We start from the raw sequence: 225,765 nt of genomic DNA on the forward strand, positions 1-225,765 counted from the left end.
TCACCACGGCAATGCCGGCAACTCCATCGCCGAGACCAATTCATTGAGAATCCGCGTGGGTTCGCCACGTGACTCCTCATCAGATAGTCGCGACAAATATTTATCTACAACCTTCAGGGCTGCCGGCTCGGTTCCCTGCTGGCCAATGCACTCCACCACATACTGCGGATTATCCTGAGCGAAAAGCCACTCGGGATCACCAAACGTCAGACCCGGATTTGAGCCCAAAGTAAAGAACTCTTCATCCCCGTCCGTGCCAGTGGCTGCAATGTAGGCGAAATCCTCCATCACGCCCACAGCGAAGCGTGTTGGTGCTTCGCCGACTTCGGTGCGGGTCCATGTCGATCCATCCCAATCAAATTGGGTCTCTGTGTTACTCATCGGTTGTAGATGTGGTCGATGGCGTCTGCGTAACGGCGAACAACAACGTTGCGCTTGACCTTCAGCGTTGGGGTCAGCTCGTCGGCTTCCTCGGTCAGGTCGCGATCAAGGATGTAGAACCGCTTGATCGCCTCTGAATGAGACACCGTGGCATTAGCGTTGTTGACTGCATCCTGGATTTCCGCACGCAGTGCAGGATCAGTAGCAATCTCAGAAACCGTGCGGGATTCCGCAATGTTGTGGTTCAGCTTCCACCGCTTCAACATATCTGGATCCAAGGTCACCAGCAGGCCAACGAATGGTTTACCATCGCCCACCACCATGGCCTGGCTGACCAGTGGGTGTGCGCGGATGATGTCTTCCATGGGTCCTGGGGAAACGTTCTTGCCGCCCGCGGTCACGATCAGATCTTTCTTACGTCCGGTGATCACCAGGTGTCCAGACTCCAACAGCTCACCCAGATCGCCGGTGTTGAACCAACCGTCGTGGAGGGCTTCTGCTGTGGCTTCTGGGTTGTTCCAATATCCCTGGAACAACATCTCGCCTTTGAGCATGATTTCGCCATCTTCATTGATCTTGATGGTCATGCCACCCATCGGCTTACCCACAGTGCCGATCTTTTGATCAGTGAAGTCCACCGCTGCAGCAGCCGCAGATTCCGTCAGACCATAACCTTCGTAGATGGTCATGCCCACACCGCGGAAGAAGTGCAGCAGCTCCTGCCCCATCGCTGAACCACCGGTGATGGCGTACTGCACATCGCCACCGACAGCTGCACGGATCTTGGAGTACACCAGCTTGTCAAACGCTTTATGTGCCATAACCTGGGACTTGCTTGGGCCTTCTGCAGTATCAAGAGCCATGGAGTATTCAATGGCCGCCTTTTCGGCACGCTCAAACATGATGCGCTTGATTGCGCCACCGTCAGCAGCATTAGCAGCTGCGGCGTTGCGGACCTTTTCAAACACGCGTGGAACACCCAAAATCAGGTTCGGGCGGGAACGCTGCAGTTCCAAAGTAAGGGTGCTGAAATCAGACCAGTGGGACTGGGTTGCACCGGTGACAGCGAAGGCCAAGTGCACTGCGCGAGCAAGAACGTGCGCCAAAGGAAGGAAGGTGAGCAACCTTGAACCTGGCATCGCGATCGCTCCGATGTCATTGGTGATCAGCGCTCGGACCTCAGCCAACCAGTGGTAGTGGGACAACTCGCAGCCCTTCGGCCTACCAGTTGTGCCAGAGGTGTACACCAAAGACGCCAGGTCAGCGGCCTTGGTTGCATGAATGCGTTCCCACACCAGCTCATCAGAAAGCTCGCGGCCCTCAAACTTCAAGGTCTCCAACGCCGAAGAGTTGATCTCTAGAATGCGGCGCAGCTTGGAAGGTGAACCCTTAATCGCTGGAGTTCCGTCTTCACCGATGACCAGGTTCTTCATCAAGTCGGTATGATCAGGGGTTTCGGTAATGGCCAAAACAGCGCCGGAATCCTCAATGATCCACTCAATTTGGGACAGTGAAGAGGAGCTGTAGATAGGCACGCTCACTGCGCCAGCGGCCCAGATAGCGAAATCAAGCACAGCCCACTCATAGCGAGTATTGGACAGTAGCGCGACGCGGTCTCCCTGCTCTACGCCGACTGAAATAATTCCTTTTGCAACTGCAAAAACCTCGTCCTGAAATTCTTTGGCAGTTACATTCACCCACTCATAGTTGGCAGGCTTGCTGAACAAAACTCCGTAAGGTCGAGTCTTAATCTGATCTAGGAGGGCGGTCAGGCAGGTTTCAGATTCTCCGATGGTGTACTTGGCAGGTTCAGTGTATTCCTGCAGGGTATTAGGTGAAGTCATGGTCAAATTCAACCTTTCCTTTAATTTAGCTGTACTTGTGTCGTCACGTCTTTAGTCACGTTTTTGGTCAAATCTTTAGGCATATCTTTAACCACATGGAATTTTTCTCTATGTATTCAGTGTGTCAATAACTTCTTATATCTGCACCAATCAGGGTGTATAAAAGCCACCCCAAAGCCCAATCCAAAAGATGTATTTTCTAACAAACCTACCCTCACGCTACAAATATGCTGTGCCCACACGCTATTAGTGGCATAATGTTGTGTTGTGACTGCTCGCAGATTTTTGAATGAACTCGCCGATCTCTACGGCGTAGCAACTTCCTACACTGATTACAAAGGTGCCCATATTGAGGTCAGCGATGACACATTAGTGAAAATCCTGCGTGCTCTGGGTGTGAATTTAGATACAAGCAACTTCCCCAACGATGACGCCATCCAACGCCAAATTGCCCTCTTCCATGATCGAGAGTTCACTCGCCCACTGCCTCCATCGGTGGTTGCAGTTGAAGGTGATGAACTAGTTTTCCCGGTGCATGTGCACGACGGTTCCCCTGCAGATGTCCACATCGAATTGGAAGACGGCACGCAGCGGGATGTTTCTCAGGTGGAAAACTGGACAGCGCCACGGGAAATTGATGGGATTAGGTGGGGCGAGGCATCGTTTAAGATTCCTGGTGATCTCCCCTTGGGTTGGCACAAGCTTCACCTTAAATCCAATGAACGCTTAGCTGAGTGCGGTTTGATCATCACCCCGGCTCGTCTGTCTACTGCTGATAAGTATCTTGATTCCCCTCGCAGTGGTGTCATGGCGCAGATCTACTCTGTGCGTTCCACGTTGTCGTGGGGCATGGGTGATTTCAATGATTTAGGAAACTTGGCAAGTGTGGTTGCCCAGGATGGAGCAGACTTCCTGCTCATCAACCCTATGCACGCTGCAGAGCCGCTGCCTCCTACTGAGGACTCTCCTTATCTGCCCACAACCAGGCGCTTTATCAACCCGATCTACATTCGGGTAGAAGATATTCCGGAGTTTAATCAGCTTGAGATTGATCTACGCGATGATATCGCAGAGATGGCTGCGGAATTCCGCGAACGCAATCTGACCTCAGACATCATTGAGCGCAATGACGTCTACGCTGCAAAGCTTCAAGTGCTGCGCGCCATTTTTGAAATGCCTCGTTCCAGCGAACGTGAAGCCAACTTTGTCTCCTTCGTGCAACGGGAAGGCCAAGGTCTTATTGATTTCGCCACCTGGTGCGCGGACCGCGAAACTGCACAGTCTGAATCTGTCCACGGAACTGAGCCAGACCGCGATGAGCTGACCATGTTCTACATGTGGTTGCAGTGGCTATGTGATGAGCAGCTGGCGGCAGCTCAAAAGCGCGCTGTCGATGCCGGAATGTCGATCGGCATCATGGCAGACCTGGCAGTTGGTGTGCATCCAGGTGGTGCTGATGCCCAGAACCTCAGCCACGTACTTGCTCCGGATGCGTCAGTGGGCGCCCCACCAGATGGATACAACCAGCAGGGCCAAGACTGGTCCCAGCCACCATGGCATCCAGTGCGTCTTGCAGAGGAAGGCTACATTCCGTGGCGTAATCTGCTGCGCACTGTGCTGCGTCACTCCGGCGGAATCCGCGTGGACCACGTTCTTGGTTTGTTCAGGCTCTTTGTCATGCCACGCATGCAATCCCCTGCTACGGGCACCTATATCCGCTTCGACCATAATGCGTTGGTAGGCATTCTAGCCCTAGAAGCAGAACTCGCAGGCGCCGTTGTCATTGGTGAAGATCTGGGAACGTTTGAGCCTTGGGTACAAGATGCATTGGCTCAGCGTGGCATCATGGGCACCTCGATCCTATGGTTCGAGCATTCCCCAAGCCAGCCGGGTCCTCGCCGCCAGGAAGAGTATCGTCCGCTGGCCTTGACCACTGTGACCACTCATGATCTCCCTCCGACTGCTGGTTATTTGGAGGGCGAGCACATTGCTCTTCGTGAGCGATTGGGTGTGCTCACCACTGATCCTGCTGCAGAACTCGCTGAGGATCTGCAGTGGCAAGCGGAGATCCTTGATGTCGCAGCATCTGCTAACGCATTGCCAGCCCGGGAATACGTGGGACTCGAACGCGATCAGCGCGGTGAGTTGGTTGAGCTGTTGGAAGGCCTGCACACTTTCGTTGCGAAAACCCCTTCAGCACTGACCTGTGTCTCCTTGGTAGACATGGTCGGTGAAAAGCGGGCACAGAATCAGCCGGGCACAACGAGGGATATGTATCCCAACTGGTGTATCCCACTGTGTGACAGCGAAGGCAACTCCGTGCTCATTGAATCGCTGCGTGAAAATGAGCTGTATCACCGTGTGGCAAAGGCAAGCAAGCGAGATTAGGTCCGCTTCAGTTGTGGTGGCTCCGAATCTGATGAACAATGATCATTCCTAGTTCATTTACATCTTTATCAAAGAGAGCCACCACCTACTAATGCGACTTCTTGGTCGAATTTTAAAAACCACGTCTGCGCTTTGGCCCTACTATCTCGGAATTATCGTCGTATCCATTGTGATCGCGGCGTTGTCGCTGCTGTCGCCGTTTATTCTCCGCGAAGCAACAGATTCCATTGTTTCTGCAGTAACCGGATCTAACACCGTCGATGCCGTTACTCGCACTATTATTTTCTTAGCTTTAGCCCTGTTTGTCGCAAGCCTCCTCAATACGGTGATGACCAACATCGGTGGCTACATCGGTGATGTCATGGCATCTCGTATGCGCCAGATTCTGGCCACGCGCTATTACGCAAAGCTGTTGGCGCTGCCTCAGAAGTATTTTGATAATCAGGTCACCGGCACCATCATCGCCCGCCTTGATCGATCAATCAACGGCATCACGCAGTTCATGCAGAGCTTCTCCAACAACTTCTTCCCCATGCTCATCACCATGGTGGCAGTGCTGATTATTTCCGCGATTTACTACTGGCCTCTGGCAATTCTGCTGGCGATGTTGTTCCCGATTTACATGTGGCTGACGGCGTTGACATCGAAACGCTGGCAGAAATATGAGGGCGAGAAAAACCACGAAATCGACGTGGCTAACGGCCGCTTCGCTGAGGTTGTCGGCCAGGTCAAGGTTGTTAAATCATTCGTCGCAGAGACCCGCGAGCTCGCTGATTTCGGTGGGCGTTACGGCAAAACAGTAGCGATTACCCGGCCGCAATCCGGTTGGTGGCACCGCATGGATACTCTCCGTGGCGCGGCACTAAATATCATCTTCCTGGCCATTCACCTGCTGATTTTCTACCGCACCTTGCACGGCCATTTCACCATCGGCGACATGGTCATGCTCATCCAGCTTGTCACCATGGCGCAGCAACCGGTGTACATGATGAGCTACATCGTCGACTCCGCGCAGCGCGCCATCGCCGGCTCCCGCGACTACTTCGAGGTCATGGCGCAGCAGGTCGAGCCCACCGCCAATAAGGAGCTTGTCGACGCCACCCTCGCCTCAGACACTCCACGCATCAGTGTGGGCACGCCCGCCGCGCTGCCCGCTGGAGAACCAGCGATGGAATTCAAAAACGTCACCTTCGCCTACGAAGAAGGCAAGCCGGTTATTTCCGACGTGTCCATTACCGCCCGCCACGGCGAGCGCATCGCGTTGGTCGGTGAATCCGGCGGCGGTAAATCCACCCTAGTCAACCTTCTGTTAGGTCTGTACAAACCAAACAGCGGCAGCCTTGCAGTATGTGGCGTGGATGTTAAAGATCTGACTTCCGAGGAACTTCGCGCATCCGTGGGTGTGGTCTTCCAGGACGCCAGCTTGTTCTCTGGATCTATTGCAGAAAACATCGCCTACGGTCGCCCAGGTGCCACCCGCGAAGAGATCATCGAAGTGGCTAAGAAAGCCAACGCACATGAGTTCATTTCCGCCTTCCCTGAAGGATATGAAACCGTCGTCGGTGAACGCGGGCTCAAACTTTCTGGTGGCCAGAAGCAGCGCGTCTCTGTGGCACGGGCCATGCTTAAAGATGCCCCACTTCTTGTTCTCGATGAAGCCACCTCTGCACTGGATACCAAGTCTGAGCAGGCAGTCCAAGCCGGTTTGGAACAGCTGATGGAAAACCGCACCACCTTAATGATCGCCCACCGCCTGTCCACCATCGCAGGCGTCGATACCATCGTGACCATCCAAAACGGACGGGTTGAAGAGGTCGGATCTCCTACCGAGCTCGCAGTCTCAGGCGGTATCTATTCCGAACTGCTGCGCCTGACCAACTCCACAGCAGAAGCCGACCGGGAGCGTCTGCGCGCCTTTGGTTTCACTGGCGATGCACCAGCTGAAGAAGAGGACTAGCCCCGCGAAAGAACAATCCCCCAGTGCCCAAAGGTACCAGGGGATTTTTCTTAATTCCATGCTCTAGATCAAGGAAACAAGCCACGCAATAACAACGATGACCAGCAACACCACGAGCGCTTGGGTAACGCGTGACTGTGGGTACTTGCGCTTACGCTTCGGGAGTTCTTGGTCTCTCTTGCGGAGCTCTTCTGGGTTAGCCATGGTGTGGTTCTTGTCCCTTTCCGGAGGATTGTGGTGTTCCAATTCGCTGCACCCAGGCGCCGAGGATGTCGACTACGCGGAGCAGAAGTACTGCTAGCAACGCGCAGACCACTACTGATCCTAGGATGACGATCGGTGACTGGATCCACAGCGGTGATGTTGTAAGCAGCTGTGAGATCCGGTCGAGGAATGCAGTCATGGGTTATTAGCCTACACCGGGTTGTTTAGATTGCCCCAGCCAGACCTCGGCGGCGCAGAAGTGGGCCGAGGTCTTTGGAACGGCCACGGAGTTCTTCGAAGGCGTTGCTGTAGTCGGAGGCTGCGCCGCGGGATAAGACCAGGTCACGGAATTTCTGGCCGGCGGTGCGGGCTGCGTCGAGGGAAGCCACGGATCCGGCTGCGCCTTCTTCGCGGAACCAGTCGAAGCCGTCGGCGTCGAGTGCTTCCGCCCACAGGTAGGAGTAGTAGCCGGCTGAGTAGCCGCCAGCAAAGATGTGGTTGAAGTAGGTGGATCGGTAGCGCGGTGCAATGTTGTCCACGTCGAGGCCTGCTGCGGCTAGTGCGTCGGCTTCGAATTGGTCAATGTCATTGACTGCTGCGGCTTCCGCTGCGGACAGGGAGTGCCAGGCCAGGTCGATAATCGATGCTGCCAAGTATTCGGAGGTGGCAAAACCTTGTCCGAATTGGCGGGATGCTTCCACTGCCTCAAGCAGGGAGTCTGGAATGATGTCGCCGGTGTCCACGTGGCGGGCGTAGTTGCGGACTACTGCAGGGTCGAATGCCCAGTTTTCGTTGATCTGGGAGGGGAATTCTACGTAGTCGCGGGGCACGGAGGTTCCGGAGAAGCTTGGGTAGCGCACCTTGGACAGCAAGCCGTGCAGGCCGTGGCCGAATTCGTGGAAGATGGTGGTTACTTCATCGAGGCTGAGTAGTGCTTCGCCGGTGGTTGGTTTGGTAATACCCATAACGTTGACCACGACTGGCTTGGTGCCTAGCAGCTCGGATTGGTCGACAAAGCTGGACATCCAAGCGCCGCCCCGCTTGGATGGTCGGCCGTAGTAGTCGGTAAGGATCAGGCCGATGCCGGAGCCGTCAGAATCGAGGACTTCCCAGACGTCCACGCCCTCGGCGTAACCGCGCAGGTCAGGGCGTGGTTCCACGGTGATTCCGTAGAGGCGGTTAGCAGCGAAGAAGACGCCGTCACGGAGTACTTGGTTCAGTGGGAAGTAGTTGCGCAGTTCGGTTTCGTCCAGGGCGTAGTCGCGGGCGCGGACTTTGGCTTCCCAGAAGCTCCAGTCAGCTGCGCCGACTTTTTGGCCGTGTTCTTCTGCTTCTTCGGCGGAGAGTTTGTATTCGGCTTTCGCATTGGCGGAGGCGGCTGGGGCGAGATCATAAAGCAAGGCACGCACGGCTGCGACGTCATCGGCGGTTTCTTCTTCGATGACGTAATCGGCGTGGGTGTCGTAGCCTAAAAGTGCGGCGCGTTCAGCACGCAGACGCACGGTTTCGAGCAGCACGTCCTTGTTCAGGCTGGCGCCACGCTTCTGGGAGGCTTCATAAAGCTTTGCACGCGAGGCGGATTCGGTTAATACTGCCTGCTCTGACTGCACGGTGGGCAGTTCCAGCGGAACCACGTAGCCTTCGGTGCCAACTGCTGCTGCGTAGTCAGCGGCGGCGGATATGCGGCCTTCGCTAAAACCGGCAAGTTCAGATTCTTCAAAGTTGACCGCCAGATCGCGGGTGTCTTGAAGCAGATTGCGGCCGAACTGTTCGGACAGTGCCGATAGGCGCTGGTTGATGGTGCTCAGTCGGGCCTTGCCGTCGGCGTTGAGTGCTGCACCGCGACGTCGAAAAGCGCGCTTGGTGTGGGACAGCAGGCGTTGCGATTCCTCGTCGGCCGGTGCTTCTACGGCCTCAATGCGCGCGAAAAGCGCAGCATTGTGGAAAATCACATCCGAATGCGCGGAGAGTTTCGGCGCGATAGTGGCTGCGATTTCATCCATTTCAGGGGAGGAATCGGTGCCCTGCAAGTTGAAGAATACGGCGGCGACGCGGTTGAGGGACAGGCCTGCGCGTTCCAGGGCCTCAATGGTGTTCTCCCAGGTAGGCGCGTCCTCATTGGTAGCGATCGCTGTAATTTCAGCATCGTGTTCAGCTAATGCGAGTTCGAAGGCGGGCAGGAAATCGCCCACCTTGATCGCTGCGAAATCGGGCAGCTGGTAGGGCAAGGTGCTGGGCTTGAGCAGGTGTTCAACAGTCATAGTGACCGATACTAGTTGCTAGAGTTTTCATCATGTCTGCCACCTCTTCCGTCACCGTTGAATGCCCGGCGGGAACCATCACCGGCGAGCCCCATTATTTCCGCTCGATTCCCTACGCAAAGGCGCGCCCGTTTGCTGATGCCGAAAAGCTAGAACCCCTGCGCATTGATGCGACCGGCAAGCACGAGGGTCTCTATTTAACGTTGGCAACCCCGGAGGCACGGTTCGGCGCGGATGCCCCGGTGATCGTTTATATCCACGGCGGAGGATATGACGGTGGCACGCGTTTCGATGCCCGCACCGAGCCCACTTTCTTCCGTGAACAGGGCTTTGTGGTGGTCTCGATCGATTACCGCGTCGGCCTGGAGGGCTTTGCGCGCTTCCACGACGACGAGGCCAATCGTTACCGCGGCATCGATGATTGCGTGCTCGCGCTGGAGTGGGTGCAGAAAAACATCGAGCATTTCGGCGGCGATCCCACCAACGTCACCCTCATCGGGCAGTCCGCGGGCGCCGGCATCGCGCTCTGGCTCACGCGCCTAGACCACTATAAAGGTGCTTTTCGACGCCTGGTTGCGCTCTCCCCCAGCTTCCCGCGCCAGCCATTCGCTGCCCGAAAAGGTGCTTTACGACGCGCCCTGGGCAAACCCGTCACCCGCGCCTCGCTGGCGGGCATCAAGCCCGCACGCTTGGACAAAGGCTACCGTCGCTTTGCTCGCCGCTACTTCACCGACCTGGCACTCGGCCCTACCCCATACGACCCGAATGAGCTGGCCGACATCGATTTGATCATCTCCTCCACCCGCGATGAAATGTACGGACACCGCGCAGGCTTATGGTTCGACCAGCGTGGCTTCGGCGTAAAACTGGCGGCTCGACTCTTTGGCCTGGAGAATTCGGATACCTATATTAAGGAAGCCCGCAAGATCGACAACCGCGTTGTAGGCCGCATGATTGGTGATGCCGTGATCCGCCGCTACGTCGCGCAAACCGAAAAAGGTTGGTGGATGGAATTTCCCGGCAAGCACTGCGATGACCTGTCCTTGGTCTTCTTGGAAGATTCCGAAGCACATCGCCACATCGCCTCCTTCGCCCGCGGGGCTACGCCATCGTGGCCTCAATATTCCGAAGAAAACCGCGCAGCTCTCTCACTAGTCTCCGGTGAAGCGAAAGTGGTGAAAGACCCGCTACGCATGGTGCGCCTGGCTTTTTAGAATGTGCTGCAAACCTCCTGGCATTTCTCTATCCTGGCAGGCATGACTGATACCTCTCCGTTGAATTCTCAGCCGAGTGCAGATCACCACCCTGATCACGCGGCTCGCCCAGTTCTTGATGCCCACGGCTTGATCGTTGAGCACGAATCGGAAGAGTTTCCAGTCCCCGCACCCGCTCCCGGTGAACAGCCCTGGGAGAAGAAAAACCGCGAGTGGTACAAAGACGCCGTTTTCTACGAAGTGCTGGTTCGTGCCTTCTACGATCCAGAAGGCAACGGAGTCGGATCGTTGAAAGGCCTGACCGAAAAACTGGATTACATCCAGTGGCTCGGCGTGGATTGCATTTGGATCCCACCGTTTTATGATTCCCCACTGCGCGACGGCGGTTACGATATCCGCAACTTCCGTGAAATCCTGCCCGAATTCGGCACCGTCGATGACTTCGTGGAACTCGTTGACCACGCCCACCGCCGAGGCCTGCGTGTTATCACCGACTTGGTCATGAATCACACCTCCGACCAGCACGCATGGTTCCAAGAATCCCGGCGCGACCCAACCGGCCCCTACGGAGATTTCTATGTGTGGAGCGATGATCCCATGCTGTACAACGAAGCCCGCATCATCTTTGTAGATACAGAAGAATCCAACTGGACCTATGATCCGGTGCGTGGCCAGTACTTCTGGCACCGCTTCTTCTCCCACCAACCAGACCTCAACTACGACAACCCCGCAGTCCAAGAGGCCATGCTTGATGTCTTGCGTTTCTGGCTGGACCTGGGACTTGATGGTTTCCGACTAGATGCCGTTCCTTATCTTTTTGAACGCGAAGGCACCAACGGCGAAAACCTCAAAGAGACCCACGATTTCCTCAAACTGTGTCGCTCTGTCATTGAGAAGGAATACCCTGGCCGAATCCTGCTCGCAGAAGCCAACCAATGGCCCCAAGATGTGGTCGAATACTTCGGTGAAAAAGACAAAGGCGATGAATGCCACATGGCCTTCCACTTCCCTTTGATGCCGCGCATTTTCATGGGAGTTCGCCAAGGTTCACGCACCCCGATCAGTGAGATCCTGGCCAACACCCCGGAGATTCCCAAGACTGCCCAATGGGGTATTTTCCTGCGTAATCATGATGAGCTCACCCTTGAAATGGTCTCCGATGAGGAACGCAGCTACATGTACTCTCAGTTCGCCATGGAACCTCGTATGCGTGCCAACGTAGGAATCCGCAGGCGCCTTTCCCCACTGCTTGAAGGCGACCGCAACCAGCTGGAACTCCTTCACGGTTTGTTGCTGTCTCTACCTGGCTCACCCGTGTTGTATTACGGTGATGAAATTGGCATGGGCGACAACATCTGGCTCCACGACCGCGACGGAGTGCGCACCCCCATGCAGTGGTCCAACGACCGCAACGGTGGTTTCTCCAAAGCTGATCCTGAACGCCTGTACCTTCCTGCGATCCAAAATGATCAATACGGCTACGCCCAAGTAAACGTGGAAAGCCAACTCAACCGCGAAAACTCCCTGCTGCGCTGGCTCCGCAACCAAATCCTGATCCGCAAACAGTACCGCGCATTTGGTGCCGGAACCTACCGTGAAGTGTCCTCCACCAATGAGTCAGTGTTGACATTTTTACGAGAACACAAGGGACAAACCATTTTGTGTGTCAACAACATGAGCAAATACCCGCAGGCAGTCTCGCTTGATTTACGTGAATTTGCAGGACACACCCCTCGAGAGATGTCAGGCGGGCAGCTGTTCCCTACCATTGCTGAACGGGAGTGGATTGTCACTTTAGCCCCTCACGGATTCTTCTGGTTTGATCTCACCGCCGATGAAAAGGACGATATGGAATGAGCATTGGCCAACACATCATCACCGAGCGTTTCTACGGCGCCAAGTCCCACACCATCGACAACGTAGATATTGTGTTGTCCCGCGAATGTGGCGAGAACACTTTAGCTGTAGTGCGCATCAACAATGCGCTGTATCAGTTGTTGGTCAATGATGACGGCAAAGATGTTCTCAACGACCACGTAGAAGAGGTCGGTGCGAGTTTCGGGGCATGGACTGGCAGCTCTGCTTTTCCCATTGGCCCTTTCACCCCGCTCGGCACAGAACAATCCAATAGCTCTTTCATCACCGCCGACAATAAAGCGATCGTGAAATACTTCCGCAAATTAGAATCCGGGCAAAACCCCGATGTGGAGCTAATTTCTAAAATTTCCTCCTGCCCCAACATCGCGCCCATTCTGGGTTTTTCCTCCGCTGAGATCTCCGGGGCTAACTACACCTTGGTCATGGCGCAGCAGTACGTTCCAGGTTTGGATGGCTGGTCACATGCGCTGACTACTACCTCTGGCAGCTTTGCAGAGGATGCAGAAAAGATCGGCGAAGCCACCCGCAATGTTCACACTGCTCTTGCATCGGCCTTCCCTACTCGGGTAGTTCCCGTAGAAGCACTCGCCGATGCGCTCACTACCCGCCTTAATGAACTAATCTCCCAAGCTCCCGAAATCGCCCGCTTCAAAGAAGCAGCCATCGACCTCTACCAATCGTTGGAAGGCGACGCCCACATCCAACGCATCCACGGTGACCTCCACTTGGGGCAGCTCATCAAAACCCCCGAACGCTACATCCTCATCGATTTCGAAGGCGAACCTGCCCGCCCACTTAATCAACGACGCCTCCCCGACTCTCCCCTGAAAGATCTCGCCGGCATCATCAGATCCATCGACTACGCAGCCTACTTCGATGGCGAACACACCCAATGGGCCAACGAAGCCACCGCGCTATTCCTCGACGGCTACGGATCAATAGAAGACCAAGAACTCCTCAATGCCTACATTCTGGACAAGGCGTTGTACGAGGTTGCCTATGAAATAAACAACCGCCCCGACTGGGTGAAAATCCCACTCGAAGCGGTCGAAAGGCTTCTAGACTAGTTAGTTACTCTGCGTCAAACGCTTCCAGGATGGCTTGGCGCAGCTCAGGGGCGCTAAGCTGATCCACTAGCCATGGAGAAAACACAAATGGTGTGGCATCAACAGCGTCGAAAAGCTTCTGCGGTTCCACCCACTCGAACTCCTCCACCTCATCATCCAGCGGCTCCACAAATTCCCCCACCGCTAAACGCACGAGGTGGACCGGGCACAACTCCCACTCCACAATGCCGGACGCGTCGACAGCACGGTACTGGTAATCAGGCAGAATCTCCTGAATATCCAAGAAGGAATCCACCTCCAGCCCCAACTCATCGACACCCCTGCGACGAATCGCATCCGCGTTTGTCTCATCCGGACCAGGGTGCCCACACATAGAGTTCGTCCACACACCAGGCCATGTCTTCTTCGATAACGCACGACGCGTCACCAACAGCTCCCCACGCGGGTTCAAAATATAGGTGGAAAACGCGAAATGCAGAGGCGTGTCCTTAGTGTGCACCGTAGCTTTCGGCGCGGTACCAATAGCATTGCCCTCGGAATCAGCTAAAACAACCAGTTCAACCTCAGTAGTCATGCCCCTAAGCTTAGACACATTGTTGCGTTAGCCCCTCACCCAGTCACCAATCACACCCGGAACAACCGGCCCCCGATCACCCAGCAGCGCCGCCAAATTGCGGTCTTCCTCCACCGCAGACGTCACCGTTTTCACCTTGCCGGTATTCTTCTGCCCACCGCCGGCGCCTCCCATGGGCATCATGGGCATCATAGGCATCATGCCGCGCCCAAAATTGCTTATCGACGCCTTCCCACTCCCTGATCCCACCATCCCCAGGCCAGAACCCGACTGCGAACTAGATCCAACCGACGATCCAGTCTGGCGCGCATACTTGCTCTGAGAACCAGTACCACCTGCACCAACGACGCCACCAGACATTCCGCCAGCACCACCCATCATCGGAGCGACAGCTCCCGCGGAAGAAGCACCATGAGTTCGAGCTCCCATCAACGAATCCGAGGTAATCCCCGATCCTGCAGGACTCATCCGACCGCTACTCGTCGAACCCACCATCCCCGGCGCGCCAGGACCACCAGTCATTCCTGATACCGAACCACCTGCGGATCCGGCCGCTCGACTACTGATCGCTCCAGGTGCCGAAGATCCAATCGAGCCACCCTGCGCGCCCAATCCAGCACCGCTGCCAAGCGCACCAAGTGACGATGCCGCAGACATCGAGGAAGGAATCGCTCCGGACGCTGAAATAGGCGTAGAAGTAGGCATAGCCAGACCATTCGCAAGGCTCTGCCCAGCTGAGGCAGCAGAGGTCAACATATCCCCAATATTGATGCCATCCAACTGATCAGTGACAGTGCCAAAACTTCCAACCCCACTTTGCCCCGCAGCACCTTGAACCGCTGCATCCGGCGCGATACTGCCCCCATTGGCGACACCACCCTGCGCAGCTCCCGACGGAGTCAACCCCGTCGCAGACCATGCCTGCCCACTGCCAGCAATCTCATCCATCCCCAGAGCAATTTCCCCCGCAGAACCATTCGCCCCCTTCATCTGCATCAAATTGCTCACAGGAGGCATACCCGTCAACACATCCGCCTGAAAAGTAGCCTGAAACGACGCCAAAAACGCCCTCTCCGCAGCAAGCCTCTGCACCGGATCCAAAATCGCCTTAATCGACGTCGCAGCCATAAACACCTGCATGCGATGCCCCATATAAATCCGATTCAGCGTCCCCACCGACGCCCCCATCATTTTCGCATTCGCAGCAAACGTCGCCCCCGCAGCCGCCACCTCATTAATCCGAGCAGCAGCCTGCTCAAACGTTTCGCCTGAGTTCTCCGCCAAAATCTCACCAGCAATCGACGACAACGAAGCCGACACATTGCTAATAGCCGACGCCATAGAGCCCCAAGACCCCTGCGCCTCCAAAACCGCCCCCGAGTTGGTTCCGGAAAACTGACTACACAACGCATCCAACGACAACGAAGGACTAACAGCTGGTGGATTAAAAACGAAAGACTCAAACCGAGGTGCCGGCCGCGCCGGGAACATTACCGACTCTTCTACAACCCTGCCACCGGTATCCGCTACATCCATACCCCTAGCGAATAATTCATCCTGGCCAGTCAAAGCCGCACCAGAAGCCTGCAAAGCCGCAGACAACCACTCGATTTGTTCGGCATAGGAATTCAGCACAGAGTTTGCTGCGCCTGCCCCACCATTAATCACGCTCCCGTGACCGGAACCCAATTGATCGAGTCCAGAGACGGGCGAAAACGCGGATAGAATTGTTGATTTCATTCCCACTTGAGATGCAGTAATAGCTTGATGCTGAAGCTCATTCAAGCGAGACACAGCACTACTGATGGACGAGGGATCAATTTTCAACGTCATGGAATTCCCCTTAGTTCCTTGATGAGATTTTCTAAAATTTCAACAGCATCAGAGCACAAGATTTCTGGCTCCCAGCCCTCACCTAATTCGAGATAGTCAACCGTAAGCCGGCCCCAGTCATAGTCAACTGCTGCCTCACATTGACGACCCGTCTCGGACATTTGATGCACATACAGATCTGGATTGTCATTGGATCCCCAATCCAATGTCTCTAGATCTTGGTTTTCAACAAATTGTCGGTTCACTTGGTCAGTTGAAATGAGCCACGTACCTGAAAAATCCTCTCTGTCTGCTTTCCCGAAACTGCAACCTAAACCTGTCGAGCCGAGGTAAGCGTCTTCAACAATCAAGACTCCCAATCCAGCTTCTTCGAACTGTTCTTGCGTGAGTACTTCACACGGATGAAATTGGCTGGCAAGTATGTCGTTGGTCGGCTCCGTGGATGCAGCCTCCTCCGACGTTGACGTTGCGGTTACCGTGACGGTTGTGGGAGTGGTGGATCCACTCGTGCAGCCGGCGACAGTCAATGCGATGCCGCATACGAGCAGCCAGATTCGTCGCATAAAAATACCCCGATCTTTGTAGTCGTAACGAGGGCCGTGAAAAGGCACTCATAAGCGTTAGACTGCAAAAGTTCGGGGTAGGTTCCCTAAAATTCAAATTATTTTTTGAACTTACGCCAAGCTGTTCAAATTGCCTGAGTAGATGACGTTTCCGATCTGGAATTCAGCATTCGACAATGAGCCGTTTGAGGTGTTGAACGCGTATTGCAGGTTCGTTGTCGCGCCGGCACCCAGTGGTAGGTCGAGTGGGATGTTGTCGTCGCCGGAGAGGGTTTCGATGTTGGTTTTGTTGCCGTTGTAGTCTTCGATGTCCAGGGTGGGTGGATCGATGGCCTCGGCTGGCAGGGCTACGTCGTTTAGGTTTTTCACCGCGATGTGAATAATTGAGCCACCGTTGGTGCCGTAGCGGGTGCCTCGGAAGATAAATTCAACATTGAGACCTGGGTCTTCAACCCTGATATCGCCGCTTGGGATTGTGATTGGGCTTACCTCTTTGGCTTCGAACACCGGGGTTGAGGTAGTGGTTACTTCCATGGTTTCCTCAGCGGAAACGGCTTGGCTATCAGCACTTTCACCCGAACAGCCTGCAAGAAGTGCGACGGCTAACAGGGCTGGGATTGTCCTCAACTTCACTTCGGGCTCCTTCTTAGTAATAGGTTCGTAGAAAAGTTTACTAGCCTAGAGAGTATGCGATTTCCTGAACTCGAAGAATTGAAGAATCGCCGGACCTTGAAATGGACCCGGTTTCCAGAAGACGTGCTTCCTTTGTGGGTTGCGGAAAGTGATTTTGGCACCTGCCCGCCGTTGAAGGAAGCTATGGCAGATGCCGTTGAGCGCGAGGTCTTCGGATACCCACCAGATGCTACTGGGTTGAATGATGCGTTGACTGGATTCTACGAGCGCCGCTATGGGTTTGGCCCAAATCCGGAAAATGTTTTCGCCATTCCGGATGTGGTTCGTGGCCTGAAGCTTGCCATTGAGCATTTCACTAAGCCTGGTTCGGCGATCATTGTGCCGCTGCCTGCTTATCCTCCTTTCATCGAGTTGCCTAAGGTGACTGGTCGTCAGGCGATCTACATTGATGCACATGAGTACGATTTGAAGGAAATTGAGAAGGCCTTCGCTGACGGTGCGGGATCACTGTTGTTCTGCAATCCACACAACCCACTGGGCACGGTCTTTTCTGAAGAGTACATCCGCGAGCTCACCGATATTGCGGCGAAGTACGATGCCCGCATCATCGTCGATGAGATCCACGCGCCACTGGTTTATGAAGGCACCCATGTGGTTGCTGCTGGTGTTTCTGAGAACGCAGCAAATACCTGCATCACCATCACTGCAACTTCAAAGGCATGGAACACAGCTGGTTTGAAGTGTGCTCAGATCTTCTTCACCAATGAAGCTGATGTAAAGGCATGGAAGAACCTATCGGATATTACTCGTGACGGTGTGTCCATCCTCGGTTTGATCGCTGCAGAGACCGTGTACAACGAGGGTGAAGAATTCCTTGATGAGTCAATTCAGATTCTCAAGGACAACCGTGACTTTGCGGCTGCTGAACTGGAAAAGCTTGGCGTGAAGGTCTACGCACCGGACTCTACTTATTTGATGTGGTTGGACTTCGCTGGCACCAAGATTGAAGAGGCGCCTTCTAAAATTCTTCGTGAGGAGGGTAAGGTCATGCTGAATGATGGCGCAGCTTTTGGTGGTTTCACAACCTGCGCTCGTCTTAATTTTGCGTGTTCCAGAGAGACCCTTGAGGAGGGGCTGCGCCGTATCGCCAGCGTGTTGTAAATAATGAGTAAAAAGTCTGTCCTGATTACTTCTTTGATGCTGTTTTCCATGTTCTTCGGAGCTGGAAACCTCATCTTCCCGCCGATGCTTGGATTGTCGGCAGGAACCAACTATCTACCAGCTATCTTAGGATTTCTAGCAACGAGTGTTCTGCTCCCGGTGCTGGCGATTATCGCGGTGGTGTTGTCGGGAGAAAATGTCAAGGACATGGCTTCTCGTGGCGGTAAGATCTTTGGCCTGGTGTTTCCTATTGCTGCCTATTTGTCCATCGGTGCGTTTTACGCGCTGCCGAGGACTGGGGCGGTGAGCTATTCGACGGCGGTTGGCGTCGATAATGCGCTTTATTCGGGCTTGTTTAACTTTGTGTTTTTTGCGGTGGCACTGGCGTTGTCGTGGAATCCGAATGGCATTGCAGACAAGTTGGGTAAGTGGCTCACGCCAGCGTTGCTCACGTTGATTGTGGTGCTGGTGGTGTTGTCGGTAGCCAAGTTGGATGGCACGCCAGGTGAGCCAAGTAGTGCGTATGCGCAGCAGCCTGCGGGGGCGGGTTTGCTTGAGGGCTACATGACGATGGATGCGATTGCTGCGTTGGCGTTTGGCATCGTGGTGATTTCTGCGTTCAAGTACCAAAAGGTTAACAAGGTCCGCACGGCAACTGTCGTGTCGGCGTTCATTGCCGGAATTTTGTTGGCGCTGGTTTATCTTGGTTTGGGCTCAATCGGTCAAGTAGTAAACGGTGAGTTCGCTGATGGCACCGCAATTTTGAACTACGCTGCACTGTCCACGATGGGTCAGGCTGGTCGCATCATGTTCGTGGCCATTTTGATCCTTGCATGTATGACCACCGCAGTTGGTCTGATCAGTGCGACGTCTGAGTTTTTCAATTCGCTGCTGCCAGGTGTCAAGTACCACGTCTGGGCCACTGTTTTCGCGCTGATTTCCTTTGGCGTTGCCACGATGGGATTGGATACGGTGTTGGCCGTTGCGGCTCCAGTGATTAGTTTCATTTACCCATCGGCCATCACCTTGGTGTTCTTGTCGCTCATCGAGCCCCTGCTGTTCCGTCTCAAGTGGACCTACCTATTCGGCATTTGGACTGCAGTTGTGTGGGCGCTGTTCATGTCTATCCCTGCGCTGAATCCATTCATCGAATGGGCGCCGCTGCACAGCATGTCTTTGGGTTGGGTTGTCCCAGTTCTCGTGGCCTCTGCCATCGGTTTGGCTATTGATTGGAACAAGAAAGGTGCCCAGTCTGTTGCAGAGAAGGAATCCATTTCCGTCTAATCGCTAATTGCGAGGAGTCTTTGCATGTCTATCCCACTTTCACTGATTGATTTTGCCACCATTTTTGAGGGCGAAAGGCCTGGTGACAGCTTCAAACGATCAGTGGCATTGGCGCAAAAAGCTGAAGGTTTAGGCTTCAAGCGCATTTGGTACGCAGAGCATCACAACATGGAGAGCATTTCTTCAGCTGCGCCTGCAGTGCTTATTTCTCACATCGGTGCACACACCAACACTATTCGTTTGGGTGCCGGTGGCGTCATGCTGCCCAACCACTCCCCATATGTCATCGCTGAGCAGTTCGGCACCTTGGCGGAGTTGTACCCAGACCGCATCGACCTCGGCCTGGGCCGTGCCCCTGGCACGGACATGAATACCTTGCGCGCTTTACGACGCGACCCTCAGTCCGCCGAGAACTTCCCGTCCGACGTTGTCGAGCTGAACTCTTACCTCACCGGCCGTTCCCGTCTCCCAGGGGTTAACGCAATTCCAGGCAAGGGCACCAACGTACCGCTGTACATCTTGGGTTCATCCCTCTTTGGTGCACAATTGGCAGCACAGTTGGGTATGCCTTATTCCTTCGCATCCCACTTCGCACCAACTCACCTTGAGCACGCGGTGCAAACCTACCGGGATAACTACCAGCCTTCAGAGCAGCATCCTGAGCCTTATGTCATTGCGGCCGTCAATGTCACCGCATCTGATTCCACTGAACAAGCCCACGATGATTTCTACAAGGTAGCGCGTGCACGCGTGAAGAACATGGCATTGCGTGGCCGACAAGTTACTGATGAGCAACTTGATGAACTCATGGATTCACCAGCTGCTCGCCAAATTGTCGACATGCTTCACTACACCGCTATAGGCACTGGATCCGAAGTTAAAGAATACTTAGACGGTTTTGTAAAGACGGCACAGGCTGATGAACTGATGATCTCCCTGCAATCCCCCAACACTGAAGCAACCACGCGCAATATGGAGATTCTTGCGGATGCGTGGATTAATTAGTACCGATGGGCCGGTAGACAACCCGGGGGTCTGCTATTTAAATTTTCTCCGCTCGTCCTGTCATGATTGTTCGGTTATCTTTTAAAATCAAACAGGCGTGTCAAAGATTCCATTTTTAGGAATTCTTGGCACGCCTGCAAGGTTTACCGAACGTGTGGCTTTAAGCCCTCCTCGCAATATCCCTGTAAAATCGCCCAGCAGCGCTTCTAGAAGGTGTGACGTTCAGGTTTTCCACAAGGCTGGGTTTTTACCAACGATTCTCTGCCGTCCCACCCCACGCGGGATACTTAAACAGGGTGGGAGGTGCGTCGAAAAGCAATCGTTTAAATATCGTATTCGTCCCTGGACTGGGGGCGAGTTTGCTCGACGATCTTAAAACGAGACCCCATCTCTTGGGCTTCCTCAGGATCGTCGACCACATCACCAACTACCCCAAGATCACCTTCAATGACTACGTTGCCTGGGATAACAATGTTACCGTCCTCATCATGCTCGAGGGCAGGCATCAGCAAGGGGTTGCCCTCGTCATCATAGCCCGGGGCTGGTTGGGACGAATGCTCTTCAAGTTTTTCTGGTGTATCAGTCTTTTCCCACTGACGAGTCTGCACACGACGAACCGCAGCAGCATCTTCACTCATGCCTTTAAGCAAAGAAAACATCATGACAAATTGCACGAGGAAGAATGGGAAAGCCACGATGATAACCACTTCTTGCAGCGTGGCAATACCAGAGGATGGGGAAATGATCAGCAAGGAACCTGCGACCGCCCCAATGGTGCAGGCCCACATCACGCGGTAACTAGTCGGTGTTTGATTTTCTGCACCGGTAGCGAACATATCGTTAACTAGCGCTGCGGAATCGATGGAGGTGATAAAGAAAATCACAATAATTACCAATGCCAACGCGGAGACAATTCCAGTCAGCGGATACTCTTGCAGCACATTAAAAAGCGCTGCTGGCACGTCACCTTCAACAACAGTTGGCTGGGTCAAGAAACCTGGGTTACTCAGTTCCACTTCGATGCCTGCACGACCAAAGATAGAGAACCAAACTACGCCAAAGATCGCTGGCAGAGCTAGAACCCCACCAATAAATTCACGGACGGTACGTCCACGCGAAATACGCGCCACGAACATGCCGACATATGGCGACCAACAAATAGTCCATGCCCAATAGAACACCGTCCATTTGCCCTGCCAGCCTGGGTTATCTTGGAAAGAGTCAGTCCAAAACATCAGATTAGGCATCCAGGATGCGTAGATTCCGAAGGATTCTACGAGAAAGCGCAGCAATGTGAGGGTTGGACCAGTGAACAAGATGAAGAACATCAACGCAACGGCCATTGCAATATTAATGTTGGACAGTAACTTAATGCCCTTATCCAAACCGGAAGCAACGGAAATACATGCAACCGCGGTGATGATCAAGATGATCAAAAGCTGAACCCACGATACTTGCGGGGTGCTCCATAGTTTGTTCATACCTGCATTGATTTGCAGCACACCAAGACCTACTGACACAGCAATACCAAACGTGGTGCCTACGATGGCCAGTACATCGATGAGCTTGCCGGGTGTGGAATAAATGCGCTTACCCAAGATCGGAGAAAACACAGAGGATAGACGGGGAGGTAGCTTACGTTTGTAAATAAAGTATCCCAATGATAATCCTGGGAGTGCCATGATTACCCACATGTGAATACCGAAGTGATAGAAAGTATAAGCAAAAGCCTGCACAATTGCGGCTTCACTCATGGATTCTTCATTTGCCATTGGCACGTTGAACGCGTGGTTAATCGGTTCGGCAACACCCCAAAACATTAAGACTGCACCGACACCGCCAGCAAAAAGCATACAGAACCACACGATTAGGGTGTGCTCGGGGTCATCATCGTCATCACCAAGTTTTACCCGGCCATACCGGGATGCAAAGATACCCATGAGGAAAATGAAAACCAAGGAGACACCCCCGATATACATCCACCCTAAATTTTCTAAGAGCCAGCCGGCAATCGCGGAAAAGGTTGTTCGAGCTTTCTCGCCTAGCGCAATTGTGGCGATGACAAACACCACGATAAAACCGACAGAAATGGAAAAAATGAACGGGTCTGATTTGAGACCCTTTTTATTTTTCCCTTCAGGCTCGGTCGTGATAGCTATATTTGAGCTCATCTCATTCTTCCAATCAGTGGATAACTACGAATCTGAAAGATTACCGAGAAATTCCCAGATTCTCACCTTCATGAAGAATTTTAACCAGAACTTGTCTAAAGTCTTACCCTGGAATATTTGGGAGCATGATCAGTTATCACAGTGAAATCAAAGTCGCCCCAAGCGATCCAAATTTAACTCAGGTTTTTCACTTAACAAAATCTCCGCCAACTCAAACGGCTGTGGTTGTGCACCGGACGGAAAATTAACAATATATGGTTGTACAGAATGTACACCTGTCACATTTGCACGTTCCTTGATGTGGTGAGGCAGGAGCGCCATATACGAACCTGATTTCAGGTCTGACCATAATTGCACTGTATCTAATTCTTCTATAGCAAAGCTTATGCCACTGCCGGGGATCCGCACCTGATCATCAACGATTAATACTGCTTGTCGACGCCGCCCCCACACCACGCACATAGACCCGATGGCGGCCACAATGCCGCAGCCCGGCAGCGTAGCTGCCACCAAATAAAGGGTATGCATGGTTCCTTCAGCGCTTTGCAGAGCGATAAGGAAAAACAGCAGAAAAGGCGCGCACATGAGCACAAAAAGGATGCACGTAAACATCGCTTTAGATCTCATCAGCGCCGGCACACCGGTGCGCACTTTGACTGCATTCATGACCACTAATGCTAACCCTAAGATCCAAAGATAATGGAGACCGCCACCAATACGGGGAAGGAAATGAGTGTGGTGACCACCCCCGTGTCTCTCGCCATCGATTCAGCTGTTCTAAATCGCAACGCGTAGGTGTAGACATTCTGCGCTGTTGGCAGTGCACCGAGAATCACCGCCGACAACAAGGCAGTACCTTCCATACCAAAGGCTAAGGCTAAAAGTCCCGCAACAATTGGGTGCAGAACATTCTTGAACAGTGCCGCCGTAAACACATCGCGCCTGGATACCTGCCCCTTTTCCAGGATCTTGCTCTTGGACAAGGACAGTCCGAACACCACCAAAGCCAGTGGCACTGAAGCATTCGCCAACATTTCCACTGGCTGAGCAATCACCACGGGCACGCTCATCGAAGTCAAAGACACAGCAATACCGGCAATCGCTGCGAGCACCATGGTGTTGGTTAGTGGCGTGACCAGGAGGTTGCGCACCAAGTTGGTGGATTTCTTGTTGGTCAGCATCTCCATGATGGTCATGGTGATCGGTGCGTAGAACGCCACCTGGAACAAAATCACGGGAATCACCACGGTGAAATCATCCAAAATATAGGCTGCCAAAGGGATACCCAGGTTACCGGCGTTGGCGTAGGACGCAGCTAGCATGCCGATCACCGATACTGCGGCAGTTCTTTTGATCACGAACCGCATGAGTAGGAAAAACAGGAAACCTACGATCAACGCAGAGAGTGCAATGACAACGAAGTTCAGAGAGAAAATCGTCGAGGTATCTGACTTGGTGACCCGATCAAACAACAACGCTGGGGTGGCCACGTAATAGACAAACAGGCTCAAAGGTTTCTGGGCATGTGTGCCCAAGGTGTCTCTTCTACCGAGAATCCAACCTATTCCGATGACGATGAACACCACCGTGAAACCCATGAGCACCTGTTGCATGATCGTTATTGTGCCATGTTGTTTTGCTCCAAGATGCTTAAGACCACCTCTGCAAGGTGCGTTGCTTGTTTTCCGGTGCCTTGTTCGATCTGGGTGCGGCAGGAGAAACCGTCAGCAATCACATGTCCTTCTGCTTTTCTGACCTTGGGGAACAGCTCTCGTTCACCAAGTGCGAAGGACATTTCAGCGTGGTCTTTTTCAAAGCCCCAGTTTCCGGCAAGCCCGCAACAACCGGTGGCAATTTGTTCATCTTTTACACCCAAAGCTTCAAGAACGAGTGCCGATTGTTGTGGGTCGCCTAGCGAACGCTCGTGGCAGTGCACCTGGGTAAGCGCAGTTGATTCTGTTAGCTGGATGCTTCCAGACTCGACTAGCTCGGTGATCTTTGGTGCGATGACTTCAGCGAATGGTTTGGTCAGTGCTGCAAGGCGTGCCAGATCAGGGTTATCGGAGAGTTCTGTTGCCTCATCTTGAAGCATGACGGTGCACGAGGGTTCCAAACCAACGACTGTTAGACCTTGGTCCAGGTAGGGTTTCATCACTTTCGCCGTTTGTTCTAGGACTTTCTTTGTCATGCTCAATTGGCCGGTGGAATGCCAGGTGAGTCCACAGCAGACGAAGCCATCAGGGATGACCACGTTGTATCCGAGGGCTTCGAGAGTTTTGATCGCTGCGTGAGCTGGTCCGGTGTCGAGGTTGGTGTTGAAGGAATCGGGCCACAGCACCACCGTTTCACCTGAGTTTTTCTTCGGCTTGTACTTGCGCAGCGAGCGGTGGGCGAAGGAAATCAACGGGCGATCAGCGAGCCCGCCGACCTTGCGCACCACTGGGGCGGTGAGTGCTGACTGCATAGTGGCGTCGATAAGCGTAGGAAGAAGCGGTATTTTATGGGCAACGTGTCCCAGAAGCGGCAGCCAGCCCATGACGTAATGGGCCATGGGGCGAAGTCGGCCGGCGTAGTGTTTGTCCAGGAATTCGGCTTTGTAGGTGGACATGTCGACGTTGACGGGACATTCCGATGCGCATGCTTTGCAGGAAAGGCACAGGTCAAGGGCTTCATTGACTTCTTCGCTGCGGTAGCCGTCGGCGATGGATTCACCGCGGAACATTTCAGAGAGCAAGCGGGCGCGGCCTCTGGTGGAGTGCACTTCGTCGCCGGTGATTTGGAAGGACGGGCACATCGCGTCGGATTCTGAGCGGCATGCGGATACACCCACGCAGCGATTCACCGCGTTGATCATGGAACCTTTGTCTTTAGAGAATTTGTGTACGGGCGTGATGTCGAGGGCGCGCTGGCCCGGGTCCATGCGAAGTCCTTGCATGACAGGATCTGCCCAGACCAACACTCCCGGATTGAAGATGCGCTGGGGATCGAAAATCAGCTTGAATTCTTCGAAGAGTGCACGCATTTCTGCTGAGTACATGCGGTCAAGGAAGGATGAGCGGGCGCGACCGTCTCCATGCTCGCCCGAGAGGCTGCCACCATAAGACGCCACCAAGGTGGAGGCTTCATTCATGAACGCCTCGAATTTCTTCAGGCCTTCCTTGGTGGAGAAATCAAAACTAATGCGGACGTGGACGCAGCCTTCACCAAAGTGGCCAAAAGGAATGCCCTTGTAATCAAACTTATCCATCAGCGCATAAAGATCGCGGAGATAATCAGCCAGGTTTTCTGGAGGTACTGCAGAGTCTTCCCAATTGGGCCACGCTTCCCCACCATCAGCTAAGCGCGTGACAATGCCCGCCGAGGATTCACGGATGCGCCACAATTCCCGCATTTCAGAAGGCTCAGACACGACCACGTAATCAATGGTGTCAACGGCGGTTGCGACTTCCTCGGCGGCTTGTACCGCGGCCTGCAGGGTGTCACTTCCTGTCTCGCAGTACAACCATCCGCCGGCTTCAATGCCGATGCGGTTTCCTGGAAGATTCTGCCCAGCTTCTGATTGTCCCTGTTTACTGCGCAGCGCAGCGAGGAGATCTCCGCCCATGCCTTCAATGGTTGCTACCCCAGGCAGTCGCAATTTGGCGGCTGCTCGGGCGGCGTCAAAAACTGTGTCGAAAGCCAGGACAGCAAGCGCTTTCACTTTGGGTGTTGGAACCAACTTCACCGTCAACCGAGTAATGATTCCAATGGTTCCCTCGGTGCCCGCCATTGCTTTGGCCATGTCGTGGGCAAGATAGTGCAAACCGTAGCCCGACACTTGGCGAGGGAAACGACCCAGTTCTTTACTAATAAGGTCCTGATTCTTGGACGCTAAGTCGGTGAGCTTCTGATTGATCTCAGCATCATCGCAGCCATCTTTTGTCACAGTGACTTCTCGGCCATCGCTGAGCATGAGCGTGACATCCACGAGATTTTCCGCAGCTGTACCGAATGCAACCGAGTGTGAACCACACGCATTGTTGGCAACCATGCCACCGATCGTGCACCGGGAATGCGTGGAAGGATCCGGGCCGTAAGTCAATCCGAATTCTGCGGCTGCATCGCGCAAGGCATCACACACCACACCGGGTTCCACAACTGCAGTTTGTGCAACTGGATCAATATCTAAAATGCGGTTGAAATAGCGCGACGTATCGATGATCAAACCTTCACCGATCGCATTTCCAGCAACCGAGCTTCCTCCACCGCGACCAACAACAGACCATCCTCGTGCCACCGCAACAGCAATGGCGTCTCGGATTTGTTCCACATTTTCGGGTTCAGCTACAGCCGCAGGGACGCGTCTAAAAATTCCTGCATCAGAAGAATATGCTGCACGGGTTGCCATATCCGTGCGCAGCTTCGCACGAGAATGCTGGCTAAATACTTCTGGGTCGAGTCTGTTGAATTTGATGGTGTGAGTCATGGTGGGTCCTTTTATGAAATTCGATCTAAGCGGGCTTTGAGTAACATGTTACCGGCTACTGTGGTGAATTGTGCGATAATGTCAGACATGCCAACAAAAAGGGTTGCCCCCGCACGCTCACTCACCGACCAAGTCATGGATTTCGTCCGCGAATCCACCCTTGATAAAACAATGGTCACCGGAGAGTGGTACAGCGTTTACCAGGTCAGCGACCAATTAGGCATCTCCCGCTCCCCCGTCAGAGACGCGCTGCTCCGCCTGGAAGAAGCAGGGCTCATCCGCTTCACCAGGAACCGCGGATTCCAAATTGTCGAAACCAAACCCTCTGATGTCGCCGAAATTTTTGCCCTTCGTCTAGGCATTGAACCCGCCGCAGCATACCGGGCAGCACAGCTACGCACCGAAGAACAGCTCGGCGAAGCAGATGACATCATTACACTCATGGCGCAAGCCAAGGCCGACAATGACGAAGAAGCATTTTTCACCCATGACCGGCAGTTTCACCGACAAATCATGACCATGGGACACTCCCAACGCGGGGCTGACCTGGTAGAAAAACTACGCGCACACACCCGTATCCTCGGTGCTTCTACTGCCGGGAACAAACGCACCCTTGGCGATATTTTGGAAGAACACGAACCAATCTTGGATGCCATCAAACGACAATCAGCAGAAATGGCCCGAGCCACCATGCGGGAGCATATCCAAGTCACCGGAAAGCTACTACTAGAACAAGCAGTGGAAAAATCCGGCGAAGGAGATGCTCAGAAGATTTGGGATCAGTACACTGCGGGAGTTTAGGCATATTTACCTAATCAATTTCATGCTGAACAGTATCGGAGCCAGTTGGACGGCCGGGCCGGTACCTCAACACAAATGCACACACTGCACAAAGTGTCGCAGAACCAAACGCCCATGGAGCAATATTCTGAGTTGCGCCAGTAACCAGGTCTTCACTCAGCATAATCACTCCCACTGTTTGAACACCGACAATAAGGGTGCCACCGATGAGGAAAGCCACTAGAAATACGGCAAACAGAACACTAAATAGTTTGAAAATTGAGTTCATTTTTACCCCTTTAACCTGTAGGAACAATCACTGGCAAGAATCCCATTCCAACTAGCCATGCAAGCAAAACCACGGGGACAACAAAGTACATAATTAACGGAACGAACATCTTCGTCGGGTTTGCATCGGCGATCGCAGCTGAAAGATAAATCGGTGCGCCTACCGGTGGGGATGCGCCTTCAGTGGAAGTGCACAGCAAGATCACTACGATAGCCACAGTTGGATCAATGCCTACTGCAGCCAAGGCAGCGACAGCGGGGGCACCGATCGCTGCTGCAGTAGCTGTTGATGACAATGGGGTTGCCACCACAATGCACATAATGCAGACAATGATCACCATGACAGACTTAGGTAGGTCCATGGAATCAAGCCAGTTAGACAACTGCGGGCCAACTCCTAGTTCTTCCATGATGTTCGCTGCAGCAAGCGCAGAAAACAGCGAAATCCCTACGGTGGCAAATTGTGGCAAGTCCTTGGAAATTTGAACCCTAAAGTGTGCCATGTTGTTAGCAATTCGTTTACGCCCTTCAATCAGAGCAATTGCCGTAATCAGAATTGGCACCCACACGATGATCGACATCGATTTAACACCAGACTCCCCAACTCCATGTGTCTTTAACCATTCAGACAATGGGCCGATTGTGAGGATTACGGGGATCAAAATTCCAAGGAAGATCAACGGTGAACGCCATCCAGCCTTCATTGCCTCGACAAATGACACCCGTTGATCATCAGGGGTGGCAGGAATTTTATCTTTACGTGTCCAGTAAAAGACGACCGCCAAGCGATAGAGCACTGCATATGCACCTCCACACGCTAGGGCAATATACACCTGAGAGGCCGAAGAAGCTGCTGCAGCTGGCAATGCCAAAATGATGAACATTGTTGAGTTGGGAGGCAACGCAACGCCAAGGCCAGAGTTGCCTGCGACTAGCGTTGCAGACCTTTCAGCAGTCCACCCGGTCCTTTTCATCCAAGGAATCGTGACAGAACCAACCGTCGCAGAGTTTCCGGCCGTTGACCCAGCAATGAGTCCAATCAACGCAGATCCAAGGGTGGAAACATAACCTGCGCCACCTCGAAGCCTGCCAAAAATTGAGTTGAGGATTGCAATTAATCGATCGATCAATCCTGTTGATTGCACAACGATTCCCATGAAAACAAAGGCCATACCTGCGAAAGTAACTTCTGATTGTGCAGCATCTACTACAGCGTCAAATAGTAACGTCGGCGCATTTGCGCCGCCGACTAGCGCAGTTCCAACTAAACCAACCAGCAATGCCTCTGAAATTTCTCGTTTCAAGAACACATTCAGCATGACGGCAATTGCGATAAAAACGAGCAGAGCGATGATTCCCATAAGCGCCTCCTTTAAGTGACCGAAAAAACCGTAGCATGTTACATGTGATTGAATTGACTTAAAGTGGCATCAACTTCGTGGAATTTTCACCCAAAAAGTGTCCCCTTACCCCAAAATCCCACGTCAGTGGATTACATCACACCTTTAAGAACTGTGAGACGTACCTCTATATGGGGGTGAAAGAACCGTTTAAGGCCCTCACTCCAAAGAGTCAGGCACCTCTAGGCAGAAATGGAGAGAAGGAGGGAAACGTCGAAAAGCGAGCGCCTAATTGCTCAAGCCCGCAGCCCTCTCGCGAACCTTGCGCGCGACTTGGCGGTTGTTGATGAACATGGGGATCCAGCCCAGAATGCACAGACCTGCAACGATGAAAAGAATGAGCGAGACAGTCATTTCGAAGCCGACGGAAGTCGCGGACGTGTAGCCGTCGGCAATCGCAGCCTGCACGCCGGAGCGAAATGCCCAGGAAGTCACCCCAATAAATAGTGCAGGGGCGATCAATCCCTTGGCCCACGCCCCGAAAACGCAGGCGGCGAGGGTGCTCATGAAGGCGGCCGGCATGAACAGGGATACCAAATCGTTGGTGGCGCAGCTGCCTCCCCCGCAGCAGAGATGAGGGCAACGAGGATTTTCCATTGGCGGAGGTTCATGCGGCGGGTATCCATTGCCTTCCATTTTAGTTTTCCATTTAGTTTCCCGGATCACACCGACTAATCTCAGAAGCCATGAAGATCACGCGCGGACTCCTGCCATCATTGCTGTTGGCAAGCACAATCGTGGTGTCGTCATGCTCTGCTGGATCGACTGCGTATCAGCAGCCCCCTGCTGTTGATCAATCATCCATTGTCATTGCTACCACGGCTGCTGCGGCGTCACTTGATTTCACCAATGCTGCGGGCGCTGCTATTCCGCAGGCCATGATGTCCAATATTTACGAGGGGCTTGTGCGCATCGATGCGGAGGGTGAGATTCAGCCGCTGCTTGCCAAGTCGTGGGATATTTCAGACGATCGCACCGAGTACATTTTCCATTTGCGGGAGGGTGTGCTGTTTTCCAACGGCGATCCCTTCAATGCTGATTCCGCGAAGTTTTCCATTGATCGGGTAAAAACTGACTGGACCAATGGTTTGAAAAGTGGCATGGATGTGGTGGAGTCCACCGAGGTAATTGACGATCACACGCTGAAAGTTTCGCTGGTCAGGCCGTCCAACCAATGGTTGTGGAGCATGGGTACCGCGATCGGTGCCATGATGACGGAGGGGGGCGTCGATAAGCTGGCAACTGATCCCGTTGGCACCGGCCCGTACACGGTGACGCACTGGGCGCCGGGCCGCGCAATTGGGTTCGGCGCGCGGGCCGATTATTGGGGGCAGAAGCCGCTTAACGAAGCCGCAACCATCCGTTACTTCAGCGATGCGACGGCCTCGACCAATGCGCTGCAAAGCGGTGACGTGGACGTGATTTGGGCGATGCAAGCGCCCGAACAGCTGGCTACGCTGCAGGAATACACCGTGGAAGTGGGCACAACCAATGGTGAGATGTTGCTGTCGATGAATAATCAGCGTGCACCTTTTGATGATGTGCGTGTGCGCCAGGCGGTGATGTTTGCGATTGATCGCCAAGCCGTCATTGACACCGCGTTGGAAGGCTACGGCACCGACACTGGTGGCGCGCCTGTTCCGCCGACTGATCCGTGGTACGAGAAATCCACGATGTACCCCTACGATCCGGACCGCGCACGGGCATTGTTAGAGGAGGCCGGCGCTGAGGGAACGCGGATCACCATGTCCATTCCTTCGTTGCCGTACGCTCAGGCAGCCTCTGAAATCCTGTACTCGCAACTGCGAGATGTTGGTTTTGATCCTGTGATTGAATCAACCGAGTTCCCAGCCGTCTGGTTGGCACAAGTCATGGGGCAAAAAGACTACGACATGTCACTAATCGCGCATGTGGAACCCCGCGACATCCCCACGCTGTTTAGCCCCAACTACTATTTGGGCTTTGACGACGCCGAAACCCAAGCCCTCCTCGCAGAGGCAGACAGTTCAGCAAACGAAGTGGAATTGATGCAACAAGCTGTCGATCGAATCATGGAACAAGCCGTCGCCGACAACCTCATGAACGTGGCCAACATCGTGGTGATGTCACCAGAGATCACCGGCATTGACCCCAACGTGGTGTCCGGGGCGTTGGAATTGTCGTTGATTGGTCGGAAAGAATCCGGAGTAGCGCAGTGAGTAAAACAATCGCTTGGACTGTGCTGCGGTACACCCTGACTTTTGTGATCGCCAGCATCATCATTTTTGTGCTGATTCGAGTCATCCCCGGTGACCCCGCCGCTGTTGCCCTGGGAATTACCGCGACACCAGAAGCAATCGCTGCGTTGCAATCCCAATTAGGTACTGATCAACCGCTTTTCCAACAGTACTTTTCCTGGATAGGTGGAATGCTCACTGGCGATTTCGGCACCTCGCTGAGCTCTGGCCAAGACCTTTCCCCCATCATTTTTGACCGCTTACAAGTGAGCCTCATTTTGGTGGGATGCTCCATTGTGTTGTCGTTGCTCATTGCCATTCCACTTGGTGTGCTTTCGGCCCGGCGCGGTGGCGTGATCGTTTCCGGCATCAGCCAGATTGGCATTGCGATCCCTAGTTTCCTCGCCGGTATTTTGTTGGTCGCTGTCTTCGCCGTTGGTTTGGGGTGGCTGCCCGCCAATGGTTGGATCCCGCCTTCAAAGAATTTCGGCGGATTTCTGGCCAGACTGATTCTTCCGGTTCTAGCGCTTACCGCTGTTCAAGCAGCAATTTTGACCCGCTATGTCCGCTCTGCAGTAATGGATGTCATGGGGCAAGATTTCATGCGCACCGCGAGGTCGAAAGGTATGAGCTTCAACCGCGCGTTGATCATCCACGGTCTTCGGAATGCTGCTCTTCCTGTCCTTACCGTCACTGGTTTGCAGCTAACAACCTTGGTTATCGGTGCTGTTGTGATTGAACAAGTCTTTGTCATCCCCGGTATCGGTTCGATGCTGCTGGAGTCCGTGTCCAACCGTGATCTCATCGCTGTGCAATCTATTGTCATGCTGCTGGTGGCGTTCACGTTGCTGGTTAATTTGGTGGTTGATCTGCTGTATCAGGTGGTTGATCCAAGAGTCGGTGCTGTTGGGGTTGCTAGCACTAAGGTTCCAGGGAGCGTGGCTTAAGTGACAACGATCAAAAACATGCCCCTTTCAGGGAAAATCGGTGGCTTCATCGTTGCCGTTGTATTTGTTCTTGCTGCGCTGTCTTTCATTTGGACTCCGTTTGATCCAGTTCAAGCTTTCCCACAGGAGCGCCTTGAAGGAAGTTCTTTGAGGCACCTGTTGGGAACGGATCGTTATGGTCGCGATGTTTTATCCCAGATCATGGTTGGTTCCCGCGTCACGTTGTTGGTGGGCATCATTGCGGTGGCGATCGCAGCATTAATCGGCACGCCACTGGGTATTGCTGCGGGAATGCGCCGTGGCATGGTGGAAACCTTTGTCATGCGTGGTGCCGATTTAATGTTGGCGTTCCCAGCACTGTTGTTGGCGATTATTTCCGGCGCCGTTTTCGGCGCCTCCACGTGGTCCGCGATGGTCGCGATCGGCATCGCAGGCATCCCTAGTTTTGCCCGCGTGGCTCGTGCAGGCACATTGCAGGTGACCAGTCAGGATTTCATCGCAGCTGCTCGGCTATCAAAAGTAAGTTCCGCCCGGATCGCGCTTCGCCATATTTTGCCCAACATCACCAGCATTTTGATCGTTCAGGCATCAGTAGCTTTTGCCCTGGCGATCCTGGCGGAAGCCGCATTGAGTTTCCTCGGTTTGGGCACCACTCCCCCGGATCCCAGCTGGGGTCGCATGTTGCAAACCGCTCAAGCATCCATCGGCGTCACCCCCATGTTGGCGGTGTGGCCCGGTGCTGCGATCGCTTTGACGGTCCTTGGTTTTAATCTTTTCGGTGATGGTTTACGCGATGCCATCGATCCAAAGCGGGAGGTCGGCCGTGCTTAAAGTTTCTGATTTAACGGTTGGCAACAATTTTGTCCACAACGTCTCCTTCGAGGTCAACCCCGGCGAACGCGTCGGCATCATCGGCGAGTCCGGCTCAGGCAAATCACTCACCGCGCTATCCATCATGGGTTTAACTGACCTGCCGACCACCGGCCAGATCACCTTCAACGGCAAACCCTCCGCTACATTCCGTGGCACCCGCATCGCCATGGTTTTCCAAGAACCAATGAGCGCACTCAACCCGCTCATGCGCATCGGCCGCCAAATCGAAGAAATGATGACCCTGCACGGGGCAAGCAAAAAAGACGCGCGGGCTCGCTTAAAAAGCTTGCTTATCGACGTCTCCCTCCCCGAACGCACCGCTTCGGCCTACCCACACGAACTTTCAGGCGGGCAACGCCAACGCGCACTAATCGCAATGGCGCTGGCCAATGATCCTGACCTGTTGATCTGCGATGAACCCACCACGGCTTTGGATGTGGTTGTGCAAAAACAAATCGTCGATCTGCTGCTGCGTCTCACCAAAGAACGCGGCACCGCTTTATTGTTCATCACCCACGATCTTGGACTCATCGCGCGCACCTGCGAACGCTTATTGGTGATGAAATCCGGCGAAATCGTAGAACGCGGCGACACCGAGGTAATTCTTCGCTCCCCCGCCCATTCGTATACCCAACAGCTCCTTGATGCTTCAATCCTTGACCAGCCAGAAATCGCCACAGATTCTGGCGCGCCGGTAGTGATTGATGTGGAGGAGGCGTCGAAACGCTTTAAAGAAACCACCGCCCTCCACAAGGTTTCATTGGCGGTGCGCAAAGGTGACCTGCTTGGAATCGTCGGCGGATCAGGTTCCGGCAAAACGACTCTGCTGAAGCTCATCGCCGGTTTGGATAAGCCCACAACCGGCACCGTTGCGGTAGCCGGTGGTGTGCAGATGGTGTTTCAGGATCCCCAATCAAGCCTCAACCCACGGATGAAAATCAAAGACATTGTCGCCGAACCACTGCTTGGTTGGAACGCGGCGGAGAAAACCGCACGGGTTGCGGAAGTCATCACCCAAGTGGGACTGAGCCCCGATGTCTTAGATCGCTACCCCCACGAATTCTCCGGAGGACAGCGCCAACGAATCTCCATCGCCAGAGCCCTCGCCATCAAACCAGCGATCCTGCTTGCCGACGAACCTGTCTCCGCCCTCGATGTGTCCGTACGTAAACAAGTACTGGATCTTCTCCAACAACTCGTCGAAGAATACGGCATCACCTTGGTGTTCGTCTCCCACGATCTGGCAGTGGTGAGACACCTGTGCACAACCGTGTGGGTGATGGAACAGGGACGAGTCCTTGAGCAAGGGCCCATCGATTCGGTTTATGATCACCCACAGACCGAATACACCAAGGAGCTGCTTGATGCCGTTCCGCGGTTGAGCCTTTAAACCAGCGCAGATGACAACGCAATGGTGGCCACGGTTGTATACAGTGGCCCACCGCTTCTGCCTTTTCCAGGTTCAGAAGACACCAGTTCAATCTCATCGACTGGCCATTCGGGGCCTTCGTATATAGAGAGAGCGTGGACCAGATCGGGGATGACAGGATCCCAATCGCGGCTGCGCTGTCGCTGCGTTGGTTTCGCCACGGTCAGGTGTGCACGCTGGCGTCGGCGTTCCTCAGGATCAATCAGACAATCAGCCATCAGTCGCCGCAGATCTTTGGTGTCACCACCAACACCCATCCACAAATTCTTCCGATTAAATGAGCCTGCGCCTTTGATTCTGATGGTGAATTCTTCATTGATTCGGGCTGCACTTGTCAGATGTTCAATGAGATCTTCGACTGCCCCATCAGGTAATTCTCCATAGAACGCCAACGTGATGTGCCAATTGTCTGGATCAGACCACCGCAGATCATCCTTGTAGGGACGAAGCGCGTTGATCAGATGCTCGGTGACTTCAATCGGCGGAGTGATAGACGCGAACAGTCTCATGAAGCCATAATAACCACCTTCTACAAAGATCGACGTAGAATGGAATAACCCCTTTATGAAAACGTTTGCATAACTCCGCTAAGGATGTTCCATGAATAATCGAATTGTCGTAGTCGGCTCCATCAACGCTGATCTTAATGTTCTCGTTGACCGCCACCCAGCACCTGGCGAAACACTGTTGGGCAGTGGTGGACACATCACTGCAGGAGGCAAAGGCGCCAACCAGGCAGTAGCTGCCGCTCTTCAAGGTGCAGACGTCGCCTTTGTCGGCGCTGTGGGCAAGGATCCTTACGCTGCCCCTGCTTTAGAATTCCTTCGTTCGTCAGGCGTCGACCTTACGGCAGTATCCGAAGTAGATGACACCACCGGGCTTGCAGTTATCACCGTTGCCAAAGACGGCGAGAACAATATCGTTGTCATCCCCGGCGCGAATTCCCTGGTCAATTGTGATTATGTAAGCAGCCAATCCGCTCTTTTAGCTGAAGCTGGAATCCTGTTGCTGCAAGGTGAGATCCCTGCGGATGGCTTCAAAGAGGCCATTCACCACACCATGCGTCGCGTCGTGGTGAATCTAGCGCCCGTCATCGAGGTAGAGACGTCCGCGTTACTTGAGGCTGATCCGATCATCGCCAATGAGCACGAGGCCGGCCTGATTCTGGATCAATTCGGGGCAGGCATCGATTCCATGGATCCCCACGAGCTCGCGCAAGCTCTCCTCGACGCCGGTTTCGCCTCTGTTGTTTTAACGCTTGGATCCGCAGGCGCGTTGGTCGCCGATGCCACCGGTATCACGGACATCGCCACACCAACGGTGCAGGCAGTTGACACCACGGGAGCCGGTGACGCTTTTGCCGGAGCCTTCTGCGCACGACTAATTAAAGGCGATTCGCTTATCGACGCCGCCACCCATGCAGCACGCGTCGGCGCTTACTCGGTGCAAACCGCCGGAGCGCAAGCGTCCTATCCGGACACGAGCGTTTCACTTCCCTCTGTTTAAAAAAACTATTTAAGAAGAGGTGATGTGTAACAAGATGTCATCGTGGAGGATTCGCTCCTCCGACACTTCGAAAATCTGGTTCAGGTATTCCACCTGAGCATCAAAATCATGTGCATTCATCATTGCTGATCATCATAGACCTGTTGGCAAATGAATTCACCAATTCTTTAAAGCTCTCACCCTCTTTAGGGAACTGAATGCGGTCTGTACTCAACTACTAGATCATGACTCTTGCACCTTCCACCAATGCGGTGTCGCAGCAAACAAGAAGGAACCCTTCCCAAGCGCTGCGACTTCTTCATCGACTTCACTTCTTTGCCGGCATTATCTGCGCACCGTTGATTTTCATCGCTGCGCTCACCGGACTGGTGTATGCGTTCTCCCCCACCATTGAAAACATCTCCAATCAGGAAATGCTCACGGTCACAAAGTCAGCTGACAGTACTGCTCTTCCGGTGCGTGAACAAGTAAGCATCGCCCAAGAACTCCACCCCGATTTAGGTCTCTCAGGTGTCCGGCTTGGCGATGATTCCTCCACCACCCGCGTCCTCTTCGCCGACGAGACGCTTGCTGAATCCACAGTCCGCGCCGTGTTTGTTGATCCCTACACCGGCGAGATCACCGGTGATACCACCCAATACGGAAGCTCAGCTGCACTGCCGTTTCGGCAATGGGTTTCACAAGGTCACCGCATGTTGTGGCTCGGCGAACCTGGACGAATCTATTCCGAACTTGCCGCAAGTTGGCTCGGAGTATTGGCCGTGGGCGGTTTAGCATTATGGTGGTCGCGCAACAAAAAGCCCGATCGTTTAAAGAAGATGGTGCGCACTGGTGGCCAAGGCCGAGTGAAAACGTATCGCCGACATGCAGCATTGGGCACCGTAGCGGGCTTGGGTTTTGTGTTCCTCACCTTTACTGGCCTGACCTGGTCAACTTATGCGGGATCCAACATCACGGATTTACGCACCCAACTCAATTGGACGCAGCCTTCCGTTAACGCTTCTCTAACAGCTGCCCCACAAGTGGACATGCATGATGAACACGCAGGTCATCACATGCATATGGAGTCGGCAACCTCAAGCTCAGGTTCTATAGATCTGGTGGCGGCCACGGCTATCTCCGAATTACGCACTCCCCTCACCATTACTCCCCCAGCACAAGATGGCCTCGCGTGGACTGCCACAGAAAACCGCGACGCCTACCGATTCACCACTGACACCATCGCTGTTGATGGCGACACCGGAATGCTGACCAACCGTTTGAATTCCACTGATTGGCCATTAGCTGCTCAAGCGAGTGCATGGCTCATCCAGCTTCACATGGGCACCCTGTTTGGCCTTCCCAACCAGGTTGTACTTGGGCTGTTGGCTGCCTCAATAATCGTGATGATCGGCCTTGGGTATTGGATGCTGTGGCAGCGTCGGCCACGGGAAGGTTGGCTTAGCGCTCCCAAGCGTGCAGGATTTGAAAAACCCACCTGGGGAACTATCGGGTTGGGTGTTGTGGTGATCGCGTATGGGCTTCTCGCGCCACTTTTTGCAGTTTCACTGCTCGTGTTTATTGGATTAAGCCTTGGAGTGCGGTTTATTTCTCGTGTGTCCGGGCGCGCGGACACGTCCAACTAAGAACACCAAACCACACTGCCCACGAATCCTGGAAATGGGATCCGTGGGCATCTGTGACTGGTTTTAAGACCTCAAAACCGGTCAGAAATGCCCACGAAACTGAAAAACAGTTTTCGTGGGCAGCGTGGTTTGGTCTGGCTCAAAAACTAGATAAGAACTCGAAAAAGTCGACTCTCTGTATAGCCGTTAGAAGCTCCAACATGAGCTCATCCAAGGGCACGCCCATTTGAAAAACTCAGCGCCTCTAACGGGCAGCAAATAAGTTAGCTGGAAACCGCGACGGATTCCTTCTTCCTTGATGCCTTAGTCAAAGGCCTGTTTCGTACCAGCCCAACATAAACTGCGCCGGTGATGTTGTGGACCAAGGCAGCGACAGCACCTGGAAGGGCTGCTTCTGGGGTGAAGAATCGTCCTGCCATTCCCGATGCGAGGCCTGCGGATTGCGTTCCGATTTCAATCGCCATGGTGCGGTTTGCTGCTTCTGGGAATTTGAATACACGGCCGGTGAGGTATCCCACAACGTATCCAAGTACGTTGTGCACGATAACTGCAACGAACACGATGAGTCCGACAGACACGAGTCGTTCCGCGTTGGCTGCGACTGCGCCGAACACCACGCCACCGATACCGAGGATGGAGAGATAAGGAAGGATCGGCAAAATCTTGTCGATCCACTTGTTCAAGAAGACACGCAGAACTAGGCCGATGATCACAGGCAGCAGCACTGTTTGTACCAAAGTCCACGCCATGCCTCCACCATCGACGGCGGTTTCAGTACCTGCCAGCATGAGCATGAGGAAAGGCGTCATGATTGGGGAAACAATGGTGGACACAGAGGTCATGGTGACCGATAGCGCGACATCTCCTCGGGCGAGGAACGCAATCACATTGGAGGAGGTGCCACCCGGAACGGATCCCAGCATGAGAAGGCCAACGGCGAGTGCTGGGTTGAGGTTGAACATTTTCGCAACCACGATCGCCAGGAATGGCATGATGACAAACTGCGCTACTACACCGATCAAGATAGGCAGTGGACGTTTAAGCACCATCTGAAAATCGGGCACCGTCAAGGTCAAACCCATGGTGAACATGATGATCGTGAGGAAGATATTAATGTAGTTTGTCAGCGGAATGAATGGTTCCGGGAAGATAAACGCAATGATCGCGCCCAGCAGAATGAAAGTTGGAAACGCGTAAATAATTATGGCCGCTGAACGGCCTTCTTCTGTTTTGGACACTAGAAAACTCCAAGAAAGTTAAAACTGAAATGGTCGTGCTAGTGGTGGGCACAGAATTAATCGCTGGTGTGCGAACTTTCATACCTTAACGCAATAGTGATGCTTAAGGCACAACGTGGGGGCAATTCCGGCCTACACTTTGGAAGTATGACTACTTTTATTACCTCCGGTGGCTTGGAAATCTCCCCCGCTGGCGCTCATATTGTTCACGCCGAATCACCTGAAGGTGAACTGTTGTTTGTTAGCTCCGCTTCCCAATATGGGGAGGGAAATGCAATTAGGGGTGGTGTGCCCATCATTGCTCCGTGGTTTGGTGGACTGCTTGGTTTGGACCCTGCACATGGTTGGGCGAGGCGTTCCGCGTGGGACGTGACTGAACATCACGGCCAAATTCACGCTGAATATGGCCGTGATGGTTTACTGCTGGATATTCGTGCGAACAGCACTAAGAATGGTTTTGAGATCACCCTGCGCGCTTACAACGACACCGATGAGGCACGCACTGTGCAGTTGGCCTTCCACCCTTATTTCAAGGTGGATGATGTAGAAAAGATCGAGGTCCGTGGCCTTGATGGGGTGGACATTCTCAATCGCCTGAACGATGAGGTGGAGACCCAAGATGGTCCCATTACTTTTGATGGCGAGTTCGATCGCATTGCTCTGGGCACTCCGGTTGTGAGGATTTTTGATACCGATCGCATCATCACCATTGAGGGCGATGGTCATGATTCCACTGTGGTGTGGAATCCAGGCAAAAGTCGCGCCTCCACCGTGGCCGATATTGGCGAAGGTGAATGGCGCGACTTTGTGTGTGTTGAACCGGCGCTTTTGGGTGCTGACCAAAAAGGAGTGAGGGTGGCTCCGGGGCAGTCAGTCACCGTTGGGATGCAGGTAAGCGTCGAAAAGCGTGCTTAGTTTTTTGCTTTGAACTCGCGGCGGCGTGCGTGCAAGATGGGCTCGGTGTAGCCCGATGGGGACTTGGTGCCTTCGAAAATCAAGTCCTTAGCCGCCTGGAAGGCGAGGGAGGCGTCGTAGTTCGGCGCCATATCGCGGTAGGCCTCGTCGCCCGCATTTTGCTTGTCGACGACCACTGCCATTCGTTCCAGTGACTCCAAGACCTGCTCCTTCGAGACAACATCATGGCGGATCCAGTTGGCCAGCATCTGCGAGGAAATACGCAGCGTTGCGCGGTCTTCCATGAGGTCGATGTCATGGATGTCTGGAACCTTGGAGCAACCAACACCGTGCTCAACCCAGCGCACAACGTATCCGAGGATGGACTGGCAGTTGTTGTCCATCTCTTCCTTCTTCTCTTCCTCAGACCAATTGGTGTTTGGTGCGGTTGGAATGGTGAGAATGTTGCGCAGGCTGTCGCGGCGGCCGGCAGCACGCAGTTCGTCTTGAACCTTGAACACATCAACCAAGTGGTAGTGCGTTGCGTGCAGCGTCGCACCAGTTGGTGAAGGAACCCATGCAGTGTTGGCGCCTTCGCGTGGCTGGCCGATCTTCTTCTCCAGCATTTCTGCCATGAGTTCAGTCATCGCCCACATGCCCTTACCGATCTGAGCCTTGCCAGGAAGACCACGCTGAATACCTGCATCAACGTTGTTGTTCTCGTAGGCCTGCTTCCACGGTGCGGTCTGCATATCAGCCTTGCGCACCATGGCGCCTGCTTCCATGGAGGTGTGGATTTCATCGCCGGTGCGGTCCAGGAAGCCAGTGTTGATGAATGCCAAGCGGTCAGCAACTTCCATGATGCTGGCATCCAGGTTCACGGACGTGCGACGCTCCTCATCCATAACACCAACCTTCAAGGTGTGGCGTGGCAGATCAAGCAGATCCTCAACGCGGCCGAAGAGCTCGTTGGTGAACGCGACTTCTTCAGGGCCGTGCTGCTTAGGCTTCACGATGTAGATGGAGCCCTTGCGGGAATTGCGCATCTTGTTCTGCGGAGCAATTCCTGGGATGGCACAAACAGTAGTCAAGACAGCATCCATGATGCCTTCGAAGATCTCCTCGCCATCAATCAAGATGGATGGGTTTTGCATGAGGTGACCAACGTTGCGGACGAACAGCAGGGAACGACCGTGCAGAACCAGCTCGGTACCATTGCGGCCAATGTAGACGCGGTCCTTGTTGAGCTCACGGGTGAAGGTGCGTCCGTTCTTGGACATCTCTTCTTTCAGTTCGCCGGTGTTGAGTCCGAACCAGTTGGAGTAACCCAATGTCTTGTCTTCAGCATCAACAGCTGCAACGGAGTCTTCGAAGTCCATGATCGTGGTGATCGCAGATTCCAAAACGATGTCTTTCAGCCCGGTCTTGTCTGCCTTGCCGATTGGGTGGACAGGATCGATCTGCAGCTCGATGTGCAGGCCGTTGGTTTCCAACAGGATTGCTTCTGGATCAAGGAAGTTGCCGGTGAAGCCACGGTAGGATTCACGGTTTTTCAGTCGGTAGACGCTATCTCCAATGTGGGCTGCAAGCTTTCCATCGGTGATGTTGTACTTTTCAACATCGGCATGCGAAGCACCGTCCAGTGGGACAACGCTGTCGAGGAATTGACGACCCCACTCGATGACCTTCTGGCCGCGGACCGGGTTGTACTCCTTGCCCTTTTCAGCGCCATCAGTTTCTGGGATGGCGTTGGTGCCGTACAACGCATCGTAGAGGGAACCCCAGCGAGCATTGGCAGCGTTCAGCGCGAAGCGTGCGTTCAGAATTGGTACAACCAGCTGAGGTCCTGCGGTGCTGGAGATTTCCGTATCGACGTTTTGGGTACGGATTTCTGCAGCTTCTGGCTCCTCAACCAAGTATCCGATTTCTTTGAGGAAATCCTCGTACGCCTCTTGGTCGATGGTGCCGGAGTTGTTGCGGTGGTAGTCGTCGATAAGCATCTGCAGTTCATCGCGGCGAGCAAGCAGCTCGCGGTTGCGTGGGGTGAGGTCCCGGGCGATGGCGGCGAATCCGGACCAGAACTTTTCCGCATCCACACCCACGCGAGGGAGTACCGCTTCGGTTACAAAGTCGTAGAGAACTTTTGCAACCTGCATTCCGCCCGCGTCAACGCGTTCGGTGCTGTCAGTTCCAGCGTTGTCGGCAGTCTGAGCAGACAACAGTTCCTGTTCAGTCATTGAAGGCTCCTTTTAAAGCATGGGTTTTAGATGACCTGTGCCTAAACCAGAAGAATGCGAATCCTTCTTGTTTGGCTACGCCGTTAACGGTTGTGAAAACTCTTTTAAGAAAAGCACTCTGACTACCTCTGGAATCTAGGTGCCACTCTTCTTTCGATTTCAACCCTTATCGTGTTTGGCGATGTGATCAGACTAAGTGATCACCGTCACCAGCAAAAGGGGTTTGCGAACTTTACTAAGTCATTACCCCCGCCTAACCCCGACTTTTATCTAGGTCACACCTTCAAAACCTACGGAAAGTTGCGGTGCCTGCATTTTCCCATTTCAGAGCATTTGCCCAGTACATCCGTACTAGCAACTCCTCCGCCCACTTTTTCTGCGAAGCCAGAACTTTGCAGACTTCACAACAGGGGTGACCACCCCCGCACAAAACTTAAAAACCCAAACCGATTGACGCACCAATGCCCGATGGAGCAATGTGTGAACCACGCCACCACGCAAACCGATGCACATCACGTCGAAACAGTGACAGTGCATTAGCTCATACTTTGTGGTTGGCACCGCCCATTGCGAATCAGCACTTAAGGAAGTGACTTTGATGTCAAACGTTGGAAAGCCACGTACCGCACAGGAAATCCAGCAGGATTGGGACACCAACCCTCGTTGGAACGGCATCACCCGCGACTACACCGCAGACCAGGTAGCTGATCTGCAGGGTTCCGTCATCGAGGAGCACACTCTTGCTCGCCGCGGCTCAGAGATCCTCTGGGACGCAGTCACCCAGGAAGGTGACGGATACATCAACGCGCTTGGCGCACTCACCGGTAACCAGGCTGTTCAGCAGGTTCGTGCAGGCCTGAAGGCTGTCTACCTGTCCGGTTGGCAGGTTGCAGGTGACGCCAACCTCTCCGGCCACACCTACCCTGACCAGTCCCTCTACCCAGCGAACTCCGTTCCAAGCGTCGTTCGTCGCATCAACAACGCGCTGCTGCGTTCCGATGAAATCGCACGCACCGAAGGCGACACCTCCGTTGACAACTGGGTTGTCCCAATCGTCGCGGACGGCGAAGCTGGCTTCGGTGGAGCACTCAACGTCTACGAACTCCAGAAGGCAATGATCGCAGCTGGCGCTGCAGGCACCCACTGGGAAGACCAGCTCGCTTCTGAAAAGAAGTGTGGCCACCTCGGCGGCAAGGTTCTGATCCCAACCCAGCAGCACATCCGCACCCTGAACTCTGCCCGCCTTGCAGCAGACGTTGCAAACACCCCAACTGTTGTTATCGCACGTACCGACGCTGAGGCAGCAACCCTGATCACCTCTGACGTTGATGAGCGCGACCAACCATTCATCACCGGTGAGCGCACCGCAGAAGGCTACTACCACGTCAAGAATGGTCTCGAGCCATGTATCGCACGTGCAAAGTCCTACGCACCATACGCAGATATGATCTGGATGGAGACCGGCACCCCTGACCTGGAGCTCGCTAAGAAGTTCGCTGAAGGCGTTCGCTCTGAGTTCCCAGACCAGCTGCTGTCCTACAACTGCTCCCCATCCTTCAACTGGTCTGCACACCTCGAGGCAGATGAGATCGCTAAGTTCCAGAAGGAACTCGGCGCAATGGGCTTCAAGTTCCAGTTCATCACCCTCGCAGGCTTCCACTCCCTCAACTACGGCATGTTCGACCTGGCTTACGGATACGCTCGCGAAGGCATGACCTCCTTCGTTGACCTGCAGAACCGTGAGTTCAAGGCAGCTGAAGAGCGTGGCTTCACCGCTGTTAAGCACCAGCGTGAGGTTGGCGCAGGCTACTTCGACCAGATCGCAACCACCGTTGACCCGAACTCTTCTACCACCGCTTTGAAGGGTTCCACTGAAGAAGGCCAGTTCCACAACTAGGACCTACAGGTTCTGACAATTTAAATCTCCCTACATCTGCACAACGGATGTAGGGAGTTTTTCCTTATATATGCCCTCCACAAATCCCCTATCGTGTGAGATGTGTTTCATAGGTGCCCCCAACGTTGCCTGTTGACTGCAAATTTTCCGAAAGAGTCCATAGACTACTTCTTTAAGTCATCAGATTTAAGTAGTCAGCATTAAGTCGCCAATGAAAGGACATACATGTCTATTTCCCGCACCGTCTTCGGCATCGCAGCCACCGCAGCCCTGTCTGCAGCTCTCGTTGCTTGTTCTCCACCGCACCAGCAGGATTCCCCAGTCCAGCGCACCAATGAGATCTTGACTACTTCTCAGAACCCAACCACTGCGAGCAGCACCTCCACTTCCTCTGCTACGACCACCTCTGCAGCTCCTGTGGAAGAGAATGTGGAGATCGTTGTTTCACCAGCAGCGTTGGTAGACGGTGAGCAGGTTACCTTCGAAATCTCTGGCCTTGATCCAGAGGGTGGCTACTACGCAGCGATCTGCGACTCCGTAGCGAACCCTGGAAACCCAGTTCCATCTTGCACCGGCGAAATGGCTGATTTCACGTCCCAGGCATGGTTGAGCAACTCCCAGCCCGGCGCGACTGTAGAGATCGCAGAAGACGGCACCGCAACTGTGGAGCTTGAAGCTACCGCAACCGGCACTGGCTTGGACTGCACCACTCAGGCTTGTGTAGCGAAGGTCTTCGGCGATCACACCGAAGGTTTCCGCGATGTTGCTGAAGTCCCAGTTACTTTCGCAGCCGCTTAAGTTTTCTTAAAACGCACTCAAGGCGCATCGTCAAGGTTGATTCCTTAGGATGCGCCTTCTTTGTTTTTTAAATCTTCTCGCTCAGCGATTCCCACAGCTTGAGCTGCACTAATTCACGAGGTGCCGGCTTCAAACCCCACGCCTCTACCCCAACATCAACCTGCCCCGGCCCCGTCATGGGGAACTGGGAATGCAAATGCCCATGAATCAGCAAAGGCACACGCAGGCGGAGATCATCAAACCGCGATTCCATCCCCGGATGATCTTGGCCCGGCCGAGGGAAATGCGACAAGTAGACATCCTCGTCGTCCCATTTCATCCGCTGAAACGCCTGAACCGAATCAAAAACCTCCAAAAACCGCCGCTGCCGCTTGTACGCATGCCGGTACATCGGGTGGCAAGAATCGTGGTTTCCAGGAACAAGATGCTTGACGACGCCGCCCAGCCGCTCAGCAATTAAGCCCAGCGCGCGCTCTTCAGCGCGATGGGCACCAGAGGAAAGATCTCCCAAAATCCACAGCGCATCATCTGGGCCGATCGTGTTCTCAAAATTGCTCAGTATTACTTCATCGTGTTCATCTGGATCGTCGAAACCCCGCATCGATGCCACGAATTTGTGACCTAAATGAAGGTCAGAGCTAAACCACATGTCAGTCATAGACGCCAGTCTAGCTTTTGCGATTGACTCCCCATCCGTGAATACTAGGGAGTCCAATTGCTTATAATACAAAAACAGGAATATTTAACTCGACTCCTTAAAAAGCTCTATACGTAAATATCTTGCCCATCCAGCACCACCTCATTGTGGTGCCCAATGGAGAGGACACACATGTCCACCAACTCTGGCAATAACTTGCCTGAATCCCAAGAGTCAACCGAGGAACCTCATTATCCTCACGACACCCACCCAGGCCTAGTTCCTGGCATTTCGGTCGATGCTCAACGCAACAAGTTCGGACTCGACAAAACCGTTTTCGGCGTCACCGCAGCATTAATTCTGGCGTTCATCGCCTGGGGCATTTCCAGCCCTGATTCAGTTTCTTCAGTATCGTCCACGATGTTCAGTTGGGCTATGACGAATACTGGTTGGCTCCTCAACTTTGTCATGCTGATCGGCATTGGCACCATGCTCTACATCGCTTTTTCGCGCTACGGCCGCATCAAGCTGGGCACAGACGAAGACGAACCAGAATTCTCTCGCTTTTCCTGGATTGCGATGATGTTCGGCGCCGGAATCGGCGTCGGTATCTTCTTCTTCGGTCCTTCCGAACCGCTGTGGCATTATCTCAGTCCCCCACCTCACACCGTGGAAGGATCTACACCTGAGTCCTTGCACCAAGCACTTGCGCAGTCCCACTTCCACTGGGGCTTATCCGCCTGGGGGCTGTATGCCTTGGTGGGCGGCGCGTTGGCGTACTCCAGTTACCGACGCGGCCGCGTAACCTTGATCAGCTCCACCTTCCGGTCACTTTTCGGTGAGAAAACCGAAGGTATCGCGGGTCGCCTCATCGACATGATGGCGATCATCGCCACGCTGTTTGGAACGGCTGCAACCTTGGGCCTTTCAGCAATTCAGGTTGGTCAGGGCGTGCAGATTATTTCTGGCGCTTCGGAAATCACCAACAACATCTTGATCGCCATCATCGCGATCTTGACCATTGGCTTCATCATCTCCTCAGTATCTGGCGTGTCCAAGGGCGTTCGTTATCTTTCCAACCTCAATATTTCCTTGACGCTTGGATTGGTCCTGTTTGTGTTCATCACCGGCCCCACCTTGTTCCTGCTCAACTTGATCCCATCGAGTGTGTTGGAATATGGCAGTGAGTTCTTGTCAATGGCTGGCAAGTCTTTGTCGTGGGGTGAGGAAACCATTGAATTCCAAGCTGGTTGGACGGCGTTCTACTGGGCATGGTGGATCGCATGGACCCCATTCGTGGGTATGTTCATCGCGCGTATTTCTCGCGGCCGCACCTTGCGTGAATTCGCGCTCATCACCATGGCTATCCCCTCCTTCATTTTGATCCTGGCGTTCACCATTTTCGGTGGAACTGCCATCACGATGAACCGCGAGAACGTAGATGGTTTTGACGGCAGTTCATCCAAGGAACAGGTGCTGTTTGATATGTTCAGCAACCTTCCGCTGTACTCGATCACACCGTTCATTTTGATCTTTGTGCTGGCAGTATTCTTTGTTACCTCTGCCGATTCCGCCTCCGTGGTGATGGGAACGATGAGCTCCCAAGGTAACCCTGCACCAAACAAATTGATCGTGGTGTTCTGGGGACTGTGCATGATGGGCATCGCGGTGGTCATGCTGCTTACTGGTGGCGAATCCGCGCTGACTGGTCTGCAGAACCTCACCATTTTGATCGCCATTCCGTTTGCGCTGGTGTTGATCGTGATGGCTATTGCCTTTATTAAGGATTTATCCACAGACCCAGCCGCTATTCGACAACGCTATGCAAAGGCAGCCATCTCTAACGCGGTGGTTCGTGGCTTGGAAGAACACGGCGACGACTTCGAGCTCTCCATCGAACCTGCAGAGGAAGGTCGTGGAGCGGGTGCTACCTTCGATTCCACCGCTGATCACGTCACCGACTGGTATCAGCGCACCGACGAAGAAGGCAATGATGTTGATTATGACTTCACCACCGGCAAATGGGCCGATGGTTGGACACCAGAATCGACCGAAGAAGGCGAAGTAGACGCGAAAAAGGATTAAAAAATAGCGACTGGCTGGGATTCACACCATGTGAATCCCAGCTATTTTGTTTGCTCAGTGCCCTCGTGACCGTCCTATGTGACCGATGAGGTGAGTTTCGGGAAGTCTTCGGCTGCCTAGTTTGGTGTCCAAGGCGTAATAGCCAAACTAGGTGGCTAAGAAACAATCCGAATAGGCTTTATTGGCCGCTTGGTCTGTATCTGGAAACTCTGAGCACAAGACTAAAAACTAAAGGCCGGGATTCACATCGAGTGAATCCCGGCCTTTAGTTAATTTATGGGCAGCTAAAACTTATGCTGCCATGCCACGGTTGAGGGCAATGAAGTCAAGCAGGTCTGCGTTAACGTTGCCAGCAATCTGCTGAAGTGCAGCGGTTGCCTCGCGAGCGATGAAAATCTTGCTGAAGACGGTGATCTTGGCTTCGCGGTTAGATGCGACATGGTCCAAAATTGCGTCTACCTGGACAGGATCGACCAGGCCATCGAAGCGAGCGTGAAGATCCTCACGTACGCTCCAAAGAGCATCTTGCTGTGCTGGACGGATCGTGGAGATCTTGGAAGCTGTGGTAGCCATTGTCGTGTTCCTTTCTGTTTCCGAGGGAGTTAATATTTGAACCCCCGGTTGTTAACCTGATGTTTACTTTAGTTTACTTCCTATCAACCTACAAGCAGTCCAGGTGAAAAGTAGTGGGATCGGGCCAACTAATTTCGATCCACCCCCACAAAATCCTTAAATCGGCACATGTTATGCCAAGCCCCGAAAACACATAACTGCAGCTCAGGGCTACTTAACCTGTCTGAATAGCAATCTAAGACACCTTAATTAAACTTAGTGACTGGAATCACCCCCAGGGTGTGAATAAAACTTGTTTCCTGGTCATTTCCCCTATTGAACTGCGCTTATGCCTATGCTTAGAAACCAGAGACAAGCTTAAGAAGGACAGGGGCCGGCCATGAATGATTTCGAAACAACCATCGATCGGATCTCTAAAGAACAAGATCCCGCAGCCCGAAGCCGCGTGGAACAGTTCATTGTGGAAACAGTACGTGCACTACCCAACTTGACCACCAAACAAGGTGCATCGTTGGCTATCCAACTTCTTGATGCGGTACAGCTCGCGGATGCGGCGGGAACCAAGGGGGGTGCGTCGACAAGCAATGCTTCATCGCTGCCTGACACCTTTGACGCGCTGACCAGCCTGATTGGCAAGCTCGATGTGCGCAGCGATTCTGAATGGCGCTCGTTTGGGTTCCAGCCTTCTGAAACTGCGCACCCGCTAATGATCGCTATCCCTGAGATTGAGATTTTTTATCAGCACACCGATGTGCAGCCGGGAAGCGATCACGCCGTGGCGCCGGACTTTCAGGAAAATCAGGATATGTGGCGCAGGCGTCTCGGATCTGTCACCGAACCAAACCTTATATATAAAGAGTTTTCCGGACCCGGCAAAGCGCAGCGTGCCGTAGAAATGCTGGGCAATCTGTGGAAGATCGGCGTGGTGGTGAATAGGAATACGGAAAGTCGCCTTGGGTTAACTCGTGTGGAATACACCCCCACCCCTGGCGAAGTACCCGTGCCGATGATGTCGGAGAAGAACTGTTGGTACAGCATTCGGGTGTCTGAAACCCTTGGTGAGAACCAGGTTCCAGAAATTGTGCGCTGCTTAGGCGAGATTTTCTGTGGCTATCTTCCCCAGATGTGGCTCAAAGAACCAGTAAAGGCCGGCAAGTTGCGAATCCAAGAATCGGAAGCAGCAGCGTATATCGCGATGGCGCGACTAGATCTTTCCCCACGCACCGGCAACACCACTTGGAGCAACAGCTATATTTCCACGCGTCCTCTCTCCCCCGCTTTTAGGTGGGACGTGGTGCTGGAGGCTTCCCACCAATTGGAGAACCTGCTGCGTGGAGACACAGGGCCGGTCACTGCCACACAATCGGCAGCTGGTTAACCAAAAGTTCACGTGGAGATCACTCATCGATCACCAACTTCCCATAGGTTTTCTGTGTCCAATGAATGCGTTCAATAAATGCCCTCTTTAAGCATATTCTCTGAGTGCATTCATTACAGGCGTTAATTAAATGCGTTCATAGAAGAACTTGAAAGTGGTTGAAGTGAAGAAGCGTAATCTCCTCGTAGCTCCCCTCACTGCTTCCCTGGTGTTCTGTAACTTGGCTGTTGCAGCAAACGCCGTTGAAGTTGAGGCCGAATCACCAGTTGTCATCAATGAAGTTGAATCCAACAGCGACCCAGTTGGTGACTGGGTGGAGTTGGCTAACACCGACAACAACAACTCCATCGACATTTCCGGTTGGTCCTTAGTCGATGACAAGGAAGACCTGGAAAATGCCCTCGTCCTTCCTGAAGGCACTGAGATTGAGTCCGGTGGATACTTTGTTATCTACACCGACTCTGCTGATTACGTGCCTACCAACAACACCTTTGGTGGCCAGGAATACTTCGGCCTCGGCAAAGATGACACTGTTACTCTGCGCAACGCTGAAGGCGAAGTAGTTGCTACCTATTCCTGGAAGGATCTGGGCGAGCACGCAGAAAACACCTATGGTCGCATCCCAGATATGACTGGTGATTTCGCAAACACCGGCGTTCCAACCCCAGGTGCAAAGAATGTTGCGGATGAAGGCTCCGGCGAAGAAGAAGGCGTTGTTGCAAACGCCCAGCTTCCATTCCACAACGTTGAAATCACCCCAATTCACCTCGGTGGAGATTTCACCGGTGAAGATATGTCCGGCGTTGATTTCGATGCAAACAGCACCGCATGGATCGCCAACAATGACATTGGAAAGATCTACTCCCTCTCCCACGACATAGCTAACAACACCTACAAGCTGACTGGCGAATGGGAAACCGGCTACCCAGAAGGCGGCGGAGAGCCAGACGCTGAAGGCATCGTCGCAGCTACCAACGGTGACATCTACCTGTCCACCGAGCGCAACAACGCTGACAAGAACGTCTCTCGCCCATCCATCCTGCGTTTTGCTACCCCAACTGGCAAGACTGGCGTACAGAACGCAGTTCAGGAATGGAACCTGACTGAGTTCGTCGGCGACATTCAGCCTAATGGTGGTCTTGAGGCAATCGCGCAGCTCGAGGACAACATCTTCGTTGTCGGTGTCGAAGAGACAGGTGATGTCATCGTTGTTGATCTTTCCGCTGACCAGCCAGTTCTGGTTCAAAGGTACGAATCTTCCTTCGACGGTGTCATGTCGCTTGATTACAACGCAGCAACCAAGCAGCTCAGCGTTGTGTGCGACGAAGCATGTGACGGCTTGTCTGAAATCCTCGAATGGGATGGCGAGAAGCTGTACAAGTCCGACGACAAGATCTACGAGCGTCCAGCAAACCTGGGCAACTGGGCTAACGAAGGCTTCGGCACCTACACCTCAGAGCTTAAATGCGAGAACGGCAACACCGTTTCTGTCACCAGCTACCTCTGGGCTGACGATGCAGCAACCAACGAAGGCACCTCCCTCAACTCCGCACAGGTCATCAACGTAGATTGCGGCGACGTCAACATCCCTGGAGAGTCCTCTTCCGACAATTCCTCTTCTGACTTTGCAACCGGCAGCATCGCAGGCGCCTTTGCAACCGCAGTGCTCGCAGTCGTAGGCATTGCGGGCGCACTGGGTGGATTCTTCCAGCAGATCCTCGCAGCGTTCCCAGCATTGCAGCAGGTCATCCGTTTCTAAACCCACTGCTTGAAACACTTAAAGCACCGGCAGCCTTCATGGTTACCGGTGCTTTTCTGCTCTTTTACAAAGCCTCCACCTATGATTGGCTAAGATCCTCTTCCCCGCACTGAAAGCTCAAAGATCCGTGCCACCTTCATTTTTCTCACGCCGTCGCAAAAACGAGCCAGACCTCTTGGCCCTCCCCGCGCAGATCAGAGACATCCGCTCCGAGGTGCTCGATATCTTCATGGCGGAGTCTTTAGTGATCATCAACATCGACGAGAAAAGCGCCGAGCTGCTTATCGACGCCGCCCGTCACCACATCCCCACCCGCTTCACCGGGCCCAACGCCCGGCCGCTCAGCGTCATTCCCATCGAGGATCCTCGCTCACGCCCAACGCTGCACCCAGATCATGGGTGGATGCTGCCACTGAGCCCACCAGTAGTGGATGAACTGCTTGGAGGTGGCTTGAAAATTGGAGAAACAGAACTGGAAAGCATCAACATTGCGTTCATTGTTGATGCTTCTTAAAAATCCTGTGCCATGAGGTTTTGTGAAGCAAAGGCATGTCGCCGTTCCTTTCGTGCAATAAGAAAACCGCCATCGCTCAGATAGAGATCTGCGGTACGAAAACAACCACGAACAAGGCGATAATAATGGCGAAGAGATACGGCCACAGACGCCTAATCACTGTTTCCACACGCAAGCCTGCTACTTGCGAACCAACGAACAATACATTGCCAACCGGCGGAGTAATCGTGCCCACGGACAGGTTCATCATCACCATCGCACCGAAGTGGACTGGATCCACACCAAGTTCGGTGACCACTGGAAGGAAGATCGGGACGAAGATCAAAATTGCTGGTGTTGGGTCCATTACGGTACCGATGAGTAACAGGACGAACATCGTGATTAACAAGATGACAACCTTGGAATCGGATACCGAAAGAAGCGCATCAGAGATCATCTGAGGGATCTTGGCAAAGGCCATCACCCACGACAGTGCTGCAGAAACTGCAATGAGTAGCATGACAATTGATGTGGTGCGAGTTGCCTTGAGCAAAATATCTGCCAGATCTCCCACCTTGATTGTGCGGTAAATAAAGCCCAAGACCAGGCAGTACACTACAGCAATAGCAGCGGATTCAGTTGGAGTGAACCAGCCCAGCAAGATACCTCCAACAACAATGACGATCATGAGCAGTGAAGGCAGCGCCCTCCACAGCACAATGAGCGACTGCTTGAATGTTGGATGAATCTGCTCGCGCTTGTAGTTTTCCTTTCGCGCTAACCAAGTTCCCACGATGACACAGGCCAGAATCCAGAGCAGACCGGGTCCAACACCGGCCATAAATAGTGCTGCAATTGATGTCGAGGACACCAAGGAATACACAATGAAAGTGTTTGATGGCGGGATCAGCATGCCCGCAGGTGCTGAAGCCACGTTGACGGCCGCTGCGTAGGCGCGCGAGTAGCCCTCTTCCTTCATTTTTGGTGTCATGACGGTTCCCACGGCAGAAGCTGCTGCTACCGCTGCCCCTGAAACTGCTCCGAAGAGACCATTTGCTGCGATATTCGTATTGGTCATGGAGGCAGGCATGCGGCCGACAAGCACCTTCGCGGCGTCGATAAGCCGCGTGGCAATACCACCCGAGTTCATCAGCGAACCCGCCAACACGAAGAACGGAATGGCAAGGAGTGTAAAGGAGTTTGTGCCGGTAAACATGCGCTGCGCGACGGCCTGCGCGGCGTTTTCTGGGCCAAGCACGGCCATCGCGGCAAAAAGTGATGGCAAACCGATGGCAATGGCAACGGGCACTGATGCGATGATGAGCACCACAATGCCGATGACAAGAATTAAAGCTGCTACAGCTGCTGGCGACAACATATTAGATCCTACCTTCCGCTGAACTTGCAGAATCTATAGCGCTTTGGGCCTCTAGCTCGTCCAAATCTCGAGGTTCTTCTGATTCATCAACAAGGGGGTAAGGCTCTTCCTTGCCTGTGGCCACTTCGATGAGATCGATGATCGCGAACAACGCGATGAACACACCCGCGATCGGGATGACAACATACACCCATCCCAAGGTAAGTGGCAGCGCAGTGAGCTGCTGATTCCATGCGATTGATGCAGCCAAGTAGCCACCCCAGATCATGCCGAGGATCGCAAAAACAACAATCAACAACTGAACAATGACCTGCAGGACCCGCTGCGTAGAAACAGGCAGTTTACGCGCGATGAAATCAACCGCAATATGTCCACGCTCTCCAAAGAGGAACGCACTACCTGCGAAAGATAGCCACACGAACAACAGCTTGGATAGTTCTCCAGACCACGTTAATGGGCTGTGCAGCACCTGGCGGCTAAACACCTGCCAGGCAGTGACGCACACGAGGACGGCGAACAGCACGATGCTGGCCAAACCTAGTGCTTTTGTCACGATGGACTTAAATTTCATCATGATGCCGCACCTCCTGAAGTATCAGCGGCGCGCACTGCTTCGTAGAGTTCACGCTGGAATTCTGAGGTCAAGAATTCGTCTTTGATGGGAGCCAGTGCATCGGTAAATGCTTGCGCATCCACCTCAACGAACTCCGCTCCCCCAGCTTTCGCCTTTTCAATAACGGCATCAGTTTCTGTGTTCCACAGATCCGTGTGCTCAGTCATCGCGGCGTCCCATTCTTCCAGGAACAATTCACGGTCTGGCTCGCTCATGGCGTCAAGCAGATCGTGTCGCATGACCATGTAATCCAAACCGACAAGGTGATTGGTGTTGCTGTTGTAGCGAGCAACCTCGAAGTGGTTTTGGGTAACGTAACTGATCTCGTTATTTTCCGCGCCATCCAGCACACCAGACTGCATCGCGGTATATACCTCGCCGTAAGTCAACGGGGTTGCCGATCCACCCATGAGTTCAATCATGCGGATGTGCATGGCGGATTCCTGGACGCGAATCTTCTTTCCAGCCAGGTCAGCGGGTCTTTTCACCGGCGCATCAGTGGTGTACAGATTTCGGGTGCCTTGGGTAAATCCACCAATGACAGAAATATTATCCGATTCCGCAAGACTTTGGAACAGTGGCTCCATCAGATCCTGATCCCAGATCACGCTCATTTGGTGCTCTATGCTGCCAATAACCCCCACTTCGGGGGTAGTAAACCAATCAAACGACCTTAGATACTTTCGCTTTTCGACGCTCCCCCATACCGAAACACGACAGCGCCCCGCTGAGCTTCAAGCTCAGCGGGGCGCTAAAAGAGGCTAAAGTTTTTTATGCCTCGTCGGTAGACAGTGCTGCTACGAATGCTTCCTGAGGAACCTCGACCGAACCGATGTTCTTCATGCGCTTCTTACCAGCTTTCTGCTTTTCCAGAAGCTTGCGCTTACGGGAAATATCGCCACCGTAACACTTCGCCAACACGTCCTTGCGCAGTGCACGAATGTTTTCACGAGCGATAACCTTGGAACCAATGGCTGCCTGCACAGGAACTTCGAACTGCTGGCGAGGGATCAGTTCCTTCAGCTTCACAGTCATCTTGTTTCCGTACCACTGCGCATTATCGCGGTGCACGATCGCAGAGAATGCATCCACAGGTTCACCTTGGAGCAAGATATCTACCTTGACCAGGTCGGCAGTCTGCTCGCCAGCTTCCTCGTAGTTCAGGGAGGCGTAACCCTTGGTGCGAGACTTCAACATGTCGAAGAAGTCAAAGATGATCTCACCCAAAGGCATGGTGTAGCGCAGCTCCACGCGGTCCTCCGAAAGGTAGTCCATGCCACCCATCTGACCACGCTTGGTCTGACACAGCTCCATTGTCGGTCCCACAAATTCGCTAGGAACAATGATGGTGACCTTCACGATGGGCTCGTAAACTTCACTGAGCTTTCCGCCAGGCCAGTCAGATGGGTTGTGGACGCGGAATTCCTTGCCGGCCTCATCGATAACGCGGTAGTTAACAGATGGCGCGGTAGAAATCAGATCAAGGCCAAACTCACGCTCGAGTCGGTCACGGGTGATTTCCATATGCAGCAGTCCGAGGAAGCCACAACGGAAACCAAAGCCCAGCGCTACGGACGTTTCAGGTTCGTACGTGAGGGAGGCGTCGTTAAGCTGCAGCTTTTCAAGCGCATCGCGCAAGTCGGGGAAATCCGCTTGGGAAATTGGGAACAGGCCCGAATAAACCATCGGCGTTGGTTCCTGGTAGCCGCGCAGTGGCTCCTCCGCACCATGGATTGCCCACGTGACGGTATCGCCGACCTTGGATTGGCGCACATCTTTCACGCCAGTGATCAGGTAACCAACCTCGCCGGGTCCAAGACCCGCACACTTTTTAGGGGTGGGGCTCACGATGCCAATTTCCAGCAATTCGTGGGTGGCTCCAGTGGACATCATCTTGATCTTTTGGCGAGGTGTCAGCTTGCCATCCATCATGCGGATGTAGGTAACCACGCCACGGTAGGTGTCATAGACAGAGTCGAAAATCATCGCACGAGCTGGGGCGTCTTCCTCAAAATCAGAGGTAGGTGCTGGAATAAGTTCAACGACCTTATCCAGAAGCTCAGGGACACCCATGCCAGTTTTACCGGACACGCGCAACACATCTTCAGGTTCACAACCCACAATGTTGGCGATCTCCAACGCGTACTTGTCTGGATCCGCCGCTGGAAGGTCAATCTTATTCAGCACAGGGATGATCTCAAGATCGTTTTCCATAGCCAAGTACAAGTTTGCCAAGGTCTGGGCCTCAATGCCCTGCGCTGCATCAACAAGCAAAATCGCGCCTTCACACGCTTCAAGCGCCCGAGACACTTCATAGGTGAAGTCCACGTGGCCTGGCGTATCGATCATCTGCATGACGATCTGCTGGCCCTCGTACTCACCACTGCGAGGAATCCATGGCAGGCGAACGTTCTGAGCCTTAATGGTAATGCCACGTTCACGTTCGATGTCCATGTTGTCCAGGTACTGATCACGCATATCGCGGGCATCCACAACGTTAGACAGCTGCAGGATACGGTCAGCGAGCGTAGATTTACCGTGGTCAATGTGGGCAATGATGCAGAAGTTACGAATCCTGGCTGGATCCGTAAATGTTGTTTCTGCAAATTTCTCTGCCATATGCGTCAGGGGTCCCTTCAATTAAATAACGGTGTCCTACTCTACCTGAGCAAACCCAAACAGTTAAACAGCCCTGAACTGCCAAACCATCAGCAGTTTTCCACTGGTTCTCCAACCCCCTAAACTACCCCCTTTTGATGTAACACATAACTCAGTCTTGCGATATTAGATAATGAGTCAGAAAATGAAGGTAGCACTACTTGCTGGATTAATTTTCAAGGTTTTCTTTCAGAAATTAATCCATAGCCGATATTTAAGGTGAGAACACATGAGCTCCACGCTCGCACGAAAAGCTTCAGGCGACGGTTCCGAAAAGAAGAAGCCTGGCTTGTTTAGACGTGCGCTTCGTTTCCTCACCCACCCACCTCACAAACAGGTAGACAACAGCCTTGCGGATATCCGTGAAGGATTAGGCCTCGGGGTGGACGATTCCCACGAAGGATCCAAACCCAGCAACGATCATTCTTTGCTGCATGAAAAGCCTGAAATTTCCGTCATGCCGACCGAATCAATGGCACGGCTGATCTTTTATGCGCCTGATATGGATGGGCAAACAGACCCCGGTGAAGTAGTGTGGATTTGGGCACCAGCCGATGGCCCCCAGCAACCACCTCGTAAACGTGCCATCGTTGTTGTTGGAAGAAACCGAAACGCCATTTTAGGTCTGCTCATTTCCTGCAACCCCGAGCACCGAACTGATGAAGACTGGATCGACATTGGATCTGGCAGCTGGGACCCTCGAGGTCGCCAAAGTTGGGTACGACTCGACCGCGTTCTGGAGGTACCCGAATTGGGTATCCGGCGCCAAGGAACAGTCGTCCCCCCGGGGCGCTTTGAGCGTATCGCTAACCGCCTCCGCAACGATTTCAACTGGGTCTAACATTTATTTGGTAATTGGGCAACATCACTGATACTCTTGAACGCTGTTGTCCATCTTTGATGTGAGCATTCCAGTGACATGCGGACAGGACCTTGGGTTCGTTGCACTTTATGCCAAGCAGTTTATTTAAAACTGCGGGAGAAACACTCCTCGATGGGTTTGTACACAACTTTAACTAGAAAGTTCAAGAGGTATTTGCGATGGCAAACATCAAGTCTCAGATCAAGCGTAACAAGACCAACGAGAAGGCTCGTCTGCGTAACCAGGCAGTTCGCTCCGCAGTCCGCACCGAGATCCGCAAGTTCAACGCTGCGATTGAAGCAGGCGACAAGGATGCAGCTCAGGCTCAGCTCCGTACCGCTTCCCGCGCACTGGACAAGGCAGTAACCAAGGGTGTCTTCCACATCAACAACGCTGCTAACAAGAAGTCCAACATGGCTACCGCTTTCAACAAGCTTGGCTAATTTTTGGCTCTTTTAAAAATGGCTTCCTATCAGTTTTGATTGGAAGCCATTTTTTATGCCTTTACCCGAGTAAACCGGTCAGGCCTTCATACAGCAGAGTCACACCCACAACGAGGAAGACCACGCCAGCAAGCAGGTCAAACCAGGGACCTGCACGCAGCATTGCTTTGCGCACACGCTCCGTAGAGACAATGAGGCACACAGCAGAGAAGGTAACAAAGGTCTGCACTAAAATCGCCACGATGATAGAGATCGCCAGCACCGGTGATGGGTGCGCTGGCATCAACGGAGCCAGAATTGCCGCGAAGTACATGACAACTTTAGGGTTTGACAGGTTGGTGGCCAAACCTTGTCGATATACCTGAGTGCGGGTTCCAAGTGCTTCTACCGCATCCGGGATAGGTCGGGCATCGGCGTTGAAACGGAACTGGCGGGCGTCGATAAGCTCTCTCGACGCCGAGCGCAGCAACTTGTACCCCATGAAGCTTAGGTATGTGCCGCCGACGAGCTGGATGATTCCGAGGATCGACGGATAAGTGGTGAGCAGCGCCGCTGCTCCCACGACCGTCAGCGTCACCCACACCGTGAGTCCGGTGACGATGCCGGCGACGCCAGCTATCGCGTGCGCTCTGGAGCGGGTGGCTAAGCGGAGGAGGAAAAAGGTATCAGGCCCCGGGGATAAACTGCCCACCAAATTGAGCAGAATCAGGGTGCCAAAAGCGGTCCACTCCACCGGCCTATGACTCGAAGCGAGCTACGAGATCCTCGCGGCCAAACATCTTGGCGGTATCAACAGCAGTTGGAGTTCCAGCGTGTGGGTCAGCACCACCAGCAAGCAGTGCCTCAATGACGGCTTCTTCCTTCTTAAAGATCGCGCCCGCCAGCGGAGTCTGATTGCGGTTGTTCACGCGATCCACATCGGCGCCACGCTCAATCAACGCCTGCACGACATCAGCATGTCCTGCATATGCTGCGAGCATGAGCAAAGTGTTGCCATCTTGGTTGGACAGGTTAACGTCAACGCCGTTGTCGACATATGCACCGAGGGTTGCTGCGGATTCTGCTCCCCCATCACGTGCCAGTCCAAAGATCTTAGTGACCAATTCCTGAACATCATCGGGTAAATCTGATTGTGTCATGATCAAATATATTACCCGCCACCGTTCAGCGTTAACGCCTCGCCAGCTCTGCAACTCTTCTCACGGCAGATTCGATGGCAAATTCAGGATCGCCACTTTGTCCTTTTACAGCGGCATCCAGATCGGCCATCAAAATCACGGCCTCGCTGACCGAATCTCCCGACCAGTTTCGGGCCACTTTCGCAGTCTTCTCCACCACGAACGGCGGCATGCCCAATTCTTTGGCCAGCTCAAAACCGTTGATGCGTCCCCTGGTGGAATACAGCCTGGCGATCTGGCCAACTTTCATACTCAACGCAGCTGCCAATGCAACCGGGCTGGTACCCAATTGAAGGGCACGCCTGGTGCTGGCCACGGCCTTTGATACTTGACCAGCGCAGGCGGAATCCGCGATGTCGAAACCCGATACCTCAGCAACACCCACGTAATAGGCACGGACCTTTTCTACGGTCACATTGCCTTGGGTGTCCTCCACCAATTGGGATACGGCGGACGCCAGCTCTCTAAGATCTGAACCCACGCCCTCTAAAAGAGCATGAATAACATCTGGGGTGACCTGGACTTTGTGGTTTTTGAACTCTTGTTTTACCCAACCTGGACGATCCCGGTCTTTCAGCTTTGCGGCATCGTGCACCACCGCGACTTTTTCCAGCTTCTTCACCATCGATTTGGAGCGTCCACCGCCAGAGTGCATGACGATCAAGCAGGTACCAGGGCTGGGATCAACTGCTGCGGATAAGGCTAGATCTACAGCATCTTGGCCTGCTTGATCCATGTTGGTAAGCACCACCACACGGTCTTCAGCAAACAAGGATGGGCTTAACGCATCCAACAATTCACCCTGAGTAATTTCGCTGGCCTTCAAGGTGGTGACCTGAAGCGAATCGGGGCTAGCCATCGATGAACGGATGTCATGCACGATGTTGATACGCGCGCGTTCGGCAAGGAACTCATCCTCGCCGAGAACAAGATGGACCGCTGGTTGTACTGAAATAGGTGCTGAAGCCACGTGACCATCGTGCCACAAGTGTCGTTAAAATCTCCCGTCCGCTGCATGCTGGGTGCCATCAATATGAAGGCTGACCTCCCCATCGCGGTATGGATACAGCACAGGGATTCCTTCTCTGGTGACGATGGGGCGATCGGACATGCTGCCGTGGGGGTCTTCCACGATGATCAATTCTGCATGTTCGGGCACATCAGTGAGCTCAGAATCATCGGCGATGATGACAAACCGCAGCTCTGTCGGATCTATTTGGGCTGGCAGTCTGTTATTCCACGCGCCAAAAAGAAAGAAGCAGACACAACACACTGCAAGGGTGCGCACATATCCTTTGTAGATAATCACCACCACCCACACCGCTGCCATACACGCCCAGGCAATCCCTGCCCAACCAGCACTTATTTCCAGCGTCGAATTGGGTAATTGTTGGCACCACTTGGCCACATGATGAATCCACCAGGTGAAGGGCTCAATGATTTTCAAGAGTGGGTATTCCACTGGCCAGGGAAGAAGGCTTGCCAGCACGGCAATCAACCCAAGCAACGTGATGGGTGGAACAGCTAATTCAACCAACACGTTGGCCAGCACTGCCACGAGGGATATTTGGCGAGCCATCAGAGCGATAATCGGAATGGTCACCAGATCAGCGGCAATGGACACCGCGAAAGCGCGCACCACGATGTCTGGTACTTTCCACACCGCCAGTGGTGGACCGATGGCACGGTACAGCAGTGGTTGAAGCATCACAATGCCAGCAGTTGCTGCACACGAGAGTAAGAACCCATAATGCACCGCCAGGTTGGAATCATAAAACAGTAAGAAAATCACCGAAAGACTCAACCCATGCATCGGCTCCATCCGAGAAGAGTTGATGATTGCCAGAAGCCCCACGATGCCTGTGACCGAAGCACGAAGCACACTTGGTTCAAACCCCACGAGGGAGACAAAAATAACCAAGGACAGCAATGACGTCACCACCCTGATTCGTGGCCCCGCGGTGAGAAAATACGACAACACCACCACAGAGGACACCACAATGGCTACATTGCTTCCACTAACAGCTGACAGGTGAGACAACCCCGTATCAATATAGGTTTGGGCTTCAATTGACCCCTGCAACCGCGTATCCCCCAACACCATGCCTGGAATCAGTCCACGGGAAGACTCCCCCACGGTTTCTTCCACGGCTTGGGAAAACCCGTCACGCACCTGGTTCACCCATGCGCTATAACCAGTGGCCGGTTCCAACTGATCAATGTCTTCGGTGGAAATGGTCAGATCACCCACCCCAGGGAAACTATCTGGTTTAATCCGACCGGACACTGCAATGAGAGAGGCTTTCTCAATGGTGTCGCTACCAGAGTAAAACACTGGAATCGGCGCTGGATAGCCTTCTACTCTCAAACTGATTAATTGATCACCGCTGTCCAAAAACTTGATGGTTTCTGCGGTACCCACCCAGGTTTGCGGTGCTTCAAATGCCTTCGCGCTGCTGATTCTCAACGCAGCCATCACTACGGCACCAACGCCCAGTGCAGCTATCACCACAGCTTGACCCCAGTGTTTAAACACACAAGCAGCAATGATCGCGATGCCAACAATCCCCACCGACAACACCCACGAACCACTGATAATCAACGCAGCGACAGCCATCCACATCACAGCCGCCACCGGAACCAAACGCACCTCAATCATGGGGACACCAATCCAGAGATCTGCTCAAACTTTGATGGCCCAATCCCCTTGACCTGCAGTAAATCCTCCACGGTGCTAAACCCACCGTTGCTCTCCCGAAAGTCAATGATCGCCTGCGCTGTCTTCTCCCCCACCCCAGGCAGCGTCACCAAATCAGCAACAGTGGCGGTATTTAAGGAAATCAACCCAGAAGCAGAAGTCGCAGCGGCATCAACCGAAATAGGTTGTGCCTCGCCGATAGCTAAAACATGGATCTGGGTGCCGTCGACAAGCAATTGCGCCAAGTTGAGCGCCGTCAGATCGGCGTCTGGCAAGGCACCTGCAATGGCCAGGGCATCAGCCACCCGCGAGCCCTCAGCGAGCGTGACCAGGCCGGGTTTAGCCACGTGCCCCACCACAGACACCACCACCTGCGAACTCGGCGCCGGTGTTTGATAGGTTTCCGCCAACGCCGCCATGGTGGGTGGATTCACGGGTTTCTCACGGGTGAAAAACCAACCGACAAAAGCCACAACGAGAACGATGCACACGATCAACGCATGCTTGATGGAAATCTGAAACCGAGGCATGGGATAGTTCACGCGCATGAGGTCTTCTGTACCCGTGGGCTGGGTAAGACCTTTAAGGCGCGCTGCAATATCCGGCTTCATGCAGCACAGACTAAATGCAGTGGCGCCCTTAATCTAGCAAGGCGTCAGCACGGCTGTGGATAACTATTTCGCGCCGGCTTTACCTGTGGACAACTCCGGGGCCTGGTTGGCAAACACCGCAGAAACTGATACCGCGCCGGGGCCGGAATGCACGGCAAGGGTGGGATCGATGTCCACGCTCATGAAGCTGGAGCCTTCAGGCAGTGCGTTTCGCAGCAATTTTTCCAACTGCTTTGCTGCTTCGCGGGCCTCGTTTTGGCCAATCGCAATGAATACGGGTTCACCATCTGCCCTGATCTGGGCTAATTCCACCAATTTGGCGAACGCTTTAGATTGGGTGCGGGTCTTAGCGGCGATCTCCATGCGACCACCGTTGAAACGCATGATGGGGCGGGTTGCCAAAGCCGTTGACACCATGGCGGTTGCAGTGGAAATCCGTCCCGACTTCCAGATTTCATCAATGCGGTGCAGGTAGATCCAGGTTTCTGAACGCTTCAAGGTATCCACCGCGATGTCGTAGCATTCCTGCAAAGACGCGCCATCTTTAGCCATGCGGGCAGCAGCCATCGCGGCAGCACCCACAGCCATACCGAGCGAACTGGTATCCACCACGCGCACAGAATCATCATCAAACACAGCGGCTGCTGTCACCGCTGCGGACCACGTGGACGAGAGCTCTTTAGAAATATGCAGCGCAAGCACACCGTCATCGCCACCGCGTTCAAGCTGGCGGGCGTAACTTGCTGCAAGTTCCAACGACGACAACCCGGATGTACTGCGTTCTTCACCGTTATTCATCACGTGCAAGTTAATCACCGTGATGTCGAGGTCCTCGGCCACATGCGTTGGCAAGCATGCGGAGGAATCAACAATTACCCGAACTGGCATCGCCTTTACTCCTCCACATTTTTATTGCCATCTTCTTTACTGCGTAACACCCATGTTCCAGCCGTCAAGATACCACTGGGCGTTTTCCACATTGTTGCCCTCAAAATGAGGGCTGTTGGAAACCGCCGAAGAAATCTTGAGGTCATCTTCTGGGTTCTCACTACCTGCATAATAGCGAGGTCGGGCGGTCAATTGTGCCCAACAGGTATTTCCAAGTCCAGAGAACATGGGGTACTGATCATACGCCAGGTCCAAAAGATTCGAGGTCAGCGCATTAATCGTGCCACCGTGAGCCACGATGAGCACGGTGCCTTCATCCCAATCATCAAGCGACACCATCAACTCGTCGACAACTTGGCGTGCCCGGCGCGCAACATCCACGCGCGATTCGCCGCCGGGTGGTGCCCACTGCGGATCGTGGCGCCATTGAGCGCGCGCACCTGGATATTCGGAATCCACCTCAGTGTGGGTTTTGGCCTGCCACTCACCCAAATGCGTTTCCCGAAGACGCTTATCGACGCGCACCTCCGCGTCAATCAGCGCCGCAACCGCGCTTGCGGTGTTGAAGGCGCGGGAAAGATCCGAGCTGAACACATGGGTGATGTTTTTTTGAACCAGCACTGAGGCTGCGCTGGCCGCCTGTTGAAAGCCCAGGTCAGACAGCTCTGTGTCCAATTGTCCCTGCATTCGGGACGTGGCGTTGTATTCAGTCTGCCCGTGTCGGAGCAGAATCAGGCGACGAGTCACAGGACTACCTCTTAATCGTCCTCGTAGCCAGGCTCGTATTCAGCTGGCAAAGGTGGGAGTTCATCAATGCTGTCGATGTTGCGGATATCCGCCTCATCAGACCAGGAGGATTCACGCTTGAAGGTTTCAAGTCCTTCAATTTCAATGAGTGGGCAGTCGCGGTACAGACGATCCAGTCCGTAGAACTCGCGCTCTGCCTGTCGCTGAACGTGGATAACAACCAATCCGTAGTCAAGGAGAACCCAACGGTTTTCGCGGTTGCCTTCACGGCGCTTAGGCTCGAAACCAGCCTTGGTCATCTCATCTTCGATCTCCTCAACAATGGCGCCCACCTTGGCGCTCATTGTCAGCAGATGCAACAACAAAGCAATCGGTGATTGCGATCATGTCAGAAACATCGATGACAGCGATGTCATCGGCCTTCTTTTCATCCGCTGCTTTCGCCGCGATGGTCGCGATGCGGATCGACTCTTCAAGTGCAGACACAAAATTCCTTAAAACAGCTCATGTGGTTCCTCACCCTTTTTTAGGGTCCGAACCGACGCTGCGGAGAGATTCCGCAACGTCAACCCTTCCCAGTTTTCCACGAAGCAGGGTGATTCACCTACTTTTGGCAAGAAGTTGGAACTTTTGACTAGATTTATGCTTGGTTTTGGCCCTTGGGATCCATATCCTTATCGGATCCTTCAGGACGATAGAGTTGGCGTTTGGCGATGTATTGCACCACGCCATCAGGGACAAGATACCAAACAGGGCGTTCTTTGCTAGAGCGTTCTCTGCAGTCCGTGGAGGAAATAGCCATGGCGGGGATATCCACCAATGAGACTCGATCTTGGTGCATTTCCGGAATGATGTTTCCATCCAATTCATAACCGGGTCGAGTCACTCCAACGAAGTGGGCAAGTTCGAAGGTTTTCTCCCAATCGCGCCACGTCACGATCTGTGCCAGTGCATCGGCACCGGTGATGAAGTACAGCTGGGCGTCCGGGTATTGCTTGCTCAAATCTTGCAGGGTATCGATCGTGTAAGTATCCCCTCCCCGATCAATATCAACCCGCGATACCATAAACCGTGGATTAGAGGCAGTGGCGATCACCGTCATCAGGTAACGATCTTCCGCTGGGCTGACTTTCTTGTTCGCCTTTTGCCATGGCTGTCCGGTGGGAACGTACACCACCAGATCAAGATCGAATCGATCCGCTACCTCTGAGCCCGCCACAAGGTGACCATTATGAATGGGGTCAAATGTGCCACCCATGATGCCAATGCGAGCGCGGCGTTTCACCGTTGTAGTCATGAGTGGACAGTATAGTGTTCGCACACCACCTTGCTGAGCATGCGTCCTCGCGAGTTTTTAGGCAGCTTCAATCCACGATGCGACTTCGTCAAAAATCTGCTCATCCCACGGTTGGGTGGTAACGAAGTATTGCAGGTGGACTCGACCTGGACGGATATTTCCGGTGCTCAATTGCGCAGCTGCGATAGAGGATCCCGCAGCAGAGAACTGTTCAAAAGAACGATCGCACACGATGTCTCCAGGCAGGCAGTAGCTCACCTTGAAAGGATTGTCCTCGACGGGCTCCACGGAACTAGCCAAGCCTCCCGTGGTTACTTCATGTCCAACAAGTGTTGGATCATCAACTTGTTGCGCTGGATTCGCGATGTGCAGGGTGCCGAGGTACTGATCCCTCGCAATCAACTCCTCTTCATAGCCATCAACGATGAGGACACCTTGAGAATAACCCGCCAACAGGTACTTCGGCGTGCACCCTGTCGCTGATTCAAAGCGATCAATCGCGCTGATGACATTGTCGCGACCACTAGAAATGGAAGTGCCCAATTCAATGGCGCTGCTTCCCTCCGAAGACAGCGGCAAAGAAGCAGGGTATTCGATATTATTCAGACCCATCACGTAGACGTCTTTCATCAACGACTCGCCAGCCGATTCACGGTAGTGTTTTTCCATCCGGCCAAAGAAGCTACGGAAGTTTCTTTCCTCAAATCCATTGGACGTCCATGGAGATTCCTCGCTGTATCGCGCGGGTCGGATTTGAAGGTTTTGTTCACTGCCTCGTGCGACCACAGCAACAACGGCTGGGCATTCACCAATTTGCGGTGGATCAAACACCTCTTCATACAGGTCTGGGGTGAGGTCAGGGTGAATAGATATATGGCTGTCATCCAAAGGATCAAGAAGCCGCTCGATAAAAGACTCATGGGATTCTGGAAAAAGTAAATCCCACAGCCCGCTAGATCCCGCTGAAGAACCAGAGGATCCAGAAGAGCCACTGCTTTGTGCCTGAGCTGTTGGAGTCGCAGCAACACACGCCGCGATGACCGCTATGCCAGCAAGAAACCGACGGAAGTTTGTGACAGACATGAAAGCTCCCCTGCTGACAAGTTGGTATGAAATCTTTTATTAACTAAATAAAAGACTACAACGAGTCCTCACAGGGGAGCTTGATTACTACTTCAAACTTAAGGCCTAATTTGTCCTGTGCCCTGCAGAATCCACTTGGTGGAGGTCAGCTCTGGCAGGGCCATTGGTCCACGTGCATGCAGTTTCTGGGTGGAAATGCCGATCTCCGCGCCCATGCCGTACTGCTCCCCATCGGTGTAGGCGGTGGATGCGTTTATCATCACCGCTGCTGCATCGACGCGATCTGCAAAGCGCTGAGCGGTTTCAATGTTTTGGGTGGCGATCGCTTCGGTGTGCTTGGTGCTGTACTTAGCGATGTGTGCCAGAGCTCCATCCACACCGTCAACCACAGCGACAGCGATATCGAAGGACAGGTACTCAGAATCCCAGTCGGTTTCGGTTGCTTCCACCACGTCGGTTGCACCGAATGCTTCCAATTCCGCCACCCGTCCATGAATTGTAACTCCTGCTTCCTGGAGCGCCTGGACGACTGCAAGCTTGTCTGAGTCGCTGAGGGCAGCGTCGAGAAGCGCGGTTTCAGTAGCGTTGCACACGCTGCAGCGGCGGGTCTTGCCGTTGATGACCATGGCGATTGCCTGATCAAGCTTGGCTTCGGCATCGATGTAGAAGTGGCAGTTGCCGGTGCCGGTTTCAATTGTGGGCACGGTCGCACCGGTGACCACTGCGTTGATTAGTCCTGCGCCGCCGCGTGGGATGACCACGTCAACGAGGCCGCGTGCGGTGATCAAATCTTGGACGGATCCGCGGGTTTGGCAAGGCAGCAACTGCACGGTTTCGCGTGGCAGCTCGAAACGCTCGAGGACGTCCTGCAGGATTTCCACGAGCTTGGTGTTGGAATGCACAGCTGTGGAGGAACCGCGCAGCAAAGCTACGTTTCCGGACTTGAGTGCCAGGCCGAAGGCGTCGACGGTGACGTTTGGGCGGGCTTCATAGACCATGCCCATCACGCCCAAAGGCACACGGACCTGCTTCATCTGAATGCCGTTTTCCATGACATGTCCGCGCAGTACTTCACCCACTGGGTCGGTCAGGCCAGCAACCTGGCGCAAACCGCCAGCGATGCCCTCAATGCGAGATTCATCAAGGGCAAGGCGATCAATCATGGATTCTTCCATGCCGTTTGCGCGACCCGCTTCAATATCGGAAGCGTTGGCTTCGATGATTTCTGCGCTGCGTGCAACGAGTTCATCTGCCGCCGCACGCAGGATTGCGTTCTTCGGTCCGGTGCCCAACACTGCAATATCCGGGACGATGTTCTTAGCTGCAGTTGCTTTAGCTAGAACTTCGGTCCGCTCATTGTCGCGAATTTGGTCATCAGTTAGGGTCGTTGAACTCATGGTTGCCCACTATACAGATCCTTAAGAAGCAACAGTGTCGGATCACACCATAAAAGGCCTAGTAGCCTGCCACCACATCGACCTCGGTGGCCATCTGCTCGCCTGCCTCAAACAACTCAATGTTTCGCAAGGTGAGTTCGCCGGTCAAAGCACGAATCCTCTCATTCGTGTTTGCAGTATGAGGAGTGATAACCACATTGTCCATCTCCCACAGCGGGTGGCTGTCAGGAAGTGGCTCAGGATCGGTAACGTCCAGCGCAGCACCCGCAATAGTGCCGTTATTCAATGCATCCACCAGATCATCGGTGTTGATCAGCGGGCCACGCCCCACATTGACCACCACGGCAGAAGGCTTCATCTTGCCCAAAGTTTCTGCATTGACGATCTGATAAGTGGCATCAGTCAGCGGCAGGATCAGCACAAACACATCAGCCTCAGCCCACACGTGCTCAGCCTTGTCCATGGCGAAGGTTTCATCCGCACCTTCCACCGGACGACCAGAGTTATTAACCGCAATGGTCTTCACGTTGAACGGCTTGAGCATTTCCAGCAGACGCACGCCAATGCCACCGGCGCCCAAAATAGCGACAGTTTTATTGTCATGCAGCCATGACTTGTTGTTTTCCACCTCAGGCCGCACGCTCCACGACTTAGCCAAACGAGTCGTCGCATGCATGTGCATCTGCGCCAGAATTAAACCAATGGTGGACTCAGCAACGGTGTCAGCGTACAGGCCAGCCGCGTTTGCCCAACGTGCCTTCTCATTGACGACACCACGCTTGACCAGCGCATCAATACCCGCCATGGAGGCCTGCACGAACTTGATGTTCTCCGGCAAATCCGGGAACTCCGGCGCTGAACCATTAAAGAAAATGAAGTCTGCATCTTTAATATCCTCAACCCGCTCATGTCCGCCACCCTCAATGACAGCGGTCGTGGACTCCCACAAATGCGGATACATAACAAACTTCATCGTCTTAAACTCCTTTAAAAGTGCTTTTCGACGCCACCTGCCACCAGCAGGCCCGCGCTTTACGCGCGGCTGGCGTAGTTGGACAGATAATCTGCATGCACTACCGGGCGCTGCATGCCATCTGGAAGGTCCTGCGTTTGCATGCCAACCATTGATTGCAAGGTATCAGAATCGTAGGACACCTCGCCTCGCCCGATGATTTGGCCGGCAGGTCCCAAGATCTCCACGATCTCACCCTGTTGGAAATCACCAATGATCTCAGTAATGCCCACAGCCAGCAAAGATTTACCACCGGAGGTCACTGCTTCCACCGCGCCATCATCAAGTCGGATCTTTCCTGCAGTATCTGCGGCATACAAAGCCCAGAACTTCCACGCGGAGAGGCGGTTGTCCTTGGGGTGGAATACGGTGCCCACCTGGGCGTCTTCCAGTGCTGGGCCAATGTTTGCCGCAGAGGTCAACAGCACAGGCACGCCACTTCGGGAAGCCAAACGTGCAGCAGACACCTTTGATGCCATGCCACCGGTGCCCACTTTTCCGCCGTCGCCGGCAATGACACCTTTCAAATCATTGCCGTCACGAACCTCGGAAATAAACTTCGCGGTGGGATCAGTAGGGTTCTTATCAAAAAGTCCATCCACGTCACTGAGCAGCACCAAAGCATCAGCCGACACCAGGTGCGCCACAATTGCAGCAAGTCGGTCGTTGTCACCAAAATTCACACCGGTGGTTGCCACGGTGTCATTTTCATTGACGATAGGAACCGCGCCCAAAATGCGCAGCTTGTCGATGGTACGCTGCGCATTCCTCGCACGATCACGCTTTCCTGCATCAGCTGCGGTAAGAAGCACCTGGCCGATGGGGCGACCATACCGGGCAAAAGAACGTCCCCACTGGTGCATGAGGTGAACTTGCCCCACTGCTGCTGCAGCCTGCTTGACTGCCAATTCCGTGGGCCGGGTGCTCAATCCAAGCGGGGCCATTCCCGCGGCCACTGCGCCAGAGGACACAACGATGAGGTCCGAGCCAGCTTCCATGCGTGCTTGCAAGGCATTGACAATAGTGTTGATGCGGTTGGGATCGACGGTGTGTCCATCCTCATCGTTAGTCAATGAGGACGAACCAATTTTCACCACCACTCGCTTAGCGTTGGAGATGCGTTCACGCATTCCGGATTCATGTCCGTATGCGGCGCTGTCTTTGGTGTCCGGATCCACTGCCGGGAAGCTCGCACCGATGCTTGCTTCCTGGCTGTAGGGGGTGACGGGAAGCCCTGTCACCGGCGCCATTTGGGTTGGCGTTGGGAGATTATCCCGTAATCGAACGCTTTCAGGTGTGTTCTGCGTATCATTCATAGCGTTACCATCGTATACACGTAGACCTGAAAAGTGCTTGGTTTTATCCTTCCCAGCGTTCGCGGGAAGCCTCTTGGTCCTCGCCATAATCCAACTCATCGATGAGGCCACGACGTACCTGAGATGCGCGTTTACGCTCTGCAGCAGAGATACGAGAGGTCTGTTCAAGGCGCACATCGGTGCCACGTCCGGTAAGGATTGGATCGTCGCCAGCGGTGGTCATTGGCTCCCACTCGAAGGAAATGCCTCCGATGGTGACGTTTGCACCCACATGTGCTCCTGCCTTACGAAGCCCGTCCTCAATGCCCAACTTGGACAGACGGTCAGCCAGGTAGCCAACTGCTTCGTCGTTTTCAAAATCGGTCTGCAAAATCCAGCGCTCTGGCTTTTCGCCGGTGATGATGAATCCGCCCTGAACCTCTGGGTCAGGCTTGATCTGGAACTGCCCCTTAGTGCGGTGATCAACAGCCTTAGGCTTAATGATGACAGACTCGGCCTTCTCCTTTGGACGCTTCTTTCGGGCATCCTGGACGATTTCCAGCAGCTTGTACTTCAAAGGATCCAAGCCCTTGCGTGCCACTGCGGAGATAATGAACACGGGCCATCCGAATTGCTTCTCAATATCTTCTTTGAGGAACTCAGCAAGCTCTTCAGCCTCAGGGACATCAGCCTTGTTCAACACAACAATGCGAGGGCGCTGGCTCAAGTCACCAAGTCCGGTGTCTTCATCCAAAGCCGACTGGTAGGCAGCAAGTTCTGCTTCCAAAGCCTCAATATCAGAGATCGGATCGCGGCCTGGATCCATCGTTGCGGTATCGACAACGTGAACCAGCACGGAGGTGCGCTCAATGTGGCGCAAGAAATCCAGACCCAAGCCCTTGCCCTCAGAAGCACCAGGGATCAAACCAGGCACGTCTGCCATGGTGAAAGTCTCATGACCAACGTTAACTACGCCGAGGTTTGGCTGCAGGGTGGTGAATGGGTAATCACCGATCTTTGGCTTTGCTGCAGACATCACAGAAATCAGTGATGATTTGCCGGCTGATGGGAAGCCCACCAATCCCACATCTGCCATGGATTTGAGTTCAAGAATCAAGTCGTGGGTCTCGCCTGGCTCACCGATCAGGGCGAAGCCTGGGGCCTTACGAGCCTTGGAGGCAAGCGCTGCGTTACCCAAACCGCCGTTACCGCCAGCCGCAGCAATGAACTTCATGCCCACGCTGGTCAGGTCTGCCAGAGTCTCGCCCTTTTCATTAAGCACGACAGTTCCTGGTGGAACTTCCAAGACAAGGTCCTTGCCTCGGGCACCGTTGCGATGATCGCCAGCGCCGTTAGCGCCGCGCTCGGCCTTCACGTGTGGGTGGAAGTGGAAGTCAAGCAGGGTGTGGACCTGTGCGGTGACTTCCAAGATGATGTCTCCACCGTGGCCGCCGTTGCCGCCGTCTGGTCCACCAAGTGGCTTGAATTTTTCGCGGTGCACCGAGACACAACCATTGCCGCCGTCACCTGCGGCGAGGTGTAGCACAACGCGGTCAATAAATCGGTTCATAAAACGGTGTCACTCCTGATCGGGATAAAACGGGCGCCGACGTATAAGTAGAAAAATAAAGGGGGGGATGTGTGGGCGCCAAGGTTCTTCGATCCTACCAGTGTCAACGCCTATGTGAATAACTGAAAACTAACGATCCTATCTGATTATTTTGTGCGGTGTAGGAAAAAGTGGACAATACTGATGGATAAATTTCATATCGAGGACGAAGGGACAACCCCGAACGCCGTGACAACATCAACCACAACCCGGGTGAAACATCCGGTAGACCAGGTGCCACCCGCACCCAAACTTGCAGCCCTAGGGCTCCAACACGTTCTTGCTTTCTACGCAGGAGCCGTCATTGTTCCGCTGCTGATTGCACAGTCGCTGAACTTGGACACTGCGACCACCATTCACCTGATTAACGCTGACTTGTTGACATGTGGCATCGCCACGTTGATTCAGTCTGTGGGCATTGGTCGCCACATTGGTGTGCGCCTACCGATCGTTCAAGGTGTCACCACTACTGCTGTTGCTCCCATCATCGCCATTGGTTTGGGCGTTACTGATGGTCAAGGTGGCGTTGCGTCGCTGCCTGCCATTTACGGTGCAGTCATTGTCTCCGGCATTTTCACGTTCTTTGCAGCGCCGGTGTTTGCGCGTTTCCTCAAGTTCTTCCCACCAGTTGTCACCGGTACTGTGCTGTTGGTTATGGGTGCTTCCCTGCTGTCGGTATCTGCAAATGACTTTGTGAACTACGCCGATGGGGTGCCTGCTGCCCGCGATCTTGCTTACGGTTTTGGCACCTTGGCGGTGATCATTTTGGCGCAGCGCTTCTTCCGTGGATTCATGGGCACCTTGGCTGTGTTGATCGGCCTGGTTGGTGGCACCGCAGTTGCTCTGATCTTGGGCGATGCCAACTTGGATGAGGTGGGAAATGCTGAAGCGTTCGACATCACCACTCCGTTTTATTTTGGTGTTCCAGAATTTAACGCTGTTGCCATTTTCTCCATGATTATCGTCATGATCATCACCATGGTGGAGACCACCGGTGACGTGTTTGCAACGGGGGAAATCGTCGGCAAGCGAACTCGCCGCAGTGATGTCACCCGCGCACTGCGCGCTGACGGCCTCTCCACCCTGATTGGTGGCGTCATGAACTCCTTCCCGTACACCTGCTTCGCGCAAAACGTTGGCTTGGTGCGCATTACTGGCGTGAAATCTCGCTGGGTTGCGGCAGCTGCTGCCGGCTTCATGATCATCCTCGGTGTGCTGCCCAAGGCTGGCGCGATCGTCGCTTCCATCCCTTCCCCAGTCCTCGGTGGCGCATCCTTGGCACTGTTCGCCAACGTTGCATGGGTGGGAATCCAGACCATCGCCAAGTCTGACCTCGCTGATAGCCGCAACTCCGTCATCGTGACCTCCGCACTTGGCCTAGCCATGCTGGTGTCCTTCCGCCCCGATGTTGCTCAGGCGTTCCCTGAGTGGGCGCGTATCTTCGTCTCCTCCGGCATGTCCGTCGGCGCGATCACCGCGATCCTGCTTAACCTGCTGTTCTTCCATGTCGGACGCCAATCCGGTGGACAAGTCGCTACCTCAAAATCCGGTAAGCGCATCAATTTGGATGCGGTCAACAAGATGGATCGCACCGACTTCGTAGAAACCTTCGCACCGCTGTTCAACAGCAAAACCTGGCCTTTGGAAACCGCATGGGAATCCCAGCCATTCGCCAACGTCACGGAACTGCGCGAAGCCATCCAAGTCGCTGTGCTCACCGCACCGTTGTCCGACCGCGAAGAGCTCATCCACGACTACCCCGACATGGCACAGCTCATTTTGGCCACCGAAGAGGAAGCCGCCACCATCTCTCAAGACCGTGGTTCGATCGGTCTTGATGATCTCGATGACGTGGATCAAGAAAAGCTCATCACCGTCTCCGAGCAGTACCGCGAACGCTTCAACATGCCGTATGTTGCGTACTTCGACACCATGGATTCTGTGGATACCGTCGTCGCCGCCGGCTTGCGCCGCCTCGACAACTCCGACGAGCAAGAGCACCGCCAAGCGCTATCGGAAATCATTGAGATTGCCAATGACCGCTTCGATATATTGCTTGCCGACGCTAACCCAGCCCGTTCAGCTTTCGATCGCAAGTTTACCGAGACTGACTTCCTCGGCTAAAACACCAAAAACAAATTAAGGCCCTGCACTTATGTGAAGTGCAGGGCCTTACCTTATTTCTAGTTCAGATCATTCGGGTGTGAACCACCACGATCATTGCGCTCAAGAGCAGTGATCGCAGCCATCTCCTCATCACTGAGTTCGAAATCAAACACGTCGATGTTTTCCACCATGCGGCTCTTAGTCACAGTCTTGGGGAACACAACGAAACCGTTCTGCAGGTGCCAACGGATAACAACCTGAGCTGGGGTCTTTCCATGGTTCTTCGCTGCAGCTGCGATTGGTTCCTCAGCGCCAAGATCAAAACGCCCCTGTCCCAGAGGACCCCACGACTCCACAGTGATGCCTGCTGCAAGAGATGCCTCAACAGCATCGCGCTGCTGCAAAGCTGGGTGCAGCTCAATCTGGTTAATGGCAGGCACAGTGGTTGCCTCTGCCAGCAGCTTTTCTAGGTGCTCTGGCAGGAAGTTGCACACACCGATGGAACGAGCACGGTCACCGAGCTTTTCCAAGCCCTTCCATGCAGCAACATAATTATCGTTCTTCGGTGCCGGCCAGTGCACCAAGTACAGATCTACATAATCCAAGCCCAGCTTCTGCAGAGACTCCTCAAAAGCAGCTTCTACATCCAGGTGGCGATCGTTCCACAACTTGGTAGTAATAAACAGCTCTTCACGAGGAATGCCGGACTTAGCAATAGCTCGGCCGACACCTTCCTCATTGCCGTAAATCGCAGCAGTATCGATGTGGCGGTAACCTACCTCAAGTGCTTCGGTAACTACGCGCTCTGCTTCATCGGGATCTACCTTGAACACACCAAAACCAAGCTGAGGAATGGTTTTTCCATCATTCAAGGTGACCAATGGGATACCTTCAGACTTCGAAAGCTTATTCTTCTGATCCATCAAAGATTGCATCAACTTATCCCGCTCTTCCTCCGGGGATCCAAAGAATTGGCCGGTACCCACAACAGACATATTTTCTCCTTGATGCGCACCAAAATGCGCCTTAGGTTGAGATGAATTGGATAGCCCACCGTACGCCTATCTACACTGAATTACCATGAGCTATGACTTTGTCCTCTTTGAAACCGATGGCGACCCAGGTAGCGCCCGTATTTCCAAAACCCCACTGACCGAACGCATCGATTTCGCCACGCCATCTACAACCCCTGTGTTGGAATCTCTTGCGGCAGGGCTTGCCGAAACGGTGCCAGACACCGTCAAGCTTGAAGAAGACGCCATCCACTTATCCGGTGATCGTTGCCTTTACGTTGTGACCAACTACAACTCCGCCGAAGAAGCAGCCGAATGGCTCACCGCCATCGCTTTCGATTACGGACTGGGCCTTGCCGACATGAACGCGGACACCATCCTGCTTTTCGGCGATGAAGATTCCGACGCTGTCGTCCAAATCGATGACTGGTTCTCCCCCGCTTTCTCTGCGTACGGCCTTCCCCACCTCCTGGTGGAAGTCATGCGCCTGAAGGATTCCAAAACCCCTTATCTTCGAGTCACACTTGCTGCAGATGACTCGAAATTTATCCAAACCCTTTACGAAACCGACAACAAACAATGGTTGGTGGAAACCTCTTCCTCCACAGGCACGGACGAAACCCACGTGAAGACCATTAATGATGTGCTGGAACGCATCGAGACATGGTTCAACCAGGAGACTGCTGTCTAAACCTTTTGTCGTGTTCTGGGGTTAACCACCCTTCGGCCACCTGGGATGGTTTCAAGCCTTTCCAGGTGGCCGAAGAACTAAAAGGGCATAATCACTGTATGGGTTAAGTAGAAAGTGTCATTTTCTGACTGCTCTGAACCCCAACAAACACTCAGCACCGTTATTTAAGGAGAAAACATGGCTTTAGGCGGCGCAGAACTGTTAATTCTTTTTATCCTGTTTATTCTGTTCATGGGCGGGATCGCAGCGATTGTCATCGTTATCGTTAAGTTGACCCAGCGGTCTAACAGTCGTGGTGCCTCAACTACGTCCACAATTAACATTGATCCGAGTATTCATGCTGCATTGACAGAGATCGCAGCTAGGGACGGGGTACCGGCGTCTAGCGTGGTTAACGGTCTTCTGAACGATTACATCAATAAGCGCAGGTACTGGCCTCCTACGCAATAACACCCCATCTAAAAGGGGCTCTCTGGCAGATATGCTCTCCGGCAGAAGAGCCTCTTAATCCTTGTTGTACATTACACAGAGCCCCCAAAAGAACCCCAAAAACAAAAAACTGCCCCTCACCTTCCCAAAAGGAAAGCAAGGAGCAGTTTTAAACTCGTTGAGTGAGTGTGACTTAAGCGTCAACAGCCTCGGTCTCGACGATGTTCACCAGGCGACGGTTGCGCTTGGTGGAGAACTGGACAGCGCCAGTCTTCAGTGCGAAGAGAGTGTCGTCGCCACCGCGACCAACATTCTCACCTGGGTGGAACTTGGTGCCGCGCTGACGAACAAGGATCTCGCCTGCGGAAACCTGCTGACCACCGAAACGCTTGACGCCAAGGCGCTTAGCCTCGGAATCACGACCGTTGCTGGAGCTAGATGCACCCTTCTTGTGTGCCATGTGGTAATTCCCTCCTTCTAAAGGAAAAACTCATAGAAAGCCCGAGGGCTTACTTGATTCCGGTTACCTTCAGAACGGTCAGGGGCTGACGGTGTCCCTGGCGCTTCTTGTATCCGGTCTTGTTCTTGTACTTCAGGATCTTGATCTTCGGGCCCTTGGTGTGCTCGACGATCTCGGTGTTGACGCTCACAGAAGCGAGCTTGTCAGCGGCGGTGGTTACATCGGCGCCATCGACGAGCAGAACCGGGGTGAGAGCCACGGATGCACCCGGCTCACCCTCGATCTTCTCGACCTTAACGAGGTCACCTTCGGCAACCTTGTACTGCTTTCCGCCGGTCTTGACGATCGCGTACATAGAGGGCTACCCCTTATCTGATTCTCGGCTCAGGTACTCGGATGATGAGTCCCTGATTGGACTTACGTTTTACAATTGCGTTTTAGACATGCGGAGCCAAAATGACCTCACGTCATTCACACATTCGCCGTGAAATGGGCAAATGGGCATTACTGACATTGCCTAAAACAGCGACTGTCCAAGGTTACCCCTAAAGGCGGCTTCAACACAAACCGCCCTTATACCCTAGCTTCGTGGGCCTCGTCGGGTAGCCCGCCTACGGCGGCCTGGGTTGGTGGTGCTCGCCGCCTGAGGTTCCTTCTTCGGCGCCCGCGCATTGCTTGTCGACGCCACCTTCTTCTCCACCGGCGCCGCTGTCACGCGCACAGCACGACGACGCTTTCGGCGGTTGTCTGGCTGGTCGAATTCAACCTGAGGCTCTGCAACCTGTTCTGGTGCTGCTTCAGGTGCTATCTCAACGACGGTCTCAGGAGCTTCCACCAGTTGACGGCGCACTGCGCGGCGACGGTTCCTGGTCGATGGTGCAGAGGACGGCGCACCGGAACTGAGCTCACTTGGACGGTTACGGCGTGGAGCCTTCCGCGCAGGTGTCTTCACTGGAGTCTCAGCAACCTCTTCAACCACAGGTGCGAAATCCTCTGGCTTTGGAGCATGATCCGAACGTGAATTGCCACGAGTCTTGCGGCGCCTGCGTGGGCTTGCCTCAAATTCGGCACGTGCCTTTTCATAATCAGCGGTTGGCTCAGCCACAGGGTCAGCAGCCTTCTCAACTACAGGTGCAATAGGCTCTGCCTCAAAGTCAGACACATACGACGATCCCGAAGGCTCATCAGGGTCTTCTTCAGAAGCAATGTCCACGGCAGCAGCTGCAATCGCGGCAATATCATCCGCAGCAGATCCCTGACGTTGACGGCGGGCCCTCCTGCGTGGTCCTTCCTCTGGTTCCACGGTGGATTCAGCAAGAATGCGCTCAGGCTCGTCGAGCTTGTCGTTGACCACATCATCTAGATCGGAGTCATCGAGGACGATCACTGATGCAGCGAGTTCCTCAAATTCTTGATCCAGATCGTGTTCATCGCTTTCCACGAGATCACGCATGGCAACAACCATCGGGTGCTCCGCAGCTGCCTTCTTAGTGCTATTAGAACGCTGGTGACGACGGCTACGCTCTTCCGCTTTCGCCTCAACGCGCTCGTCAACGGTGTCTACTGGATCAACATGAACGATGATGCCTCGGCCTTCACAGTGCTCACACGGCGAAGAGAAGGTTTCCAGCAGGCCCGCGCCGATGCGTTTGCGGGTCATCTGAACAAGTCCCAGTGAGGTTACCTCAGAGACTTGGTGGCGGGTGCGATCGTTTTCTAGCGCTTCATTGAGTCGGCGCAGGACCAATTCTTGGTTTTCTGGCAGCACCATATCGATGAAGTCGACAACGATCATGCCACCGAGATCACGCAGGCGCATTTGGCGCACGATTTCTTCGGCAGCTTCAATGTTGTTGAGCGTGACGGTTTCTTCCAAGTTGCCACCACCCTTGCCGGTGTAGCGTCCGGTGTTCACATCGATCACCGTCATGGCTTCGGTGCGGTCGATGATCAGCGATCCACCCGATGGCAGGTTCACCTTTCGGGACAGCGCTTCCTCAAGCTGGGTGTTCAGGTCGAATGCTTCGAAAGCATCCTTGCCGTCAAAGTCTGCGCGATCGAAGTGTTCCACGCGGGACACCAAATCAGGAGCGACTGATTGGATGTAGGCACGCACGGTGTTCCAAGCACGGTCGCCGTCAACGATCAGTGAGGTGAAATCTTCATTGAAGAGGTCACGGATCACCTTCACCAGCATGTCTGGCTCTTCATACATGGTGATCGGCTTGGAACCGCGGGACTTCTTTTCCTTCGCAGTGCGTTCCTTGATCTGCTCCCACAGGGTGTGCAGACGGTTCACGTCAGCTGCGATGTTTTCTTCCGACACACCTTCAGCAGCAGTTCGGATGATGGTTCCCCCCTGCGCTGGGACAACGCGGCCAAGGATTTCCTTCAGACGCTTGCGCTCAGGTCCAGGCAGTTTGCGGGAAATGCCAGCGCTGCGACCACCTGGAACGTACACCAGGTAACGTCCCGCCAGGGAAATTTGGGTGGTCAAACGCGCACCCTTATGGCCCAATGGATCCTTGGAGACCTGGACGAGAACCTGGTCGCCGGCTTTCAGCGCCTGCTCAATGCGACGTCCACGTCCGCCAAGTCCAGCAGCTTTCCAGTCGACTTCGCCGGCATACAACACACCGTTGCGACCTTTTCCAATGTCAATGAAGGCAGCTTCCATGCTTGGCAGCACATTTTGAACGCGCCCCAGATAAATATTGCCCACCATGGACATCTGCGCATCAGAGGTAACAAACTGCTCAACCAGCTGATCGTCTTCCAGCACACCAACCTGAGTGACCAGACCTGGGTGATCGTGGCGTTGGCGCTCGCGCACAATCATGCGACGTTCCATCGATTCACGGCGTTCCATGAACTCCTGGGTGCTCACCACATGGCGGCGCTTTTTGTTTTCTTCGCGCATTTCCGTGCGACGGCGGCGTTGCGCCTCCAAGCGAGTGGAGCCCTTAATTCCGATTGGCTCGTTTACCTCTTCTACTTCGCTTGTCGACGCCTCCTCACTCACTTCGGTGACGGTTTCAGCTTCAGCTCCACGTCCGCGGCCGGTGCCACGACGCCCACGGCGCTTCCGCGCCGTGCGTTCGCGGGCCTGTTCATCGTCGGTGTCTTGGACGTTTTCAGTAGGTACAACTGCAGGTGCCACAAAGATCGGCGTGTACACAGGTGCTTCCACCGGCGCCGGGGTGATCTCTGGGACGATATCTTCCAGCAGTTCTGCAGTGGCTTCTTCGCGGGCTGCCGCCTCGAAGTCGGTAGGTTGCGCGACTGCCGCGAGTTCGCGCTCTACTTTTTCTTCGATTTGGTGGATTTCATTTTCCACATTCTTCTCAACGCGTCGACGAATCTTCTCCACCGGTTCAACGTCGGGGACGGCAGCTGGGGCAGCGTTGAGTACGGGCTGAGACAGGGCGTCGAGAAGCTTTTCTACTTCTTCTTTGCTCAGGTTTGACTGCGCAACCTTGACCAGGCCGATGCCATCGAGCGCAACAACGACGTCCTTGGAAACCATTCCAAGTCGTTTGGCCAGTTGATGTACGCGAGTTTTTTCGCTCAATGAATCTCGATCAAATTCCGCGGCCAGCACAGCCGAGGGAGAGATTTCTGCTTCTACTGCCTTGTTATTTGGCACAGCGACACTCCTATTTTCTTATCTCCACGATTGAGCAGTGCACCCGGGCGCTGGTAGGGACAAGATCTCCTACCGCCGCCGCGCAGGTACGTGCGCCAATCTAAAACTGTATTGTCTAAATTTTCCGACCCACAAATATATTCGTCAGGCCTGCTGCCATTCTTCCATAAGTCTTAGGTCAAGCTTGCATTTATTGGCTAGTGTCGGAAATCATGGGAGATTTAGCGAAGCACATGGGTAGTGAACCGCCAGCGTGGTGGAAGTTTTTACCAATGATTATCCTTGCCGCAGTCACTCGTGTGTCTTTTGAAGTAGAACCGTGGGTAGCACTCCCGCTTCTTATTTTGACTGTTGCTTCTGTGCTTTTGCCGTTTCCGATCTCAAAAAATAAAGGCCTGCGTGATATCGATGCCTGGAAAATCCACACCACCCAGGGCGATAAAAAACGAGCTTTGCGACAGCTTACTATTCCCGCCACTGCACTGGCCATCGATATTGTTGAGCTGCCTTCACTGATTAATGCCCCTCCAATTGCATCCGCTGCAGTTTTAGGTGGCATCTACGGTGCGTCCATAGCCGTTGGTGCTTACAGAGCACACCGACTTCCCTACATTCACGCCAAGGAACGCTTGGCAGAACTAACCCAAGATGCCTCTTTAGATGGTGTGCGCTCAGATGATCTAGATGTTTTGGAACAACCGGAATCCCGTGAATTAGTGCGCTGCCTGCTTGCCCACGGTGCAGTGGATGGCACCCGGGTGATGGCCAGACAGGTCGCGCGAGTACTGGATACCGAGGTAGACGAAGTACATCAGGTAGCACGCTCACTAGAACAGCATGGTTTGGTTAGTCGATCCACCATCATGTCGGGTGGGGATCCAGGAAAAGTATTCATCGAAGTTTCCCTGAAAGGGATCTCAGCCATCAAGGCACTTGAATCCGGACGCTAAGTTGTTGATACATCAACTTATTTCTTGGCTATACTTGAGGTCACGTTTCCTCAGCTCAGGAGAAGTTCATGTCAAACGCAGAAATTAATCCCGTTGAATATGAAATCAACAACCACGCCCCTGGTACCGCGCTAAACCCACAGTGCGAAGACGGCGCCAACGTAGAAATCATCACCTCCCGTGAAGTCCCCCTCGGCGGACCACGCGCCATGACCGTGCACCGCACACTCCCCCAACGCCAGCGCTCCCTCATCGGTGCCTGGTGTTTTGTGGATCATTACGGCCCCGATGATGTCTCACTAACCGGTGGCATGGATATGGCCTCCCACCCGCACACCGGATTGCAAACAGTCACGTGGCTTTTTGAAGGCGAAGTCACCCACCATGATTCCGGCGGAAATCACGCAGTCGTGCTTCCTGGTGAAGTCAACCTCATGACCACCGGCGCAGGCATCTGTCACACCGAAGTTTCCGCCACCTCCACCACGATTCTGCATGGTCTGCAGTTGTGGACAGTTCTTCCTGACAAAGACCGCGAAGGACCACGCCGCTTTGATCACTACGCTCCAGAAGAAATCACACTCGAAGGCGGAAGTGCACGCGTTTTCCTAGGTTCGCTATTTGGCCAAACCTCCCCTGTTCATACGTTTACTCCCCTACTTGGCGCAGAAATCCACATCAATCCAGGTGAAGCAGTCATCTTTGATGTTGATCCCACGTTTGAACACGGCTTGCTTGTCGATTCCGGCGACGTCCAACTAGAAGGCGTCACCGTCGAGCCCACCCAGCTGGCCTACACCGGCATCAATGAAACCCAACTCCGAATCCGTAACATCGGCACCACACCGGCGCGTACTGTACTGCTAGGTGGCGAACCATTTACCGAAGACATCGTGATGTGGTGGAACTTCATTGGCCGCAGCCATGAAGAAATTGCCGAGTACCGTAAACAGTGGCAGGCTGAAGCTGATCGTTTTGGTATCACCCACGGATATATCAGCCACCATAAAGATGGGCTCACCAGGCTTCCAGCACCCGAGCTTCCCAACGCTGCCATCAAGGCACGTAAAAACCCAGCACCAACTGCACGACCAGAAACGAGAATTGATTAAATGCGCTCCGCTCACGGCCCATACATTGATAAGTTCTTCCCCGAGCCATACAAGAACATGCTCGAGCTCACCAAGACTCTGCGAAAGATCTACCCGGACGTTGATCTGCCTACCTCATTGATTGAGCTGGTCAATGTCCGCGTTTCTCAAATCAACGGATGTGGCACCTGCTTAAGTTTACATGTTCCCGCTGCTCGCCGTGCCGGCGTTCCAGAGAAGAAACTCGATGCTCTGGCAGCGTGGCAAATGGTGGATGAATTCACCGTGGAGGAAAAGGCAGCACTACAGCTAGCAGAATCCTTAACCTTGCTGGAATCCCACGAAGGTCACCTGGCTGCACGCACAGCCTGCAGTGTGTTTGCCGAAGAGCAGGTAGCTGCCCTGGAATGGGCAATCATTGCGATCAATGCTTTCAACCGCATTTCTATTGCCAGTGGGCACCCACTGCTCTAGTAATCAGGCAGCAAAAAACTCCCGGCCGAAAATGGTCGGGAGTTAATTTTTTCTAACCGTAAAAATTACAGGTTAGGGAACCAGATGGAGATCTCGCGCTCAGCGGACTCTGGGGAATCAGAACCGTGAACAACGTTCTCTCCAACAGTCAGTGCGAAATCGCCGCGGATGGTGCCTGGGGTTGCCTTAGCAACTGGGTCGGTGCCACCAGCAAGCTGACGCCATGCATCGATTGCACGCTCGCCTTCGACGATGCCTGCGATCAGAGGTGCAGAGGTGATGAATTCAACGAGCTCACCGAAGAATGGCTTGTCAGCGTGCTCTTCGTAGTGCTTTTCAGCGGTCTCGCGGTCTGCAACACGCAGATCCAGAGCAGCGAGCTTCAGGCCCTTGCGCTCAATACGTGCGATGATTTCGCCGACGTGTCCGTTGGTAACACCGTCTGGCTTGATAAGGATGAGAGTACGTTCAGTCATGTTGGGTGATTCTACCTAATGGTGGTCTGCTTCGCGCACTTAAGTCGACTTAGAGCTTCCTCACAGCCTCTGCGACCGCTTCGCTGGACGATCCCCTACTCCACAGCTGCGCCTGACGGATCGCTGCCGCCTCCTGGTCGCGGGATTTCAACTCTTTCAATTGATCAATTTGTTCCTGGGTGAACACCACTGGCTGATCAACAAGCTTTGTTCCCACACGACTGTTCAGACCCACAAAAAGTGCGATCGCAGCCACGATGATCGCCACAATAGGGATAAATGATGGGGAACCTGCAATACGAGTGATTACCGCGACGACACAAAATAGTGCAGCTGCGGAAAAGGCCAGGCCAGACTTAGGGTTTCGCATAGTTCTCAACGCTACGACTACTTTGATAACACCGCCACCCAAGCCAAGCCGGAGTGATCTCCGTATCCTTTAAGTCATGACTTTAAAAGATAAGTACGACACTGAAGTAGCTGTTTCTAACAATCAGGACAAGCACCAATTTGAGGTCAGTTACCCTGAAGATGCCGTGACTGCTGGCTTTGCTGCATACCTTGATAAAGGTGATTCGCGGATCTTCTATCACACCGTTGTTGGCGATGAATTCGGTGGCAAGGGACTTGCGTCAATTCTTGTTTCAGAGGCGTTAAAAGCCACAAAAGAAGCTGGTCTTACCGTGGTTCCGGTATGTCCCTTTGTTAAAGGATTCGTGGAAAAGAACGCATTCGAGGGTTACCGCAAACCAAACCATGAGGATATGGAGCTGGTGAAGAGCCAGATGTAGAAACTACTCAACTTCCAGAATGCGCTGAATGGCAACCAGTGTTTCTGGAATTCCGGTTATAGCTGCCAAGCGTCGCTTTTCAATTTCTTCAATTGATTTGTCGCCGAATTTGTCGTGGAAGAATCGTTGACCTTTGGGGGTAAATTCCCATGATTCAGTCAATACTGTGCCTTCTTCTAACGGTTCCATGGAATAAATCCACTTGACGTTTCCATCAGTCACGCTCCAACCAAAGCAACGATTTGGCTCTGCGACGATAACCTCGCTCCGTGTCTCCCAGGTGCGCTCAGGTGTGACGTTTCGGCCAGTAAAGTGCGCACCCACGACGGGGCCTTCGTCTTCATCCCACCAGCATTTCTCACACACGGGCGACCATTCTCCAGTTCGAGTGATATCAGAAACTAGTGCGTAGACCTGATTGATGGGCGCTGCGATGTTAATGCTGTCTTCAAAGGTCAGAGATTTAGGCATGAACGACAGAATACGCCTCCGAAGGAGGTAGGCGTCGAAAAGCAAAAAAGGCCACGGAGGGCCTTAAAGCTTAGCTGTGCTGCGTGGTAAGCAGCCCGCGTTTCATGCGATCAATCAGATTAGAGCGCAGGTAGAACAGGTACGCCCACGCGATGATGAAGATGATGGCAGCGAAGCCCATCGCGGGGTGAACAAAGAAACCGGCAAGTGCAATAACCTGCAGCACGATGTTCATCGGGATGGACCAGCTAAACCTTTGCAGAAATGCAGCAACAAAGTGAGCGATCGCGACTGCTGATACATAGACCCAGTTGAAGGTGGTCCAGTAGATGCCGTCGTCCACGCGCAGAATCACGGTGAGAACAAGACCTAAGGTGATTGCTTCCATCACTAAGGTGCCGGCCATGACACCTCGGATACCCTTCATGGGATCCTTTAATGGATCGTGGCCTTTGCCTAATGGTCCGTACTCAATTGATTCTTCACGCTTGCTCATGCAGGTTCCTTTCCAAACAGCGTGCGCGCATCGCCGGCGGTCACGATTGAACCGGTGATCACAACACCTGATCCGGACTGTACATCGGTGTCTTCTGCTAGTTCAATAGCGAGTTCTACCGCGCCAGCAAGATCTTCTTGGACGTGCACACGCTCATCGCCGTAGATCTCTCGAGCATATTCAGCTAAATCGTATGCGTCCAATGCGCGCTCTGAGGCAGTCTGGGTGCACACAATTTCATGCAGGTATGGCTCAAGTGATTCCAAGATGCCGCGGGCATCCTTGTCGCCGAGCACTCCGATGACACCGATGAGGCGACGGAACTCAAAGTCACGGTCTAGTGCTGCACCAAGTGCTGCGGCACCGTGTGGGTTGTGAGCTGCGTCGATGAACACGGTTGGTGCAGAGCGCAGGCGCTCGAGGCGACCTGGGGACTGAACTTGTGCGAAGCCTTCGCGCACCGTGTCGATATCCAATGGGCGTCCGGCGGATGCACCGAAAAATGCTTCCACTGCTGCGAGAGCAACCGCGGCATTATCTGCTTGGTGCGCGCCAGACAGTGGGAGGAAGATGTCGGTGTATTCGCCGCCCAAACCCTTCAGGGTGAGCTGCTGTCCACCAACGGCAATGGCGGATTCCACCACGCCGAATTCCATGTTCAAACGAGCAACAGCTGCGTCCACGTCCACGGCTTGCTGCAGGATCACGTTCATTGCTTCTGGCTCCTGCTTGCCCACGATGACAACGTTGCCCTCAGGCTCGGTGCCATCCTCAGATGCAGGACGAGCCTTGATGATGCCGGCCTTTTCACCAGCGATTTCACCAATGGTGTTGCCCAGGCGATCCACGTGGTCCATGCCCACCGGGGTGATCACGGAAACAGCTGCGTTGATCACGTTAGTGGCATCCCAGCGTCCGCCAAGACCAACCTCAACGACGGCGACGTCAACAGGAGCGTCGGCAAAACCTGCGTAAGCGAGGGCCACGAGTGCCTCAAACTTGCTCATCTTCGGTCCGCCCTCGGCCTCTGACCAGGCGTCGGTCATGTCCATGTAGGGCTTAATCTCTTCGTAGATCCGCACGAAATCACGCGGGTGGATGGGCTTGCCATCAATCGCGATGCGTTCGGTTACCAGTTGCAGGTGCGGGCTGGTGGTCCGGCCGGTGCGGCGGTGGAATGCGCGCAGCAACGACTCGATCATGCGGGTGGTGGAGGTCTTACCGTTGGTGCCGGCCACGTGAATTGCTGGGAAAGAATTCTGTGGTTGGCCCATAAGATCCATCATGTAGCTCATGCGTCGGAAAGTGGGATCAATTTTGGTTTCCAACCAACGTTGATCCAACTCTGCTTCCACCTGGGCAAGGCGCAGCAAATCTTCTTGGGTGATCTCCTCGGAGGCAGGTGCTTCTACCTCACCGGCGAGATCGATGGGCAAAGACAGTCCAGTCTCGCCCAACGTGACATCGCCTACGGTGATGTCATCATTTTCGGAATCAAAGATTCCGTCGTTGTTAGCCACTAGGCCAATTCCTCCAGACGCTTGTTAATGCGCTCAACTTCTTCTTGGGCAATCTGCGCACGGCCACGGATCTTGTCTACCACTGCATCAGGTGCCTTGGACAGGAAAGCCTCATTACCCAGCTTCTTTGCGGTGGTTTCCAATTCCTTCTGTGCGTTAGCCAGGTCCTTTTCCAGGCGCTTGCGCTCTGCTGCAACGTCAACAGTTCCAGAGGTGTCAAGCTCCACGGTGATGGTTGCTTGGCTCAGGCGGATCTCCAGGCTGGCAGAAGCTGCGAAATCATCTTCTGGTTGCTCGATGCGAACCAGGGAGCGCACGGAATCTTCCAGATCCTGCAGGTCACATGCCACGAAATCAAGGCGTGCTGGAACCTTCTGGGAAGGCTTCACACCCTGGTCAGCGCGGAAACGACGAACCTCAGTAACAAGCTTCTCGACGTCGCCAATGCGCCTAGCTGCATCAGCGTCCACGGCGACTCCGCCGTTGGTGTCAGCTGCGGTTGGCCAGGAGGCCACCACGATGGAGGTGCGATCAGTAAGTGCCTGCCACAGAACTTCGGTGACGAAAGGCATAGCTGGGTGCAGCAGACGAAGCAGTGCATCCAAGACATGGCCAAGCACCTTTTGGGTGTTTTCACCCTGAGCGGAGGTGCCTTCGCGTGGGATCTGAACCTTCGCGATTTCCAGGTACCAGTCACAGAACTCGTTCCACGCGAAGTGGTAGAGCTCCTCGTTGGCCTTCGCGAACTGGTAGTTGTCCAGGTAAGCATCAACGTCGAGGCGAACCTGCTCAAGGAGGTCCACGATCCAGCGGTCAGCGTCGGTGAGTTCTTCACGTGCTGGCAGGCCTTCGGACACTGCACCGTTCATCAGCGCAAACTTGGTTGCGTTGAACAGCTTGGTGGCAAAGTTACGGGAGCTCTGTGCAGAGTCTTCACCGACAGGCAGGTCGACGCCTGGGTTAGCGCCACGGGCAAGGGTGAAGCGCAGCGCATCCGCGCCGTAGTTCTCCACCCAATCCATCGGATCGATGCCGTTGCCCAAAGACTTGGACATCTTGCGGCCGTGCTCATCGCGAACCAGGCCGTGCAGGAAGAGGTCGGTGAATGGAACCTGTGGGCGTCCATCCTTGCCTTCGCCCAGAAGTTCTGGGGTTTCCTTGGCTGCAAAGGTGCCGAACATCATCATGCGGGCAACCCAGAAGAACAGGATGTCGTAGGCGGTGACTAGCACGGAGGTTGGGTAGAACTTCTCCAGCTCAGGGGTCTTTTCTGGCCAACCCATTGTAGAAAATGGCCACAGCGCAGAAGAGAACCAGGTATCTAGAACATCTGGGTCTTGGACGTAGCCCTCAGGTGCCTGCTCATCAGGCCCAACGCAGATGATTTCATCGTTTGGTCCATACCAAATTGGGATGCGGTGTCCCCACCACAGCTGACGGGAAATGGTCCAGTCATGCATGTTGTCAACCCAGTCAAAGTAGCGAGGCTCCAGGGACTTCGGGTGGATGGTGGTGTCGCCTTCGCGCACGGCATCACCGGACATCCTGGCCAGCTCTTCGACCTTGACGAACCACTGCAGAGACAGACGAGGCTCAATAGCTTCGCCGGAACGCTCGGAGTGTCCAACGGAGTGGACGTATGGGCGAATTTCCTTGACAATGCGACCCTGGGCTGCGAGTTCTTCGCGGACCTTGATGCGTGCTTCTTCGCGGGTCAGGCCATCAAACTGGGTTCCGGTATCGGCAAGGCGTCCGGTCTTGTCCATGATGGTAGGCATATCCAGGTTGTGGCGCAGGCCAAGAGCGTAGTCATTAGGGTCGTGCGCTGGGGTGATCTTGACTGCACCAGAGCCGAACTCTGGGTCGACGTAATCATCAGCAACAACCTTCAGGCTCAGGTCATCGCGGAATGGGTGAGGCAGGGTCTGTCCGACCAGATCCTTGTAGCGCTCATCGTCTGGGTGCACGGCAACAGCGACGTCGCCGAGCATGGTTTCCACACGGGTGGTGGCAACAATGACATGTGGTTCATCGTCGTTGAGGGAACCATAGCGAATGGATACCAGTTCGCCTTCGACATCCTTGTAGATAACTTCGATGTCAGAAACCGCGGTTTCTAGTACGGGCGACCAGTTGACGAGGCGGTTGGCCTGATAGATGAGGCCGGCGTCGAAAAGCTTCTTGAAAATCGTTTGGACGGCGCGGGACAAGCCGTCATCCAAGGTGAAACGCTCGCGGGACCAGTCCACGGAATCGCCGATGGCGCGCATCTGCTCGCCGATCTTTCCACCATATTCTTGCTTCCACTCCCAGACCTTGGCGATGAACTCTTCGCGGTCATAGTCGTAGCGAGTTTTGCCTTCAGTTTCCTTCAGCATCTCCTCGACCTTGGTCTGGGTCGCGATACCCGCGTGGTCCATACCTGGCAGCCACAAAACCTCAAATCCCTGCATGCGCTTGCGACGTGCAAGAGCATCCATCAGGGTGTGGTCAAGTGCGTGTCCCATGTGCAGCTGGCCGGTCACGTTTGGTGGAGGCAGAACAATGGAGAATCCTGGCTTGTCGCTAGCAGGATCGGCAGTGAAATAACCGGCGTCTACCCAGCCCTGGTACAAATCAGCTTCTACAGCTTTAGGATCCCAGGACTTGGGCAGCTTGTCTGCGCGGTTCTGGCTGGTGGTCTCATTATTCTGGTCAGTCACGCAGACCATCTTAACCCCTGTACTTGTTTATCAAGTATCCGGATTTAGGTTAATGAGTTTATTGCTTTGTAATTGCCCAATAAACAGGTATGGCCTTCCAGTTTACGGAGACGTTGTCCACGGATTCTGAGTAGCCGCCAACCACATTCGGGTACCACAGTGGGATTGCGGGAAGATCGCGCAACAACATTTCCTGGGCCTGCGCATATGCCTGGAAGGTTTCCTCCTTGGTGGAGGCTGCTGCGGCGTCGGCAATCAATTGATCAAATTCTGGGTTTTCGTACTTGGCATCGTTGGAGGCCACGCCCGAGGTGTAGTTAGGTCCAAGGAAGTTGCCGATGCTTGGGTAGTCCGCAAACCACGCGGTGCGGTAGGCGCCATCCAATCCGGTGGTGCGGTATGTGTCGCGGAAGGATTTAAAATCGGGGAAAGGATTGCCAGTGGCGTTGACGTCTAATTCGTTGCTGATGCTGTTTGCTACCGCATCCACCCATTCCCGGTTGGGAACATCCGCGTTGTAACTGATCTGCAATTCGCCCTCAAAAGGTGCGATCTCCTCAGCGTCTTCCCACAGCTCACGGGCCTTGTCAGGCTGGAAAGTCAGCACGTCATTGCCGTTCAAATCATCGCGCCAGCCGTCGAGCACGGGCGCGGTGAAGTCGAGCGCAGGCGTGTAGGTGCCGGCGAAGATCTGCTCAGCGATTTCTTCACGGTTAATCGCCATAGAAATTGCTTGTCGACGCAACTGTCCCTGTTGCCCTTCAAAGTTGGGGGATTCCATGCGAATGGAGAGTTCCAGATAGGAGGCCGCAGGTTGATTAATGGATCGACCCGACAGTTCCTCTTCATAGGTGGTGTACGCCGATGGTGGAATGAGATCCAGCACATCTAGGTTTCCAGCCAACAGATCTGAATAAGCTGCATCATTTTGGGCGTAGAACACGTACTTCAAGCCATCGTTGTTGGCTGCGCGCGGGCCATCGTAGTGTTCATTGGCCACCACTTTCAGTTCTGCGTTGTGATCCCACTGCTCTAGTTTGTAAGGGCCAGAGGACACGGGGTTTTCACCAAAGGCGTCAATATCATCGCGAGCCGAAGCTGGCATCGGTGCAAAACCGTAGTAGCCAATGCGTTGGGTGAATTCAGAATCCGGTTGGGCAAGCTCGATGGTAAATGTGCGATCATCCACCACATTCAAACCCTCGAGCGTTTCCACGCCCTCCTCATACCCTTTAATCGGTGAGAAGAAAGAGGTGTTGAGCAGTCCATTTTCCACTACAAAATTCCAGGTATCCACAAAATCAGTGGCAGTAATATCCGATCCGTCACTGAATTTGATGCCATCACGCAAAGTGATTTTGTAGGTGGTGTCTGATTCCTGGTCAATTGATTCCGCCAGGTCATTTTGAGCAACGCCAGCTTCATCAAAGTAGACGAGCCCGGAGTACAGCATGTCCACCACTCGCCCACCGCCGTTTTCATTGGTGTCGCCCGGGATGAGTCCGCGCTGAGGTTCGGTGCCGTTGACGGATACGTAATTCACGTCTGGGGTGCCACTAGAGCTGGAACAAGATGCCAGCCCGATAGCCAGGGTTGAGGCCATCACTGTTGCGATGACTTTTGTGGCTGTGCGCATTAAATCTCCTATGGGTGAGCGTTGCTGTTTGCAACGTGCCTGTGTGGGCCGATTTGGTATGGCCAACAAATCAAATCTAGACAGTGACTCACCACACCTCTGCAATTATTAGTGACTCAGGACTCTTAACTGCCCCCGCACCCTCATTGAACATGCAAAACTAATGCTTTGGGGGGTGTGCATAAATTCGTTTCGTTCCACTGCACAGGCCAAAAATGCTGCTAGGGTCAAGTTCATGCGTTTTGGACTTGACTTGGGAACTACCCGCACAATCGCGGCCGCCGTGGACCGTGGAAACTATCCCATCGTCACTGTGGAAGATTCTTTAGGCGACACCCACGATTTCATCCCATCTGTGGTGGCCCTCAAGGCAGATAGGATTGTCGCGGGTTGGGATGCTATTGAGGTTGGGCAGGACCACCCTTCCTTCGTGCGTTCTTTCAAACGCCTACTCTCTGAACCCAACGTCACGGAAGCCACCCCGGTCTACTTGGGCGATCATGTACACCCTTTGGGCGCCGTCCTGGAGGCTTTTGCGGAAAACGTGGTCACTGCGCTGCGTGCATTTCAGACGCAATTGGGAGATACCTCCCCGATCGAAGTAGTCATTGGTGTGCCCGCCAACTCCCACAGCGCCCAACGTCTGCTCACCATGTCCGCCTTCAGCGCCACAGGCATCACCGTTGTCGGTTTGGTCAATGAGCCCAGCGCCGCAGCTTTCGAGTACACCCACCGCCACGCCCGCACCTTAAACTCCAAGCGCCAAGCCATCGTGGTTTACGACTTGGGAGGCGGAACATTCGACTCCTCGCTCATCCGCATCGACGGCACCCACCACGAGGTTGTGTCCTCCATTGGCATTTCACGCCTTGGTGGCGATGATTTCGATGAAATCCTCCTCCAATGCGCGCTCAAGGCCGCAGGCAGGCAGCACGATGCGTTTGGCAAGCGTGCTAAAAACACGCTTCTCGACGAATCCCGCAACGCGAAGGAAGCTCTTGTTCCGCAATCCCGTCGCTTGGTTCTAGAAATTGGCGACGACGACATCACCGTTCCAGTGAACAAGTTCTACGAGGCTGCCACTCCCCTGGTGGAAAAATCCTTGTCCATCATGGAACCCCTCATCGGTGTCGATGATCTTAAAGATTCCGACATCGCAGGCATCTACCTTGTTGGTGGAGGATCCTCGCTCCCACTCGTTTCCAGGTTGCTCCGCGAGCGTTTCGGCCGCCGTGTCCACCGCTCCCCATTCCCCTCAGGTTCCACTGCGGTGGGTCTGGCCATCGCGGCTGACCCTTCCTCTGGTTTCCACCTAAGGGACCGCGTTGCGCGAGGCATCGGTGTGTTCCGTGAGCACGATTCTGGTCGTGCCGTGAGCTTTGACCCGCTGATCGCCCCGGACACCGATTCTGCGACCGTGGCGAAACGATGCTACAAGGCGGTGCACAACATTGGTTGGTTCAGGTTCGTGGAATACTCCACCGTGTCCGAGGATGGCAGCCCCGGAGATATTTCCCTGCTCAGTGAAATCAAGATTCCTTTTGATAGCTCCATCACCGATGTGGATGCTACCGAGATTTCACGTTTCGATGGCCCAGAAGTAGAAGAAACCATCACCGTCAATGACAACGGCGTGGCTTCCATTTCCATCAAAGTGCTCGGCGGCGTTACCGTCGAGCACACAATTTAGTTACCATTTTGGTGCTGGTGGAGTCCAGGTCTGCATTGCCTTTAGCAGGGCATGCGGGTCGGATTCCACGATGAGGCACTCAAAGAAGTCTCGTTTGATAAATCCACGCTGGGTCATCTGCTCAAGCATTTCCAGCAGGGGCTGCCAAAAACCATCGACATCATAAAGTGCGACGGGCTTTTGATGAATGCCCAGCTGTTGCCAGGTCCAGACCTCGAAAAGTTCTTCCAAGGTGCCGGCGCCACCGGGCATGGCGATAAAACCATCGCCAAGTTCTGCCATGCGACGCTTGCGGATGTGCATATCAGGAACGATTTCAAGTTCGGTGAGCTTTTCATGCCCAAGCTCACCGTTCATAAGTGATTCCGTGATGACGCCAAAGGCTTCACCACCTGATTCCAGGAACGCATCCGCGACGATACCCATGAGCCCCACTTTTCCGCCACCGTAAACCAAGTCGATGCCGCGGTCTACCGCGGTTTTCGCCAAGGTTTGAGCCGCTTGCGTGTACAGCGAGGAACTGCCGAGCGCCGAGCCCGTGAAAACGGTGACGCGTTGGAGGGGTGGGGCGTCGAAAAGCGAAGTCATGCGTTAAAGATTAGAGCAAGTCGCGCACTGCCTCGCGCTCGGCATGCAATTCCTGAGCATTCGCGTCGATGCGAGCGCGCTGGAAATCGGAAATCTCCAGGCCTTCAACGATCTCCCACTCACCGTTGCGGGATACGGTTGGCAGACCGACAAAAATGCCCTCAGGAATGCCGTATGCACCGGTGGAAGGAATTGCCGCAGAGGACCACGCCTCGGTGCCCTGTACCCAATCGCGCATGTGATCAATCGCAGAGGATGCTGCAGAAGCTGCAGAAGACTTTCCACGGACCTCAATGATTTCAGCACCACGGTTAGCCACGCGAGGAATGAACTCCTCCACATACCAATCGTGATCAACCAGGTCAGTGACCTTTTCTCCACCAACGGTTGCGTAGGTGATGTCTGGGAACTGGGTTGCGGAGTGATTTCCCCAGACCACAATGTTGTTAAATTCCGCAGATCCACGGCCAAGCTTGGTGGCCAGCTGGGAGATCGCACGGTTGTGATCAAGGCGCATCATTGCGTTGAAGCGGGATGCTGGAACATCTGGGGCCGCAGCTGAAGCAATCAACGCGTTGGTGTTCGCTGGGTTTCCAACAACTAGGACACGAATGTCATCTGCGGCGTTGTCATTGATAGCTTTACCTTGAGGTCCGAAAATCTTGCCGTTGTTAGCCAGCAGATCTGCGCGCTCTTCGCCTTTTCCGCGAGGCTTCGCACCGACCAAAAACGCCGCATTAGCGCCGTCGAATGCCTCATTGGCATCCGCGGTGATGGTGATGTTTCGCAGGAGGGGGAAGGCAGAATCCAGAAGTTCCATAGCCACGCCCTCTGCCCCGCCAAGAGCCTGAGGGATCTCCAGAAGTTTCAGTTCTACAGGGGTGTCGGTGCCGAATACTTCACCGTTGGCGATGCGCCACAACAGTGAATAAGAGATTTGACCAGCTGCGCCGGTGACGGTGACCTTCTTGGTGGAAACGTTCTGCGGGGAATTCATTAAACAATCCTCAATCCTTGTAGGGGGTCCTCTAAGAACCCATGCTATCCCGCTTAAAAGAGAACAGCCACCAGTTTTGGGTGATCTTGACGATACTGCAAAATTACCCCCGAATTGCCCCAATATGTACCCCTTACCTGCAAGATGTTAGGGCATCATGGGGAATCGGCGCGGTGTGCAAGCAATTTTTCCTGATATCGGGCACCATTTATAGTTGTCAGTTGGGATTTGCCGATGGTGTTATCTTTGATATTTACCTTGACTCCGTTTCTAATTCACGTTTTCTCGTTACCCGAAAGGAATTGATCGATTATGGCGACATCACATCGAGATGCCGAAAACATAGACCAGGCCGGTAGCGAATTCACTGAATCTGATTCAGGACACACTGCAACCCCTGAAGAGGTAGTAGCCACCGCTCTGACATTTTTTGCAGAGGATGGTTTTAGCGAAACCAAATTGGAGAAAATCGCGAAGGCATCTGGCATGTCCAAGCGCATGATCCACTATCACTTTGGCGATAAGAAAGGCCTGTACATCAAGGCTGTTTCCTACGCATTGCGATTGCTGCGCCCAGAGGCTGAAGCGATGCAACTTGATTCCGCGGTACCAGTTGATGGTGTCCGCAAAATCGTCGAGGCTTTATATACCTGCATCACCAAGCACCCAGAAGCAGTGCGCCTGCTATTGATGGAAAACCTGCATAGCCAAGACAGCGTGGATTCCACCGCGGCATATTCCGATGAATCCAATGTGCTGCTCAACCTGGATAAGCTGCTCATGCTTGGCCAGGATGCCGGCGCCTTCCGTCCTGGAATCTCCGCAGAAGACGTACTGGTTCTTATTAACTCCCTGGCTTACTTCCGCGTATCCAACAAGGTCACGTTGAAGAACCTCTACTCCCTTGATTTGGAATCAGAGGCCAATATTGAAGGTATGAAGCGCATCGCCGTTGACACGGTGCTGGCATTCTTGACCTCAAATATTCAAAATTCTGGCAACTCCAGCTACCTGGTTGTTGGTGGCAAGACTGCAGAACCAGAAACTGATGACAGCGTCTACAGCTTTGATACGGACGTGTTCGAAAACTAAAGGGTATCGAGTAGTTTCAAGCCCTTTTCTGCCCATTCAATCTCTGCCTGAGCGCGTGCAATCTGCCCCTCATAGGCAAGCACTTTAAACGCGACTATTCGCTCGTGCTCCTTTTTCGGGGAGCGCTCAAGTCGCCGTGCCAAGGTTGGATGAGTTTTTGCTTTCAGCTCATCAATCATTGATTCTGATTGAATTTTCTGCTGTTCAAAATGAGCAATGTGCGCCCTTAAATGTCGGCATGCATCGCCATTTGTACCGACCTCAAAATAGGCGGCTTTAAGCCTGGCAGGATCTCTGGTGGGACCGTAGGTTACTGGCTCGTACCACGCTTTTCTTAGCGCTTCCCAGCCTTTTTCACTCAAGGCGTATTCGGTTTTGGTGGCGCCTTTGGAGCCCCAGGGAACATCGGATCCCACGAGGAGTTCTTCGGCTTCCATTTTTCGAAGTTCGGGATAAATCTGCGAATCGGAACCACTCCACACAAAGCCCACCGAGGCCCCAAATCGCTGGGAGGCGTCATACCCAGTCATGGGTCCGGAACTTAGTAGCGCAAGTAATGCAGATCGTAGAGTCACGTGCTCATTGTCCCATATCTACCCCCGCTCCCGAGAATGAATACCCGCAGCTCAGAGACCCCAGCTGACATTAACTCACATTTACCCCTTGACAGTGACTTGAAACACAAGCAAGATATGACCCACGCCATAAACTAACTAAGAGTTTAGGTATTTGGTTATATAGTTCTTTAGGAGTTCACCATGACACTGTCCGAACGCAAGCTCACCACCACCGCCAAGATTCTTCCCCACCCACTCAACGCCTGGTACGTCGCCGCTTGGGATTATGAAGTCACATCTAAAAAGCCCATGGCCAGGACAATCGCCAACAAACCACTCGCTTTGTACCGCACCAAAGATGGCCGAGCCGTTGCCCTTGCAGACGCCTGCTGGCACCGCCTCGCACCGCTATCCAAGGGAAAACTCGTGGGCACAGACGGAATCCAATGCCCTTATCACGGCTTGGAGTACAACTCCGCGGGCCGCTGCATGAAAATGCCCGCGCAGGAAACCCTCAACCCGTCAGCAGCCGTCAACTCCTACCCCGTGGTGGAAGCCCACCGCTTTGTGTGGGTGTGGCTGGGCGATCCCACATTGGCAGATCCCACCCAAGTACCCGATATGCACCAGATGAGCCACCCCGAATGGGCAGGCGATGGACGCACCATCTCCGCTGACTGCAACTACCAATTAGTGCTGGACAACTTGATGGACCTCACCCACGAAGAGTTCGTGCACTCCTCCAGCATCGGCCAAGACGAACTTAGTGAATCAGAGTTCGTGGTCACCCACACTGAAGATTCCGTGACGGTCACCCGCTGGATGCATGACATAGATGCACCACCGTTTTGGCAAAAGAACATGAATGATAAGTTCCCAGGATTTGAAGGCAAGGTGGATCGTTGGCAGATCATCCACTACTACTACCCTTCCACCATCTGCATTGATGTTGGTGTAGCAAAGGCTGGAACCGGCGCGCAGGAAGGCGACCGCAGCCAGGGCGTTAATGGGTATGTAATGAACACCATTACCCCAGATTCAGATCGTTCCTCTCATTACTTCTGGGCATTCATGCGCAACTACCGCCAGGAAAGCCAAACCATCACCACCCAGCTGCGCGACGGTGTATCCGGTGTATTCAAAGAAGACGAAGACATGCTGACCGCTCAGCAAGATGCCATCGACGCCAACACCGACTACGAGTTTTACAGCCTCAACATTGATGCCGGTGGCATGTGGGTGCGCCGAATCCTCGAGGAAGCACTCTCCAAGGAAGGCCGACTGGATATCCCCACCACATTCCCCCGCGCAACACCGAAGCCGGAGGCATAAACCATGAACTCGCAATGGCAAGATGCACATGTTGTTTCCAGCGAAATCATCGCTGCAGACATTCGACGAATAGAACTATCCCCGAAATTTGCGATTCCAGTAAAACCCGGCGAACATCTCAAGATCATGGTGCCCCTAAAAACTGGACAGGAAAAGAGATCGTACTCCATCGTTGACGCTCGTCACGACGGTTCGACTCTCGCCCTGAGCGTACTCAAAACCAGAAACTCCCGTGGAGGATCTGAGTTCATGCATACGCTTCGAGCTGGAGACACAGTTACTGTCTCCAGGCCGTCTCAGGATTTTCCTCTCCGCGTGGGTGCGCCTGAGTATGTACTTGTTGCCGGCGGAATTGGAATCACAGCGATCCGTTCAATGGCATCTTTATTAAAGAAATTGGGAGCAAACTACCGCATTCATTTCGCAGCACGCAGCCTTGATGCCATGGCTTACAAAGATGAGCTCGTGGCAGAACACGGCGACAAGCTGCACCTGCATCTAGATTCTGAAGGCACCACCATCGATGTCCCAGCATTGATCGAAACCTTAAACCCCCACACTGAGCTTTATATGTGCGGCCCCATCCGCTTGATGGATGCCATCCGGCGTGCATGGAACACCCGCGGACTTGACCCCACCAATCTGCGTTTCGAAACGTTTGGAAACAGTGGATGGTTCTCCCCAGAGGTTTTCCACATCCAAGTACCAGAGCTGGGGCTTCACGCCACAGTCAACAAGGATAAAAGCATGCTGGAGGCTTTGCAAAAGGCTGGGGCGAATATGATGTTTGATTGTCGAAAAGGCGAATGTGGTTTGTGCCAGGTTCGCGTCCTAGAAGTCGATGGCCAGGTTGATCACCGCGATGTGTTCTTCTCTGATCGTCAAAAAGAATCCGACGCAAAGGCATGCGCCTGCGTGTCTCGAGTAGTCTCCTCCCCTTCCTCGTCCCCAACCTCGACCATTACGGTCGCCCTCTCCTAAAGGAGCCTGGCATGGATATCCGCCAAACAATTAACGACACAGCAATGTCGAGATATCAGTGGCTCATTGTATTTATCGCAGTGCTGCTCAACGCACTGGACGGCTTTGATGTCCTCGCCATGTCTTTTACTGCGAATGCAGTGACCGAAGAATTTGGACTGAGTGGCAGCCAGCTTGGTGTGCTGCTGAGTTCCGCGCTGTTCGGCATGACCGCTGGATCTTTGCTGTTCGGTCCGATCGGTGACCGTTTCGGCCGTAAGAATGCCCTGATGATCGCGCTGCTGTTCAACGTGGTGGGATTGGTATTGTCCGCCACCGCGCAGTCCGCAGGCCAGTTGGGCGTGTGGCGTTTGATCACTGGTATCGGCATCGGCGGAATCCTCGCCTGCATCACAGTGGTGATCAGTGAGTTCTCCAACAACAAAAACCGCGGCATGGCCATGTCCATCTACGCTGCTGGTTACGGCATCGGCGCGTCCTTGGGCGGTTTCGGCGCAGCGCAGCTCATCCCAACATTTGGATGGCGCTCCGTGTTCGCAGCCGGTGCGATCGCAACTGGTATCGCCACCATCGCTACTTTCTTCTTCCTGCCAGAATCCGTTGATTGGCTGAGCACTCGCCGCCCTGCGGGCGCTCGCGACAAGATCAATTACATTGCGCGCCGCCTGGGCAAAGTCGGTACCTTTGAGCTTCCAGGCGAACAAAGCTTGTCGACGAAAAAAGCCGGTCTCCAATCGTATGCAGTGCTCGTTAACAAAGAGAACCGTGGAACCAGCATCAAGCTGTGGGTTGCGTTCGGCATCGTGATGTTCGGCTTCTACTTCGCCAACACCTGGACCCCGAAGCTGCTCGTGGAAACCGGAATGTCAGAACAGCAGGGCATCATCGGTGGTTTGATGTTGTCCATGGGTGGAGCATTCGGTTCCCTGCTCTACGGTTTCCTCACCACCAAGTTCAGCTCCCGAAACACACTGATGACCTTCATGGTGCTGTCCGGCCTGACGCTGATCCTGTTCATTTCCTCCACCTCTGTTCCATCCATCGCGTTTGCCAGCGGCGTTGTCGTGGGCATGCTGATCAATGGTTGTGTGGCTGGTCTGTACACCCTGTCCCCACAGCTGTACTCCGCTGAAGTACGCACCACTGGTGTGGGCGCTGCGATTGGTATGGGTCGTGTCGGTGCGATTTCCGCGCCACTGCTGGTGGGTAGCCTGCTGGATTCTGGCTGGTCCCCAACGCAGCTGTATGTTGGTGTGGCAGTGATTGTTATTGCCGGTGCAACCGCATTGATTGGGATGCGCACTCAGGCGGTAGCCGTCGAAAAGCAGCCTGAAGCCCTAGCGACCAAATAGGGCCGCGATTCCTAGCATGCCCAGCAGCGCTAGGAACGTGGTGAGGAAGACCGTATCGCGGGCGACGATCTCGCCCTTGCGGTACGTCGCCGCGTAGTTGTACACATTCTGCGCGGCGGGCAGCGCCGCCAAAATAACAGCGGCGTAGAGGTAATCGCCCTCCAGACCAAACGCCTTGGCGATCAGCCAAGTGATGGCGGGCATACCCACAATTTTTATCGCAGTAGCAGTAAGAACGCTGGGGCGATCCGCCTTGGAAGCCAGCACGTTGGTTGAAGGCAATGATGCGCCGAAGCTCATCAGAATCAACGGAATGGATGCGCCGCCCAAAATGATGGTGGGTTCCATGACTGCGGCTGGCAGCTGAATTTCTAACAGACACACGATCAGGCCCGCGATAGAGGCCAACACAATTGGGCTGAGCAGTGAACCTTTCACCGCGGCCCATATTTTTTGCCCGCGCGAGCCTTTCACATCACCAGAGGTCAGCGCGGCCAGGATCATGGGCGCGAAAATCACCATCTGCATGACTAGAATCGGTGCCACATATGCTCCTGTTCCCAGCACATAGATAGACACCGGCAGGCCAATGTTGTTGGAGTTCACATAGGCAGAAGCCGCAGCTCCTGTTGCTGTGGTGGCTATATCTTTCTTAAAGAAAATCGCCGAAATCACGCAGTACACAGCCGCTGTGACGATGGTGGCCACAAACGTCACCACGATCACCGGTGAGATCAACTCGCTGGGATCTGATTGGGCAACGACATTGAAAAGCAGCGCTGGGGTGGCCGCATAAAAAGCAATGCGGTTTAACACCAAGCGCTGTTTGTCATCATTGATGACCCCCAGCTTTGCCAGAAGAAATCCAACGCCGATAACCGACAGGATGATGGCGAAGCCGGTGATAACTCCTGCCAACTACGCGGTCTTTTCTTCTGCGACAGCTTCCAACATCTCTGGTTCGGCTTCGCCCCTGGCGACGGCACCGTTGATGATGACTTCGCCGACGTCTTCGCGGTCTGGGAGATCATACATGATCGGAACCAGGATCTCTTCCATGATCGCGCGCAGGCCACGGGCGCCAGTTTTGCGCTCGAGTGCCTGATTAGCGATTTCTTCCAGAGCATCATCAGTAAAGGTCAACACAGCGTCATCCATTTCAAACAGACGTTGATACTGCTTCACCAATGAGTTACGAGGCTCCGTGAGAACCTTGACCAGAGATTTCTGATCCAGGTTGGATACGGTGGCAACGACTGGCAGACGCCCAATGAATTCTGGGATGAGACCAAACTTCACCAGGTCCTCAGGGCGGACATCCTTGAAGATATCCACAATGTTGGCTTCTTCCTTCTTGGAAGAGACCTCCACACCGAAGCCCAACCCCTTTTTGCCATTGCGGTCTGCGATGACCTTCTCCAGACCAGAGAACGCACCAGCAACGATGAACAAAATGTTGGTGGTATCCAGCTGGATGAAATCCTGGTTGGGGTGCTTGCGTCCTCCCTGCGGTGGGATTGCGGCGACAGTGCCTTCCAAAATTTTCAGCAGTGCCTGCTGCACGCCTTCACCGGAAACATCGCGAGTGATCGATGGGTTTTCAGACTTGCGGGAAATCTTGTCCACTTCATCGATGTAAATGATGCCGCGCTGTGCACGTTCCACATCAAAATCAGCAGCCTGAAGCAGCTTGAGCAAGATGTTTTCCACATCCTCGCCCACATAACCAGCCTCGGTCAGTGAGGTGGCATCCGCGATAGCAAAAGGAACATCCAGCAGCTTTGCCAAAGTCTGGGCAAGGAAAGTCTTGCCGGAGCCAGTGGGACCGAGCATCAAAATATTGGACTTAACCAGTTCGGTTTCAGGCTCGTCATTCCTGCGACGACCGATGGTTTCCGATGCACGGAGACGCTTGTAATGGTTGTACACCGCAACCGACAGGATACGTTTTGCTGGGTCCTGCCCGATGACATAGGTATCAAGGAAGGCTGAGATCTCCGACGGCTTGGGGAGCTCATTACGCTCCTGCTCGTCGTGCTGAGCTTGACCGAGTTCTTCTTCAATAATCTCGTTGCACAGCTCAATGCACTCATCACAGATATATACGGCGCCACCCGCGATGAGTTTTTTTACCTGCTTTTGGCTCTTTCCGCAGAAGGAACATTTGAGCAGATCGGCGCTTTCCTGCATACGTGCCATTAGACTGTGAGACCCGCTTCCACGATTGAAAAGATTTACTGCGTACAACTCTAACCAACAATATTGGCAATGGGTTGTTCCATCTTAGCGCTTTACCTGTGAACTCTGCAGAGCGGTACGCTTAAGCTAATGAATCCCGAATTTATTCACGGCGCAACCGAAATTGAAACCACAGACAGGGGCCTTCGCCCGCATCGACTCAGCAAAGAAATAGTAGAACGCTACTGTGATCCCCAGTTTAGCGCGATGGAACGCCAACCATCGGGCGTGCGCGTTGTGTGTCGCACCACCGCCACCTCCGTCACGCTGACCACGCATTCCACGCGGGTGGTGTACCTCGATTCCGGCCGGCCGGGCGGCAAGATTGATGTGCTTATCGACGGCGCCCCCACATCTTCCACGCCAACCTCCGGGGGCGAGACCACGGAAGTCAATTTCATCACCGGCGCCACGGAGCGGCGCCTGAAAGATCCGCAGGTGCTCACAGTGGATGGACTTTCAGAGCAGGAAAAGGTGGTGGAGTTCTGGCTGCCTCACAATGAAGAAATTGAAGTGATCTCTCTTAAGGCCAACGCAGCTTTAAACACTGTCGAAGACACCCGTCCCGTGTGGATCAATTACGGCAGCTCCATTAGCCACGGTTCGGTTGCCACTGCCCCAGCCAAAATTTGGCCAGCCATTGTTGCCCAGTCCAAAAACTACAACCTGCGTAACTTCGGTTTTGGTGGCAGCGCCATGTTGGATCCTTTTATGGCGAGGCTGATCAGGGATACTCCAGCTGATCTGATCACCTTGGAAATTGGCATCAATATTGTCAATGGTGATGTGATGCGTCGCCGCGGACTAGAGGCTGCTGTGGATGGGTTCATCAATACCATCCGCGATGGCCACCCCACCACGCCGATCAAGATTGTGTCGCCGTTCTACTGCCCCATTCATGAGAAAACTCCAGGACCCGGCGCGTTTGATACCTCATCGTTTGGCAGTGGTCAGATTAGGTTCATCGCCACTGGTGAACCTGATGAGCATGGTCGACTGACGCTGGAGATGGTGCGTGAGGTGTTGGAGGGGTTCGTCGAAAAGCAAAAAGACCCGCACCTGACCTACGTCGATGGTGCGAGCCTTTATCAAGAAGGCGATGCGCCGTTGCTGGATAATTTGCACCCAGACGAGGCGTCGCACGCCTTAATTGCGCAGCGTTTGCTTAAGCAACTTTGAAATCGGCTTCGGTGATTTCGCGGAGTTCCTCAACGGTGACACCATCGGCGCACTCGATGAGCGTGAGGCCTTCTTCAGGGTCCACAGAGAACACAGCGTGGGTGGTGACAATCATGTCCACGCACTTCGCGCCAGTCAGTGGGAGGCGACACTCCTTAAGGATCTTCGGAGCGCCCTTCTTGGTGATGTGATCGGTCATGGCGATGATCTTGGATGCGCCGTGCACCAGGTCCATTGCGCCACCCATACCCTTGACCAGCTTGCCGGGAATCATCCAGTTGGCCAGGTCGCCGTACTGGGAGACTTCCATAACGCCCAAGACTGCAACGTCGACAGACTTGGAGCGGATCATGGCGAAAGAATCAGAAGAGGAGAAGTAGGATGCGCCAGGTGCGACCGTGATGGTTTCCTTGCCGGCGTTGATCAGCTCAGGATCAAGTTCCTCTTCAGTTGGGTAAGGTCCAACGCCCAGCACACCGTTTTCGGAGTGAAGGATAACCTCTAGTCCCTCAGGCAGGTAGCCGGGGATAAGTGTCGGCATTCCGATGCCGAGGTTGACGTACTGGCCGTCTTCAAGTTCCTGGGCAACGCGGGCTGCCATTTGGTTATGATCCCAAGTCATTAGTTAGACACCGTCCTGTTTTCGATTCCGGTTTCCTGCGGTCCAACGTGGACGACGCGGTTGACGTAAATTCCTGGCAGATCGATCTCATCTGGGTGGAGTTCGTCTACAAAGTGCTCGACCTGAGCAATGGTGATCTTGCCGCTCATTGCTGCATCTGGGTTGAAGTTCTGCGCGGTCTTGCGGAACACCAGGTTGCCAAAGCGATCTGCTTTGTGTGCGTGCACGAGTGCGTAATCGGCGCGGATGCCCTCTTCCATGACGTAGAGCTGGCCGTTGAATTCGCGGGTTTCCTTTGGCTGGGACACCACGGCGACGGTGCCGTCGGTGTTGTAGCGCTGTGGGAGTCCGCCTTCTGCGACCTGGGTGCCCACGCCTGCGGTGGTGTAAAACGCAGGGATGCCGGCGCCACCTGCGCGGAGGCGTTCAGCCAAGGTGCCCTGCGGGGTGAACTCGACGGTGAGTTCTCCTTCCAGGTACTGGCGTGCATATTCCTTGTTGGAGCCAAGGTAGGAGCCGATGGACTTGGAGATCTTCTTATCCAAAAGCAACAGTCCGAGGCCGAAACCGTCGGTGCCTAGGTTGTTGGAAATGATGGTCAGATCGCCTGCGCCTTGTTCGCGGAGGGCGAGGATCAATGCAGTGGGGATGCCCACGAGGCCGAAACCACCAACGGCGATGGACGCACCGTCTGGGATATCGGCCACCGCTTCAGCAGTGGAAGAAATGCTCTTGTTAATCATGTGAGACATGCTAACGTAATGTTCATCATATGCACAAGGGTTCGCAATGCGAACAAAAAGAGGAGTTGATGGGATGGTCGAACAATCGCCAGATTTCGTACAATCATTTGCCCGCGGCTTATCTGTGATCCGAAGTTTCAGCGCAGATAATCCATCGCAAACACTGTCCGAAGTCGCCAGCCAAACTGGACTCTCAAGGGCCACCGCTAGGCGCTTTCTCCACACCTTGACCGACCTTGGATATGCGGTAAACAACGATTCCCGGTTCCAGCTCACACCACGTGTTTTGGAGCTTGGAGCAAGCTACCTTTCCGCATTATCCCTGCCTGCGATCGCGCAGCCCCGCCTGGAGGTACTCTCCCGCCAGGTCGGCGAATCAAGCTCCATGTCCGTACTCGACGGCACTGACATCATCTACGTTTGCCGCGTTCCGGTGCGCCGCATCATGACGGTGAACATCACCATCGGCACCCGTTTCCCTGCGTACGCCACCTCCATGGGACGCGTCATGCTGGCCAACCTTCCCGAAGAAGAATTGGATGAAATGCTGGCGGCGGCACCCCCTGAACAGTTGACCACCCGGTCACTGACCTCCATCGCCTCAATCCGGGAAGAGATCATTGCTACCCGCGAAAGGGGGTGGTCATTGGTGGATCAGGAGCTCGAGCCGGGCCTGCGTTCGCTCGCGGCGCCGATCACCAATGCCCAGGGCGAAGTGGTTGCTTCCATCAATGTGTCGACCCAATCGGCATCACATTCGGTGGAAGATATCCGCAAGCTGGTGCTGCCGCAGCTTTTAGAAACGGCTCAAGCAATTTCGACAGATCTCTCTGCACTCTAAATTAAGGATCAAAAAATGAACCCTCAAGATATTGTCATCTGTTCCCCATTGCGCACCCCAGTTGGTGCTTACGGCGGATCCTTCACCGGCGTCCCTGTTGAAGAATTGGCCACCACCGTGATCAACGCGATCGTTGAGGCAACCGGCATCACCGGCGACGATGTGGACGATCTGATCCTCGGCCAGGCATCCCCCAACGGTGCGGCTCCAGCACTGGGCCGTGTTGTTGCTCTAGATTCCAAGCTTGGCCAAAACGTTCCAGGCATGCAGCTTGATCGCCGCTGTGGTTCCGGCCTGCAGGCAATTGTCACCGCTGCTGCACACGTTGCATCCGGTGCTGCTGATCTGATCATCGCAGGTGGCGCGGAATCCATGAGCCGCGTTGAGTACACCGTGTCCGGCGATATCCGTTGGGGTGTCAAGGGCGGCGACATGCAGCTTCGTGACCGCCTTGCAGAAGCACGCGAAACCGCTGGCGGACGCAACCACCCGATCCCTGGTGGCATGATCGAGACCGCTGAGAACCTGCGTCGCGAATACGGCATCTCCCGCGAGGAGCAGGACAAGATCTCCGCAGCGTCCCAGCAGCGTTGGGGCAAGGCTGCTGATGCGGGGCTTTTCGACGACGAGATCGTGCCAGTCACCGTCCCTGCCAAGAAGCGCGGCCAGGAGCCAACCATCGTTTCTCGTGACGAGCATGGTCGACCAGGAACAACCGTCGAAAAGCTTGCTGCTTTGCGCCCCATCATGGGCCGCCAGGATGCGGAAGCAACCGTCACCGCTGGCAACGCGTCCGGCCAAAATGATGGCGCTGCTGCCGTCATCGTGACCACTCGCGCCAAGGCCGAGGAGAAGGGCCTACGCCCAGTCATGCGTTTGGCTGGCTGGTCTGTGGCTGCTGTTCCCCCAGAGACCATGGGTATTGGACCTGTTCCTGCCACCAAGAAGGTCCTGGATCGTTTGGGCCTTACCCTGGAGGACATCGGCGCGATCGAACTCAACGAAGCTTTCGCAGCTCAGGCACTGTCTGTGCTGAAGGAATGGAACATTTCTTGGGAAGATGAGCGCGTCAACCCACTGGGTTCCGGTATTTCCATGGGACACCCAGTCGGTGCCACCGGTGCTCGCATGGCAGTAACCTTGGCTCACCGCATGCAGCGTGAAAACACTCAGTACGGACTGGCCACCATGTGCATCGGTGGCGGCCAGGGGCTTGCAGCTGTCTTTGAAAAGGAGAACTAAGAATGGCTATTTTGCACAGCGTTTCCTACGGAACTTCCGACAACACCTTGGTGTTCATTGGCTCGTTGGGTTCCACCACCGACATGTGGCTGCCACAGCTGGATGCCTTGCATAAGGATTTCCGCGTCATCGCTGTTGATCACCGCGGACATGGTCTGTCTGAACTCATCGAAGGCACCCCCACTGTGGCGGATCTGGCGCAGGATGTGCTGGATACCCTCGATGACCTGGGTGTCGGAAACTTCGGCGTCATCGGACTATCCCTCGGCGGAGCGGTTGCACAATACTTGGCGGCCACCTCTGATCGTGTCACCAAGGCAGCATTCATGTGTACCGCTGCAAAATTCGGCGAGCCCCAGGGCTGGCTAGATCGCGCCGCAGAGTGCCGCGAAAACGGCACTGGTTCTCTGTCCGAAGCTGTGATCCAGCGCTGGTTCTCCCCCACTTGGTTGGAGAACAACCCAGCGTCCCGCGAGCACTTCGAAGCCATGGTTGCCGGCACCCCATCTGAGGGTTACGCGCTGTGCTGCGAGGCGTTGGCGACCTGGGATTTCACCGATCGTCTGGGAGAAATCGCCGTGCCAGTGCTCACCATCGCAGGTGCCGATGACCCCTCCACTCCTCCAGCAACCGTGCAGATCATTGCCGATGGCGTTGGAGGCGAGTCCCGCGCAGAGGTCCTAAGCCCAGCCGCGCACGTACCAACCGTGGAACGTCCAAACGAGGTAAATGAACTGCTAGCACAGCATTTCGCTTAATGTTGTAGGCATGTTCACAACCAGTCTCCTGCCCCGTCGTCAGTTGTTGCTTAGGCGTTTACTCGCTGAGTTCACCACTGATCGGCGGGGCAGGTTTCTTGTTGTCACCGGCCCGCACGGCGTGAACAAAGAGCATTTCACCAGGGAGTTCGCCGCCGAGTTGGGGGAATTTGAGGTCAACCCGTTCCTCAAGAAACGTCCCCGCGCAAGCATCGTGGTTGTGGATGATGTCCATTTGGCCGACAAGGACGCCATCCAAAAAACACTCAATTTGGTGCACACCAAAGGGCTCACCGTACTCGCCACCGCACCGCACCGTATCCCCGGCGCCACCGACCTGCTAGCCTTGCCGCCGCTCACAGTCCCGGAAACCGCGCTGCTCGCGCGCCAAATCGTCGGCCACTGCACACCCACCACCGCCCACCGCCTCAACGACGCTGCGGGTGGGTTGCCACAACTGATCAGAGAGCTTCTCGACGCGACCCCCATCGATCACTGGTCCAACGATCGGCCTACTCTCACGCTGCCAGAGCACTGGGTGACAGACATCGACATTAAGAACCCTGTACTTCGGGAAGTCGCCTCCCATCCCTTCTTCGATGGCTGCCCGATCGGAGATTTAGATGCCGATGCCTTTGTGGAGGACGGCACCCTCATTCACGAAAACGGGACTTTAAGATTCCGCAGCCCTGAGGAACGCACCTTGGTTCGGGCTTCTACTCCCCCATCGATGGCAAGAAGCCCGCGGGAGTGGGAATCGACGGAGGGAGGCGTCGATAAGCTAATTGCTGCAGGAAACCTGCCCCTGGCCCGACTGCATGTAGAGGAACTACCCCGTGCCGATGAGCAGCGCGCATTTTTGGCGCTGTACGGCGGGCAGTCGTTTGAGGCGGCCTCGGCGTCGCCGTTTTATGCGCTGGCCACCTGGAATCCGGAGGCGTTGCGGGGCGATCCGACCTTCGATATGTTCGCCGATGCGCTAGACACTGGGCATTACAGGGAAGTCCCGCGTCCGGATTCCCCTGAAGAAAGCCAGATCCACGATTTCATCAGCGGCTGGCTGGCGTTGGTTTACGATGATCCCCTCACCGCCCGCCGTCTGCTCTCCAGGAGGGGCCCCTCCGATTTGGTGGGACTGTGGCAGTCGGCGTTTTTGGCGCGAGCGCACTACGTGCTGGGAGAATTCCAAGAAGCCTCCGCCGTTGTCGAACGCGGCCTAGCCACCGGCGACCGCACCGGAGCCTCCCTACTCGAACCCGTGCACCTGTGGACCGGCGCCCAAGTCGCAGCCATGACTGGGCGCACCGAATTGGCCAACCACTATTTACAGCGCCTGACCGTGCCCGACGATGCGTTCCTCATCCAAAAACTCAGCGCATCCATGGGCAAATTGATCACCGCATCCATGACCTCAGACACCCGCGCAGCAACCTTGGCCGGCGACCGCATGGCGTCGGTCGTATACACCACCAATACCCAGCAGCCCGGATTTTGGGCCTGGGAAGACATGTATGCGATCTCATTGATCCGAACGGGACGCATCGACGCCGCAGCCTCCGTCATGGATGGCATCCCTGACTCCACCATCCCCTCGCTGCGTGCCCGAAATTTGGTGCCCCAAGCAAACATCGAAATCCAACGAGGCTCCACAGCGCGAGGCGTAAAAATGCTCTCCGAAGCCGTCGACCTCATTTCCTCCGTCAACATGCCAGCATATGAAGCCCGCATCCTCTTCGAATACGGGCTGGTTCTGCGACGCATGGGCAGGCGCAGCCAAGCAGCCGAAATGTTCACCCACGCCGAAGAAGTCTTCACCGCCATGGGTGCGGTCACTCTGGCTGCCCGCTGCCACGGCGAACGACGAGTCGCAGGCGTTGGTCCACGCAGATCAGCGCAGGGACTCACCCCTCAAGAGGAACAAATCACTGCGCTGGTTGTCGACGGCTGCTCCAACCAAGAAGTCGCCCGTGAGCTTTCCCTCTCCGCCAAAACGGTGGAATATCACCTCACGAGGGTGTACAAAAAGCTCGGGGTGAGCTCCCGTGGAGAGCTTCGAGAATTACTGAAGGTCTGACACAGCGTTGTTCAGCAGCTTGAAACCATGGTTGGAGTTCGGCACACCCGCATACACCGCAGTGTGCAGGATGACCTCGCCGATGGTTTCCTGATCCACGCCAGCGCGCAGAGCAGCACGAATGTGCATGTCCAACTCGCCGTCGTTGCCCACCGCGGTCAAAATCGCGATGGTGAGCAGGCGACGCTGAGTGTGATCAAGACCTGGACGTTCCCAAATATCGCCCCACGCTGTGCGAGTGATGAAATCCTGAAACTTCTCAGTCACCTCAGTAGTGTTCGCCACGGCGCGATCCACATGGGCATCTCCCAGTACCTCGCGGCGGTTTTTCATTCCGGTTTCATAGCGATCCATTAACTGCGTCCTTTTCCATAAATTTCTAGTGCCCGCTCCGCCAAATCTTCGGCGTGCCCGGTTGGTCCATTGACGCGACTTGCCATCACATCAACGTTGACGGTGATGCCATCGATGCTGGTTGCAGCCCTGCTCACTGCTGAGTGAGTGACAGCAGCCAACTCGCGCAGCGTTGCCCACTCCGCGTGCCAGCTGCCGGTGCCGCGCTGCAAACGGCAGTCGAGGGCGTCGAAAAGCGTTGCAAGAAGGCCAGGTGCCCGGCGCGCGTAACCGTCGCACGCAATCGCAGCGGCCGGATTGGCTTTGTGGGGCATCGCGGAGCTGCCGCCGGGGGATTTCTCCCGCAGCTCGCCGACCTCGGTTTGTGAGTAAAACACCACGTCACCAGCAATTTTGCGTACCACACCAGCGGCCGTTGCCAGTGCCGACGCGATCGCGGTGATCGGCGTGCGATCGGAATGCCACACCCACTGCGGATCAAAAAGGCCCAACTCCTCGGCCAGCTTCGCCTGAATCTCGAAGCCGCGCGGGTGCACCGCCGTCATATTTCCGCTGGCACCGCCATACGACACCGGAAACTCCAGCGCCTCCAGGGCGCGTGCCGCATTGTCCACCGCAACCAGCCAGCCGCCGGTCAGCGCGCCGAACGTCGTCGGCGTCGCGATCTGCCCCAACGTGCGCCCCATGATCGGCGTTGCTTTATGCTCCGCGGTGAGCTCGGCCAAATCTCGCGCAAGCTTTTTAAGCTTATCGACGACCTCCCCCACCCCTTCCTTCATGCACAGCATTAACGCAGAATCAATGATGTCCTGGCTCGTTGCGCCAATGTGGATGCCTGCCGGATTGATGGCCTTGAGGTCAGTGACCAGCGGAATGAGCGGATTACCGCCCTCGGCTGCGCGACGGGAAAGCTCCTCCACATCCAACTGATAAGTATCAATGGTGGCCTTCGCCATTGCTGCGTGCTCGGGGGCAGCTGCAACCGCCAAAGCGGCCTCCACGACAAGAAGATTCTTTAGGAAAGTCTCGTCGGAAAGGCTGCTGAGGTGTTCTCCACTACCAGCAAGGTCGGAGTATAAAGATCGGGTCAATTTAGAGTCCAAAAAATGGGGTTTCGTTGTCTTCAGCCTGGACAGTGATGTCGAAGCGGAATCCATCATCGGTCTTTTGAGCCACCAGGAGGTCACGTCGATCAGCTGGGACCACAGCTAAAACTGGGTCGGTGCTCAAATCGGCGTCTGGCAGGTATGCGCGAGTGTACAGACGCTCCAGCATGCCACGGGCGAACACACCAACCTTGAAGTGTGGTGCCTCATCTGCGAATGCTCCCGGAACCAAAGTGGTGAACGTTGCCTCACCCTGCGTGTTTGCCATCGCGCGACCAAGCCCACGGAAGCCATCTGCGGTTGCTGGTGCTGTGCGGTTTGGATCCAAATCAGAGTTGTGGATGCCTTCTGGATCGGCCTGCCACAGTTCAAACATGGCATCCGCGATGGGGTCGCCGTTGCCATCAGTTGCGGAAACAGTAAAGGACACCGCGCCTTCCGAACCTGGCTCCACGAGATGCTCCGCACCTTCAAGGGTCAAACCGATGTGGACGTAAGGACCCACAGTCTGTGAAGGAGTGATGCCGAACTCGGCTTCGTTCTGATCGACGATATTCGACTGCTCGTAGCGGAACTCGCCGTTCTTCCCTGTATCAATCATTACAAAACCCTTTACTCGAATGGGGTGGCGTTGCGGCCACGAAGGACGATGTCGAACTTGTAACCAAGCGCGAAGTTTTCACGGGTCTCGTCATAGTCGAACGTTGCGATCATGCGCTCACGTGCCCCCTTTGGCACTGCGTTGTAGATCGGATCCTGGAAGAACAGTGGATCGTTCGGGAAGTACATCTGGGTGACCAGACGCTCCGTAAACTGACGACCATAGAGCGAGAAGTGAATGTGCGCCGGGCGCCATGCGTTGTGGTGGTTACCCCAAGGGTAATTACCTGGCATAACGGTCCAGAAGTGGTACTGGCCGTCCTTGTCGGTGAGAGTACGTGCAACACCGTTGAAGTGTGGATCCAGTGGCGCTGGCCAGGAGTCATTCTTGTGGCGGTAACGGCCTGCGGCGTTTGCCTGCCATGCCTCGACCAAGGTGTGCGGAACTGGCTTGCCATCGAAACCGAGGACACGGCCGTGAACGAAGATGCGCTGGCCGATAGCCTCGCCACCGTTCACCTTGGTCATGTCGTTGTCGATGTCTCCCAAGTCGCGGTCGCCGAAGACAGGTCCCGTGGACTCGCCGAGGCGACTAGGAACCATGATGAGATCGTTGCTTGGGTTGCGCTTGATGGTGGTCCGGTACTCCGGGAAGTGCAGTGGGGAGTATTCGCCTCCCGTCGGGGCGAAGTGTGGGATGTCCATGCGAGACCTTTCTGCGTCTAGTGATATAGATCTCAAAGTAGGGATGATTGAGGCCGTTGACAAGCAGTTCGCGGGGCGAACATGTCAGATCGCGCGCGAACATTCGCCACCAGCGCAAACCCCGAAGGTCAGGGGTTAACTAGGGGTGTGCATAAGGGTTTAGTCATCCAATACCTCGAGTGAACTGCGGAGCTTTTCAAAAGTCTTCTCCATCCGTGCTTCCAGAGTCTGCCCCCACTGCCCCGTGGGCATCTCTTGTGCCAACGGTCCGACAGGTTCGGTTACCACTGTGCGATTGCACGGCCCAATCCAGGCGACCCGACCCATGGAATCAATCGCCGCCTGGATGCGCCCATCAGTCTTCATATTGTGATGATGCGCGCAGAGGCACTGCAAGTTCCAGGCCACAGTCAACCCACCCTCACCGAACGGGATCACGTGATCGATCTGACAGTTGTCGGCAGACACCGTGCAGCCCGGATGCCTACAGGTGCCGTCCCGCCCCATCACATAAAGGCGTAGCTCGGGACTTGGGGTGTAGCCATTTTCGACACGGGTGGCGATCGTATCCAGGTCAATGACCTTCGAGGCAGTCTTACCCAGCTTCCGGGACTCCTCTTGACTCAGGAATCCCACCCCCGGAATCCAGGACACGCCACCCACCAGGGGCGTGTATACCGCGCTGACGATTTTCACTTTGGTCCGCCCCGCCAGGAAGGTGGCCAGGGCCCGCGCGAGGTCCTCACCCTTCTGTTTCACCTTTTCCAGAGCTTTTTGGAACAGCTTGCCGGTGACACCGTCAATATTTCCACTGATGTACGTACGCCCGTCCACGTGCCGGAAAGTCAAGGTGCCATCACTCCCCTTTGGCCCACGCTTCTTTCCTGTGAAGGTTGGGTCCAGCTCCTTGATCCAGCGAGTAATCAGCCCTGCAAGTGCGGAGGCTTCCATCAGTGCCTGGCCAGCAATGCGCGGTGTCAGCTTCTCCGCAATGCGATGGTCCAACTCATCCCACAACCCCGGTTTAGCCTGCTTGACTGCCTGCATAATGCGGGCCAGGTACGGAATCCGAACGTGGAAGTGAGTTTCTACCACCACTCTTAAAATGGGCAGCTTCATTAAAGCCCACATGGCGTTAATAGCCTGGTTGATAAAGTGCTTGGATTCCCCCGTGACGGTTTTCAGCTCCATAACAAGAGTGCTAGCGTCCGCCTCTGGGTTTGAGATCAGCAAAGTCCAGCGCTGGATCTCCATTTGCGCCATGGTGAAGTTGATGTGACTCTCTGGATTACTTGGGTCCTGATGGCTGAAGTATGACATTTCCATGCCCCCTAATGGTTTAAATTTCCCCTTTTTAACTCATTAGCACCCACCCTAACCGCACAAATCAAAACAAACAAGTGTTCTAACAAATATTTGTTCTAATTCTTGAGAATAAAGAAACCGCCCTACCGAAACTTCAGGTAGAGCGGTTAGAACCTCAACTATCCCTTGAGGTAATACTCCAGAGCATTGGGGTGTTTTGCCAGTGGAGTGATCTTGACATTCATGTATTTGAACATCGGAAAGCCACTAAGAATTGCATGCAGCTCGTCGTGGTCATCGACATCGAAAATAGAGTAATTTGCATACTCGCCGACGACTCGCCAGATTGCCTTCATGATTCCACGGGATTGCAGGTCTCCGGAGTAGGCCTTTTCCTTAGCCTGGAAATCTGCCATCACATCGGCGTCCATAGAATCAGGAAAGACGACGTCCATGCGTGCTAGAAACAGCATCGATAATTCTCCTTATTTACGGGTGTAGAAGTTGACTTTGTCCATGTCCACATCGACGCCCAAGCCTGGACCTTGTGGAATAGCGACCTGGCCGTCTTTGTACTCAAATTCTTGGACAATATAGGTATCTTTGAGCAGCTGTGGACCGAACAGCTCGGTGCCGTAGGTAATTGCCTTGGTCGACGCCACGAACTGCAGGGATGCTGCGGTTCCGATAGGGCCTTCCAGGCTGGTCGCGCCGTGGCAGGCCAGCCCGCCAGCTTCCGCGATGGCAGCGATCTTCTTGGATTCCAGCAGGCCACCATGCTTTGTGGTCTTCAGTGCAATAACGTCCGCAGCCTGAGCCTTCACAACTGCGAGAGCTTCCGCCGGAGTCCACACGGATTCATCTGCCATGACAGAGACGTTGGTGCGGCGGGTGATTTCGCGCAGGGTTTCCAGGTCGTCGGCCGGGGTGGGCTGCTCGAACAGCTCGACGCCAGCCTCCGCGAGAATCGGCAGGTAATGCAGAGCAGTGCGGCGATCCCAACGCGCGTTGATGTCAATGCGCAGAGATACGCGGTCGCCAACCTCGCGCGCCAATTCTGCTACACGGCGAGTATCTTCCGCAGGATCGCCAGCACCCATCTTCAACTTGAAGGAACGGTTACCAAACTCCTCGATGCGCTCTTCAATTTCCGCCACCGCAACATCAAGCGGCAAAACGCCCAGCGCCCAGGTGACATCCACCCTGTCGCGCACGGTGCCACCAAGCAGGTCGCGGACGGGCACATTGAGGCTGCGTGCCCAGGCATCATGCATTGCGACGTCAACAGCCGCCTTGGCATAACGCGCACGTGCAACAACACGCTCAAGGTCTGCCATAATTCCTGCAAGCTCGGAGACAGCACGGCCGATGAGCACTGGGGCGAGGTAGCCGTCGACAAGCGCCTTCATGGTCTCAACCGACTCGCCGCCCCACCATGGACCGCCGGGCACAACGCCCTCACCGTAGCCGATGACGCCGTTTTCTAAGTGCACGCTGACCAGCAGAATGTGCTGCTCGGTGGAGGTGGTAGTTGCGAAGCCGTGTGGACGAATGAGGGGCACGTCGAGGATACGGGATTCGACTTTTTGGATGGTTAAATCAGACAATTTTTCTATGGCTTTCTGGTTAAGTGGGAAAAGTCCCGCCACAAGATGTGGTCGGGACTTCAATGCTAGCTAGGTAGAAAAACTAGTCTTCCTTATCCAGAACGAATGGGTAGTGAACGTGGTTACCATCCTCGCCAGTCTCAGGGTGCAGGATCAGTTCTGGCTTCACAGCGGTTGCAACGTCGTTTTCGACCCACTCGCCACCCTCGAAGTAAAGCTGGGTGGTGATGGTGCGGTAGCCCGGGTGGGAAACGCGCAAGTGGAGGTGGGCTGGGCGCCATGGGTGTCCACCATAGGACTCGATGAACCAACCGGTTGGGCCATCATGAGGGATCTGGTAAGGCGCAGGCTGCAGGGTCTTGATCTTGTAGCGGCCTTCCTCATCGGTAACGATGGTGCCACGCAGGTTCCACTCTGGGATTCCAGGCGCGAACTGGGAGTAGTATCCGTCCTCATCTGCGTGCCAGAGCTCAACTTCTGCTCCGTCAAGACCGTTGCCGTCGAGGTCAGTAACCTGCCCCTCGAAGATCAGTGGGGTGCATGCGCGATCCTTGTCACGCATTGGCATTTCAGCATCCCAAGGAAGCTTCGGAGAGTTCTCTACGTAATAAGGGCCTTCGATGGAACCCTTGGTTCCGGTGTAGTCGTGGCGGTTGTAGTTGATCTCTTCGATCTCATGCTCAACGAAAACGTCCAACCACAGTGGCCACTCGCCGTATTCTCCAACGTCGATCATCCACTGCTTGAGCACTGCGTACTCTTCGTAGGTGACTTCGTGCTTGTGAGCAACCTGGGCGATCGCCGCGAGCAGATCTACGTAGATCGCGTTTGCGCGTTCCTTGGAGGTATCGGAGGAAACGCGGTTTGCCTTGAACTTGTCAGTTGCCTTGTTGCCCGAATCGTGGGCTGTTGGATCAACGATCTGTTCAGCTGAAGTCATGTCATACTCCTAAAGACTTTGGGGGTGAAGTAGGGGGTGCGAGTCGGATCACTGCCTAGCGGAAAAATCTTTGTGATCGGTTGAACTCGATAACAACACTGTGGCCTGAATCATCGAATCCGTCAACATCCCAAAAACCTTAAAAACAATAAGGGAACCTTTAGAAGTATAAATTTTTCCCCATAACCCCACTTCAAGCACACAAACAGCCCGTCAATTTACATCATGCGAACACCTACCCCCGAGCAAACCCTAGGAATTCCCCTAATGTGATTCACTTCATTGATCAGGCACTGTTGGTCATACGCCACCGACACTGCGGAATTGCTCGCAAATGTCACACACCGCTTCAAAGCAAAAACGAAAACGACATCGCGGTGGCAAAACCAACTTCTTTTCACTCTCTTGGAGGTTCACATGTCCACACCAGTTTCAAATTTGGAAAGCGTTCAGAAAACTCTGGACCATGCGCTTGAGGACCGCCCTGATGAGGGAATCGTCCGCGTCAACCGCAACATCTTCACCGACCCTGAGATCTTCGAGCTGGAGATGCGCCACATCTTCGAAGGCAACTGGATCTACCTGGCTCACGAGTCCCAGATCCCTAACGCTGGCGACTACTTCACCACCTACATTGGCCGCCAGCCGATCATGATCACCCGTTCCAAGGACGGCACACTCAACTGCCTGATCAACGCGTGTTCTCACCGTGGCGCCATGCTCTGCCGTCGCAAGACTGACAACCGCACCACCTTAACCTGCCCATTCCACGGCTGGACATTCAGCAACGACGGCGCACTGCTCAAGGTCAAGGACGAAAAAGAAGGCGCCTACCCAGAAAACTTCCGCACCGACGGCTCCCACGATCTTCGCCGCGTGCCTAAGTTCGAGTCCTACCGTGGCTTCCTCTTCGGCTCCCTCAACGATGATGTCGTTTCTTTGGAAGAGCACCTCGGCGACACCCGCACCGTCATTGACATGCTGGTTGACCAGTCCCCAGAAGGCCTCGAAGTACTGCGCGGATCCTCCACCTACACCTACGACGGCAACTGGAAGCTCCAGACCGAAAACGGTGCAGACGGCTACCACGTTTCCTCCACCCACTGGAACTACGCTGCAACCACCTCCCGCCGTGGCACCGGTGAATCCGCGAACGAAACCAAGGCAATGGACGCTGGTACCTGGGGCAAGCAGGGTGGCGGATACTTCTCCTACCCTTACGGCCACATGCTGCTGTGGATGTGGTGGGGCAACCCAGAAGACCGCCCACTGTTCGAGCGCCGCGACGAGTTCAAGAAGGAATTCGGCGAAGAAAAGGGCGAGTTCATGGTTGGTGCTTCCCGCAATCTGTGCCTCTACCCCAACGTTTACCTGATGGATCAGTTCTCCTCACAGATCCGCCACATCCGCCCAATCTCTGTTGATCAGACCGAAGTCACCATCTACTGCATCGCACCTAAAGGCGAGTCCGCAGAAGCACGTGCGAACCGCATCCGCCAGTACGAGGACTTCTTCAACGCAACCGGCATGGCAACCCCAGATGACCTGGAGGAATTCCGCTCCTGCCAGAAGACCTACCAGGCATCTGCCTTCCCATGGAATGACATGACCCGCGGTTTGGGCCACCAGGTACAGGGGCCAAACGAGGTTGCCAAGGGCCTAGGCATGAACGAAGTTCTTTCCTCCGGAGCACGCACCGAAGATGAAGGCCTCTACCCAATCCAGCACGGCTTCTGGCATGAACTCATGCAGGACGCTGTGAATAAGCAGAGCATCAAGGAAAAGGAATTGGCTGACGATACCGCTTCTTCCCTTGCCACCGTAGCTGCAGCCAAAATCCGTGAGGAAGCAAAGGCAGCGGCGAAGTCCGACGCTGGAGAGCCTCGCCGCCGTCGTCGCACCCGCGGTTAGACGTCGAAAAGCAAAAAATCTTTTAAGGAGAACACCTAAATGTCTGAAATCACCCGCTCTGAGATCGAAGCTTTCCTCTACTACGAGGCTCGCCTGCTCGATGACCGTAAATTTGAAGAATGGCTCGAATGCTACCGCGAGGACGCCGAGTTTTGGATGCCAGCCTGGGACGACAACGGTGAACTGACCGAAGATCCACAGTCTGAAATTTCCCTCATCTACTACCCAAACCGTGGTGGACTTGAGGACCGCGTCTTCCGCATCCGCACCGAACGCTCCTCTGCAACTTCCCTACCTGAACCACGCACCGGCCACAACACCACCAACGTGGAAATCCTGGAGCGCCGCGACGGCGAAGTAGATATCCGCTTCAACTGGATCACCTTCTACTACCGCTACAACACCACCGACACCTACTTCGGCACCACGTTTATCACCCTTGATGTCAGTGGTGAAACCCCGAAGATCGTCAAGAAGAAGGTCGTTTTGAAGAACGACTACATCCACCACATCGTCGATATTTACCACGTCTAGGAGGCACTCACATGACTCACCAAGTTGCACTTGCCTTTGAAGACGGCATCACCCGATTCATCGACTGCGAAGATGACCAAACTGTTGCAGATGCTGCCTACCAGGCACGCATCAACATTCCTTTCGACTGCCGCGACGGCGCCTGCGGAACCTGCAAAGCGTTCTGCGAATCCGGCGACTTTGACGAAGGCGACTACATCGACGACGCCCTGTCCGAAGATGAAGCGGCCGACGGCTACTGCCTGCCTTGCCAGATGACCCCAAAGACCGACCTCATCTTGCAGATCGCCACCACCTCCGTGCTGGCAAAGACCGGCGCATCCACTTTCGATGGCGAATTGAAAGAGATCAACCACTTCTCTGATTCCACCATCGGCATTGAGATCGAGCTGGAAAACCGTCAAGATTTGGCGTTCCTCCCTGGTCAATACATGAACATCCAGGTTCCAGGCAGCGACCAGACTCGTTCCTACTCTTTCTCCTGCGCTCAAGATTCCGGCAACGTGCAGTTCCTGATCAAGGTAACCCCAGGTGGACTCATGACCACCTATCTCACCGATCACGCGAAGGTCGGCGACAAGCTCACCTTGACCGGCCCGATGGGTTCCTTCTTCCTGCGTGAACCTGTCCGCCCGATCCTGCTGCTCGCCGGCGGAACTGGACTTGCACCGATCTTGGCTATTTTGGAAAAGCTTTCCCGCGATGAGCTTCTCGACGTCCCAATCCGCCTGGTTTACGGCGCGAACTTCACCCACGATCTGGTGGAATTGGATCGACTTGATGCCTTCAAGGACAAGTTCGACTTCGATTACATCACCGTGCTTTCCGACAAGGACACCGAGCATCCACGCAAGGGCTACGTCCCAGCACACCTGACCGGCGAATATGAGCCAGATGAGGACACCGATGTGTACCTCTGCGGCCCTCCTCCAATGGTCGAGGCCGTGCGCCAATTCCTGGGCACCCTGGAGCATCCTCCGCTGGACTTCTACTACGAGAAGTTCACTTCCGCCGCTGCCCCTGCTGCTGGTAAGCCAGAGATCACCGTGGAGACCAGCGAAGTTGCAGAGGATTTCAACCTGGTCGAGGTGTCCACTCCAGGCATGTCTTCCGGCGAGGTGCACTCTTCTGCAACCCAGCTGCAGGCCCGCATGGCTCTGGAGCTCGGCGCGCTGGAGCTTGCGATCAACAAACTCGGCGAGCGCGACATCGAGCGATTCCGCAACCTGGCCGACATCGCGAACTCCTTCATCGACGGCGATAAGTTTATCGACGCGGTGAAGTTCACAGAGGCCAACGCCGATTTCCACGAGTTCCTCTTCCGCCGCGCAAACAACGAGGCGCTGCTTGCGGCGTACCAGAACCTCCAGGTTGTTCAAGAAATGAACGCGACCCTTCCGGGCGCCGAGTGGATTGATCCAGCAATTGCCACCGAGCACTTGGCGCTTGTCGACGCCGTCTCCCAGAATGATCTCGAGACCGCGAGAACAATCATTCGTGAACACGCGGAGCACGGCATTGACACTATGGTTAAGGCCCTCGAGAAATGAGCGCGCCAGTAGGACAAGGCATCGAAGGTCGCCCCACTCACGTCACCCCGGAACGCTTCTTTGGCCAGGGTGTTGTGGTGACCGGAGCGGCTCAAGGCATCGGCATGGCAGTGGCACACCGCATCGCACATGAGGATGGCAACCTAGTGTTGGTGGACCGTTCCCCGCTGGTGCATGAAGTTGCCGAAGAGCTGCGTAAAGCAGGCGCCGGAACGGTGGATTCTTTCATCGCCGATCTGGAAACCTTTGAAGGCGCAACTGATGCTTTGGAATTTGCCGGGCAGAAGTTGAAGAACCTTGATGTGGTGATCAACAACGTTGGTGGCACCATCTGGGCGAAGCCTTATCAGGAATACTCTGAGGAAGAGATCCGCAAGGAAATCAACCGAAGCCTCTTCCCCACTTTGTGGATGTGCCGGGCAGCGTTGCCGATCCTGATCGGAAATGGTGGCGGAACAATCGTTAACGTGTCCTCCATCGCGACCGGTGGTATCAACCGCGTTCCTTATGCGGCTGCGAAGGGTGGAGTCAACGGCATTGTTTCTGCCATGGCCCGCGAAGCTGCACCGCATAATGTGCGCGTGGTGGCAACGGCTCCTGGTGGCACGCTCGCTCCGGAACGTGCCGTCAAACGAGGCCCCGGACCAGAGGGCGAATTGGAAGAAAAGTGGTATCAGCAAATTGTTGATCAAACCATTGATTCCAGTTTGATGAAGCGCTACGGCACCCTAGAGGAGCAGGCCGCGCCGATCTGTTTCCTCGCTTCTGAGGAAGCTTCCTACATCACTGGATCAGTCATGCCAGTCGGTGGAGGCGACCAGGGATAACCCTTGGTCAATCTTAGGGATTTGTACCTGTTTTTGCAGGTACAAGTCCCTTTTTTCGTCTAGTATTGATTTATGGTTGCCTCAGTCTCTTTCACCCCGTCATCGTCCCAAACGTTCCTACCGCGGGCGTCGATCATCGTGCAAGAAGTCAGCACACAGATCAAAAGATTAGAATCCGGCGAAGGCAAACTCTTCCACATCAGTGGCCAGCCCGGCGCGGGTAAAACAGAGTTCGGCATGCAGCTTATCGACGAGCTCCAGGGCTGGACCGTGGTGCGTGCCACTTCCCTGTCGTGGCTGAAAAACAGCCCCCGAAACCTCCTTGGACACATCGCCCATAAATTGGGTGCGCACTCCGCCAACTCCATCCGTGGTGTGATCGACCGTCTCGATGCCTCTACCGTGGTGATCGTTGACGATGTCCACTGGGCCGACGTGGAATCCATGCAAAAACTCATCGAATATTCCATGCGCATGGTTTCTGGCCGATTCGCACTCATCATGATTGGCCTCGACGAAGAAGAACTAGTTTTTCACGATGAAGTGGTCTCGCTCCCCTCCATCGCGGACTCCACCTACGTGCTGCCGCCGATGAGTATTGAAGAAATCCGCCAGCTTGCGCTTACCGATGTCCGCGGCCGCATCAGCGCCACCACCGCCACAGACATCCAGCGCATCACCGGCGGCATCTACGGGCGAGTCAAAGAAGTCCTCCACTCGGAATCCCCCGATCACTGGCGAATACCCAACCCAAATATTCCCATCCCACAAAGCTGGCATGCCAACCTGATCAGACGCATCACCAACGAAGAAGTCTGGCATGTACTACTCGCCGTCGCGGTCCTTCCCTCCGGAGGCCCCATTGACCTGGTAAAACTCCTAGGCAACGACCCCACGGGCATGCTTTGCGACGACGCCGTCCGCTCAGGCCTGCTCCGCGTGCTGCCGTCTGACGGCCAACCACAAGTGGATTTGGTCCGGCCGATTGACCGCGCCGTACTGCAATCACGCACTCCGCTCAACATTCTGGCGCAGTTGCACCACAAGGCAGCTGAATACTACGGCAAGTGGAATCAAACAGATGCCCAACTTGAGCACGAAGCATTTGCTGCAATTGATCCAAATGATCCAGCAGTGCGAGCCCTAGCGCAGCGCGGATATGCGTTGGGTAGGACTGGCCACTGGATGGAATCGGCACACGCCCTCTCTCTTGCCGCGAACCGCACTGCACACCAAGAAGAATCAAATAAGTACTTGCTGGAATCCATCGATTCACTAATCGCAGCCGCGGATCTCCCCCAAGCTCGATCCAGAGCATCCACCCTTGATCTTGGAGAAACCGGCATCCAACAAGATTCGATGCTTGGCTACCTTGCTATCCACGAAGGCCGGCGCTTAGAAGCACGCAACCTTCTTCATCGTGCCTCCGAGCAGGTGCTGGCGCAGCACCCGATTGATCCGATCCACGGCCCCCGCATGGCTCAGCGTAAGGTGCTGCTGAACTTAGTGGACTGGCAACCAGAAGACCTCCTGCTATGGGCCGAACGCGCCGTTGCATGGACCGATGAAGATGCTGGCGAGAAAATCGAAGCCCAGGCTATTTCCCTGATCGGACAGTCTATTCTTGATGGCTGCCTCCCTGAAGATAAGCCCATCCCCGGCGAAACTACCCTGCATGCACAACGCCGCCACATGGCGATGGGCTGGCTATCCATGGTTCACGATGATCCAGTAACTGCACGTCAAAAACTTGAACGCCGAACCTCCATCAACGGTTCAGAGCGCATCAGCTTGTGGCAAGACGGCTGGCTGGCCCGATCCCTACTGCTGCTCGGCGAGTGGGAGTCCGCAGCCCGCACCGTAGAAATTGGACTGGCACGCGCCGAACAGTTTGGCATCCGCTTCCTCGAACCACTGCTGCTGTGGACTGGCGCCACAATCGCAACCGCCCGAGGCAACTCTGATCTGGCGCGAAACTACATGAGTCGACTATCCACCGATCAAGACTCCTTCATCATTCAATCCATGCCCTCAGCCATGTGCCGCATGTGGGTACACCGCCACAGAAACGAAATCCCCGGTGCCATTGTGGCCGGTGAAAAACTAGAGAAACTCGCCTCCCAAAAACACGTCAACGCACCCGGATTCTGGCCCTGGCAAGACGTCCACGCAACGCATCTCATCCGCATCGGCGAAACTGAGCGCGCCCAGGAGTTAGTGAACTCCACGCTTGAGGAGCTCAGAGGCTCCGATATCATGTCTGCCCACGCAAAAATTGCCGTTCCCGACGCCATGTTGATGATCCACCACGGAGATGTGAAAAAGGGATTTAAGCGTTTCGACGACGCCCTCGATATGCTCGATCCCCTCACCCTCCCCTACTATCGGGCACGCATCTGCTTTGAATACGGCCAGGCCCTGAGACGCCAGGGGCAACGTCGACGTGCTGATGAACAATTTGCCCGTGCAGCTTCCCTATTCCAAGACATGGGCGCCGACGCGATGGTCACCCTAGCCAACCGAGAACGCCGGGTGGGTGGCCTTGGTCAACGATCCGAGCAAGCCGGTGGGCTCACCCCTCAGGAATATGAAATTGCCCGATTAGTGTCATCTGGGCATGCCAACCGAGAGGTCGCACAGGAGCTTTTCCTCTCGCCTAAGACCGTGGAATACCATCTCACCCGGGTGTACAAAAAGCTCGGAATACGCAATCGGATGGAACTTGCCGAGGCTTTGAAGAAGTACTCACACGACGCCTAGCAGCGGATATGTTTGCGGACAAGTATCCCCTAGATCTCTTTAGGGCTATCCCTAGTTTCAGCTTTCCTTGCCACAGGATTGAATGTGAATCACATCACCAGCAGGTGACAATGTGTGATTACTTCACAAGCTCAAGGAGAATTTCTGTGGCTTCCCAAATTTCTGGCGGCTGGCAAAGTGCCAAACACCGCACCACTGTTTACATGGTCCTCGTAGTTGTGGGCATTTCTATTCTTTTTGACGGCTACGATCTAGTGATCTACGGCGCCGTGCTGTCAACACTACTTGAAGATCCAACCCAGATCGGTGCGCTCAGCCCAGCAGTCGCCGGCACCCTTGGTTCCTACGCCATGATCGGCGTGATGATCGGTGCTCTATCTGCAGGTGCCGTTGGTGACCGCCTTGGTCGTCGCAAAGTTATGCTCACCGCAATCGTCTGGTTCTCTGTGGGCATGGCGCTGACCGCGTTCGCGTCCTCAATTGCGCTGTTCGGTTTCTTGCGCTTCCTCACCGGACTTGGCGTGGGCATGATCGTTGCAACCGGCGGCGCAATCATCGCGGAGTTCGCTCCAGCAAACAGGCGCAACCTGTTCAACGCAATCGTGTACTCCGGTGTCCCAGCCGGTGGCGTGCTGGCTTCTATCCTTGCACTGCTCTTTGAAGATGTCATCGGCTGGCGCGGACTCTTCCTCATCGGTGGATCCCCACTACTGTTCCTCCTGCCACTTGCATACTTCTTCCTCCCAGAGTCCCCGCGCTGGCTCACCTCCCGCGGCCGTGCTGCGGACGCCAAAGCCCTCTGCGCATGCTATGGGCTGCCGACGGAGGAATTTGTCGTCGAAAAGCAGCAGGCGACAAAGGGCACCGGATTCGCTGGAATTTTCTCCTCCAAGTACCTCATGGGCACCATTCTCATCGGCGCAATGAGCTTCATCGGACTGCTGTCCACCTACGGCCTGAACACCTGGTTGCCAAAGATCATGGAATCCAACGGCGCAACCTCGCATGATTCCCTGTACTCCCTGCTGTTCCTCAACGGCGGCGCGGTATTCGGCGGCCTCATCGCATCCTGGTTCGCTGACCGCATCGGCGCGAAGACCGTGATCACCTCCACCTTCGCTCTCGCCGCGATCTGCCTCGGAGTCCTGCCAAACATCTCCTCCTGGCCAATGATGTACACCGCAATCGCATTCGCAGGCGTCGGCGTCCTGGGCACCCAGGTTCTCACCTACGGCCTGACCTCGAACTTCTTCGGAACCGAATGCCGCGCAGCGGGAGTTGCATGGTGTGCAGGATTCGGCCGACTCGGCGGAATCGTCGGACCAGCAATCGGTGGCCTGATCATCGGCGCAGGATTCGGACCAAGCTCCGCATTCCTCATCTTCGCAGCAGCTGCCGCAATCGGCGCGGTCTGCACCTTGCTGATCCCGCGCTCCCCAGCAGAAGTAGAGGTGAAGGTCGCGCAGGAACCACTTGCACGTGTCTAACCCCAATTAATTCGAAACAAGGAAGCTTCGGCTTCCTTTTTCGGCATTTCACTAGCATTTAGAATTTAAGGAATTAGTTAATGGCAAGCTCAGTATTATTAGCTGTCGAAAAACCAGAACTCCCCCGGCCTACTTTCGCTGAGATCAAACGAGACCTCGGCCCCCAAGAAATTGGCAACGGGCTTGTCGCACTGATTTTCTCCGCATCCGGACCCATCGCAGTGATCCTGGCTGCTGCTGCAGCGGGAAACCTTTCGCCTGATCAAACATCTTCATGGATCTTCGGAGCATTTTTAGGCAACGGACTACTCACGCTGTGGCTTACCTATATGTACCGCAGTCCGCAGGCATACTTCTGGACGATTCCCGGAACCGTCATCGTGGGCGACTCGCTTACCCACTTAAGTTTCGCTGAAGTTATCGGCGCATACCTTGTTACCGGCGTTGTGGTGTTTGCACTCGGATGGACCGGTCTCATCGGACGGATCATGGCGGTACTGCCACCAACCATCGTGATGGCCATGGTCGCAGGCATTTTCCTCCGCTTCGGACTCGACCTCATCGACGCCAGCGTGACCGACCCGCTCATTGCACTTCCCATGGTCATAGTTTTTGTGGCATTGAGCATGAGCCCCCGCATAGCAAGCATCGCCCCACCCGTTGCAGTAGCCGCAGTAGTGGGAACCATCGTTGCCATCGCATCCGGCAAACTAGCGCCCGGAATTCTAGACAACGGAATTATCTCCCGCCCCGTCTTTACCGCCCCAGAATTTTCCTTCGCCGCCATCATGGAACTCGTTGTTCCCTTGGCCATCACCGTAGTCATTGTCCAAAACGGCCAAGGCGTCGCAGTTCTTAAAGCAGCAGGACACCGCCCCGGAGTAAACCTTGCCGCCGCGGCCTCCGGACTGTGGTCCCTACCCATGGCGTTGATCGGCAACATCACCACCTGCCTCACCGGCCCCACCAACGCACTGATCGTCGCCGGAGCAAAATCACACAGGCACTACACCGCAGCAATGGTCACCGCCATCGGCGCCATCATCGTGGGCCTATTCTCCCCAACCTTCGTCGGATTCATGCTGGCCATGCCCATATCCTTCATCGCTGCACTCGCCGGCATCGCCATGCTCACCCCACTCAAAAACGCCTTCATCGCAGGATTCTCCGGTGATTATTCCACTGGCGCACTAGTCTGCTTTTTAGTCACAGTGTCGGAAATCAGCATCCTCGGAATCACCGCCCCGTTTTGGGGAATTGTCTTCGGATGGCTCATCGGATGGCTGCTGGATAGCAAGCTTCTAGAAAACAAAAAACGGGCTTAGCTCCTCTATATATATAAGGAACCAAACCCGAATCTTTAAAAAACTCTAGCGCTTGAGCTTGCGGTAATCGAAGACCTGGTCAACGATGCCGTACTCAAGTGCTTCCTCAGCGGTGAGGATCTTGTCACGGTCGGTGTCGATGCGGATCTGCTCCGCGGTCTTGCCGGTGTGCTCAGCCAAGGTGGTTTCCATCAAACGACGCATGCGCTCGATTTCAGCTGCCTGGATCTCGAGGTCAGAAACCTGACCCTGGGTACCCTGGGTTGCTGGCTGGTGGATCAGCACGCGGGAGTTAGGAAGAACAGCGCGCTTACCTGGTGCACCTGCTGCAAGAAGTACTGCGGCTGCGGATGCTGCCTGACCAAGGCAGACGGTCTGAACGTCTGGGCGGACGTACTGCATGGTGTCGTAAATTGCCATCAACGCGGTGAAGGATCCACCAGGTGAGTTGATGTACAAGGTGATATCGCGGTCTGGGTCCATGCCTTCGAGGACAAGGAGCTGCGCCATGATGTCGTTTGCAGAGGTGTCGTCGACCTGGGTGCCCAGGAAGATGATGCGCTCTTCAAAGAGTTTTGCGTAAGGGTTGGTCTCTTTGGTGCCGTATGCGGACTGCTCAATGAAGGAAGGCAGCACGTAACGGGACGTTGGCATTTGGAATCCGTTGCTCATAATCTTTTTCTCTCCTTTAAAGTTTTCCGTGCGCCTAGTTGCTGATTGGGCCTTCAGCCAAGGTAATCACGTGGTCAACAAGTCCGTAATCCTTAGCTTCCTGTGCAGTGAACCAGCGGTCACGATCGGAATCCTTGGAGATCTGCTCAAAGGTCTGGCCGGTGTGCTCAGCGATCAGCTGGGCCATTTCACGCTTGGTGGCTGCGAACTGCTCAGCCTGGATAGCGATATCAGCTGCGGTACCACCAACACCAGCGGAAGGCTGGTGCATCATGATACGTGCGTGTGGCAATGCGAAACGCTTGCCCTTAGTGCCACCGGAAAGCAGGAACTGGCCCATGGATGCTGCCAGGCCCATGCCGTAGGTTGCGATGTCGCATGGGGAGTATTTCATGGTGTCGTAAATTGCCATGCCTGCGGTGACGGAGCCACCTGGGGAGTTAATGTACAGGGAGATGTCCCTGGTTGGATCCTCAGCGGACAGCAGCAGGATCTGAGCGCATAGCTTGTTTGCAATCTCATCGTCTACCTGGCTTCCCAGGAAAATGATGCGCTCACTCAGGAGGCGATCAAAGACGTCATTTCCGAAACCAGGCCCACCCTGGGCTGCCATACGAATATCGCTCATGAAAACAGTCAACTCCTACATTCTTAAATCTTGGGTACGTTCATTTGGTTCAATGTCACCAGACTACCCGCGTATTTCCATGAAACCGCCTCTGTTCGCTATCAGCGTTTTCACCGCTCAAAAAAGCAAAAAAATAACGCTTCTCGACGTCCAGTGGCGCGTCGAAAAGCGTTATTTCTTTAAAGTTTTTAAGCTTCAGACTCAGTCTCAGCTACTTCTTCTTCACCGAAGTATTCCTTAGGGTCGATCTCGTTACCCTCGGAGTCCTTCACGTTTACGCGGCAGATAGCCTGTGCAAGAGCCTTGCCACGGCGAACGTCGGAGAAGAGGTTCGCGATCTGGCCGGACTGCTGCAGCTGACCGATGAACTGGTTTGGGTCCATGCCGTAAGACTGCGCGGTGAACAGGATGTGGTCGGTGAGCTCCTGCTGGGAAACCTCAGGCTCCTCAACCTCAGAGAGGGTGTCCAGGAACAGCTGGGTGCGAACAGCCTTCTCAGCATCTTCGACGTTCTTCTTGTCGAACTCTTCACGAGTGGTGCCCTGAGCCTCAAGGAGGGAGTTCAGTGCAGCATCGTCGTGTGCAAGCTCGCCGAGGAGCTGGTGCAGCTGGGAGTGTGCCTGCTCGTCAACGATGGACTGTGGCAGAGCGAAGTCAGCCTCGCCAAGAGCCGCAGTGAGAACTTCGTCGCGGATTGCAGCAGCCTGCTCGTTCTTCTGCTTAGCCTCAACGTCAGACACGGTGGACTCACGAAGCTCTTCGATGGTGTCGAACTCAGAAGCCAGCTGTGCGAATTCATCATCCAGCTCAGGCAGCTCGCGCTGCTTGGTTGCGGTGATCTCAACGCTGATTTGAGCTTCCTTGCCCTTGTGCTCGCCGTTTGCCAGCTCAGAGGTGAACTCTACGGTTTCATCCTTCTTAGCGCCGATCAGAGCCTTGTCCAGGCCGTCGATCAGATCGTCAGATCCGATTTCGTAGGACAGACCCTCAGTGGTTGCCTCTTCAATCTTCTCACCGTCAATGCTTGCGGTGATGTTGATGGTGACGAACTCACCCTTCTTCAGCTTGTGGTTGTGATCCTTCAAGGTGGAGAAACGTGCACGCAGGGTCTCGAGCTCTGCTTCGATTGCCTCTTCGTCAGCCTTGATAGCTGGGACCTCAACAGTGATGTCCTCGAACTTAGGAAGCTCGAACTCTGGGCGAACGTCAACCTCAGCGACGAACTCAACGAGCTCGTTGTCTTCGATCTTGGTGACCTCTACGTTAGGCTGGCCGATTGCCTTGATGCCCTCAGCTTCGATTGCCTGTGCGTAGCGGTTAGGAAGCATGTCGTTGACAACCTGCTCCAGAACTGCGCCACGGCCGAAGCGTGCGTCGATAAGCTGACGCGGTGCCTTGCCCTTACGGAAACCAGGGATCTGGACCTGCTGCGCTAGAGCGGCGTATGCCTGGTCGATCTCTGGCTTCAGTTCAGAAAATGGAACCTCAACGGTGATCTTTGAACGGGTGTCGCTCAGCTTCTCGACAGAACTCTTCACGAGTAAATCTCCTGGATGATCGGGAAAGGGAAAGTTTCAGATATTACAAAAACAAGCCCGGTTTCCGACGATTAATGCGATTTCTCGCGTCGTCCGAAACCGAGCTCGTCCTCAAGTCGGGGCGACAGGATTTGAACCTGCGACCCCCTGCTCCCAAAGCAGGTGCGCTACCAAACTGCGCCACGCCCCGATATTTAATTTGACCCATCGAATACTAACACACTGTGATCTCAGAACAAATTCAGTAAGTGACTTACTAAGTCTCTGTGCTGAACCCCTGTGCGCTGTGCTCCTTGGTTCGATTAAGAACTTTACACACAACCATCTGAAAAGACGAAATCGCGTCCATAGCTGCAGGTAAAGATAGGTTTTCAAGTCACGCAATTGCATCAAGTTTTAACAATTAAGCGTTTTCAAGCGACTTCCTATGCCAATCCCATTCGATCTAAGGAATTTCCCCCTCCCCCGTTGCCGATTGTCTAAATTTATGGAATTTTAAATTTATGGACAAATCTTTCCCCACTGATCAGAATGACCGCGATGCTCTATTTCAGAGACTCGAAGCCATAGAGGCAGTGATCGCTCGGCACGAGGCACTGTTTGCAAAAGAAGGCCACTCAATCAACGACTCCCCTGAAACTACGGACGGAGCGATTCATTTCTCCGGACAGTTTGAAAACGCTTCAGGTTCCATCTCCTATTCATGGTCGCGACCCCCACATCATCTCCTCGAAGAAGCCTGGGATTCGTCATTCACCCGACTCGCAGCATTGGCCCACCCTCAACGGGGTCTGATTCTGAAACAGTTACTTAATGACCCCTGCTCGGTCTCTACCCTTTGTCAGCTCGGAGTGACATCCTCTACCGGCACTGCCTATCACCATCTCAATGAACTTGAATCTGCCGGCTGGGTAAGAAAAGGTCGTGGCGGTGTTTATGAAGTCCCCACTGAGCGGATCATCCCGCTACTAACCATCATTTCTGCCAGTGAGAATCACTAATGAGATTAAAGAAGCAGCTTCTTGGCAGCCTGTTAGTTGTCATCGTGGTTTTGTCCATCGTCGTAGCAACCACCAAACAACAAAAAGGCTTCGTCACAGGTCAGCCCACCGGTGCGCTTAACCTCTCCGACATCCTCGACTCCGAAGAACTCGGCGAGTATCACCTCATGTCAGCCGCCATCATCACTGGTAACACTGTAGATTTCAGCGGGCTCGGCGCAGGTCCAGACGACCCTTTTGAAATCGCATCGATTACGAAGATCTTCACCGGTGAGCTGCTTCGACTTCAGATTGAGCGAGGAGAGATCACAGAATCCACGACCGTCGGAGACGTTCTTGGAGAACGTGTAGTCGACTCCCTCATCCGGGACATAACCGTGGAAGAACTAGCCAATCACACCAGCGGACTACCCCGTCTAGGCAATGTAGGACTTAGACCTTTTATGGCTACGTTCTTTGACAAGAATCCTTACAAAGACCTCTCTGCAGATCGAGTCATCTCTATCAGCACAACGTCCAAATTGAATTCGCGCGGAGAATTTCACTACTCAAATCTTGGTTTTGCGCTGCTTGGCCAAGTCCTTGCCCGCAATGCCGGTTTAACGTTTGACCAGCTCTTAGACCGTGATTTACTGGCACCACTCAACCTCAATAACACCAAGCTCATGACCCCAGAATCCCTCGCTCAAGATGCACCTCAAGGGTTCTCAACACCTGGCAAACAAGTCGAAGCGTGGGAGATGGATGGCTTTCTCCCCGCAGCTGGCCTGCGTTCCACCGCGCGCGACATGGCAGTTTTCTGTCAGTACTTATTCACAAAAGGCCCCGCCCCTTTCACCTGGCAATCCCTTGAATCGGCCCCTGAAATCGTCTGGCATAACGGAGAGTCCTTTGGATACAGTTCCGTACTCTTCTTTAACACCGCTACAACTACTGCCATCTTCGTTGCTGCCGACGTTGCCACATCTGTCTTCCCAATTGGTCACGAGCTTTTAATGGCAAACTCCACTAGGCAGGAATCAAAATGATCGATTCCCCCGCCTCTATCCATCGGCGAATCGTTGCAACCTTGGCCGATTACAGCATCGCGCTCCTCATTGGAGGAGGCATTGCTCTGACTTTCGGAACTAGTATCCTCAACCCGCCCTTTTCAACTGTTCTCACGATTGCCTTTTGGCTTTCCAAATCTTTATTAGAAGCAGCCTTCGGAACTACACCAGGAAAAATGCTCACACACCTGCACGTCAACCACGACATACAAGGTGAGCGCCTAAGCATCTACTACCCCTCAGCAAGAAACGCGTGGATCTTGTTGGAGATCATCCCACTTGTCGGCCTAGTACTATTCAGCTTTGTAGCCATTTTCCTCGTCGCTAGTTGCATTCACGCTTGCAACTTCGTGGGTTTACATGACAAATTTGCACATGTAAATGTCTTGCGGAAAAACGAAAAACACCCTCTCAACTGCTTTAAATGCAACTGAGAGAGTGTTATTATTTTGAGGGAATGACGGGAATCGAACCCGCGTCATCAGCTTGGAAGGCTGAGGTAATAGCCATTATACGACATTCCCACTTGTGAACTTCTGCAAGAACTCTTGTTTGGTTCGAGGAAAAGCATAGCGCATATTGTTGGTTTATTAAAAATCGGCAGGCTGGCACCCGGTTTTCGAACAAGATTTTTGGCCAGACCACATTCTCAAGAATCCCTTTCGATACATCGCTACTTTTCATCCGGCACCTATCCAGCAAATGGCCAGTTAACCTGCAGCAAGTGTGTTATTGTACATTTCCTTGCAATTCCCCCTTATGAAACCCGCTAAACCTTAAAGGAGCATAAGAGAATTTTAGCAAGTGTGTCCGTCTGGCCCCCTAAAATATACAAGTACTTGTTTATAAGTCCAGCGTACATGGGATAATTTTAACAAAATATCTGAAATGTTCTTAGGTTGTAAAAACCTTAGAATAATTTCGACAAAAACTACCTCCTTGGCGTAACCTAGCTAAACATGAAGCCAAAAATTATCGATGCCGAATCAGGCAGAGAGCTCTGGACTGCAATTGAATGTGCAGAGTTCTCCGGTACTGCTCGAGGTACTTTCACTAGCTACGCAGGTCGAGGACGTGCTCCAAAGCCAGTTGCAAAGCTCCATGGGCTCACTTTGTGGGACTCCCAAACCATTGAGGAATGGGTCGACGACCGCGCTGCAGGAAACAAGGGATTAATTAATTCCGAAGAGACTGTCGCAGTCGCCAACTAAGCACTTTTTCTCAAATGCCACGAAAACAATTGTTTTCGTGGCATTTGTCTTTTCTGGGTTAAGGGAAAATCTGTGTGCTTTCCCCAGGTCGACCCGAATCCGTGCTCTAGGGGCTAGTTGAAACGACCTGCCCATCCCTGCCGGATACCGATAGAGTTATTCGGTGTGGCATCGATTCCGGTGTCATAGGTAGCCGGGCGCCCGTCGTGGTCGTGTGGTTGTTCTTGTTGGATCAAGTCGGGGACGTTGGCGAGTCCGTCTTGACCCCAGTTTTGTTGCCTGGCGATCTCAACCGGATCGCCAGGCAACTGCGTATGCATCAATAACCACCAATCCACCGCGATACGTTGATGCTAATCAAACATCCCCCGATGGTTTCTCGCCAAGGCTTTAATCTGAGCGTTGATACCACCTTCCAAACAGTTCGTTGTTGATTTCACCACCCCGTCAACCTCTGCTGGTGGATCAATATAGGTAAACAAATGACCGTTGCGAGCCAGGGCTTCCAACTGCTTATAAGCAGTGCGATGGGTTTTGTGGGTGTGACCTGCCATTTTTGATTGGGGCGGACATGTCTCGGGATGGCATGTGCTGGTACATCAGCGCGGTAGGTGCGTTCGTTAAGCCAGTCCCCGTAGGTGAGGTAGAACTCTTGGAGGAGTTTGAGCCAGTCGGCGGCTTGTTCTGGTGTGGTGACTTTCAGCAGTTTCAAGGAGAGACCCCGGAGTGCTTTTCGGCGAGCTCAGCACGGATCTTAGGGTGACATGTTTTTGGACGTTGCGTTTGACATGGACGAGGCAGCGTTGGATTTTCGTTGTCAGCCAGGTCGTGGTGATGGCTTTGAGTGCGCCTTTTTGTCCGTCGGTGGTCACGATTAAGGGGGTTGGAGTTGATCGAAGAGTCGGGTGTAGTTGTAGGCGTCTTCTTTGGTGCACCAGCGCCAGGCGACGACGTGGTCGAAGGTGTAGGCCACGAGGAGGCATGTGGTGTTGAAGAAAGTGCCGTCGATGAAGAGTTGGTCATAGACACGGAAACGGTCGGTGTTGCGGGGGACTTGTACGAACTAGTAGTCGTGGAACCAGTTGGTGAGGGTACGACGGGTCACGCCTAGTTGGTTGGCGAGGTTGGTGCGTGATTGGGAGTTGAGGATCCAGTTGATTAAGAGTTGGAATCGGTGGGCGTGGTGGTCGTTGGGTCGGGTGTTGGTGGTGGCGGCGTTGCAGGTGGTGCCTTTTGTTGTAGTGGCTGTTTTTTCTCATGGGGCCGGTGTATACCGGGCAGTTGGGTCGTGTTCTTTTCACCTTGTTTGGTGTAGTCCCCGCGTGTATCACAGGTTGGTGTTGGGGTGGGGATGTTGCCTGGTTTTGATGGGTTTGTGGTTGGCAGAACACATTTTTGTGGGGTTGGTGCTGGTGGGGTTATGTTTCTGGGCCGCTAAAAGCACATATTTTTCCCTTAACCCTCTTTTCTAGCGATACCAGACACAAAATCAGCAAAAGTACCTTTACAGTCTTAAAACAGGGAACTTTAACGAAAGACTGGTCGTTACTTTAGTAATTAGACCAACATGGTGGTGAGTGGTTGAAATCTTGCCATCAAACTTATCGAGTGAGTTGAAGCATTCCGTGGAAGTACTACTACTTATCGCAATCGTCGTTGGTGGTGGCGTTTTTGTCGCCTCAAAGATGGGATCCAATAACAATAAGAAGCAAGAAGAAGCCAAGTTTGCTGACGCACAGGCAGATGCGCGTCGGTGGATTGAGCGTCTTGGTTCCCAGGTTTTGACCATCGCAGGTACAGATGCTGCGTCGACCCAGGCTATTGCTGACGCATCAGAGCGCTATACCGCTGCGTCTTCTCAGATTTCTTCTGCCACTACTCCTCGTCAGGCAGAGTTGGCTCGAGAATCTGCACTAGAGGGTCTGCATTATATGAACGCGGCTCGTGAGATCATGGGTATGACTGCTGGCCCTGAGCTGCCTCCTCTGGAAGGTCAGCGCAATGCTGGTCGCGTTACAGAAAAGCGCACCATTGAGCAGGAGGGTCGCCAGATCACTGCTTCCCCCGTCGCAACAGATGAAACTCCGAACTACTACCCTGGCGGTAACGTTGCGGGTCGCCCAGTCCCTGCTGGTTGGTACTCCGAGCCTTGGTGGGCAAGCGCATTGCGTTCCGGTCTGTGGACTGCAGGTTCGGTCATGATGTTCTCAGCAATGTTTAACGGCATGGCTGGTGTCGGCTACTCCGCTGCAGCCTTTGAAAATGGCTATGGCGAGGGCTACCAAGATGGCCTGGACGCAGCTGGCGGAGACATGGGCGATGCTGGCGATATGGGTGACGCCGGAGCTGACATGGGCGATGTTGGTGGTGATGCTGGCGGAGACGGTGGCGGATTCTTCGACGGACTCTTTGGTGGTGGAGACGGCGGCGATGGCGGCGGATTCGATTTTGACTTCGATTTCTAGCCCAAAATAATCCCCACATAAACACAAAATGGGCGGTTAAGTTCTTGGAAAAGAACTTAACCGCCCATTTTTAATTGTTTATTCGTTAGGAACGACAGGTGCGATTCCAGTGCGCTCGTAATCAGCGAGGATGTCGATACGACGCTGGTGGCGCTCGGCGTTGCTCCATTCCTGCTCGAGGAAGGCGTCGACAATTGCCAATGCCTCTTCCTCTGAGTGCATGCGGCCGCCGATGCCGATGAGGTTCGCATTGTTGTGCTCGCGGGCGAGGCGTGCAGTTTCAACAGACCAAGCAAGTGCACAACGTGCACCCTTGACCTTGTTGGCGGCGATCTGCTCGCCGTTTCCGGATCCACCCAGGACGATGCCGAGTGAGCCTGGGTCGTTTACGGTGCGGCTAGCTGCTTCGATGCAGAAGGCTGGGTAGTCATCTTCTGCATCATAGGTGTGGGCTCCGCAGTCGATCACTTCGTGGCCGTGGGCCTTAAGGTGTTCTGCGATTGCATTTTTAGTTTCGAAACCAGCGTGGTCTGCTCCAAGGTATACGCGCATGGAAGTCAGTTTACTGCAGGCATTTTCACAACGGCGGATACCCGGACTTTTCCCCTATTTGGGGGTTCACAAATCGCAAAATAGCTCGACCCAATCTTGGTAAAGCGGATCGGCTCTGACTCGGGTAGGACACTTCCGTATCTGTCATGATGCGGAACGAATAAGGAAGGGGGAACGGCTTCCCCAAGTCACCCAACGCCATAGATACTCAAGTGGCCCCTGTGTGTAGTAGCGCAACCATAAAGCAGAAAGCAGCTCTTGAATAATGAGAATACCCGCAGCTAGGAGCACCGTAGCTGTCCATGATGTGCTGTGTGGAAGATCCAGGATTAGCCCGCCAATGAGCATGAGGATCGTTGCACCAATGTAGTTGGTTAGCGCCATACGCCCTAAAGGTGCGAAAACTGCAGCGAGTGCACCGCGAATCGGTGTATGCAAGGCCAGCAACACTAAAGAAATGTAGACGCCGCCAAGCGCGAGTCCCGCCACTGTGGAAACGATCGAGAAGCCTGAAGAAGTGATGTCACGTGCCTGGATAATCAGCGTAGGTATAGCGATTGCTGCGCTTACGGCGAAAAAGACTCCCATAGCCCGCGGTGAGTTCTCTGCCCGATCGACTACTCCATACCTAACGAGCGCTGAACCGATCAGGAACATTGAGGGGATAAGCAGGAACCCGCCACCGAAAACCACCGCTGGCACAAACGACACTTCGCCGAGGACTGCGACAGCCCAACGAGGCAACCAGGGGGATGGCAGCAAAATGACCAGGCCGACTATTGCATACGGCAACAATGCTTCGCCCGTCTGGAGAATTTGGTGGATGATGCCAAGCGGTATCAACGTGAGAAGTCGACGAAAGAGAACTATTCTTGGGCGTTCACCTCGACGGGCAGCGGACTGGTTCTGGCCGAACCGAGAAGCCGTTTAACGGCAGTACCTATGTGGTCTAGTTGGTGGTCTAGTCAAGGCCCGATTGTATCTAGGACTGTTGTTCCCATGGGATGTATTAAAAAATCGATCAACTAAGCAGAAGTGAGATGCGGGCTTTTTCAATAAAGTTCAATAAAGTATGCTGCGAAACGGAATGAGCAAGTACGTGCGCGTAATCGGAATTTCATTCGCTGGGGCGCAAAAGCTACAAAAGAATAAAAACTGCCCGACGCGATCCTTGAACAGATCAGCGGGCAGTTTTTAATAAGCAGAGACAGCGTTAATTAGTCGAACTGTGGGTTCTCAGTGCGGCTGCGCTTGATTTCAAAGAAGTGACTATAAGGCCTCGCCCAGGGGTTTTGTATCGTTGCAGGTCATGGCGATTATGTAGGTTCCGCATTTTCCGTATTTTCTGCAAATTATGTGGGCTACAAAGCGCTTTGCGGGCAAATTGCGGGCAAAATATTCCAGTTCAATCATCTTGCAAGACTCACGATTGGAACCTTTTCGACGACTCTGCAGTCTCGCCAAATACGTCCGACACATGCTCGGACCCCCTAAGATGAAAAAATAGCCCCCACCACCTTTCACGGTGGTGGGGGCTTTTTCACAGATCATCTCTGATCTGATGCGGAATACTGACCACGGATCGTGGATACGCCTGCTTAAAATTTGCGATGGTATTCAGCGCCAGCGGGTATTTGATTTTCGCTATCGGCCGGTACTCGGCGAGCTCTTCCTCACATGCTGCGACGCGCGCAGACAACGCGTTGACGGCTGGCTGTAGATCGATCGTGGCCTGTACTCTTTCCAGCACGGGCTGCGCTTTTTCGTCTTTTTTATCCGATCCAGATTTTGCTTTTAGCGAGATCCAGCCAAAAAAGCTGGTGATAAAAGTGAATCCCAGAAATGCGAGAAGCGTCCAGGAATTAGTGACATCTGGTGGCATCATCCCTCCCTCATCCGAATCTCACCACGGCGACCCCGCCATACCGACCACACGACCACAGCTGCGAGCGCAAGATAGATAATCCCGCGCTGTGAAAAAGCAGCCGGGGGAGCGAAAATAAACGCTGATCCCCACGCCGCCAAAGTGGAGACGCCGATCATCAAAATAATCCTCGAGACAGCTGACGCCTGCCACCACGAGGACACCACCAGCGCGACACCGACGATGGCCCACCACGTGGCAAGAATCCAGGGAGCCACGTGCGTATCGATCGGATTGACGAGCACATGCTGCCCGAGGGAGAAATACGATACTCCACGAGCGATCATGGAGATCCCTAAAATGATCATGACGCCAGCGTCAGTGATCAGGTAGGCGCGGATGCGCTCTGCGGGGGATCGCAGTCGGATCGGTAGATGATCAATGGGCATGATTATCCTCGATTTTCCTTGATTTGCTCACGCATCTGCGCAAGTAAATCATTGCCACCAGAAAGATAATCAGAAGCATTCGGCACTACTGGAGTCGGTGCAGGCGCTGGATCTGGGGTAGGCGCAGGTTTTAATTTCACATCAGATCCAGGATTTGCTTTCACTCCCGCCAGACCTGAGGACACGATGACCAGAAGCGGTGCCAGCAGCTTCTCTGCGGCGTCAGTCCACTGATCAATTTGCGCGGCATCACCGACGCCAAATCCAAATAGCGCGGCACCGATAAGCGCTACTACTGCGTAAAAAACCCGGCGGATGACGTAGGGCTGCGAAAAATTGGTCATTACTTCTTCTCCTTAAGATTAAGTGCTTGACCGATCGCGAGGCTGCGATCCGCACCGGAATTATCGGCCTCGATGGCGGCTGCCAGGATCTTTTCTGTGTCAAAGCCCAGTGCCTGGAGCAGTGCCTCGGTGAGGACCTCTGAGCGCCAATTTGATGCATCAATCAGCGAGAGTGCAGTAGGTGCGGGAAAAGTTTTCCCGGGATTGATGAATGATTTCACTGTGTCTGACATGAGTACCTCCAAAAAAGTTTTTGTGTTGGATTTGCCGGTAAAAAGCTTCACCAGCTCCGCTTCCGACCCTCGGAAAGCGTTTGCGTCGATGCCGTATCCTGCAACATTTGCAGTGCTGGTGAATTGCCATATTCTGACGTCGAGACCGCCGTATCCCTCCCAGCCTTTTGAGCCGGCGCGTGTGTATATTTCGCTAGCGTAGCCACGGATCATATCTGGGTATCGAGACGTCCACAGAGGTGGAAGCCCTGCGAGAGAGGGTTGTCCTACCTGGTCCCAGTACCACTTCGGCAAATATGTAAGGATTACTCGGTAGCCTCGGGCTTCGATTTCATCACGTACCGCACGCCAGAAATTCGGATCAGCTCCGGCGCCATCTTCAATATCCAGGGCGATCGGCACGCTCGTATCACTGAGGTGGCTAGCTAGGGTGTCCGCATGAGCTTTTGCAGAGGCAGTAGAGCGGACATAGACGTAGGCCGCGACCTGCATATCGGTAGTGCGTGCGTCCGCCAGGTGAGAATGGAGGATCGGGTCTTTCCACGTTCCTTCGGTGGCTTTGATGATGACGAACTTAAACCCCTCACTCGCCACCCGTTTCAAGGGAATGCCGTTTTGGTGGTTGGAAATATCGACACCAAAAAGTACTCCATCCTGCATCGTTTCCGGTTTCGCACTCATCTGTGAGGTGTCAGGTGATGCTGCATCACCGAGCCAAGGAACTGGATCAATCTGAGCACCTGGTAGCCAGGTGGATTTATGCACCTCAAAATGCAGATGTGGCGCCACGTTCCCATTGGTAGCCTTATTGGGATTTACCCGGCCAATGCGCTGACCTGCCTCTACCCGCTCGCCAAGTGCTACCTCCCGAATAATATGTCCGTACACGGTGGTACCACTACCATCAGCTGTGGGATGATCAATCACCACCCACCCAGCAGGATCTGGACCTCCAAACCCTGATGCTGCACCCGCGTACACGACCGTGCCGCCCTGCGCTGCATAAACCGGCATATTCGCCGACCCTCCTGACAACCCAAAATCAGTGCCGCGGTGCTGTGTACCCCACCTGGCACCAAATCCAGACGTTACATACGATTCAGCTACTACTGGTCGATATCTTTTAGCCATACCGTCCTCCTCTCTAATTAGAAAATCCCCAGCTCATGCTGGGGATTATAAAGCTTCGGTGAATGTGTAGGTGGTGTCTTTTACCAGTGCGGTGATATTTGCCTCTGCGGGGATGGTGACTCCTGCTGACCAGCCACTGACTGCCCTGTCGCATTTCACAGGCACTGAAAACCGGATTTGCGAGAATGTGGTGAAAGATAAAATTTCGGCATCACCGCTGGCTTGGGAATAGATCCAATCCAAATTTGTGGTTCGTGTATAGATGACTACTTTTCTCGCCACTGGCCACACCTGGACGGCACTACTGCCGGTGCCGATCATGATTTTGGTGGCGGGGGAAGCCCCCCCCCCGTTTCCTACGAGGATCTTTGAGATATCGACACCGCTGAGCTTGATCATGGTGTGACCTCCGTAAAAATGTGAGCCTGTGTAGTCCTGGCACCTACGGTCAATCCCGCATTAATGACAGCTCCAGCGCTGATAGTGCCTGCACCTCGATTTACCATCCTGCTGCATGTCATAGGCACAGGGAAAGAAATGAGCGTCGAGGCAGAGCCGCCGGGAGCTACAATCAGCTCAGTGCTGCCAGCTGCACCGTCGACATCCCATCTGTATTGCTGTGCGCTGGAATCGTAGGTGGCTGTGATAGTGATCTTTCTGATCGCTTGCCACGCGATCTGATCACCGCACATAATTTTCGTGGCTGGTGTGCCAGCGACCATGATTTTCGTGGGGTCTACCCCACCGATTTTCAGGCTCATACGATCACCGCGATAAAACCAGCAGCATTTTTCACACCATTGGTCAGCGCATCGTATTGCGCCTGCGTACCAGACCACACAGTCGCAGCCGTGCCCGATTTGAGGATGCGCTTACCGGCTTCCAAATCGACATACGCTTTCGATGATGCGGAGGTCGCTGCGTCTGGTGTGGTAGGTACTGAAATCTGGCTGGTGCCCCAGCGCTGGACAATAGCATTTCCAGTGGATGATGCTGTCACCGTCGGAAGATTCGAGATCTGCGCCATCGTATGAGTATGAGACGTCGGTGCTTTCCCTGCGAGCTGCTGTACCAGGCCACTCGCCACACCGGGATCGGTCAAATACGCTGCCAGCTCATAGACCGTATCCAAAGCATCCGGGGCTGATCCCACCAAGCCTGCGATGGCCTGGCTGATCATCATCGCCACTGTATCCGGATCAGGCTTAGCCTCAAGAGCCTGCTCCACCTCCGACATCTCAGCTTTAGCGCCGATCTGATCTTTGACATCTTGAGCTAATTTTGCGAGTGTGACCGCGCCATCACCCACACCATCATTGGCCGCCGATTCCGCACGGTCAGCAGCGTTTTCAGCCTTAGAAACCTCACCATCGATCTCCGTGAGGGCAGCGGATTTTGCAGTGCTGATATCTGCGAGCGCCGAAGCTGAATCTTGGCCGATCTGAGACACCGCACCACTGCGAGCAGTATTAATCTGCGTCAGCGACCCATCACGCACATTGTTAATCGCAGCCAGCGCAGAATCACGAAGAGACCCGATACCAGACAGCGCTGCATCTTTCTCCGTGGCCACATCATCAGCAGCGCCTAAAACCTCCTGTCGCACTGCTAAAACTTGCTGAACAAATTGAGCCAGCGATTCCTGCGTCTCACCAGTAGCCAGGCGCGCAGCGTCCACCACCTCGGCCAGGGTCTGCGTATCTACGTCGTCCACCAGAATAGGGATCGGGGCAGACTTACGGCCCGCGATAATAAGCGCTATCGCCGCATTTCCCGGCGCGATTTGGGAGGAAAAGTTTCCACCTGTGACTGCCACCATTTTCTGCTCTGCAGTCATCAGCCCAGTGCCGGTGGTGCGGTGGGTGTTTATTGAGATTTCTACTTGGGTGACCGCACTAGCCTCAGTGGTCACGGTCGAAAGCGGACCAGAAACCAAAGTCATTATAAAACCTCCTACGTGTACCAAGTGTTCAACGTGTTTTGGAAATACGTTCGCCGTTCCAGCATCGCCATCCGGAACTGCGTATCAGTGAGTTGTCCGTTTCGCCATTCATACATCTCACCTGCAAAATTTCTCAGGCCGAGAAGCATCTCATACGTGACCCCCAGGTTCTGAGTTTGCTTATCGGTGACAGTCACCAGCCCGTTGGCGGTGCTACTTGCCGATGATGCGATCTGGCTAATCTGCTGTGTCTGCTGACGATCGGTGGCTTGTTGGGCTTCAAGTTGGGCGGTTTCTTTTTCCGATCGGCGGCGTTCGGCGTCGAGTTGTTGCACTACTTCGGAGGTGAGTGATCGGAGCATTTCTGGGTCGTGGATGAGTTGTCCGCCGACTCGGATTTTGACGCCGTCTTCGGTCCAGTCCAATGCGGTTACGGGGAGGTCGATGAGCATTCCCCAGAAAGAGACGGTCACGATGTCATAGAGGTTGATATCTATACCGGGTCGTAATCGGCCTAGTCCGGATGCTGAGATTTCATGCTCGACGAGGACGCGACCTTTTGATCGTTCTTGGCCTGCCTCCATTTGTAGCTCAACATCTGACCGTCCGGAGGTTTCACCTCCGGCGGTGATGTAATCCAATTCGATAGTGGCGTCCTGGCGGACGAAAGCAAGATCGAACCGTCCTCGAGGCGCATCATCCGGCCGGTAAATATAACCGTTGTTTCTAGTTTCATCAGGGACGATCTGCTCAATCCCATCCGGGGCAGAGACTTGCCACGACCCGAAAACATAATTCGCGGTCTGGCGTGCGGTAGTGAGAGAACCGCCATCAGCGATCAAAGTTACCAATTTAATTCACTCCCACCATCTGTTCAACGAACACCACAACCGTAGGTAAAGAAAGATTGGGAATTCCGTGTTGCCAGGTGTCCCCTGGCATCCACATATGGGCACTGATCCGAACGCCCGCAGCCGCCGCATGATTGACGACGGTATTCAAAATGGTGTCGTCGGACGGTCGCAAAACCACATTCGGCGACGCCAACCCTGTGCCAAGTGGAGATACCCGAATTGGGTGAAGCTCCACCGACGTGATGCCATCGATCCGGTAACATGCCGCCAACGATCTTGAGATCAATTCGCGGATCGTGGATTCCGCAGGGCCAGCCAACGTAAAACCTGTGGCCACCGCGGCGGTTTTAATATCCGAAATCCACCGCTCCTTCGACCACGGGCCAGCCCAATCCCGATCCGACAAAATCCACACATTATCCCAGGTGTCCGGATCTGAAGGAGCAATCAAACCACCCAACAAATCCAACTCAGACATTCCATCAAGCGTCATCGTTTCAGGCCCGAAGCGCGTCGATCCATCAGATTTCGGAAAACCAACTTTAAAAGTTCTTCGTGAATCGCGGGTTTCACCCTCACGCTCAAAAGAGATGAAGCGTGTGTACCGAAGATCGGGTACCAAAGCGCCAGTTGAGTCCGTGGAAATACCATCGGCGATCAGTTCATCGGCAGCCCTATGCGTCACACCACTCTTACTGACCAGCGGAACAGTCATCGTGAAAGACCCCGGCTCCAAACGAGTCGCCGGAGCATTTATTGCAGTGGCTGGTGGCATATCGCAAATCGGAATTCCATCCTCATTGAGAAGGCCAATCCACATGCCTTCATCCTTGATCTTCTGCAGGCGATGCAGCCGGTGAGTCTCCCAATCAAAAAGCGTCACGACTCACCTCCACGGATCAAGGACAGGAACGGCCCACTCAAGAGTTGCGTTCGCGGTCGTCACATAAGTTCGGGATTCCAAAGGTGGAACACCTTCGGCAAACGCAGTCTCAATAGGCCACAAACTTCTGTCTTCGTTGCCGTCCAAATCGAAAACCATCAACGACTCCTCATCATCAAGCAAAAGACGACGCGGTTGAGCCAAAGGCGTATACGGAAGACTAATGACCGCACCGGAAGGCAAAGTGACCTTCTGAGAAGTCCCCTTCCACACCACCGAGGGGCATATATAGTCATCACCCCAATTCGTCACAGTGACAGTACCTGTGCCAGTTTGAGGGCTATCCCACCACACCCCATCATCAATATCCAAAGCCCAAGAAAACGGCACCTCCTCAAGATCGCGTAAATCCTGGGCTGGAATATCAAGCGGGGCGGAATACACCGCATGGCAAAAAGCATCCTTGCCGGCGGTCGGCGTCAACCAAATCGTCGACGGCTTATTCCAATGGAAAGCGCGCCTCCACGCAGACACCAGCCGGATCCGCTCCTCCTCTGACTCCGCCACAATCCGACCAGTCAAAGAACCTGAAAAAGACGGAATCTTCACTCGTCGGCGAGTCTGACCAGCACGACCCAGACGAGAATCCGCCGAAATAGTCAATGCACCCTTGAGGCTATTAATCCCACCCGCATCCAATTGGACACGTGGAAGGTCATTGGTCGTGAGATCAAACGTTGTTCCATCCCACGACACCACCTTCACTTCCATGAAAACCTCCTATCGTCTCGCATTGACCTTCACCGAAGCAGACGTTGAATTCTGCTCATCAAACTGAATTTGCAGACCGTCAATCTTGGACGACATATCCCGAAGAATCGCTTCCACCTCATCAGCCGAATACGCAGTACCCGGCGCAATCGACACATTCACCACTGTGGGCGTGTCCATCTTTTCCCGAATCGCTACGACTTCAGCGCCAGTGGATTCACGCTGCACCGCGGCTTCGCGCTCAGCTTCCACCAGCTCCGCAGTCTGATCACGACCAGAAATCCCACGCACCGAATCCAGCAATGAATCAATATCGATCTGATCCAAAATATCTTGATCAGTTGTCGACGCCATCAGCTCGAGAGCCGAACGGAAAATCGCAATCTGATCAAGCTGCGCCTGAGTAGCCTCCTTCTGGGCTTCGATCATCTCGTCATATTTTGAATTGATGCGATCGAATTTGTAGGTGACCATATCTTCCATGTGGGTGGCCACGATTTCCGTGGACTTCCCCATAGCGTCAATGCCAGCAAGAAGATACTGGACGTCGCCAGTTGCCCACGTTGCCGCAGCACCAGCCACCACAGGAGCGACCGATGCCATACCGCCGAGGATGATCTCGACCTTCGCTTCGGGGGCTAATTGGTTGAAAGCCTGTGAGCCCTCATCCCAGTTATCTCGCACCTTCGTCGCCCCCTGGACGATGTCGGAGACACCATCCAAAACCACCGGAATCGCGGCAATCGCGGCCAAAATACCTGCAGGACCACCAGTCGCAAACGCCGCAATCACGGTAAAGACCGCACCTGCGATTTTCGCGACACCACCCACCAGCGACACGATGCCCTGGACAAGCAGCTCCAACGCCGTGAACTGAGATTGACCCAGCCCATACATTGCAGCCTGTTGTGCCATAAGCTGCGCGGTCAAAATCCGCTGCATCTCCGTGACATGCTGAGCATTGATCGACGCCTCGAGATAATCCAAAGCGGCAATCTCAGCGGCGATCATCGCCTGGCGAATATCTTCCTGAGTCTCGGTGATGCGCTCACTGGACTCTGCGGTTCCTGAATTCACCGCTTCGGTGATCATCTCTACAGAGAGCACACCGGTTTCGCGGAATTTCAGGAGTGCCTTACCCAATGCCTCAACTGAAGTATCGCCGATTCGACGTGTCGTCTCGGCTCCACCAGTACGAGCTTCCTCCAAATCGGTTTCAGCCTGCACCATCGCAGCTGCAGCGCGAAGACGTGCGATTTCCGCAGCTGCGGACTCCACACGAAGAGAACGAATTTGGTCTTCAGTCTCTGTCATCTGCGCTGCCATCTCAGCCATCGCACCGGCCAAAGAAGCAAACCCATCAAGAAGAGTAGAGATACTTCCCATAGTGGCGGTAACTACTCGACCCAGCGCCTGCAACCTTGCTGCAGCGACAGCGCGTTCAGCCTTCGCGACTTCCTCCGCAGATTCGATGGCTTCATCACGAGCATCAATGATGCCCTGCTCCGCCTTCGCAACCTTCTCTTCAGCCTTCGCAATGGACTCAGCGCGTTTGGTTTCATCCTTCTCAAGCTGAGAAGCTTCATCCTCACGAGCACGGGCGAGTTTCTTCTCCGCATCCGCAACCTTTTCAGCTGCCGACGCCGAGGCCTTCGCACGCGCTGCCTCATCCTTGTGCTCTTTATTCGCGACTTCGGCCTGAGCTTCGCGAGCTTCCGCCAACTTCTCTTCCGCATCCTCAAGCTTTCGAGAATTCGACGTCGAAGTTTCCGCAGTCCCATTCAGTGCTTCTTCAAGCTCTTCCTGAGCCGCCGTCAACGCTTTCTCAGCTTCGGTGATTTTTTCATCACCCTGAGCAGCCTTCTTCCGAGCTTCCTCAAGCTTTTCAAGCGCAGCGACTACTTCCTCGGTGGAATCCAAGAAAGGACCAGCCAAAGAATTACCCAGCCCAAAAGCAGCATCGGAAGCAGACTGCATGACATCCTGGAAAGATTCCCACGATGGTGCAGAAATCGCGATCGTCGGAAGGCCGTCTGTCGCGCCAGCACGATAAGACTCAAGCCAAGACATCAAGGCCTTTGTCTCATTCGGAGCCAGCACGAATTCCGGCTCAATCGCAGTCTTCTTCAGCCAGCCCTGGCCAGATCCAGCCAAACCACCTGCATGGTAGCCATCTCTAGTTGGCCAGCGTCCACCAGGAGGACCTCCCCAGTCTCGCTCCAAAGCACCAATACCAGCCACAAGGTTGGTCAATGGATGGGTTGGATCATCAGGGAGACCTTCGAACGCATCGGGGAATTTATTTCGAACATCGCGATAGGTTGGTTCGATGACCTGCAGAAGTCCGCGTGATGGCGTACCACGAACAGTCGCATTTTCATCCCAGAGGTTGATCGCATTTGGATCACCAGAGGACTCAATGTCGATCTGCTTGACCATCGCATCGAGGTACTCTTCGCCATAACCGAATCGAGCCAACGCAGTTCTCGCAAGATCACGCCACTGCTCCGCACCAGCACCAGAGGCCCCTGTGAAGAACGACGCTGACATGATCTTGTCCGCCAGTGATTTGATGTAATCCCATGCGGTGCCGGCGGTCTTCTTGAGGAATGCCTCCGGCAAATCGCCGATAATTCCGGATCCATCAAAAGACGGAACCTTATCGATGAACCCATCCCACAAACGCTTTGCCATCGCGGTGATAGTTTCGAAAACACCGGATCCACCACCGGAAAGATCCAGCTCATCCGCGTCATAATTCAGCGGGCTCAGCATTCCCCAGTGCACGTGGTCCGTGTGCTGAGCGTTTGTCGCTGAACCATAATCAAATGGACGGCCCGACAACAGGTTTTCCCAGCCGTCCAACTTCCAGTGAATGAGCTGCTCAGTTTGGTTCGGGAAGTTTTGATAAATCGCACGAGCCAAACCACGAGATTCGGGCGTCGACGGCCCGCCTTGCCCCTGGTTCGAGAAGTCGGCGGCCTGGCCACGAGAGTGCAAGCCATTATCAGTGAAGCGCCACCCCGAAGTCATTTGCAGCTGCGGGAAGTGCTTCGACACGAAGCCGATCATCGAATCGATAATTCCGCCATTGGAAAAACCACCGAAATGCTCCATATAGGTACGGACACCCTGGGCACCACTGCGGAGACCAACAGAGTTCAGATCGTTGATCGTCTTCTCGCCGAGACCATCAACAACTTCAGGGACAACAACACCTTCTCCACCACGTAGGCTGATCCCAAAACGACCGTCATTCGAGACCATGTGCATGTTGTCGTGACGGGTACGAGCACCAGGAACTCGAGCTGTACCTTGAGCGAATCCGCCGATCTCTTGGATCTCCGGAAGCTCCGGTACATCGACGAGCCGTGCGACCGCGCCCCAGGCCTGGCGGATGCCCCCCATGTAAACCTCGCGGATAACGAAGTTAATTGGGGAAGCTGTCTTTTCCCGGAGCCAATCAAACGCAGTGCCGATACCGTTCATTGCGGTTTCGGTAGCTGATTTCATCAGCTCAACACCCAGGCGGAAAATGGAAAAGACATTCTGGTCAATCCACAACCAGCCCGCATGAAGCATGAGCTTCGCAGCATCCCACGCAAGGCCGATACCATCGACAACCTGCTGGAACTTATCGCCTACCCACTGCGCACCGTCGCGGAAAAGCTGGAAAACATTCCCATCAATCCACAGCCAGCCCGCAGCGAGCAGCATCTGGGCAAGATTCCACTGTTCCCCAATCCAAGCGATGACTTCGGCAAATTTATCACCGAGCCAGCCAAGACCTGCTATGAAAGGCTGGATCATGTTTTCATCGATCCACGCCCAACCTGCGGCGAAAAGCTCTTGGGTGATCTGCCACTTTTCAGCAACGAAGTCGAACACAGACAGCACGACTTCGCCGAGCCATTCGAACCCAGCGACGACAGCTTGGATGACATTTTCATCGATCCACGCCCAGCCGGTAGCGAGTGCATCTCCGAGGAAAGACCACGCAGCTGAAATACCTGCAAAAGCTGGTTTCAGAGCGTTTTCCCACAGCCACTTCCCAGCGGTAGCGAAAGCGTTGAAGGTGGGGAGAATCAGCTTCTCATAGCCAAGCTTCACTGCACTTGAGAGCGAGTTCCAGTAAAGAATCAGCGGAGTGATCACGATTGTGCCGATGATTGCGATCGCATATTTACCGACGGTGACGATGCCATCCCACACAGCAGAAATGATCTCGCCGGTCTTAATGACTGCTTCGCGAATCTTGAAGAAGAAATTCACCAGGCCGGAATCTTCCTCGAGACCAAAAGGCATTCCGGAAAACTCGCCCCTGAAAAGGATGTCTGCAATTCCCGTGATCAGCTTAGGAATTCCGGTCAAAATCTCATGCGCCTTGAGGAACCCGGAGATCAGCGGATTATCTTCCTCAACACCAAACGACTCACGAAGCTCAGCTGTGAAATCACCCTTAAAAAGTGAGCTAATCCCGGACCACGCATCAGAGATCCAGCCAGTAAAGCTATTGAATTTATCCTGGATCCACTGGACACCAGCACCCAGTTTTTCGGTGGTCCAGTTCCATCCGTCGACAATCGCGGTGGTGAATTTCGACCACATTTCGCGGCCGGTTTCAGTCTTCGTGAAAAACCAGATCAACCCGGCAACTGCAGCGGCAATACCTGTTACGATGAGGCCAAAAATATTGGCCTTAGTCGCCAAACTGAGCAGCTTCGTTGCAGCCGTCGCCATTTTCGTTGTGGCGATATACCCCAAAAGGCCCTTTTGCCCAATGAGAATGCGAGCATTATTGATCGCTATGCCAGCACTCCACAGCTTCCACGTGGCAACCGCCACGCCGATTACAACCGCAGCTGTTTTGATTCCCTCTTCGTTTTCACGAATCCACCGGATTGACTCCTTCAGCTTTTCAGCGGTGGAATCGATCGTCTCGATCAGCCACGGGCCAAGGCGAGAAGCAAAGTCCTCAATCATAGGGCCGAACCGGATAGAAAATTCCTCAATCAGAGGAGCCATGTGCTCGCCCAGGCGGTCAACGCCTTCCCCGATCGCACCAAAAATCGCGGGGGCATTTGAATAGATCGGGTCTAGAAGTTTCGCACCCAGTCGCCCCAACGCGGCCTGCATGTTCGCAGCGGATCCGGAGAAAGTTTCTCCCATCAGGGCTGCTGAGCCACCGACCATGTTCTCCATGATTTCGGAGAAGTCCTCGAAAGAAACTTTTCCTTCGGTGACCATCTTTCGAGCTTCATCAGCGGTGACACCATAATGGGCTTGCAGCTCAGGCAAAACACCCAAACCACGGTCCATGAGCTGATTCATTTCCTCAGTACTTATGCGCTGGCTGGTAGCAACCTTCGTCCAGATCGATCCCATTTCAGTGAAATCAGCCCCAGTGATCGCCGCGGTATCACCAACCAGCGACAAGATCCTGGTGAGCTCTTCACTTTCCTTGATGCCTGCACCGGAGAAAGTCGCAGCCATCGACGCGGCTTCACCGAAACCAAAAGCGGTTCCAGATACAGAATCCATGGCTGAATCCATGATGGACTGCACCTGGGCGCCGGAATTACCCAAACCTTCAAGCATAGTTTGGGCCTGCTCAATAGATGCAAGACGAGAAAAACCCTTAGAAAACGCAGTTCCAATACCTTCAGTGACAGTTGAACCGATCTGGGCACCGACACCCAAAAGTGCACCGGTGCCAACCTTGCCAAGGCCAGACATGAGCTTGTCGCCAAGACCACGGGACTTCTCCGCCACGCTATCTTGCTCATCGCCTAATTCACGCAGACGATCCCGCAAAGACTTCGTGGTTTTCCCCGTCTCATCCTGCTCATCCTGCAGTCGCTTCTCAGCCGACACAACGTTATCCGCTGCGTCCTTTGCCTTACGGCGAGCAGCATTCAGATCATCTTCCGCCGACTCAACCTTGTGGGTCTGATCAGTGACTTTACGGCGTGCAGTCTCCACCGAAGCTTCTTGCTTCTCAATTGCGACATCAGCTTTTCCGCGCGTGATCTGCAAGTCCTCTTCGGCGCGCTTGACCTGCTCCGCCGATGCTTTGCCAGAATCACGCAAATCTTTCAGGCGTTTTTCCGCATCCTCCACCTTGCGGTTTTGCTGCGAACGCACCACATCAAGCTGCTTTTCTGCGGTCTCCACCTTTTTGGTGGCCGCTTCCACATCAGCTTTCGCCGACATGATCTTCCGCTCAGCCGCTTCCACCTGCGCAGCAGCAGCAACCTCACGCTTCCTAGCGAGCTCAACTTTCTTCGCTGCCTGCTCAGCCGAGTTCGCCAGGATTGATTCAAACTCCCCTCCGGCCTTCTTCGCAGCCGCCGACAAAGGGCCGGAGAGCTGACGTTCAATATCTTTCGTGATTCCGTCCAAAGATGGGATCACTGGGATCGACGCGAAACCTACAACACTCATGGCGGGCTACCTCCTGAAAACAAAAAAGACAGCCCACCAGGACTGTCTACAAATTCCGATACCGATTGCGCCGTTTCTCACGACGTTGGATACGCGCCTTCTTCTCCGCGATTCGTTGACGCTGTTCACGGTCCGCCTTGCGAGTTCGAATCGGATGAGCCTTACCTGTGGTTGCTGCATAAATGTCAGAGAGCAACCACTGGTCATCGCTCAGCGGATCGGTGCCTAGCACGACGCACCAAAACCTGCTGGTGGTCTTCGCTAAGCCAGACACAATGAGCAGAACTCTGCGGGTAGTCATGCGGGAAGCTCCCCCATCGGGACGCCACCAATCCCGCAGATCAAACCCCAGGTCAGCGAAATCAAGTTCCACCTCATCGAGGTGTTTCTTGACTAGCGGATAAAGGCTTAGCCTTCCCCCATGCCCATTGCCTCATTCCACGCAGGAATGACCTTTTCCATGACTATGCGGCCTGTGGAGCCAGCTGCACGCATCTTTGCCTTTTGTTCAGGGCCAATGATGGCCATGAAAGCTGCGTACTGCTTGTTGTTGTCGAAGTGCTCGAGGACTTCGTCGGAGCAATCGAGGATATCGGCCGGAGTGGTGAATTCAACATCAGTGCCGTTGATATCCACGGTGAAAGTGACCGTCTCAACCTCGAGAGCTTCACGCTCAGCTGCGGACGCAGCATCAGCATTCATCTTTGCTTCCTCTGCAGCGAGCTGCTCGTCTGTCTTGCGGACGACTTCAGTTTTATCGATGGACTTTGGTGCCATGGTGGTGATTCCTTTCAAAGAAGATCCTTAGCAGGATCGGGTATAAAAATGGTGGTGATTCAGCAAAAGATCAGTAGAGGGCCTAAGCGGAATCACCACGAAACGCTTAGGCCCTGCAATTTATGGATTAGCCGCCAGTTGGAGGGGTTGGGTTATCGTCAATTTCCTCGAACTCGACTTCGGCTGCTTCAGCGCCTTCGCCACCGACCTGAACCTTTTCAGTTCCAGTGATCGCGGTATCTTCAACGAAACGCTTAGGAGTGAACTCCACAACTGCACCTCCCTCGACCTTGAAGAAACGGTCCTCAAAAACAAACTTGTCAGAGTCTGGGACGTAGGAGATATTGATCGTCTTGCCTGCAGCAGCGTCACCACGAGGACGCTCAGCAATAGTCAGCATTGCTTTGACACGGGTGACCTGAATCTTGACCGTGCCATCGTTACCAACGGTCACACGAGCCACATGTGCTCGAGCCACCTTAGAGCTATGACGACGGCCAAGAACCTTGCCGTCAGAGCTGCGTGCGGTGTCAGGCCATTCGATGTAGTCAACAACCGGGTTCTCCTCCAGGGCGTCGACAACGGAGGAAACCGCGCCAGCCTTGAAAGAGCGAGAGACCACACCATAGCCAGAACCAACGGTGGTGGACTCGGTAAGCTCACGACTCAGAGCCGCAGTGGAGTCATCGGTCTCAATACCAACGGTGTGCCAGCCATCGCCGAAAAGACCACCAAGACCAATCTTTGGATCCTCAAGAAAACTAATGAAAGTTTCTCGGTCTTCCAGATCTTTAATCCAAGCAGGGTTACGCTTAAGCGCCATTATTCTTTACCTTTCGGGTTGTTCCCACGCCGTACACGCGAGATGCGAAATATCCACCAAAAAAGGAGTCAGGCCCCGAAATCAGCTTCGTTCCGCGTGATTTGGAAATAGAAAACCCCAGGAGATGAATTCCTGGGGTTGTGAAAAATGCCTCAATATCGGTCATGATTTTTCGAGATGCGCTGTGCACTCCCGAACGGACAGTAACTCTGACAAGCTCCTGATCTGTGGCCTGCGCTGATCGTTGAGGCCCGTCAGCGACAACGGTGATGATCGGGCCATCACGCGGAGTCCACCCATCAGGGACTTCCTCAACCACCCGATCAGCCTGCTCGCCCATGGCCTGCTTAATTTTCATCCGCAAAAGCGTGGGAGCGTCCTGCTGAAACCAAAACATCAGCCGTCCTCCGTCCTGGTGACCGTCAACCCGTGCTCAGCAGCTGACCGGGTTAAAATGCCGTCTCGAGCTTGGCGCGCCATACCTGAAGGATGAATGATCGTCACCACCGAAACAGGCCTCCCCGCAGCGGAAATATGATCATTGACCACAACTTCCACATCTTCAGGAAGCTTCGACCGCACGGTCTCCGCTACATCCTCCGCAGTATCATGAACGGTTTCTGTGTGGGCTTTCCTCACCCACTCCATTAGCCGATCAGAATCAATAACGATGCTTGCCTTACCAGCTTTTGCCATCAGCCCTCACGCCTTTCCACAATGAAAAGCGTCTTCGGCTTATGCCTAGCAAGAACAGGACGGCGTCCAACGGAATAATCAAAAGGGATATGAGCCACGTAGTAGACGAGGCCACGAATCTCAACGGCCTCACCCTCCGATATCACTGCCCCTGCAGGGGCCAGCACCCGGAGCCGATTAGTGTTGCCATCAGAAACATCGGCACCATCGATCTTTGATTGACCAGCGGTGTCAATGACGCAACCCGCAATGCTGCGCGAAGCACCTGGAATCAGGACACCAGTTTCGGGATGATAAGAATCCTCACCAAGAACACGGATAGTTTCACTCATCGGAATCTCCTCTCCGGCCACTTACGCGGGGAAGGGAACTTCCACCGCGAACGCACCGTGATAGGAAGCCCAAGATCGTCCCGTAGCTCATCAGTCAACTTCGGGCCTGAAAAACTCACCATCGGCACATCACGATACGACGCAGAATCCGACTGCGGACCAGTCGTGGAGCTTGCACTATTCAACCCAACATGAGGTCCGATGATCAGCGACGCTGACACCATTTCCCGCACCGTACGAATCACTGCACGTTCCAGCCACGGAACAACAAGAATCTCTGTGTCCAAGTAGCGATGATTCCGCAAGAACGCATCCCGAATGATTTCTTCCGCATCGTTCAAGAACCGATCAACACGAATTTCGTCATGCTCAGAAAGCGGCAAAACAGTTTCAGGGAGACGCTCTGTCACGTCATCGACTTCTACTAACGCCATGGTCCCTCCTTAGGGAAGGGCTGCGATCAGCTCATCCTTCTGCTTGAACTGGGTAGGATCGATGCCCTGCTTACGTGCGTAGGCATCCCAGGTGGCACGGTTCGCAGCGTTCGCAGGACGATCAACTACATCTGTATGCTCATCCGGGGATTCAGCAGGTTCAGAAGGTTCAACCTCTGAATCAGGCTCCGGGGCTACACCTCCTGTAGAAAGAGTTTCCTGCTCCTGAGATTCCTCAGCTTCTGCCTCGCCCCCAGGGTGTTTTGCAGAACCAACACGCAAAAGCCACGCACCAGTCTGCTCACTCACCTCGACAAGATCACCCTTGACGCGCTTCACGAACCGACCAGAATCAAGCTGATACCAAGTCCCAACCGTCAAAACAAGTTTCATTACTGAGTCACTCCCACCAGGCGGACAACCGCACCAGGGTTATCCAAAGCAATGATGCGCTTGCGGAAAGCATCAGCACGCCAAGACTGCGTCGAACCACCGTAACCATTTTCGCCATTTGGGGCATAAAGGTCAGTGATCGTCAGAGGATCCTCATCAGATCGGAACCCTGCAACACCACGCTGCAGAATGTAGGTTTCATCATCCTCAAGCAGCGGGTGAGACAGAATGCGAAGACCAGACACAGAGGAAGGGTCGTCATCCTTGTACAGCGGGTTCTCCGAAGCAATATTGCCACGGAAGAGCTTCTGCACTGACTCGTGCCAGAGAGCAAGCTCAAGATTAGATTCAGACACCAGCAGAGTATCTGCCTTGTATCCCATCTTCTTATCCGGAGCATTAGGGGCACGGAAGTTCGCAACCATGCGCTTTCCAACACGCAAATCCTTCAGCGGGACAGCGTCAGCGTTCTCCCAATCCAACGTGACATTCAAAGTTGGCACATTCGCAGATTTGAAAGCCGCAATGGAAGAATCAATACCAGACTTCACCATCGTGTTTCGCAGAGCGATCAGCTGATTGGTGACAAAATGCAGCTGGTTGCGCTTAACCATGTCACGGGAAATCTGAATACCAAGAGCAACACGCTGACCAATGATGGAACGCAGCTTGCCGGTATTCATCTCAGACACGGGGATCTCAGCAAACTCGGCCAGATTCTCTGGCTCGTCGTTGAGGAACGGTGCCGCAGCTTCACGGAATGCAACCACACCTTCATTCGGGCCACCCTCGCGGAACAGCGCATCGGCAATATCTGTGCCATCGAGCCACTCCCCCGCAAAAGAAGAGATCCAAGTTGGGTCGCTGACCATATCCTCAACGGTGATCTTGTCAGCACTGAATGCAGAATTAGTTTGAGCCATTATTTTTCCCCTTTCGGGATTATCTTTGGGCATGAAAAACACCCTCAACCCACAATGGGAAAGGGTGCGGAAAAGAGTTGGGTTACGGTGCGACGTTCGCAGCAAGTGCGATCGGGTGGAAAAGGTTCACACGGACAATGCCACCTGACTCGGGCTTATCCACCAGGCCCACGGCAACAGTGCCGGTCTTCGCAACCAGACCATCAGCGGCCGCATAGACCAGATCGCCTTCCACGAGCCCTGTTGCTTCAGTCTGAAGTTTCACAACAGACTGCTCAGCGTGAACACGCACAACATGCGGAAGACCATGTGCAAGGTACCCATCGGGACGATCAGCCTCAGGCGTTGCGCCCTCAGTGACTGCACCAAAAGGAAGCTCAGTGCCATCAGCATGAGTGATCTTTCCTGCTGCGGTAGACACCAGACGGTACGGCTCAATGACCTCGCCAGCTTCACGGGTCAAATTAACTGAATTGAAAGTAGCCATTCTATTTTTCTCCTTACTTCAGACCAGTCGCAGCAAGGAACGACTCGGTCATTTTCTTGTGATTGGTTGCAACTGCTGAACGGGAAGCATCAGATCCACCACGGCCCTTTTCAGAGACCGGGATCGTTCCTGACGCAAACTTCTCCAGCTTCGCCTTCGTAGCCCCGAAATCATCAAGAGCTAGCGCCACCCATTGGTCTTTCTTAGACGCGAGGATTCGGCCTTCCTTGATCGCTGCTGTGACCAGCTCGTCAGCTTCGCGCTCTGCGTTTTCAGCGTCCGCAGCGTCACCGCGTGCGGCACGTTCCAGCACGTCTTCCCACACGTCCTTACTTACGATGACCTGGTCAGAGTCATCGACGGGGTCTTTGTCATCATGAGCCTGCTGAAGTTCCTCTTCAGCAGCAGCAACCGCATCAACGGGGCCCTCGCTTTCCGATGGCTCCTGCTCCTGGAGGACTTCATCAAGCGCAGCAAGCACCATGTCATCATCAAGATTGTTCGCGGGCAGACCAAGTTTCTGCGCCACAAGCTTACGTAGTTCCATCTGTGGATCCTTCCGGTCAACCGCAAGCATCGCCGGAAGTGGCGCATGCTCACGGCCTGAATATTTAAATTGGGCAAACACGGGATTCCGTGCCAGCGCCGTCACATCAATATCTGCGGTTTCTTCCTCATCAATGCGATCGGCAAGACCTACAGAGACCGCCTCAGCAGCGGAAAACCACGTCTCTGCCCGCATCGACTCCCGCCACTCATCCTTCGGAGTGCCAGCCTTACGGGAATAAATGCCCGCCATATCATCAGAGAGCTTGTCAACCATCGTCGCAGCTTTCTCAAGCTCCCCAGCGTTCCCGCCAGCCCACACCATCGCATCATGAATCATGATCTGCGAACCCTCACACATGACAACATCGTCAGCGCCCATCACGATGACTGATGCTGCAGAGGCCGCCAACCCATCAACATATGCCGTAACACGCGCGGGGTGGCGCTTCAGTGCGTTCATAATGGCAACGCCATCAAAGGCATCACCACCAGGGCTGTTCACTCGAACAGTAAGTTCATCGACCTCTAGGCCCGCGATGTTTTCAGCGAAAGACTTCGCGTCCGTCTCACTCCAAAAACCGCCGATAGTGTCGTAGATTAAGACCTCACCAGCACTGCCTGTGGCACTAACTGCCAGGGTTGGTTTGTTCATTATTTCCCCTCTCTGAATTCTTCTCAGCTAACGCCTCTTCCAAAGGCCTCTTCGGTGGAAGGTTGTATCGGCGTCGGATCTCTTCCTCAAGATCCTTATCGGGGCGGATCACCCCATCACGAACAAGACCAGCTAACGCTTCAGCAGTGAGTTCCTTCTTCGACCCCACAGGGTCAAAAGTGATCAGCGGGAACGGTCCGACCCGCTCTCCTGTGAACTTCTCCACCATGTCTTCAACCAGATACTTGTTCGCAATCGTCGCGATCCGCTCCGCGATGGCCTGCAGGTACTGGATGAACAAGTCCATTTGTACTTCCGCCAGCGAATAGGAGCCGCCCTTGCCTTCGAGGTTCAAAGCATGGGCAAGAGCAGACCTTGCAATCTGAGAATCGTGGTAGACAATCGCCTCACGTGGCGAAACTAGCTGCCCCTTCACACCCTCAATAGAAAGTGATGAGCCCTTCTTAATCGACGCGCCCGCAGTGTCACCAGCGCGAAGCCCCTCCACCATTTCCTGACCACGATCAATATCATCCTGATCAGAATCTGAATAACTCTCGTAGGTGGGAACCCCCATGCCGTTACGCTCAAGAACAATTGCCTCAAGCTCCAGGAGGTCATCCTTCTTAATCCAATGCTTGTATGCCGGCCGAAGCAGCGACGTACCAACCCAAGACATGTCCTCCGGCTCATTTACATAAGCCAAAAGGCGTGAAACTTCCAGCTCAACTTCAGGGTAAAAACGTCCATTACGATCAGTCGTCGCCTTCTGCGTGATCGACTCCAACCCACCGTCATACGCAACATCAATCTTCTTGATCGTGTCCTGGAGTCGAGGAGCAAGCTTCCGCAAACGCTGCGGGCCATCAGACCCATCGGTATAAACCTTCTCAAAGAAAGCATGCCCATAAACCAGCATCTTCAACGCCCACGGTAAATGTTCCTGCCAAGCGACTTTCCCCAGATTCGACTTCTGATCAGCCGCAACATCCCCAATCATGGGAAGGTTAAGATCCTCCGCCACCATCCGAGCAACAGCAGGATCCGCACCATTAGGCGCAATTCGCCACGTCGTACGCTCAATCGGCAAAGTCACAGCCTTAATGACCGACTTCGCCTGAGCGTCCTCCCTCGCCATTTTCGCGAAAGTCCGCACCGAACGAGGATGAATCAGATCTGGGTTATCCTCACGAATCACAGACCGCCTCTGAGGACGGGCATAACCCCTCTCCCCAGAAACAGTATTCACATCAGCCATTGCCACCTCCTAGTAATGCCGAACTTTTTTGCGAGGACGACGAACCACACGATTCTTCGCCACAGGCATGTTCTTCTTCTTCGGCAACGGCGCGAAACGCTGCACTCCCCACATAGCCCCTGACAGCGCAACCAACTGACTGATAATTCCCGACCTGCGAGCCCACGCGATACCTCCGTCCTTATCCTCCCGAAGCTCCGCACACGCGATGCCATCACGGATAATCTGCGAATCCTGGAGGAGATAATCACGATCATCAACACCTTGAAGGAACGCCGCAGTCGAGGACTTAACATCAGACCAAGAAAGCTTCGTCACGTCATATCCAGCCTTTTCAAGAGGTGCGACCAGCACTTCAGCAGGCGACTTCGGATCAATAAGAATCGCCATCGGGTTAGCTACCTTAATGACCTCAATGATGGCGTCGACAACCACTTTCACATTAAGAGCACTGTGATAGCCGACCATCCCATAAACCTGATCACCGGCCTTACCACCTAGCGCGATCGAACAGAACTCACGATCAGGAGACGCATCAACACACACCACACTGTGCGACAGCATCGGCGCATCAACGGTCATGACCTCATCAAGATCTTCATCAGAGACCACAGGGGTAAATTCCGTTCCAGTAAGATCTTCAAACCACGAAGCCCACCCAAGCGCTTCCACCCCGAAGTTAATCCGGCCTGCTTCAGTGTTCATACGCTTCATAATCCGAAGCATTTTCTTCCGATCAGAAATGACACCATACGACGGGTTAGAAATCTTCCACGTCTGTTCATCACTCGGGTCAAGTTCTTTCGGTGCTGCATATTCCGCTAGATAAGCAGGCTCCTCCGGATCCCACTCCTCTAATGCCTGCTGCCGCATCGCCGATAAAACTTTCCCGTTCTGATGCTGCGGGAAATCTTTATGCACCGACGACGACATGAAAAACACCTGCGGATCTTCAGCGGCCTGCGAAAGAAACGACAGCGCTGCCATCTCACCATCCGTGAGGTTATAAGCCTCGTCGTAAATCAAAAGATCAATCTTCGTCAAACCACGACCAGCATCTTCAGACCGAGTCGTGAAAACCACTCGACCACCGTTCGCTAAGAAGATTGTCCCCCGGCCCTGCGAACAGGTTTTGCTTGTTACAAGCTTTTGCAGGAACCTGCGGCTCTTAACGATCTTCCAGGTTTCTTCCCACAACTCTTTTGCCGTATCCCACTGCTGAGCAGTGAAAAGGACTTTCTGCCCAAGGACGAAAATTCGGTAAAGCACAACCAAAGCCACAATCAGCGACTTACCGTTCTGACGAGGAACGATCAGAATCGCATCCGAATGCGTCCACTTCCCATCCTCCTGAGTGGCATTCATCGCATTAATTTCATTTTCCTGCCACGGCATCGGCTTCACACCAGCCCGGCGCGCCAGCTCAATGTTTTTCCTACCATGTTCATGATCGCCTGGTGCTTCACGCAGAAAAAGCGGAGACTGTTTGCCCGTCAATTCCGGGAAATCATCAGAGGTCGGATAGTCCTCCCTCTTCGTCAATGTCATCGTTGTCATATGCCTCCCGCCTCCTGTTCACCTCCGCAACAAGCTGCTTAAAGACGACCTCGGTTTGGCGTTGCTCGCGGAGCACATTGCTGATCTCCAACACGAATTCAGTATCAGAATCCCTGTGTGGGATGATTCGCCCCCACTCATGATCATCACGTGACGCCAGCCGGTGCAGCCGATCGAGACGATCCTTAATACGACAGCTCTCAACCACAAGTGCAACAACGTCAGAAGGGTCACGTGAATCGCTCATCCCGTCCCATAATTCCCTACCGCCTGCCTCGAAGGTTTCTAGCTCAAACAGCGCTTCCAGATCATCAGGATTAGGCAACTTTTGGTCATTCCTTTCCGCAGGTCAGGCAAACTTTTTGGGCGAGTGTAAAAAATCCCTGACTGCGGGCCGAAGGGGGGTCAGGGGTTGGGCACCCCATTAAGATTATTAGGGTGCCCTTATATGTGCTGGTCAGGTGCAGAAAGACACGCCACCGAAGCTGAAGCCCGACCCCGAAACCGTCGACGTGTCGAGCGGCTCAGACGGATGACGACCAGTTATTGCTGGGCGAATGTGGTCATTTCGCCCGTCTTGGCGTTGCGAGTTGCATGTGAAGTGAAGCAGCTGATCAGCTTTCGAGCGGTTCTTTGCGCCATCAGCCTCGAGATGATCACGCGCCAATGCCTTTTGATCCCAGTTCTTAGCCTTGTCCTTATGCATCGGCAGTCCACACCACCAGCACGGACTGCCATCTGTGTGTGCGCGTAGTAGGCTTTCGCGTTTTTGCTGGTGTGACCAGCCGTAGCCACGCTCAGTGGTTGTTGCCTGTGCTTGTGGTACTTGGGGTGTTTTGTTGGCGTACCATGCTGCAGCGACTTTTAACATGCTTGCTGGTCGTTCCGCTTTGACTCGACGCATGACGACGTCTTTTCCTGGATCAACCTCGTCGATCACAGCACCAATGCTCTTGTAGTACTGCAGGAGTGTTGGTGATGGTGAGGAGTGAATGATCCATACTGTGTGGTCGCCGTCCATGCTGATTGCTGCGTCGATGGCTGCTTGGCGGGCTTTCTTGGTGATCTGCTTGATGTGTTGGGTGTGCCCATGGTTGGCAGGCTCCAGGCCGGAGAGTTCGTTGGCGATGGTGTCATAGTCGATGGTGACGTCGCCTGACTGGCGTCGGTCTCGTACATAGGTGGACTTGCCGGCTGCTGGTGGACCAGTGACTACGTGGACTGCGACGCTGCCGCGCTTCACCTTGTCCTTGGCTGGTGGTGCGCTGTATTGTCCTGGGCTGTCGAGTTCGCCGGGATCGATGATCTCTGCGTCACGTGGCCACTCACTGCGCCGGTCGTACCAGGAGTCGACGAGGCGGTGTTTGTAGCCCGGCCTGTGTGCTCTACATCTTTGCATGGCTAGGTCATAGCCTGGGTCAATGACGATGAAGCGCGCACCATGCCGGCGCCACTGCGCTGCCTGCGAGTCAGTCAGGTTGGAGATCAGTACCCACACATCAACCTGGTTGCGGTGCTTGATTGCTTCTTGGATGGCTGCTTCCCTCGCAGCCTTGCTGATCTTCTTCGCCGTAGTGGTGTGGTGGTGTTTGGACTCTTGTTGCCCGGTGAGTGCGTTGGTAAGTTCGTCGGATCCAATCTGGATATCTCCCGGCTTGGCAGTGTTTCTCATCCAGGTGGACTTGCCGCAGCCTGGTGAGCCGGTGACGATGTGGAGGGTCATACTCACCTCCTCACCTGTTGTTAAACGTCATTTTCCAGTGTGATCGATGCTGGTATGAGAGTCAGTCTCAGCTCTATGGGGTCTCCGTTGCCACCTGCGTTGAGCAATTCAACGCTGTCCTGCGTGACGAGCACCTCACGTCCGTCGATGGTGATTTTGCCGGAGTTGCTGATTTTCACGTGATTTTCGATAGGTAAGCTCATGCGATTCCCCCTGTTTAGTTTTTTACTGGTGGCCTGCATTTTCTTTTGATTCGCTGTAGGCGGGACGAATCGCCAAGCGCGCCGGGCTATTTAGCTATTCACGATGCTAACCGTGTGTGTTCTGCGTACTCTTCTCGCTTCTTGGCGTATGCAGCCTTACGCTCCCCTAGCTCTTCAACCATTCGGCGATAAGTTCCAAGGTTTTCTTCAGACGAAGCGAACTTCAATATGAGAGATTCGATCTGCCCATCTAAGAAGATTGGTGCGCCTACGATCTGGTACTTACTAAATGAATACCCTCGAAGTGGAGAGCTAGACCAATAAGGCGTGGCGATCACATAGTCTCGCCAGTGCATTCCATTCTCGCGTGCCCAATCGCGGGCTTCATTACGACTTTGAGCAAGGATAAGAAGCTTGTAAGTCATGACCACTCCTATTCAATTGATTATCTTTTGCTGATCATGCAGGATTCGAACCTGCAGCCGTCCGGTTAACAGCCGGATGCTCTGCCATTGAGCTAATGATCAATTGACCACCGCACCTATCCAAAAATGGAAGAGCCGAAGCTCTTATCAGCGCGGTGGAACCTTTTGCGCAAAGCCTAAGCTTTGGAGGGAAACGCGGCCTGACTAATCAAACCGCCTTGCGGTGCTGCGCGGATTTGAACCGCTCTCACGTGACATGCCGGGGATGACTTCCTCCTGCTACCGATTCATGTATGTGCGTGAAGTTATTATCTTCTTCCCGTTCAATTCTTTTGCGGGTCTAACAGCACCTGCTGATCATGCAGGATTCGAACCTGCAACCAACGGCTTTGGAGACCGCCGCTCTGCCAATTGAGCTAATGACCAAAATGTCCGTAACGAGGACCAGTCGCACACAATTCCGCGAATCCGTTTCAGTGTGATCACTTCCCGAGGAGTTGTCGCTCCCGAAAGCCGTTGCCTCGTAGCCCGACAAGGCCGTATGTAGTGGCAACCTCTGTGGGTGATACAGGAGTTGCACCTGCTCTCCGGGGCGCGACCCCGTGCTCTACTCCATGCGCCAATCACCCGAAGATCATCCTTTAACGTCTGATGATCAAAGACGTGACTAAACCCAAATGAGAACCCCACGAACTCACTCAAGGAATAACAAAACCGCACAACCCAGGTTATCGAGGGCGTGCGGTGTCGTCGGTTCGATTGTAGCTGTCACTGTGACAAATGTCTAGGTGTTAGGGCGCCGCCCCTTTTCATGCACTGACATTTTCTGAATCAGCTCCCCCAAAGACCCTGCGACATGAACTCCCAATTCCTCACGATTCACACCAGCAACGGTGTTGCTAACGATCAAAGAACTTAACGCGACGGTGAGCACGTGGATAGCATCTCCCGGAATCGGATCTCCCTTTGGGTACATCTTTACGATATTGTCACCCTCGGCTTCAATGACAAGCGTCCACTTATTCTTCATCTTCCTTACCTTTCAAATGCCTCAAAACATGGCTGAGTCGATAGGTGTTCTTGCCGGCACGCTTCCCCACTTGGATGTGCCCACGTGTTCCCCATTGGCGAAGCTGCTCAGGGGTGATCGTGACACCCACCTTTTCGAGTTTTTGGATGATGACAGGCGCGAGCTGCCACGGCTCTTGGCGTTGAGGAATGTCCTCTTCGTGGGGAATGTTTCGTGCAATGAAAGTGATTTGCGAGCGGACCGTTTCGCCAACAGTTTCATCAGCGATAGGCCATTCAGACAACGGGTTAGCTTTGAGATACAGCCAGTCACAGAGGTCTGGGCCGCTGAAAAGGTTGCCAGCTTCCGGATGATTCTTCGGATAAGCCAAAGATTCATGCGGCGCGATATTGTTTCTTGCATCCGCTGCGACCTCGTGAAGATCTCTGACCAGATCAATCTTCGTGTGCATTGGCCACGATTGGGCTGGTGCTTGAGAACCAGGCGCCGACTTCATGATGCGCTCTGATCGGACGATCTTTTGATACTTCAGCTGATCCAATTCCAGATATCCGCGCTTCAACTTTTGGACATCGTTTCGGAATTCGAATTCATCCACCGGTCAATACCTCCACAGTTTCATGATGTGCTCTTCATGGGCTTCCACTTTTTGTGATTCATGGCGGATAAACCGCGCGAGCAAGACAATGAAGATAAGGCCGGCTGCAATTCCACATAGTACTAGCCATTCCTGGTAGATCAGTGCACCGACTGCTCCTGGGATAGCCAGCATGATCCAAAGGAGGACTGTTGCTGTGAAGGCTGGTTTTGATCGATCGGGTTTAAGTTTTGGGGGTTCCTTCATAGCGCTCTCTTTCTGGGCAATTATGTAGGTCGAGCAAGGGCCGGTTTTTGATTTGTGCGAGTTCACGCCTCACCCCGAAAACATAGATGTATTTTCCTTTGATCCGGAGGAACCTGCCATCAGGGTGAGGTGTCGGATCAAGGGGGAACCAACGACCATGGTCAGTTCCCCACTTGATTTTTCGTCCGCACAAATTACAAAGATTCACTGCGCTTTTTCGTGGAAGCCGAGTGATTTCACCATCGCCATTGACGATTTCACTAAAGCTGCGGAAGCGATCAGGTCGTAGGCTGCTCTGTGTGGGATGGCGACATCTTTCGATAATCCGTGCTCTTCGATCATTGCGTGGGTCAATGATTCAGAAAGATCAGAGATAGCGGTTTCTATCTCGGGTTGGTTTTCTTCGTGGAATTGGGACAGTGCCGCGAACTTCGCTGATGTGGCGTCCAATGATCGGTAATGGAACCTTTGGTGAAGTTTTGGCATGTACTCATCTAGGAAGCTTCGATCAAAGGTGATCGATGATCCAAGCATGGGAAGTTGCTCATCGGTGTATTCATCAATGAGGTCACACAGTGAGTCTTCCACTTCTCTACGACGCGGATTATCTGATGTAAGGATGTCGTCGATCAAGCCGTTTTTGGTGTGCATTTCTTTGACGACTTCTGGCATGCTGTGAACCATTTTGGTGAAGTATTTTTGGTCGTATCCGATGACTTGCGAGGTCACGTGGATCAAATTCAGGTTGGTATCAAAAAACCCCACTCCGACTTCCAAAATGGAATCGTTGTGGGGGTCCAGGCCGGTGGTCTCTATGTCGAGTCCGATGTATGCGGGTTTCATTCTTTCCTTTCGGTAAGTGTGAGCACTTCGTTGTGTGGTCGTGCTAGATCCATGAGTGTGTTGAGGTCGATGGTTTCGTGTGTGTCGGCGATTGCTCTGCAGAGGCGTTCAAATCTATCCATGCGTATTTTCAGTGTTCTACGGAATCGAACGTAGGTTCCCCTGGTGGCGTATTCGATCATCATGTCTCTAGGAATGAACGTCATCGTGAATGGTTTTACAACCACTCTGGACACGATATATTCCATGCCGTCTGAATTGGTGTTGGTGATGGCGAGGTGTTTCTTTTCGAATTCGTTATCCACGTCGTTCCCTTTCGATGATTGCAATGACTTTATTGGTGTGGTCGGTGTAGATCGTGGATCCGCATTCGTCGATTTCGAGAAGCCCAAGGCGTTCGAAGGTTTCGAGGGATTCTTTCGAGAGTCCGCGTTTCCCTCTGGCGAAGTCCAGGAGCGCCAGCCTGAGAGGTGGGGTGAGCTTGTCGGCAATTTCTTGGGGTGTCATGGGTAGATTCCTTTCTGTGGGTTCCATGGGGCCATTGCTTTTGTGGCGCAGAGTCTGCAGAGCTTGGCCCTATAGGTTGATTTTTGGCATTGGATGCAGCGCTCCCCTTTTCTTTTCCGCTGCACATTCCTGATCTGGTGGTCGTGTTGTTCGCAGTGCCCCACCAGGGAGGCATGAAAACGCGGCTGGTCACATCCCAAGCACACACATTGATCAGGTGCTACGGGTTGAAGAAATTCGTGGATCCAGCCGCGTTGATAGGGGTTACGCTTTTTTACTGCCCGGCGCGCTGCCATCGTATTTTTCGTTGGTGGTTGATTTGCGCGCGGAGGATGCTGTTTTCTTGTTTGAGTACTGCGTTTTCGATGATGAGTTCTTGGTGTTGGATGGTGAGTTTGGAGATGGCGTCGACCAGGTTGTGCACGAGGAGTCGGTGTGCTTTCTTTGCGTTGCCGATTTCCTCGTAGGTGCTTGGGATTACTTGGAAGGGGAATTCCAGTTGGCTTAGGTCGTCATAGTTCACTGTTTTTTCGGTTTCTCGGCGGTCCATTTTTTAGCCTCTTCTTTGAGTACTTGAGTGACGGTCGATGATCGGTAGTTCTTTTTGAACACTGGGTGCCGCTGGATGATCTCGGCGGCTTGGTCGAACATGTAGTACATTTCTTGGTCCGGGATTTGCCGGTTCCCGTTTTCGTCGAACTCTTCTGGGAATTCAGGCCAGGTGAATTCGTGCTCTTCAGAGCCCGGCGCGACAATTGATTGTTTGATCAGTGTCGCGTTAGTTTCTTTGAGGTCTTGGTTTTCCTTCACCAGGTGGGTGATGACATCAACTAGCTGGTCGATGGTGGATCGCCTGGATGTTGTTGGCCCGATGTTGATGAAGCCATGTGGTCCTGTCATTTGGTTTCCTCCTTGTTTATGAGGTTTCTTGTGGTGATCAGACAGGCAATGAGCTTGTCTAGGTCTTCAGGTTTGATCGCGGTCAGTCGTTCACCCGTGGCGAGTGTTGCCTCGGAGGCTTCTTCATCGCCGAAGATGACGATGAACTGCGGGCCGTATTTGTCAGTGGGTGCTACGCATCCGGCACCTGGGAATGTTGCGCTGACAGAACCACCCATATCGGTGACATGTGGCTCCGGAAGTTCTCGAATGAGTAGGCCAGCAACATCTAAAGCGTGGGCAATGTATTTGGGTATATCGTTTTCTACGCCCCGATAACGTGGCGCATCGATAATCGCTTTGTGAATTATTTCCACCGCACGTCGTTGATTACTCATTGTTTTCCCTTTCGTTGTGAAGTAGCTGCATGGCTTTAGCGAAAGCCATAGTCGCGTGCCTGTCGCTGGTTTCTGGTCTCATGAAGATTCCTACACGTCCGTCGTTTTGCGCCCAGACCACAGCACTCAAGTTGTCTGGAATCCGTGGTGTCATCACTGGCTCAGTCATAGGTTTTCCTCTTCTAGTAGGCGTTCGACCGCTTTAATGCACTCGTTGTGGATTCGGGAGCCTCGGGTGATATGGATGAGGCTTCTGCGATTAACGACCCTCCCCCGCCTGGATACGCCGTGACTGCCTGCATAGTTTTCACTGGCATAGTGGTACGTTTCCGACCAATCTTCTCCCCATTCGTTTGTAGGAAGCTTTCTGCGAATATGAAAATCCCCAAGGTTTTTGGTGGTGGTTGGGTCGATGCGACTAGCTACATAGGCATATTCCTTACGCTGCTTACTCATTGCTTCGTTCCTTTTCTTGTATCCAAAGAAGGCGCCGACCACAATGAGTCGACGCCTTCAAAAAACTTGCATAGGGACAGTCCCTAACCAGATCGGGTATAAAAATTAACCCCTAAGGGTTATGCCGAATCCTCGGCCCAGGGTGAGCAATATCGATGAAACCTCTTCGTCTCATACCTGCCACCATTCGAATCAGGATTAACAATCCTGTAATCAATCTCCTCCTCCATGCCGGCATAAAAATCAGCCCCACGGAAAAGGATTAAAGCAACAGCCGCCGGAATATGATGCACATGCTTTTCAGCCCACGCACGCACCTCATCCGGATTGACCGTGATCACCACATCAACATTCTCACGATTCCCGGAATCTGATCTCAACATCAATCTTCTCCATCTCAGCCTGCACAATCCCTCTCACTGCGAAATAAGCACACAACACCGACAGCGCAATAAACACCGGATAATCAAACGCCCGCTGAATCGTGAAACCAATCAGCACCGACCAGAAAATCGCACGCCACTCAACACCAACAAAAAGACCTTTAAGAAACCTCATCAAACACCCTCCTCCTGCGCGCCGGGAACAAACTCTTCAATCGGCGACACACGTCGACGACACACCCGAGTCGCACACTTCAACTCAATCTCCTCCTGGAACTTGATTGCCTCATCTGCAGTGGGGAACCACTTCCCATCAAGCGGATCCTGAGCTAAACACACCACAGTCGACGCCACACGCCACTCACCATCAGAAGCAAGCACCTGGACGCCATAGACATAAACCTCTTCGGATAGCGCCTGGACCACCTTCGGGAACTCGACCAAAGTATCCGCAAAAACTTGTGTAAAGGTCTCCGCCAGCAAAAGAGGAACATTCATCCAAGGATGCTTAGTCGAAATCTCAAAAACATCACCCTCAACATCAAAACTCGATCCCCATTCTTGCTTCATAACCTCCTTGGCGGCGATCTCTTTAGCACGCGAAAAAATGTCACTCATGGGAATAATTCCCCCTTTCCGAAATCGGAGCGCAACCCCAGCCGGAATCAACCTTCACAAGAATCGTCCCGTACAGACACCGGCTTGCCGGAGGGTTCGTGTGACTATGCGCTTCACAACCAGCGAACGCGAAAAATATACAAATGATCGTTATGGCGATGCCCGCAACACCTGCACGGAATTGACGCGTCTCATTATCGACCGGAACTTTTTCAGTCATCGGCCATCACCCTCCCACGCCGGTGAATCCGAGGCGTCGACAAGCTCAATCGGAATGATCGCCTCCGGAAGGTAATTGATCTGGTAGCGGTAGGGGCTGATATCCGTACCCGCCAAATCCTCAAGCGTGTAAGTAATTGTTGGTGACAGGCCGATGAAGTGCTTCTTGAAAGACCCATCCTCATTCTTCACCGTGATCTCAAGCTGCCCATCAGCATTATCCGACTTGATCGAAAGGTAACCGACGATCTCCATCAAAGGCTTATCCGTGATCGTATTGATCATCACCACACGACGAGGAACATTGAAATTATCCGCTTCCCTACTCAAGTTGTAGGACGCGCGATCAGCCTGAGTACCACAAGATACAAGAGCCAAAGCAGTCACCGCAGCCATAGCAGCGACAAGAGTTTTACGAATCTTCATCAGAACCTCCTAAAATATTTGGATTAATAACCTTGATGTCAAGCAGCTCCGCAAGATGATGCTCAATCTGAGCACCACGCGAAGTTTCCCAACCAGGAAGCATGAAAATGCAATCCGCCTCCATCAACTTTCGCAACGAGTCCCGCATGTAATACGTCCACGGCTTCTCCGAACCCGCAGAGGGTGGCTGCAACGGCATACCATTATCACGATGCGCCGGACTGATAATCGAAAACTCAGCCTCCAACTGATATGCCGCATGATGAAAAGCCGGATAATTGAAATACTCAATACCAGTCATCGGACCCGAAATGAACACCCGCGGCTTAAACGTTGTCATTGCCACCACCCTCATTGAAATAGTGAACCGCCAGGAGACACTCCCCTAGCGGTTTCAATTTATTGGCGGTGATCTTGATGCAGCTTCCATGAGAATCTTCAAGGACAACTCCAGCGCCTGAACGTCCGACTACAAGTTTTAGATTTCCATTCAGGAATAACTTTTCCGCCGGAATGGCAGGCCCCTCCGGAACATCCGTTTTGTCGCTGGCGACCAGGAACCGAATCTTCCTAAACGCCTCCATCATCAACGCATAGCTTCCCTCACTCCCAGCCATTGCCTCTCTTACACCTTGTTTCAGCTGCAGAAGATCGGTGTCCATATCGGCAATGTGCTCGAGCAAAGACTCAACCTGTTGATCCTCTTTGAAGAGCTTCTTCTTCGCGTCGACAAGCTCACGCTCAGCTCTTTCCACCTGCACATTCGCATGAGCAAGCTCATTTCGCGACTTCGCCAACTCATCTTGAACATCACTCAAGTCCTTTTCCGCAGACTGCGCCCTGCCCCAATACTCCTCACGAGCAGCAAACCACGAATCAGCATCCTTTTTCGCCAAATCGCCAGCAGAAGTAGCCATTGATAAATCAAACTTCAGCGTCTTAATTTCCGCCTGCAGCTCAGTAACAATCTTGTGATGCGCCCTCATCAGCTGCTCCACAATCCCCGGCGCGACGATTGGGTTTTCTTGGTTGGTCATTAGACTTTCCCTTCCAATCTTTTAATGTTGTTACTCCGAACCTGCAAACCCACCGAATTCAAAACAAGGCTGCCCATGTTTGGCCCACGCTTCGGAAAATGAACCAATTCCTGATCCCTCAAATACTTCACAACCACGGGCGGCAAATGCTGAACATCCGCACCAGGCTCAATTGAACGAATATGCTTCCTCACACCACTTGGCAGCCACCTGTCTTTCTCGTTTGCTGTATTCTGCGACGGCTTCAACGTCGACGGAGAAAACGAATTCCCCTGATCCACATCATCAATAAAACTCACGAGCACTCACCTACAGCCTTAAGCCGCGAGAAAATATCGTAAAAATCATCAGGAAAATCATCCGGATCACGATCCGCAGCCCCAAGGTCTTTTTCATAAGCTCGAGCACTCTGCCCCGCATAGATCAAGCACCAAAGGTTGTAGCCACCTGGATCCCCCTCAGGGAAATGATGAAACTTCGTAGGCCAGCCTGCCTTCAGCTCACACACCAGGTAACTGTCCTCGCTGTGCTCATCCGCGTAAGCGAACCGGATCACCTCATCAGGGAACATCGTTGACAAATTGACGATCACCTTCGTCGGAGGGGCCCAAGAAGTAGTGAAATGAAGATCTCCATCCTTAAGCTCAGTTTCATAAGCGTTCGAGGAAGTCCCCCACGTATCGCGACGACAATCCGCCGAATCCAAGTACTCAGGCTCAATCACCTTCGCGAAATCGACCTGGCCTTTATCGCCCATCAAAAAATCGAGCACCGGCTGCGATGCTCGAACAATGTTCTTCGTGTCATTAGCCACGGCCCATCTCCTTATATCTTCTAGGTGTCCGATACGGATACCTAGACGCAAGCACCTTCAAATCCCGATCACGGTCAATCGACAGACGATGCCTCTCGATTACCTTCTTTGCCGCCCGAATCAGACCAGACCGAAAAACGTAAGCATCGAGCAACACATTCCCGAGCTCAGCACCGTCATCCGAATTCACCAACACAAAATACGGGCCCACCAAAGAATCCTGCTTTCGAAACTCCCAATGAGTTCCAGGATCCGGATCGGGTAGAAAAATATCCTTCACAACTCCTCCTTCAAAAAAGCAATCCAATGTGTCTTACTAGCTCGACCACTCCGATGCCCATACATCGGCTTATGCGAGGTCAAAGACAGAACCTCCGACACCGGAATTTGATCTTCATTCCATTTAAAAATCAGCGTCCCGTTTGGTTTCAGCACCCGAAAGCACTCAGAAAAACCAGCCGCCAAATCATCCCGCCACGAGGAAAGTAGCGCGCCGTATTTTGCGCGAGTCCACGCTTTTGGGCCTAGTCGCTCCAAATGTGGAGGATTAAAAACCACATGCCGGAAACTTGCATCAGGGAAAGGTAAATCCCGAAAATCACCCACAACATCAGGATCAATAATCAATGATCTACCATCGCACAAAACGTGCTCCTCTTGTCGCTGGTCAAGGAAGACAGCGCGATCATCACCACGGTCAAACCACATCATGCGGCTCCCCGCAGTCACATCAAGAACCGGCTTCAACTGATGCACCTCCCTAGAAATGTTTAAAGCCCCACAACCTGCGGGGCTTGATCATCCATCCAAACTTTCAACGTCAACCACATCCTGGGTTTCGCACCACGAGGATGGTGATAAATAATCGGCTCCGGCTTAGCCATAAAAACCGGAGTGTCATCCTCAACAAGGCCATAACCAGGACTCGTTTTTGCCCCCTTCGCAATCGCATCGCAAATCGGCTTGAGCGTGGCCACCAAATTATCCGTATCTCGCCGAACATTATTCTTCGGCAAAAAATGCAGCTGCACCGACACAAAATCACCCTTCGGCACCTTATGACGGCGCATCAAAAACACGGTGGTATCCCTGACCTCCTGGATAATCTTCGCCCGACCAAACATCGCTCCGCGCGAAGCACCAGAATCATTCATCGACAACGGCGGATCCAACCACGGCAAATCAACATCCACCTCGAAATCAGGATCCCGATCAGGAACACCACCCAACGGAACAAACTCCATCACACCGCAGCCTTAGAAAGATACTTCAGCGCATCCAGATTCTCTGTCGACATACCAGCCCACCGCACCAACTCGTCCGGGAGCTGCACCTCCACAAGCGGCAACTCCAACCAACCTTCCTGGCGCATGAGCTCCTGCTTCTCCGGAAAATCATCCAGCTGCAATTCTTTAACCGGAACACCCATCGCAATAAGTGCCTTCATCGTCGCACGACACTTCATGCACCGAGGACGCGAATACACAACCGCAGAAAACTTAGACACGGGAATCACCTTCCTTCATCATTTCCTTGTACTCATCCATCGTGAAATACCTGCCTCCGATGACCACTGCCTCAATCGGCGGCCCCATAGGTTGAGGTTTGTAAATCTTCGCGTTAGCTTTCTGGTTTACCTCCCGGATGATCGCCTGGACTTCTGCCATCGTGTATGACTTTTCATCCACAGAAATCCGGATCATTGACGGGGAAACCGGAACCTCCACAACGCGAGATTCAAACTCATGCTTTTCAAGCACAATCTCAGCCGCAGCTACAGCCCCGATATCGGCCTTGTCCATCCATTCAGAGGAATAGCCCTGGACATGTTTTTCACTATTGAGCACACGATTAGCCCACTCAACAGCTTTTTGAAGCTTTTCCTTATCCACAAAAACTCCTTCCAAAAAGAACCCGGCGCGCCAAAACCTGTTGTGGTTTGGTGGGTCGGGTTAAAAAATTGCTAGTTGGTGTGCTGGTGGGTTCCAGCGCCACCATTTCTTGCCGTCGTAGTCGGATGAAGTGCATTGGTCTTTTTTGATGTTTTGGACCGTGCACGCTTGGGGGGTGTTGACTTCATGGTGTTCGCCTTCGTATTCAATGACCGCCTTGATACGGATCGGATAGTACCTGTCACCAGTTTCTTCGGTGATGACATCGACCAGGGGGTGATAGCCGTAGGTGGCGTGTCCCATCGATTCTGGTTTCGACCAGATCCTGTGCCCAATGAAAAGATGCAGGTTTTCGATGTATACGGAGGCTGTTACAAGGTCAGTCATCGAGCGTTCCTACGATGCTTGAACTTCAACCGCTTATAGGCGTCGAAATGATCTGGGACTTCCCAACCATAGGCCCACGCTTGCTGGCTAAACTTCTCCCACTTCCACATGTTGGATTGGACCTTTTCAGCCTGCTCTTGGCGAGTCCATCGCTTCATGCGCTGGTGGATTGAGTAGAAACGATCCCACGCATTCTTAGTTTCCTGCGTGATGTCCTCGTCTTTGAATTTCGTTTTTGGGGTGAGATATGGGTTATTCGCCATGATCATTCCCTAGAACGGTGGTTCTGAATCGTCTGGCGCTGAGAAGCCACCAGATCCAGCTGGTGGTGCAGAATTCCACGGATCATTATCTGGAGCAGCCTGCGGTTGATTACCACTGAACCCACCCTGACCTTGATTACCGAAACCACCAGACTGTGCAGCATTCGCCTCACGAGAATTTGAGTACTGTGTCGACTGCTCACGAGGATTCCTCACCACATTCGCATAAGCGAAAGTCAACGCCGGGCCAACATAATCCGCCAAAATCTCATAACTACTTCGCTTCTCGCCCTCACGAGTTTCATACTGACGCTGCTGAAGCTTGCCCACCACAATTGCCTGCATCCCCTTTTCCAGAGACTCCGCAACATTCTCGGCCTGCTTCCGCCACACATTCACCTTCAGGAAGAGCGGTTCCCCGTCCTCCCACTGATTCGATTGCCTGTTGAAAACCTTAGGGGTCGACGCAATCCGAAAATCAGCCACCGCGGCACCCGAAGGTGTAAACCTCAACTCCGGAGACGCAACCAGATTGCCAACCACCGTGATTGGAGTATCGCCGATTGCCATTTAAAAACTTCCTTCCTCACCATGCTGCATACGAGCACGAGTAATAATTTCCTTCGCCGCAGACGAAAAAGACACCATCGAATCAACCTCCACAGTCGGAGGAGGCTTCGGCAACGCAGCCTGCTTAGCCCTACCCAACGCCAACATTCGATCCCTTTCTTCCAACCGGCGCGCCCTGATTGCCCGTAATTCGCTTTTAAACGGCTCTTTGTCGGACTGGATGCGTGCGTGGCGAACAATGTCTTGTACACCCGGCTTTGCGCCTTCTGCGGCGTCCTCTGATCCGTAGAACGACACAACCGCAGCGAACCAGAGGCCCGGTGGGTAATCAGGACGTTTTGCGAAGATCATCGCCCAGGCGTCCGCAGTCGTCTTCCCTGTCACCGGATTGATCTCCGGATTAGGGAAATATTTATCGATCGTCTTGCAGGACGCCAAGACCTTGGCGGCGACACCGGGATAATTGATCGACCCATCAGCGTTGTAATTTGGGATATCTTGCTGATTCATCGTCGCCTCCTAAAACAAACTTTCGTCATCGATGACTGTGTGCCCAGTGGAGAAATCCTGAGTTGGTTGAGGCTGTTGCCCAAGCCAATGCCGAGGATCATTGCCAAATCCAGATGATCGACCATTGTGCGATCGTGCCGGAGTTTGTTCCGCAGCCCGACGGATCCACAATCTCCACGCAGCGTTCCAATCTCGCTTCCGAGAATTGGCACCAGACGAGGCATTCCAGTGATCAGTAAATTTGGAATGTTCTCGCTCAAGATCGACGTGAGGATTTTCTTGTTTCATCGCGTCGATGACGCGCTGATCCGGCATCCACTTTTCAGGAAGACGTTCACCGCGAGAATTGCTTTTCTTTGGGGGCTGTCCCCCTTGGGGGACTACAGGGGGTTGGTCATTCTTTGTTATTTCTCCTTGATCATTCTTAGTGTCCATTTTTTGGAGCGGTGCCGCTCCATTTTTTGGAGCGGTGACCACTCCATTTTTTGGAGCGGTGGTTTCCGTTTCTACCGCTCCACTTTTTGGAGACGGTGAATCCTTTTTAAGACGCTCGGCAACGAAATCCGCATCGATTTTCCACAAATTATCCGCATGGAAAATGTAGTGATTCGAGGCGAATTTTCCGCCATCGCCATCAACCTTTTTGACCGTGATCAAACCTAGCTTTTCCAGATTGTCTAAAGCCTTAGCAATCGTTGTTGGCGCCATGCCGGTCTGCTCTTTGATCGTCGAATAGCTCGCATTAAAGCCCGCCGAATGTGTCAGCAAATTAATCAAAAGCGCCAACGTTGAATATGGAAGCCTTGACCTGCCTAGACCATTAGGGATGCTCAGCCAACCAGTCTGACCCTGGATGCTGATACTCATAATCCCCTCCTCTCAGTTAAATTTGTTCAGGGAAATTCGGTTGATCAGACCCCAGATGTAAAATCCATTTATTGATCTCCGGGGTAAGCGCATACCAGCCAGACGCAACACGTGAATCACGATTGAATGATTCCTCACGCTTATGCAGCAAAGTGGTACCGCCGTATTCCCACGCCAAAAGCACAGGATTCACACCAGGTGAAAAGGCTTTAATCTTCCTCATCATCTGGCTCAAGTTCACGGTCTTGCCGATGCGCACAATTCCTAAACCGATAGCGCCGATGTAGTACACCACCTCGGCATGCCTCGTATTCGGCGGCGTAGGTAAAGCTCTAGTACCGACACTCATGAATCCTCCTTTTCAAGTGATTGGAATAAATCAAGAAGGGCGTCGAGAAATTTCACGGTGAACTTTTCGACGCCCTTATGCTGAAGCCACACTTTTAAGTCATCGCGCGCTTCGAAAGAATGACCCACCAGGATCCTCCTAAATGGGCAAAATGAACTGATCCCCCATACTTTCTGCCGGAGGATCAGGAATAGATTTAATGATCGGTTCCGGTTCGATCACCCGTTCTGGTTGATTGGGTAGAAAATTGACAGGCCGCTCAATAATCTCAAGCGGCCTGAAGTTCGTACGCAGCGTCCACCAATCAACTGGACCGAAACGGCTTTTGATGACAACAGGGCGTGCCTTTCGAAAAGGCACGCCCTGGACGTAGACATGAGGACCCGAAACAACTCGACCAAGATGATCACCGAAATCGCACCACATAATCGTGGCTAACTCGGACTCTCCGGTGTCCTCTTTCCATACGTCGATAAGCTCGACAAACTCCGAATCAAGGCCTGTTTTTGGCTCAGGGTGTGTCCACACCTTGTGTCCTAAAAAGTCAGCCAAATACTTCTTCGGAATCGAGCAATCCTCTGTCAGCTCCGACATGCTCAAACCTCCCATCAGGGAATAATTTCACCTCTGAGCTACGCCGAATCACCGTCACATTTTCAGGCTCATAATTCATTTTCACCAGCCAGCCAGAGGCATAAGAAAGTGCCGGATGAGCATGAATATAGGTATGACATACATGACACACATCAAGAAGATTTTCGATGGTGTGTTCGCGACCTGAAATCTTCCTATGATGACGATGCTCGCCACGCATAGTGCACCCAATACCGGTCAGAAGGATCTCGCAATTACCGCCAGACCTCGCCTCAACCTGAGCCACGACGCGCTTAGGTATCTGCTTTGTTTTCTTGCTCATAAACCTCTCCCAGCCATCGGATAAGCCGCATTCAAGCCCTTGGCCTGAGTCTGCAAAGAAGAAAGCATGTCCTTGAGGCCATAAAGATAATCACGTGCGTACTCATACGCGGCCTGGTTGTGATCTCGTTCTTCGAGATACTTGGCGGTCTCAAGGGTTGCTTTTGTTTCTGCATCTGCATGGCTCAAGCCCTGTCCACGATAAAAATCTTTGATCCGAGCTTTCTCCAAGCGGTAAAGCCTCTCGGATTCTTTCGCGGAAATATTGGCGCGTTTGACCTTCCCGACGCCCTCTTCGATACGATCCGCAGTAATACGGATACGCCTCTCAACCTCGACAGGATCGAGAGGCCTGCCATAATCAGATCCATCCATCGTGAATCAAGACCCCAGCCATAACCCCACAAGCAACAAAAGCAAAGCCATAAGCAAAAACCATGAACTTCATCGCTGCAGGAAAATAGCAGTCAACATCATCCTCCAAAGAAGGCTTAAAAACATCGACCGCTATTGCCAGATCAAGAAGCCCCCGATCTACTCCCATGCCTGCACCGCCGCAGGAGCCGGACCATCAAGAACCGGAGACTGCAAACCTTCCTGAGCCTGCTCAACCAAAGCAGCCCACGCACCCTCAACCAAAAACTCAAGGTTCAAAATGCGGTAGCCCAGCTTCAAACCGTTTTCATTCGCGTCATAGCGGAAATCAAGATGCACATGAATCGGCTCAATCGAATCACGGAAAATCGGAAGACGAAGAATGATCTGCTCTGGAATCTCAATCTCGCCGGTGGTCTTGGCCTTCGTATTCTCCACGTAAGAGAAACGCACATCACCAGACTGGACACGGACACCAGACTCAAACTCAGCGGTCTTCGTCGCAGTGAAAGTACGCGCGATCTGCATGACATCCGCAGCAGTAGGCTCCACAATCGTATGGCGAAGATCCTGCAGCATCTCAGCGAACATCATCTGATTCATGAACTGATCATTCAGCTTCAGCCACATTGCGAAATCAGGGTGGAAATCAGTCGAATACTGGATCCGGTGATCCTTCCAGCTAGCGAAGTTAATCACCGTGGTGATCTTTCGTTCCTTCAAATCGGAGAACGTCACCGCGGCATTATCCTCTTCGCCGGCAAGCAAAATACCCTCAAGCTGCTTCAGAGATTCGACACTCTTCACAAAGGTGGTGCCACGACGACGAATCGGATCAGCCAAGAACTTCTCATGAGTGCGGAAGTCCAGGCGCTCATCCTGCTTATGGACAGTGGAGTGGACCGCGATCGGCGCCAGCACACTATCCTCTGAGCCTGCGATGATTTCCTCTGATCGATCCGCGATGCTCAGAGCAAGATCCATTACGACACCATTTTCGGTATCTTCATTTTCATTAAAGTGAGACATATCTTTTTCCTCTTTCCTTATGCCTTATGGCGTGGTTCGCTGAAATCGACGATGTCAGCATTTCGGTTTACAAGTGCAAGCTGAGATGGATGCTCGCGAGATGGCTTGCCATCATTGCCCACGAAGAACAATGTTTCGCCGCGATCAAGCTGTGGAGCCTTCGCCGCGATCTTCGTGCCAATGCGGATCATGTCCGCTTTCTTATCCCACGCAGTGCTGATCGTCATCGTGAGAGAACCAGATTTGCCAGTTGCTTTCACCGCAGCGATGACTTCAAGAAGCTTCTCGCCGAGCTCCTGGGATGCGCGCCCCTTATCTAGCTCGGACAGGAACTTTGTGAAGTCCATATCGACTTCGGTCTTTTCTTTTTCTGACATGTTTTCCTCCTTGTATTTTCGATTCATGCAGCTAGTCCATTTGCTTTAGCGTCGACAGTGCGACGAGGGATTCTCCAACCACCAATGCGGAAAGGTTTCAAATCGTCGAGCTTCCCCTTGATGAGCTGGTCATAAAGCGTCGACTCGCCCACCCCAAGGACTTCTGCAGCTTCTTTGACGGTGTAGGTTTTCGACTCACTCATAATCGATCCCCAAAATCTGATGTAAAGGCACCGTAATTGGATCCGGATCAGATTCTTTCTTCACCCAGATTCCATCTTTAGCCAGCGCAATGAGATGAAGATTCCCAGAATGCCCCACTGCTTTCACAGCGGTCTTCCCGAAAATCAAGCACTGCAAAATTTCATCAAGCGTCCACTTCTTCAAAAGCTTCACTGTGCTTTCTCCTGCTTGATTCGCCGCACAATCTGCAAAGCCTCATAAGCCACCGGAGTTGAATCACGCTTCCACCGATGGCGTTTCTCACCGTCCTGCACTTTCATGGATGGTCTTTGCTGAGTAGCATTGGTCATGATGATTTCCTCCCTAGGAAACTCGAAGCCCCTGACAGCTGATATCTGTCAGGGGCTTATCTTTTTGGATTACGGTGGCGCAGGTGCATCAGCGAAGAATTAAGGAACAACGCCAGAAAGGGATACACCTTGGATGCATACGCGGAACATCCTTTAACGCCACCAAGTGCCTGCACCAGGATTCGAACCTGGGACCCACAGATTAAAAGTCAGTTGCTCTACCACTGAGCTACACAGGCCTACACGCCAGGACATGCCCGGCGCGATTTTTCATGCTGCAGGTCTTGCTTCTTGTGATTCTGCCCATTGCCAGAAAGTTAGGGTTCCCGCTCGGCGCATGCGTTGGGCAATTTGCATTGCTCCGGATACTGCTTCGCCGCGGGCTTCGTAGTCTCGTTGTCTGGCGCGATCTTCGGTTTGTGCCCATAGTTCGAAGTCTCGTGGTGTTGCGTCTCGGAGGCGGACTCGTTCTTTAAGGAGTTTGATTTGTCCATCGACGATTGACATGTTTTCAAGTGCGATTGGTTCGTTGACCATTTGTTGCCAGTTGAAGGGCAGTGCTTCTTCTTGGAAGAATTCGCGCATGAGTTGGTTGCCGGCTCTAGTTGCTTTGCCTTCAACTTCTTTCGCGATTGTTCGGATGTAATCGCGGACAACGTGCTTTATTTCAAGATCGGCTTTATTGGGGTCGATTTTGTCAGCTACATCGTCGATCCATTTCCTATCGTCCATGGAGTAGCGTGCAGGCCTGGATTTGCTCAGTTCCTTTTTAAGGAGTTCACGAAGGTTCGACATTGTTTTCTCCTTTCAGATATTTGGTTTCGATGTCTAGAAAGTCTGCGCGTTTTTGAGGTGGAAGAACACTGAGTATTTCCTCACGCTCTGGGTGATCTGCCATATCAATCCCTGTTTGGAATGATGAGATAAAGGACTCGAGGTAGCGTGCCATCCTTTCGATGCGGTCTTGCCGTACACGGCGTTTTTCTTCCTCTTCGCGTTTTCGCGCTTCTTCTAATGCTCGAGCTTCGCGGTCGAATTCCTGGTATGCGGCGTATGCTTCCCTCGAGGTTGCAAAGACACCTTCAGGCTTTGAAGCTAACCATTCCTGGGCTACAGGGTGATCTTCGAAATATTGATCCGCGTAAGCTTCGCGGTCTGCTTCGTCTTTTGCTGCTTCAACTTTTCGGCGTTCAATGTTCTCAAGCCGCTCTTTCTCCCGGCGAGCTTCCTCATACTTGGCATTGAGAGAAGTTGCACCGTCGCGTACCTCTTCGAGATGCGCAGGGCCAAGGATATCCAGGACCATTCCTGACTGGTGGACCGCCTTTTGCATGGATGAATTCTGAAGATCTTCAGAATTCAACTGGCCGTACTTCCATCGCCCATTCTTACGTCGTTCGTGACCGAGAATAAGTGCAACCGACGCCGCCGCGATCTGCACTGTCATGGATTCGCGACGACCGGTGGTATTCACGCCGATGACGAACTCTTTAAAGTCATCATCGTCACCTTCACGAGTCTCAAATGTCGGTTCGACCCCGGCGCGCTTACATGCTTCCAGTCGATTCCTACCATCGAGCACTAGCCCATCAGGGGTGAGGATAATTGGATGGATCAGCCCTACTGTCGAGACGGACGCTGTCAGCTCTTCGAGCTCTTCTTCGGAGGCCATGGGGAATTCATCGGCATAAGGATGATTGCCTTTAATTGCTAAATTCATTTCTAGATCTTTCCTTTTACTCCCCGGCGCGGCCTGTGGTGTCGGAGCCGAGTAGCTCGCGCAGAATGTTGTTCACTGCGGTCTCGCCGGTGATGTCACTGTGTGTGATTGAGCGGTACTCATCAGGCGTTTCGGCCTGGACGATGAACTTATCCATTCTCTTTTTGATCGCTAAGGCGACTTTTCGTGCACGTGGCAGGGAAATTGTCGTTCCGTTATCGATGGCGAACTTTTGGGCATGCTGAATTAGCTCAGAAATTGGCATGGCAAATCTACCTTTGCTCCGACACCCCGGACGTGAATACCGCAGGTGGATGAAAATGATGTTTCTTTAAACTTTCAGGCCAGCAAGGGAGCTAAGCTCCTCCTGCACCTGGGACAGAGACTCACTCAAAACCTTGAATTGAGCGACCTCCATAGGCGTGTGCCTTAGCTTGATGAGGCCATCTGGTGTGCGAAACGCTTTCAGCCAGAGATCCATCAGCTCCGCGCACTGCCTGAGCAAATCATTCAGGTGATTACTCTGCGGACTGCTCACAGCTCGGCCCTGCGCTTAGTGGCCTCACCGATCAGGCGAGTAATCCTTGGGATGAAGAAGAGCAAACTCATGACCTGACGATCCTCTTCCTTGGTCAGACGATCACGCTGATGACCGACCTCATCTAAAGCGATCGAATCAAAGCATTCACCGACAAACTGCGCGAACTCCATGAGCTCTTCGATCTGTGCGTCCAATTGTGCTGCGGTGGTAGGATTTTTCTTGGTGGTCTCGGAGTGCATGTCCGGGACCTCCTTTCACTTATAAGGGCGAATTAAGCCGCTTGCTTCTGATGTGGGTGGGCTGGAATGTACTCAACCCATGGGCTCAGGTTGAAGCCTGACCCCTGAATGACCGCGACGTGCGCAGCCATGATTGGACTAATCGCCGCGCCGTGACGCATACGATCGACCTCTTCAGCCGTAACGCCGAGGATCGCGGCAACCTGAAAATCTGATTCCAGGTTTCGATCCAGCTTGATCTTTTCGATCACACCCTGGCGAAGACGGATCTTCTGCATTTCCTGCCACCTCCTAGGTGTCTCACGTGGAATGCTTCCTTACTGCAACCACTGATGTAAGCATGCACCAAGCGCTGAAACTTGTCAACCCACATGGTCAACACGTGCTGTAATGGCGCAAAACATGCAGGTGTTGCACTATTTATTGAGTGATGATAAAATTCATCACATGGACATTGGAACATGGTTGGACCACCTAATCGGAGACGACAGCCGCCGAAATGCAGCGAAGAAGATTGGTCTCGACAACAGCACGATCAGTCGCCAGCTCTCCCGCCACCACACGCTCTCCCCAGAGGTTGTCATCGCACTATGCCGTGCATACGACTACCCGCCAGTCGATGGCCTTGTAGAAACTGGGCACCTGAAGGACCACGAGGTTAAAGGCGTTGGGGTGAAAGCAGCGCTTAAATACGCCACCAATAAAGACCTCCACGATGAAATGATCGATCGCGTTGACCCAGACGCCACCGGAAACTTCGATATTGAAGCGGTCGAATACTTCCAGGGGACCGAAGGCGAGATCACCCCGAACTTCTCAAACGTCACTTCGCTTCATTCATCTCATGTCGCACCACTAAGCGATGATGAGATCGCTGACGCTATCCGCGAAGCGAACGAGATGCCACAAGCAGCTCATACCGACGATGGAATCGAATACACGGAACCCGAATCACCATAAGGAGGAGGGGTGGATCTGGATAAAATCGCCGAACTCTTCGGGGTGCACGTCATAGAAACTTATGATTTACACCCCGAGTGGGACGGCATGTACCTCCACCACCGGCGCCTCATCCTCCTCAGGAAAGGCCTCGACCCATGGAAAAAACGCTCAATTTTCGCCCACGAACTGGGGCATGCGTTCTACCGCGACGAAACCCACGGGGACACCCGACTAGAGAAAAGAGCCAATGAATACGCAGCACTCCTCCTCATAAGCAAAGATGAATACAGGGCAGCAGAACTCCTGCACGGCCCTCACCCCGGCGCGATTGCGCACGAACTCGGCGTCACCCCGGACGTCGTGAACACTTGGCGCGACATTTACATACGCGCCCTAACCTGATAGGAACTTAAAATGACCACCCCACAAAACTCAGCCCAGCAGCCTATGCACCAGGACCCCACCCAGAAGCCTAAGAAGAAGGGTGGCTGCATGAAGTGGGGAGGAATTGGCGTCGGTGCCATCATCCTCATCGCCATCGGATCATCACTAGCTGGCGGTGGTGACGACAATGACACAACCGCAGCTCCGAGCAGCATCTCAGCCCCTGCAGAAGCAGGAGCAGATCCAGGAATCGTAGAGGAAGCTGCCGTCGATGAAGTACCTACTGAGTACCGCTCCGCACTAAAGAAAGCTGAAAGCTACATCCGCACTATGCCAATGTCCAAGGATGGCCTTTACGACCAGCTGACTAGCGAATTCGACCAATTCTCGCCAGAATCCGCCCAGTACGCAGTGGATACCGTGGAGGCTAACTGGAATGAATTAGCCCTCAAGAAAGCGCAGTCCTACCAGGAGACAATGAGCATGTCTCCTGCAGCCATTTACGATCAGCTGGTCAGCCAGTTCGAAAAGTTCACTCCGGAGCAGGCACAGTACGCTCTCGATAACCTGTAAAACACAAAAAATTCCCCCTGTGCACGCCCGTCGCCAAACGATATGCACAGAGGGAATCTTAAGACATTAAAAACAGATATCCAGATTTTCTGAATCCAGACAGGAACCAGTGTACCAATGGGTGTTCAACGACGGCCAAAAAAGGGCTCAGCGCAAGATAGAGGTCAAAAACCTCGGTGGGTAGGGCGCTACCGAGACCACTCGGGGAAAGAATATTCCAAAACTTTCCATACCGAAAAAGAAGCAAAAGCGTGGGTTGGTGAAAAAGAGCGATCACTACGCCGCGGCGAGTGGGTCAGCCCAGAGGACGAGGCCACCACTTTGCTTGATCTTGCCAAAGAGTGGAAAGACGAAGCGACTAAGCCTAATACGATCGCTAATCGAAAAGCATTAGTCGATAATCTTGGGAAGCTCGGTGGCATCCCACTCAATAAAATTATTCCAGGCGATATCAGCGCCTGGAATAGAACGCTTTTAGAGGGACGCCCATGGAAAGACGGAAAGCCGATGTCCTCATCGACCGTCGCAGTCATGACCGGACAAGTTGCCGGCCTACTGAATCGTGCACACCAGGACCGCATTCTCACCCATATCCCAAGAATCTCAGCACCTAAAGCCCCACCAAAAATGGCGGTCTCAAGGCAAGACCTTGCAACGCCTCAAGAATTAGCCCAGATCCTAGATCTAGCCCACGAAGGTAAGAAGAGAAAGACTGGTGCTCCTACCCCGCCGAGGATTTGGCTTGAGCACATGATCCAAGTAGCGCTCGGCACCGGCATGCGTGTCAGTGAGATTGGCGCACTCTTCCCTGAAGATCTCGATGTGCTCAAGCTTCAATTATCGGTCGTGCGCCAGGTGCTCCCCGGAGGTCGAAAAACTGGGCCGCTGAAAACCGAGAGACCCAGAACCATTCCGATTCCGAAGAGCGTGTCAGATATTCTTGAATCAAGGATCAAGGATCTTAATGTAGGCCCTGGAAAGCCGATCTTCCCATATACGGGTGAGTCAAAATTCGAGGATCGTATTTACCACGACCGAAACTCGACGGGGCGCACGCTCGCCCGCATCATTGAGGTTTTAGAAATGCGGGAAATCACTTTCCATGATTTCCGCCACTACTATGCATCCGTCCTCATCGCCGAAGGTGCCGCCGTCGCCGATGTCCAGGAGGCCCTTGGACACGCCAACGCATCCACGACTTTGAATACTTACACGCACCTTTTCGGCAATCACGATGAGCGCACGCGGGCAGCCGCAAATTCTGCGGTCGACTACGTGCGGGCAGCGCGCGGGCAAATCACCGCTAGTGAAGCTGGTGATCAGCTCGACAAGAAGCGTCGAGCCAGGTCACAGGCTTAGCTAAACTCTGGATCTTCCGTTCGTGACCTCTTGATTTCAAAGAAGTGCGGATAGCTTGCGAGCTTGAAGGAAGCGTCGAAGATCTCTCCTGCTTCCTCGCCGCGTGGGATGCGGGTGAGCACTGGGCCGAAGAAGGCGGTGTCGCCGAGCTTGACCACTGGGGTTCCGACATCGTTGCCGACCTCGTCCATTGCGGTCTGGTGGAATGCGCGAAGTGCGTCGTCCCATTCGGTGGTGTCTGCAACTTCACCAAGTGCAGCGTCTAGGCCGACCTCTTCAAGTGCCTCTGCAATGACATCATTGAAGGAACCTTCGATTGGTCCGCGACCGTCGTTGTGGATGCGGGTACCCATTGCGGTGTACAGGTCGCCGAGCTTGTCAGCATGGTCGGTGGCGACAGCTGCGAAAACGCGTGCTGGTCCCCATGCAGCCTTCATGCGCTCCTTGTAATCCTCTGGGAGATCACGGCCGTCGTTTAGGACAGCGAGGCTCATTGGAACCCACTGGATTTCAATATCGCGGACTTGTTCGACTTCCATAATCCAGCGGGAGGTGACCCAGCAGAATGGGCAGGTGGTATCGAACCAGAAGGTTACTTTTTGAGCCATGTTATTTCCTCTTTCTTAAAGTTTTCTAGCAATCCACACTAGGCGCGAACTATCGTGGTGTCATTGCGCACCTTCTAAGGGTAGCGCCCCCTCAAATTTCAAGGAGCATTAAATTGACGTCCACTAATCTCACCCGGCAGGAAGCTTCGGATCGTTCGAGGTTACTGAGTGTAGAAAACTATGACATTGCACTTGATCTCAACAACGGTGATGAGTTTTTTAGTTCCTCCACCGTTGTCAGCTTCACTGTCAGGGAGGCTGGCGATACCTTTATTGATCTCCGCGCAGCAAGCGTTGAGGAGGTTCGTCTGGACAATGTGTCCATCAAAGATGAGGCTCTAACCCTTGGCAAGAACGGCTACGACGAGACGTTCGGCATCGCACTGAAGGGTCTTACTCCCGGCGCGCACACCTTGCGGGTAACGGCGACTATCCCCTATTCCCGCACCGGTGAAGGCCTGCACCGCATGGTGGATCCAGCAGACGATGAGGTGTATTTGTACACCCAGTTTGAGACCGCCGATGCCAAGCGTATGTTCGCGTGTTTCGATCAGCCAGACCTCAAGGCTACCTATGATCTGAACATCAAAACTCCTAAGGGTTGGAAGATCATTTCCAACTCTGAGCAGCAGGTTTCCACTCAGCACACTGATTACGATACCCACATTTCCCGAGTGGACTATCCCCTCTCCACCTACCTGATTGCGGTGTGCGCGGGTCGTTACCACGAGGTGCGCGATGTCTGGAAGGGTACGCTCACCCACCATGCAGAAACACCTGCCGATCAGCCAACTGAGCTGACTGTTCCGCTTGCTCTCTACTGCCGCAGTTCTTTGGCTAAAAATCTTGATGCAGAGCGCCTGTTCACCGAGACCAAGCAGGGCTTTGATTGGTACCACCGCAACTTTGGTGTGGCGTACCCATTCGGCAAGTACGATCAGATCTTCGTCCCTGAATTTAACGCCGGTGCAATGGAAAACGCAGGTGCGGTGACTATTCGTGATGAATACGTCTTTGCTTCCAAGGCCACCCATTACCGCTATGAGCGTCGTGCGGAAACCATCCTCCACGAACTCGCTCACATGTGGTTTGGTGATCTAGTCACGATGCAATGGTGGGATGACCTGTGGCTCAATGAATCCTTCGCTACCTGGTCGGCTGTGATTTCCCAGGCTGAGGAAACTGAATACGACAGCGCGTGGGTGACTTTTGCCAACGTGGAGAAATCCTGGGCTTACCAGCAGGATCAGCTGCCTTCCACCCACCCGGTGTTCTCTGACGGCTACGATATTGAAACCGTCGATCAGAACTTCGACGGCATCACCTACGCAAAGGGCGCCTCGGTGCTCAAGCAGCTGCAGGCATACGTTGGCCGCGAGGAATTCCTGGCTGGCGTACGCAGGCACTTTGCCAACCACGCATGGGGCAACGCCAGCTTCGATGATCTGCTCGGCGCCCTCGAACAGTCCTCCGGCCGCGACCTGTCTGACTGGGCAAACCAGTGGCTCAAGACCACCGGAATCAACACCCTCGGCGCAAAGTTCACCACCGACAACGGCAAGTACACCTCCTTCACCGTCACCCAGACCGGCGCCGCGCCGGGTGCCGGTGAGCTGCGAACTCACCGCATCGCGGTGGGTCTTTATAAGCTTGTCGACGGATCCCTCGACCGCTACGCACGAGTAGAACTTGACTGCAGTGGCGCGTCGACAAGCGTAGAAGAAATCGTTGGTCTTGAGCAGGCTGACTTCGTGCTGGTCAACGATGATGATCTGACGTATGCGCTGCTGGATCTGGATGAGGATTCACGCAATTTCGTCATTGATAATATTGATAAGTTCAGCGACCCCATGCCTCGCACGCTGGTGTGGTCCGCTGCGTGGGAGATGACTCGTGCAGGCCAAATGAAGGCTCGTGATTTCATCGCGCTAGTTGCTCGTGGCGCTGCTGCGGAAACTGAAATTGCTGTGCTGGAGCGCATTCTCGCGCAGGCAACCTCTGCGCTGAAGAGCTACGCCGACCCAGCGTGGGTAGAAGCAACCGGAAATAACCTGCTGGCCAACGCTTTCCTTGAAGGTGCTCGCTCCGCGGAGCCAGATTCCGACACCCAGCTGGCATTCATCCAAGCACTGGCCAAGGCAACGCTCAACGACGCTGCCGCCGAATACTTCCGTGACATTCTCGCCGGCAACGTCGAAGGCCTAACCGTGGATTCTGACCTACGTTGGTGGGCTCTGACCGCACTCATCGCTCGCGGTGACATAGAGGCACCTGAGGAAGCAATCTCCACCGAGCTATCCCGCGATAACTCCAGCGCTTCCTTCCTCGCTTCACTTCGAGCTGGAGCAGCTGTGAACACTGAAGCTGTGAAGGCTGCCGCATACAAGGAGGTCACCGTGCTGGACAGTGGCTTGTCCAACCTGGAACTGCGCCACAAGATTGAAGGCCTCACCTTCACTGGTTCTTCCGAATTGCTGCAAGCCTACAACGAGCAGTACTTCGAAATCATCGACGATGTCTGGGCGAACTTCTCCGGCGAAATGGCACAGCAGATCGTCCTCGGTTTGTTCCCTTCATGGAACGTTTCCAAGGAGGGTCTCAAGCGTGCCGACGAGTTCCTTGATGGCGAACATGTCGCAGGCATCAAGCGAATAGTTTCCGAATCCCGCGACCGCACCGCCCGTGCCCTGCGCAACCGTGAGGCAGATGCTGCGTAAGTAAAAGATTCTCAGTCCCAAAATCCTGGCATGTTTGCACCGCACGCAACGTGCCAGGATTTTTTATTTGGGAAAACAATGAACTAGACATGAAGCACTTTCACGAAATATATCCGTAGATGCAGTTAACTCTGTGCGTTCAGGAGCAAACTTCGGTCAGGTTTGTTCGCACCAAGACACGAAAATCGTTGCCACATCAGTCATGCAGCAGTGCACGAACTCTGCCGACTGTTCCCACGTCGCGCCGACACTTGAGAAGAAGAATTCACGACCTCGTGAGGTTAACGGTCAGTCCGGGGCGGCGCACAATAAGTTCCATACCGGAATCGGTCACCGCCATGTCATGGATGTAGCCCAAGGTCATTCGTGCCATTTGCACGGGTTTCATCTGCATCAATAGCAACGCTTTATCAAGATTTTCGGCCATCGAAACTGCCACTTTCTTCTTCACAAAGGCCCTGTGCCTGCCATTGGTCTAATCGTTTTTCAGCAATGGGTTTTCACGACTAACCGACAGTAACATCGAAAATTCATTTGCGTTCTATAAGGAAAGGAATGAAGCGATACTGCTCCTTTTCGGGGGTACGTCACTCCTGCGGACCACGTTTAGCTCAGTTAGAGTTCACTGCAACTACTCAATTTCAAGGAAGTGACAGCATGTCGACGATTCCTGAAGTTTTCACCAGCGATCTATTCCCTGAGAACATTGGAACAAAAGAATTCCGTAGTCTGACTTATATTTTCTTTGATCAATTCAATTTGCCTACCGCAGAACAGCTTGAACAAGCTAAGGCAGCTGGCTGGTCACTAATCACTTGGGGATGGTGGAATAGCGACATTGATCTTGAGGACACCGAATTAGAAGACATCACCGATGAGGGCGACAGCCTGCCAAAACTCACGGATGAATTCGCTGCTTCCTCACTTCGCACTTTCGATCTAGATTCCCAAGGTCTGCCCAATGATGATCGTGAGCCGCAACCAATTGAAGAAGCCGATTCATTAGATGACATCTTCTCCGAGGATAAGGCCTGGGGTCTCGTGGCAATCAGTTGCCCGAATTGGCAAGTACCTGCAGCGTGTGAATGGCTCGGTTGCATGAATGTTGGTGAACCATTTGAAATAGCACAAGTACTTAAAGTGTGGCAGAACAATTGGGGTGTCGAGGCCCTAGCATTTGGTGGTGAAGAAGATGATGCGGATCTACTGCTTCGAGTCCCTGAAGAAAGCGGAGATCTCTTAAAGGCGTTCGCGGTTGCATCCGACCAAGTAATTACATATAAGAATGATGATTTGGGGTTATTAGCTAGTCTGTGGTTCGACTAGCTCAACCACGTTCAGTCAGCTTCATAGATAAATAGATCTTCTATCGTGCAGTTAAATTCCCGCGCCAACTGAAAGGCAACGGGCAAAGAAGGATCATAGCGCCCCTTTTCAATACTGATTATTGTTTGTCTAGACACTCCTACGGCATCGAGCATGAGGCACCAGCTCAGTCCTGTGTCCCAGCGAAATCCATCGATTTCCAAAGCCCCGGCGCGCCCGCCTAGGTGTTTATTTTGTTCAACCAGGTGGACTTCAGCTCTTTCACACAGGAGTATACGGTGGTGGCTAGTTCTGCTACTCCCCAGCCAATGACCACTGCTTTTGTCTCGTTCGAAACATTTATTTCCACATTACTTTGGTAGCCAATCTAACTTTCAGCGATGCCACGCTAATCCGCCTGGTTTTAAGGTCATCAAGGGATACGGGTTCCCAGTTGTCTACGAGGCAACCATACAGATTGGTGGCGGCCCTGCCACCGGCTCGCTCTCTAAAAGGCAGCAGCCGAATGCTCAATCTGGCGGCATCCAAAACGGCCCGGAAAATCTCGCTGATCAGTCACACTCGTCTCCTTCACAGGAGAACTTTTCCTCGCTAAATCAAGAAAACCGAAAGAGCTGCTGCTTTTCGACGCCTCCCTCAACCCCGCGCCAAGCGCTGCGGGTTGCGCCACTGGGCCACCGCAACGAAAACCAACGCGACCGCAGTAACCCAAAATGCATTTGAGCCGATGGCCAAATAGATTGGCAAAAAGGTCACCGGCGCTGCAGCTGAACCAAAGAATCTAAACGCCTGCACGGTAGAAAGCAACGATGATCCACCAGGACTGCCGATCACGGCCAAGTTCACCGTAGCTTGAATTCCTTGTGCCGCTGCCACAGCACATGCCCACAGCACTGCCACCAGAACAACCCATGGAGTAATGGGTAACAAGGTCATGGCCACGGAACCGATGATCGCGCTGACAACAAGGACTGCACGGACACCAAATTTATCGGCCATATCGCCGATTTTTCGGGACGCGAAAAATGCAGCCAAACCGCCACACATGACCACCAAGCCACGGGCTGTGGCATCCAAATTAAACTGTTCACCCACGTGCAACGAGGTCATGAAACCTACACCAATGATGCCGATGCCCACCACAAAACCGGAGACCATGTGGATGATGGTTGGTCCCCATTGCACCTTGCCTCCAACGTTTTGTTTTGATGCTGAAGGAGGAGGCACAACTGGTAGTCGGGCAATCAAAATGAACAACGATGCTGTGGCCGTGACCAAAAATGTCAACCGCCAGGAAATAACAGATGAAAGCCCTGCAATCAGAGGTGCTGACAGCATTCCCAAAGACTGCATCGCAGCATATGTTCCCAAAGCTTTGCCCAAGGCATTCGCTGGGACCAACTCACGCAACATAATTTGCAGCACGGGAGTGGTAAAAGCATTAGCCACACCGATCGTGGCATAAGCAGCTAAAAATAAACCCCACGACGGGGTGATCAACAGCAACAAAGCTAAAGGCAACGTGACAATATACGCAGAACGAACAACCTTATGCGGATGTATTTTCCTAGTGAGCCGCCCAGAAAACAACATCATGGTGGCAAAGGGCAACAGGTATGCCGTCATGGTCAGCGCTGCCTGGCTGACACTGATATCAAAGGTGTCTGCAAATTCCGGCAAGACCACTGATAGAGCTTGGCCAGTAAACGGCCCGACGAAGCCTCCGACCAAAATGGCCGCCATTTGCAGTTTCTTCATAAGTTCCCAATCTATGCCTAAACCCCCTGCCAGATCTTTTTTGAATCTAAACAGGGGGCATTTAGGGTTATGCGTTTTAGAGGAAACGCTTTGGCACTTCGGGTTCACCCAGAGACAACATCAGGCGATTAGCCCAGTTGAAGAACGCCACAGAGTTAATCAGGTCCACGATCTGCAGGTCGCTGAATCCAACGCCACGCAGCTTGGAGATGCATCCCTGGTTGAATGCAGCAGGGGTGGAGGTCAGTGCGCGAGCAGCATCACGGATGACATTCCACTGGTCAGAACCCAAATCGGAGTCGATGCTTACCAACAGTGCGTTGACATCATCAGCTCGACCGGATTCTTCCTGAGCACGTCCTGCGTGCACGGATGCGCAGTACACGCAGCCGTTGTAGCGGGAAGTAACGGTGGCGCCGAGTTCACGCTCTGCACGTCCTAGGCCTTCGCCATCAGTGTTGAAGAAGATATCCAGATCGGTCAGGGTACGTGCCTTCAGTGCTGCAGGGTCACGTGCCAAGAGACGGAAGTATGGCATATCGGCGCGCTCAGGCTGGATCAAAGAATCCAGCTGTTCTTCGGTGAGATCTGCCTTAGCTACTGGTGGCACCCATGGCTTCCATCCCAAAGAGTGGTTCACAAAAGCTTCAGGGCGGTTGAGTTCTTCATAGGTGGAGATCTCAAAGCCGTTGTTGGACAGTTCCCACTTCGCTTCAGGAATACTCAGGCGAGGAGCTTTCACCTGAATGTCTTCACCCTTGAGAGTGCGCAGGCCGTAAGCAATACGCAGTTGGAATGCCAGGAAGGAGACCAGCTGGGCCAGAGTCACGGTGTCATCTGCGCTCCAACCAGCGCTGGAGAGTCGACCAAGGACCTCGGGGCGGGAATCGCGGGGGTGGAAAACCAGCAGGTGGGCGTAATCAAATGCTGCTGCAAGGCGCTCGCCAAGTTTGGCTGCATCGTTGCGCACAGATCCGCCTGGCTCTGATTCGGACTCAAGTCCAGGTTCACGGTAGGTGCCGTATGGGCCTGCGGATAGGCCCTCGTCGATGGCATCGGAGACGGCGTTTGCCAGGGTGGTTGGGGCGTCGTCGAGAAGCAAATCTTGGTAGAGATCTACAGCTGGCGCGAATTGGTGAAGACCTGCAACATAGGTGGCCACGGCGTAACGCTCGCCGAAGCTGAAGGTCCCTGGGTTGACCGGTTCGAGCAGAGCTTCGAAGCTCTTTTGTGCATTGTCGCGAGCTTGGGGACGGTTGTCACGCAGCTGTGGGAGGTCTTCTCCAACCAGCATGTCGATGAGATCTGACATTTTTAAGATCTGCTCCTATAGTCCAAGATTGAGTTCGCCACCACGATAGCGCGATCCTGGGATCGCGTCGATGAGTCGGCGAGTGAAATCGGTTTGCGGGTTGTTAAATACTTCTGCGGTTTTTCCAAGTTCCACCTGGCTGCCGCGACTCATCACAGACACAGTGTCAGAGATTTCACGGACCACAGCCAGGTCGTGGGAAATAAACACGTAAGTCAAGCCTAGCTCTCGTTGCAGATCGTCGAGCAGGCGCAGGATTTGTGCCTGCACAGTCACATCCAACGCGGATACGGCTTCGTCGAAAACCACCAATTCAGGTTCCAAAATCATGGCACGAGCAATGGCGACACGCTGGCGCTGACCACCAGAGAGCTCACGTGGGCGACGGGTGGCAAGAGCCGGATCAAGCGCCACCAGTTCCAGGTAGTGTGCCACCTTTTCGTCGGCTTCCTGCTTGCTCACCTTGGTGAAATTGCGCAGCGGTTCCGCGATGGTGGCGCCAATGGTTTGGCGGGGATCCAGGGAAGAATACGGGTTTTGGTACACCAGCTGGATTTGCTGGCGCAGTTCCCGCTGCTGGGCCTTGGAAAGGTTGGTGATGTCCTTGCCACTTACTGAAATGGAACCAGAGGTCGGCGTATTAAACATCGCGATCGCGCGGCCAAGCGTGGTTTTACCGGAACCGGATTCACCGACGATGGCATGCGTGGTGCCAGGCAGTACTTCGAAGGAAATATCATTTGCGGCAACAAATGTTTCTTCTTTGCCGCGTTGGTATTCCTTGCGGAATTTATCCACTACCAGAAGCGGGCCTTTGGCCTGCGCTACCTCCGGATCTACGGCCGGAACTCGCGTGGGGATCTCGCCGATGGTGAGGGAGGGCGCGTCGGCAAGCAACTTCTTGGAATACTCATGCTGGGGGTCGGTCAAGACCGAAGCCGCGTAACCACTTTCGCGCACCTCGCCTTTTTGCATGACGACGATGCGATCCGCCCGATCGCCTGCCACGGCTAGATCGTGAGTAATGAACAAAATACCCATGCCCAATTCACGCTGCATGTCTTCCAGCAGATCGAGAATAATTTTCTGCACGGTCACATCCAGCGCAGATGTGGGCTCATCGGCAATGATCAGCTCTGGTTCAAGTGCAATGGCAGCGGCAATCAACGCGCGCTGCTTCATGCCACCAGACAGCTCATGCGGGTACTGGTCATAGCGGACCTCTGGGTTATCAATACCCACGCGCTCTAGAAGCTCAATGACCTTCTTTTTGCGCTCGGCGGCGGTTCCACGCTTGTGGATAGCCAAGCCCTCCCCCACTGAAGCGCCGATAGTTTTCACCGGGTTCAGAGAGTTGTTGGGGTCCTGCGGAATCAAACCAATTTTGGTACCGCGAACGTTTTTCCACTCACGTGCGTTCAAGCCAACAAGGGAACGGCCGTTGAAAGAAATCCGACCAGAATCCACTTCAGCATTATCAGCCAGCAAACCAATCACGGCCTGAGCGGTGGTGGACTTACCAGATCCGGACTCACCAACAATCGCGGTGATTTGGCCAGGGTGCACCTCCAGGCTGACATTGTTGACAGCATGCACCAAACCTTTAGCAGTTTGATAGGAGACAACCAGATCGTTGATCTCTAACAAGGGAGTAGTCATTTTCTATGCCTCCTTCTGAATGATGCGGCTTAGGTAGTTGGCAGACATAACCACGGCGATGATGACAAAACCAGGCAGCACAGTCAGCCACCATGAGGTCGCCATGTAGTCGCGGGCATCAGAGATCAGCAGACCCCACTCTGGAGTTGGTGCCGGAGCGCCGTAGCCCAAGAAGCCCAACACGGACAGCTGCAAAATCGCGGAACCGAACTGCAGTGCTGCAAGAGCAAACACTGGGGTCAGAGAGTTAGGCAGAATGTGGCGGAACAACACCTGCGCCTGGGTGCCACCGGAACCGTATGCAGCTTCCACGAAATCGGAACCTGCAACAGTCATCACCTGGGAACGCGCCAGACGCGCGAAGGTGGCAACAGAGGTAATACCGACGGCGATCGCTGCGTTCATGGTGCCGAATCCCAAAAGGATAATGACAGTCAAGCTGAGCAGCAGTGCCGGGATGGACAAGAGCACATCCACGAAACGCATTAATACAGTGTCAACCCAACCGCGCTGTGCACCTGCGAGCAGTCCGATCAGGGTTCCCACAATCAAACCAACCAACACGGCGATCAGTGCACCGAGCAGGGTTTCCCTCGCGCCGTAAACAACACGGCTGTAGAGATCGCGTCCCACGGAATCGGTACCAAACCAGTGGGTGCCACTTGGTCCAAGCAGTGCCACATCATCGCCAGTGAACGGATCCTGGGAGGTAAACAGTCCAGGAACAAGTGCCATCAGCACCGCAACGGCGAGTACCACGATGGAAATAACAGCAGCAGGCCTCGTCCAAGGATTGCCCAACGCTTTACGCTTGCGTGCCGGGTCAGCGGATCCAGTTCGAGGATTAGCGGATACCGGTTTTTTGGGTGAAATAGGAGGATTACTCATGAGTCTTATGCCCTTTCCCTGCGGCGCAGACGGGCATCGAGGACTGGGTACAACAAATCCACGATGAGGTTGATCAAAACATAAACAGCAGCTGCGATCACCACGATGGCAAGCATCACTGGCATATCGCGGTTGGCCACTGCGTTGACGGTCATTTGGCCAAGTCCAGCGCGGCCGAACACTGCCTCGGTAACCACGGCCCCACCGACTAGTTCACCAAACAAGATGCCGGCAATCGTCAGGGTTGGCAGCAGGGCGTTGCGAATGATATTGCGGAAGAAGATCCACATTTCACCCGCACCGCGAGCACGAACAGCCGCGATGAACGGTTGTGCCTTGACCTCTTCAATCGAGCGGATGAGCACCTGTGCAAGCGGAGCGGTAATTGGGATGGACAAGGTGATGGTCGGCAGGATCAGTCCTTGTGCCGGGGTGGTCCCAATAACGGGGACCCAATCAAGGCGGAAGGACACGATCTGGATCAAGATGATGCCCAACCAGAAACTTGGGAGGGACACAAAGAATGGAGGCAGAGCCTGGAAGATGCCCTTGATCCATGCAAAGCGATCCATGGTGGCAAGAATGGAAATAACCAGTGCCAAAATGGCTGCGAGCAAGAATGCCAAGATAGCCAAGGTCAAGGTGCCTGGTAGGGCTTCTGCCAGCTGGGTTGCCACGGCAGTTCCGGTTTGTACGGAGTAACCGAAGTTACCTACAAGGAAGCCACCCAAGGTGGAGAAGTACTGAGCGATCAGGGATTCATCGGCACCATAGGATTCACGGATCTGTGCGATCTGCTCAGGTGACAGACCCAAATCAGGGCTGGAATAGCGGGCGGACACAGCATCGCCAGGGAGGGCGGAAAGCATGATGAACGCCAAGGTAAAGGTGACCAACAAGACCAAGACGGCTTGGCCGATGCGGCGCAGAATCTGCGAGGTAGTCATTTAGTCCTCCTCACTGGAATGGTTGCTGGAATGGTCAATGTAGGTCTCATAGAAGCTGGGGCGGCCGATAACTTCGGGGCTAAAGCCCTTCACGTAAGGCTGCACGCCGTAGACAACTGGCTCTTCAAACAGTGGAAGAACATATGCCTGCTCGGTGATGTAATCCTGTGCTGCGGCAGATGCTGCTGCACGGTCCTCTTCGCGTGGGCTGGATGCAATAGCCATGAGGAGTTCCTCCAAATGAGGATCGCCAATATCGGCGGTCTCCCCTTCCATGGTCATGTTCAACAGCTCGTTGCGGTTGGTGGAGTACAGCTGGGATTTCAGCACGTCATAGTCTGCGCGACCCACCATGGTGTGGCGAACCTGGATCTTGTTGAGATCCTTGGAGTCAGCGTCCTGGGCTGCTTGGTCACCTGGGTTGAGGTTGACCTTGATGCCCAGATCACCGAGCTGTTCTTGGACCATGGTGACAACTTCGCGTGAACGAGGCTGTGGGAGGGCTTCGTTGAAGGTGAGCTCTAGAAGTTCACCGTCCTTGCGACGCATGCCGTCGCTATCAAGGGTCCAGCCGGCTTCGTCAAGCAGAGCTGTTGCTTTGTCTAGGTCGTAGACATAGGCATCTACTTGTTCTTTGTAGCCCAGTGCATTTTGCGCAAGCACAGAAGTTGCCAGCGGATAGGAATCACTAAACAGCACACGCATGATCTTTTCGCGGTCGATCGCGTGGATCAGAGCTTGGCGAACACGGATGTCTGAGAGCAGCTCGTTTTTGAAGCGGAAGTTGAAGCTGTTGTTCACACCGTTGGTGGCTGCGGAGATGATCGGGATGCCTGCATCCTTCAGGTGTGCCTCCACTGGCGCTTCGATCTGGCGGGCGATATCACCTTGGCCAGCAACGATGGCTCCGATGCGGACGGATTCTTCACCCGCGAGGACATAATTGACGGCGTCAAGCTTCGCGCGACCTTGATGTTCGCGTGATGGTGGTGCCCAATCGTAATCCTCACGCGCAGTCAAGGTGAGGTTGGTGCCTAGGGATTCATCGGTGATTACAAAAGGACCAGAGCCGATGACGTTTTGAGCGTTGCCTGGGGCGAAATCCTCATTGGCGAACTCCAAGGTGGAATCGGCGTACAGGCCAGCGTTGAAGGAGCTGGTGGCCTGAGCAAAACCAGGTGCAGGCTCAGAGAAGTGGAATCGGACGGTGTCCTCATCTACTACTTCGCCGTGGTCGTAGTTGGTGATCTGCTCTGAGATGGTGAGGCGTCGATCTTGATCGCCGAGGCCATAGAGATCGAAGTTTTTCACCACGTTTTCAGCCGTCAGCGGGGTGCCATCGGAGTAGGTGACATCGGTGCGGATGTTGAAGGTGAACTCCGTGGCATCCTCGTTGATTTCAGGCAGTTCGGTGGCGATCCATGGCTTGAGTTCCAGGGTTTCAGGATCCTGGTAGAGCAAGCGGTCTGCAATGTTGTTCACCACACTGCCGTTGGGGTAAAAGCCCGCTGATGGTGGGTACAGGGTGCGGAAGAACTGTGGCTCTAAGTAAGTGAGCGTGTTGTCTTCTGCTTGTGAGGGTTGTGCTGTGCAGCCGGACAGGACTGCCAATCCTGCCAGCGTAGCGGCGGCCGCGGTGAAAAACCGGCGGGTTTTTAAGTGTGGTTTGGTTTCGGGGGAGCCGAGACCGTGTCTGTGCTTTTTAAACACTAGGCTTACCTCCAGTGAATCTTTAAGTTACTTTACGTGTCAGCTAATTTATGTTCCAGAACTTAACACACTTTTAGACTGATCGGTATATTGGTTTAGACCAACCTGTCTAATTGGGGTATTTATTTTAATGATCAGGAGTTTTCGTGAGCACAAACGATAAGCAGGTAGCCATCGTTGGAGTTGGCCCCAGAGGTATTTCTGTACTCGAAAGGATCGCAGCAGCTCTCAACACCGTTTCCCGCCCTGAGCAGGGGTTGACCATCCACCTGATCGAGGACGCCCAAATGGGCGCAGGCAACGTGTGGCGCACTGATCAAACCCGCACGCTGTGCATGAATACTCTGGCCGGTGCGGTGACATTATTCACAGAGCCAGGCTCTACGGTGAGCGCTCCAGTGGTGGAAGGACCACTGCAATTTGATTGGATCCGCCTGCTGCGCGGCGACGAGGATTTGAGTGGAATTCCAGCAAAAGCTATCGAACTATTCCGTACCTATCCCCCGGCCGCATCCGTGGCGGAGGATTTCAAGGAAGAATTAGCAGCAACCGTTATCCAGTCCAATCCTTCCCGTGCTCTTTATGGCGCATATCTGCGGTGGGCTTTCGATGTCGCTTTGCAGCTGTTGCCACAGTGGGTCAAGGTCGAGCAGCACCATGCACGCGCGATTGGCATCCGCGAAGATGGTGACCGCGATGTGATCACCTTAGATAATTCTGAGATGATTTCCGCTGATTCCACTGTGTTGGCCATCGGCTGGCAAACCCCCGCTCCCAATGCGGAGGAGCTGTCCATCGCGGCTGCTTTGGAGGAGAACCCTGATCTGGTGTGGGTCAAGCCCGGCAACCCTGTCGAGCAGGATGCCAGCCTCATTCCCGCTGGCGAACAGGTGCTTGTCCGCGGGCTGGGCATGGGATTTTTCGATATCATGGCGCTGACCACCATCGATCGCGGCGGCATCTTCCACGAGGATCCCAGCACCCGTTCCGGTTTGCGCTACGAGGCATCTGGTGAGGAACCTCACTTTGTTATTTCCTCCGGTCGCGGCTACCCCTACCTGCCTAAATCCGATTACAAATCCCTGCCACCAGGGGCAAAGCTAGCGCGACTCAAGGCTGTTATCGCGACGATCAACGCGCAAAATCGTGGTGTCGCATCCATCAACTATGATGCGGAAGTGTGGCCAGCTGTTGCTCGCGACGCCTACGAAGCCTATTACGAAACCCTTGATCGCGTAAGCCCAGAATCTATCCGGACCGGTCTGGATAAAATTGTGGAAATTATTGATGAGGTGGACGTCGATAAGCTTCCTAAAGCGCTCGCCGCGTACACCGATGACGTCTTTGACCTGCATGCTTGGGAATTTCCGCTCGCGGGAATTAATGAAAGCGTCGAGGAGCTGACCGCACGCATCGCGGACGGCATGGCCCGCGATATTCGCCATGCCGTAACGGCCTGGGACAGCCCGCTGAAATCCGCGCTGTGGTCCATTTCCGCCGCGCGCAAACCCAGCTCCATCCTGGGCGCGGAAGGCCGCCTGACCTTCGAATCGCGCCGCAACCGCTTCGCCGCCGTCATGGCGATCGGCCAGATGGTCGGCTCCGGCCCACCGCTTTTCCGCACCCGCGAACTTCTAGCGCTTGTCGACGCCGGCCTCGCTCACTTCGCCGGCGCCCGTCCCCGCCTCAGCGTGAGCGATGGTCAATGGCAAATCTCCTCACCCACCACCGGCGATACGCCGCTGCGATCGAAAGTGCTTGTCGACGCGTGGATGCACAACCCAGATGTGCGTCGCAACGCCGACCCGCTAGCACTGTCTTTGGAAGACGCCGACCGGGTACGCCCCTTCAACGACTACTCCGTCGACGGAACCGCTGCCCCCACAGGCTCCCCCGAAGTTGATCCGGCAACCCGACTTTTGGTTCACCCCAACGGCAATTTGGATCCGCGCGTGCACCTGATCGGCATCCCAACCTATGGGCAGCTGGCCGACACCACCATCTCGCCGATGCCTGGAACCAACCCGCTCATGCTGCAGGAAACCGACAAAACAGCCGTTCACGTGCTAAAGCAGCTCGGCTTGATCTAGGGTGAGGTGAGTTATTTAAAGACTGCATAATATTTTGGGGAGTGAACTGGTTTGACACTGAAGGGTTACACCAACTTTGACGGTGAATTCATCGAATTCGGATCTGCGCAAGCAAAAGAAGAGGAAAAACGGGCATTCGACAACGATCGCGCGCACGTTTTCCACTCCTGGTCCGCGCAGGACAAAATCAGCCCCAAAGTATGGGCAGCTGCCGAAGGTTCCACGCTGTACGACTTCGACGGCAACGCCTTCATCGACATGGGTTCCCAACTTGTCTCGGCAAACTTAGGCCACAACAACCCTCGATTAGTTGAGGCGATCCAGCGCCAAGCAGCCCGGTTGACCAACATCAACCCGGCTTTCGGCAATGATGTGCGCTCTGATGTTGCTGCAAAGATCGTGTCGATGGCCCGTGGCGAATTCTCCCACGTGTTTTTCACCAACGGCGGCGCCGACGCCATCGAACACTCCATCCGCATGGCTCGCCTGCACACCGGACGCAACAAAATTCTGTCCGCATACCGCAGCTACCACGGCGCAACCGGATCCGCGATGATGCTCACCGGCGAACACCGCCGCCTGGGCAACCCCACCACCGACCCAGATATCTACCACTTCTGGGCACCATTCCTGCACCACTCCTCATTCTTTGCCACCACCCAAGAAGAAGAATGCGAACGCGCACTCAAGCACTTGGAAGATGTCATCGCGTTTGAAGGTGCTGGCATGATCGCAGCGATCGTGTTGGAACCAGTGGTGGGATCCTCAGGAATCATCGTGCCACCAGCAGGTTACTTAAATGGCGTGCGCGAACTTTGCGACAAGCACGGCATCCTCTTCATCGCCGACGAAGTCATGGTCGGATTCGGACGCACCGGCAAGCTGTTTGCTTACGAGCATGCTGGCGACGATTTCCAGCCAGACATGATCACCTTCGCCAAGGGCGTTAATGCAGGTTATGCCCCACTCGGTGGCATTGTGATGACTCAAGCAATCCGCGATACCTTCGGATCAGAGGCATACTCCGGCGGACTCACCTACTCCGGACACCCACTTGCAGTAGCACCCGCCAAGGCAGCGCTGGAGATTTACGCGGAAGGAGAAATCATTCCACGCGTAGCTCGACTTGGCGCTGAACTGATCGAACCTCGCCTTCGTGAACTAGCGGAAGAAAACGTAGCGATCGCTGACGTACGGGGCATCGGATTCTTCTGGGCAGTGGAGTTCAATGCAGACGCCACTGCCATGGCTGCCGGTGCTGCAGAATTCAAGGAACGCGGCGTGTGGCCGATGATCTCCGGCAACCGATTCCACATTGCACCGCCGCTGACCACCACTGATGACGAATTGGTAGCACTGCTGGACGCGGTGGAAGCTGCAGCCCAAGCTGTCGAGCTGACCTTCGCTGGGGCGTTGTTCTAAGTTTTCTAAATAACAAGACCAGCACAGACCACCATATCTACGACCCCAAAAAACCGACTCCAAGCTCCGCGGCGACGAAGCCGCGCTCGCGCCACCGACCAAGCAGCCGGTCCAGGTTTAAAGATTTTGCTTTTCGACGCTCCCCTCCACCTCATTCAATGCGGCGGAGGGGATTTCCTTACATGTTAAGCCTATAGGAAAAAGTGTTTGAATAGCACCCTTGCGTTCGAACACGCGAGCGGGTAGAGTGGGTGGTAACAACACGGGGAAAGGGGGAAGACACCATGAGCATCACCACACACGTCCAAGCACTGACCACAGCACTCAACGCCATCGACAACCATTTGGCCAGCATGCTTGACCATGGTGTCACCCCAGACCAATACAAGGCCATCGAGCCCGACCTCATCGCCCTAGAACACACCATCAACCACCACGCCACCATCGCCGCCCAAACCACAGCCCTCGCCGAACGCACCAACGCCGCCCACACCATTGGCTCCACCCACCTCATCGACTACCTCACCACCACCTTCGGCCTATCCAAAGCACGCGCCCACCACCGCATCAATCTCGCCCACTCCCTCTACCCCATACCGAAGCCAAACTCTGGATCTGGCAACGGCGGTAACGGTGGCAATCCCGATGGCGGTCCTGATGGTGGCGACTCGGGTGATGACGACTCCGGCGACGATGACCCCGACCCTGAACCGAACCCTGACGATGGGAAACCCGATGATGATGACAAGCCTCGCGAGCCACGGATCAGCGCGGAAAAACACGCCATCATCACCGACGAACTCGCCCGCCTCAACCCGAATACCACACCCTCCCACGAGGAGCTACGCAACCAAGCCCTGAGTCAGGCGATCTGGCGCACCCCAGAAGACCTCCGCACGTGGCTACGCCACCACGTCACCACCGCGAACAAAAACAACCCCAACCCCATCACCGCCATGGGCAGGCGCCACCTCTCGGTAGGTAAACCCGATGCCGACAACATGGTCCGCATCAGCGGCCTCGTCCCTGCTGCCACCGCAGCACTGATCACCGCGAACACCGCACCCTTAACCAAACGCGGCAACCTCGTCGATACCCCAGCAGCAGAAGACATGCGCACCCGAGGGCAACGCCATGCGGATGCGTTGCATCACATCATGGAGATCTACAACCATGGTATTGTCACCCCAGCTCGTGGTGGAACAGCCAGCATCATCATCTCCATGACCACCGATGATCTTGACGAGATCAACCACGGTGATCATGGCGATGGGAGCATATTGAATAAGCTGTACCCCACGAACACAGGCTATTCGTTGAACTTGGCGGAGATCATGAACCTCATCGCTGCGAAATACGACTTCGCTGTGCTCTTAGACGGCGCAACCGGGCAGCCGTTGAACGTCAATCGGATGCAGCGCTCAGCCAACCTGACTCAACGCATCGCGTTGTTTGCCTCTGAGTTGGTGTGCTCGGCACCCAATTGTGATCGCCCGCAGTTAGAGTGCGAGGTTCACCATTTAGATCCCTGGATTCGGGGTGGGTTGACCAACCTCGTCAACCTCACACATCAGTGCTTTAATCACCACCCCCGCAACGATGACACTCGCACGGGTGTGAATGGTAAAGGGTTTATGGACCGCGATCCCGTTACTGGCAGAGTAGGTCACTATCCGGTTGGTGGTGAGGGGCCGGTGTTTAACCGGTCGGCTGCTGCTGATCGTTCCGGTGGTGCGTGGGCCAGACGTAAACACTATGGCCCACCACCGGAACCGCCGGGCCCGCCGGATCCACCCGAACCGCCTGGTCCTGGTGATGAGGGCAGATTGTTCTAGCCGTTGCTAGTGCTGAATCTTTGTCATGTTGCTGTGCCTGTTGTCAGTCGCCCTCGTGTGTCTGATGCCGGGCACACAGCCATGCCCACACCAACACGTCACCAATCCCACACAACACCAGACCACCCCGACCCTGAATAAACCCCTATTTTTCTAAAAAGTCACACTTTGCCGTATAGAAATTCAGTCAACCAAGAGTACTCTGTCCCCCATGGTTTTTACTCTTGCGGACTCCGTCTCCCAGGTTGCGCTAGGTCCGTCCTGGCTGGACCCTATGGAACTTCTTTCCGGCTCCGGCCCGTTCGGTAGCTTCATTCTTCCGGCGATGCTTGCCATTGTCTTTATCGAATCAGGCCTACTTTTCCCACTTCTACCAGGTGATTCTCTCCTTTTCACCGGTGGTCTCCTAGCTAACCAGGCTGACCCTTTTGCACCGCTGTGGCTGGTGCTGATCCTCTGCCCTATCGCTGCGATTCTTGGTGATCAGGTAGGTTACTGGATTGGACACAAGTTCCACCCTCGTCTGGTTAATCGTCCAGATGGCAGGATTTTCAAGCAGGAATACCTTAAGCAGACTGAGGATTTCTTTGAGAAGCATGGCCCCGTGACGATCATTTTGTGCCGTTTCGTGCCGATCGTCCGTACTTACGCACCTCTGGTCGCAGGTATGGCTGGCATGCGTTACCGCACGTTCATTATTTACAACGTGATCGGTGGCACTTTGTGGGGTTCCGGCGTGGTGGCTTTGGGTGCTGCGTTGGGTCAGTTCGATTTCGTCCGCAACAATATTGATCTGATTTTCTTGCTGATCGTGTTCATTTCGGTGGTTCCTGGTTTGGTCGGCATGGCCCGCAAGCTGGCTGACGGCCGCAAGCAAGCCAACAACGAGCCACAAGAAAACCCCGCAGTCCAGACAGCCCCAGTAAAAACCCTGGAAGCCCAGGAAGCCCCCAAGAACTAGTCTTTCCGGTCCGCCAGTTCGATGCGTGGTCGTACGTCCACGTTGGTGATCTGGGTTGTTTCGCCAGCGTCAATCACGAATCTGATTGCGTTGGCGATTTCTTTTGGTTCGATGTAGATCTCTGGGCGGAAGTTAGTTCCTTGTGAGTCCATGAGGCCTTTCAGCATGGGGGTGTTGGTGGGGCCGGGGCTGACGGTGCTGACGCGGATGCCGTTGTTGGCTTCTTCTTTGCGGAAGGCGTCGGCGAGTCCGCGGAGGGCGTGTTTGCTGGCGGCGTAGATGGTGTTGCCGGGGTGTGGGCCGTTGCCGGCGCCGGAGTTGATGTAGATGACGCAGCCGGATGCGGCGCGGAGGGCGGGCAAGAGTTGGCGACTCAACTCGGCCGGGACAATGACGTTGAGATCAAGGTGTGCGTGCCATTCGGCCACACTGCCGGCTTCGATGGTCGTGTCACGCGCCACCGCCGCGGCGTGCACCAGCGTATCCACGTGGTCGAGGTTTTTTAGCTTGTCGACGCCTCCCTCTTCCAACACTTCCTTCACGATATCGGACTCGATAGGCTCTACTCCCTCGATCTCTGCGAGAGCTGCCAGATGCTCTGGATTTCGGCCCAAGGCGTAGACAATGTGGTCGCGGGAGAGGTCTTTGACGATCTCAATTCCCATGCCTCCGGTCGCTCCGGTAACGACCGCAATCTTCTTTTTCATGATCAACCTTTCGTATGAATTTTCTGTATAAAACCCATGTTAGATGTTTTATTCAGGGATTTTAGTTGATATGTCCAGTATCTCGCTGAAAACGCTGGTTGTCTTGTAGAAAAAGGCGTAACGTCATATACATGCCTAGCGAAACTATGAAACCAGCCGTAGCGCCAACTCTGGCGGCTACTTCCACGGGACGTCGTCCTGGACGCCCCACCCAACGTATCCTTTCCGTCGAAGCCATAGTGGAGCGCACTTTAAACATTGCCGGCCGCGAAGGATTCGCTGCCGTGACCATGAACCGCCTCGCCCGAGACATGGGTGTCACCCCTCGCGCACTGTATAACCATGTGCTAAATCGTCAAGAAATCATCGATCGCGTCTGGGTGCGCATCATCGATGATATCAAGGTGCCCGATCTTGATCCGGACAATTGGCGGCAATCTATTCATACGCTGTGGAGCTCATTGCGCGACCAATTCCGTGAGACTCCACGTGTTCTTCTGGTCGCGCTGGATGAACAGATCTCCACTCAGGGCACTTCCCCACTGCGAATCGCGGGTGCGGAGGAGTCCTTGAAGTTCTTGACTGATATCGGGCTGTCCCTCAAGGAAGCAACCATCATCCGGGAGATGATGATGGCTGATGTCTTCAGCTTCACCCTGACTTCTGACTACACCTTTGACAATCGTCCAGAGGGCGAAAAGCCGGATGTGTTTGCTCCGGTTCCTAAGCCATGGCTTGATGAGAACCCAGATGTGGAAGCGCCACTGACCCGTAAAGCAGTCGAAGAGTCCGTCTCAACTTCTGACGAACTCTTCGGCTACATGGTGGAGGCTCGCATTGCTTATATTGAAAAGCTGCTTGCCGCCAAATAGTTTCTAAAGGTTATTGAGGGCCTGCTCGACATCTGCGAGCAGGTCTTCAATGTCTTCAATACCAATGGAGATGCGCACGAGGTCGCGGGGAACCTCGAGCTGAGAGCCGGCAGCTGACTGGTGGGTCATGGTTGCTGGGTGCTCCAGGAGGGATTCCACGCCACCGAGGGACTCGGCCAGACAGATCAGTTTGGTGGAGGTACAGAACTTCTTAGCTGCTTCTTCGCCGCCTGCGAAACGGACGGAGATCATGCCGCCGAAGCGCTTCATCTGCTTCGCTGCGACTTCGTGGCCTGGGTGGTTCTTCAGACCTGGGTAGAGCACGGTGGAGACCTCTAGGCGGGAGTCCAGGAATTCCGCGATCTTTTCTGCGTTGTCGCAGTGGCGATCCATGCGCACTGCAAGGGTCTTGAGGCCACGGGCGGTCAGGTATGCATCGAAAACTGATGGGATCGGTCCGATGCCACCTTGCATGAACAGCAGTTCTTCGTCGAGAGCCTGATCGTTGGTGACTACGAGTCCACCTACGACGTCAGAGTGGCCACCGATGTACTTGGTGGTGGAGTGCAGGACAGCATGTGCGCCGAGAGCCAGTGGCTGCTGCAGGTATGGGGACGCGAAGGTGTTGTCCACGACGAGCTTCGCGTTGGTGCCTTCAGTGAGCTTAGCTACAGCGTCGATATCGGTGATCCCCAGTGCTGGGTTGGTGGGGGTTTCCACCCAGATCAGCTTGGTATTGTCTTGGATGGCATTCTTGACTTCGTCAACCACAGAGGTGTCGACCACGGTGTAGGTGATTCCCCACGCGGTGAACACGGTATCGATCAAACGGAAGGTTCCGCCGTATGCGTCGTTTCCGAGCACAATATGGTCACCTGGCTTGAGTAGAACGCGGAAGAGGATGTCAGTGGCAGCCATGCCGGAGGAGAATGCACGACCATACTCTGCACCTTCCAACGCTGCGACGGCCTTTTCCAAGGACACGATGGTGGGGTTGCCCACGCGAGTGTATTCAAAGCCGCGGCGCAGATCGTTGGGAGCGTTCTGTGCGAAGGTGGTGGAGGCGTAGATCGGCATGTTGATCGAACCGTAGTAGTCGTCTGGCTCATACCCAGCGTGAATGGATGCGGTGGAGAAACCCTGGGTGTGTGGGTCAAAAGACAAGGTAGATCAGCTCCTGATACTCATTTCCGACACCTGTATAAACAGGTCTTTTCCGCAATGATAGACCAAGCTGTCCATTTTTGCCCAAATCTATCACCTTTAAATGCAGAAACGCCCCCACAAACCACCGAACTTCCACTAAGCCTCAAACGCGAACCACCTGCCCCGAATTGTTTCTAAACCCACTGACATGTCATAGAGCTTGCCCAGATTCGACGCCGTCAACACCTCATCAACTGCCCCCGAAGCAAGTACCTCTGCATCTTTAATCATGAGCACATCCGTGGTGGAGGACGCGATCTCTTCCACATGGTGGGTGATCATCACGGTGGTCAACGCTGGAATCGTGGCGCGCAGATTATCCACCACGCGAAGCAATGTTTCTCGCCCCGGTAGATCCAGGCCTGTGGTGGGCTCATCCAAGAGCAGCAGATCCGGGTCGATGATTAGCGCACGAGCAATCAAGGTGCGCGCCTTTTCACCTTGGCTCATATCAGCCCACATGTTGCCCGCGCGCGAAGACATGCCCACAAGCTCTAGAACCTCATCGCGGTAGGTTAATTCCTGCTCAGTTGGCGTCCACCTGGGAAGCAATCCGTTAGAGGCCGTAAGTCCCGACAGCACCACTTCGTGGGCTGGCATGTTGGTGAATTTCTGCTTGGGATCCACCACACCAATGTGCTTGCGCAGCTCGCGGGTATCTACTCGGCCAAAGCGGTAACCCAACACATCCACGGTGCCTGTTGTGGGGTAAAGACGAGTGGCTGCGATATTAAGCATTGTCGTTTTACCCGCACCATTGGGGCCTAACACCGCCCAATGGGAGCCAGTGGGAAAGTCTAGGGAGATATCGTTGAGAAGCATCTTCTCCCCGCGACGAACAGAGACGTGATCAAAACTTAAAGCAGACGCATTCATGGACACAACGGTAGCGAGTCTTAGGCACTATCACTATCGTGGGCACCGATGATTATCGCTAGTACAGATACAGAAAGTATTGTTACCGACGTTTCTAATTGGTGGGATAACCCCCTCACCCAGGATTGGTTGATCAATAAGCCAATCAGCATTGCCATCACCATTGTTGTGGCGTTTTTTGCCCATTGGTTGTTGCGCAAGCTCATCACCAAAGCCGTGGAGCGCGGCGTGAGAAAGCCGCCAAAGACTGAAGTCCCGCGGTTTTTAGTCAAGGGTCAGGCAAAGAAGACAGACATTCCGCCTGAAGTCCAGATCATGAGGAAGACCCAAGAGCAGCGTCGACAAGCAAGAATCCGCACTCTGGGTGCGGTGGGCAAGTCCGCTGTCGCCATTTTTGTGTGGACGTGGGCGGCGCTGGCCATCTTGACTGAAATCGGACTTAATGTGGCGCCCCTGATCGCCTCGGCAGGTGTGGCTGGTGTTGCGCTTGGTTTTGGCGCACAGTCGCTGGTGAAGGACTTTCTCAGCGGTATTTTTATGCTCATTGAGGATCAATACGGTGTCGGCGACACGATCGATGTCGGTGACGGCATTATCGGCGACGTGGAGGACATTAGCCTGCGCACCACCACGTTGCGCGATTTGGACGGTACCGTGTGGTACATCCGCAACGGTGAAATTCTGCGTGTGGGTAACTTCTCCAATGAGTACGCGATTGCTCGATTTGAGGTGCCGGTGGGGCTGTCCAATGACAGCGACCGCGCGTGGGATGTTATTGAAAATTCCTTCCAGGAGGCCGTCAAGATGGAGGCTATTAAGGATTCCGTCATCGACACACCTGAGATGAAGGGCATCTCTGCATTCGAACCTGATCACATGACATTCCGGGGCGTGGTCAAGACGCTGCCGGGTTACCAGTGGGAGGTGCAGCGCTACGTCTACGCCAAGGTATTGTCCGACATGCAAAAAGAAGGCATCACCACGCCCTATCCACACGGCATGGGCGGTGTAGGCCTGGCACAGCAGGCGCTGGACAAAGGCGACGCCAACTAAACATTAGGACGCTAAACATTAGGATTGGAGGCATGACCACCTCCGAGAACTTTTATGACACCGTGGGCGGTGAGGAGACCTTCTCCTTCATCGTCCACCGTTTTTATGAACAGGTCCGCACAGACGACATTTTGGGCCCCATGTACCCGCCCGATGACTTCGACGGCGCCGAACAGCGCCTAAAAATGTTCCTCTCCCAATACTGGGGCGGGCCGAAAGATTATCAAGAACAGCGTGGCCACCCTCGCCTGCGCATGCGCCACGCCAACTACCCCATCGGCGTCACCGCGGCTAAACGCTGGCTCACGCTCATGTCTACCGCGCTTGACGACGCGCAACAGCAGCTCTCACTCACCGACGAGCAGCGTGAGGCCATCTGGGAGCACATGCTGCGCGCCGCCGATATGCTCATCAACTCCAACCCCGATCCCCACGATCAGCCGTAACTTCTGCTGAAACGTTGTTTAGACCATAAACTAAACAACCGTGAATCGGTTTCTAGAAGTCGCCCGCAGCTTCGGCATCTTGGGCTTTACATCGTTCGGCGGCCCCACCGCCCACTTGGGTTACTTTCATACTGAGTTTGTTGAGCGTCGACGCTGGCTCGATGACCGCCAATATTCCGAGATCGTAGCCTTAAGCCAACTGCTGCCAGGCCCCGGATCCTCGCAGGTCGGCATGATTTTGGGATACCACCGCGCGGGGTTCGGTGGCATGGCGTTGGCCTGGCTGATGTTTACCTGGCCATCACTGGCTCTCATGGCAGCATTTGCCCTGCTCATTGATCCTTCCCCTACCGGCTGGACTGCAGGTTTGCTTGCCGCAGCAGTCGCCGTCGTCTTCCACGCAGTTGCTGGCATGGCGCGCTCAATGGCCAACACCGCAGCCACTGCGACAATTGCGGTCGCCTCCGGCATTGCGGTCCTAGCGATCCCCCACGCGCTCACCCACTTAGGCGTCATAGCGGCAGCCGGCGTGGTCGGCGCGCTAGCTTTTAATAAGCTTGTCGACGCCACCCCACCGCCTTCTCCCCTCCGCTCCATCCCCGCCTGGGCCGGTATTGGTTCCGTGGTGGTGTTCATCGTGGCGTTGGTCGCCGCAGTTATCGGTAGTGGCTTCTACCCCGCATTCATCCAGGCAGGGGCCACCGTATTCGGTGGTGGCCACGTAGTGCTTCCACTATTGGAAAAACTTGTGGTGATGCCAGGCTATGTAGATTCCACTGAATTTTTGTCGGGATATTCCGCAGCGCAGGCAGTGCCAGGACCAATGTTTAGCTTCGCAGCCTACTTAGGCGCACTATATGGTGGCATTCCTGGTGCTGTCCTTGCCAGCATCGCGATTTTCTTCCCCGCCGCGCTGCTCAGCATCTGTGGACTATTTTTCTGGGGACGCTGGCGCACCGCACCACGCATCCAAGCAGCGGTGACTGGCATCAACGCCGGTGTGGTCGGGCTATTGGGTGCAGCACTCTACGATCCCGTATTCACCCATGGTGTGACAGGTGTTGCCTCCCTGGCGATCGCCGCTACCTGCTGGTTGGCGCTTGCTCAGTGGAAGCTTCCCCCATGGGTCATCGCCGTGGGCGCAGCACTAGCTGGGTGGGTGCTGCTCTAAAAGACGCTTAAGCCCAATCCTGAGGAGTGGTACACGCTGCCATAGGGTGCGTCAATTCTGGTCCAACGACCGTTGACAGACACCCTCAGGTGACGAGGCACCTCATTGGGAGCCTCAAAACCAGGGATCAACCCGAGAGACGTACAGGTAAATACAGTGCGCATCGGGATGGATGCCGTCTTGCCGTTGCCTTCGGCCGCGATGACTTCCTGATCCATCAACGACGACGGTGGCCCCATAGGTCCAGAGAATTGGCGAGCCAACGCTTGTCCCTGGTCAGCTAAGGTGCGGACGATGTGGGTGGGCAGTTCGTCGATAAGCGTAAAGCCTGTTGCTGGTGGCAGTGACCCCGGCCAGCTAGCGTCGCGGGAGGCGCCGACCTCGTCCCTATTTTCGGAGAGGGCGGCGAGCAAATCTTTTGCTCCGACAGCTGCGCCATCACGACCAGCGTGGCCGCCTACCCGGCGCGATGCCGTCACTCCGAAAGGAGTGGTGACAAAGACGTCAACGATTTCGGGGGTGAGTTGTCGAAAACGCGCGTTGGCCAGCTCATCGAGCCCCACAGCGCGGGCGATCAATGCCTGCAGGCCGCGAGCGCCAGAAGAAATGGTGAGCGTTTCCACCACTACTTTTCGAGCGCTTCCTGCGACTGAACCTCATCAGTTGCCACAGCGGTCAGCACCTTGCGCTCAACCTTGCTGATGGAACGAGGCGCAGCGGTCTGCACATTCACCGCAACCTGCACGCAGTCCACAACACAGCACACGCGACCGTTGCGATCCTTAACTTCCTGACGAGTGCTAAACGAGGTGTTACCCAGCTTGGTCACCTGTGTTTCCACGACAGCTTTGGTTGTGTCAGGAAGAATCGCGCGGAGGTAATCAACCTCAAGGTGGCGCACAAACACGGCTGGGATTTCGTAGCCGCGCTCACGGAACTGATCCTCTGCGAAGGTCAGGCGTGCTTCCTGCGCGATTTCGATGAAGGCTGCGTTGTTGACGTGCCCAAAGCGGTCAAAGTCGGACCACCGAAGATCAACCTCCGTGACGTGCAGGTTGCTTGGGGTGTTTTCATTCTTGGCTGCCATGGGGTTCGCCTAGCCTCTTTCTTTTTGTCCAGCTTTTACGTCTCGCAAGCATTGTACCGATGGTTTAAAAAGGGAGCACATTTATTGTGGTCTTCGCCATTGTTTAAATCAGGCTTAACGGGGTGTGTGGGTGCCAAAAGACCTGCCCACTCCGCCATTTTACCGGGGACGTTGGGCAGGTCTTTGTTTGAGCTTTAGTCGCTTTTAGCGGACCAACTTTAGCGAGTCAGCTTGCGGTGAGTGACACGGGAAGGACGTGCGGCGTCAGCACCGAGGCGCTCCACCTTGTTCTTCTCGTAGTCTTCGAAGTTGCCTTCGAACCAGTACCACTGGCCTTCCGCGATGTTGCCTTCCCACGCGAGGATGTGGGTACAGGTGCGGTCCAGGAACCAACGGTCGTGGGAAATGACCACTGCACAGCCAGGGAAGTTCTGAAGTGCGTTTTCCAGGGAGCCCAGAGTTTCCACGTCGAGGTCGTTTGTAGGCTCATCGAGGAGGATCAGGTTTCCGCCCTGCTTCAAGGTCAGCGCGAGGTTGAGGCGGTTGCGCTCACCACCGGAGAGGACCTTGGATGGCTTCTGCTGATCTGCGCCCTTGAATCCGAATGCGGACAGGTATGCGCGGGATGGCATTTCGTTCTGGCCAACAACGATGTAGTCAAGGCCGTCGGAAACGGTTTCCCAAACGGTCTTTTCTGGATCAATGTTTTCACGGCCCTGGTCCACGTAGGACAGCTGGACTGTGTCGCCGATTTCAACGCTGCCTGCGTCTGGGTTTTCAAGGCCAACGATGGTCTTGAACAGGGTGGACTTACCCACACCGTTGGGTCCAATCACACCGACGATGCCGTTACGAGGCAAGGTGAAGGACAGGTCCTTGATCAGCACGCGGCCATCGAAGCCCTTCTCCAGGTCCTTGACCTCCACGACCTTGTTGCCCAGGCGTGGTGGGGTTGGGATCTGAATTTCTTCGAAGTCGAGCTTGCGGTACTTCTCAGCTTCCGCAACCATCTCGTCGTAACGCTGCAGACGAGCCTTGTTCTTAGCCTGACGTGCCTTAGCGCCGGAACGAACCCATGCGAGTTCGTCCTTCAGGCGCTTCTGCAGCTTCTGATCCTTCTTGCCAGCAACTTCGAGGCGCTCGGCCTTCTTCTCCAGGTAGGTGGAGTAGTTGCCTTCGTAAGGGTGCAGCTGACCACGGTCAACTTCACAGATCCACTGTGCAACGTGGTCGAGGAAGTAACGGTCGTGTGTGACGGCAAGGACAGCGCCCTTGTAGTCAGCGAGGTGCTTCTCCAGCCACAGGACGGACTCGGCGTCAAGGTGGTTAGTAGGCTCATCGAGCAGCAGCAGATCTGGCTCTGCAAGCAGAAGCTTTGCCAGTGCGACGCGGCGACGCTCACCACCGGAGAGGTGGGTAACTGGCTCATCGCTTGGAGGGCAACGCAATGCATCCATTGCCTGGTCGATCTTGGAGTCGATCTCCCACGCATCAGCTGCGTCGAGAGCCTCCTGCAGAACGCCCATTTCTTCCATGAGCTCGTCGGTGTAGTTGGTTGCCATTTCTTCTGCGATGGCGTCGAAGCGCTGCTTCTTTTCGAAGATCTCACCAAGACCTTCTTCGACGTTCTGGCGAACAGTCTTTTCTTCGTTTAGTGGTGGCTCCTGCAACAGGATACCCACGGTTGCACCTGGATCCAGGAATGCTTCACCGTTGGAAGGCTGATCCAACCCAGCCATGATCTTCAAGATCGATGACTTACCGGCACCGTTGGGTCCGACGACACCGATCTTGGCGCCTGGGTAGAAGGACATGTAGACATTGTCCAAGATGACCTTGTCACCGATTGCCTTACGCACGTTCTTCATCGTGTAGATGAACTCGCCCAATGTAACCCCTTTAAATGCGAATTTGCGTTTAAGTACTCAACGCACAAGATTACATGAGCAGCGCCAATTTAGGGACCTCGGGCAAGTGGGCCTTACAGCAATCGCAGCGAAGGATCACTCCCCCGCTGCGACCATTTAGATGTTTGGCGATTAAAAAGGCGCTTCCTCGCCTGAATCAGAGCCTGAACCTGCTCCCGCACCAGCCATAGCTAATTCGCGTTTTTCCTCAGGAGCCTCAGGAGCCTCGTCAGCTTCCGAAGACCCTGCCCCCTGCTTCGATCCCCGCTTCTGATCTACATCTGGATAGTCTTCCAAGTTTGCATCTGGCATCTCCACGCCCTCGGGGCTGTTGGATGCGTTGGGCTTACTTTCCTTGAAGCCAACGATGTAGTGGTTCATGTCAATACCGATGGAGGTTGCTCGCATCCTGATTTCTTGGCGCTTTTCTAGCTTTTTAACATTGGGATCAGCGGATTCCACTTCCCATTCATTGGTGTACAGGAAGCCTTGGACGATCACAGAGACGCCTGGTTTGAGGGAAATGTGGGAGTTGATGCCGAGTTTTCCCCAGGCTTCAACGTTGATGAAGACTTTGTCCACGTTGTGCCATTTTTCGCCCTGCTTGTAGGAGCGGGAGCTGGCCACGCGGATTCTTAGGACGCCATCGAGGTTGTCTTTACGGCCAATATATACGGAGTCACTGACGATGCGGCCGGCGATGGTTACTGGTGTGTTGATCATTTTTCTTCCCTTTTCTGATAGGTGATGAGTGCTTTCACCACGCAGTCTGGCACCGAACGACAAGCGCGTAAAGGAAGAAAAAGCCCGCCTGTGGATAAGTTGTGGCCTGATCGAAAATGAGGCCTAGTTATCCACAGGGGCGGGCTGGAAGGGGTGCGGGGAGACGTCGAAAAGCTTATTCTTTGTCTTTGCCTTTATCTTTTGACTCGAAGGTTTCCTGGTAGTAGTCGCCGTGCATGTCGTGGCCCTCGTTCATGCGTGCGAGCATCCTGTTGTATTCCTCGGCGTCAGCGTAACCAGTGGATTCGGCGCGGGCCTCGTAATTTTTCTCCACGATTCTTTCCTCACGGAACCAACCACGGAAGAGGTAACCGAACACGACAATCAGCGGGAAGGAACCCGACGCCCAGGCGATGCCGCCGCCAACGAGCTGGTCGTAGGCCAGATCGACCTCCCATGGCAGGTTGATTTTGGTGTAAAAATCCTCCGCCAAAATGACTTGGAGCTGCATGAGGTACACGCCGAAGAAGAGGTGGAACGGCATCGAGAATGTCAGCCACGCCAGGCGGGAAACATGTGTGCGTTCCTCCGGCTTGGGGTCAGGACCGATCATTTCCCAGTAATAGACGTAACCGGAAATCACGAACACGAAGTTCATGATCAGGTGTCCGGCGTGCTCAGACACCATGATTTCATATAGTGGGGTCAGGTAGAGCGCGTAGAAAATGATGATGAACTGAATCGTGTTCACCGCTGGGTGCATGATGAATTTCAGCAGCGGATTATCAGTCATCACCGCGGCCCATTCGTGCAGGCCAGGTCGGCCCGGCTTACCAGGCGCAACGGCCTCCATGATCAGCGACAACGGCGCGCCCAGCACCAGGAACACCGGCACGACCATGGACAGCAGCATGTGCGCGACCATGTGCATGGAGAACGTCGCCGGCATATTCATGCCGATGCCAGAAGAAACGGTGACCACCAGGGTGATACAGCCCAGCACCCACCAGAAGGTGCGCATGTGGTTCCACTTTTTTGCTTGTCGACGCAAAGCCACAAGGCCATACATATAGAAGGCCAATAACATGATGCCGATGGTGCCCAGCATCAAATCAAAACGCCACATGGTGAACACGTTGAGAAGAGTTGGTTCCTTCTCCAGGGAGTAGCCCATTTCCAAGGCCATCACGGAAAGATCTTGAATCTCTGGTGCAGGTGGCGGGGTGCGTCCCATGGAAATAGCAACGCCGGTGACCGCAGCCATGGCAAGAACTTCCACGATCGCGATGCGAGTAAACAGCGCTGAGTTCTTTGGATCCTTCTCTAGCTTCGGGATGGTGAAAGTGCGGTGGGCCAAACCGAACATGCCCACCACGACAACGCCAACAGCCTTAGCAAAGACCAGCAAACCGTAGTGTGTAGTGAATAGATCTGAGAAGTCCATGCGCAGCAACGCATTCACGATGCCAGAAATCGCCATACCAATAACTGCGTAGGTTGCGATGATGGAATAGCGTTTCACTGCCATATCCATGTTGGGACCGATGCGACGAGCGTGCGCAATCAACGCCATCAGGCCACCCACCCACAGCAGCATCAAAACCAAGTGCCACAACAGGGAGTTCGTGCCGTAATCGTGGTCGCCACCGGCAGCTGAGTGACCTTCCAAACCAAGTGGAACAGTCATGATGATGGAACCCGCAAACAGCAACGGCTGTGCCAACCACGTGCGGCAAAACAGACCAGCAATACCTGTAATAAAGGCAAAACCAGCAACCCACGACCACGCCTTCGCCAATGCAACCTGTTCGAATGCGATCGCCCAGTTCTGCAACTTCAACGCCTCAATGAACGGCTGACCCGACAAGTCCGACATCACCATCGGAATCATCACAATGGCAACAAGACCAAAACAAATAGCCGCAAACGAACCCGTACGCGCCGCGATCGAACCATCCACCGACAAATACGAACGATTCAGATAACTAGTCTTCTGAGGCCCATCCTCCGCGCTGCGCTTAATTTCCCGCGGACTAATAAAGAAGGTCGTCGCCATGAAACTACCCGCCGACAACGCAGCAACAATCCAGCCCACCGCACGCAAAAACGGCAAACCAGCAGTAGTCATCGGGCCAGGATCAGGGATGCCCAACGAAGCGAGAGATTCCGACAGGAAACCCCACGCCAAAATGGCACCCACCAAACCAGCCACAAACGCAAACAAAACGTAGAAAGGCCAGGTGATTCTCACCTTGCTGCTCTTTACCTGCGATTTATTCACTGGAGAAGACACTCCACCAGAACCCTCGGCAACGACCTGCTCATCCATGCCCCTAATCTAACCTCCCCAACACCCAGAACCATAGTTGAGTGATCCATGTGATAGCCGAACACGGGTGTACGGTAAAGTTCCAAGCGCACGCAATAATGTGGGGCTTCACACAATTGGGTATTTCTTGTCAATTGTGGGAGTTTCTATATAAAGTGTTTCGAGAAGCTTTCTAGATTGCCGGTTTGGCACCAGTAGTAGTTTCTACGCCTCCATAGCTCAGTGGATTAGAGCAACCGGCTTCTACCCGGTTGGTCGCGGGTTCGAATCCTGCTGGGGGCACCGCAATTTAAACATGTTTTATCCATGTTTCAGCAGTTCAGGGCACTCTTTCATTTTGAAGGGGTGCCCTTTCTACTTTCCATAATCATGCTGCGAGCACATTTTGAGCACACTTCATACACACTCTTGGCAACTCCCAGACACTAATTAGTCGGTTTTTAGGAAAATAGGCGAGCCAAAGTTTAGTCGCCAAGACTTCACTTAAAAGTAGCCAGGAATTGACATATAGCCTCTACCTTATGGATTGCCCGGGTGAAAACTCGGAAAACTCTTTGGTTTTCATACCTTTCTTGCTTCATTTTCATGAAAAGCACATTCCCAGTGAAGCCCTGAAGCACACTCTCGAGCCCAACATAAGGAATAAAATGTCTTTCAAGCGTCGTTCGCTTGAAATCACTTGCGCCATCACCTCCAGCATTGTTCTCGCTGGAATCTCCGGCACCGCTGCCGCCCAGTCCTCCTACGTTTCTGGATCCTCAGGACTGCTGTCCTCCAGCGAGCTCCATCCTGAAACTCCAGCACCTCTGGATGCTCCAAAGAACATCATCTACATGATCGGTGACGGCATGGTTACAACCATGTTTCCGCAACCAACCTGTTTGAAACCGGCCAGACCATGTACCAGGTCGAAGGCGAGCCAGGTTCTGTCACCCCAGTTGAGGGTGGCACTCCAGTTCAGGCATTCGAGGGCGCGGAGTGGACCCAGCTTGCACAGTCCACCTTCCAGGATGGAAACTCCTACGACCCTGAGCGCGCGTGGGCTGATCACAACTATGTCAATGAGAACTTCACCGACTCCGCCGCTGCAGGAACCGCAATGGCAACCGGCGTTAAGACCACCAACGGCATGATCGGCATCAACCCAGCCAACGAGCCTGCGAAGAACACCTCTGAGTACGCAATTGAAAAGGGCAAGGCAGCCGGCGTTGTTTCCTCTGTTCCTTTCAACCACGCAACTCCTGCGGCTTGGGCAGCTCACAACTCCAACCGCAATGATCTGCACGCGATGGCCGAAGAGATGATCAACAGTGATCTCAACGTCATCATGGGTGCTGGCCACCCATTCTTCGACAACAACGGCAACCCAATCACCAAAGCCGACGAAGACTACATGCAGGCTTCCCAGTACGAGCGCCTCGCAAGTGGCGAAACCGACTTCACCTTCGTCGAAGAGGACGCAGACTTCGAGGCTCTCGCAAACGGCCAAGTTGAAAGTGACAAGTACTTCGGTCTCGCGCAGGTCGAAGACCCCCTTCAGCACGACCGCGATGGCGACTCTGTCACTCCTTACGACGTTCCACTCAACGACGTCGTCGACCTTTCCACCATGTCCAAGGCAGCCCTCAACGTTCTCAACCAGGACGAAGACGGATTCCACATCATGATCGAAGGTGGCGCAATCGACTGGGCAGGCCACGCAAATGACATGGCTCGCGACATTGAAGAAGTCCAAGAGTTCAACAAGGCCGTTGAAACTGTCATCGAGTGGGTTGAGACCAACTCCTCTTGGGATGAAACCCTCGTGATCGTCACCGCCGACCACGAAACCGGCTACATGACGGGCCCTGACAACGATCCAAACTGGTCCGCAATGACCGGCGCTGCAGGCATCGTTCCAAACCACGGCTGGCACTCCGGCAACCACACCAACCAGCTCGTCCCAGTGTTCGTTCGTGGCGCAGGTGTCTCCGATATCGTTGCTGCTGCCGATCAAGTTGACCCAATTCGCGGGAATTACATCGACAACATTGAGATCGCGAACCTGACTTTCAACAAGTGGTGGTAAACCCCCGATTGACCAGCCGTTTTGGTTAATGCAGCACGGTGAGTTAAAGTTATCCGTGCTGCTTAACGCGGTAATGGTGGCTGTAGTTCAGCTGGTAGAGCACCAGGTTGTGATCCTGGGTGTCGCGGGTTCGAGCCCCGTCAGCCACCCCAAATAATCCCCTTACCTGCACAAACAGGTTGGGGGATTTTTACATTTTCAGCCGCCTACGCTTTAACCTACGCTTAAGGTTCGGTTTTTCACTGTTCCGCCTCGCCCCCAAAGGCCGCAGCAACGCCGCCATGGCCACGCCAGCGCCCCCACGCCGCTAAGCCCATTCTACCGCCTGAGGCAGCCCTACAACACCCTGCCACCCTTCCCCCTGTGCCCCCTTCTCCCCCTTGGTCCCGAATCACAGGCATGGGAGCGAGAAAGTGACAGCAAAAACAACCACACGCTTTTTAGAACACGCGTTCCAATAAGCACCTACAATCCCTAGAGCGCGCCCTTTTGTGACCTGCAACACAATGCTGTAGGTGTCTCTTTCATAGTTTCGTAATTTACGAAGCAAACTACGAAAAAACTACGAAACGCCTGACCTGCGGTTTCGTAAAATTACGAAAATCGAAAAAACAAATGACGAAACACACGAAAACGCCGTGACCAGCATGTTTCTACTACTTTTCAATCTGCGCGAGCGCCGCTCCATTGAGGAGTTGGATGAACTCTTGACCGAGCGCATCGAGAATCTGCGTTCTCGTCGCCGCGCGGCTGCCCGTCTGCTCAAGGAGCAGAAGGCGCAGGAGGAAGGCGAAGCTTAAAGAGCTTCTAGGAAGCCCACAAAGACCACAGGGTAGTGGTTCCACGATGACGTGGATACCACTACCCTATTTCTCGTTTTAGGCCAGCTGGCGCGCACCGCGTTATGCAGAGGGGCTATCGGGCGTTTGCGAATTGAGTTCGGGCCACTGCAGCACTAGCTCGGCGAGATAGACCGCGAGAGCCGGGCCGAGCACTGCGAGGAAGAACAGGTAGCCTCCCCACTGCGCTGGGAAAAAGACGGGGTACAAAACAAGCACTATGCCAGGCAATATTGCCAAAAGAGTACGCGGTAGGTGCCCTACCGCCTTCATCATGGCCTGTGTGATTCTTTGGCGGAAGCCGAGCCCCGGTGCATCGAGATGGAAGAACCATACGCTGACAGAGCCCAATACGATAAGCCCCGAGATCAAGGCTGCGCGCAGTATCAGGCCCATTGAACCCAGATCTGCCTTGGCAATGATAGCGAATTCATACGCGGCTAAGGCGGCGACGGCGAGGGAAATGAGCCACCATGCGGTGTTGACCCCGGGACGCGTCAAAAGGCCCCGAACGAAGGCCGAGCCGCGGCGAGAACCTTCCTCGCGGACCATCTGGCCGGTCACCGCGTGGGCGGTGCGCAAGGACATTCCCCCGGTGAATACGGGAAAGCACGTTATCACCAAGAGAACATTCACGATGACTAGGTCAGCGAAGAGGCTCAGAGCAGCATAGAACTTCGATTCGGGGCCGAGTATGCGATTCATGGTAACCTATCGCAACCTTTAACCCTTCACGGCACCGGCAGCCACACCTTCGATGATGTGCCTCTGCGTGGAGAAGTAGAAGATGACGATGGGGATGATGGCCAAGACCAGCATGGCCATCATGGCACCCATATCGCGGTTACCGTTGGAGCCAACGAAGGATTGGATGACCACCGGGATGGTCTTGTATCGCGTGGACAGGCCAATGACCAAGTATGGCAGCAGGTAGTCGTTCCACACCCACATGGCATTGAGAATGGCCACGGTGACGGCAGTTGGCTTGAGCATAGGCCAGACTACCCGGAAGTAGTTCTGGAGCGGACCACAGCCGTCGATCATCGCAGCTTCCTCAACATCCAGAGGAATGGACTTGACGAAGCCCGCAAACATGAACACCGACAGACCGGAACCGAAACCGAGGTAGAGCACCACGATGCCGATCGGGTTGTTGAGGTGGAGCATGTCTGCAATCTTGACCGTCGGGAACATGACCATCTGGAAGGGGATGATCATGGAGACCACGAAGAGGTAGTACAGAAGGTTTGTCCACCAGGTCTTGACGCGCGTGATGTAGTAGGCGGTCATCGCGGAGAAGAACACGATGACGATGACGGAGAGGATCGTGATGATGAAGGACCACAATGTGGCCTCCAAGAAGCCCTGCTTGGTCAAGCCCACCATGAAGTTCTCGAAGCCGACCCAGGTTTCACCGATGGGAAGGGAGAAAGGATCGGAGGAGATGGCGAACTTGGACTTAAAGGAGTTGATGAAGATGAAGAGGATCGGCCCCAAGAAGACGATGGTGAAGAACGCCAGAATGGCGTAGACCACGAACTTGGCGCTGCCAGACATGTGGGTCTTATTATCCGAGGGAAGCTGGTGATCCTTCTTCTTCGAGGCCGGAGCGGCCTGCGCTGAAGTGCTGGTAGTCATAACTTAAGCCTCGATTTCCTTGGAGCGGGTCGCGCGCAGCTGGAAGTACGCGATGACGACCACAACGACGACGAAGATAACGGCCTTGGCCTGACCGACGCCCTCGACATTCATACGGTTAAACAGCGTGTTGACGATGTTGAGCGCCACCATCTCAGTTTGCCCGCCAGGAGCGCCGTTGGTCAGCGCCAGGTTCTGGTCGAAGAGCTTAAAGGAGTTCGACAAAGTCAAAAAGAGGCAGATGGTGATGGATGGCATGACCATCGGAATAGTGACGTGCCGCAGCATCTCCCACTTGTTGACGCCGTCGAGTTCGGCAGCCTCAATGAGCTCTGGTGGGACGTTTTGCAGGCCGGCGATGTAAATGATCATCATGTAGCCGATGAGCTGCCAGTTAAGTAGCATGATGAGGCCGGCGTAGCCGAATTTCCAGTCCGCGCTAATAGTCGTGACATAGTGCGAAAGCACGGCGTTGATCATGGTCTGCCAGGTATAACCCAGCACAATGCCGCCGATAAGGTTCGGCATAAAGAAGACTGTGCGGAAAAAGTTGGTACCGCGGAGTTTGCGGGTCAGCAACCACGCCAAGAGGAAGGCGAAGATGTTGACTGTGATCACGGAGACGATGACCACGAGGACGGTGAAACCGAAGGCTGAGATGAAACCTTCGCGTTGGGAGAAAGCTTTGACGTAGTTGTCTATGCCAACCCACTTGGCGTTGGTGATAGTGGTGAACTTCGTAAAGGAGAGGAAGAAACCCACGATGAACGGCACCAAGAAGGCAATCATGAATGCCAGAAGGGTGGGCAAGACAAAGACTGGGAAGTACTTCTTCAGCGTTGCTTGCATGGTGGTGAAACCTTAATTTCAGGTGGTGCCACACGTTTCCCAGCGGGGAAGGCGGTGAGGAGAGGAGGCTGAGGATGTGGAATAACTGCTCGCGCACAAGCTCGCGACGCGGGCCACAACCCTCACCTACTCCCCTCCCCGCCCTCCGCTATTGGAAGGAGTGTGGCGAGGGGGACGGGAATAGAGCTTTAGCCCCAGTTGGATTCCTTCTCAGCAGCCCAGTTGTCCTTGAAGCGCTTGACGACGTCCTCCCACTTCAGCTTTCCGGAGGCGTACTGCGACAGATCCTGGCCGAAGTCATCCTTGAACTGCTGGGACGGGAAGTACTGGAAGTTCCACGGGTAGGTGGTCAGATCCTTGTTAGCGATAGCTTCCGCGACTTGCTCAGCAAGGGGGTCATTCGGGGTGTCCTCAGCGGTGTAGCTTTCGAACGGTGCGATGAAGCCAAGGTCCTTCACCACGTGCTCCTTGCCAGCTTCAGAGGTAAACAGCCAATCCACGAAGTCCTTGGTGGCCTGCTGGTCGACCTCGGAGGCCTCAGAGTTCACGCCCAAATAGTTCTCGGTACCGACGTTGATGCCGTGCTTTTCTTCATCTGGCAGACCCATGTACATGGGCAGGAACTTGATCTTGTCTTCCTTGACCACGTTGCCAGAAGTCTCGGAAATCTGGGACCATGCCCAGTTACCGTTCTGAACCATAGCGGCCTTGCCCTGTGCGAACTCAGCCATGGAATCAGACACCGTCTTAGACGGCGCAAGAGACTTTTCTACGGTGGAGTTCTCAAGGTAGAGATCGAAAAGGTTCTTGTACTCCTTGTTGTAGGAGAACTCGATCTCGTTGGTGTCCTCGACTCCCTTGTCCTGGTACTCCTGCCAGATCGGAGCGTTGGCCAGGTGGGTCTGCCAACGCCAGTCCTCACCGGATGTCAGCGAGGTGGAGGCGAAGGCGCCTTCGATACCGAGCTCGTCCTTCTTTGCCTGCATATCCTCGGCGACTTCCTTGAGCTTCTGGTAGCTGGTGATCTCATCCGTGGACTTGATCTTTGCGCCGGACGTGGCGATGTACTTGTCGAAGATCTCGTCGTTGTAGATGATGCCGAAGCCCTCGACGGCGAACGGAACGCCACGTACCTCGCCATCCTCGGTGGTCAGCGGCGGAATGTCGTCGGTCAGCTGCTTAGCTACCTCGGTGTCCGACATATCTGCCATGTAGTCCTGCCAAGTGATGAAGCCGGCTGGGCCATTGACCTGGAAGAGAGTCGGGGCTTCGTCCTTGCCAATCTCGGCCTTAAGGGTCTGCTCATAGGAGCCGGAGGCGGCAGTAACGACCTTGACCATAACGCCGGTCTCTTCAGTGTAGGCCTTTGCGATTTCCTGGTATGCCGCGTCCTGTTCAGGCTTGAAGTTCAGGAAGTAAACATCGCCTTCCTCGTCGGTGGAGCCGGAGCACGCGACGAGACTTGCGGCGGCGAGCATGGAGGCCATGCTGATGGATGCGATGCGAGTAAGACGCTTCAAGAGGTCCTCATCTTTCTTGATAAAAAGCGGGGTGATGAGCCGAGATGGATATCCGGCCCGTATTCGATTGTGTCTGGGAGACCTCCCATAACGAAGGCTTCTTCCCAGCGCCACCAAGTACTTCATAGCGGATTGCAGTCCGACTATGAACTGGTTAGCCTTCCTTCCACCTTAGTGGTGTATCCCACATATTCACAAGAAATCGGACCCAAAACACCCGATTGTGACCATATCTACATTCGGACATTGAAACCCTCCCCAATTATGGGGCAATCGGGCCTAAAACATACAAATACATATAAAAACAGTTGAGGGAAGCAGGGAGGATTTTTGATCGTAGGAGCCGTTGGGGCACGCGAGAGGTTATGACAAGTCTTCGTCTGAAGGGTTTGTGCTGAGGAGGCGAGCCTCGTCGCGGCGGGCCGGAAGCACGGATTCAAGATAGGATGCCGTGGCCTCTGGGAGGGTGACAGCCCCTCCCCTTTCTTGGGCGAGGAACCAGCGGTGGTCGACGATTTCGTGGAAGATTTGTGCTGGCTCCAGCTTGTCTAACATCTCCACGGGGACGGCGGCGATAGTCGGTTCGTATTCATTCGTCATCCAGAGATGCGCGGCTTGGGTAAGACCTACATGCGGTCCGCATTCGACGGCCTGATAGGCCTGGATCGAGCCCAATAGGCGTTGGGCCTGGTGTTCCTCGACGCTCAGCCCGGTTAAGCTCAATAGCTCTGCACGATAGTGGCCCGGATCCACCACTACAGGGCGAATGCGCACAACCTGCCGCGAATCGTCCTTCGTGACCTTGAGCTCCCCTACGTCAAAGCCCAGTTGATTGAGCCGGTCAATTCTCTCAGAGAGGCGCCAATATTCACTGGCATCGACGGATTCCTCCGCGGTGAGCTCCGTCCACAATTCAAGATAAGAGCTTTCGACAAGGCCTCCTAGGGCGATGACATCGATGGACTTATCTAGGCATTCACCCGCCTGTAGGTCCATGAGTTCGCCAATGATGTTGACGCGGGCGATGTCGACGTCGTAAAGCCTGCGTGATTCAGAGAGGTTGGGCTGGAACTCCCCGGTTTCGGCATCGACGAGATAGGCGGAATAGGTTTCAGCATCGCGACGAAAGAGAGTATTAGACAGTGACACATCTCCCCAGTAGAAGTTGAGCAGATGCATCCGCACCAACAGCACGGACAGGGCGCGGATGAGCTTCTCCGCTTCCACGACCGTGAGGTGCCGAGAAAAGATCTCGCGATAGGGCAGGGAAAACTCCAAGTGCTCGGTCACCAAAGCTGCGGTGAGCTCCCCGTAGTCTTCCTCTGCCGGATGGCGTCCGGTGATCACGGCTACGGGGCGCACACTGGGGGCACCAAGGCGCTGCAGTTCACGCAGCATCTTGTACTCGTGGTGGGCGGTACGCGCACCAATTTCTTTGACCGCGACGATGCCACGGTTGATCCCCACGAAACGCACGATGTGCCGGGAAATACCCCTGGGCAGCGCGGCGATGAGATTATCGGGCCACTGTTCCAGGGGTGTACCCCAGGGCAGTGTCAGCAGTGCCGACGCGTACGTCGACGAGGTGATGCTCATGGACTCTTTCATGGCGAATCACTCCACCTTTTCTGCTGATTATGGCTAGAACTGCCCTACTCATTACGTGCCTCGGGGTAGCCGGTACGCGGGCTTAAGGGAGGCGCTTGCCAGTCGACGCCGAGAAGTTGTGCTGGCCGCCCTCCACGATGCGTGCGTGGAAAACACTGCCCGGAGCAGGCGCGGTGTTCGGAGCAGCGCGGACGACGATTTGGCCGGACTCGGGGACATCCTCGCTGGAGGATCCAAGGTCGCCCTCGCCTACCAGCTTGCCGTAGAGGAAGGAATCGGAACCGAGTTCCTCCACGAAGTCGAGCTTGATTGGGATGGAAAGATCGGTGGACTCGCCTTCCGGAATGATCTCCAGTGCCTCCGGGCGGAAACCAATGGTGATGCGGCCATTATCCTCCGGCGTCATGGCGGCGAGGGTTTCCGGGGAAAGCTTGATGCGAGCGTGACCAGAGGTAGCGTCACCATCCTTGACCGAGAAGGTGCCCAAGTTCATGGCTGGGGAGCCGATGAAGCCGGCGACGAAGACGTTGGCGGGGCGGTCATAAAGCTCTCGGGGCGCGCCAACCTGCTGCAGGTAGCCATCCTTCAGCACCGCGATGCGGTCACCCATGGTCAAGGCCTCCGTCTGGTCGTGGGTGACGTAAACGGTGGTAACCCCAAGCTTGCGCTGCAGGGCTGCAATCTGGGTACGGGTCTGAACACGCAGCTTGGCATCGAGGTTAGACAGCGGCTCATCCATGAGAAAGACCTGCGGGTTGCGAACAATGGCGCGGCCCATGGCCACACGCTGACGCTGACCACCGGACAGGGCCTTCGGCTTGCGCTCCAAGAATTCGGTCAGGCCCAAAGTGGCGGCGGCTTCGTCGACGCGCTTATTGATCTCGTCTTGGGACTTGCCGGCGATCTTCAGTGCGAAGCCCATGTTCTCGCCCACGGTCATGTGGGGGTAGAGAGCATAGTTCTGGAAAACCATGGCGATGTCACGGTCACGCGGTGCAACGTGGGTAACGTCCTTGTCTCCGATGAAAATGGCACCGTCAGTAACGTTTTCCAAACCGGCCAGCATGCGCAGCGTGGTGGATTTACCACAGCCGGAAGGGCCGACGAGGACGAGGAACTCGCCATCGGCGATTTCCAGGTTGAATTTCTTGACGGTGGGTTCCTTTGCTCCCGGGTAGGTTAGGGAAGCATCTTTGAACGTTACGGTTGCCATTGCAGAATCTCCTCCATCGGCAGGTACGTGCCGAACGATCCGTAGTGTGAGAAACAGTGAAGTGAGTCACTGTGCGCCATCTAGAGTGCTGCCTATGACATTAGCACTAGTTTGGACCCTATGACAAAGCCCGGAAGCCATGCCGTGGCTTCCGGGCTTAGTTCTTCTAATTCATGGGCGTGGATGAGACGCCGCGGGCATCGAGTTACTTCTTGAAGGTGCCTTTAGCTAGGTTAGAGACTTCGGAAACGAAGTCCGATACAGCGTTCTTGGCCGTGGTGGCCTTAGGGCCAAGCTCCATGTCCTTGACCGTGCGGGAGGCGATCTTGGATACTTCCGATGTGAAATCGCTGATCTGCTCGGAGCGGTGAGCCACTCCCCACTTGGTTACTTCGAGCAGGGAATCCTTGACAAAGGAGCCGTCCAGCTTGGATTCACCAAGCTCGCGCTCGGTGAAGGTGATCGGAACCTCGCGGACATCGAAGCCATCCTTGATGGCGCGGAAGGCAACGTCCACCTGGAAGATGTATCCGGCGTTGGAAAGCTCCTCAAAGTCGAGGTGCTCAAGCAGCTCACGCCGGAAAGCACGGTAGCCGGCAGTCATGTCATTGATGCCGGCACCCAGGGCAACAGAAATGTACTTGTTGCCCAAGCGGGACAGCAGTTCGCGGTTGGCAGGCCAGTTCACTGTCTCTCCACCCGGTACGTAGCGGGAGCCAATGACCAGATCTGCGCCCTTTTCAATTTCCTCAAGCAAGAGGTGGAGCTGTTCTGGTGCGTGGGAGCCGTCGGCATCCATTTCGCACAGAACATGGTAATCCTTCTCTAGGCCCCACTCGAAGCCGGCGATATAAGCGCCAAGAAGGCCACCCTTGCCTTCGCGGTGCAGCACGTGCAGGTGAGAATCCTCAGCAGCGAGCTTGT

At 54.1% G+C, this 225,765-nt stretch carries 235 protein-coding genes, 7 tRNA genes and 2 pseudogenes (2 of these 244 only partly in view); 73 read left to right on the forward strand and 171 right to left on the reverse strand.

What is annotated here, in order from left to right; all coding sequences use genetic code 11:
• Together KW808_RS11405 and KW808_RS11410 are read right to left on the reverse strand one after the other, a co-directional pair.
• Positions 1-381, reverse strand: a complete 381-nt coding sequence (locus KW808_RS11405; protein WP_003859442.1) for a hypothetical protein — start codon at positions 379-381, stop codon at positions 1-3.
• Positions 378-2,225 carry an AMP-dependent synthetase/ligase gene (locus KW808_RS11410; protein WP_003859440.1) on the reverse strand — a complete coding sequence of 616 codons (1,848 nt, stop codon included), beginning with the start codon at positions 2,223-2,225 and terminating at the stop codon, positions 378-380. The genes KW808_RS11405 and KW808_RS11410 overlap by 4 nt, the downstream gene beginning before the upstream one ends.
• Before the next feature lie 267 nt (positions 2,226-2,492).
• Here KW808_RS11410 and malQ point away from each other — a divergent pair, with 267 nt between their 5' ends.
• Both malQ and KW808_RS11420 read left to right on the forward strand, forming a co-directional pair.
• Positions 2,493-4,613, forward strand: coding sequence for a 4-alpha-glucanotransferase (gene malQ / locus KW808_RS11415; RefSeq protein WP_003859437.1), 2,121 nt, complete (start codon positions 2,493-2,495; stop codon positions 4,611-4,613).
• 91 nt (positions 4,614-4,704) lie between these two features.
• A complete protein-coding gene (locus tag KW808_RS11420; RefSeq protein WP_003859435.1) occupies positions 4,705-6,570 on the forward strand; it encodes an ABC transporter ATP-binding protein in 1,866 nt (621 codons plus the stop codon).
• A 63-nt stretch (positions 6,571-6,633) separates the two neighbouring features.
• Here KW808_RS11420 and KW808_RS11425 read toward each other — a convergent pair whose 3' ends face one another.
• The 3 genes from KW808_RS11425 to KW808_RS11435 are packed head-to-tail and all read right to left on the reverse strand — an operon-like array spanning position 6,634 to position 9,035.
• On the reverse strand, positions 6,634-6,774 hold the full coding sequence (locus KW808_RS11425; protein WP_003859434.1) for a hypothetical protein: 141 nt from the start codon (positions 6,772-6,774) through the stop codon (positions 6,634-6,636).
• Positions 6,767-6,973 carry a hypothetical protein gene (locus tag KW808_RS11430; RefSeq protein ID WP_003859432.1) on the reverse strand — a complete coding sequence of 69 codons (207 nt, stop codon included), beginning with the start codon at positions 6,971-6,973 and terminating at the stop codon, positions 6,767-6,769. The genes KW808_RS11425 and KW808_RS11430 overlap by 8 nt, the downstream gene beginning before the upstream one ends.
• Before the next feature lie 25 nt (positions 6,974-6,998).
• Positions 6,999-9,035, reverse strand: coding sequence for a M3 family metallopeptidase (locus KW808_RS11435; RefSeq protein ID WP_003859430.1), 2,037 nt, complete (start codon positions 9,033-9,035; stop codon positions 6,999-7,001).
• Between the two features lie 32 nt (positions 9,036-9,067).
• Here KW808_RS11435 and KW808_RS11440 point away from each other — a divergent pair, with 32 nt between their 5' ends.
• The 3 genes from KW808_RS11440 to KW808_RS11450 are packed head-to-tail and all read left to right on the forward strand — an operon-like array spanning position 9,068 to position 13,194.
• Positions 9,068-10,249, forward strand: a complete 1,182-nt coding sequence (locus KW808_RS11440) for a carboxylesterase family protein (protein WP_003859429.1) — start codon at positions 9,068-9,070, stop codon at positions 10,247-10,249.
• Between the two features lie 42 nt (positions 10,250-10,291).
• Entirely contained in the window at positions 10,292-12,106 is a 1,815-nt protein-coding gene (gene treS, locus KW808_RS11445) for a maltose alpha-D-glucosyltransferase (protein WP_230622966.1), read from the forward strand.
• Positions 12,103-13,194: a trehalose synthase gene (locus KW808_RS11450; protein WP_003859426.1), complete on the forward strand. Its 1,092-nt coding sequence runs from the start codon at positions 12,103-12,105 to the stop codon at positions 13,192-13,194. The genes treS and KW808_RS11450 overlap by 4 nt, the downstream gene beginning before the upstream one ends.
• A gap of 4 nt (positions 13,195-13,198) precedes the next feature.
• Here KW808_RS11450 and idi read toward each other — a convergent pair whose 3' ends face one another.
• The 4 genes from idi to KW808_RS11470 form a co-directional block, all read right to left on the reverse strand.
• The gene (gene idi, locus KW808_RS11455; RefSeq protein ID WP_003859424.1) at positions 13,199-13,768 is read right to left on the reverse strand and encodes an isopentenyl-diphosphate Delta-isomerase; all 570 of its coding nucleotides are present in this window, start codon (positions 13,766-13,768) and stop codon (positions 13,199-13,201) included.
• Positions 13,769-13,795: 27 nt separating this feature from the next.
• Positions 13,796-15,601, reverse strand: coding sequence for a hypothetical protein (locus KW808_RS11460; RefSeq protein ID WP_034983849.1), 1,806 nt, complete (start codon positions 15,599-15,601; stop codon positions 13,796-13,798).
• Positions 15,598-16,164, reverse strand: a complete 567-nt coding sequence (locus tag KW808_RS11465; protein ID WP_003859420.1) for a DUF3558 domain-containing protein — start codon at positions 16,162-16,164, stop codon at positions 15,598-15,600. The genes KW808_RS11460 and KW808_RS11465 overlap by 4 nt, the downstream gene beginning before the upstream one ends.
• A 111-nt stretch (positions 16,165-16,275) precedes the next feature.
• Positions 16,276-16,797 (reverse strand): hypothetical protein, encoded by a 522-nt coding sequence (locus KW808_RS11470; RefSeq protein WP_003859418.1) that lies wholly within the window; start codon positions 16,795-16,797, stop codon positions 16,276-16,278.
• Between the two features lie 54 nt (positions 16,798-16,851).
• Between KW808_RS11470 and metC the strand changes: the two genes are divergently transcribed.
• From metC to KW808_RS11485, 3 genes are read left to right on the forward strand one after another with little or no spacing between them, the layout of a single operon-like run.
• Positions 16,852-17,958, forward strand: a complete 1,107-nt coding sequence (gene metC, locus KW808_RS11475) for a cystathionine beta-lyase MetC (protein WP_003859416.1) — start codon at positions 16,852-16,854, stop codon at positions 17,956-17,958.
• Positions 17,959-17,961: 3 nt separating this feature from the next.
• Entirely contained in the window at positions 17,962-19,242 is a 1,281-nt protein-coding gene (brnQ, locus tag KW808_RS11480; protein WP_080708840.1) for a branched-chain amino acid transport system II carrier protein, read from the forward strand.
• 24 nt (positions 19,243-19,266) lie between these two features.
• On the forward strand, positions 19,267-20,247 hold the full coding sequence (locus KW808_RS11485; RefSeq protein WP_003859412.1) for an LLM class flavin-dependent oxidoreductase: 981 nt from the start codon (positions 19,267-19,269) through the stop codon (positions 20,245-20,247).
• 323 nt (positions 20,248-20,570) lie between these two features.
• On the opposite strand, the gene KW808_RS11490 is transcribed toward KW808_RS11485, so the two are convergent.
• The 4 genes from KW808_RS11490 to KW808_RS11505 form a co-directional block, all read right to left on the reverse strand.
• Entirely contained in the window at positions 20,571-22,418 is a 1,848-nt protein-coding gene (locus KW808_RS11490; protein WP_003859411.1) for a BCCT family transporter, read from the reverse strand.
• A 147-nt stretch (positions 22,419-22,565) separates the two neighbouring features.
• Entirely contained in the window at positions 22,566-23,084 is a 519-nt protein-coding gene (locus KW808_RS11495; RefSeq protein WP_003859410.1) for a hypothetical protein, read from the reverse strand.
• A gap of 17 nt (positions 23,085-23,101) precedes the next feature.
• A complete protein-coding gene (locus KW808_RS11500; RefSeq protein WP_003859408.1) occupies positions 23,102-24,031 on the reverse strand; it encodes an AEC family transporter in 930 nt (309 codons plus the stop codon).
• Between the two features lie 5 nt (positions 24,032-24,036).
• Entirely contained in the window at positions 24,037-26,883 is a 2,847-nt protein-coding gene (locus KW808_RS11505; RefSeq protein WP_003859406.1) for an FAD-binding and (Fe-S)-binding domain-containing protein, read from the reverse strand.
• Positions 26,884-26,961: 78 nt separating this feature from the next.
• On the opposite strand from KW808_RS11505, the gene KW808_RS11510 reads away from it, so the two are divergent.
• The gene (locus KW808_RS11510; protein WP_003859404.1) at positions 26,962-27,684 is read left to right on the forward strand and encodes a GntR family transcriptional regulator; all 723 of its coding nucleotides are present in this window, start codon (positions 26,962-26,964) and stop codon (positions 27,682-27,684) included.
• A gap of 10 nt (positions 27,685-27,694) precedes the next feature.
• Here KW808_RS11510 and KW808_RS11515 read toward each other — a convergent pair whose 3' ends face one another.
• From KW808_RS11515 to KW808_RS11525, 3 genes are all read right to left on the reverse strand, one after another.
• On the reverse strand, positions 27,695-27,952 hold the full coding sequence (locus KW808_RS11515; RefSeq protein ID WP_034983851.1) for a hypothetical protein: 258 nt from the start codon (positions 27,950-27,952) through the stop codon (positions 27,695-27,697).
• A 10-nt stretch (positions 27,953-27,962) separates the two neighbouring features.
• A complete protein-coding gene (locus tag KW808_RS11520) occupies positions 27,963-29,312 on the reverse strand; it encodes a TRAP transporter permease (protein ID WP_003859402.1) in 1,350 nt (449 codons plus the stop codon).
• A gap of 267 nt (positions 29,313-29,579) precedes the next feature.
• On the reverse strand, positions 29,580-29,948 hold the full coding sequence (locus KW808_RS11525; protein ID WP_044394316.1) for a hypothetical protein: 369 nt from the start codon (positions 29,946-29,948) through the stop codon (positions 29,580-29,582).
• An 89-nt stretch (positions 29,949-30,037) separates the two neighbouring features.
• Here KW808_RS11525 and KW808_RS11530 point away from each other — a divergent pair, with 89 nt between their 5' ends.
• The 4 genes from KW808_RS11530 to KW808_RS11545 are packed head-to-tail and all read left to right on the forward strand — an operon-like array spanning position 30,038 to position 34,777.
• Positions 30,038-31,549, forward strand: a complete 1,512-nt coding sequence (locus KW808_RS11530) for an ABC transporter substrate-binding protein (RefSeq protein WP_003859398.1) — start codon at positions 30,038-30,040, stop codon at positions 31,547-31,549.
• Positions 31,546-32,514, forward strand: coding sequence for an ABC transporter permease (locus tag KW808_RS11535; protein ID WP_003859396.1), 969 nt, complete (start codon positions 31,546-31,548; stop codon positions 32,512-32,514). The genes KW808_RS11530 and KW808_RS11535 overlap by 4 nt, the downstream gene beginning before the upstream one ends.
• A complete protein-coding gene (locus KW808_RS11540; protein ID WP_003859394.1) occupies positions 32,515-33,345 on the forward strand; it encodes an ABC transporter permease in 831 nt (276 codons plus the stop codon).
• Positions 33,338-34,777 carry a dipeptide ABC transporter ATP-binding protein gene (locus tag KW808_RS11545; protein ID WP_003859393.1) on the forward strand — a complete coding sequence of 480 codons (1,440 nt, stop codon included), beginning with the start codon at positions 33,338-33,340 and terminating at the stop codon, positions 34,775-34,777. The genes KW808_RS11540 and KW808_RS11545 overlap by 8 nt, the downstream gene beginning before the upstream one ends.
• On the opposite strand, the gene thpR is transcribed toward KW808_RS11545, so the two are convergent.
• The gene (thpR, locus tag KW808_RS11550) at positions 34,774-35,325 is read right to left on the reverse strand and encodes an RNA 2',3'-cyclic phosphodiesterase (protein WP_003859391.1); all 552 of its coding nucleotides are present in this window, start codon (positions 35,323-35,325) and stop codon (positions 34,774-34,776) included. The two genes, KW808_RS11545 and thpR, sit on opposite strands and share 4 nt — an antisense overlap.
• 91 nt (positions 35,326-35,416) lie before the next feature.
• Here thpR and rbsK2 point away from each other — a divergent pair, with 91 nt between their 5' ends.
• On the forward strand, positions 35,417-36,322 hold the full coding sequence (gene rbsK2, locus KW808_RS11555) for a ribokinase RbsK2 (RefSeq protein ID WP_003859389.1): 906 nt from the start codon (positions 35,417-35,419) through the stop codon (positions 36,320-36,322).
• 224 nt (positions 36,323-36,546) lie between these two features.
• Positions 36,547-37,947: a PepSY-associated TM helix domain-containing protein gene (locus tag KW808_RS11560; protein WP_003859386.1), complete on the forward strand. Its 1,401-nt coding sequence runs from the start codon at positions 36,547-36,549 to the stop codon at positions 37,945-37,947.
• A gap of 263 nt (positions 37,948-38,210) precedes the next feature.
• Here the strand turns inward: KW808_RS11560 and KW808_RS11565 are convergent, their stop codons facing one another.
• Positions 38,211-39,185 carry a bile acid:sodium symporter family protein gene (locus KW808_RS11565; RefSeq protein WP_003859383.1) on the reverse strand — a complete coding sequence of 325 codons (975 nt, stop codon included), beginning with the start codon at positions 39,183-39,185 and terminating at the stop codon, positions 38,211-38,213.
• A gap of 147 nt (positions 39,186-39,332) precedes the next feature.
• Between KW808_RS11565 and KW808_RS11570 the strand changes: the two genes are divergently transcribed.
• Positions 39,333-40,100 carry a D-hexose-6-phosphate mutarotase gene (locus KW808_RS11570; RefSeq protein ID WP_003859381.1) on the forward strand — a complete coding sequence of 256 codons (768 nt, stop codon included), beginning with the start codon at positions 39,333-39,335 and terminating at the stop codon, positions 40,098-40,100.
• Here the strand turns inward: KW808_RS11570 and glcB are convergent.
• The gene (glcB, locus tag KW808_RS11575) at positions 40,097-42,316 is read right to left on the reverse strand and encodes a malate synthase G (protein WP_003859379.1); all 2,220 of its coding nucleotides are present in this window, start codon (positions 42,314-42,316) and stop codon (positions 40,097-40,099) included. The two genes, KW808_RS11570 and glcB, sit on opposite strands and share 4 nt — an antisense overlap.
• 598 nt (positions 42,317-42,914) lie before the next feature.
• Between glcB and aceA the strand changes: the two genes are divergently transcribed.
• Both aceA and thiX read left to right on the forward strand, forming a co-directional pair.
• Positions 42,915-44,213, forward strand: coding sequence for an isocitrate lyase (gene aceA / locus KW808_RS11580; protein ID WP_003859378.1), 1,299 nt, complete (start codon positions 42,915-42,917; stop codon positions 44,211-44,213).
• A gap of 225 nt (positions 44,214-44,438) precedes the next feature.
• Positions 44,439-45,011 carry a thiamine biosynthesis protein ThiX gene (gene thiX, locus KW808_RS11585; protein WP_003859367.1) on the forward strand — a complete coding sequence of 191 codons (573 nt, stop codon included), beginning with the start codon at positions 44,439-44,441 and terminating at the stop codon, positions 45,009-45,011.
• A gap of 67 nt (positions 45,012-45,078) precedes the next feature.
• Here the strand turns inward: thiX and KW808_RS11590 are convergent, their stop codons facing one another.
• On the reverse strand, positions 45,079-45,741 hold the full coding sequence (locus KW808_RS11590; protein WP_003859365.1) for a metallophosphoesterase: 663 nt from the start codon (positions 45,739-45,741) through the stop codon (positions 45,079-45,081).
• Positions 45,742-45,840: 99 nt separating this feature from the next.
• Here KW808_RS11590 and KW808_RS11595 point away from each other — a divergent pair, with 99 nt between their 5' ends.
• The gene (locus KW808_RS11595; protein WP_003859362.1) at positions 45,841-47,733 is read left to right on the forward strand and encodes a BCCT family transporter; all 1,893 of its coding nucleotides are present in this window, start codon (positions 45,841-45,843) and stop codon (positions 47,731-47,733) included.
• A 291-nt stretch (positions 47,734-48,024) separates the two neighbouring features.
• Here KW808_RS11595 and KW808_RS11600 read toward each other — a convergent pair whose 3' ends face one another.
• The gene (locus KW808_RS11600) at positions 48,025-48,306 is read right to left on the reverse strand and encodes a three-helix bundle dimerization domain-containing protein (RefSeq protein ID WP_003859360.1); all 282 of its coding nucleotides are present in this window, start codon (positions 48,304-48,306) and stop codon (positions 48,025-48,027) included.
• Positions 48,307-48,685: 379 nt separating this feature from the next.
• Between KW808_RS11600 and KW808_RS11605 the strand changes: the two genes are divergently transcribed.
• From KW808_RS11605 to KW808_RS11615, 3 genes are all read left to right on the forward strand, one after another.
• The gene (locus tag KW808_RS11605; RefSeq protein WP_003859358.1) at positions 48,686-49,684 is read left to right on the forward strand and encodes a hypothetical protein; all 999 of its coding nucleotides are present in this window, start codon (positions 48,686-48,688) and stop codon (positions 49,682-49,684) included.
• Between the two features lie 154 nt (positions 49,685-49,838).
• Positions 49,839-51,443: a lamin tail domain-containing protein gene (locus KW808_RS11610; RefSeq protein WP_003859356.1), complete on the forward strand. Its 1,605-nt coding sequence runs from the start codon at positions 49,839-49,841 to the stop codon at positions 51,441-51,443.
• Positions 51,444-51,570: 127 nt separating this feature from the next.
• Positions 51,571-51,957 carry a hypothetical protein gene (locus tag KW808_RS11615; RefSeq protein ID WP_003859354.1) on the forward strand — a complete coding sequence of 129 codons (387 nt, stop codon included), beginning with the start codon at positions 51,571-51,573 and terminating at the stop codon, positions 51,955-51,957.
• A gap of 76 nt (positions 51,958-52,033) precedes the next feature.
• Here the strand turns inward: KW808_RS11615 and KW808_RS11620 are convergent, their stop codons facing one another.
• The 4 genes from KW808_RS11620 to lepA form a co-directional block, all read right to left on the reverse strand.
• Positions 52,034-53,314, reverse strand: a complete 1,281-nt coding sequence (locus KW808_RS11620; protein WP_003859352.1) for a TRAP transporter large permease — start codon at positions 53,312-53,314, stop codon at positions 52,034-52,036.
• A 1-nt stretch (position 53,315) separates the two neighbouring features.
• Positions 53,316-53,888 carry a TRAP transporter small permease gene (locus KW808_RS11625; RefSeq protein ID WP_003859350.1) on the reverse strand — a complete coding sequence of 191 codons (573 nt, stop codon included), beginning with the start codon at positions 53,886-53,888 and terminating at the stop codon, positions 53,316-53,318.
• Positions 53,885-54,541 (reverse strand): TRAP transporter substrate-binding protein DctP, encoded by a 657-nt coding sequence (dctP, locus tag KW808_RS11630; protein WP_003859348.1) that lies wholly within the window; start codon positions 54,539-54,541, stop codon positions 53,885-53,887. The genes KW808_RS11625 and dctP overlap by 4 nt, the downstream gene beginning before the upstream one ends.
• Before the next feature lie 157 nt (positions 54,542-54,698).
• Positions 54,699-56,546: a translation elongation factor 4 gene (gene lepA, locus KW808_RS11635; protein WP_003859347.1), complete on the reverse strand. Its 1,848-nt coding sequence runs from the start codon at positions 56,544-56,546 to the stop codon at positions 54,699-54,701.
• Between the two features lie 268 nt (positions 56,547-56,814).
• Here lepA and KW808_RS11640 point away from each other — a divergent pair, with 268 nt between their 5' ends.
• On the forward strand, positions 56,815-57,426 hold the full coding sequence (locus KW808_RS11640) for a type II toxin-antitoxin system PemK/MazF family toxin (protein WP_003859345.1): 612 nt from the start codon (positions 56,815-56,817) through the stop codon (positions 57,424-57,426).
• Between the two features lie 200 nt (positions 57,427-57,626).
• Positions 57,627-57,890: a 30S ribosomal protein S20 gene (gene rpsT / locus KW808_RS11645; RefSeq protein ID WP_003859343.1), complete on the forward strand. Its 264-nt coding sequence runs from the start codon at positions 57,627-57,629 to the stop codon at positions 57,888-57,890.
• Between the two features lie 61 nt (positions 57,891-57,951).
• Here rpsT and KW808_RS11650 read toward each other — a convergent pair whose 3' ends face one another.
• The 14 genes and pseudogenes from KW808_RS11650 to obgE all read right to left on the reverse strand — a co-directional run bounded on the left by KW808_RS11650 (position 57,952) and on the right by obgE (position 71,666).
• The gene (locus KW808_RS11650; protein WP_003859341.1) at positions 57,952-58,623 is read right to left on the reverse strand and encodes a LysE family translocator; all 672 of its coding nucleotides are present in this window, start codon (positions 58,621-58,623) and stop codon (positions 57,952-57,954) included.
• Positions 58,624-58,627: 4 nt separating this feature from the next.
• Positions 58,628-59,029, reverse strand: a complete 402-nt coding sequence (locus KW808_RS11655) for an ankyrin repeat domain-containing protein (protein WP_003859340.1) — start codon at positions 59,027-59,029, stop codon at positions 58,628-58,630.
• 31 nt (positions 59,030-59,060) lie between these two features.
• Entirely contained in the window at positions 59,061-60,056 is a 996-nt protein-coding gene (gene holA, locus KW808_RS11660; RefSeq protein ID WP_003859338.1) for a DNA polymerase III subunit delta, read from the reverse strand.
• 6 nt (positions 60,057-60,062) lie between these two features.
• Positions 60,063-61,727, reverse strand: coding sequence for a ComEC/Rec2 family competence protein (locus tag KW808_RS11665; RefSeq protein ID WP_003859335.1), 1,665 nt, complete (start codon positions 61,725-61,727; stop codon positions 60,063-60,065).
• Positions 61,724-62,377, reverse strand: coding sequence for a ComEA family DNA-binding protein (locus tag KW808_RS11670; RefSeq protein WP_003859333.1), 654 nt, complete (start codon positions 62,375-62,377; stop codon positions 61,724-61,726). The genes KW808_RS11665 and KW808_RS11670 overlap by 4 nt, the downstream gene beginning before the upstream one ends.
• A 63-nt stretch (positions 62,378-62,440) precedes the next feature.
• Positions 62,441-63,265, reverse strand: coding sequence for a DegV family protein (locus tag KW808_RS11675; protein ID WP_003859331.1), 825 nt, complete (start codon positions 63,263-63,265; stop codon positions 62,441-62,443).
• A 36-nt stretch (positions 63,266-63,301) separates the two neighbouring features.
• Positions 63,302-64,012, reverse strand: a complete 711-nt coding sequence (locus KW808_RS11680) for a histidine phosphatase family protein (protein WP_003859329.1) — start codon at positions 64,010-64,012, stop codon at positions 63,302-63,304.
• An 11-nt stretch (positions 64,013-64,023) separates the two neighbouring features.
• Positions 64,024-64,498 (reverse strand): annotated as a pseudogene (gene rsfS / locus KW808_RS11685) (ribosome silencing factor).
• Between the two features lie 154 nt (positions 64,499-64,652).
• Positions 64,653-65,309: a nicotinate-nucleotide adenylyltransferase gene (nadD, locus tag KW808_RS11690; protein ID WP_034983856.1), complete on the reverse strand. Its 657-nt coding sequence runs from the start codon at positions 65,307-65,309 to the stop codon at positions 64,653-64,655.
• 57 nt (positions 65,310-65,366) lie between these two features.
• A complete protein-coding gene (locus KW808_RS11695) occupies positions 65,367-66,392 on the reverse strand; it encodes an alpha/beta hydrolase family protein (RefSeq protein WP_003859323.1) in 1,026 nt (341 codons plus the stop codon).
• A 98-nt stretch (positions 66,393-66,490) separates the two neighbouring features.
• The gene (locus KW808_RS11700) at positions 66,491-67,789 is read right to left on the reverse strand and encodes a glutamate-5-semialdehyde dehydrogenase (RefSeq protein WP_003859321.1); all 1,299 of its coding nucleotides are present in this window, start codon (positions 67,787-67,789) and stop codon (positions 66,491-66,493) included.
• 58 nt (positions 67,790-67,847) lie between these two features.
• Positions 67,848-68,762 (reverse strand): D-isomer specific 2-hydroxyacid dehydrogenase family protein, encoded by a 915-nt coding sequence (locus KW808_RS11705; RefSeq protein WP_003859319.1) that lies wholly within the window; start codon positions 68,760-68,762, stop codon positions 67,848-67,850.
• A gap of 59 nt (positions 68,763-68,821) precedes the next feature.
• Positions 68,822-69,931 (reverse strand): glutamate 5-kinase, encoded by a 1,110-nt coding sequence (gene proB, locus KW808_RS11710; protein ID WP_011015063.1) that lies wholly within the window; start codon positions 69,929-69,931, stop codon positions 68,822-68,824.
• Positions 69,932-70,160: 229 nt separating this feature from the next.
• Positions 70,161-71,666: a GTPase ObgE gene (gene obgE / locus KW808_RS11715; RefSeq protein ID WP_003859313.1), complete on the reverse strand. Its 1,506-nt coding sequence runs from the start codon at positions 71,664-71,666 to the stop codon at positions 70,161-70,163.
• A 183-nt stretch (positions 71,667-71,849) separates the two neighbouring features.
• Here obgE and KW808_RS11720 point away from each other — a divergent pair, with 183 nt between their 5' ends.
• Positions 71,850-73,829 (forward strand): solute carrier family 23 protein, encoded by a 1,980-nt coding sequence (locus tag KW808_RS11720; protein ID WP_034983857.1) that lies wholly within the window; start codon positions 71,850-71,852, stop codon positions 73,827-73,829.
• Between the two features lie 59 nt (positions 73,830-73,888).
• Here KW808_RS11720 and KW808_RS11725 read toward each other — a convergent pair whose 3' ends face one another.
• Positions 73,889-74,806 carry an aldo/keto reductase gene (locus KW808_RS11725; protein WP_003859309.1) on the reverse strand — a complete coding sequence of 306 codons (918 nt, stop codon included), beginning with the start codon at positions 74,804-74,806 and terminating at the stop codon, positions 73,889-73,891.
• An 85-nt stretch (positions 74,807-74,891) separates the two neighbouring features.
• On the opposite strand from KW808_RS11725, the gene KW808_RS11730 reads away from it, so the two are divergent.
• Both KW808_RS11730 and KW808_RS11735 read left to right on the forward strand, forming a co-directional pair.
• Complete coding sequence (locus KW808_RS11730; protein ID WP_003859307.1) at positions 74,892-75,515, forward strand: hypothetical protein; 624 nt, start codon at positions 74,892-74,894, stop codon at positions 75,513-75,515.
• Between the two features lie 177 nt (positions 75,516-75,692).
• Complete coding sequence (locus KW808_RS11735; protein ID WP_003859305.1) at positions 75,693-75,965, forward strand: hypothetical protein; 273 nt, start codon at positions 75,693-75,695, stop codon at positions 75,963-75,965.
• Positions 75,966-76,137: 172 nt separating this feature from the next.
• Here KW808_RS11735 and rpmA read toward each other — a convergent pair whose 3' ends face one another.
• The 3 genes from rpmA to KW808_RS11750 all read right to left on the reverse strand — a co-directional run bounded on the left by rpmA (position 76,138) and on the right by KW808_RS11750 (position 80,050).
• Positions 76,138-76,404 (reverse strand): 50S ribosomal protein L27, encoded by a 267-nt coding sequence (gene rpmA, locus KW808_RS11740; RefSeq protein WP_003859304.1) that lies wholly within the window; start codon positions 76,402-76,404, stop codon positions 76,138-76,140.
• Between the two features lie 49 nt (positions 76,405-76,453).
• Positions 76,454-76,759, reverse strand: a complete 306-nt coding sequence (gene rplU, locus KW808_RS11745; RefSeq protein ID WP_003859302.1) for a 50S ribosomal protein L21 — start codon at positions 76,757-76,759, stop codon at positions 76,454-76,456.
• 225 nt (positions 76,760-76,984) lie between these two features.
• Positions 76,985-80,050, reverse strand: coding sequence for a translation initiation factor IF-2 N-terminal domain-containing protein (locus tag KW808_RS11750; protein ID WP_003859300.1), 3,066 nt, complete (start codon positions 80,048-80,050; stop codon positions 76,985-76,987).
• A gap of 212 nt (positions 80,051-80,262) precedes the next feature.
• On the opposite strand from KW808_RS11750, the gene KW808_RS11755 reads away from it, so the two are divergent.
• The 3 genes from KW808_RS11755 to KW808_RS11765 all read left to right on the forward strand — a co-directional run bounded on the left by KW808_RS11755 (position 80,263) and on the right by KW808_RS11765 (position 82,565).
• Positions 80,263-81,000 carry a hypothetical protein gene (locus tag KW808_RS11755; RefSeq protein ID WP_034984015.1) on the forward strand — a complete coding sequence of 246 codons (738 nt, stop codon included), beginning with the start codon at positions 80,263-80,265 and terminating at the stop codon, positions 80,998-81,000.
• A 68-nt stretch (positions 81,001-81,068) separates the two neighbouring features.
• Positions 81,069-82,112 carry a pirin family protein gene (locus KW808_RS11760; protein WP_003859297.1) on the forward strand — a complete coding sequence of 348 codons (1,044 nt, stop codon included), beginning with the start codon at positions 81,069-81,071 and terminating at the stop codon, positions 82,110-82,112.
• Positions 82,113-82,565 (forward strand): carboxymuconolactone decarboxylase family protein, encoded by a 453-nt coding sequence (locus KW808_RS11765; protein ID WP_003859295.1) that lies wholly within the window; start codon positions 82,113-82,115, stop codon positions 82,563-82,565.
• Positions 82,566-82,630: 65 nt separating this feature from the next.
• Here KW808_RS11765 and ndk read toward each other — a convergent pair whose 3' ends face one another.
• Together ndk and KW808_RS11775 are read right to left on the reverse strand one after the other, a co-directional pair.
• Positions 82,631-83,041, reverse strand: a complete 411-nt coding sequence (gene ndk, locus KW808_RS11770) for a nucleoside-diphosphate kinase (RefSeq protein WP_003859294.1) — start codon at positions 83,039-83,041, stop codon at positions 82,631-82,633.
• Between the two features lie 49 nt (positions 83,042-83,090).
• Positions 83,091-83,411, reverse strand: coding sequence for a hypothetical protein (locus KW808_RS11775; RefSeq protein WP_003859293.1), 321 nt, complete (start codon positions 83,409-83,411; stop codon positions 83,091-83,093).
• Between the two features lie 76 nt (positions 83,412-83,487).
• Between KW808_RS11775 and KW808_RS11780 the strand changes: the two genes are divergently transcribed.
• Positions 83,488-83,832 carry a GNAT family N-acetyltransferase gene (locus tag KW808_RS11780; RefSeq protein WP_003859291.1) on the forward strand — a complete coding sequence of 115 codons (345 nt, stop codon included), beginning with the start codon at positions 83,488-83,490 and terminating at the stop codon, positions 83,830-83,832.
• A 3-nt stretch (positions 83,833-83,835) separates the two neighbouring features.
• On the opposite strand, the gene KW808_RS11785 is transcribed toward KW808_RS11780, so the two are convergent.
• From KW808_RS11785 to KW808_RS11805, 5 genes are all read right to left on the reverse strand, one after another.
• On the reverse strand, positions 83,836-84,303 hold the full coding sequence (locus KW808_RS11785; RefSeq protein ID WP_003859290.1) for an SRPBCC family protein: 468 nt from the start codon (positions 84,301-84,303) through the stop codon (positions 83,836-83,838).
• Positions 84,304-84,373: 70 nt separating this feature from the next.
• The gene (locus tag KW808_RS11790; RefSeq protein ID WP_003859287.1) at positions 84,374-84,799 is read right to left on the reverse strand and encodes a DUF4233 domain-containing protein; all 426 of its coding nucleotides are present in this window, start codon (positions 84,797-84,799) and stop codon (positions 84,374-84,376) included.
• A complete protein-coding gene (gene folC / locus KW808_RS11795) occupies positions 84,796-86,319 on the reverse strand; it encodes a bifunctional tetrahydrofolate synthase/dihydrofolate synthase (protein WP_003859285.1) in 1,524 nt (507 codons plus the stop codon). Before folC ends, KW808_RS11790 begins: the two co-directional genes overlap by 4 nt.
• A complete protein-coding gene (locus tag KW808_RS11800) occupies positions 86,319-89,030 on the reverse strand; it encodes a valine--tRNA ligase (protein ID WP_034983861.1) in 2,712 nt (903 codons plus the stop codon). The genes folC and KW808_RS11800 overlap by 1 nt, the downstream gene beginning before the upstream one ends.
• 49 nt (positions 89,031-89,079) lie before the next feature.
• Positions 89,080-90,657: a peptide ABC transporter substrate-binding protein gene (locus KW808_RS11805; RefSeq protein ID WP_003859281.1), complete on the reverse strand. Its 1,578-nt coding sequence runs from the start codon at positions 90,655-90,657 to the stop codon at positions 89,080-89,082.
• Between the two features lie 235 nt (positions 90,658-90,892).
• Between KW808_RS11805 and KW808_RS11810 the strand changes: the two genes are divergently transcribed.
• Positions 90,893-92,347: an Hsp70 family protein gene (locus KW808_RS11810; RefSeq protein WP_003859279.1), complete on the forward strand. Its 1,455-nt coding sequence runs from the start codon at positions 90,893-90,895 to the stop codon at positions 92,345-92,347.
• Here the strand turns inward: KW808_RS11810 and KW808_RS11815 are convergent, their stop codons facing one another.
• Both KW808_RS11815 and KW808_RS11820 read right to left on the reverse strand, forming a co-directional pair.
• The gene (locus KW808_RS11815; protein WP_003859278.1) at positions 92,348-92,935 is read right to left on the reverse strand and encodes an LOG family protein; all 588 of its coding nucleotides are present in this window, start codon (positions 92,933-92,935) and stop codon (positions 92,348-92,350) included.
• A gap of 10 nt (positions 92,936-92,945) precedes the next feature.
• Positions 92,946-93,932 (reverse strand): malate dehydrogenase, encoded by a 987-nt coding sequence (locus tag KW808_RS11820; RefSeq protein ID WP_003859276.1) that lies wholly within the window; start codon positions 93,930-93,932, stop codon positions 92,946-92,948.
• Between the two features lie 312 nt (positions 93,933-94,244).
• Here KW808_RS11820 and KW808_RS11825 point away from each other — a divergent pair, with 312 nt between their 5' ends.
• A complete protein-coding gene (locus KW808_RS11825; RefSeq protein WP_003859274.1) occupies positions 94,245-95,024 on the forward strand; it encodes a TetR/AcrR family transcriptional regulator in 780 nt (259 codons plus the stop codon).
• Here the strand turns inward: KW808_RS11825 and KW808_RS11830 are convergent.
• Positions 95,021-95,554 carry a PadR family transcriptional regulator gene (locus KW808_RS11830; RefSeq protein WP_003859272.1) on the reverse strand — a complete coding sequence of 178 codons (534 nt, stop codon included), beginning with the start codon at positions 95,552-95,554 and terminating at the stop codon, positions 95,021-95,023. The genes KW808_RS11825 and KW808_RS11830 overlap by 4 nt on opposite strands.
• Positions 95,555-95,782: 228 nt before the next feature.
• On the opposite strand from KW808_RS11830, the gene KW808_RS11835 reads away from it, so the two are divergent.
• The 3 genes from KW808_RS11835 to KW808_RS11845 are packed head-to-tail and all read left to right on the forward strand — an operon-like array spanning position 95,783 to position 99,246.
• Positions 95,783-96,913, forward strand: a complete 1,131-nt coding sequence (locus KW808_RS11835; RefSeq protein ID WP_003859270.1) for an aromatic ring-hydroxylating dioxygenase subunit alpha — start codon at positions 95,783-95,785, stop codon at positions 96,911-96,913.
• A gap of 3 nt (positions 96,914-96,916) precedes the next feature.
• Positions 96,917-97,894, forward strand: coding sequence for a PDR/VanB family oxidoreductase (locus KW808_RS11840; RefSeq protein WP_499652132.1), 978 nt, complete (start codon positions 96,917-96,919; stop codon positions 97,892-97,894).
• Positions 97,895-97,905: 11 nt separating this feature from the next.
• Positions 97,906-99,246 (forward strand): MFS transporter, encoded by a 1,341-nt coding sequence (locus KW808_RS11845; protein WP_003859266.1) that lies wholly within the window; start codon positions 97,906-97,908, stop codon positions 99,244-99,246.
• Here KW808_RS11845 and KW808_RS11850 read toward each other — a convergent pair.
• Entirely contained in the window at positions 99,232-100,164 is a 933-nt protein-coding gene (locus tag KW808_RS11850) for an AEC family transporter (RefSeq protein WP_003859264.1), read from the reverse strand. The two genes, KW808_RS11845 and KW808_RS11850, sit on opposite strands and share 15 nt — an antisense overlap.
• The gene (gene clpX / locus KW808_RS11855) at positions 100,165-101,445 is read right to left on the reverse strand and encodes an ATP-dependent Clp protease ATP-binding subunit ClpX (RefSeq protein WP_003859261.1); all 1,281 of its coding nucleotides are present in this window, start codon (positions 101,443-101,445) and stop codon (positions 100,165-100,167) included.
• 129 nt (positions 101,446-101,574) lie between these two features.
• On the opposite strand from clpX, the gene KW808_RS11860 reads away from it, so the two are divergent.
• Entirely contained in the window at positions 101,575-102,663 is a 1,089-nt protein-coding gene (locus tag KW808_RS11860; protein WP_003859259.1) for an SGNH/GDSL hydrolase family protein, read from the forward strand.
• Here the strand turns inward: KW808_RS11860 and KW808_RS11865 are convergent.
• Both KW808_RS11865 and KW808_RS11870 read right to left on the reverse strand, forming a co-directional pair.
• The gene (locus KW808_RS11865; RefSeq protein ID WP_003859257.1) at positions 102,650-103,285 is read right to left on the reverse strand and encodes a CoA transferase subunit B; all 636 of its coding nucleotides are present in this window, start codon (positions 103,283-103,285) and stop codon (positions 102,650-102,652) included. The two genes, KW808_RS11860 and KW808_RS11865, sit on opposite strands and share 14 nt — an antisense overlap.
• Positions 103,285-104,028, reverse strand: a complete 744-nt coding sequence (locus KW808_RS11870; protein WP_003859254.1) for a CoA transferase subunit A — start codon at positions 104,026-104,028, stop codon at positions 103,285-103,287. The genes KW808_RS11865 and KW808_RS11870 overlap by 1 nt, the downstream gene beginning before the upstream one ends.
• Positions 104,029-104,101: 73 nt before the next feature.
• Here KW808_RS11870 and KW808_RS11875 point away from each other — a divergent pair, with 73 nt between their 5' ends.
• Genes KW808_RS11875 through KW808_RS11890 form a run of 4 tightly spaced genes read left to right on the forward strand, consistent with a single transcriptional unit; the run spans position 104,102 to position 108,943 of the window.
• Entirely contained in the window at positions 104,102-104,869 is a 768-nt protein-coding gene (locus KW808_RS11875; RefSeq protein ID WP_003859253.1) for an IclR family transcriptional regulator domain-containing protein, read from the forward strand.
• A gap of 15 nt (positions 104,870-104,884) precedes the next feature.
• Positions 104,885-106,111 (forward strand): acetyl-CoA C-acetyltransferase, encoded by a 1,227-nt coding sequence (locus KW808_RS11880; RefSeq protein ID WP_003859251.1) that lies wholly within the window; start codon positions 104,885-104,887, stop codon positions 106,109-106,111.
• A gap of 2 nt (positions 106,112-106,113) precedes the next feature.
• A complete protein-coding gene (pcaD, locus tag KW808_RS11885; RefSeq protein ID WP_003859248.1) occupies positions 106,114-106,869 on the forward strand; it encodes a 3-oxoadipate enol-lactonase in 756 nt (251 codons plus the stop codon).
• Between the two features lie 10 nt (positions 106,870-106,879).
• Positions 106,880-108,943, forward strand: a complete 2,064-nt coding sequence (locus tag KW808_RS11890) for a LuxR family transcriptional regulator (protein WP_003859246.1) — start codon at positions 106,880-106,882, stop codon at positions 108,941-108,943.
• Here KW808_RS11890 and pcaC read toward each other — a convergent pair.
• From pcaC to catA, 8 genes are all read right to left on the reverse strand, one after another.
• Complete coding sequence (pcaC, locus tag KW808_RS11895; protein ID WP_003859243.1) at positions 108,929-109,297, reverse strand: 4-carboxymuconolactone decarboxylase; 369 nt, start codon at positions 109,295-109,297, stop codon at positions 108,929-108,931. The genes KW808_RS11890 and pcaC overlap by 15 nt on opposite strands.
• Complete coding sequence (gene pcaB / locus KW808_RS11900) at positions 109,297-110,388, reverse strand: 3-carboxy-cis,cis-muconate cycloisomerase (protein ID WP_034983864.1); 1,092 nt, start codon at positions 110,386-110,388, stop codon at positions 109,297-109,299. The genes pcaC and pcaB overlap by 1 nt, the downstream gene beginning before the upstream one ends.
• Before the next feature lies 1 nt (position 110,389).
• Positions 110,390-111,004 carry a protocatechuate 3,4-dioxygenase subunit alpha gene (gene pcaG, locus KW808_RS11905; RefSeq protein WP_003859239.1) on the reverse strand — a complete coding sequence of 205 codons (615 nt, stop codon included), beginning with the start codon at positions 111,002-111,004 and terminating at the stop codon, positions 110,390-110,392.
• Positions 111,005-111,015: 11 nt separating this feature from the next.
• Entirely contained in the window at positions 111,016-111,708 is a 693-nt protein-coding gene (gene pcaH / locus KW808_RS11910; protein ID WP_003859237.1) for a protocatechuate 3,4-dioxygenase subunit beta, read from the reverse strand.
• A 159-nt stretch (positions 111,709-111,867) separates the two neighbouring features.
• On the reverse strand, positions 111,868-113,034 hold the full coding sequence (locus KW808_RS11915) for an HNH endonuclease signature motif containing protein (protein ID WP_003859235.1): 1,167 nt from the start codon (positions 113,032-113,034) through the stop codon (positions 111,868-111,870).
• Positions 113,035-113,192: 158 nt separating this feature from the next.
• The gene (gene catC / locus KW808_RS11920; protein ID WP_003859234.1) at positions 113,193-113,486 is read right to left on the reverse strand and encodes a muconolactone Delta-isomerase; all 294 of its coding nucleotides are present in this window, start codon (positions 113,484-113,486) and stop codon (positions 113,193-113,195) included.
• 12 nt (positions 113,487-113,498) lie between these two features.
• On the reverse strand, positions 113,499-114,620 hold the full coding sequence (locus KW808_RS11925) for a muconate/chloromuconate family cycloisomerase (protein WP_006287645.1): 1,122 nt from the start codon (positions 114,618-114,620) through the stop codon (positions 113,499-113,501).
• A gap of 82 nt (positions 114,621-114,702) precedes the next feature.
• Positions 114,703-115,560, reverse strand: coding sequence for a catechol 1,2-dioxygenase (catA, locus tag KW808_RS11930; protein WP_003859230.1), 858 nt, complete (start codon positions 115,558-115,560; stop codon positions 114,703-114,705).
• Positions 115,561-115,977: 417 nt separating this feature from the next.
• On the opposite strand from catA, the gene benA reads away from it, so the two are divergent.
• The 7 genes from benA to KW808_RS11965 all read left to right on the forward strand — a co-directional run bounded on the left by benA (position 115,978) and on the right by KW808_RS11965 (position 125,954).
• Positions 115,978-117,471 carry a benzoate 1,2-dioxygenase large subunit gene (benA, locus tag KW808_RS11935; protein WP_003859228.1) on the forward strand — a complete coding sequence of 498 codons (1,494 nt, stop codon included), beginning with the start codon at positions 115,978-115,980 and terminating at the stop codon, positions 117,469-117,471.
• 39 nt (positions 117,472-117,510) lie between these two features.
• Complete coding sequence (gene benB, locus KW808_RS11940) at positions 117,511-118,005, forward strand: benzoate 1,2-dioxygenase small subunit (RefSeq protein WP_003859227.1); 495 nt, start codon at positions 117,511-117,513, stop codon at positions 118,003-118,005.
• 11 nt (positions 118,006-118,016) lie between these two features.
• On the forward strand, positions 118,017-119,555 hold the full coding sequence (benC, locus tag KW808_RS11945; protein WP_003859226.1) for a benzoate 1,2-dioxygenase electron transfer component BenC: 1,539 nt from the start codon (positions 118,017-118,019) through the stop codon (positions 119,553-119,555).
• Positions 119,552-120,382, forward strand: coding sequence for a 1,6-dihydroxycyclohexa-2,4-diene-1-carboxylate dehydrogenase (locus KW808_RS11950; RefSeq protein ID WP_003859225.1), 831 nt, complete (start codon positions 119,552-119,554; stop codon positions 120,380-120,382). Before benC ends, KW808_RS11950 begins: the two co-directional genes overlap by 4 nt.
• A gap of 72 nt (positions 120,383-120,454) precedes the next feature.
• Positions 120,455-123,142, forward strand: coding sequence for a helix-turn-helix transcriptional regulator (locus KW808_RS11955; RefSeq protein WP_046552192.1), 2,688 nt, complete (start codon positions 120,455-120,457; stop codon positions 123,140-123,142).
• A gap of 146 nt (positions 123,143-123,288) precedes the next feature.
• Positions 123,289-124,629, forward strand: coding sequence for an MFS transporter (locus tag KW808_RS11960; protein WP_003859223.1), 1,341 nt, complete (start codon positions 123,289-123,291; stop codon positions 124,627-124,629).
• Between the two features lie 80 nt (positions 124,630-124,709).
• A complete protein-coding gene (locus KW808_RS11965) occupies positions 124,710-125,954 on the forward strand; it encodes a benzoate/H(+) symporter BenE family transporter (RefSeq protein ID WP_003859222.1) in 1,245 nt (414 codons plus the stop codon).
• Between the two features lie 45 nt (positions 125,955-125,999).
• Here the strand turns inward: KW808_RS11965 and KW808_RS11970 are convergent, their stop codons facing one another.
• The 4 genes from KW808_RS11970 to KW808_RS11985 all read right to left on the reverse strand — a co-directional run bounded on the left by KW808_RS11970 (position 126,000) and on the right by KW808_RS11985 (position 128,982).
• Positions 126,000-126,626 (reverse strand): ATP-dependent Clp protease proteolytic subunit, encoded by a 627-nt coding sequence (locus KW808_RS11970; RefSeq protein ID WP_003859221.1) that lies wholly within the window; start codon positions 126,624-126,626, stop codon positions 126,000-126,002.
• A gap of 34 nt (positions 126,627-126,660) precedes the next feature.
• Positions 126,661-127,254 (reverse strand): ATP-dependent Clp protease proteolytic subunit, encoded by a 594-nt coding sequence (locus tag KW808_RS11975; RefSeq protein WP_003859220.1) that lies wholly within the window; start codon positions 127,252-127,254, stop codon positions 126,661-126,663.
• Between the two features lie 188 nt (positions 127,255-127,442).
• Positions 127,443-128,792 (reverse strand): trigger factor, encoded by a 1,350-nt coding sequence (gene tig / locus KW808_RS11980; RefSeq protein WP_003859219.1) that lies wholly within the window; start codon positions 128,790-128,792, stop codon positions 127,443-127,445.
• 116 nt (positions 128,793-128,908) lie between these two features.
• Positions 128,909-128,982 (reverse strand) — tRNA-Pro (locus KW808_RS11985).
• A 313-nt stretch (positions 128,983-129,295) separates the two neighbouring features.
• Here KW808_RS11985 and KW808_RS11990 point away from each other — a divergent pair.
• Genes KW808_RS11990 through KW808_RS12000 form a run of 3 tightly spaced genes read left to right on the forward strand, consistent with a single transcriptional unit; the run spans position 129,296 to position 131,276 of the window.
• Positions 129,296-129,793, forward strand: coding sequence for an ArsR/SmtB family transcription factor (locus KW808_RS11990; protein ID WP_003859218.1), 498 nt, complete (start codon positions 129,296-129,298; stop codon positions 129,791-129,793).
• A complete protein-coding gene (locus tag KW808_RS11995; protein WP_003859217.1) occupies positions 129,793-130,821 on the forward strand; it encodes a serine hydrolase domain-containing protein in 1,029 nt (342 codons plus the stop codon). The genes KW808_RS11990 and KW808_RS11995 overlap by 1 nt, the downstream gene beginning before the upstream one ends.
• Complete coding sequence (locus KW808_RS12000; protein ID WP_003859216.1) at positions 130,818-131,276, forward strand: RDD family protein; 459 nt, start codon at positions 130,818-130,820, stop codon at positions 131,274-131,276. The genes KW808_RS11995 and KW808_RS12000 overlap by 4 nt, the downstream gene beginning before the upstream one ends.
• Before the next feature lie 18 nt (positions 131,277-131,294).
• On the opposite strand, the gene KW808_RS12005 is transcribed toward KW808_RS12000, so the two are convergent.
• A tRNA-Gly gene (locus tag KW808_RS12005) sits at positions 131,295-131,366 on the reverse strand.
• 435 nt (positions 131,367-131,801) lie between these two features.
• Between KW808_RS12005 and KW808_RS12010 the strand changes: the two genes are divergently transcribed.
• Positions 131,802-132,053, forward strand: coding sequence for a helix-turn-helix transcriptional regulator (locus KW808_RS12010; RefSeq protein WP_003859215.1), 252 nt, complete (start codon positions 131,802-131,804; stop codon positions 132,051-132,053).
• Positions 132,054-132,166: 113 nt separating this feature from the next.
• Here the strand turns inward: KW808_RS12010 and KW808_RS12015 are convergent, their stop codons facing one another.
• Positions 132,167-132,373 carry a hypothetical protein gene (locus KW808_RS12015; RefSeq protein WP_080708842.1) on the reverse strand — a complete coding sequence of 69 codons (207 nt, stop codon included), beginning with the start codon at positions 132,371-132,373 and terminating at the stop codon, positions 132,167-132,169.
• A 300-nt stretch (positions 132,374-132,673) separates the two neighbouring features.
• Entirely contained in the window at positions 132,674-133,036 is a 363-nt protein-coding gene (locus tag KW808_RS12020; protein WP_144290599.1) for a transposase, read from the reverse strand.
• Here KW808_RS12020 and KW808_RS12025 point away from each other — a divergent pair.
• A complete protein-coding gene (locus KW808_RS12025) occupies positions 132,943-133,164 on the forward strand; it encodes a hypothetical protein (protein ID WP_003859213.1) in 222 nt (73 codons plus the stop codon). The genes KW808_RS12020 and KW808_RS12025 overlap by 94 nt on opposite strands.
• Positions 133,165-133,630: 466 nt before the next feature.
• A complete protein-coding gene (locus KW808_RS12030; RefSeq protein WP_003859212.1) occupies positions 133,631-134,518 on the forward strand; it encodes a hypothetical protein in 888 nt (295 codons plus the stop codon).
• A gap of 78 nt (positions 134,519-134,596) precedes the next feature.
• Here the strand turns inward: KW808_RS12030 and KW808_RS12035 are convergent, their stop codons facing one another.
• The 75 genes from KW808_RS12035 to KW808_RS12405 all read right to left on the reverse strand — a co-directional run bounded on the left by KW808_RS12035 (position 134,597) and on the right by KW808_RS12405 (position 180,516).
• Complete coding sequence (locus tag KW808_RS12035; protein ID WP_003859211.1) at positions 134,597-135,070, reverse strand: ribose-5-phosphate isomerase; 474 nt, start codon at positions 135,068-135,070, stop codon at positions 134,597-134,599.
• A gap of 144 nt (positions 135,071-135,214) precedes the next feature.
• Positions 135,215-135,913 carry a DUF418 domain-containing protein gene (locus KW808_RS12040; RefSeq protein WP_003859210.1) on the reverse strand — a complete coding sequence of 233 codons (699 nt, stop codon included), beginning with the start codon at positions 135,911-135,913 and terminating at the stop codon, positions 135,215-135,217.
• A 697-nt stretch (positions 135,914-136,610) separates the two neighbouring features.
• Complete coding sequence (locus tag KW808_RS12045) at positions 136,611-136,955, reverse strand: hypothetical protein (protein ID WP_003859209.1); 345 nt, start codon at positions 136,953-136,955, stop codon at positions 136,611-136,613.
• Positions 136,952-137,383: a hypothetical protein gene (locus KW808_RS12050; protein ID WP_003859208.1), complete on the reverse strand. Its 432-nt coding sequence runs from the start codon at positions 137,381-137,383 to the stop codon at positions 136,952-136,954. The genes KW808_RS12045 and KW808_RS12050 overlap by 4 nt, the downstream gene beginning before the upstream one ends.
• Before the next feature lie 2 nt (positions 137,384-137,385).
• Complete coding sequence (locus KW808_RS12055) at positions 137,386-137,727, reverse strand: hypothetical protein (protein ID WP_003859207.1); 342 nt, start codon at positions 137,725-137,727, stop codon at positions 137,386-137,388.
• The gene (locus KW808_RS12060) at positions 137,727-139,091 is read right to left on the reverse strand and encodes a GH25 family lysozyme (protein ID WP_080708844.1); all 1,365 of its coding nucleotides are present in this window, start codon (positions 139,089-139,091) and stop codon (positions 137,727-137,729) included. The genes KW808_RS12055 and KW808_RS12060 overlap by 1 nt, the downstream gene beginning before the upstream one ends.
• A 45-nt stretch (positions 139,092-139,136) precedes the next feature.
• The gene (locus KW808_RS12065; RefSeq protein ID WP_499652144.1) at positions 139,137-139,490 is read right to left on the reverse strand and encodes a hypothetical protein; all 354 of its coding nucleotides are present in this window, start codon (positions 139,488-139,490) and stop codon (positions 139,137-139,139) included.
• Positions 139,491-139,848: 358 nt separating this feature from the next.
• Entirely contained in the window at positions 139,849-141,033 is a 1,185-nt protein-coding gene (locus KW808_RS12070) for a phage upper tail fiber protein (RefSeq protein ID WP_003859203.1), read from the reverse strand.
• An 11-nt stretch (positions 141,034-141,044) separates the two neighbouring features.
• Positions 141,045-141,884 carry a hypothetical protein gene (locus KW808_RS12075; protein WP_003859202.1) on the reverse strand — a complete coding sequence of 280 codons (840 nt, stop codon included), beginning with the start codon at positions 141,882-141,884 and terminating at the stop codon, positions 141,045-141,047.
• Position 141,885: 1 nt separating this feature from the next.
• A complete protein-coding gene (locus tag KW808_RS12080; protein WP_003859201.1) occupies positions 141,886-142,770 on the reverse strand; it encodes a hypothetical protein in 885 nt (294 codons plus the stop codon).
• A gap of 3 nt (positions 142,771-142,773) precedes the next feature.
• Positions 142,774-143,541, reverse strand: a complete 768-nt coding sequence (locus KW808_RS12085; protein ID WP_003859200.1) for a hypothetical protein — start codon at positions 143,539-143,541, stop codon at positions 142,774-142,776.
• A gap of 9 nt (positions 143,542-143,550) precedes the next feature.
• Positions 143,551-149,985: a tape measure protein gene (locus tag KW808_RS12090; protein WP_003859199.1), complete on the reverse strand. Its 6,435-nt coding sequence runs from the start codon at positions 149,983-149,985 to the stop codon at positions 143,551-143,553.
• Positions 149,986-150,031: 46 nt separating this feature from the next.
• Complete coding sequence (locus KW808_RS12095) at positions 150,032-150,286, reverse strand: hypothetical protein (protein ID WP_144290600.1); 255 nt, start codon at positions 150,284-150,286, stop codon at positions 150,032-150,034.
• Positions 150,287-150,393: 107 nt separating this feature from the next.
• Positions 150,394-150,762 (reverse strand): hypothetical protein, encoded by a 369-nt coding sequence (locus KW808_RS12100; protein WP_003859197.1) that lies wholly within the window; start codon positions 150,760-150,762, stop codon positions 150,394-150,396.
• Between the two features lie 127 nt (positions 150,763-150,889).
• On the reverse strand, positions 150,890-151,585 hold the full coding sequence (locus tag KW808_RS12105) for a hypothetical protein (protein ID WP_003859196.1): 696 nt from the start codon (positions 151,583-151,585) through the stop codon (positions 150,890-150,892).
• Positions 151,575-151,943: a hypothetical protein gene (locus KW808_RS12110; RefSeq protein ID WP_144290601.1), complete on the reverse strand. Its 369-nt coding sequence runs from the start codon at positions 151,941-151,943 to the stop codon at positions 151,575-151,577. The genes KW808_RS12105 and KW808_RS12110 overlap by 11 nt, the downstream gene beginning before the upstream one ends.
• Before the next feature lie 38 nt (positions 151,944-151,981).
• Positions 151,982-152,281 carry a hypothetical protein gene (locus tag KW808_RS12115; protein WP_003859194.1) on the reverse strand — a complete coding sequence of 100 codons (300 nt, stop codon included), beginning with the start codon at positions 152,279-152,281 and terminating at the stop codon, positions 151,982-151,984.
• Positions 152,281-152,613, reverse strand: a complete 333-nt coding sequence (locus tag KW808_RS12120) for a hypothetical protein (RefSeq protein ID WP_003859193.1) — start codon at positions 152,611-152,613, stop codon at positions 152,281-152,283. Before KW808_RS12120 ends, KW808_RS12115 begins: the two co-directional genes overlap by 1 nt.
• Entirely contained in the window at positions 152,610-153,047 is a 438-nt protein-coding gene (locus tag KW808_RS12125; protein WP_003859192.1) for a Gp19/Gp15/Gp42 family protein, read from the reverse strand. Before KW808_RS12125 ends, KW808_RS12120 begins: the two co-directional genes overlap by 4 nt.
• Positions 153,048-153,056: 9 nt before the next feature.
• A complete protein-coding gene (locus KW808_RS12130) occupies positions 153,057-153,440 on the reverse strand; it encodes a hypothetical protein (protein WP_003859191.1) in 384 nt (127 codons plus the stop codon).
• The gene (locus KW808_RS12135; protein WP_003859190.1) at positions 153,440-154,363 is read right to left on the reverse strand and encodes a phage major capsid protein; all 924 of its coding nucleotides are present in this window, start codon (positions 154,361-154,363) and stop codon (positions 153,440-153,442) included. Before KW808_RS12135 ends, KW808_RS12130 begins: the two co-directional genes overlap by 1 nt.
• An 82-nt stretch (positions 154,364-154,445) precedes the next feature.
• On the reverse strand, positions 154,446-154,850 hold the full coding sequence (locus KW808_RS12140) for a hypothetical protein (RefSeq protein ID WP_003859189.1): 405 nt from the start codon (positions 154,848-154,850) through the stop codon (positions 154,446-154,448).
• A 13-nt stretch (positions 154,851-154,863) separates the two neighbouring features.
• Positions 154,864-156,051: a head maturation protease, ClpP-related gene (locus KW808_RS12145; protein WP_003859188.1), complete on the reverse strand. Its 1,188-nt coding sequence runs from the start codon at positions 156,049-156,051 to the stop codon at positions 154,864-154,866.
• Positions 156,026-157,309: a phage portal protein family protein gene (locus KW808_RS12150; RefSeq protein WP_003859187.1), complete on the reverse strand. Its 1,284-nt coding sequence runs from the start codon at positions 157,307-157,309 to the stop codon at positions 156,026-156,028. The genes KW808_RS12145 and KW808_RS12150 overlap by 26 nt, the downstream gene beginning before the upstream one ends.
• A 9-nt stretch (positions 157,310-157,318) precedes the next feature.
• Complete coding sequence (locus KW808_RS12155) at positions 157,319-158,857, reverse strand: terminase large subunit domain-containing protein (RefSeq protein ID WP_003859186.1); 1,539 nt, start codon at positions 158,855-158,857, stop codon at positions 157,319-157,321.
• Complete coding sequence (locus KW808_RS12160; protein ID WP_003859185.1) at positions 158,820-159,191, reverse strand: hypothetical protein; 372 nt, start codon at positions 159,189-159,191, stop codon at positions 158,820-158,822. The genes KW808_RS12155 and KW808_RS12160 overlap by 38 nt, the downstream gene beginning before the upstream one ends.
• A 132-nt stretch (positions 159,192-159,323) precedes the next feature.
• Positions 159,324-160,589: an AAA family ATPase gene (locus KW808_RS12165; RefSeq protein WP_003859184.1), complete on the reverse strand. Its 1,266-nt coding sequence runs from the start codon at positions 160,587-160,589 to the stop codon at positions 159,324-159,326.
• Between the two features lie 20 nt (positions 160,590-160,609).
• Positions 160,610-160,792 carry a hypothetical protein gene (locus KW808_RS12170; protein WP_003859183.1) on the reverse strand — a complete coding sequence of 61 codons (183 nt, stop codon included), beginning with the start codon at positions 160,790-160,792 and terminating at the stop codon, positions 160,610-160,612.
• 98 nt (positions 160,793-160,890) lie between these two features.
• The gene (locus KW808_RS12175) at positions 160,891-161,217 is read right to left on the reverse strand and encodes a hypothetical protein (RefSeq protein ID WP_003859182.1); all 327 of its coding nucleotides are present in this window, start codon (positions 161,215-161,217) and stop codon (positions 160,891-160,893) included.
• Between the two features lie 30 nt (positions 161,218-161,247).
• Positions 161,248-161,319: transfer RNA gene (locus KW808_RS12180), tRNA-Asn, on the reverse strand.
• 251 nt (positions 161,320-161,570) lie between these two features.
• Positions 161,571-161,643: transfer RNA gene (locus KW808_RS12185), tRNA-Trp, on the reverse strand.
• 358 nt (positions 161,644-162,001) lie between these two features.
• The gene (locus KW808_RS12190; protein ID WP_003859181.1) at positions 162,002-162,247 is read right to left on the reverse strand and encodes a hypothetical protein; all 246 of its coding nucleotides are present in this window, start codon (positions 162,245-162,247) and stop codon (positions 162,002-162,004) included.
• Positions 162,237-162,845: a hypothetical protein gene (locus KW808_RS12195; protein ID WP_003859180.1), complete on the reverse strand. Its 609-nt coding sequence runs from the start codon at positions 162,843-162,845 to the stop codon at positions 162,237-162,239. Before KW808_RS12195 ends, KW808_RS12190 begins: the two co-directional genes overlap by 11 nt.
• Positions 162,846-162,848: 3 nt before the next feature.
• Positions 162,849-163,091 (reverse strand): hypothetical protein, encoded by a 243-nt coding sequence (locus KW808_RS12200; protein ID WP_003859179.1) that lies wholly within the window; start codon positions 163,089-163,091, stop codon positions 162,849-162,851.
• Between the two features lie 204 nt (positions 163,092-163,295).
• Positions 163,296-163,934, reverse strand: coding sequence for an exonuclease domain-containing protein (locus KW808_RS12205; RefSeq protein WP_003859178.1), 639 nt, complete (start codon positions 163,932-163,934; stop codon positions 163,296-163,298).
• Positions 163,931-164,239: a hypothetical protein gene (locus tag KW808_RS12210; protein ID WP_003859177.1), complete on the reverse strand. Its 309-nt coding sequence runs from the start codon at positions 164,237-164,239 to the stop codon at positions 163,931-163,933. Before KW808_RS12210 ends, KW808_RS12205 begins: the two co-directional genes overlap by 4 nt.
• On the reverse strand, positions 164,232-164,441 hold the full coding sequence (locus tag KW808_RS12215) for a hypothetical protein (RefSeq protein ID WP_003859176.1): 210 nt from the start codon (positions 164,439-164,441) through the stop codon (positions 164,232-164,234). The genes KW808_RS12210 and KW808_RS12215 overlap by 8 nt, the downstream gene beginning before the upstream one ends.
• 274 nt (positions 164,442-164,715) lie before the next feature.
• Positions 164,716-164,991: a hypothetical protein gene (locus tag KW808_RS12220; protein ID WP_003859175.1), complete on the reverse strand. Its 276-nt coding sequence runs from the start codon at positions 164,989-164,991 to the stop codon at positions 164,716-164,718.
• Positions 164,961-165,341 (reverse strand): hypothetical protein, encoded by a 381-nt coding sequence (locus KW808_RS12225; protein WP_003859173.1) that lies wholly within the window; start codon positions 165,339-165,341, stop codon positions 164,961-164,963. Before KW808_RS12225 ends, KW808_RS12220 begins: the two co-directional genes overlap by 31 nt.
• Positions 165,338-165,718, reverse strand: a complete 381-nt coding sequence (locus KW808_RS12230; protein ID WP_003859172.1) for a hypothetical protein — start codon at positions 165,716-165,718, stop codon at positions 165,338-165,340. The genes KW808_RS12225 and KW808_RS12230 overlap by 4 nt, the downstream gene beginning before the upstream one ends.
• Positions 165,711-165,887: a hypothetical protein gene (locus KW808_RS12235; RefSeq protein ID WP_003859170.1), complete on the reverse strand. Its 177-nt coding sequence runs from the start codon at positions 165,885-165,887 to the stop codon at positions 165,711-165,713. Before KW808_RS12235 ends, KW808_RS12230 begins: the two co-directional genes overlap by 8 nt.
• Positions 165,884-166,174 (reverse strand): hypothetical protein, encoded by a 291-nt coding sequence (locus KW808_RS12240; RefSeq protein WP_144290603.1) that lies wholly within the window; start codon positions 166,172-166,174, stop codon positions 165,884-165,886. The genes KW808_RS12235 and KW808_RS12240 overlap by 4 nt, the downstream gene beginning before the upstream one ends.
• 119 nt (positions 166,175-166,293) lie before the next feature.
• Entirely contained in the window at positions 166,294-166,557 is a 264-nt protein-coding gene (locus tag KW808_RS12245) for a hypothetical protein (protein ID WP_046552194.1), read from the reverse strand.
• Positions 166,529-166,732, reverse strand: coding sequence for a hypothetical protein (locus KW808_RS12250; protein WP_003859163.1), 204 nt, complete (start codon positions 166,730-166,732; stop codon positions 166,529-166,531). The genes KW808_RS12245 and KW808_RS12250 overlap by 29 nt, the downstream gene beginning before the upstream one ends.
• Positions 166,732-167,175 (reverse strand): hypothetical protein, encoded by a 444-nt coding sequence (locus KW808_RS12255; protein WP_003859161.1) that lies wholly within the window; start codon positions 167,173-167,175, stop codon positions 166,732-166,734. Before KW808_RS12255 ends, KW808_RS12250 begins: the two co-directional genes overlap by 1 nt.
• 216 nt (positions 167,176-167,391) lie before the next feature.
• Positions 167,392-167,820 carry a beta-sandwich lipoprotein gene (locus KW808_RS12260; RefSeq protein ID WP_003859155.1) on the reverse strand — a complete coding sequence of 143 codons (429 nt, stop codon included), beginning with the start codon at positions 167,818-167,820 and terminating at the stop codon, positions 167,392-167,394.
• Complete coding sequence (locus tag KW808_RS12265; protein ID WP_003859153.1) at positions 167,807-168,160, reverse strand: DUF4406 domain-containing protein; 354 nt, start codon at positions 168,158-168,160, stop codon at positions 167,807-167,809. The genes KW808_RS12260 and KW808_RS12265 overlap by 14 nt, the downstream gene beginning before the upstream one ends.
• On the reverse strand, positions 168,147-168,857 hold the full coding sequence (locus tag KW808_RS12270) for a hypothetical protein (protein ID WP_003859151.1): 711 nt from the start codon (positions 168,855-168,857) through the stop codon (positions 168,147-168,149). Before KW808_RS12270 ends, KW808_RS12265 begins: the two co-directional genes overlap by 14 nt.
• Positions 168,857-169,156, reverse strand: coding sequence for a hypothetical protein (locus tag KW808_RS12275; RefSeq protein ID WP_003859149.1), 300 nt, complete (start codon positions 169,154-169,156; stop codon positions 168,857-168,859). The genes KW808_RS12270 and KW808_RS12275 overlap by 1 nt, the downstream gene beginning before the upstream one ends.
• On the reverse strand, positions 169,153-169,671 hold the full coding sequence (locus KW808_RS12280; RefSeq protein WP_003859147.1) for a DUF1281 family ferredoxin-like fold protein: 519 nt from the start codon (positions 169,669-169,671) through the stop codon (positions 169,153-169,155). Before KW808_RS12280 ends, KW808_RS12275 begins: the two co-directional genes overlap by 4 nt.
• The gene (locus KW808_RS12285) at positions 169,664-169,951 is read right to left on the reverse strand and encodes a hypothetical protein (protein WP_003859145.1); all 288 of its coding nucleotides are present in this window, start codon (positions 169,949-169,951) and stop codon (positions 169,664-169,666) included. The genes KW808_RS12280 and KW808_RS12285 overlap by 8 nt, the downstream gene beginning before the upstream one ends.
• Positions 169,948-170,418 (reverse strand): TRM11 family methyltransferase, encoded by a 471-nt coding sequence (locus KW808_RS12290; RefSeq protein ID WP_003859143.1) that lies wholly within the window; start codon positions 170,416-170,418, stop codon positions 169,948-169,950. Before KW808_RS12290 ends, KW808_RS12285 begins: the two co-directional genes overlap by 4 nt.
• A 23-nt stretch (positions 170,419-170,441) precedes the next feature.
• On the reverse strand, positions 170,442-170,900 hold the full coding sequence (locus KW808_RS12295; protein WP_230622970.1) for a hypothetical protein: 459 nt from the start codon (positions 170,898-170,900) through the stop codon (positions 170,442-170,444).
• A gap of 14 nt (positions 170,901-170,914) precedes the next feature.
• On the reverse strand, positions 170,915-171,178 hold the full coding sequence (locus tag KW808_RS12300; protein ID WP_003859140.1) for a glutaredoxin domain-containing protein: 264 nt from the start codon (positions 171,176-171,178) through the stop codon (positions 170,915-170,917).
• Complete coding sequence (locus tag KW808_RS12305; protein ID WP_003859139.1) at positions 171,171-171,563, reverse strand: hypothetical protein; 393 nt, start codon at positions 171,561-171,563, stop codon at positions 171,171-171,173. The genes KW808_RS12300 and KW808_RS12305 overlap by 8 nt, the downstream gene beginning before the upstream one ends.
• Before the next feature lie 60 nt (positions 171,564-171,623).
• Positions 171,624-171,950, reverse strand: a complete 327-nt coding sequence (locus KW808_RS12310; protein WP_003859137.1) for a hypothetical protein — start codon at positions 171,948-171,950, stop codon at positions 171,624-171,626.
• Positions 171,947-172,213, reverse strand: coding sequence for a hypothetical protein (locus KW808_RS12315; RefSeq protein ID WP_003859136.1), 267 nt, complete (start codon positions 172,211-172,213; stop codon positions 171,947-171,949). The genes KW808_RS12310 and KW808_RS12315 overlap by 4 nt, the downstream gene beginning before the upstream one ends.
• A 9-nt stretch (positions 172,214-172,222) precedes the next feature.
• The gene (locus KW808_RS12320) at positions 172,223-172,783 is read right to left on the reverse strand and encodes a single-stranded DNA-binding protein (RefSeq protein ID WP_003859134.1); all 561 of its coding nucleotides are present in this window, start codon (positions 172,781-172,783) and stop codon (positions 172,223-172,225) included.
• A complete protein-coding gene (locus KW808_RS12325; protein ID WP_003859132.1) occupies positions 172,784-173,293 on the reverse strand; it encodes a hypothetical protein in 510 nt (169 codons plus the stop codon).
• 9 nt (positions 173,294-173,302) lie between these two features.
• Positions 173,303-174,079, reverse strand: coding sequence for a helix-turn-helix domain-containing protein (locus KW808_RS12330; protein WP_158024324.1), 777 nt, complete (start codon positions 174,077-174,079; stop codon positions 173,303-173,305).
• A gap of 97 nt (positions 174,080-174,176) precedes the next feature.
• Positions 174,177-174,509, reverse strand: coding sequence for a hypothetical protein (locus KW808_RS12335; protein ID WP_144290604.1), 333 nt, complete (start codon positions 174,507-174,509; stop codon positions 174,177-174,179).
• A gap of 138 nt (positions 174,510-174,647) precedes the next feature.
• The gene (locus tag KW808_RS12340; RefSeq protein ID WP_144290605.1) at positions 174,648-175,103 is read right to left on the reverse strand and encodes a hypothetical protein; all 456 of its coding nucleotides are present in this window, start codon (positions 175,101-175,103) and stop codon (positions 174,648-174,650) included.
• Positions 175,054-175,425, reverse strand: a complete 372-nt coding sequence (locus KW808_RS12345; RefSeq protein ID WP_003859121.1) for a hypothetical protein — start codon at positions 175,423-175,425, stop codon at positions 175,054-175,056. The genes KW808_RS12340 and KW808_RS12345 overlap by 50 nt, the downstream gene beginning before the upstream one ends.
• Entirely contained in the window at positions 175,422-175,799 is a 378-nt protein-coding gene (locus tag KW808_RS12350; protein ID WP_040072904.1) for a hypothetical protein, read from the reverse strand. The genes KW808_RS12345 and KW808_RS12350 overlap by 4 nt, the downstream gene beginning before the upstream one ends.
• Positions 175,800-175,958: 159 nt before the next feature.
• Positions 175,959-176,828 carry a DUF2303 family protein gene (locus tag KW808_RS12355; RefSeq protein ID WP_040072906.1) on the reverse strand — a complete coding sequence of 290 codons (870 nt, stop codon included), beginning with the start codon at positions 176,826-176,828 and terminating at the stop codon, positions 175,959-175,961.
• A gap of 17 nt (positions 176,829-176,845) precedes the next feature.
• Positions 176,846-177,205 carry a YfdP family phage-associated protein gene (locus tag KW808_RS12360; protein WP_044394326.1) on the reverse strand — a complete coding sequence of 120 codons (360 nt, stop codon included), beginning with the start codon at positions 177,203-177,205 and terminating at the stop codon, positions 176,846-176,848.
• A gap of 23 nt (positions 177,206-177,228) precedes the next feature.
• On the reverse strand, positions 177,229-177,408 hold the full coding sequence (locus KW808_RS12365) for a helix-turn-helix domain-containing protein (protein ID WP_040072907.1): 180 nt from the start codon (positions 177,406-177,408) through the stop codon (positions 177,229-177,231).
• A complete protein-coding gene (locus KW808_RS12370) occupies positions 177,401-177,601 on the reverse strand; it encodes a hypothetical protein (protein ID WP_040072908.1) in 201 nt (66 codons plus the stop codon). The genes KW808_RS12365 and KW808_RS12370 overlap by 8 nt, the downstream gene beginning before the upstream one ends.
• Positions 177,598-177,738 carry a hypothetical protein gene (locus KW808_RS12375; protein WP_155392850.1) on the reverse strand — a complete coding sequence of 47 codons (141 nt, stop codon included), beginning with the start codon at positions 177,736-177,738 and terminating at the stop codon, positions 177,598-177,600. Before KW808_RS12375 ends, KW808_RS12370 begins: the two co-directional genes overlap by 4 nt.
• Positions 177,739-177,905: 167 nt before the next feature.
• Positions 177,906-177,977: transfer RNA gene (locus KW808_RS12380), tRNA-Lys, on the reverse strand.
• Between the two features lie 31 nt (positions 177,978-178,008).
• Positions 178,009-178,533 carry a hypothetical protein gene (locus KW808_RS12385; RefSeq protein ID WP_040072909.1) on the reverse strand — a complete coding sequence of 175 codons (525 nt, stop codon included), beginning with the start codon at positions 178,531-178,533 and terminating at the stop codon, positions 178,009-178,011.
• Complete coding sequence (locus tag KW808_RS12390; RefSeq protein WP_040072910.1) at positions 178,517-179,458, reverse strand: ParB N-terminal domain-containing protein; 942 nt, start codon at positions 179,456-179,458, stop codon at positions 178,517-178,519. The genes KW808_RS12385 and KW808_RS12390 overlap by 17 nt, the downstream gene beginning before the upstream one ends.
• A gap of 16 nt (positions 179,459-179,474) precedes the next feature.
• Complete coding sequence (locus KW808_RS12395) at positions 179,475-179,723, reverse strand: hypothetical protein (RefSeq protein WP_040072911.1); 249 nt, start codon at positions 179,721-179,723, stop codon at positions 179,475-179,477.
• Positions 179,724-179,992: 269 nt separating this feature from the next.
• A complete protein-coding gene (locus KW808_RS12400; RefSeq protein WP_040072913.1) occupies positions 179,993-180,238 on the reverse strand; it encodes a hypothetical protein in 246 nt (81 codons plus the stop codon).
• A gap of 32 nt (positions 180,239-180,270) precedes the next feature.
• Positions 180,271-180,516, reverse strand: a complete 246-nt coding sequence (locus KW808_RS12405; RefSeq protein ID WP_040072914.1) for a hypothetical protein — start codon at positions 180,514-180,516, stop codon at positions 180,271-180,273.
• A gap of 169 nt (positions 180,517-180,685) precedes the next feature.
• Here KW808_RS12405 and KW808_RS12410 point away from each other — a divergent pair, with 169 nt between their 5' ends.
• From KW808_RS12410 to KW808_RS12425, 4 genes are all read left to right on the forward strand, one after another.
• A complete protein-coding gene (locus tag KW808_RS12410) occupies positions 180,686-181,198 on the forward strand; it encodes a helix-turn-helix domain-containing protein (RefSeq protein ID WP_196296747.1) in 513 nt (170 codons plus the stop codon).
• A 9-nt stretch (positions 181,199-181,207) separates the two neighbouring features.
• Positions 181,208-181,582, forward strand: coding sequence for an ImmA/IrrE family metallo-endopeptidase (locus KW808_RS12415; RefSeq protein WP_046552195.1), 375 nt, complete (start codon positions 181,208-181,210; stop codon positions 181,580-181,582).
• Positions 181,583-181,594: 12 nt separating this feature from the next.
• Positions 181,595-182,137: an Ltp family lipoprotein gene (locus KW808_RS12420; RefSeq protein ID WP_040072916.1), complete on the forward strand. Its 543-nt coding sequence runs from the start codon at positions 181,595-181,597 to the stop codon at positions 182,135-182,137.
• 117 nt (positions 182,138-182,254) lie between these two features.
• On the forward strand, positions 182,255-183,496 hold the full coding sequence (locus tag KW808_RS12425; RefSeq protein ID WP_046552196.1) for a tyrosine-type recombinase/integrase: 1,242 nt from the start codon (positions 182,255-182,257) through the stop codon (positions 183,494-183,496).
• Here KW808_RS12425 and KW808_RS12430 read toward each other — a convergent pair.
• The gene (locus KW808_RS12430) at positions 183,493-184,104 is read right to left on the reverse strand and encodes a mycothiol-dependent nitroreductase Rv2466c family protein (protein WP_040072918.1); all 612 of its coding nucleotides are present in this window, start codon (positions 184,102-184,104) and stop codon (positions 183,493-183,495) included. The genes KW808_RS12425 and KW808_RS12430 overlap by 4 nt on opposite strands.
• Before the next feature lie 113 nt (positions 184,105-184,217).
• Here KW808_RS12430 and pepN point away from each other — a divergent pair, with 113 nt between their 5' ends.
• Positions 184,218-186,821 (forward strand): aminopeptidase N, encoded by a 2,604-nt coding sequence (pepN, locus tag KW808_RS12435; protein ID WP_046552197.1) that lies wholly within the window; start codon positions 184,218-184,220, stop codon positions 186,819-186,821.
• 265 nt (positions 186,822-187,086) lie between these two features.
• On the opposite strand, the gene KW808_RS12440 is transcribed toward pepN, so the two are convergent.
• Positions 187,087-187,209, reverse strand: a complete 123-nt coding sequence (locus KW808_RS12440; RefSeq protein ID WP_275112125.1) for a hypothetical protein — start codon at positions 187,207-187,209, stop codon at positions 187,087-187,089.
• Positions 187,210-187,478: 269 nt separating this feature from the next.
• Between KW808_RS12440 and KW808_RS12445 the strand changes: the two genes are divergently transcribed.
• The gene (locus tag KW808_RS12445) at positions 187,479-188,147 is read left to right on the forward strand and encodes a hypothetical protein (protein WP_003863674.1); all 669 of its coding nucleotides are present in this window, start codon (positions 187,479-187,481) and stop codon (positions 188,145-188,147) included.
• A gap of 11 nt (positions 188,148-188,158) precedes the next feature.
• On the opposite strand, the gene KW808_RS12450 is transcribed toward KW808_RS12445, so the two are convergent.
• The 7 genes from KW808_RS12450 to KW808_RS12480 all read right to left on the reverse strand — a co-directional run bounded on the left by KW808_RS12450 (position 188,159) and on the right by KW808_RS12480 (position 196,421).
• On the reverse strand, positions 188,159-188,302 hold the full coding sequence (locus KW808_RS12450) for a helix-turn-helix transcriptional regulator (protein WP_155268192.1): 144 nt from the start codon (positions 188,300-188,302) through the stop codon (positions 188,159-188,161).
• Positions 188,303-188,783: 481 nt separating this feature from the next.
• Entirely contained in the window at positions 188,784-189,905 is a 1,122-nt protein-coding gene (locus KW808_RS12455; protein ID WP_034983121.1) for an MFS transporter, read from the reverse strand.
• A 76-nt stretch (positions 189,906-189,981) separates the two neighbouring features.
• Positions 189,982-191,217 (reverse strand): alkylhydroperoxidase domain protein, encoded by a 1,236-nt coding sequence (locus tag KW808_RS12460; RefSeq protein WP_003863671.1) that lies wholly within the window; start codon positions 191,215-191,217, stop codon positions 189,982-189,984.
• 15 nt (positions 191,218-191,232) lie between these two features.
• Positions 191,233-192,876 carry a dipeptide ABC transporter ATP-binding protein gene (locus tag KW808_RS12465; RefSeq protein ID WP_003863670.1) on the reverse strand — a complete coding sequence of 548 codons (1,644 nt, stop codon included), beginning with the start codon at positions 192,874-192,876 and terminating at the stop codon, positions 191,233-191,235.
• Between the two features lie 3 nt (positions 192,877-192,879).
• A complete protein-coding gene (locus tag KW808_RS12470) occupies positions 192,880-193,764 on the reverse strand; it encodes an ABC transporter permease (protein ID WP_003863669.1) in 885 nt (294 codons plus the stop codon).
• Positions 193,765-193,769: 5 nt separating this feature from the next.
• Positions 193,770-194,711 (reverse strand): ABC transporter permease, encoded by a 942-nt coding sequence (locus KW808_RS12475; RefSeq protein WP_003863668.1) that lies wholly within the window; start codon positions 194,709-194,711, stop codon positions 193,770-193,772.
• On the reverse strand, positions 194,712-196,421 hold the full coding sequence (locus KW808_RS12480) for a TIGR04028 family ABC transporter substrate-binding protein (RefSeq protein WP_003863667.1): 1,710 nt from the start codon (positions 196,419-196,421) through the stop codon (positions 194,712-194,714).
• 146 nt (positions 196,422-196,567) lie between these two features.
• Here KW808_RS12480 and KW808_RS12485 point away from each other — a divergent pair, with 146 nt between their 5' ends.
• The 4 genes from KW808_RS12485 (at position 196,568) to KW808_RS12500 (ending at position 202,729) form a co-directional block, all read left to right on the forward strand.
• The gene (locus KW808_RS12485; protein WP_003863666.1) at positions 196,568-198,511 is read left to right on the forward strand and encodes an FAD/NAD(P)-binding protein; all 1,944 of its coding nucleotides are present in this window, start codon (positions 196,568-196,570) and stop codon (positions 198,509-198,511) included.
• 51 nt (positions 198,512-198,562) lie between these two features.
• Positions 198,563-199,933: an aspartate aminotransferase family protein gene (locus KW808_RS12490; RefSeq protein WP_003863665.1), complete on the forward strand. Its 1,371-nt coding sequence runs from the start codon at positions 198,563-198,565 to the stop codon at positions 199,931-199,933.
• A 284-nt stretch (positions 199,934-200,217) separates the two neighbouring features.
• Positions 200,218-201,768, forward strand: a complete 1,551-nt coding sequence (locus tag KW808_RS12495; protein WP_034983124.1) for an HNH endonuclease signature motif containing protein — start codon at positions 200,218-200,220, stop codon at positions 201,766-201,768.
• A gap of 211 nt (positions 201,769-201,979) precedes the next feature.
• On the forward strand, positions 201,980-202,729 hold the full coding sequence (locus KW808_RS12500) for a DedA family protein (RefSeq protein WP_003860915.1): 750 nt from the start codon (positions 201,980-201,982) through the stop codon (positions 202,727-202,729).
• Here the strand turns inward: KW808_RS12500 and KW808_RS12505 are convergent.
• Entirely contained in the window at positions 202,726-203,436 is a 711-nt protein-coding gene (locus KW808_RS12505; RefSeq protein WP_003860913.1) for an SDR family oxidoreductase, read from the reverse strand. The two genes, KW808_RS12500 and KW808_RS12505, sit on opposite strands and share 4 nt — an antisense overlap.
• A 131-nt stretch (positions 203,437-203,567) precedes the next feature.
• Here KW808_RS12505 and KW808_RS12510 point away from each other — a divergent pair, with 131 nt between their 5' ends.
• Positions 203,568-204,308 (forward strand): TetR/AcrR family transcriptional regulator, encoded by a 741-nt coding sequence (locus KW808_RS12510; RefSeq protein ID WP_003860910.1) that lies wholly within the window; start codon positions 203,568-203,570, stop codon positions 204,306-204,308.
• A gap of 3 nt (positions 204,309-204,311) precedes the next feature.
• Here KW808_RS12510 and KW808_RS12515 read toward each other — a convergent pair whose 3' ends face one another.
• Positions 204,312-205,472: a cystathionine gamma-synthase gene (locus KW808_RS12515; protein ID WP_003860908.1), complete on the reverse strand. Its 1,161-nt coding sequence runs from the start codon at positions 205,470-205,472 to the stop codon at positions 204,312-204,314.
• Between the two features lie 138 nt (positions 205,473-205,610).
• Positions 205,611-206,336 carry an ABC transporter ATP-binding protein gene (locus KW808_RS12520; protein WP_003860906.1) on the reverse strand — a complete coding sequence of 242 codons (726 nt, stop codon included), beginning with the start codon at positions 206,334-206,336 and terminating at the stop codon, positions 205,611-205,613.
• 102 nt (positions 206,337-206,438) lie between these two features.
• On the opposite strand from KW808_RS12520, the gene KW808_RS12525 reads away from it, so the two are divergent.
• The 3 genes from KW808_RS12525 to chrA are packed head-to-tail and all read left to right on the forward strand — an operon-like array spanning position 206,439 to position 209,060.
• Positions 206,439-207,443, forward strand: coding sequence for a mechanosensitive ion channel family protein (locus KW808_RS12525; RefSeq protein ID WP_003860904.1), 1,005 nt, complete (start codon positions 206,439-206,441; stop codon positions 207,441-207,443).
• A 32-nt stretch (positions 207,444-207,475) separates the two neighbouring features.
• Positions 207,476-207,889: a globin gene (locus tag KW808_RS12530; protein WP_003860902.1), complete on the forward strand. Its 414-nt coding sequence runs from the start codon at positions 207,476-207,478 to the stop codon at positions 207,887-207,889.
• A gap of 40 nt (positions 207,890-207,929) precedes the next feature.
• The gene (gene chrA / locus KW808_RS12535) at positions 207,930-209,060 is read left to right on the forward strand and encodes a chromate efflux transporter (protein WP_003860900.1); all 1,131 of its coding nucleotides are present in this window, start codon (positions 207,930-207,932) and stop codon (positions 209,058-209,060) included.
• Here the strand turns inward: chrA and KW808_RS12540 are convergent.
• The 5 genes from KW808_RS12540 to ctiP all read right to left on the reverse strand — a co-directional run bounded on the left by KW808_RS12540 (position 209,057) and on the right by ctiP (position 215,106).
• Positions 209,057-209,686 (reverse strand): DUF8185 domain-containing protein, encoded by a 630-nt coding sequence (locus KW808_RS12540; RefSeq protein WP_003860898.1) that lies wholly within the window; start codon positions 209,684-209,686, stop codon positions 209,057-209,059. The two genes, chrA and KW808_RS12540, sit on opposite strands and share 4 nt — an antisense overlap.
• Positions 209,686-210,147, reverse strand: a complete 462-nt coding sequence (locus KW808_RS12545; protein ID WP_003860897.1) for an acyl-CoA thioesterase — start codon at positions 210,145-210,147, stop codon at positions 209,686-209,688. Before KW808_RS12545 ends, KW808_RS12540 begins: the two co-directional genes overlap by 1 nt.
• Before the next feature lie 218 nt (positions 210,148-210,365).
• A complete protein-coding gene (gene ettA, locus KW808_RS12550; RefSeq protein ID WP_003860895.1) occupies positions 210,366-212,036 on the reverse strand; it encodes an energy-dependent translational throttle protein EttA in 1,671 nt (556 codons plus the stop codon).
• 150 nt (positions 212,037-212,186) lie between these two features.
• On the reverse strand, positions 212,187-212,777 hold the full coding sequence (locus KW808_RS12555) for a single-stranded DNA-binding protein (RefSeq protein ID WP_003860894.1): 591 nt from the start codon (positions 212,775-212,777) through the stop codon (positions 212,187-212,189).
• 175 nt (positions 212,778-212,952) lie between these two features.
• On the reverse strand, positions 212,953-215,106 hold the full coding sequence (gene ctiP / locus KW808_RS12560; protein WP_499652169.1) for a copper transport/cytochrome C oxidase assembly protein CtiP: 2,154 nt from the start codon (positions 215,104-215,106) through the stop codon (positions 212,953-212,955).
• Positions 215,107-215,314: 208 nt separating this feature from the next.
• Here ctiP and KW808_RS12565 point away from each other — a divergent pair.
• The 4 genes from KW808_RS12565 (at position 215,315) to KW808_RS12580 (ending at position 217,974) form a co-directional block, all read left to right on the forward strand.
• Positions 215,315-215,388: transfer RNA gene (locus KW808_RS12565), tRNA-Arg, on the forward strand.
• 616 nt (positions 215,389-216,004) lie between these two features.
• The gene (locus tag KW808_RS12570; RefSeq protein WP_003860891.1) at positions 216,005-217,174 is read left to right on the forward strand and encodes an alkaline phosphatase; all 1,170 of its coding nucleotides are present in this window, start codon (positions 216,005-216,007) and stop codon (positions 217,172-217,174) included.
• Positions 217,175-217,250: 76 nt separating this feature from the next.
• Positions 217,251-217,326: transfer RNA gene (locus KW808_RS12575), tRNA-His, on the forward strand.
• Positions 217,327-217,821: 495 nt separating this feature from the next.
• A complete protein-coding gene (locus tag KW808_RS12580; RefSeq protein WP_004567525.1) occupies positions 217,822-217,974 on the forward strand; it encodes a hypothetical protein in 153 nt (50 codons plus the stop codon).
• Positions 217,975-218,076: 102 nt separating this feature from the next.
• On the opposite strand, the gene musI is transcribed toward KW808_RS12580, so the two are convergent.
• The 7 genes and pseudogenes from musI to KW808_RS12615 form a co-directional block, all read right to left on the reverse strand.
• Complete coding sequence (gene musI / locus KW808_RS12585; protein WP_003860887.1) at positions 218,077-218,718, reverse strand: ABC transport system MusEFGK2I component MusI; 642 nt, start codon at positions 218,716-218,718, stop codon at positions 218,077-218,079.
• Between the two features lie 18 nt (positions 218,719-218,736).
• Positions 218,737-219,651, reverse strand: coding sequence for a carbohydrate ABC transporter permease (locus KW808_RS12590; protein ID WP_003860886.1), 915 nt, complete (start codon positions 219,649-219,651; stop codon positions 218,737-218,739).
• Between the two features lie 3 nt (positions 219,652-219,654).
• Positions 219,655-220,500, reverse strand: a complete 846-nt coding sequence (locus KW808_RS12595; protein ID WP_003860885.1) for a carbohydrate ABC transporter permease — start codon at positions 220,498-220,500, stop codon at positions 219,655-219,657.
• Positions 220,501-220,688: 188 nt separating this feature from the next.
• Positions 220,689-222,020: an ABC transporter substrate-binding protein gene (locus tag KW808_RS12600; protein ID WP_003860884.1), complete on the reverse strand. Its 1,332-nt coding sequence runs from the start codon at positions 222,018-222,020 to the stop codon at positions 220,689-220,691.
• Positions 222,021-222,383: 363 nt separating this feature from the next.
• Complete coding sequence (locus KW808_RS12605) at positions 222,384-223,628, reverse strand: DUF4032 domain-containing protein (protein ID WP_003860883.1); 1,245 nt, start codon at positions 223,626-223,628, stop codon at positions 222,384-222,386.
• An 82-nt stretch (positions 223,629-223,710) separates the two neighbouring features.
• On the reverse strand, positions 223,711-224,841 hold the full coding sequence (locus KW808_RS12610; protein ID WP_003860882.1) for an ABC transporter ATP-binding protein: 1,131 nt from the start codon (positions 224,839-224,841) through the stop codon (positions 223,711-223,713).
• A gap of 205 nt (positions 224,842-225,046) precedes the next feature.
• A pseudogene (locus KW808_RS12615) lies at positions 225,047-225,765 on the reverse strand (glycosyltransferase) (its annotated part continues 31 nt past the right edge of the window); the annotation flags it as partial.
• Positions 225,734-225,765, forward strand: partial view of a tyrosine-type recombinase/integrase gene (locus KW808_RS12620; protein ID WP_034983128.1) — the 5' end (the start) only. 712 nt of this gene lie beyond the right edge of the window; only the first 32 of its 744 coding nucleotides appear in the window; the start codon lies at positions 225,734-225,736; its stop codon lies off the right edge, out of view. The pseudogene KW808_RS12615 and the gene KW808_RS12620 overlap by 63 nt on opposite strands.

Source organism: [Brevibacterium] flavum (genome assembly GCF_019317305.1).
GTDB classification, from domain to species: Bacteria; Actinomycetota; Actinomycetes; order Mycobacteriales; family Mycobacteriaceae; genus Corynebacterium; species Corynebacterium glutamicum.

What these genes read in the sequence shown, in the direction of transcription:
- KW808_RS11405 (WP_003859442.1), bottom strand. Translation starts at nt 381, where the DNA reads ATGAGTAACACAGAGACCCAATTTGATTGGGATGGATCGACATGGACC.
- KW808_RS11410 (WP_003859440.1), bottom strand. Translation starts at nt 2,225, where the DNA reads ATGACTTCACCTAATACCCTGCAGGAATACACTGAACCTGCCAAGTAC.
- KW808_RS11420 (WP_003859435.1), top strand. Translation starts at nt 4,705, where the DNA reads ATGCGACTTCTTGGTCGAATTTTAAAAACCACGTCTGCGCTTTGGCCC.
- KW808_RS11425 (WP_003859434.1), bottom strand. Translation starts at nt 6,774, where the DNA reads ATGGCTAACCCAGAAGAGCTCCGCAAGAGAGACCAAGAACTCCCGAAG.
- KW808_RS11430 (WP_003859432.1), bottom strand. Translation starts at nt 6,973, where the DNA reads ATGACTGCATTCCTCGACCGGATCTCACAGCTGCTTACAACATCACCG.
- KW808_RS11435 (WP_003859430.1), bottom strand. Translation starts at nt 9,035, where the DNA reads ATGACTGTTGAACACCTGCTCAAGCCCAGCACCTTGCCCTACCAGCTG.
- KW808_RS11440 (WP_003859429.1), top strand. Translation starts at nt 9,068, where the DNA reads ATGTCTGCCACCTCTTCCGTCACCGTTGAATGCCCGGCGGGAACCATC.
- treS (WP_230622966.1), top strand. Translation starts at nt 10,292, where the DNA reads ATGACTGATACCTCTCCGTTGAATTCTCAGCCGAGTGCAGATCACCAC.
- KW808_RS11450 (WP_003859426.1), top strand. Translation starts at nt 12,103, where the DNA reads ATGAGCATTGGCCAACACATCATCACCGAGCGTTTCTACGGCGCCAAG.
- idi (WP_003859424.1), bottom strand. Translation starts at nt 13,768, where the DNA reads ATGACTACTGAGGTTGAACTGGTTGTTTTAGCTGATTCCGAGGGCAAT.
- KW808_RS11460 (WP_034983849.1), bottom strand. Translation starts at nt 15,601, where the DNA reads ATGACGTTGAAAATTGATCCCTCGTCCATCAGTAGTGCTGTGTCTCGC.
- KW808_RS11465 (WP_003859420.1), bottom strand. Translation starts at nt 16,164, where the DNA reads ATGCGACGAATCTGGCTGCTCGTATGCGGCATCGCATTGACTGTCGCC.
- metC (WP_003859416.1), top strand. Translation starts at nt 16,852, where the DNA reads ATGCGATTTCCTGAACTCGAAGAATTGAAGAATCGCCGGACCTTGAAA.
- brnQ (WP_080708840.1), top strand. Translation starts at nt 17,962, where the DNA reads ATGAGTAAAAAGTCTGTCCTGATTACTTCTTTGATGCTGTTTTCCATG.
- KW808_RS11485 (WP_003859412.1), top strand. Translation starts at nt 19,267, where the DNA reads ATGTCTATCCCACTTTCACTGATTGATTTTGCCACCATTTTTGAGGGC.
- KW808_RS11490 (WP_003859411.1), bottom strand. Translation starts at nt 22,418, where the DNA reads ATGAGCTCAAATATAGCTATCACGACCGAGCCTGAAGGGAAAAATAAA.
- KW808_RS11495 (WP_003859410.1), bottom strand. Translation starts at nt 23,084, where the DNA reads ATGAATGCAGTCAAAGTGCGCACCGGTGTGCCGGCGCTGATGAGATCT.
- KW808_RS11500 (WP_003859408.1), bottom strand. Translation starts at nt 24,031, where the DNA reads ATGCAACAGGTGCTCATGGGTTTCACGGTGGTGTTCATCGTCATCGGA.
- KW808_RS11505 (WP_003859406.1), bottom strand. Translation starts at nt 26,883, where the DNA reads ATGACTCACACCATCAAATTCAACAGACTCGACCCAGAAGTATTTAGC.
- KW808_RS11510 (WP_003859404.1), top strand. Translation starts at nt 26,962, where the DNA reads ATGTCAGACATGCCAACAAAAAGGGTTGCCCCCGCACGCTCACTCACC.
- KW808_RS11515 (WP_034983851.1), bottom strand. Translation starts at nt 27,952, where the DNA reads ATGAACTCAATTTTCAAACTATTTAGTGTTCTGTTTGCCGTATTTCTA.
- KW808_RS11520 (WP_003859402.1), bottom strand. Translation starts at nt 29,312, where the DNA reads ATGGGAATCATCGCTCTGCTCGTTTTTATCGCAATTGCCGTCATGCTG.
- KW808_RS11525 (WP_044394316.1), bottom strand. Translation starts at nt 29,948, where the DNA reads ATGGAAAATCCTCGTTGCCCTCATCTCTGCTGCGGGGGAGGCAGCTGC.
- KW808_RS11530 (WP_003859398.1), top strand. Translation starts at nt 30,038, where the DNA reads ATGAAGATCACGCGCGGACTCCTGCCATCATTGCTGTTGGCAAGCACA.
- thpR (WP_003859391.1), bottom strand. Translation starts at nt 35,325, where the DNA reads ATGAGACTGTTCGCGTCTATCACTCCGCCGATTGAAGTCACCGAGCAT.
- rbsK2 (WP_003859389.1), top strand. Translation starts at nt 35,417, where the DNA reads ATGAATAATCGAATTGTCGTAGTCGGCTCCATCAACGCTGATCTTAAT.
- KW808_RS11560 (WP_003859386.1), top strand. Translation starts at nt 36,547, where the DNA reads ATGACTCTTGCACCTTCCACCAATGCGGTGTCGCAGCAAACAAGAAGG.
- KW808_RS11570 (WP_003859381.1), top strand. Translation starts at nt 39,333, where the DNA reads ATGACTACTTTTATTACCTCCGGTGGCTTGGAAATCTCCCCCGCTGGC.
- glcB (WP_003859379.1), bottom strand. Translation starts at nt 42,316, where the DNA reads ATGACTGAACAGGAACTGTTGTCTGCTCAGACTGCCGACAACGCTGGA.
- aceA (WP_003859378.1), top strand. Translation starts at nt 42,915, where the DNA reads ATGTCAAACGTTGGAAAGCCACGTACCGCACAGGAAATCCAGCAGGAT.
- thiX (WP_003859367.1), top strand. Translation starts at nt 44,439, where the DNA reads ATGTCTATTTCCCGCACCGTCTTCGGCATCGCAGCCACCGCAGCCCTG.
- KW808_RS11595 (WP_003859362.1), top strand. Translation starts at nt 45,841, where the DNA reads ATGTCCACCAACTCTGGCAATAACTTGCCTGAATCCCAAGAGTCAACC.
- KW808_RS11600 (WP_003859360.1), bottom strand. Translation starts at nt 48,306, where the DNA reads ATGGCTACCACAGCTTCCAAGATCTCCACGATCCGTCCAGCACAGCAA.
- KW808_RS11605 (WP_003859358.1), top strand. Translation starts at nt 48,686, where the DNA reads ATGAATGATTTCGAAACAACCATCGATCGGATCTCTAAAGAACAAGAT.
- KW808_RS11620 (WP_003859352.1), bottom strand. Translation starts at nt 53,314, where the DNA reads ATGTTGTCGCCAGCAGCTGTAGCAGCTTTAATTCTTGTCATCGGCATT.
- KW808_RS11625 (WP_003859350.1), bottom strand. Translation starts at nt 53,888, where the DNA reads ATGATGAAATTTAAGTCCATCGTGACAAAAGCACTAGGTTTGGCCAGC.
- dctP (WP_003859348.1), bottom strand. Translation starts at nt 54,541, where the DNA reads ATGAGCGTGATCTGGGATCAGGATCTGATGGAGCCACTGTTCCAAAGT.
- lepA (WP_003859347.1), bottom strand. Translation starts at nt 56,546, where the DNA reads ATGGCAGAGAAATTTGCAGAAACAACATTTACGGATCCAGCCAGGATT.
- KW808_RS11640 (WP_003859345.1), top strand. Translation starts at nt 56,815, where the DNA reads ATGAGCTCCACGCTCGCACGAAAAGCTTCAGGCGACGGTTCCGAAAAG.
- rpsT (WP_003859343.1), top strand. Translation starts at nt 57,627, where the DNA reads ATGGCAAACATCAAGTCTCAGATCAAGCGTAACAAGACCAACGAGAAG.
- KW808_RS11655 (WP_003859340.1), bottom strand. Translation starts at nt 59,029, where the DNA reads ATGACACAATCAGATTTACCCGATGATGTTCAGGAATTGGTCACTAAG.
- KW808_RS11665 (WP_003859335.1), bottom strand. Translation starts at nt 61,727, where the DNA reads ATGATTGAGGTGCGTTTGGTTCCGGTGGCGGCTGTGATGTGGATGGCT.
- KW808_RS11670 (WP_003859333.1), bottom strand. Translation starts at nt 62,377, where the DNA reads ATGAAGCCGGATATTGCAGCGCGCCTTAAAGGTCTTACCCAGCCCACG.
- KW808_RS11675 (WP_003859331.1), bottom strand. Translation starts at nt 63,265, where the DNA reads ATGCCAGTTCGGGTAATTGTTGATTCCTCCGCATGCTTGCCAACGCAT.
- nadD (WP_034983856.1), bottom strand. Translation starts at nt 65,309, where the DNA reads ATGACTACAACGGTGAAACGCCGCGCTCGCATTGGCATCATGGGTGGC.
- KW808_RS11695 (WP_003859323.1), bottom strand. Translation starts at nt 66,392, where the DNA reads ATGTCTGTCACAAACTTCCGTCGGTTTCTTGCTGGCATAGCGGTCATC.
- KW808_RS11700 (WP_003859321.1), bottom strand. Translation starts at nt 67,789, where the DNA reads ATGAGTTCAACGACCCTAACTGATGACCAAATTCGCGACAATGAGCGG.
- KW808_RS11705 (WP_003859319.1), bottom strand. Translation starts at nt 68,762, where the DNA reads ATGAAGTTTGTTATGTATCCGCATTTGTGGGAGTCCACGACCGCTGTC.
- proB (WP_011015063.1), bottom strand. Translation starts at nt 69,931, where the DNA reads ATGCGTGAACGCATCTCCAACGCTAAGCGAGTGGTGGTGAAAATTGGT.
- obgE (WP_003859313.1), bottom strand. Translation starts at nt 71,666, where the DNA reads ATGAACCGATTTATTGACCGCGTTGTGCTACACCTCGCCGCAGGTGAC.
- KW808_RS11720 (WP_034983857.1), top strand. Translation starts at nt 71,850, where the DNA reads ATGGATAAATTTCATATCGAGGACGAAGGGACAACCCCGAACGCCGTG.
- KW808_RS11725 (WP_003859309.1), bottom strand. Translation starts at nt 74,806, where the DNA reads ATGTCTGTTGTGGGTACCGGCCAATTCTTTGGATCCCCGGAGGAAGAG.
- KW808_RS11730 (WP_003859307.1), top strand. Translation starts at nt 74,892, where the DNA reads ATGAGCTATGACTTTGTCCTCTTTGAAACCGATGGCGACCCAGGTAGC.
- KW808_RS11735 (WP_003859305.1), top strand. Translation starts at nt 75,693, where the DNA reads ATGGCTTTAGGCGGCGCAGAACTGTTAATTCTTTTTATCCTGTTTATT.
- rpmA (WP_003859304.1), bottom strand. Translation starts at nt 76,404, where the DNA reads ATGGCACACAAGAAGGGTGCATCTAGCTCCAGCAACGGTCGTGATTCC.
- rplU (WP_003859302.1), bottom strand. Translation starts at nt 76,759, where the DNA reads ATGTACGCGATCGTCAAGACCGGCGGAAAGCAGTACAAGGTTGCCGAA.
- KW808_RS11755 (WP_034984015.1), top strand. Translation starts at nt 80,263, where the DNA reads ATGGGAGATTTAGCGAAGCACATGGGTAGTGAACCGCCAGCGTGGTGG.
- KW808_RS11760 (WP_003859297.1), top strand. Translation starts at nt 81,069, where the DNA reads ATGTCAAACGCAGAAATTAATCCCGTTGAATATGAAATCAACAACCAC.
- KW808_RS11765 (WP_003859295.1), top strand. Translation starts at nt 82,113, where the DNA reads ATGCGCTCCGCTCACGGCCCATACATTGATAAGTTCTTCCCCGAGCCA.
- ndk (WP_003859294.1), bottom strand. Translation starts at nt 83,041, where the DNA reads ATGACTGAACGTACTCTCATCCTTATCAAGCCAGACGGTGTTACCAAC.
- KW808_RS11775 (WP_003859293.1), bottom strand. Translation starts at nt 83,411, where the DNA reads ATGCGAAACCCTAAGTCTGGCCTGGCCTTTTCCGCAGCTGCACTATTT.
- KW808_RS11780 (WP_003859291.1), top strand. Translation starts at nt 83,488, where the DNA reads ATGACTTTAAAAGATAAGTACGACACTGAAGTAGCTGTTTCTAACAAT.
- KW808_RS11785 (WP_003859290.1), bottom strand. Translation starts at nt 84,303, where the DNA reads ATGCCTAAATCTCTGACCTTTGAAGACAGCATTAACATCGCAGCGCCC.
- KW808_RS11790 (WP_003859287.1), bottom strand. Translation starts at nt 84,799, where the DNA reads ATGAGCAAGCGTGAAGAATCAATTGAGTACGGACCATTAGGCAAAGGC.
- KW808_RS11800 (WP_034983861.1), bottom strand. Translation starts at nt 89,030, where the DNA reads ATGGTCTGCGTGACTGACCAGAATAATGAGACCACCAGCCAGAACCGC.
- KW808_RS11805 (WP_003859281.1), bottom strand. Translation starts at nt 90,657, where the DNA reads ATGCGCACAGCCACAAAAGTCATCGCAACAGTGATGGCCTCAACCCTG.
- KW808_RS11810 (WP_003859279.1), top strand. Translation starts at nt 90,893, where the DNA reads ATGCGTTTTGGACTTGACTTGGGAACTACCCGCACAATCGCGGCCGCC.
- KW808_RS11815 (WP_003859278.1), bottom strand. Translation starts at nt 92,935, where the DNA reads ATGACTTCGCTTTTCGACGCCCCACCCCTCCAACGCGTCACCGTTTTC.
- KW808_RS11820 (WP_003859276.1), bottom strand. Translation starts at nt 93,932, where the DNA reads ATGAATTCCCCGCAGAACGTTTCCACCAAGAAGGTCACCGTCACCGGC.
- KW808_RS11825 (WP_003859274.1), top strand. Translation starts at nt 94,245, where the DNA reads ATGGCGACATCACATCGAGATGCCGAAAACATAGACCAGGCCGGTAGC.
- KW808_RS11830 (WP_003859272.1), bottom strand. Translation starts at nt 95,554, where the DNA reads ATGACTGGGTATGACGCCTCCCAGCGATTTGGGGCCTCGGTGGGCTTT.
- KW808_RS11835 (WP_003859270.1), top strand. Translation starts at nt 95,783, where the DNA reads ATGACACTGTCCGAACGCAAGCTCACCACCACCGCCAAGATTCTTCCC.
- KW808_RS11840 (WP_499652132.1), top strand. Translation starts at nt 96,917, where the DNA reads ATGAACTCGCAATGGCAAGATGCACATGTTGTTTCCAGCGAAATCATC.
- KW808_RS11845 (WP_003859266.1), top strand. Translation starts at nt 97,906, where the DNA reads ATGGATATCCGCCAAACAATTAACGACACAGCAATGTCGAGATATCAG.
- clpX (WP_003859261.1), bottom strand. Translation starts at nt 101,445, where the DNA reads ATGGCACGTATGCAGGAAAGCGCCGATCTGCTCAAATGTTCCTTCTGC.
- KW808_RS11860 (WP_003859259.1), top strand. Translation starts at nt 101,575, where the DNA reads ATGAATCCCGAATTTATTCACGGCGCAACCGAAATTGAAACCACAGAC.
- KW808_RS11865 (WP_003859257.1), bottom strand. Translation starts at nt 103,285, where the DNA reads ATGACTTGGGATCATAACCAAATGGCAGCCCGCGTTGCCCAGGAACTT.
- KW808_RS11870 (WP_003859254.1), bottom strand. Translation starts at nt 104,028, where the DNA reads ATGATTAACAAGAGCATTTCTTCCACTGCTGAAGCGGTGGCCGATATC.
- KW808_RS11875 (WP_003859253.1), top strand. Translation starts at nt 104,102, where the DNA reads ATGGTCGAACAATCGCCAGATTTCGTACAATCATTTGCCCGCGGCTTA.
- KW808_RS11880 (WP_003859251.1), top strand. Translation starts at nt 104,885, where the DNA reads ATGAACCCTCAAGATATTGTCATCTGTTCCCCATTGCGCACCCCAGTT.
- pcaD (WP_003859248.1), top strand. Translation starts at nt 106,114, where the DNA reads ATGGCTATTTTGCACAGCGTTTCCTACGGAACTTCCGACAACACCTTG.
- KW808_RS11890 (WP_003859246.1), top strand. Translation starts at nt 106,880, where the DNA reads ATGTTCACAACCAGTCTCCTGCCCCGTCGTCAGTTGTTGCTTAGGCGT.
- pcaC (WP_003859243.1), bottom strand. Translation starts at nt 109,297, where the DNA reads ATGGATCGCTATGAAACCGGAATGAAAAACCGCCGCGAGGTACTGGGA.
- pcaG (WP_003859239.1), bottom strand. Translation starts at nt 111,004, where the DNA reads ATGATTGATACAGGGAAGAACGGCGAGTTCCGCTACGAGCAGTCGAAT.
- pcaH (WP_003859237.1), bottom strand. Translation starts at nt 111,708, where the DNA reads ATGGACATCCCACACTTCGCCCCGACGGGAGGCGAATACTCCCCACTG.
- KW808_RS11915 (WP_003859235.1), bottom strand. Translation starts at nt 113,034, where the DNA reads ATGGAAATGTCATACTTCAGCCATCAGGACCCAAGTAATCCAGAGAGT.
- catC (WP_003859234.1), bottom strand. Translation starts at nt 113,486, where the DNA reads ATGCTGTTTCTAGCACGCATGGACGTCGTCTTTCCTGATTCTATGGAC.
- catA (WP_003859230.1), bottom strand. Translation starts at nt 115,560, where the DNA reads ATGACTTCAGCTGAACAGATCGTTGATCCAACAGCCCACGATTCGGGC.
- benA (WP_003859228.1), top strand. Translation starts at nt 115,978, where the DNA reads ATGTCCACACCAGTTTCAAATTTGGAAAGCGTTCAGAAAACTCTGGAC.
- benB (WP_003859227.1), top strand. Translation starts at nt 117,511, where the DNA reads ATGTCTGAAATCACCCGCTCTGAGATCGAAGCTTTCCTCTACTACGAG.
- benC (WP_003859226.1), top strand. Translation starts at nt 118,017, where the DNA reads ATGACTCACCAAGTTGCACTTGCCTTTGAAGACGGCATCACCCGATTC.
- KW808_RS11950 (WP_003859225.1), top strand. Translation starts at nt 119,552, where the DNA reads ATGAGCGCGCCAGTAGGACAAGGCATCGAAGGTCGCCCCACTCACGTC.
- KW808_RS11955 (WP_046552192.1), top strand. Translation starts at nt 120,455, where the DNA reads ATGGTTGCCTCAGTCTCTTTCACCCCGTCATCGTCCCAAACGTTCCTA.
- KW808_RS11965 (WP_003859222.1), top strand. Translation starts at nt 124,710, where the DNA reads ATGGCAAGCTCAGTATTATTAGCTGTCGAAAAACCAGAACTCCCCCGG.
- KW808_RS11970 (WP_003859221.1), bottom strand. Translation starts at nt 126,626, where the DNA reads ATGAGCAACGGATTCCAAATGCCAACGTCCCGTTACGTGCTGCCTTCC.
- KW808_RS11975 (WP_003859220.1), bottom strand. Translation starts at nt 127,254, where the DNA reads ATGAGCGATATTCGTATGGCAGCCCAGGGTGGGCCTGGTTTCGGAAAT.
- KW808_RS11990 (WP_003859218.1), top strand. Translation starts at nt 129,296, where the DNA reads ATGGACAAATCTTTCCCCACTGATCAGAATGACCGCGATGCTCTATTT.
- KW808_RS11995 (WP_003859217.1), top strand. Translation starts at nt 129,793, where the DNA reads ATGAGATTAAAGAAGCAGCTTCTTGGCAGCCTGTTAGTTGTCATCGTG.
- KW808_RS12000 (WP_003859216.1), top strand. Translation starts at nt 130,818, where the DNA reads ATGATCGATTCCCCCGCCTCTATCCATCGGCGAATCGTTGCAACCTTG.
- KW808_RS12010 (WP_003859215.1), top strand. Translation starts at nt 131,802, where the DNA reads ATGAAGCCAAAAATTATCGATGCCGAATCAGGCAGAGAGCTCTGGACT.
- KW808_RS12015 (WP_080708842.1), bottom strand. Translation starts at nt 132,373, where the DNA reads ATGCATACGCAGTTGCCTGGCGATCCGGTTGAGATCGCCAGGCAACAA.
- KW808_RS12020 (WP_144290599.1), bottom strand. Translation starts at nt 133,036, where the DNA reads ATGCCTCCTCGTGGCCTACACCTTCGACCACGTCGTCGCCTGGCGCTG.
- KW808_RS12035 (WP_003859211.1), bottom strand. Translation starts at nt 135,070, where the DNA reads ATGCGCGTATACCTTGGAGCAGACCACGCTGGTTTCGAAACTAAAAAT.
- KW808_RS12045 (WP_003859209.1), bottom strand. Translation starts at nt 136,955, where the DNA reads ATGATGCCACCAGATGTCACTAATTCCTGGACGCTTCTCGCATTTCTG.
- KW808_RS12050 (WP_003859208.1), bottom strand. Translation starts at nt 137,383, where the DNA reads ATGCCCATTGATCATCTACCGATCCGACTGCGATCCCCCGCAGAGCGC.
- KW808_RS12055 (WP_003859207.1), bottom strand. Translation starts at nt 137,727, where the DNA reads ATGACCAATTTTTCGCAGCCCTACGTCATCCGCCGGGTTTTTTACGCA.
- KW808_RS12060 (WP_080708844.1), bottom strand. Translation starts at nt 139,091, where the DNA reads ATGGCTAAAAGATATCGACCAGTAGTAGCTGAATCGTATGTAACGTCT.
- KW808_RS12065 (WP_499652144.1), bottom strand. Translation starts at nt 139,490, where the DNA reads ATGATCAAGCTCAGCGGTGTCGATATCTCAAAGATCCTCGTAGGAAAC.
- KW808_RS12070 (WP_003859203.1), bottom strand. Translation starts at nt 141,033, where the DNA reads ATGACTTTGGTTTCTGGTCCGCTTTCGACCGTGACCACTGAGGCTAGT.
- KW808_RS12085 (WP_003859200.1), bottom strand. Translation starts at nt 143,541, where the DNA reads ATGGAAGTGAAGGTGGTGTCGTGGGATGGAACAACGTTTGATCTCACG.
- KW808_RS12090 (WP_003859199.1), bottom strand. Translation starts at nt 149,985, where the DNA reads ATGAGTGTTGTAGGTTTCGCGTCGATCCCAGTGATCCCATCTTTGGAC.
- KW808_RS12095 (WP_144290600.1), bottom strand. Translation starts at nt 150,286, where the DNA reads ATGACTACCCGCAGAGTTCTGCTCATTGTGTCTGGCTTAGCGAAGACC.
- KW808_RS12100 (WP_003859197.1), bottom strand. Translation starts at nt 150,762, where the DNA reads ATGGCACCAAAGTCCATCGATAAAACTGAAGTCGTCCGCAAGACAGAC.
- KW808_RS12105 (WP_003859196.1), bottom strand. Translation starts at nt 151,585, where the DNA reads ATGGCGCTTAAGCGTAACCCTGCTTGGATTAAAGATCTGGAAGACCGA.
- KW808_RS12110 (WP_144290601.1), bottom strand. Translation starts at nt 151,943, where the DNA reads ATGAAAATTAAGCAGGCCATGGGCGAGCAGGCTGATCGGGTGGTTGAG.
- KW808_RS12115 (WP_003859194.1), bottom strand. Translation starts at nt 152,281, where the DNA reads ATGGCAAAAGCTGGTAAGGCAAGCATCGTTATTGATTCTGATCGGCTA.
- KW808_RS12120 (WP_003859193.1), bottom strand. Translation starts at nt 152,613, where the DNA reads ATGAGTGAAACTATCCGTGTTCTTGGTGAGGATTCTTATCATCCCGAA.
- KW808_RS12125 (WP_003859192.1), bottom strand. Translation starts at nt 153,047, where the DNA reads ATGGCGTTAGTAGAAGTCGATGACGTGACAGAGCGTCTCCCTGAAACT.
- KW808_RS12130 (WP_003859191.1), bottom strand. Translation starts at nt 153,440, where the DNA reads ATGAAACTTGTTTTGACGGTTGGGACTTGGTATCAGCTTGATTCTGGT.
- KW808_RS12135 (WP_003859190.1), bottom strand. Translation starts at nt 154,363, where the DNA reads ATGGCTCAAACTAATTCTGCATTCAGTGCTGACAAGATCACCGTTGAG.
- KW808_RS12140 (WP_003859189.1), bottom strand. Translation starts at nt 154,850, where the DNA reads ATGGCTACTTTCAATTCAGTTAATTTGACCCGTGAAGCTGGCGAGGTC.
- KW808_RS12145 (WP_003859188.1), bottom strand. Translation starts at nt 156,051, where the DNA reads ATGAACAAACCAACCCTGGCAGTTAGTGCCACAGGCAGTGCTGGTGAG.
- KW808_RS12150 (WP_003859187.1), bottom strand. Translation starts at nt 157,309, where the DNA reads ATGGCTGATGTGAATACTGTTTCTGGGGAGAGGGGTTATGCCCGTCCT.
- KW808_RS12155 (WP_003859186.1), bottom strand. Translation starts at nt 158,857, where the DNA reads ATGACATTGACGAAGAGGGAGGACTATCCGACCTCTGATGATTTCCCG.
- KW808_RS12165 (WP_003859184.1), bottom strand. Translation starts at nt 160,589, where the DNA reads ATGACCCTCCACATCGTCACCGGCTCACCAGGCTGCGGCAAGTCCACC.
- KW808_RS12170 (WP_003859183.1), bottom strand. Translation starts at nt 160,792, where the DNA reads ATGAGCTTACCTATCGAAAATCACGTGAAAATCAGCAACTCCGGCAAA.
- KW808_RS12175 (WP_003859182.1), bottom strand. Translation starts at nt 161,217, where the DNA reads ATGACTTACAAGCTTCTTATCCTTGCTCAAAGTCGTAATGAAGCCCGC.
- KW808_RS12190 (WP_003859181.1), bottom strand. Translation starts at nt 162,247, where the DNA reads ATGAAGAATAAGTGGACGCTTGTCATTGAAGCCGAGGGTGACAATATC.
- KW808_RS12200 (WP_003859179.1), bottom strand. Translation starts at nt 163,091, where the DNA reads ATGAAGGAACCCCCAAAACTTAAACCCGATCGATCAAAACCAGCCTTC.
- KW808_RS12205 (WP_003859178.1), bottom strand. Translation starts at nt 163,934, where the DNA reads ATGAAACCCGCATACATCGGACTCGACATAGAGACCACCGGCCTGGAC.
- KW808_RS12215 (WP_003859176.1), bottom strand. Translation starts at nt 164,441, where the DNA reads ATGACACCCCAAGAAATTGCCGACAAGCTCACCCCACCTCTCAGGCTG.
- KW808_RS12220 (WP_003859175.1), bottom strand. Translation starts at nt 164,991, where the DNA reads ATGGACCGCCGAGAAACCGAAAAAACAGTGAACTATGACGACCTAAGC.
- KW808_RS12225 (WP_003859173.1), bottom strand. Translation starts at nt 165,341, where the DNA reads ATGACAGGACCACATGGCTTCATCAACATCGGGCCAACAACATCCAGG.
- KW808_RS12230 (WP_003859172.1), bottom strand. Translation starts at nt 165,718, where the DNA reads ATGAGTAATCAACGACGTGCGGTGGAAATAATTCACAAAGCGATTATC.
- KW808_RS12235 (WP_003859170.1), bottom strand. Translation starts at nt 165,887, where the DNA reads ATGACTGAGCCAGTGATGACACCACGGATTCCAGACAACTTGAGTGCT.
- KW808_RS12240 (WP_144290603.1), bottom strand. Translation starts at nt 166,174, where the DNA reads ATGAGTAAGCAGCGTAAGGAATATGCCTATGTAGCTAGTCGCATCGAC.
- KW808_RS12245 (WP_046552194.1), bottom strand. Translation starts at nt 166,557, where the DNA reads ATGTTGAGATCAGATTCCGGGAATCGTGAGAATGTTGATGTGGTGATC.
- KW808_RS12250 (WP_003859163.1), bottom strand. Translation starts at nt 166,732, where the DNA reads ATGAGGTTTCTTAAAGGTCTTTTTGTTGGTGTTGAGTGGCGTGCGATT.
- KW808_RS12255 (WP_003859161.1), bottom strand. Translation starts at nt 167,175, where the DNA reads ATGAGTGACATTTTTTCGCGTGCTAAAGAGATCGCCGCCAAGGAGGTT.
- KW808_RS12260 (WP_003859155.1), bottom strand. Translation starts at nt 167,820, where the DNA reads ATGAAGATTCGTAAAACTCTTGTCGCTGCTATGGCTGCGGTGACTGCT.
- KW808_RS12265 (WP_003859153.1), bottom strand. Translation starts at nt 168,160, where the DNA reads ATGACAACGTTTAAGCCGCGGGTGTTCATTTCGGGTCCGATGACTGGT.
- KW808_RS12270 (WP_003859151.1), bottom strand. Translation starts at nt 168,857, where the DNA reads ATGACCAACCAAGAAAACCCAATCGTCGCGCCGGGGATTGTGGAGCAG.
- KW808_RS12310 (WP_003859137.1), bottom strand. Translation starts at nt 171,950, where the DNA reads ATGACTGACCTTGTAACAGCCTCCGTATACATCGAAAACCTGCATCTT.
- KW808_RS12315 (WP_003859136.1), bottom strand. Translation starts at nt 172,213, where the DNA reads ATGGCGAATAACCCATATCTCACCCCAAAAACGAAATTCAAAGACGAG.
- KW808_RS12320 (WP_003859134.1), bottom strand. Translation starts at nt 172,783, where the DNA reads ATGGCAATCGGCGATACTCCAATCACGGTGGTTGGCAATCTGGTTGCG.
- KW808_RS12325 (WP_003859132.1), bottom strand. Translation starts at nt 173,293, where the DNA reads ATGAATCAGCAAGATATCCCAAATTACAACGCTGATGGGTCGATCAAT.
- KW808_RS12335 (WP_144290604.1), bottom strand. Translation starts at nt 174,509, where the DNA reads ATGAGTGTCGGTACTAGAGCTTTACCTACGCCGCCGAATACGAGGCAT.
- KW808_RS12340 (WP_144290605.1), bottom strand. Translation starts at nt 175,103, where the DNA reads ATGTCGGAGCTGACAGAGGATTGCTCGATTCCGAAGAAGTATTTGGCT.
- KW808_RS12345 (WP_003859121.1), bottom strand. Translation starts at nt 175,425, where the DNA reads ATGAGCAAGAAAACAAAGCAGATACCTAAGCGCGTCGTGGCTCAGGTT.
- KW808_RS12350 (WP_040072904.1), bottom strand. Translation starts at nt 175,799, where the DNA reads ATGGATGGATCTGATTATGGCAGGCCTCTCGATCCTGTCGAGGTTGAG.
- KW808_RS12355 (WP_040072906.1), bottom strand. Translation starts at nt 176,828, where the DNA reads ATGTCTCACTTTAATGAAAATGAAGATACCGAAAATGGTGTCGTAATG.
- KW808_RS12360 (WP_044394326.1), bottom strand. Translation starts at nt 177,205, where the DNA reads ATGTCAGAAAAAGAAAAGACCGAAGTCGATATGGACTTCACAAAGTTC.
- KW808_RS12365 (WP_040072907.1), bottom strand. Translation starts at nt 177,408, where the DNA reads ATGAGTGAGTCGAAAACCTACACCGTCAAAGAAGCTGCAGAAGTCCTT.
- KW808_RS12375 (WP_155392850.1), bottom strand. Translation starts at nt 177,738, where the DNA reads ATGACCAATGCTACTCAGCAAAGACCATCCATGAAAGTGCAGGACGGT.
- KW808_RS12385 (WP_040072909.1), bottom strand. Translation starts at nt 178,533, where the DNA reads ATGTCGAACCTTCGTGAACTCCTTAAAAAGGAACTGAGCAAATCCAGG.
- KW808_RS12390 (WP_040072910.1), bottom strand. Translation starts at nt 179,458, where the DNA reads ATGAATTTAGCAATTAAAGGCAATCATCCTTATGCCGATGAATTCCCC.
- KW808_RS12395 (WP_040072911.1), bottom strand. Translation starts at nt 179,723, where the DNA reads ATGCCAATTTCTGAGCTAATTCAGCATGCCCAAAAGTTCGCCATCGAT.
- KW808_RS12400 (WP_040072913.1), bottom strand. Translation starts at nt 180,238, where the DNA reads ATGCACTCCGAGACCACCAAGAAAAATCCTACCACCGCAGCACAATTG.
- KW808_RS12405 (WP_040072914.1), bottom strand. Translation starts at nt 180,516, where the DNA reads ATGCAGAAGATCCGTCTTCGCCAGGGTGTGATCGAAAAGATCAAGCTG.
- KW808_RS12410 (WP_196296747.1), top strand. Translation starts at nt 180,686, where the DNA reads ATGGACATTGGAACATGGTTGGACCACCTAATCGGAGACGACAGCCGC.
- KW808_RS12420 (WP_040072916.1), top strand. Translation starts at nt 181,595, where the DNA reads ATGACCACCCCACAAAACTCAGCCCAGCAGCCTATGCACCAGGACCCC.
- KW808_RS12425 (WP_046552196.1), top strand. Translation starts at nt 182,255, where the DNA reads ATGGGTGTTCAACGACGGCCAAAAAAGGGCTCAGCGCAAGATAGAGGT.
- KW808_RS12430 (WP_040072918.1), bottom strand. Translation starts at nt 184,104, where the DNA reads ATGGCTCAAAAAGTAACCTTCTGGTTCGATACCACCTGCCCATTCTGC.
- KW808_RS12440 (WP_275112125.1), bottom strand. Translation starts at nt 187,209, where the DNA reads ATGAAACCCGTGCAAATGGCACGAATGACCTTGGGCTACATCCATGAC.
- KW808_RS12445 (WP_003863674.1), top strand. Translation starts at nt 187,479, where the DNA reads ATGTCGACGATTCCTGAAGTTTTCACCAGCGATCTATTCCCTGAGAAC.
- KW808_RS12450 (WP_155268192.1), bottom strand. Translation starts at nt 188,302, where the DNA reads ATGCTCGATGCCGTAGGAGTGTCTAGACAAACAATAATCAGTATTGAA.
- KW808_RS12455 (WP_034983121.1), bottom strand. Translation starts at nt 189,905, where the DNA reads ATGAAGAAACTGCAAATGGCGGCCATTTTGGTCGGAGGCTTCGTCGGG.
- KW808_RS12460 (WP_003863671.1), bottom strand. Translation starts at nt 191,217, where the DNA reads ATGTCAGATCTCATCGACATGCTGGTTGGAGAAGACCTCCCACAGCTG.
- KW808_RS12465 (WP_003863670.1), bottom strand. Translation starts at nt 192,876, where the DNA reads ATGACTACTCCCTTGTTAGAGATCAACGATCTGGTTGTCTCCTATCAA.
- KW808_RS12470 (WP_003863669.1), bottom strand. Translation starts at nt 193,764, where the DNA reads ATGAGTAATCCTCCTATTTCACCCAAAAAACCGGTATCCGCTAATCCT.
- KW808_RS12475 (WP_003863668.1), bottom strand. Translation starts at nt 194,711, where the DNA reads ATGACTACCTCGCAGATTCTGCGCCGCATCGGCCAAGCCGTCTTGGTC.
- KW808_RS12495 (WP_034983124.1), top strand. Translation starts at nt 200,218, where the DNA reads ATGAGCATCACCACACACGTCCAAGCACTGACCACAGCACTCAACGCC.
- KW808_RS12500 (WP_003860915.1), top strand. Translation starts at nt 201,980, where the DNA reads ATGGTTTTTACTCTTGCGGACTCCGTCTCCCAGGTTGCGCTAGGTCCG.
- KW808_RS12505 (WP_003860913.1), bottom strand. Translation starts at nt 203,436, where the DNA reads ATGAAAAAGAAGATTGCGGTCGTTACCGGAGCGACCGGAGGCATGGGA.
- KW808_RS12510 (WP_003860910.1), top strand. Translation starts at nt 203,568, where the DNA reads ATGCCTAGCGAAACTATGAAACCAGCCGTAGCGCCAACTCTGGCGGCT.
- KW808_RS12520 (WP_003860906.1), bottom strand. Translation starts at nt 206,336, where the DNA reads ATGCTTCTCAACGATATCTCCCTAGACTTTCCCACTGGCTCCCATTGG.
- KW808_RS12525 (WP_003860904.1), top strand. Translation starts at nt 206,439, where the DNA reads ATGATTATCGCTAGTACAGATACAGAAAGTATTGTTACCGACGTTTCT.
- KW808_RS12530 (WP_003860902.1), top strand. Translation starts at nt 207,476, where the DNA reads ATGACCACCTCCGAGAACTTTTATGACACCGTGGGCGGTGAGGAGACC.
- KW808_RS12545 (WP_003860897.1), bottom strand. Translation starts at nt 210,147, where the DNA reads ATGGCAGCCAAGAATGAAAACACCCCAAGCAACCTGCACGTCACGGAG.
- KW808_RS12555 (WP_003860894.1), bottom strand. Translation starts at nt 212,777, where the DNA reads ATGATCAACACACCAGTAACCATCGCCGGCCGCATCGTCAGTGACTCC.
- ctiP (WP_499652169.1), bottom strand. Translation starts at nt 215,106, where the DNA reads ATGGATGAGCAGGTCGTTGCCGAGGGTTCTGGTGGAGTGTCTTCTCCA.
- KW808_RS12570 (WP_003860891.1), top strand. Translation starts at nt 216,005, where the DNA reads ATGTACCAGGTCGAAGGCGAGCCAGGTTCTGTCACCCCAGTTGAGGGT.
- KW808_RS12580 (WP_004567525.1), top strand. Translation starts at nt 217,822, where the DNA reads ATGTTTCTACTACTTTTCAATCTGCGCGAGCGCCGCTCCATTGAGGAG.
- musI (WP_003860887.1), bottom strand. Translation starts at nt 218,718, where the DNA reads ATGAATCGCATACTCGGCCCCGAATCGAAGTTCTATGCTGCTCTGAGC.
- KW808_RS12590 (WP_003860886.1), bottom strand. Translation starts at nt 219,651, where the DNA reads ATGACTACCAGCACTTCAGCGCAGGCCGCTCCGGCCTCGAAGAAGAAG.
- KW808_RS12595 (WP_003860885.1), bottom strand. Translation starts at nt 220,500, where the DNA reads ATGCAAGCAACGCTGAAGAAGTACTTCCCAGTCTTTGTCTTGCCCACC.
- KW808_RS12605 (WP_003860883.1), bottom strand. Translation starts at nt 223,628, where the DNA reads ATGAAAGAGTCCATGAGCATCACCTCGTCGACGTACGCGTCGGCACTG.
- KW808_RS12610 (WP_003860882.1), bottom strand. Translation starts at nt 224,841, where the DNA reads ATGGCAACCGTAACGTTCAAAGATGCTTCCCTAACCTACCCGGGAGCA.